The following is a 230,686-nucleotide window of genomic DNA, read 5'->3' as shown; positions in this document are numbered from 1 at the left end:
AGCATTAGCTTCAGGATTATTCAACATCTCGCGTACTTTCTGGATCCACTGATCAAGACCGTTATCGTTGCTCGATTCTTTATATTTCCAATGCGCAGCAAAACCTTTTTCTGCAATTTCATTCATGCGCTGCGTACGGATCTGTACTTCCACCCATTGTCCGCGTGGCCCCATAACCGTGGTATGCAAGCTTTCGTAGCCATTCCCTTTTGGTGATGACACCCAATCGCGTAAACGATCTGGATTTGGGCGGTATAAATCAGTTACGATGGAATATGCTTTCCAGCAATCGGCCTTTTCATTTTCCGGAGCAGAATCCAAAATAATCCGGATGGCAAAAAGATCATAAACTTCCTCAAATGGGATGTTTTTCTTTTTCATCTTATTCCAAATGGAATGGATAGATTTAGGCCTGCCATAAACATCGGCTACTAACCCTTGCTCATGCACAATCTCATCAATAGGTTCTACGAATTTTTTGATGAAGAGTGCACGTTCAGCTTTTTTCTCGTTTAATTTTTTTGCGATGAATTTATAGGTGTCAGGATCAAGATATTTCATCGAAAGATCCTCTAACTCTGATTTTATGGCATACAAACCTAAACGGTGGGCGAGCGGGGCGTAAAGGTAAATAGTTTCTGAAGCGATTTTAAGCTGCTTGTGGCGGGGCATAAAATCCATTGTACGCATATTGTGCAAACGATCAGCAAGTTTAATCAGGATCACCCTTACATCGTCTGCCAGGGTAAGCAACATCTTACGGAAATTCTCTGCCTGTAATGAGCTATTGGTATCAAAAACACCCGAAATTTTGGTTAAACCATCGATAATTTTAGCGGTTTTTTTGCCAAATTCGCGTTCAATATCTTCTAAAGTAATATCGGTATCTTCTACCACATCATGCAATAGCGCACAAACAATGGAGGTCGTTCCCAGTCCAATTTCTTCGGCTGCAATTTGCGCAACGGCGATAGGGTGGTAAATATAGGGTTCGCCAGATTTCCGGCGCATATCTTTATGGCTTTCGAGTGCCATGTCAAAAGCTTTGCGGATTTCTTTTTTATCGCCCTTTTGTAAAGTAGATTTGCTTGCCCGTAATAATGCCCTATATCTTTTTAGAATTTCTTGCTTTTCCGCCTCTAAATCAATCACTAACTCTGTTTTCATTTGTATTTTTTGCGTAAAAAAATGCGTCTTATTTATGAATAAAACTTATATTAGTTCTGTGAAACAACTAATATATGAAATAACACCTAACTTTGTAAAAGTATAAATTTATGAAATTTAAAGGGCTCTTTTTTCTTTGTATTGTAATGATTTATGGTGTTTCACTGCGGGCGCAGGAACCAACTGCCCCTGTATTCCCTAAATTAGGAAAAAGCGATACGATAAAAGTAGCCTCTACCAACGATAATGGAGTGATGATTCCATGGATGCAACTGAATGAAGTTAACATTTATGCAGCCAGGATCTGGAAATCACCCGCTGAGCAGGCAGCTTATAACCGTTTACGGTACAATGTATTGAAGGTAATGCCTTATGCTTTGTTTGCAAAACGCCGTTATGAACAACTTGAGCAGGATTTAGCCAGAACGCCAGAAAAAAAAGAACAAAAACAATTGGTTAAACAATGTGATAAAGAAATAAAAGACATGTTTAACCGTGAAATAAAAGAGTTGACGATTACTCAGGGCCAGATTTTAACGAAACTGATCGATCGTGAAGTGGGCAGAACAACATATGATATTGTAAAACAAACTAAAGGGGGTTTTGCGGCATTTTCTTATCAAATTGTTGCCCGGGTAGTTGGACATAATCTAAAAAGCACTTATGATCCGAATACAGATAGAGATATAGAATCTATTATCCGTACTTCAGGATTTTATCAATAATATATCATGCAGGAGCGCACCCCAAATATTTATTCGTTTAAGGTTAAGAAAGTTAATGGCGAAGAACAGCCCTTATCTGCTTTTCAGAACAAAGTTGTCTTAATCGTAAATACCGCGTCAGAATGTGGTCTAACACCACAGTTGACGGAATTACAGCAACTTAAAGACGAGATTAACAATCCTGATTTCGAAATCCTGGGTTTTCCTGCTAATGATTTCGGAAAGCAGGAACCTTTGGAAGGATCAGATATTACATCTTTCTGTGAGATTAACCACGGTGTAAAGTTTCCGGTTTTTGATAAAATTATCGTTCGCGGGGAAAATGCTCACCCACTTTATCAGTTCCTGAGCGATAAAAAACAAAATGCAAAATTAAGTTCGAAGCCACGATGGAATTTTCATAAATACCTCGTAAACAAAAATGGCGAGCTGGAAGATTATTTCTTACCGTTTACTAAGCCATTAAATTCGAAAATCAAAAAGAAAATTCAGCAATTGCTGAATCAAAATACCCAATAATAAAATCAATGAAGTTAGATATTTTAGTAATAGCTGTACATCCTGATGATGCAGAGCTTTGCTGTTCAGGTACTATTTTAAAACATATTGCCCTCGGTAAAAAAGTGGGCATTGTAGACTTAACCAGAGGTGAACTCGGTACAAGGGGTACAGCAGAAACAAGAGACGGAGAAGCGGCAGATTCAGCTAAAATTTTAGGTTTGCATATCCGCGAAAATCTGAGATTGAGGGATGGATTTTTTCAGAACGATGAATTTCACCGTTTAGAAGTGATCAAAGTGATTAGAAAATATCAACCAGAAATTATTTTGAGCAACGCGCTTGAAGACCGTCACCCCGACCATGGAAGGGCTGGCGACTTGGTTTACGATTCTGTTTTTCTATCAGGTTTACAAAAAATAGAAACATCAATGGATGGGGTTCTGCAAGAAGCACATCGCCCTAGATTGTTATTGCAATTTATTCAAGATCGATATTTAAAGCCTGATATTATTGTGGATATATCTGATCATATGGATAAAAAGATCGAATCGATCCAGGCTTTTAAAACACAGTTTTATAATCCAGATGTTGAAGGTCAAGAAACCTATATCTCTTCCCCTGAGTTTTTTGAAAGCGTAATTGGACGTTCAAGAGAATTTGGTAAAAGCATTGGTGCCACTTTTGGCGAAGGTTTTACTTCGCGGAAATTATTGGGCGTAGATAGTTTGTTTGATTTAAGGTAGGTCTTTTTTTAACCGCAAAGCTCGCAGAGAAAGGTGCAAAGGGCGCCAAGCTGGACACATTTTTCTTGATTTGTTTAAACTTCAATGCCCTCTGTGGAAAAACTGAAATAATGCTTTGATCTTAACCACAGAGACTCACAAAGAAAGGCACGGAGAGCACCGAGCTGGGTACATTTTTTAATGACTTGAAACCTCAAATGTCTTTGTGGAAAAAGTTTTGCGCCCTTAGCGGTTAATTCTCTGTGTTCCTCAGTGTAAACCTCAGCGCCCTCTGTGGAAAAACTGAAATATGCTTTGATCTTAACCACAGAGACTCACAAAGAAAGGCACAGAGAGCACCGAGCTCGGTACATTTTTTAATGACTCGAAACCTCAAATGTCTTTGTAGAAAAAGTTTTGCGCCCTTAGCAGTTAATTCTCTGTGTTCCTCTGTGCAAACCTCAGCGCCCTCTGTGGAAAAACTGAAATAATGCTTTGCGTTTCTTTGCGGAGAAACTTTGCGCCCTTTGCGGTTATTTTGACATTCCAACAAGACAGCCCTTCGTTTGTTATTCTCAAAACGAATAATAATGGCGAATATATTTTCTTCTCTCAAAAACGCTTACCATCTTTTTAAACATGTAGCTTTCGACAAGCTAGAAGCTTTATCGAAAAAGGTTGATTACCACAGAGACTCACAAAGAAAGGCACAAAGAGCACCGAGCTGGGTACATTTTTTAATGACTTGAAACCTCAAATGTCTTTGTGGAAAAAGTTTTGCGCCCTTAGCAGTTTAAATCTCTGTGTTCCTCAGTGTAAACCTCAGCGCCCTCTATGGAAAAACTGAAATAATGCTTTGCGTTTCTTTGCGAAAAAACTTTGCGCCCTTTGCGGTTATTTTGACATTCCAACAAAACAGCCCTTCGTTTGTTATTCTCAAAACGAATAATAATGGCGAATATATTTTCTTCTCTCAAAAACGCTTATAATCTTTTTAAACATGTAGATTTCGACAAGCTGGAAGCTTTATCGAAAAAGGTCGATTTACCCAAAATGGTCGAAACCATATCAAGCCTGGATGATAAGCAGATTCAGGGGATGATGAAAATGATGGGTGGATCTGGCAAAAAGAAAGAATTGCCACCTATTGAAGGCGATTTTTACCATTTGGGCGACGAAGCGTTAAAGGATGAAGACCGTGCGCTTCAGTTAAAAGTACGTGCTTTTCTAGAGAAAGAAGTAAAACCCATTGTTAATTATTACTGGAACAAAGCTGAATTCCCCTTCGAAATCATCCCAAAACTTGCCGAACTTAATATCTGTGGTTTAACCTACAAAGGTTATGGCTGTCCGGGGAAATCGAATTTAATGGAAGGTATCTTAGCCATGGAAATGGCCAGGATTGATACTTCTATTTCTACTTTTTTTGGTGTACAGAGCGGTTTGGCTATGGGATCGATCTACTTATGTGGCTCGGAGCAACAAAAACAGCAATGGTTGCCGCTGATGCAACAATTTAAAATTATTGGCGCATTTGGGTTAACCGAGCCCGAAGTAGGGTCTGCCGCTGCCGGCGGACTAACCACAACATGTAAAAAAGTAAATGGCAAATGGATATTAAACGGTCAGAAAAAATGGATTGGTAATGCCACTTTTGCCGATATTTTAATTATTTGGGCACGTGATGAGGAAAGCGGCGAAGTAAAAGGATTTATCGTGAAAAAAGATAATCCGGGTTTTGCTGTAGAGAAAATGCAGGATAAAATGGCCCTGAGGATTGTGCAAAATGGTATTATCACCTTAACCAACTGCGAGGTAGAGGAGGCAGGTCGCCTGCAAAATGCAAATTCATTTAAAGACACCGCTAAAGTATTACAAATGACACGCGCGGGAGTTGCCTGGCAGGCTGTGGGTTGCGCCCGAGGTGCTTATGAAAATGCTTTGGAATATACCCGTACCCGAAAACAGTTTGGTAAACCCATTGCATCTTTCCAATTGATTCAAAATCACCTGGTAGAGATGTTATCGAATTTGACGGCGATGCAAACACTTTGTTTCCGTCTTTCACAATTACAGGATCAGGGTTTATTAAAAGATGAACACGCTTCATTAGCGAAGGTTTTCTGTTCGTTAAGAACACGTGATGTGGTAAGCAAAGCAAGAGAAGTGATGGGCGGAAATGGTATTTTACTGGAATACAATGTAGCGCGTTTTGTGGCCGATGCTGAAGCGATTTATTCGTATGAGGGTACCAAAGAAATTAATACCCTGATTGTGGGTAGGGCAATAACGGGATTTTCAGCTTTTGTTTAGCGGTTGGGAAAACTCACGAAGTTTAAAGGGCTAATGCGCTGGGAACTTCGTGAGTTTAATGTTGGGTCCGAGCTAAATTATATTAGATAATTTTCAGTCTGAGCGTAGTCGAAGGCTAATGTAGGATGATAAATAGCAGGGTTTTTTAGGTTTAGGAAATGAACGTCAGCATTTCATAGGTGCTATAGTCCTGCCATTCGCTGTAGCCCGATAGAAACCTGTGAAACAAGCAAGCACACCGAAATGTAACATAACCGGTGCATCCGCTGTTGTCAGGTTTATTGAACAGCGGTTTTTCTCAAGGCATAAAACTTCGTTTATAAACCCGCTTTCCCTCCTGCCAATTTCTTTAAATTGGCAGGAGGGAAAGCGGGACTGAAAATGCCAAATGCACAAAACCCTTCATTTCCAAATCATAAGGATTAACGCATTCGGCAAACAAGTCATGTAATTTTACATATTTAAATGCTGAGTATTTCGTTCTGTTTAATCAAATCGCTTTTAACACCCAGGTTTCCCGGATTCTCCCAATTTTATTCGCCTGTTCTTTCATTTTTTTTAATAATTCAATATCAATATATTTTAATGAAGAAAGTTGATGCCAGACTGAAGTTGCTTTGGTGACCAGTTTAAAACCTTGTTCCAGAAAAAAGTGTTCTGCCTGCTCAAAACTTTCGAACTTATTATCTTCTACATGATGCGCTTCCAAAAACTGAGAAAAATGATCACCGGTATCATTTTGTAGTTTAAGCCGTTTAACATAAACATCAGCAGTGATCCAATATCCACCCCTTTGTTTTAATGATTTATGGATGGTTTTACATAGAGATGTCTTTTCATCGGTGTTTAAATATACCAGTAAGCCTTCATTTATAATGCTTATCGGACCAAGGGGCATTTGATTTACAGCATTTAGAAAGGCATCCTCATTTAATGCGTTTAAAGCTTCAGTTTTAAGCTTACCTTTCAAGTTTAATTTCTCGTTAACGATTAGCCGTTCAACCAAATCTTTCTTGATATCGATAATACCTTGTAAATCAGTATCCAAATAATAAATTGTCGGATGCCTTAAAACCAAATCCAAGCCTCTAAAAGAATAACCAGAAGAAATTTCTAAAATATTTAAGGAACCCGACGCAAAAAGTAAACTATCCAGAGATAAATATCTACTTTCAAAATGCACCAGTCGTTTTAAAAATACCTCATCAAAGTCTCTGTTCAATAAATGTTCAATGGCGTCATTGCCGTAAATTAATTTTACAGCATCAGCAACAAAAGGAATATCCGTTAAGCTTTTGGCCAGCATTAGTGATTTTGCTGATGGACTTATCGAATTATAATCACGATTCATGTGTAATTATACCAAAAAACTGCGTTTAAAACGGATGTTTATTAAATGCGACCTGGCTCATCGCACTTTTTTCATATAGGGCAATACATGATTTGTTAAATGTTGGGTCGAAGTTTACTGCTCCAGGCTCTAATGTGTTTGGAACATTTCCATTTTGCATAAAAAAATACACTTTGGTATTACCATATTTGGTATGTGGCATTAAATTGCCATAATCTTCCATTTCTTTCCAAATCGAATCTTTAACTGTCACCACGTAAATCCGTTGTATAGGGCCGGTGTTATTGTCATTTCTATATTTGATCACTTCTTTAAAGCCAGCTTTCATATCACTAATTCCTGGCTGATCAAAAACATTTTTAACCATAAAAAAGATCAACACTAAAACCCCTGCAACCAGGAAATAAACCGACGATTTTCTGTTCATGCCTACAATAAAGGTAATATTTTTTCCATAACCGTCAGGCCTTCGTCAATATGCTTTTGCTCAATACAGAGTGCCGGACGGAAACGTATGGTTTTTTCACCACAACCCAAAAACATCACATTGTTTTCCAGTCCTTTGCCAATAAATGCATTACGCATTTCTTTTGTCGGGAAATCGAAAGAACACAACAAACCTTTTCCACGCACGTTTGTCATTTGATCAAATTTATGCGATAAATTTTCTAGTTGATCTTTTAAGTACGCGCCTATTTTTGCGGCATTTTCGCATAGCCGATCTTCCTCTATGATCTGTAAAATCTGAGCAGAACGTACCATATCAACCAAATTGCCTCCCCATGTGGAGTTAATTCGGCTGGGTACTTTAAATACATTGCTTTCAATTTCATCAACCTTATTGCCAACAAGAATACCGCATACCTGCATTTTTTTACCAAAAGCAATAATATCTGGTCTGGCCTTTTCGCTAAAATGTTGGTGGCACCAGAATTTACCGGTTAATCCCACGCCTGTTTGTACTTCATCGTAAATTAAAAAGGCATCATTTTCATCGGCTAAAGCTTTAAGTTGAATCAAAAACTCCTCCCGCAGGTGGTTATCTCCTCCTTCTGATTGGATGGGTTCTATGATGATGGCGCAGATGTCATCTTTATCATCTGCAAAGGCTTTTTTGATCTGGGCCAACGAAGCTTCTTCAGTAGCAATGGCATGGTTTAAGTGATTTCCGGAAAGTGGAAATTTAACTTCCGGAATAGCTACCCTTGGCCAATCGAACTTCGCAAACCATTTTGTTTTATCGGGTAGGGTATTGGTTAAACTCATTGTATAACCTGTACGGCCATGAAAAGCCCTTTCGAAGTGCAAAACCTTAAAACCTTTTTCTTCAGTATATCCTTTTGCAAAGTTTTTCTGAACCTTCCAATCCATGGCAACCTTAATGGCGTTTTCTACCGCTAAGCCTCCACCTGCAATAAAAAAAGCGTGTGGCAGATAATCGGGGATACCAATTTTAGAAAATGTTTCCACGAATTGTGCATATTGTTGGGTATAAACATCGGAATTTGAGGGATTGGCCAAAGCGGCAAGTAAAAGATTCTTTTTAAAAGCCTCGTCATTAACCATTTTAGGGTGGTTGTAACCTAAGGGAACTGAAGCAAAACAAGTGAAAAAATCGAGTAAAGTCCTATTGTATTTCGAGTCGTAAATGTAAGCGCCATGACTTTTTTCCATATCATAGGTCAGGTCGAAACCGTCGGCTAAAATGTGCTTACTTAAAGATTCGTTAACGCGATCGGCAGGTACTGTTAATTGATACATAAACTTGGTTTTGGTATAATCCAAATTTAGTTAAATGTGCCTAAAATCAAAATTTAAGCACTTTTTGTGCCCATGGACTAAAAAATAGGTTTAAACAGTTTAAAGTATGATTATAGACAAAATCGGGTTTTGGACTTCACAGGTGTGGAAAACTTTTTGACAGGAATCTCTTTAAAAAGCATCTGTCTCCATTAGATTAAGATGGTTTTGATCAGATTTTTCCAGTTGTCTGCTCCCTATATGGTTGCAGTTCGAATCTTTGTTTTTGCTGCGGGGCCTATCAATCCTGATCCGCTCTCAGCCCATCATCGAGGAAGAGAAGCTTATCTAACCGGGCGACTTTTCTTAGAACCCAAGCCGCTTCGCAAGCTTTCCGATGCTCAGACCCTGGATAAGGATCGAAAAGACAACAATGATGTAGGTGATCAGCACGAACTGTTCACGGTACATGGCCGGGCTCAGGGAAAGTGCCAGAGCGACAGAAATACCACCTCTTAAGCCGCCCCAGGTCATTATAGTCACTGCATGTTTTTCAAACTTTACTTTAAATCGCATCAACGAAACCGGTATGATCACTGAAATCCATCTGGCCAGCAGTACTATGCCGATGCTAATGACCCCGATCCAGAATACCGTTGATTCTACTTTTATGATGAGCATCTCTACGCCGATGAAAAGAAATAATACCGCGTTAAGGATCTCATCGATCATTTCCCAGAATTTGCCGAGATAGTCTCTGGTAAGATCTGACATGCCGTCCCGCTTGGATTTATTCCCAGTAAAGATCCCTGCGATAACCATTGCCAGAGGTCCCGATACATGAAGCCTTCCGGCCAGAAAATATCCCCCAGTCACAATGGCCAGGGTAATGAGTACCTCAACCTTATAGTCATCAATGCTTCGCAAAGCCAGATATCCGATATAACCAAGCAGTAGGCCAAAAAACAGACCGCCCAATGCTTCGATTAAAAAAAGCTTGCCTATCGAGATGACGGAAAAGTCCCCTGTTGTAGAACGCGCAATTTCTGCAAGACTCACAAATACAACCACTGCGACACCATCATTAAACAATGACTCCCCGGAAATTTTCAGCTCCAAACTCGCGGGAATATTTGCTTTTTTAAGTATGCCCAGAACGGCAATGGGATCGGTAGGGGAAATTAGCGCTCCAAACAGCAGACAGTAGATCAATGGAATAGGCATATTAAACCATCCAAAAAGGAAATATACCAATATCCCAACTACAAATGTTGAAATAAGGATACCTATTGTGGCCAAGACAAGGACCGGCAGGCGTTCGGCCCTAAGTTTGCTGGCATCAATATGTATTGCTCCGGCAAAAAGTAGAAAACTCAGCATAAAGTTCATCAGTACATCCTGAAAATCTAACGAGGTAGCAAGCGAAATGGCCTTTTCTGAAAGCAGAGAGCTGGAACTCCCCAGACTCACCAACAGGATTGAAGAAATCAGTGAAAGTGCCATGATTCCAATGGTTGGTGGCCATTTAATAAAACGGTGGTTGATATAAGCAAAGATTGCTGCAAGTACTATGGTGATGGCTATAATTTCCTGGGTGTTCATCTAAAATATTGTGTTTGCTTTTAAGTTATGATGTAGGCGCTCAACTAAGTTTTGTTTTTCTTCTTCGTTTTTCTCATGCTTCAATACGAAACCGGGGCGTAACGTTATTATTATATTTACTAAACATTACGTGAATTAACTCTGTTGAAGGGAAATTTCTTCGCGTGGAAGATAGCTAGGAGGGAGGGCTTCCGATAACCGTCCCGGAGCGTCCTATAATTACTGGAACTGTCCTGCAGAAGCGTGTTCAGTTGGGTAGAGATGATTAAGGGCATTTTAGGAGTAACGATTTTGATCATATTCTTTTTGATATCACAATGTAACAAAATAAAGCCTTTTAAGCTAAAAAGGAGTTGTTTTTATTGCAAGAAAAGGCATTTAATTCATTTTTGCTACCTTTGTCAAATCCCCGGTTAAGCCGGAAATATTTTAGCCCCCTCCCTTGCGGGAATCTTGGGGTACTGCGGCCTTCCTTAAAGATCATCCGGCCGTCATGTTGTTTCACTTTAAAATGCCGCTATGCAGAAAAGACTACTTATTGTATCCAACCGTTTGCCAATATCCATAGAAAAAAACAATGAAGGATACTCCTTCCGCCAGTCCTCGGGCGGACTGGTATCAGCTGTAGGTGCCTATCTTAAAGGTCACGGTAGAGCGGTATTTTCCGAAAAAGTATGGGCAGGTGTACCCGACTGCGATGAAGATATCTGGAGCCTTGCCTCCCTTAACCATGGCGGGACAGATTATAATTTTCTACCCATTTTCCCCAGCACTTCTGACTATGAAAATTATTACAACGGTTTTTCCAATTCGGTTCTATGGCCCCTTTTTCATTATTTTCCTTCACTGGCAGACTATCGGCCTGATTTTTTTGAGGCCTATAAGCGTGTGAACGAGCAGTTTGCCGAGAAATTATCCCAGGTCATCCATGAAGATGATACCGTCTGGATACACGATTACCATCTTATGCTCCTCCCTGGTCTTTTAAGGAAGAAAAATCCCGGTATTACCATTGCCTTTTTTCTCCATATCCCATTCCCTTCAGCGGAACTCTTTCGGGTCATTCCCAGGGGATGGCAAAGGGAATTATTGGAAGGCGTGCTCGGTGCAGACCTTATTGGCTTTCACACAGCTGAGTATGTAAGCCATTTTCTAAAATCCCTGGAACTTTCCATTGGCCTTGAACAGGAAAATGATTATATCACCTACCAGCACCGGGAGATCAAAGCTGATGCTTTCCCTGTGAGTATTGATTTCAGTGTTTTTGATAACGCACATCGCTTAGAGAAGGTCAGCCTGGCCAGAGATAGATACCTTGCGATAAAAGGAGATAAGAAAATGATATTTTCAGTGGACAGGCTGGATTATACCAAGGGAATTTTCAACAGGCTACGGGCATTTGAGCATTTTCTGACTACAAATCCCTCCTATATTGGAAAAATAGTTTTCATCATGGTCGTAGTACCATCCAGGCATTCAATCTTTCAATACTCGGAAAGGAAAAAAAGGATTGATGAATTTATCGGCAGGCTTAACTCAACTATGGGAACCATTTCATGGCAGCCTGTGATCTACCAATATGACCACCTCAGTTTCGAAGATTTGCTCGGTCTTTATACTGCATGCGATGTCGCACTAGTTACTCCGCTACGTGACGGGATGAATCTGGTAGCCAAAGAATTTGTTGCCAGCAGGAACGATAACATGGGGGTGCTGATTCTAAGCGAGATGGCCGGTGCGGCATTCGAGCTTACCGAATCCCTGCTCATCAATCCCAATGATGTATTGGAGATGGCGGAAACGATCAGCGTTGCACTGGAAATGGATCCCTTAGAGCAGGGCCGGCGTCTTTCGGTTATGCGCGAACGGATAAGCAGGTATGATGTCAATGCCTGGGCACTGGACTTCTTTACCCAGCTGCATAGGGTCAAAGAGCGGCAGAAAAAATTGGATATCCGTTTTATGGACGCCTTTTCCAAATCGGTATTGCTTAATGCCTATGCCAAGAGTGCTCACCGCCTTTTGCTGCTGGATTACGACGGGACGCTGGTACCCTTTTCTTCACGGCCTGAGCACGCCGCTCCGGGCGAGCAGCTGTTATCCCAGCTTTCAGCGCTCTCTTCAGATCCAAGGGTGAGTCTATACATTATTAGTGGGAGGGACAGCGCTACGCTTGAAAAATGGCTCGGGCATTTGCCCATTGGGCTGATCGGGGAACATGGAGCCAAGGTAAAGGCGATTGGCGGGAACTGGGCGGTTGCAATTAATGACATGGCGGCCGGCTGGAAAACAGAGATAAGGCCGGTTATGGAAGAAATGGTGTCCAGGACACCAGGGAGTTTTATTGAGGAAAAGGATTTCTCCCTCGCTTGGCATTACCGCAAAACAGAAGCCTCTCTTGGTCTCAAGCGGGCTGGTGAGCTCAATGGAAGGCTACGGGAAATCACGCCCGGACTTTCCCTGGATGTACTCGATGGCAACCGTGTCATTGAGGTAAGAAACCATGGAATCAACAAGGGTAGGGCCGTGGAGAATATCCTGAAAGAGAAACAAAACAATTTTATCCTTTGTATAGGAGATGACCATACTGATGAGGACATGTTCCGTGCACTGGCCGGCAAAAAGGGCGCCTTTACCATCAAGATAGGAAATCAGGCTTCCCTGGCGGATTATAATTTACATAGCCCTCATGTAGTATCTTCTCTTTTGGGTACCATTATCGAATTTCCTGATCATATTGTTTAATAGTAGTAATGCCCGACGCAATACCAAGAAATCAGTTATCATTAATAGCACACTATAAGTGCATTGGATTATGGAAAAACAGGATAAATTAACTTCAGAATTTAGCTACATTAAAAAGGTGTGGATTGCTGTAGGAATTGTAGCCTTGACAACAAGCTTTTTATTGATTATGCAGGCCACTTTTGGTGTTCTGTTGCTAATATTCGCAGGGATATTACTGGCAGTATTTTTTAGAGGCTGCAGCGGAATATTGGAAAGTTGGCTGGGCTGGAATGAAAAGGTTTGTACAGCGATAGCAATTTTTGTCGTTATATTGCTAACAGTTGGTTTTTTCTGGTTGGTCGGTGCACAAATTGAAACTCAGGTGTCAGAGCTTTCCGAGACGTTACCCAAAACCATAGAAAATTTAAAGGGCAGGTTGACCAATAGTGATATTGGCAATAAGGTTATGGAAAGAATTACCAGTGAAGAATCCAGCAAGAAGATTCAAGGTTTTGCTACCGGATTTTTTACTTCGACTTTTGGAGGATTTGGAGATATTTATGTCGTAATATTCATTGGCCTTTTCATTGCCGTGTCTCCAAAAACATATATTGATGGTGTGGTTGAACTTGTTCCAGAACAGGGGCAGGCTGAAACCAGAAATCTAATCGATACCCTTGGCATTCAGCTTAGAAAATGGATTAAAGGTAAGCTGTTATCTATGCTGGTGGTATTTATTCTTACCGCTATAGGCCTTGCAATTCTTGGAATCCCCCTATGGCTTGTACTTGCCTTGTTGGCTGGTATACTAAGCTTTATACCAAATTTTGGACCTATTCTTGCACTCTTACCAGCAGTGCTTGTGGGTCTTTTGCAAAGTCCGCAAACTGCCCTTTGGATCACAGGATTATATATTCTGATTCAATTTATCGAAAGCAATTTTATCACAACAATCATACAACAAAAAATGGTTAATATCCCTCCGGCATTGATCATTTCTGCGCAGATGATGCTCGGTGCTTTGACAGGAAGCTGGGGGCTTGTATTATCCACGCCACTGACCGTTGTGGTCATAATTTTAATCAAAAATCTATACATCAAAAAAAGAAGTCCTGAAGGTTGATAACGTTTATTTAAAGCGTTACATTCCTATCTGCTGCAAGTACTTGCTATGTTAGCTAACTTTGCGACAGGTCTGGGGAGAAGAACGATAAAACTGAAGTCATATGTTGGTTCGCAGTGATCACTTTAGGTGATGCAGCTAAGGCAGATAAAGCTGATAAATTAAATATAAAATGAGGAAATGAAAGTAAAAGTCCTGGTCCAAAATACGCTCAAGTCGATGGATATCCTATATTCTAAAACAATCAGCAGCATTGCCTTTATACCGGCAATTGTTGCCTTGGTGTTCTTATTTCTATCGGTATTCATGGTCCAGTTTGATTATTCCGAATCCGGAAAAGCCATTAAGTCAAATTCCCATTGGCTTACCCTTAAAGATGCAAGTACTGCCAGGAGCATCATCTCCACAATTACCGGTGGGATTATATCCCTGACCGTTTTTAGTTTCAGTATGGTGATGATACTTTTAAATCAGGCCGCCTCACAAATGAGTAACAGGATACTTGAAAAGCTTATCGGTAACCGCTTTCAGCAGATTGTTCTAGGCTTTTACATCGGGACCATCGTATATGCACTATTCCTCCTTAGCACCATCCGCGATATTGACTCCGGTGTATACGTGCCTGCCATCAGTACCTATCTGCTCATCTCTTTTACGGTAATCGATATCTTCCTTTTCATTTATTTCCTTCATTATGTTACCCAGTCGGTCAAATATGAAACCATAATTCATAAAATCTTCAATGATACACAGAAAAGTCTTGAAAAGAAATGTGTTAACCGAGATGTTCATGAACCGTCCTATCCTCAATTATCAGCTACCATTATATACGCCAGCAAGTCTGGAATCTATCAGGGCTTTATGGAAAAACCACTGCTGGCTTTATGCTCGCGGGAAAACCTTGTTATCCGTACCGAATGGCCAAGTGGAACAATGATCATAAAAAACACACCCGTTTTATCAGTCCTGAACAAGAATGAGATTTCTGAAGATCTCCGGGAGGAAATGACAGGCCTGATCAATATACATGGCGGACAAAATATTGATACCAATTATTATTATGGTTTCAGGCAATTAATGGAAGTCGCAGTTAAAGCACTCAGTCCAGGTATTAATGATCCTGGGACAGCAATATTAAGTCTGCAGGCACTTGGCAATCTGCTAAAAATTAGAAGTGAGCACTATCCAAAACATGAAATCGTTGATCAGGACAAGGTCGCCAGGATCTTAGTCAAGGAAAGAACCTTGGAAGAGATTTTTGCGGATTGTATTTATCCTATTTGGGACTATGGAAAGCAGGATAGACTCGTTACAATGGAAATGCATCATATTCTTGTACTTCTTTGCATACATACAACCATACCGGTTTTTCATAAGATGCTTGACGAAGTAAAGCGATCAGAGATGTATCAGGATTTAAATTTGGACGTTAAGTGACGCTGACCATCACCATCAAAAAGAGAATACCATTGGAAAGTGTCAAGTATATTCAGCACCCATTACTAATATACATTGATGCTGATAAGATTTTTTGTGAAATCCCTTAAGGTAGATTTGGTTATCATTTATTCTTTTTGCTGCTAAGACGCTCCATTACGGGCGTCGCAGTCAGACCATGGAGGACGATGGAAATCAGGATGGTAGCGGATACAACTGCCCACAGTACATCCTGCTGTTCGAATTTTACTTCGCCGAAAGCAAAGGCAAGGTAATAGATAGACCCCATACCGCGAATGCCAAAAAAACTGATTGCAAGTTTTTCCTTTATAGGCGTTGAACTTCCCAAAAGAGATACATAGGAGGAGAACGGCCGCACCAGCACTACAAATCCCACTGATACCAGCGCCATTTTGAGGGTCAGCGGAGCAAGTACTCCGCCAACTAACGAGCCGCCAAAAAAAATTAGCAGCACAGCCAGAAGCATCCTTTCCATTTGATCGGTGAAGGAATGGAGTTGCTGGTGATACTCATGGCCTTTCTCATAATGCCTTAAGGTTAGCCCCGCAATAAATACCGCAATAAACCCATAGGCATGAAATGATTCTGTTATGGCATAGGTAAAAAGCGTAAGGGAAATGGCAAGAAAACCATCAGAAGCCTTTAATAAACGATATTTTTCAGAGATAGAGAATACCAGATATCCCACCAGCTTGCCACAAAGCCAGCCTATAACCAGGCCTCCTGCAATCTTGAAGAAAAGGTAATACCATGTCCAGTGCCACAACAAGTTGGCGCTGATGCCTTGGGAAGCTACTAAAATGGCGAGCCATGTAAACGGAAATGCCATACCATCATTTAGTCCGGCCTCCGAAGTCAGCGCAAAACGGGGCTCCGATTTACCGCGTTCATTGGGCGGCCCAACCTGTACATCGGCAGCAAGGACTGGGTCTGTTGGCGCAAGAACGGCGGCAAGCAATAGCGCAGCTGAAAGGGTGAGCCCCAAAACAAAAACACCCAGTAATGCCGAAATTAATATCGCCAGGATCATGGCAATGAGAATCAGCCGGATCGGGGTAGACCATTTCCTGAATGAGAAACTTCTATCAATCTTGATTGCTGTACCCATCAGCGAGATGATAACAATCAGCTCGGTGAGGTGGAGCACCAGGCTGTTATCTTTCTGCGGACGAGGATCGGGCAGGGCTGTCGGCCATATAAGGTAGATCAACATGCCGACAGCAACATAGATAACAGAATATGATATACCAATTTTCCTGGCCATCGAAGGAATAAACGCCATACCAATACTGGCAATTCCCGCGATTAGCATTAATAAGATATACTGACTCATCTTTTTGAATTCTTTTTAAGGTATAAAAAACCGGACATCATATACGACATGCTGAATAGTATTATGGCTTTGTCTTTGCTGTGGCAAATAAGATAAGACCCCATATCCAAAGAATGAAATAAAAGAAGAATGCCGGAATCCGCCTGACTGGCAGGGTTCCAGGGAATAAAGGGTACGACTGATTACAATCAAAATAATACCGGCAATTTTTTTTACATTCCGCTCAATCATCTCATTTGTTCTCTGTAGCCTAGCACAACGCAGCTTATATTCCCGAGGAGCATACATAATTTCTCATGATTGTATGATTTTAGTAAGTTAATGTTGTTGTCTAACGGCTTCGCATGCTGGCAGATACTAACGGAGTAACATTGGTACTTTAATTTGGTTTAGATTATTTATCGAGGTGTGGTAGAAGCGGGCCCCATTAGTCTACAGTAGCATCTTGCTGAATTTCTTTCAGCGAAACGCCGCCCTTAATTCCAAAATCAAGTGTTCTTATAGGAAAGGGTATCATGATATTATTCGCATCATACGCTTTTTTGATTCTGATGATACATTGACTCTGAACTTCTAAAAAATTTACGTTTTCATGGATATTGATCCATAGCCTGATCACATAATTAATAGAGCTGTCCGCAAATTCCGTATAGAACATGGTCACTTCTTCCTCATCAACCAAACCTTCAATATCCTTAACCGCGTCAATGGTCAGTGCTTTTACTTTTTCAAGATCTTCACCATAGGAGATTCCTATTTTCAGGTCGACACGACGTTTACCCAACAGGGTGTAGTTCTCTATGGGGCTCTGAAAAACATCTTTATTCGGAATAATAACCATTTGTCCCTGATAGGTCCTGATGACGGTATCCCTGAGGTTAATCTCCTCTACCTTTCCCATATAATCCTTGATCTTCACAATGTCCCCAACATATAAGGGTTTCCTCACCGAAAGGAAAATGCCTGAAATAAAATTTGACGCGATATCCTGAAAGGCAAATGCAAGGGCAAGTCCGATGATTCCTGCCCCGGCTAAAATGGAAGTTACCGCCTTATCTAACTTCAGCACGCTCAGGGCCATAAATATTACAATGCCGAGCAAAAAAATATAAATTACAGAGCTAAACAGGTTGTCCAGCGCCTCATTTAAAATAAAACGTTTCAAGACTTTCCTCAGCAGGTTGCGCAGGCGCTTGGCGGCATAAAACCCTAAGACCAGAATGAATGCTGCCAGGGCAATGTTTGGTAAAATTCTGATGAACTCCTTTGCCCAGAGGCTGAGTTTATCCAAAATTAGTTCATAAGCGTGTTCTATATTCATATCTTTCAATTACATGATCAGTCTAACTCCACCAAGTTCGGATACATGGTATGGAAATTTATCTCCCGGCGATCCGATAAACATAAAGTTTTTAGGGATTTCCCACTCTTGTGATAATTGTTCAATCAGTTCGGGACCGAACTTTCCCTCTATTTCCACAAAATCGATATCAATTTCGGGATAGGCTCGATCCAAAACCAGGATGTCGGATTTCAGGTTCTCATTGTCGCTATCGCTGTTTGCAACATGCACAATCTTTATTTTTTTTGTGGCCTCATTTTCCTCTACGTAAATCATTACCCTGTTCAAAACCGCAACGTTGTCCCCCCGCGTGAAGAATACAAGTTCCTGGGCATTGATCTTTATAAGTGCCCGGTGAAGCCTGATATTATCAAGAACCAGCCTTTTATAAGATTTGTCGAGATGGCGCATCGAATAGAGTGTCCACTTGATAATCTGCGCCCTTTTCAGCATCACGATGATGAAAAGCATAGCGGGAACCAGGTATTGCAGAAAAACGAAAAAAGCATGGGCGTTGAGTAGCAGATTACCAAAGAAAGCGGCCAGAATAAAAGATATGGCAACGATCACGGAAAGTATTGAGGCCCTTTCAGGTCGTGGCAGGCGGTTCCTTTTAATTTTCAGCATCAGATTGCCCATGCCAAAAAGCGCCATGACCAGCAGGAAGGAAAAAGTATAGACCCCGGCAAGGTTTACCAGATTTCCCCTGGTTACCAATAGTATCGAAAGACATAAAATAAAAAAACCGATGACTATCCGGTAATTAACGCCTCTGCTGTTTTTTACCAGAAAAAAATTAGGCAGGATCCTGTCCAGGGCGATACGCTCAGCAAGTCCTGTTACGCCTACATAGGAGGTTAATACCGCTCCGCTGAGAACCAAAACAGCATCAATGGAGATCAGGTAGGCCAGCCATTTGCCGCCCGCGGTTTCTCCCATAAAGGAAAGAAGGGATTCCTTACGGTCATCAATACCGGCAAGAGGTATGATGCTCAGCGCCAGCAGGGCAATGGCAGGATTAAAGAAGCTCACCACCCGCCACATGTTCCTTAGCGTCTTTGGGAAAACGCCTGGCCGTTGTTCCTCCACGAAGTTCGCAGAACTTTCAAATCCGGATATCCCGAGCATGGCTGCGGAAAATCCAAAAAACAGGGCTGCCATAATCCCGCCTGACCGGACAGGAAGTTGCCAGTTCTGCTCGAATATCGCTACTCCATGATGGATGACGAACCAGCCCCCTGCCAGTATCAGCAAAGTGAGGGAAGCAATGTGCGTGATAAAGATAATAACCGCAACGACAGCGGATTCACCGATTCCTATAATCGCCAGCATCATAAAAATCAATAGCAACAGTATGGTCGCCGGAATCAACGGAAGCACATGCACAATATCTCGGAAATAGTGCATGCCCTCGTATGCCGAAATCACAGCGGTAGCCATATAAGACAATATAGTCAGGCATGCCGCAAACGATGCAGTAGACTTGGAGGTGGTGTTAAGCAATACGTTATAAGCACCGCCATTCAAAGGAAGCGCTCCAACAACCTCCCCATATATTTTTCTAAAAAGAAAAAGCACCAGTCCTACAATGATCAGCGAAATCCAGGCGTATTGGCCGGCAAATGAAATGGTAAGCGCAGCAACATATAGGCAGGAAGAGCTGATATCATTTCCGCAGATAGCAGTTGCCTGAAGTTCGTTTAATTTAAATGAGGGTTTATGTAGAGATGTGGCCATCAATTATATGTTTAAACTAAGTTAATTGAATCATTTCTGAGGATATCTTGCATTACAAAAAATCTTGGATCCATTTTCTTTGCAGGTCAATCTAAAGTTGGATTTGGCATGTTATATTTAATTGAAAGTGTACCAAGACGTTTATCCAAGCCTAGTATCGGGGCAGTAATGACTATGGTTCTGCCAGATTGAGTATACATCTTCGTGCTGTCAGATTTTAAGAAAGAGTCATTGTAAAAGGTTGAGTAGGGCTTTCCTTCCTCTTTTTTATCTGTAGAAAGCAAAATCACATTACGTTGATCAACAATGGAGATTTTCTCAAAGTGTCTTTCTTTTACCATCTGATTCATATAAATATTGATATCCTGCCTGTTTCCTGAGATCATTTTATCCCGGATTGCCCAGACAAAGGGTTTCGATAATAATAACAATTGGGACTTTAAACTAGAATCCATTTGCACGGAAACTTTTCTTTTGAGCAGTTTATAGGCCATGTCGTTTTCAGATCTGACCCTACCTAATTCGACTGCTTTCCATATCCAAAGGCCCGATAGCAGGACCAGGGATATGACAATGACAATAAGTAAACTTTTTCTGGATACCATTGGTGCGCGCTGTTGCGATAACCGTTGCTGATCAATTGGTCTGTTTTCTTGCATAATGTAACATTTGAATGATTGATAGATAAAAAGTTTATTCTTGGCTGTTTATTACTTTTAACACGAATCAGGCCAAAAAAACTTAACGTCCGAGAACGATGTAATTCTCTGGCATGCCAAGGTTAGGCATTCAGTCGGACAAGCTGAGTCTGTAGCTCATTTACCGTCATCACGAAATTCTGCAGATTCACAGGTTTAACCAGATATCAATTAGCATTTAATTATATTTTGACTCCGGTCTCATCATTTAACCAACGGTTTAACTTACTGATTTCCTTGCTTTATGTTTTGTATTATTGGTGTCGCTAATGCGGGGAGTACACTGATTCAATCCTTTTTTTCCTCTATAAGCTCAAAACGGAAAAAGGGCCAGAAATGCCATCCGGCCCAATTCCAGACAACAATGTATTGTTAGCGGGACTTATGATTAAGCTAATCTTTTATTTACAGTATACTAATCATTTTTTGTTTGTTTTATTACTTCCATCGTTATGTGATTAAAACAGCAACGCCTGTTCAGCATATGAATGGTTTCGGCAAAATTGGAGTGAAATATCAAGACTTTAGCCACATGAGGATTACATAAACAATGCGTTCAATTGTGCTAAAAGCTCTGTAAGATGAATACCCAATCTAGCGTAGCTTCAATGTAGAATATTGATAATTAACTGGATAAGAAATTAAAAAGAAGCCAGCCTGTAGATGAAAAGTACGACAGCGGTGGTTACATTAGGCGTATGATAATTGATCGTAACCTCTAGGAAGTGTTTAGATACCTTGTAGACAAAGGTTTCTTCTGCTTTAAACTCGATATGGGAATCTGTACCCATTTGGAATTTCTTCCTATACTTCGATTGCCTTGCCTCGGGGTTAGAAAAAGTAAAGCCGCTTGTTTTTACTGGAATGTTGTAAGTGATCTTGTCAAAATCCTTTTCAAAAGAGGTGATTTTCGGACATGATTCGGATGCAATTATCTTTGCCCTTAATGAATGAGACGAAAAAACAATAAAACAGGCAAATGCCGTTCCCATAATTAAGGGCAAATACTTTTTTATAGCTGTTACAATATTTTTTTTCCTCATTAATTGGAAGTAGTAATCCACAATATACGAAAAGTAATTTAAAAACCCTTTTTAGAAGGGGAAAACAATCTGGCGTGGTAGCAGGAAGAAAGAAGAAGGCCGATTTTTGAAGAACAGTTTTGATAGCATGGATCTGGTTAACGTTTCGTTTTATTAAGCATTAATTTGTTCTAGATGTTATTTTTTCAGTCATCTCTCGACACCATTTTTGTAAACCTTATCACTGAACAGGTTAGATAACTATTTTATCGCTAATTGCAGATCAATTACTACTATAAATCGCTTTTAAAGAATCTACTTTTAGCCGACTCTTAAGCCAGGAACGGATCTTCACCTGATTGCTAGCATTGGGCATCTTGGAGACTTCGGCACTGAAAAGGGTAAGGGTGTCCCTGCTTTGTGTATCTAGCCTGCTCACTACCGTATTGGAAAGCGAATAGCTTTTGATCTCCGGAAACAGGGCGATCAGCTCAGGTCTGATGTCAGGCAGCGGCTGGGCAAGCTTATCGGCCTTTAATGCGCTACCTGACTGGTTCTCTTTTTTGAAGACATCTTCCATTATACTAGCCTTGATCTGAGAAAAATCAATTTCCTGCCGGGCATTAAGCCCCTGCCTTATCCGCAAAGTAGTTCCTTCCAGCTTGTATTTTTTTAAGCTGCCCTTTATCGAGTTTACTGTAGTCTGGGGAAGTTCGTCACCAATCAACAGCAGGTCGATTTCTTTTTCTCCCTTAGCGTAACGAAGGTTCCGGTTGATCACCTGGGTAGTTTTGAAGTTGAATTGCTCACGAATGAACGTCTGCGCGTTGTTTTCAAAAATACTTTTCTGTACAATGCCGTAGGCGAGGTATATGCTTGGAATGACGGTGAGAAGGACGCTGATGAGAATATATCTGGAAACTTTTTTTTCCACGCCCGGATCCTCGAAATGTTTTTTGTCAAACTTCAAGAATCTTACGATAAGATAGGTAGAGATACAGATAAACAGACTATTGATGAAAAACAAGTACAATGCGCCAAAGAAAAAAGGCCAGTTGCCCATGGCAAGCCCATAGCCTGCCGTACAGAGTGGAGGCATTAGCGCTGTTGCTATTGCTACCCCCGGGATAACGTTACTCTTGTCTCTCCTGGTGGCGGCTATGATGCCCGCCAGCCCCCCGGTAAAAGCGATAAATACATCCCATATAGAGGGAGTGGTTCTGGCTAGAAGTTCACTCTGCGCCTCGTGTAGTGGGGTAATATAGAAGTAGATCGTTGAGGTGATAATACTAATAAAGGTTGCGATCAGTAGATTTCTTCCCCCTTTTTTGACCAGCTCAAAGTCATTCGTTCCAATACCAAGGCCTATTCCCATTATAGGTCCCATGAGCGGGGAAATTAGCATGGCGCCGATAATCACTGCTGTCGAGTTGACATTCAGTCCGACAGAGGCAATAATGATGGCGAAGATAAGGGTCCAGAGCGGGCCGCCTACAAATATTGAGTTTCTGGATATTGAATCAACCACTTCAGTTTCATTGGCCTTATCGATATGAAGGTTGAAGCGGTTTGCAATAAATGCCCTTAAGGCGCCCCAAACGTCATCTGTTTTCTTCTCCATATTTTCTTTTATGCGTTTACTTCTCCGTCTATCGATGTTTTGGCTCCGATGCGTTTAAGAACTATGGTCCCTAGAATTCCGGCAAGAATCGAGGCGATCAGGATACCGTATTTGGCCTGATCAATAAATGCCGGGTTTTTAAAGGCAAGTCCACTGATGAATAGCGACATGGTAAATCCGATCCCAGCAAGTAAAGCAACACCGGCGATATGTTTCCAGTTTGCCCCTTCGGGTAAACTGGAAAGACGGAATTTTACCATGATCCAGCAAAAAAGCAAAATGCCGGAAAACTTTCCAATAACAAGACCTGAGGCAACCCCTATAGATACGGGGTTGATGATGGAACTGAAAAAATCTGAGGTGATTACGATGCCAGCATTGGCTAGTGCAAACAGGGGCATAATTCCAAACGCCACCCAGGGATGTAGGGCATGTTCGATAGTCTGCAACGGAGTTTCGGCTGCCATGCTCAATGTCTTCACTTTTTGGATGGTCTTATTTTGTAGCGGCGTGATCAAACTTCCCCTTTCTGGTATGTCGGCTTCAAAATCGTAAGACAGCTTTCTTAAGTTGTTGGAATAAATCTGCTCATCAATCCGGGTAACGGCCGGGATGGTAAAGGCTACGAGCACACCCGCAATGGTGGCATGTACACCCGAGAGCAAAAATCCAATCCACACGCAAATACCCAGCAAAAGATAAAATATAGTGCTTCGTATCCCCATTTTGTTTCCCACCATCAATAATATTAAAAATCCTGCACCAACAGCGAGCGGCATAAAATTAATCTGATCTGTATAGAAAAACGCAATCACCAATACCGCGCCCAAATCATCTGCCACTGCGAGTGCCGATAAAAAAATCTTAACCGAAACCGGAATGTGTTTACTGGCCATGGAGAGCAGGGCCAGCGCAAATGCAATATCGGTGGCCATCGGTATTCCCCAGCCATGTGCAGCATCTGTGCCTTTATTAATAAAAAAATAAATTGCTGCTGGAACCAGCATGCCCCCTAGTGCCGCGGTCATAGGAAGCGAGGCCTTTTGCAGGGATGAGAGTTCTCCCTCCATAAATTCGCGTTTAAGCTCTAAGCCTATCACAAAGAAAAATATGGCCATTAACCCATCATTGATCCAGATATGTAAGGGCTGGCTGAGTAAAAACTTATCAAATCCAACCTTAAAATTGATGTGCCAGAGGTGTTCATAAAAATCATGAAAGGGTGAATTGGCCCATGCAATCGCGATAACTACACTGATAAGCAGCACTATTCCACTGGTATATTCCAGGTGTATGAAACGGCTTACAGGCGCCATGATTTTTTCAATCGTTGTTTTTTCCATATTTCGCAAAAATCCAAATATACATTTTTAGTGAAACTACAGATTTTAATTATGAAGTTAATATGCTATTTTGCCAAAAAAACGGATTCAGAGAACATGATCAGGGCTAACGACATCCTTAGAAAAAAAATATATATCATTATTTTTCGATCTGATACCAGGGCCGGTCAATTTTTTGATGTGGTGCTTCTTGTATTGATCCTGCTAAGCATTCTTTCCGTTTTTCTGGAAAGCGTAGGATCAATCAGGGAAAGATTCTACCAGACCATACACATACTGGAATGGATATTCACCATTTTATTTACGGTTGAGTATTTCCTTAGAATATATGCCAGCCACAAACCCCTTCGTTATATTTTCAGTTTTTATGGGATAGTAGACTTAATCGCGTTCATCCCCACATACCTCAGCCTCTTTTTTATTGGCACCCAGTATCTTGTAGTGGTACGTGCTTTCCGGTTGCTCCGTGTCTTCAGGATACTCAAACTAACGCAATTCCTTTATGAGGGCAACATTCTGAGAAAAGCGCTAAGGGCCAGCCTTTACAAAATTGTAATGTTTCTTTCCAGTGTGATTACGCTGGTGACCATTATTGGTACCTTAATGTATATTATAGAAGGGGAGAATAGTGGCTTCACTAGTATCCCGATGTCCATCTACTGGGCAATTGTTACCATCACCACCGTTGGCTATGGCGATATATCTCCGCAAAGCCCGCTAGGGCAAATGCTCGCCAGCATACTTATGGTCATTGGTTATGGTATCATTGCCGTTCCAACTGGTATTGTTTCAGTCGAAATGTCTAGGGCTACCGAGGAGGCAAAGGCAAAATGTCCAGACTGTTCTGCAGCACTTCACAGCGAGCGTGACAGGTTCTGTCATAATTGTGGTTTTCAAATCAAAAATTAGGGATTAGGGATTACATTATTTCTGAGCATGGTCAAAGCTGGTAAAATAATCCGGGCAACAATAACGCGTCTAAGTATCACCAGCAAAATTTATCCTTCAAAAGGGTACCCAGTAAAAAAGAATTACAGCAGCAACGCATGATCATCATCGGGTTTGATCATGAAAAATAGATCTTTTACAGCATTGTAAGATATTCCCTGAGCTCAATACCAAACAAAACATAGTCCGTTTTGTCTTATGTTGAAGTCTTGCCCATGAACATACTTCAACAAATCTTTAAAAAATCAACATTCAAACCTGGTATCATAGTGCCAAGTTTGGTATTTATCATATCCATTACGCTGGTCTCTAGTTTTTTCCCTAACCAAACAGCGTCTACCCTTGATATTGTAAAAACCTGGATATTTGTGAATCTGAACTGGGTTTACGTATGGTCGGTTACCATCTTTGTGATTTTTCTATTGGTACTAACTTTCAGTAAATACGGTGGAACACGTCTTGGGGATGATGATGAAAAACCTGAGCATTCCTTTTTTTCATGGATATCAATGTTGTTCGCTGCTGGAATGGGTATCGGACTTATGTATTTTGGTGTGGCCGAACCAATGTCGCATTATACAGAAAAAGCATTTTCGGGTTTGGACCAGGTTCAGCGTTCGAGAAATGCCCAGCTTTACACTTTTTTTCACTGGGGAATTCATGCCTGGGCAGTATATGGTGTTGTTGGGTTGTCGTTGGCGTACTTTACCTTTCGTTACAAATTGCCATTGTCCCTTCGCAGCTGCTTTTATCCCATCCTGAAAAATAAAATTAACGGTTCAGCAGGTGATGCCATTGACACATTTGCTTTATGCAGCACATTCTTTGGTATTACAACCACATTGGGTTTTGGGGTAGTTCAGCTTAATGCCGGACTGGTTGAAGTTGGGTTTTTGAAAGGCAGGCTTTTGGTATCAGGTGGGCATTGTGTTCATCATTATGCTGATTTCTGTAATCTCGGCTACTTCCGGAGTGAATAAAGGCGTAAAATTTTTAAGCCAGCTTAACATTGTAGCAGCGATAACCCTGATGATTTTTATTTTAATCCTCGGGCCCACAGTTTTTTTACTTGGCTCCTTTTCAGAAGGGATTGGAAACTACCTCTCGCAGTTTTTTACCCTCACTTTCAATACCCATGCATATGACGAGGCTACCCAGCCCTGGTTTTTCAACTGGACAATCCTCTATTGGGCATGGTGGATTTCCTGGTCACCATATGTCGGACTTTTTATTGCCAGGATTTCCAGAGGCAGGACAATAAGGGAGTTTATCGGAGCTGTACTGATCATTCCAACATTTTTTAATTTCCTTTGGATGACAGTATTTGGAAATAGCGCAACCTGGCTTGACCGAAGCAGGGACGGGGTATTGAGCAGTATCGTAGAGAATACGGATAAGCTTCTTTTTGAGTTCCTTGGACAATTTCCGATTTCTTCGGTGACAAGCTTTCTGGCTATATTTATCATCTTTATTTTCTTTATTACCTCTGCTGATTCGGGAATTTTCGTAATGGACAACATAGCATCTAACAATGCTAAAAAATCTCCCAAGTGGCAGCTTATATTCTGGGGGATTCTGTTAGGTCTTTTATCACTTGTCCTATTAAATGCAGGAGGACTTCAATCCCTTCAGACGATGACGCTCATTACTGCATTACCATTTTCACTCATCATGTGCATGTTCTGCTATAGCCTCATGGCAGGGCTTAGGATAGACTATAGTTACTACAAAAAAGGCTATTCACCTGCGGCAACGAATTGGTCGGGCGAATTCTGGGAAGCAAGACTGGAACATATCCTTTCCTACAAAAACAGTGAAGCAGTAAGTGGTTTTATTACCGCAACCGTACACCCTGCACTGCAGGAGCTTGCAGCGGCTTTTCAAAAAAAACAAATCCTGGCCTCTGTAACACGGTCAGAAGATCCGTTTTCCGTTGAAATTACCATCAAACATAAAGTGATTGAGGATTTTAAATATGGGGTCAGGGTCCAATCGAAAATTATTTCAGGTTTCTTAGTTGATGAGAAAAACCTTCCGGGGATCAAAGAAAAAAGTACCTTCATTCCGGTAACCTATTTTGGTGATAATCGGCCTGGCTACAACATTGAATATTTCAGTAAGCGCGAAGTCATTGCCGATGCATTGAAACAATATGAAAGGTTTATTGAACTTTCCTCGGATGTTAAAAATGAAATGTTTTTAGATAATACGCTCAAGGATAATAGTTAAAAACCATGCGTTTTTTATCGTTGCTATGGTTATTCTGCCTGGCAATGATAAACCAAATTTTCTTGAAAATATGACGAATAAAAGTAGTATTAAATGCGATAAATGTGATACTTGGAATTCCACTAAGAAAAACAGCAAAGCACAACGCTGTAAAAAGTGTGGAAATTTACTTGATCCATCACGAGATATATTCTCCAATAATAATGATCAGGATAATTTTCTAGACCGGATGCCACCTTATGCAAAATATGTATTTATCGCATTGGTATCCATCATTGGGGGAGTGATAGTATTTGCGCTGGCCTAGATGAGGGAAAACATTTGGTTCTTTTCATTATCGGCAGTGGGTATTCTTGTATATGTCGGAAATAGACTGGATTATGTATTTCCCACATGGATACAGTTTTACCTTAATGATCTTTTAATTGTACCCATTACCGCAATATTGGCTAGACGGGCAATGCAAAAGATATTCAGGCTTTCGTTTTATAGGCTCCAGATCTGGCAAATCATCTTCATTGTATTTTTCTATGCAGTTTTATTTGAAGCTATCATGCCGCTTATAAATGAGAGATATACTGCTGATTGGCTGGATGTATCAATGTACATAGCTGGAGGAGTGTTTTATCAAAAAATCCTAGAAAAGAATACCGGCTACCGAAGAATAGGATCTGGTAGCCGGTATTGAGACCGCCTCGTCAATAGAATATATTAATGATAAAGGAGCCAGGGCAGGCCATTTGTTCGCAAATTACTTGCGCTTAAAACCCTTTGATCGTTAATGGGATATAATAGTGTGCACTCATGTTGTAAGTATTATTAGTGTACACAACACCAAAATAATATTCACCATTTGTCCATGCTTTGTCGCCGCCGATAGCATTGGAGGAAATGTTGTTTTCCACTGAAGCGCCTATCTGGAATTCCTTTGGACTGAAGTTTGGAAGACCTACGTAATTGGTGAAAGTATTCGTAGCAGTTACACCGGCATGTTCCCTCATGTCCGTTATTATCACTTTTGAGAAATCAATTTTATCTACAGATTCCGGAAGGTGACCGGCGCTTTTTTTAACTAAAAAATTGTACATGATTCCATCACCCTTTACCTCGCTGATGTCCACATAAGCCCTTAATTTTTCATTTTTTGAATAACCCTTATCATCCCCAAGCATAAATCCCCTGTTGAAGATATACACAAATCCCTTATCCATTTTTTCCAGCATCAACGAATACATCTGCGGATTAACTGGAAGGCTTTCCGCTGTGACCAGTTTGATGGAGTGCATTTGTTCCAGCACTGATCCGTTCTCATCGGCGACCTTGATAATGAAATCATATTCACCAGAGGAAGCCTCTTTAGGGATGGTGAAGTGTTTATGAACATTGGTGTTCCGAACGCCTTTAAATTCTGTCCAGGTCAGCTCAAATGACCAGGGGGCGGGATAGGTAATGCCCTTTTTTTGGCTAATCATAACCTGAACAGTATTGATTTTATCTCCAGCGGTTACATCCATGTCCAAATGAAAGTCCCGTCCGATAATCCCTTGCCCGTTATTGCCTGATCCAATTTCCAGATTGGTTATCGTGGGCAAAGGAAGTTCGGTTTCCGGCCTGTCTTTTTTACAGGCGGTAAAAACAAGAGGTGCCAATAATAAAAGTAATACTGATTTAAAAATTTTCATAATAAAATTATATGTTTTTGTTTGTAATAAAATTGGCTTTATATTTCAAGTAACGGGTAAATAAGGCTGGCCACTAAATACCAGTAATATAGAAGTTTTCGTGAGGTGATTATTTCATGTCTTTTGATAGGTGCTCATCTATCACCGGAATCAGCTCTCTTTTGAAATCTGCACGGACGGCGTCTTCATTGATTTTTCCACCCAGACTATAATACCTGATTTTGCCAATGCGGTCAATGACAATTGTTGTTGGATAACCCAGTATATGAAAAACATCTCCTGCGATGAAAGCTTTTGGATCGGCAATTGTTTGAAAATCGAACGTGTTAGCTGCAAGGTATTGCAAGAGATCCTCCTGCTTTTCGCGGGCAATAGATAAGAATACGATGTCTTTATTTTTATACTTATCCACAATTTCATTCAGCGGATCAACCTCAAGTTTACATGGTTTACAGGCAATAAACCAAAAATTCAAGACTATTACCTTTCCCTTTAGCGAGGCTAGGCTTACTGACTTTCCTACGATAGTCTCAGCTGAGAAATCGGGGGCCTGTACCCCATCAAGCGCGCCGGGTTTCTCAATATCGTATTTATGCTCTCCAATAAATCTGGAAAGCACTTCTTCATAAGCATTCTGTTGTGCAAACGCTACATTTCCACCAGTTAAGCATACCATAAAACAAATGGCGGGGAGCAACAAAGATGTAAATGATTGTATGTATAAGTACTTTCTTTTCACATCATATACTTTTTGATACCGAAGCTACCCGCTGGAAAAGCCAATTCTCCATAGCAGGGTAGCTGGTAAAGTTTCTTACTAGTTATAACTGATGGTGATGGGAACACTCTTGAATACGCTGATATTGTGCGTCGTGTTTTTGTACAGGATTACCCATTGGTACTGGCCGGATTCCCACGCTTTCTCTCCGGTAATTGAATTAGCGGAGGGTTCATTATTGTCCATGGCAGAACCGACCGTGATGGTCTCTCCTCCATACACTCCATTAACCAGCTTAAGTGTGGATACCTTTCCTGCATTACCAAGTGCTTTATGCTCTACTTTGGTCACGACAATAACCTTGCTTAGATCCAGCTTATCTATACTTTCAGGATAATAATTTGCCTTCTTTTTGATCAGAACCGAGTAAAGAATTCCGTCATCCTTAATTTCGCTCACCTGGGCATGAAGGCTCATTTCGTCACCCTTTTTGAAGATAAGTTCTTTTTCTTCGAAAACGTCAGTATAATAAATCAGTGTGCCATTTCTGGAAACAAAATCCCTTCCGATTTTCGGGTCAACCGGAAGATTCGCCGGATCCAGGATGACGAGATCCTCTTTAATCTCCAGTTGAGATCCATTCTCATCCTGAACGATTACTGCAAAATTATAGGTTCCTTCCGGTGCAGTAGCTGGAATGATAAAATGTTTGTGAACGTTTGTGTTTTTCACCCCAATGTATTCTGGCCACGAGAGCTCAAACTTCCAGATTGAAGCATAGTTCTGTCCGGCTTTTTGAGAGATCACGAGTTTGACGTCCTTGATTTTACTGGCTGCCAGAATATCCGCGTTGAAATGGAAGTCGCGGCCCCTGAGCGCCCTTTTATTATTTGCCGTACCAATCTCTACATTTTCAGCAGTGGGTTTTAATGTCTCTGGCTCTGCGCCATCTTTTTTACAGGCAGAGATACTGACTGTAATGAATGCCAGGGACAGTATCAGATTTTTAATTTTCATGTGATATATTTTTTAGAAATGCAGTTAGTTATTTGATTTTAATGCTGAGTCCTTTGATCGTTTGCCATCCTTCCTTGTCAGTCAGTCGGATCATAAAGTGATAATCTCCGGGATCAATATCGGAGGGTATGGTGATCTGTTGTTCCATCAGAAATGATCTTTGCTCAGCAGGAATTGGAAAACTTTTGATGAGCAGAAATGGCTTGACCGGAACCTTGATCGGTTCCATTGAGCAGGTTTCCACTTCGGTACTATGCGTATGGTGATCAAAATTGTGGTGAATGTCAAGGCTTAATGAGCCGAGGGCCGTATTATCACCAAGTAGCGCTCTAAACGTGAAGGTTTCTCCCCGGCTCACCTCACCACACTGTTTGGGAAATGCGCTAGCCGCAGTTACATCTATTGTTGGATACTCGGTATCAATTTCATTTTCAGTCTCTTTTTTACAGGCAGACAGGCATAGTACCGTTAAGAAGGAAAAATAAAAAAATGCTTTTTTCATATGGTAAAAGTTATGACTTCAACCAGGCCGAATGACCGGGTTGAAATCTGTTTATGGGTGTGTAATTAACCGATATGATCTTGATTGGTGCTTGAATCGACGATCACTAAATATGGGTGAGAAATTATTTGTCAAAATGTTCCTCAAATTCCACTTCTTTGCCACTCTGGTCAATGACCTTTAGGTGAACATGATAATGACCCTTTGGAGCCGCTGCAACCTCAAGATGTTTGTGCAGGGTATAACTAGTTTTTCCTACTAACGCTGCATCTTCATAACTCACTTCTTTTTCCCATCCGTTACCGTGTACTTCCAATACCAGTTTAGCGATCTTGTTTGGCGCAGTGATAGCCGCTTCTACGTGAAGGTCATTTCCGGCAGCATTTAGTCCAACCTCGAAACCCGTCACTTTTGCAAGACTTGGATCTGCGGTTACCTGAAGGTCGAACTCGATTTCGCTTACCTGTCCATTCTGGTCAGTAACTTTCAGGTGGCCATGGTAGGCGCCTACCTTGGCATCAGCAGGCACATCAATGTGCTTGTGGAATTCCGCATTTTTAAGCCCCACAAATCCTTCGGTGTAAGTAGTATTGACATTCCAGCCGCTTCCGGACTCCGGATGGATTTCGAGTACGACATCTTTGATATTCGCTGGTGCGGCGATCTGGGCTTCAATATGCAGGTCGTTTCCAGGATGAGCGATCTTGTTGTTGCTGGTACCAACCTCAAGCGCTGATATCATTGGTGCCTGGAGCACCGGTTCATCTTTTTTACAGGCGCTAAAGGTGATGGCAAAAAGAAAAAATAATAATAAGGTTTTCGTTGTTTTCATGATTTGAATTTTAAATGTTACTGAATATTTAAGATTTGTTTTTGATGCTGCTGAAAGGTATTTTGACAGACAATACGATATTGCGCCCCATTTCAGGAAGCGCTATCAGCCGGTAGAAACTGGTGTGATTGAGGTACCGTGTGTTAAGTACATTCTGTGCCTGAAGGCTGATCATCAGGCTTTGATTGTAAAATTTTATTTTAGTGCCTGCCTGTAGGTTGATCAGCTGATAACCCGGTGTTTTCTTTTCAGGCGGAACGATATTGTTCTGTGGACTGGTTACCCTGTAATCAATTGAGAAATAGGTTCCTTCGGGTCTGTTTTTCAGCACCGGCGACCAGGTCAGATTGAATAACGCTGAAGCAGGTGGAGAAAAAGGCAAGGTGTATCCTGCCTTGTCACCCGAACGCTGCTCGGCGGAAAGATACTCTCCCAGGGCTTCGGCGGTTAAAGTTTTAAGAAATTTGATTTTGAACTGCAGTTCTGCTCCATATCGGACCACTTTGCTTTGGGCATACTGAAAGATCTGGTTTCCAGCACCGTAATTTGTATCGTGGCCCGAAGTAGGATTCAGGTAGATGTAGTTTGAGAAATAATTGTAAAAAGGACTCAGTAATATTGACCATTGCTCCGCTTTCCATTCCAGGCTCAAGTCGGCCTGATAGGACTGTTCAGGCGCCAGCGAAGGATCCCCTTTTTCAAAACTGAAGTAATGATAATTCACGCCGTTCGCGCCGAGCTCCTTTGCAATTGGCATGCGAAAGCTTTTACCTACATTTGCTTTTAAGGAAAATCGATCAAGATTATAGTTTGCACCCACCGACCAAACCACACTGTTGAATTGCCTTTTGAGATCTGAAGAGCGCACTACGTACTCTTCTCTTGCTACTGCGCCGCTGGTGATGGTGGAAGGAAACCAGTCGGTATAGCTGAACATCTTGATCCGGCTGTGATCATATCGTAGCGCTGCATGAAGCAGTATATTGTCATTCAGCCTGTATTTATCGTATACAAATGATCCGATTGAATACTGATTAAAAGCAGGCACCAAAAATGTATATCCGTTGATGCCGTTGTTCTGGTGCTCGCCATTCAGCCCCAAACTTAGCTCATGTTTTCCAAGGGTTATCCTGTCTCGCAAATTCGCCGAATAAACCACCTTATCAAATTCCCGTTCCAGGTCAGACGGAACAGTCATGAAAGATGGATAAACCGATGGCATGTAGCCATGGTTTACATAATCACTGAATTCCTTTCTTAAATTTCGCTGATAGCCAAGTTCGCCCTCAAATCTATGGTTACCATCCTCAAGAACGCTTCGATTGATGATTTTAAAATGATTCACTTTCTGACTCGGCCGCAAAATATCCCTTGATGATGCATCATGCATTCCAGCATCGACGTTCCTGGGCTCAAGTCCATGGGCATTGGCAAAAAAGCCACTGTTGCTGATGGTGTTGCTGAGATAAAATACGGATCGGAAGCGCTCATTTACATATCCAAGATTTAAATGGGTACCAATTTCCCTGCCGGCAGTATTGCGCAGGAAATTATCCTTTAACTTCACCTGGTAATCGTATACATAGACCTCATCAGTTGGTACCCGGTAATCGCCATAGTCCTGATAGGTAAACCTGGAATCTAAAAACCATTGCTTGTTTCTTGCATACAAATTTACCGAGCTACCAAAAAGGTTATTGTTGGTTTTGCCGATAAGATCAACAGATCCGCCAATGGAATTGACCATGGGTATAGGCGCAGGGTTTATCGCAATTGCTCCTGCAATCGCATCCGAACCATAGATAAAGGATGCGGCGCCTTTAATCAGCTCCACCTGATTAGCCGCGAACTGATCAATCTCAAGTCCATGATCGGCGCCCCACTGCTGGCCCTCATGTTTGACGCCTTTGTCCACTACCACCACCCTGTTGAAACCTAACCCGCGTATGAGGGGTTTGGATTGACCGGAACCAATGCCGATTGTTTTTATTCCCGGAAGGCGTTCCAGTGTTTTCATAAGGCTTCCGCCTAAATTCCGCTGAATAAAAGCGGCATCTACCGTTTGGATATTCAGCGACTCGGTTTTATTCTTCTGGCCGGTATGACCATCCTCGATGGTCACTTCTTTTAATTGTCTAACCTCAGCGACGAGGATTACATGGACCTTGAGATCATCCGTATGGATATTGAAGGTCTTTTCAATAGCGGTATAACCCAATCTTGCGAATCTTATCGTTGTTGTCCCACTATCAAGGCTTTTAATTAAGAAATGGCCATCTCGATCAGTGACGACGGTTTTGTTACTTCCGGAAACCGATACCACCACGCCGGAAATTGGCTGCCGTTGTCCATCACTTATCAACCCCCCCAGGTTAAAGTTTTGCCCAAAGGCATTGGAAAATAATGAAGTCAATAGAAAAAATGTGCAAATAAATTTTTGCATACTAGTAAAAATAGTCACTTATCAGTAGGCTTTATATGGCTTAGTGCGCAACAAAAAGCGCAGTGGCACAGCCGGATAAAAAATAAAAGAAGAAGCTACATTTTCTAAAAAAAAATGTGTGTCATGAATAAAGCTATCCACTCAGATAACTGAATAGAATAGGTTTAGGAGTGCGGGATGGGCGGCCCCTTGTTGGTAAAGCCCTGAAGAGTGAATTCGTAATTGCAGATACAGGAATTACAATTATAGGTTATTTCAACGGGTGAAAGAACGATAGTTCTTGCCGAAAAATACGCGGGAAGATGCTTGCTTTGTTTATTGATGATAAAATCACATATTTCGCACTTTTCTAGTGCGGACACTGAATCCGAAGTAATATTTTCCTTTTCAGAAGCAAGTACTCGATGGGTATGCGAAAGCTGTAAAATCGAGATGGAAAAAAAAAGCATCACAAGAAGCATCGACAGGAGCCGATGCATTGCGGGATGAGAAGAAATCAATTGCTTTTTCATTCGCGACAAAGTTGCATTAAAAATTTTAATTATCTAATAATATCGCGTTTAAACTTTGTAACAGTTTATATACAGATGGCTACCTGAGTTTTTGACAGGCAGTTTTTCTCTTTTCCGTAATTGTTGAACATAGGTTTTACAACCGAAAGAAAACAAATAAGGTGGAATTACCTTCGTTTGGAGACATTAAATGTTGGAAAGAGTAGCCCAGGCAATTATGGATCGTAAGGATGAGCTTGATGCCCAGGCTGTAAGTGAGTATAGTTCATGAATCACTGCAACCAAAGGCAGAACCCAATACGCAGCGCAAATTTTTCTCGATACCAAGAAGCTATGGACGGTTTTGAGTTCTCAAAAACACTTGAGGATGCAACTATTGTCCAGCAACCTTTAGGTGCTATGCCGCGATTACGCCCTGGAATGCAGATTATACCACATCTGAGGTAAACTGGCCCTCTTTACTTTGTAGATTCGTTTCTCTTCATCCAAAAGCCTCTTGTTCATTGCTTTGATTACCATATTAGGTATCTTAGCCCTATTTTATCCTTGTTTTTGATCCCATCATTGTCCATATCCTTTAATATTTCCTAAAAATTGCCCAACAGCGATGAGTATGTGTTAATGCTCTCTATCCTTTCAAATGGGAGGTAAGATAAATTTGGAAACAACTTGATTTTGTTTGTTAAAATAACTAAATTCAATAATATGCATTGATTATTTATCTGAAAGTGAATGGATTTTTCTTTAAAATTCCACCATTTGTTTAAAAGTAAATTAAATATCTTCTATTAGGGAAACAAAATTCCATCCCCTTGGTCGAATATGGTAAATGATATAGAATGCTTTCAGGATAGAGAACTTAGAATCCTGAAATAACTGATACGCTATAGCCTACTTGAACACAAGTCGCCTGGAAACTTAAACTGAAATTCGAATATTCAGAGGCTTTTAAAAAGCGCATTTCTATAAACCGATTTAGTATCCGTCTATTCAAAAAAATCTCTCGATCAATGCTTTTTTTTATCCTTTAGCTGACAACTTACTGATTCAATAATGCATTGTTAAATATTGGTTACAATTTGTCGAGAAAATCCAGGTATAGCGGAACACTTTTTTCAACCCATTCTGCTGACGTATTATGTTCAATTCCGTAGTATGCGAAAAATGGTCTATAATCTGCCTTAACATATTCAAAGGATAGTTCAAAAGGGCGTGTAAGTTCTTTCAGGGGATATTTATAAATACCGGAATGACTGAGTTCAGCCTGATCTACACCTAACGAAATGGCCAGTGCAATTTTCTTTCCGGCAACTTTATAGCCGCTTTTGCTTCCATACGCCCAACCATGAGTAAGTACTTCATCCAGCCATTTTTTAAAAAGGGCAGGGCAGTTAAACCAATAATAAGGAAACTGAAAAACTATTTTTTCATATTCTTCGATCAGTTTTTGCTCAGCAGGCACATTAATTTTGCCATCAGGATAAACCTCATGTAATTGATGCACATGGAATTTATCCGGGAATTGACCAAGTTCTTTAATCCATCTTTTGTTAACCACAGAGTTTTGGATATCGGGATGAATGACGATGATGAGTGTTTTCATTTCAGTAGTCTTAAAATTATCAGGTACAAAAATAAGATAGCTTGCCCGAAATATGTATATTAGCAACCAATTGTATGGTACTATAAAAAATGTAAGTAATGCCTAAAGTTAAGGAAACATCGACCCATTATTGCTAATAAACAGGCAATAGTGAAGGAATGTCCGGAAGTTTTATGCGGCTAATATTTATTGGAGGGAATTGGGCATCAGTCTTCTGCTCCTGGTTAATTAATGGCAAACTCAGATTTGATGAGCTCAAAAAATTATTGCCTAATATTACCGAACCTATGTTGACGCTTGCTCCGAAAACTGGAAGAAAACAAAACTGCTAAACGTACGGTGTATGCCGAAGTACCGCCACGTGTAGAATACGAACTAACACCAATAGCTTACGAACTTAAAACTGCTATAAAACAACTGGAAAGTTGGGAGATAAACATAAGGCAAGAATTAACTGCCTGTTTTAAAATAAGTTTTCTTTTAAGCAAAAAAACGCCCTAAAATTTATCCTTCATACCAAAAAGGCCTATCAGGCCTCCAGTATGGATGGCCAATACGCTTTCATCTTCACTGATAATTCCTTGTTGGGCTAAATCCTGGATGGCATAAAACATTTTTGAGGTATAAACAGGGTCTAAAAGTAATCCGGTTTTTGCAGTAAAGGTTTTGATAAAGCTAATCAGTTCAGGCGTGGTTTTGGCATATCCGCCAAAATGATAATCAAGGTGAAGTATTAGGTGATGCGATAGAGGTGTATATTTCGTTATTTCCTCTTTAATAAAGGAAGCACCTTTTAACACGGGTATGATATGAAGTTTCGTATTTAAACCGTTTTGCTGAATTCCGCTTAACAAACCTGCCGCTGTGGTTCCTGTTCCGGCGGCACAAAAAATGTGGTCGTATGGTTCTGCCAGTTCTTTAATTAGCTCCGCACAGCCGATGATGGCTTCAGCAGATGCCCCGCCTTCATCAATAAAATAAGCCTGATGATCATTCGCAAAATGCTGTTGAAACAATGTGTGTTTATCCCGATAACTTTCACGGTCGGTAAAAACGAGTTTCATCCCAAATAAACTGCACAGCAATAACATCTCATTTTTTACTTCTTCTCCACGCACAAAAGCGGTCGATTTCAGTCCGGAGCGTGATGCAGCAGCGGCTGTAGCTAACAGGTGATTGGAATAAGCCCCACCAAAGGTAACCAGATGTGTTTTTTTTTCCTTCTCAACCTTAGCTAAAATGTATTTAAGTTTGCGCCATTTATTGCCTGAAATATAAGGATCAATAAGATCGTCCCGTTTAACAAACAGGTTGTTGAAAGGAGTAAATGTTATTTTTTGTACCGGGCTATATATTTCTTCGAACACGTGTAAAAATAAAAAACACCTGAATATTTCAGGTGTTTTTAACCAAAATTATATCTAATCGTTTGTTATTTACCGATCCCTAAACCAATACCCGCATTAACCATACTGTATTTTGCCTGGGTATATGAACCATAAAACTTAAAGAAACCAAACTTTAACTGAAAGCCTAAACTTCCCCGTACGCCATTGATATCTCTTTGATTTACTGCAATCGGGTCGGTATAATTTACCGACTGGCCATTACCGGTATCAAAAGAGTAGGTACCCAAAGCCTTTAAATCAGTATTGGAAGTTTGATACCCCAGACTAGCAAATGGCGTGAAAAATAAAATTTGTTTTGATACAATTGCGTCAAAATTTACGCCATTAAATCTGGCATCGATATGTTGGTTAGAACCTGTCGAATTATTGATGTTTAACGGCAATGTGTATTTATATTGTGTAAAACCACCTGCAATAGCAATATCAACCGGAATAAGTTTTTCGGTAGTATTCCCAACTAATAGTGGTAGCAATTCTACCTTCGCTCCAAAACCAATCATTGATAGACTACCCAAATCGCTGCCCAGTTTTATTTTAGGCATTGCCCTTAAAGTAACATCAATGTTTTTTGACAGACCCAAAGTAGCTTGTAACTGTACAGCAGGTACAACATGGAAACCTAAACCTTTTGGAAGATTAAAAAATGATGTTGTAGGTTGTCCGTTACTGGCATAGATCTGCATTTTTCCGCCAACCTCATCGTTGCCAAAAGCAGTTGGACCTATAGATGACGAACCAACTGCAGGTCTGATGTTATTTAGACCTAATGTATTTACATCATAGCTTCGGGCTGATTGCGGCACAAAGGCGCCTGAAACTGAAAAGCGGACGTCGAATTTTAACAAACCTTTAGATTTTGCGGTATTACCCCACCCATCCGTTAAACCGATGCCCAAACCTTTGTATAATGGATCGAAATAGGCATTAACCAATTTGGTCGCGTCAGCAGGACCAGACTTAAAAAGGTCGCCAACATTTTGTTGAGCAATTGCTTTTTGAGTCAATACCAATAAAAATAAGGCACATGTGGCCTTTAAAGCGTAGCATTTTTTCATATTAAAAAATTTAGAATGATTTGATTATAAGTAAAGATAAGGCTGTTTTTCCTAAAACTGCAATCATTGAAAAATTCTTGAAGTTAAAAGTTTATTTTTGCCCCCATGGAAAATGTGGTCGAATTGCAGGAATCAGAAGAGCAGGAATTATATGAACATTTAAAAATTATTGTTGATAAGGGGCAGTCTTTGCTGCGTATTGATAAATTTTTGATGGTGCGCGTAGAAAATGCTTCCCGAAACCGTATTCAGAATGCAATTGATGCAGGGAATGTACTGGTTAACCAGAAACAAATCAAAGCAAGTTACAAGGTTAAACCTCATGATGAAATATCTATCGTTTTACCTCATCCACCGCGCGATACCGAAGTTTATCCTGAAGATTTACCATTGGATATCATTTATGAAGATAGCGATCTTTTAGTTGTAAATAAAGCCGCCGGCATGGTTGTACACCCAGGTTTTAACAATTATACCGGAACTTTGGTTAATGCTTTGGCATTCCACTTTGAACAACTCCCTCAACTGCCTGGTAATGACGGTAGGCCAGGCTTGGTACACCGTATTGATAAGGATACCTCTGGCTTATTGCTGATCAGTAAAAATGAAAAGTCGATTACGCACCTTGCACGTCAGTTTTTTGACCACAGCATTACCCGTAAATATATTGCGTTGGTTTGGGGTGATATTGAAAATGATGGAACGGTAACCGGTTACATTGGCAGAAGTGTGAAAGACCGCCGTGTAATGGATATTTACGATGATGAAGAAAAAGGAAAATGGTCTGTAACGCATTATAAGGTATTAAAGCGATTGGGTTATGTTACTTTAATCAGTTGCGAACTCGAAACGGGCCGTACGCACCAGATCAGAGCGCACATGCAACATATTGGCCATCCGCTGTTTAACGATGCCATGTATGGTGGCGATAAGATTTTAAAAGGTACTACGTTTAATAAATACAAACAGTTTGTAGATAATTGTTTCGAATTGCTGCCCCGCCAGGCTTTACATGCACAAAGTTTGGGGTTTATTCATCCAACCACTAAAGAATATATGTATTTTGAATCTCCATTGCCTTCTGATTTTAAAGCCGGTTTAACCAAATGGGAAAATTATATCGCTACATCATAAAATATGTCTCAGGATTATCTTTTATTTAATGATGAATTTTTGGCTGTAGATACCCCGATTTTAACAGCTTCGAACAGAAGTTTTAAATTTGGAGATGGATTGTTCGAAAGCATGCGGATGATCAATAACAAACTGCAATTTGCCGATTTACATGGAGATAGGTTGATTGCGGGTATGAAAGCGCTAAAAATTGACGGACATGCTTTAATGGACGATTATTTTCTGCGCCAGAAGACTGCTGATCTTGCGAAACGCAACAAATGGAACGGTAATGTCCGTTTCCGCCTGTCTGTTTACAGGGGAGGAGCCGGGGTTTACACGCCCGAAATCAATAAAGCAGGTTATATTTTGGAAGGTATTCCTTTAAAAGCATCCACATATGAATTAAATAGCAAAGGTTTGATCATAGATGTTTTTGACGAAATGACTAAACCAGTTAATAAACTCTCGAATTTTAAAACTGCCAATGCACTGCTTTATGTTATGGCCGGACTTTTTAAAAGCCAGCAACGCCTGGATGAAGCCATGATCTTAAACCAATATGGTTTTCTTTGTGAAAGCATCAGTGCCAATGTTTTTGTGGTCTATAATAAACAGATTTATACCCCTTCACTTGCTGAGGGTTGTATCAGTGGTGTAATGCGTACAGCTGTTATGCAGTTGTGCAAAATGAACAATATGCCTTTAATTGAGGCGCAGATCAATCCAGAAATATTAAAAGAGGCGGAAGAAGTTTTTATTACCAACGCCACGCAAGGCATACAATGGGTAATGGGCTATGGCAGGAAACGTTATTTTAACGAGGTTTCTAAATTTTTGATCGAAAAACTGAATGCTTTATAAATATACCCTCATCTCGACTGAAGCGCAGCGGAATAGAGAGATCTTACTTAATTCATTATTTCTTTTTTGGAAAGCAAAGCTTGTGGCACTTCGGTTCCGGTTAGTCCCGGCCTTTGCTTAATCCCGATGAAATTTACTTCACAAGAGAAACAATTCCTAATCGGGATAACGCTGTCGGTCGGGTTTATTTAACTTTGGATAAAGACACTGACAGCGCCACTTAAACCCGATCAAAGCGGGATGCCAATTTCCTTCAAATTGGCAGAAGCGGGAGCGGGGCTGTATTAACCTAAAAGCTACTGTTACTGCTTTCCAAAAAAAAATATTCGACATTAAATACTGTTTTCATGCTAATGTGATAGCGATCGGATTATTTAAGCATCTTTTATGCTAAACTGTTCTGCACCTAACAGCTTTCATGAAATCGACCAGAAGAGTTGTCAACTTTCTTGCAGAATGGCCATTAAAGTTGACAACTCAAATTCCCAATTACAACCGCATTCCTCTCAAGAAATCTTCAATCAGCATTCGTTTTTTTCCTTCATACTGAATATCTAAAAGTTTGATAAAACCATCTTTAGCGGCAAATTTTAAATAGGTTTTACCATCAGTTAAAAAGCCTCCGGCAGCTATTCCCGGCTCCTGTTTTTCTATTTCAGCCTTAAATACCTTCAGTGTCTTATCATGTAAAAAAGTAAAGGCAGTAGGGTAAGGGCTTAGTCCGCGGATTAAATTATAAATGTTCTGTGCCTGATCGTTCCAGTCGATTTTGCAATCCTCTTTAAAAATTTTAGGTGCATGTTTTAAGTCGCCGCTTTGTGGCTGCGGTTGTTCGTTAACCCCGCCAGCCTCGATGGCTTTAAGTGTTTTTACCAGCAATTTGGCACCAATGTGCATTAGTTTATCGTGTAGGTCGCCAGCAGTTTCATCATCAGCAATAGGCGTACGGTCACTGAGGATAATATTACCCGTATCGATTTCATGCGTAAGGAAAAAAGTGGTTACACCGCTTTCTTTTTCTCCGTTTATAATGGCGTGATTTATCGGCGCAGCGCCACGGTATTGTGGTAAAAGCGATCCATGTAAGTTAATGGTCCCTTTAGGCGGCATATTCCATACCACTTCCGGTAACATTCTAAAAGCCACAACTACTTGTAAATCGGCTTTATATGATCTTAATTCCTCAATAAATTCAGGATTCTTTAGTTTTTCTGGTTGCAGAACAGGAATCCCTTTTTCCACGGCATATTTTTTTACTGCACTTTCATTCAGTTTTTGTCCACGTCCGGCAGGCTTATCTGGCGCGGTAACTACTGCAATTACATCGAAATTGGCTTGTACCAAGGCATCTAAAGAGGCTACTGCAAAATCGGGCGTACCCATGAAAACTATTTTCATATGAAAGTGTTGTGTTTTTAAATAACGTGGCTATCCACGTTTAAGTTTTGCAAAATAACTAAAAATAAACCCATACTTATAGGCAAAAAATGGTACAAGGCAAAGATGTTGTTAAAGCAAGTGGATTGGTGTACGTAACTGATACCATGCCTGGTATTTACCGTAAAGGAAAACCTGGAAAATTTTATTATGTTGATAAAGACGATAATAAAATTACGGAAGATAAACATCTGGACCGGATTAAAGCCTTGGTTATCCCGCCTGCATGGCAAAACGTATGGATTGCCAATAAACCCAATGCTTATTTGCAGGTTACAGGGATTGATGCGGCGGGGCGTAAACAGTACAAGTACCATGCAAAATGGACCAGCCGACGTGCTGAGGATAAATATTTCCGTCTGCTCGAATTTGGTAAGGCCCTGCCCAAAGCCCGGAAAAACTTACAGAAAGACCTTCGCCGGAAAGATTTTGACGAACGTAAGGTATTGGCTATTTCGGTAGATGTACTGCAAAAAACATTGATCAGGGTTGGAAATGAAAGCTACAAACAGCTATATGGATCTTTTGGCCTGACCACCCTGCGCGATAAACATGTTAAAATAAATGGGAGTAAAATTACCATGGATTTTGTGGGCAAAAAGGGCGTGCAGCAAAAATTAGAGCTTAATGATCGTTCGCTGGCTAAATTGGTTAAAAAATGCCGTGATATTCCAGGTCAGGAGCTTTTTCAGTTTTATACCCCCAATGGCGAACATAAAAGTATTGATTCTGGTAAAATTAATGCCTATATCAAAGAAATTACCGGTGATGATTTTACGGCAAAAGACTTCCGGACCTGGGGTGGTACCCTCGAAGCGCTTCGGCAGTTTGCCCAATGCCAGGTGAATGAAAATGCAGGTTTAAACAGTAAAAAACAAATTGTTGCCGTTTTAGATTGTGTAGCTCAAAAATTAGGTAACACCCGGGCAGTATGTAAAAGTTCTTACGTTTACCCGCTTTTGCTTACGGCTTACGAAAACAATCAGCTTGAAAAATACCTGAAGAAGTTGAATAATCATTCGCTTAAAGGTAAAGTGAGTTTGGAACACAATGAAAAGGTATTACTATCCTTTTTAAAATCAGGTAGTAAGTAAAAAAACAATTATATCTGTTGTTTATCCTATTATGCAAATTAATCCCGGCGATAAGGCCAATATCTTTAGTACACTTATAGAAGAATCTCCAATGCCAATCGCCCTCTATACTGGAGAAAATATGGTTATTGAGGTGGCTAACAAAGCTATACTTAAAGCCTGGGGCAGAGATGCATCGGTAATTGGTAAAGAACTGGCCCTCGCGTTGCCTGAGTTAAAAGATCAACCCTTTCTTAGTATTCTTGAGCAGGTACGAAGTACTGCTATGCCTTATGAAGCCAAAGAAGATAAGGTGGTACTATTAAATGATCATGTACTCCAAACTTTCTATTTCGATTTTACTTATAAACCGCTGCTTGATCAGGATGGCAGTGTGTGGGGTATTTTAAACAATGCTACCGATGTAACCGAACTGGTAAATGCGAAATTTAAAGTAGAACATAGTGAAGCGCTATTTAGGCAAATGATTTATGATGCGCCTGTGGCCATTGGCATTTTAAGAGGTAGAGATCATATTATAGAAGATGCCAATGACGAATTGTTGAAAATATGGAGGAAAAGTAAAGCCGTAATCGGTTTAAAGCTTTTAGATGGATTGCCTGAAATTGCTGACCAGCCTTTTCCAGAAATCTTGTTAAAGGTTTATGATAGCGGAGTTGCCCATTATGGTTACGAAACCATGGCCCGGTTAGAGCATAATGGGGTTGAAGGTGATTTTTATTTCAACTTTGTTTACGATCCTATTTTTGGTCAGGATGGCGAGGTTACCGGCATTATGGTAGTGGCTAGCGAAATTACCTTACAGGTGGTATCAAAAATGGAGGCTGCCAGGAGCGAAGAGCGTTTTCGCAATTTTATGTACGATATACCGATGGCCACGGCCTACTACGAAACAGAAAACATTGTCATCAGTCTGGCTAACGATGAAATGCTCCGGTTTTGGGGCAAGGATAAAAGCGTAATTGGTAAAACTGTTGCTGAAGCCATACCTGAATTAAACGTGCAGCCGTCTATTGATATTTTAAAGGAGGTATACCTAACTGGAACAACTTACCATGCTGATCAGGAAGAATTTCAGGTAAATATTAGCGGTAAGCAAGAAAAACGTTGGTTTACCTTTACATATAAACCAATAAAAGATTCGAGTGGAAAAGTGTATGCCATTATCCATGCGGCGATGGATGTGACCAAGCTAGTGCGGCTACAACAACAAAAAGATGAGTTTTTAGGAATTGCCAGTCACGAACTGAAAACACCTGTAACCAGTATTAAAGCCTATGCCCAGGTGCTCGAGCGCATGATCAGCAATGAAGGTGATGAAAAAAAGGCGACTATGGTACGTAAAATGGACCTACAGTTGAATCGGTTAACAGGCCTGATTGGCGATTTGCTTGATGTAACTAAGATTCAGTCGGGCAAAATGACTTTCAATCCAGTCGAATTTGATTTTGATGCTGCGGTTGACGATATTGTTGATGAAATGCAGTACATCAGTTCCAAACATAAGATAATTTGTAATTTAAACAGTAATGCAATCGTTTTTGCCGATAAAGAACGCATCGGGCAGGTGATTACCAATTTTTTATCTAACGCAATTAAATATTCTACTGAAGCTGCTCAGATTGATGTTGCCACTTTTAGCCAAAGTGATGAAGTAATATTAAGCATTAAAGATTACGGGATTGGTATTTCGGAGGATATGCAACACCTGGTTTTCGATCAGTTTTACCGTGTAGATGGTAATTTGCAACATACCTACCCGGGTTTGGGTTTAGGTCTTTACATCTCTGCCGAAATCATAAAAAGTGAGGGCGGCAGGATTTGGGTAAACAGTACGCTTGGACAGGGAGCAACTTTTTTCTTTGCACTAAAAATAAAATCGTTCAGATCATCCAACCAGGTACAATCTGAACTATAATTTACGCTTTAGGTGCTTTCTTGATGGGGTGCACAGGTTGCTCTTCGTTTTCACGCTGTTTAGCCGGATTATTTGTCCGGACGGGCTTATTGGGCGTACTGTCGTTTTCTTTTCTCACTGTTTTGTGGTCAACAGGTTCTCTGCCCTTTGGTACCTCTTTCTCGTAATTACTTCCAGGTTTATCGCTTTTAACTTTTGGACCGCTCATGTTATAATGGTTGAATGAATAAATTTTGAATGATTAAATAAAGAAAATCTTTATTCGCTTAGTTCATAACAAATCAGAATACATTAAGTTTAAATATCTTCTCTCATTTAGTCATTCTTTCATTTAGTCATTCAATCATTAATTATAAAGCAAGTATTTCTCACGCATCGTTTTGTATGCACTTAAGCCTGGTTCCCAGCTGGCTCTTATTTCTGCTTCGCTTTTACCGTCAATTACCTGCTGCCTGAAATCTGCAACCCCAACTAATCTTTCAATAACGCCCATCTCTTTGCTCAGTTTAGTGTTAAAAAAGTCTTCTTTTTTTGGCGATGCCTGATACAATGAAATTAACCACGATAAATTGATCTGTTTGCTTTTGCGTAGCTCAGCCGTATCATAAGTTCTTAGATCTAAGCCATAACAAACCTGATCCTGAAATAATGGTGTCTCAGACATTCCTTTTATACTTTTTGGCGTAAAACTGAAGTCGAATTTACCTTTAAGGTAAGGCGCTCCAACAATGGTAAAAGGAAACATGGTTCCACGGCCATGGTTTAAATAAGTACCCTCAAATAAACAGGTTGATGGGTAAAGTAAAATAGATTGCTGCGTATTTAAGTTGGGAGAGGGCTTAACCGGTAAAGTATACTCCATGTTGTGGTCGTAATTGGCATTTTTGATAATGGTAATGTTGCATTTCACCTTATCTTTCAACCAGCCTTCGCCATTTAACATTTGTGCATATTCGCCAACCGTTAAACCATGTGCGATGGGTATTGGCTGTACCCCAATGCCCGATTTAAATTTTGGATCTAAAATCGGCCCATCTATTAAATAACCATTTGGATTTGGACGGTCTAAGATTAATAACGTTTTATTATTGGCGGCACAGGCTTCCATAACGTGCTGCAACGTATTGATATAAGTATAAAAACGGACACCCACATCCTGAATATCGAATACCATAATATCAATGTCGGCTAAATCTTCGGCTGTTGGCGTGCTGTGTTTGCCATAAAGTGAGATGGCTTTTATGCCGGTTTTCGTATCAACATCGTCTTTAACGGTAACGCCAGCGCTGGCATTTCCTCTAAAACCGTGCTCAGGACCAAATATCTTCTGGATTTTTACCCCTCTTTTCAACAGGCTATCAACCGATGTTTGCTCACCAATAACTGATGTAGGATTAACCACCATGCCCACACGTTTACCTTTTAATAGCGGCAGATACTTTTCGGTTTGCGCTGCACCGGTTTTAATCGCAGTTGGTAGCTTAGCGGTTTTAATCATCAGTTTTTTATTCTCGGGGCTTTTGTTGCCCAAAACCTCTTGTTCCTTTGGCTTGGGTTGGCCACAGGCCGATAATGTAATTAAACTGGTTAAAGCAAAGCTGATGTAATTTTTCATTGTAGTATATGCTAATCTTCCGTATTATAATAAAACAATTTACAGCATATTTTATTTATGCTATTGGTGTTTCTTGTGATAAGGTAATGATTGATGTTTAAAGTTGGTTATTTATTTTCAAAAATGCCATTTTTAAAAAGGAATTGAGCATTTTTGTTAATACAAACTGATTAAATTGAATTTCGAATATTTCATAGCAGGGCGGATAGCCATTAAATCTGAACGTACTTTTTCAAAACTCATTGTCCGCATTGCAATAGCAGGCGTGATGCTGAGCCTGGCTGTTATGATTCTTTCCATAGCCATCATTAAGGGTTTTAAAACGGAGATTCAGGATAAGGTAAGGGGGTATTTGGGCGATATACAGATTACCCGTTACGACCTGAATAATTCATTTGAACATTCGCCTTTTAAACCTGATGCGGAAACGGAAAAAATGCTCAAAAACAATCGCGATATTGAATATTATTATCCTTTTGCTACAAAACCCGGCATTCTATCAGCTAATAATGAAATTGAGGGCATTAATTTTAAGGGAATAGATAAAAGCTATAAATGGGACTATATTAAACAACATATTATCAGTGGTACCATCATCGATTTTTCTGATAGTACAGCAGCCATGCAAGAACTGCTGATCTCAAACTATACAGCTAACCGGTTAAGACTTAAAACTGGTGATGATTTTATCATGTACTTTGTTCAAAACCAGTTACGCCCCCGTAAATTTAAAATTGTAGGTATTTACGACATTGGTGTAGAAGATATTGATAAGGGTTTTGTATTGGGCAACCTGAATATCATTAAACGCTTAAATAACTGGAAAGCTAATGAAATTGGTGGTATAGAAATCAGAATTAAGGATTTTAAGCGGCTTAAACCCATTTCCGATGATATTTATCAAAGTCTCCCACGTAATTTGCGTTCCTATTCCATTGAAGAAAATTTTCCTAATATTTTTACCTGGTTAGGCCTTCTTGATGTGAATACCAAAGTATTGTTAATCCTGATGCTCATTGTAGGTGTAATTAACATGATTACGGCATTGTTGATTATGATTCTGGAAAAAACCAATATGATCGGGATGCTAAAATCTTTTGGCGCAAGCAACTGGAGCATTATGAAAATTTTCCTTTACAACGCTGCTTATTTAATCGGTATTGGCTTGTTACTAGGTAATATTCTGGGCTTGGGGCTTGGTTTTTTACAGCAGTCTACGCACATTTTTAAGCTTAATCAGGCGTCTTACTTTTTAGCTTATGCACCTATAGAATTTCATTTTATTGATGTGTTGCTGCTTAATATTGTTACGGTTGTGGTTTGTTTAACCGTTTTGGTTATTCCATCGTTATTGATCAGCAAGGTTTCACCACTTAAGGCCATTAGGTTTAAATAAAAAACTTGGGGCACCGGTCAGATCAATTCCCGATGCCCAAGCAACCTAAACTAAGCTCTTGTTGCTCAACCTTCAATTAAGGTTCGGCTATTGATTAATTTTGAACAAATAATCTATACCAACTAATTGCTTCTTTTTAAAATATATTCATAATCTATGGTAGCGTAGGAGGTAGCAGGAGAAAAGTCTGCTTTTTTATCGAACCTTTTTCTCAGGGTTAAATCCACACCGCTGCTTCTGATATCGTATTCGCCATTTAAAATCATATTCCAATCAAAATCTGCCGTCCAGGCACCTTCATCGTCAAAATAGCCAATGCCATTTTTGAAAGTATAGGATCCTTTCCCGCTCAGTGGTTTTAAGTTAGCATTTGCGCCTGGTGTAATATCAAATTTGCCATCCCGTAAAGAAATCGAAATTGGCCGGGTTTCAGGTACAGATTTAGCACTATTGGTGATGACCAGAACACCAGTATAATGACCATCCAGTAAAACATCTACGTTTGTAGATTTGTTACAGCCTAAAGCTAAAATCAGGACGAAGAGGAAAATACAGATTTGGACTTTCATACTCCTTAAACGAAGTTAAAAATGAAAATGCTACAGTTAAATCGAAATCCATTCTATACCTTGGGTACTGTGGATAAATTCTGGCCGTGGTTCGAGGTTTAAATACGGATAAGTGACCTTTGAAAGGTACAGGCCGGTTGGATGGGCAGGTAATGATAGTTTTGAAGGTTTAAGGGTAATCAGTTCGCTTTCAAATTCCTCAAAACTGAGTTCTCCCTTGCCAACCATTAAAATTTTGCCCATAATCAAGCGGATCATTTTGCCCAAAAACCGGTTGCTGGCAATATGAAACCTTAACCTGTCGCCCTTTGCGTTTACAAATAAATCGGCTTCCATTACATTGCATAAGGTATGTTCATATTTATCGGGATGTGTACAGAAAGCCCGGTAATCTTTATATTGAGGCAATAATTTTACCACCGCCTTCATTTTATCAAAATCTAAGTGGTTTAGAAGGTAAAAAGAGCTTTGGGTACTTAAAAATGGATCTTTATAGGTATGGACAAAATAGTCATATTTGCGCTGTACGGCATCGAAACGGGCATGTGGTTTACCTTCCATTTTAATAATGTCGAATACGGCAATGTTATAGGGTAAAGCCTTGTTTAAAATAAAAAGCAGATCGAAATCAATCTCCTTTTCAATGTCAGCATGGAAGAAAAATTGACTGGCATGAACGTGAGCATCGGTACGTCCACAGCCGTTAATGGCAGTTGGCGATTTTAAAATCTTCGATAGCGTTTGTTCTATAACTTCCTGAACGCTTTTAACTCCGGGTTGTTTTTGCCACCCGCTAAAGTACTGGCCTTGATAGGCAATGTGAAAGAAATACCTCATTATTCTGCTGCAATTTTACGGAATTTTTAGCAGCAGGAATATTAAATCATATTTTTGTGCCTTAAATTTTAATCATGCATCCAATAAACTGTCCCTGTGGAAGTGGAATAACTTTTCAGCTTTGTTGCCAGCCGTATCATTTAAAAACGAAAACAGCACCAACAGCAGAAGCTTTAATGCGTTCGAGATATTCAGCTTTTGTAGTCGCTGATGCAGATTATCTTTTTGAAACTACGCATAGTAGTAAAAGAAAGAACCATTCTAAAAGCGGTTATTTAAGCAGTGCGAAAAATACCAAATGGCTAAAACTGGAGATTGTTTTTTCGGCTTTTGATGTGGTAGAGTTTAAGGCCTATTACCTGAATAAAAAATTTCAGACCGAAGTATTGCATGAAAAATCTAATTTCAGGTTAGAATACGGGCAATGGTATTATGTAGATGGGGTGTATTATTTATAGCAAAAACTCACTTACATTATCTGGTGTAATTACTTTTGTTTCTACATTATCATAAGCCTCCAAAAATGTTTTTGGAAATTTTACATTAGCTTTTGGATTCCATTTAAATTCGTAAGCATTCATCAATCCATTTCTTTCTTCAATGTAATCTATTTCCTGTTGGGCATGTGTACGCCAAAAGTATTGGTTGCAATTGATCTGTTTGTAGGCAAGAAGTTTAACCCGCTCACTAATAACGAAATTTTCCCAAAGGGCACCAATATCCTGTCTTAATTCTGCCGGACTAAATTGATTAATTACAGCATTTCTGATCCCGTTGTCGTAAAAGTAAATCTTTCTGCTTTTCTTTAACTCATTTCTTAAATTTCTGCTCAAAGAACCCAATCTGAACACAATGAAAGCTTTTTCGAGCAGATCAATATATTTTTCTGTTGTCTGATTATCCAATCCTGATAACTGCCCCAATTCGTTATATGATACTTCATTGCCAACCTGGAAAGCCAAAGCCTGGATTAATTTTTCCATCTTATCCGGCTTTTGTATTTTTTCCCAAATTAAAACATCTTTATATAAATAGCTATCAGATAATTGCTTTAGACGTATTTCTTCTCCACCTGGATTGTTCACGATTTCTGGATAGTATCCATAAACCAAACGATGGTTTAATAACCTTCTTTCGATGAGGAGGCCTTGTTCATCCACCATTTCTTCAAATGAAAAAGGAAAAAGATGATATTCCCATTTTCTACCGGTAAGTGGTTCATTAATATGATTTGCCAACTCGAAAGCCGAAGAACCTGTAGCGATTACTTTTACATCTTTAAGTTGATCAATAATTAATTTTATAGAAAGTCCAATATTATCGATTCTTTGTGCTTCATCAATTACCAGTGTTTTTGATTTTCCCAGAAGAGCCCTTAATGATGTAGCAGTAGTATTGGTCAGTATTGTCCTAACGTCTGCATCATCACCATTCCACCACATAACTGGTTTAGCAAATTCGGAAGATAGTTGGTTTAAAAGCGTACTTTTTCCCACTTGCCTTGGTCCTAAAAGAATAATAGCTTTATTATCTTTTAACTGTTTCTTGATAAAACTTGAAATTGCCCTGGAAATCATATTCGCAAATTTAATATAAATTTTGCGAATACATTCGCAAAATTTATATTAAATTTGCGAATTTACTCTTTTTAGCTATATTTTCTTCGCTTCATTCCAATATACATCCATTTCTGCAAGTGTCATATCAGCTAATGCTTTTCCATTTTCTTTTGCTTTGTTTTCGAGGTATTGAAAACGTTTAATAAATTTTTTATTGGTTTTTTCCAAGGCGTTCTCTGGATTAATGTTGATGAAACGGGCATAATTGATCAAAGAAAAAAGTACATCTCCAAATTCTGATTCCGCTTTTTCCAGATCGATTGCAGTATTATCGGTAACATTAAATTCGGTTTTAAATTCCTGCAGTTCTTCCTCTACCTTTTCCCAAACCTGATTTTTATCTTCCCAATCAAAACCCACTCCGCGGGCTTTTTCCTGAATCCGGGCAGCTTTAACTAAAGCGGGTAGCGACGATGGAACACCTGCCAACACAGATTTGTTGCCTTCTTTCAGTTTAATCTGCTCCCAATTGCGTTTAACGTCGTCTTCATTCTGCACTTCAACATCTCCATAAATATGTGGGTGCCGGTTTACTAGTTTATTGCAAACGCCATTTAAAACATCGGTAATGTTAAAATCGTTGGTTTCGGAAGCAATTCTGGCATAAAAAACCAGATGCATCATTACATCACCAAGTTCCTTTTTAATTTCGTCTAAATCGCCGTCTAAAATGGCATCACTTAACTCATAAGTTTCTTCTATGGTTAAATGGCGCAGTGTTTCCATGGTCTGTTTTTTATCCCATGGACATTGTGTACGCAGTGTATCTAAAACGGTAAGTAAACGGGTAAAGGCATCAGCTGGATTATTGGCGCTTGCAGGAATCGGGTTATTAGGCATGTTTTATAGTTGAACTAAATTTATCGAACGCTAAAGTACCAAACCCAAACGATTAAGAAAAGCTGAAAAGGAATTCTGAACCATAAATATTTTGGTCCGGGACCTGGTTTATACAAATCTTCATAGTTGATTCTGTTTTTGGCTGCGTAGATATTTGCTGGTAGAATGGCTATAAAAAAAATAATTAATGCTATTCCGGTGAAATAACGGGTGCTGGGTATCGCCAGTCCGATTGCAAATAAAATTTCCAGAACCCCTGTTAACAGTACAAGTTCTACTTTTTTAGGAATGAACAGTGGAACCATGGCGGCCATACTGGTTTTAAATTTGAAATGGCCAATAGCAGTAAACAGTAGCATCGCAGCCATAGCCATATTGCCTGCAAAGATATCTCCTTTATCAAAGGTGGTATGTGTGCCAAAAGCCAATAGCGCAACATAAACGATTACGAGTACAAATAAAGGTTTCATTTAAGGAGCTAATTTACTTTATTAAATTGAATGCAATTAAAATGGTAGCAATAAACAATACCAACAGACCTGATAAAAAGATGAAATCGGCGGCTTTTTCTAACCGCTGGTTTGTCATTCTTTGTCTTCTCATCGAGATAAAAGATAAGATACAGCTGGCCATAAAAAACATTACAGCTGCCACAGCAAATTCGTCAATCAAAGAGCCATCATTGAGTGCAAGTTTTTTCAGGGAAGTAAGCACAATAAAGCAAATACCCAGGAGATTGGCCAAAGTGCTTAAAATATGAGGCGATCTGTTTTCGGCCATTTTAATCTTTTTCTTCTAATTTAATCTTTTTTGTAATCCGGTAAACCCGTTTCTTTTTATCGGGTTTATGTTCTTCGCCCATTAATATGCCCCATGGTTTTAAACTATCAACTCTATCAAAGATTATTTTTAAAATGGCCAGATAAGGAATGCATAAAAACATGCCCGATATGCCCCAGATCATCTCGCCAACCACAATACCGATAAAGGCAAATAAGGCATTTATTTTTACTTTAGAGCCTACCACTAATGGCATTAGTACATTTCCATCTATGGCATGTACCCCAACAAATGCAATCAAAACCAGCAGCACTTTACCAGCACCTGCAGTGGCGAAAGTAATCAGGCTGCTTACCAGCAGCGCGAAGAATATGCCCAAATAAGGAACCACATTAAAAATACCCGCTACCAGGCCCAATAGAACAGCATATTTAACGCCCAATAAACTCAGTACGGTAATCATTAATACCGTAACAATGAGCATTTGTAAGAATAAACCTATGATGTATTTTTTTATGATATACTGAATCTGGCTTACAATTTCTGACACTTTTTCTTTATGTTCTTCACTAAAAACAGAAGTTAAAAAAGTAAATAAAACCCTGCGGTAGTTTAAAATAAAGAAAGTAAATAGTAAGGTGAAACCTAAAAACAATAGGGTAGATGATAGGGTAGATAGGGTTGTAGCTACAATTGCAGCACTGGTAGCTAAGGCTTTTTCTGTACTATCATTTAAATAACTAAGTTGTTTCTGAGAATTTATACCGAAAGTATGCGAAATCCATTTTTGGAGTTCATGATAAGAAACATTTGCTTTCTCTTTCAGTAAAGGCCAATCTGCCCATAAATCGCTGAGTTGATTGCCAAAAAAGTATACAATCCCGCCAATTACAGCAATCATCAAAATTACTGAGAGCAGGGTTGATAAGCTCCTTTTGAATTTTAGCCGGTGTTCCAGAAAATTACCTACAGGCAATAATAAGATGGCCATCAAAAAAGAGAAGAGTAAGGGAGCCAGTAAAGAGTGACCTAAAATGGCGATGTAAGTTAAACTGATTAAACAGAAAAGAACCAATGCCAATTTGGGTAGAAATGATAATTTATCTTTCATATGTTTTAAAATCCTGTTTAATACAAAATGCCCGAATAATTGTTTCATTAATCGGGCATCTAAATATAAGAGATTATTTTAATAGTTACTCGCTTGATCTAGAAGTGAAATATCTTCTGCGGATAATATTAAGTTAGCGGCTTCAGTAAAAGATTTTAATTGATTTAAGTCGGTAACACTTGCAATCGGCGCGGTAATTGAAGGATGCTGAATTAACCAGGCCAAGGCTACCGAAGCTAGCTCAACACCATGTTGCGCTGCAACCTGATCCAGGGCTGCTAAAATCTTAAAGCCACGTTCATTCAGAAATTTTTTAACGCCCCCACCGCGCTGGCTTTTGTTCAGGTCGTTTTCGCTACGGTATTTCCCGGTCAAAAAGCCACTGGCCAGCGAATAATAAACCACAACGCCCAAGCCATAATCCTTACAGATTTTTTCATGTTCCTGCTCAAAGTCTGCTCTGTCGTAAAGGTTATATCCTGTTTGGTAAACTTGGTAACTCGGTAAACCATGTTTCGTGGAATAAATTAGAGATTCTTTAAGTCGGTCGGCCGAAAAATTAGATGCGCCAATCCATCGGACTTTACCCGCCTTGATTAAAGTTTCGTAGGCACTTAATGTTTCCTCGACCGGTGTGCTTTCATCATCAAAGTGAGAAAAATAAAGATCGATATAATCAGTTTGCAAGCGCGATAAAGAATGTTCTACTTCGTTGATGATATAATCTTTCTTCAACGATTTGCCTTGCCCCATATCTGAGCCCACTTTGGTTGCGATAACAATGTCGTGGCGTTTGTGCTGTTTTTTTAGCCAGTTACCAATAATCGTTTCCGATTCGCCGCCATTATTGCCGGGTACCCAACGCGAATATACATCGGCCGTATCGATAAAATTGAAGCCATTTGCTACAAATTGGTCTAATATCTCAAATGATTTCTTTTCATCAATCGTCCAGCCAAAAACATTTCCTCCGAATACGATTGGTGCAATATCTAAATCTGTTTTTCCTAAGGTTATTTTTTCCATGATATGAATGTTAATACCTTTTTAACAAAATTAGATGGCGCTGGTTTTAGACGCCAGTCTGCGTGGTGTAAAATGAGGCTATTTTAACTGCAAAGGAAGCAATAGATTAGCGGAGCGCGCATAGCGTTGGCGACTACTTTTCACCAACCAGACTTAAATGACGCTGTTTTTCTCAGAATTTTTACTTCGGACTTTCGGACATCCGACCTCTGACTATTTAACCTTCAACTTTAAACGCTCGCAACATTTCTCTTTTTCCGGGGGCACCAGGTAGTTTCTCTATGGTAAATCCGCATGCTTTAAGAGCCCTTTTTAGTTTGCCGGTAATGGCATAGGTAACAAAAGTACCACCAGGCTTTAAAAAGCTGCATGTGTGTGCAATAATTTCATCACTCCACATTTCGGGTTGGTGCTGTACAGAAAACGCATCGTAATAAATCAGGTCAAATTGCTTATCGTTGCGGTATTCGACCAATGTAGTATGCGGAATTTCTAACGTGCAATGCGGAAGTAATGTTTGAGGTGATTTTAATGCCGCTGGATAGTTTGAGATAAAGCCAGTCCATATCTCTTCAGCAACATAGGCCGCATAACCTGTTTGCTTTATTGTATCTATAGTAAGCGGAAAAGCTTCAATACTGGTGTAGTTCAGTTTAATATTATTTGCAGCACAATATTCGAAACTTAAAATAAAATTCAATCCGGTGCCAAAACCAACTTCCAGAACCGAAATCTCATTTAAATCAATAGTGGCAAATTTTAATCCGGCATCAATAAATACGTGTTTGCTTTCCTGTAGCGCACCATGTTTGCTATGGTAATGTTCACCTATGGTTTCATTATAAAGCGTATTAGAACCATCTGCAGTAGGCGTAATAATATTCATGAGCATGGATTATTTTATTTTTGAAGGTAATGTTGCAAATATAAACAGGATAATAGGATTTCTTGGTTTCAGGATAAATTAGTGTGTTTTATCTTTAGGTCTGATTTTCGGCTTTCCAACTTCATCATCGATCTCCGACTTTCCAATTTATTTACCAGCCCAGTCATTTAACAAATCCAAGTTTAAGCTATTTAATCATCGTACTCCGAACTTCTGACTTTTTTCTTTAACCTTTAATCTTTTGTACTTAGCTTTGGTTTTACCCTAAACCCTAAACCCTAAACCCTAAACCCTAAACCCTAAAATATGGATATAGAATCGTTCAGAGAATATTGTTTGAGTTTGCCCGGTACTACTGAGGGTATGAAATGGGACCATCTGTGTTTTATGATAGAAGAGAAAATCTATGTCATTATTGCTATTGATGAGGGTAACCGTTTTTCGATCAAATGTAATCCGGATGAATTTGACGAACTCGCTGCCAGAGATGGCATTGAGCAGGCCTATCATATGGCAAAGCGACAATGGATCCAGATCGAGAATTTAGAGGTGTTGAACGATAAAGAGCTAAAAAGTAGGGTTGCCGATTCCAGGGCGATGGTTTTAGCTAAATTACCGAAGAAAACACAGGCTAAGTATACTTAAATTTTACTCAGAGCCTGTTTAAATTTTTACAACAAATATAAATGGCCTTTTGCTGTCACATTGGGCTTAGTCGATTGCTTTATTAATACGTTGAAATGGTTTTCGCCTGCGCTATCAATGACGTTATTTATAAATTATTATTAATCAGGATTTTAATTACTTTCGCATTTCCATCCAGCTAGGCCATAGCAGGGTATCCCCGTTCTACTTAAATCCGGCCTAACAAATTTTTCGGGCTGCACTATTCTGGCCGTACAACTGGCTTCAAAAGAAAACGGCGTAGCCCTCATGAATACCGCTAAAAGCTATATAAACAAATGAATAAATTTTCAGCCGGCATTTTATTAACGGTTTTCCCTTGTTTCATTTGTATTAATGAGCTCGGCAATGCCTCGGTTTTGATTCTTTTTGATGCCAAAAAGAAAGAGCCCTTCGGCGGCGGCGAGCCGAGGCAAGACCGTGGTGTTTGGCAAAAGAAATCAATTATACCTCAGTAATATTGATTTTTATTAAATAAATCATCCCTCAGACTAACATACGAAATAAATTTATTTAATTTTTAAACAGGCTCTCAATTCCAAAACAAAAGCCTGGTATTTTTGATCTAAGTGATGGTAGCTAGTGTATCAGACATCGAATTGTTTTGTAAACAGCGATTTATTGCTCGTTTTTAGTTTCCTCTTTTTTAGTTTCGTCTTTTTTGATGCCTTTGTCAGCATTAAGCTCTTTCGACTTCATGATATTAAAGCGGTACATTTCTTCAATTCCAACCAGTTTTCGCGTACATTTATTAATGTCTGTTCCTTCTTCCCATAAATAAGGGCGGAAACTATAGGTTTTGGTGCCATCCAAATTGGCAATAAACTGGTCCCAGCTGTTCCAACGTAGTCCTTTATAAAATTTAGACAGATCACTGTCAAAACAGAACACAAGGAATTCGCCATAGCCAGCGCCAAGCGGTTGCCAGGTAAGCGTGTTTGGTTCAAGGTAATACACGTTTTTGATGTCTTTGCCCAAACCACCGTAATTAATGGCAAAAAAACCACCTACAGCATCATCTGCAATTAAAAGATAGGGCATGTTATCTCCATATTCTTTTAAGGTTTTTCCTTTATTCCAATCGGCTACATCTCTGCTTAATCTTTCGCTGCCAGAACCTAAAATTCTAATCCAGCCGTTATCGACCATAATGCCTCCGGTATTGTAAATTACCGAACCAAGTGTGGCATAGGTCGTCATTTGTGAGTGATATAAAACCTCTTTTGCCTTTGCAGAATCAACGGGTAGTATTTCCACCTTGTTTTTTGCCGAATCAATCCATTTTTTCACCAACGGCCATGCAGGATCTGTTTTATTGATTAATTTCTCAAGACTGATCAAATTATTTTCCTGAGCAGAACCTGTGAGAGAAAATAAGGATAAGGCAAAGATAAAGAGGTAGGAAATTGTGCTTTTCATGGATAAAGTACTTATGTTTTTTCAAAGATAGGATGATAATTAAGAATTGCTGAAATGAGCAGGATTAATTTTTGATTTAGATAAAGCATTGAATTAAATTATTGATTCGTGGCGACACGAACCACGGCACCTGGAATGACAGTGGTGTTGGATGTTATCATTCTACACGAGGAAAATCATCAATACCAATTGCTTTTGTTTGTGATGAGATGAAACCGGGCAGGTCGAATTGATCTGTAGGGTCAGACGGAAACATCTGACGGTTACCTAAATCTGGTTTGTGGCGACACGAACCAGGTCAGGGATGGAGTTGGTAAAAGCCGATACATAGCTAAAAAAAAGCGTCCCGAAAATATCGGAACGCTCACAATATTGATGGTGATATAATAATTAAACTTTATCGTTGGGCGGAAGAAAACCAAGGCCTTACACCCTCCACCTTTTTAACCCTCTACCTCAAAATTACCACATCCTAATCCTGTCTTCTGGTTTTTTATATAGCTTATCTCCAGGTTTAACATCAAACGCTTCATACCAGGCATCCATATTTACGGGAGCACCAATGGTACGGAACGGACCCGGAGAATGTGGATCTGTTTTAATTAACTGAGCAGCACTTTCAGGCAAAATATTACCTCTCCATACCTGTGCCCAAGCCAGGAAGAAACGCTGATCTGGTGTAAAACCATCAATTTTCTCCTTGCTTTGCCCTTGTTTGGTCATTTTGAAAGCCGTGTAAGCCGCATTTAAACCGCCTAAATCACCAATGTTTTCACCCATGGTTAATTTACCAATCACATGAACGGTATCTAAAACGGTGTAAGCATCAAACTGCTCACCCAAAGCTTTGGTTTTGGCATCAAATTTAGCCTTGTCTTCAGCGGTCCACCAGTTTTTTAGGTTACCGGCTGCATCATATTGACTTCCGCTGTCATCAAAACCATGGCTCATTTCGTGACCGATTACCGCGCCTATTCCACCATAATTAACGGCATCATCAGCATTTGGGTCGAAGAAAGGAAACTGTAAAATACCAGCAGGGAAAACAATTTCATTTAAGGTTGGGCTATAGTAAGCATTAACCGTTGGAGGAGTCATTCCAAAGCGTTTACGATCAACTGGTTTGCCTAACTGAGTAACCATCTCATTATACCCCCAAATACTTGCATTTCGTAAATTTTGGAAATAAGTATCCTTATTAATCACTAAACCATCGTAGTTTTTCCACTTTTCAGGATAACCTACTTTTGGCGTAAATGCATTTAACTTAGCCAAGGCCTTTTGTTTGGTTTCAGGACTCATCCACTCCAAACCATTAATCCTGATCTCGAATGCTTTACGCAGGTTCACGATCATCTGGTTCATCCGTTCTTTAGCTTCCGGCTTAAAGTATTTGGCCACATAAAGCTGACCTAATAGTTCGCCAATGGTGCCATCTGTTAAAGATGACATGCGTTGCCAACGCGGTGTTTGTACTTTCTGCCCGGTTTGCGCCTGTGTGAAAGCAAAACTCGCTTTTACAAACGGAGAACTTAAACTAGAAGCAGAACCTTTTAAAATGTTCCATTCCAAATAGGTTTTCCAGTCTTCAACCGGAACTGATTTCAACATTCCATCCAGGCTTGCCATAAACTTAGGCGATGAAACCAGAACGGTATCTTGATTTTTGATTTTGAATTTAGGTAAATAGGTTGCCCAGTTAATGTCTGGTGTTTTTTGGTTCAGTTCGGCAACGGTAAGCTTGTTATAAGTAGCGTAAGGATCGCGCATTTCCAAACGGCTCATCTGCGCTTCAGCAAATTGCTTTTCAATTTTATAAACGGTTGCTGCTTTTTGCCTGGCTTCTTCAGCTGTACTTCCTGTTAAGGTAAATAAAGTAACCATGTAGGTGTTGTAAGCATCGCGGATCTTCACGCTTCGCGCATCATCTTTCAGGTAATAATCACGGTCGGGAAGTGTCGTTCCACCCTGACTAATATTTACCATGTATTTGTTTACATTCTTACGGTCCTGGCCAACGCCCAAACCGAACATTCCGCCACCCAAACCGTTGGTGCGCATGTAAGCTACCTGATCAAGTACATCCTGAACGTTTTTGATTTGCTTAATTTTTGCTAAATCAGCTTTTATTGGTGTATAACCCAATTTTTCGATGGTTGCGCTATCCATGGCGGCTGAATAAAAATCGCCAACCCTACGCTTAACCGACCCTGAAGATGCAGATTTATCGGCAGCTGCGTCTTCCACTAAAGATTTAACGGCATTGATGTTGAAATCGCGAAGTTCGTTAAATGAACCCCAGCGGGTTTCTTTAGCAGGAACCGGATTATTTTTTATCCATGTGCCACTTGCGTAGGTGTAGAAATCGTCGCCTGGCTTAACGGATAAATCCATGTTGGCAGGGTCGATAAATTTTTTTGTTTGTGCATTTGCAGAAAAGCCAGCAGCGACTATACCCAGCGCCGCAAAACATCTTTTCAAATTTTGGTATTTCATTCGCTTAATAAGTTAATAATGATGCGAAATTTATGAAATACTAATTAATACTGGTGTTATATATTAAGAATATTACTTGTTAAACCAGTAGTAGATTTTTGCTAAGCCAAGCCGCCTGATCAAGTTAGATGCTGAAAAAGGAATTTTGATAGATTTCATGATTTTAAATCTTTTATACCACTATTAACATTTTTTAACAAAATTTATTGTGCACTTGTAAAAATTATTGCTATCAAGAATGATTCGGAATAAAGCATATTATTTTCCATAAATTTGAAGTGCTTATCCAATCTCGTAGTTTTTCAAAAACTTTGAAGTATTGGAGATGTTAAGCAAATGATGTCCTAGAATATTGTATAAATGAGCCATTCACACGATAAAGAAGATAGCTGTTGCAGCAGTAAAGTACATTCCGGACCAAAACATACCCATCACCATGATCACGCGCATGAAGAAGGCGACGGACATGATCATGATCATGGAGGAGATCCATCAGCCTTTAAAACTTATTTGCCAGCCATTATAACATTGGTTATGCTCTTGATTGGAATTGCCTTCGATAATGTTTTTAAGGTTCCGGCATTTCACGTCATTCGCCCTTATTGGTATATCGTGGCTTATTTACCGGTTGGTATTCCGGTTTTACGCGAGGTTTGGGAAACATTTAAGGCCAAAGATTTCTTTACCGAATTCTCTCTAATGTCTATCGCTACCATTGGCGCTTTTGCTATTGGCGAGTATCCGGAAGGGGTAACGGTTATGCTTTTCTACACTATTGGTGAGTTATTTCAGATGGCTGCTGTAAACCGTGCTAAAAGAAATATTAAGGCATTGCTTGATGTTCGGGCAGAAGTGGCTCATGTATTTCGCAACGGAAAATATGAAGATATTAATCCTGAACAGGTAGAAATTGGCGAAACGATACAGGTAAAGGCCGGGGAGAAGATCCCTTTAGATGGAGAATTGATCAGTGATAAAAGCAGTTTTAACACTGCTGCTTTAACCGGCGAAAGCAAACCGCGCACGATTAATAAGGGTGAGCCAATTTTGGCCGGGATGCTTAATTTGGATAAAGTAGTCGAAGTTAAAGTTACCAAAGCCTTTGCCGATAGTGCATTGTCGCGCATACTAGAAATGGTTCAAAATGCCACTACACGTAAAGCTAAAACAGAACTTTTTATCCGCAAGTTTGCAAAAATATATACGCCGATTGTTTTCTTTTTGGCCCTTGGGCTGATTACTATTCCAATTTTGGTTTTAGGAAGCGAATATCACTTCCAGACCTGGTTGTATCGTTCGTTGGTTTTCCTGGTTATATCCTGCCCGTGTGCTTTGGTCATTTCAATCCCGTTGGGTTATTTCGGGGGAATTGGTGCGGCATCATCAAATGGCATTCTTTTTAAAGGCTCTAATTTTCTTGATTTAATTACTAGGCTCAACACTGTTGTCATGGATAAAACAGGAACCTTAACAAAAGGTGTTTTTAATGTTCAGAAAGTAGAAAGTAAGATAGATGAAACAGATTTTTTAAACTTATTGACAGCTGTAGAAGCCAAATCTACCCATCCCATTGCTAAGGCTATTGTAGCCTATGCAGGCCAGAAAGAAATTCATCACGCCGAAAACATGGAGGAAATTGCCGGGATGGGTTTAAAGGGCATGGTTAATGGTAGGGAGGTTTTAGCGGGTAATGTTAAACTTTTGGAGAAATTTAATATAAATTTTGATCCCGAAATTGCATCAATTGAAGAAAGTATCGTTGTGGTTGCTATCGACCAGAAATATGTTGGTTATGTTCTAATTGCAGACGAAATAAAAGAAGATGCCGCTGAAGCCATCAAACAACTTCACGAAAACGGAATAAAACAGGTGGTGATGTTAAGTGGTGATAAAACCTCAATCGTTAAAAAAGTAGCCTCAAATTTAGGAATCGACACTTATTTTGGTGATTTATTGCCCGAAGGTAAAGTAGCGAAACTCGAAGAAATTAAAAGCGACAAAAGCAGGGTTGTGGCTTTTGTTGGCGATGGAATTAACGATACACCTGTATTGGCGATCAGCGATATTGGTATAGCTATGGGCGCAATGGGTAGCGATGCTGCTATTGAAACAGCAGATGTAGTGATTCAAACCGATCAGCCTTCTAAAATTGCAACTGCAGTTAAAATAGGCAAGGCCACCAAAAATGTTGTGATCCAAAATATCGTATTGGCATTTGCGGTAAAAGCAATTGTTTTAATTTTAGGTGCGGGAGGAATAGCCACCATGTGGGAGGCTGTTTTTGCCGATGTTGGTGTTGCACTTTTGGCGATTTTAAATGCGGTGAGAATTCAAAAGATTAAGTTTTAATACATTTATACTTTTTACCATTAAGAAAATTGAGATAGTTAAGGAATTGCCTAAAACTTTATGTCCTTAATCTCTTAATGGTAAGTAACAAGTGTTGAAAAATAGAAAGTCGGATTGCTATAAAAATTAGTATATTTGGTTATGTCTGAACCTGTTCCATATCCTGTTTTAAACGATGATGAGCCTGTTAAGCAGTTCAATGAACTTGATGCATCACTAACTTACAGCTATGCCAGCTATTTAAACTGGCTTTTTCCTGAAAGGGTAGAACTGATTAAAGGTAAAATCTTTAAGATGAGTCCTGCACCATCTAGCGTTCATCAGGAAATTGTTGGTAACATATTTCTCAGGCTGGGAAATTTTTTAAAAAAGCAATCTTGTAAAGTTTACATCTCGCCATTTGATGTTCGTTTTCCAAAGGAAAGTCATAATGATAAAGCTGTATTTACCGTTTTACAGCCAGACATTTGTGTGATTTGTGATAGAAATAAAATTGATGCCCGTGGCTGTATTGGTGCGCCTGATTTGGTTGTCGAGGTTTTATCGCCAGGAAATACTAAAACTGAATTACTTCATAAATATCGCGTTTACGAAGAATTTGGCGTTAAGGAGTACTGGGTGGTGAGCCAGAGTGATAAAAGTATTTTGATTTATACCCTGGATGAAATGGGTAAATTTCAGCCCTCGAAAATATTTACCCTAAGCGAAAAAATTACGTCAACTGTATTGCCGGGTTTTGAACTGGCATTAGATGATGTTTTTGAAGATTTATAAATTCATCAATATTTTTGTACTACTACTTTTTTTAGTGACTTGAATTGTGTCTGAACCTGTTCCATATCCTGTTTTAAACGATGATGAGCCTGTTAAGCAGTTCAATGAACTTGATGCATCATTAACTTACAGCTATTCCAGCTATTTAAACTGGCTTTTTCCTGAAAGGGTAGAACTGATTAAAGGTAAAATCTTTAAGATGAGTCCTGCGCCATCAAGTTTTCATCAATTGATTTCGGGTAAAATTTACCGCAGATTAGGTAATTTTCTTGAAAAACATCCTTGTAAGGTTTTTATCTCTCCATTTGACGTGCGTTTTCTAAAAGGAAGTAATGATGATAAAGAAATATTTACTGTTTTACAGCCAGATATTTGCGTAATCTGCGATAGCAATAAAATTGATGCCCGTGGCTGTATAGGTGCGCCTGATATAGTTGTTGAGGTTTTATCGCCAGGAAATACTAAAACTGAATTACTTCATAAATATCGTGTTTATGAAGAATTTGGCGTTAAGGAGTACTGGGTAGTGAGCCAGGGTGATAAAAGTATTTTGATTTATACCCTGGATGAAATGGGTAAATTTCAGCCCTCTAAAATATTTACCCTAAGCGAAAAGATTACGTCAACTGTATTACTAGATTTTGAACTGGCATTGGATGATGTTTTTGAAGATGTAGATTAAGGATTCTATGAAACCAGATGATCAGTCTTGTTTTGTATAGACTAATTTTTAAAAATCTGATTGATATGGTAGCCCAATCTCAAGTCTGGATTGCAGACTAAAGCTAGAGTAAATAAAATGCTGTGCTTTGCTTGCTAAAAACTCGTACTCAATATCTCCTAAATAAATAGATCGATACTTCATCTGTCTTAGTCTTTCGGCTTTCTCTGCTTTAGTCTTTCAGCTTTGCGCTTAATTAGCTATTTTTGGCTTTTATAACAATTTTCATGAGCATTTCCACCAAGTACAATCCTGCAGAAACAGAAGATAAATGGTATAGCTATTGGCTATCTAAAAAGTTTTTCCACTCAGAGCCTGATGAGCGCGAACCTTACACCATCGTCATTCCGCCGCCAAACGTCACGGGTGTACTGCACATGGGGCACATGCTCAATAATACCATTCAGGATGTATTGATCCGTAAAGCCCGTATGCAAGGTAAAAACGCCTGTTGGGTACCTGGAACTGACCATGCTTCTATCGCTACCGAAGCAAAAGTGGTAGCCATGTTAAAGGAGCAGGGAATTGATAAAAAAGATCTTTCGCGTGAAGAATTTTTGAAATATGCCTGGGAGTGGAAAGAAAAATACGGTGGTATTATTTTAGACCAGTTAAAGAAACTAGGGGCAAGTTGCGATTGGGACCGTACCCGTTTCACGATGGAAGAAGATCTTTCTGAAGCAGTGATTGATTCGTTTATCCATTTATATAAAAAAGGATGGATTTACCGCGGAATCCGTATGGTTAACTGGGATCCGGCAGGTAAAACTGCTGTTTCTGACGAAGAAGTGATCCGTAAGGAAGTAAACCAGAAATTATATTACATTAAATACCTGATTGCAGGAACTGACGATCAGTTTTTAACCATTGCAACTACGCGTCCGGAAACGATTATGGCCGATGCGGCGATCTGTATTAATCCGAATGATGAGCGTTTTACGCATTTAAAAGGTAAAAAGGTTTTCGTGCCTTTGGTTAACCACGAAATTCCGGTTATTGAGGATGAATATGTAGATATCGAATTTGGAACGGGTTGTTTAAAAGTTACACCGGCACACGATCTGAACGATTATGAACTGGGAGTTAAGCACAATTTGCCTGTTACTGATATTTTAAATGATGATGGAACGCTAAATGAACTAGCCGTTATCTTAGTAGGTGAAGATAGATTTGTTGCCCGTAAAAAAATTGCCAAAATGCTCGACGAAGCTGGCCATTTAGAGAAAGTAGAGGATTACAAATCGCAGGTAGGTTTTTCTGAACGTACCGATGCCGCTATTGAACCTAAACTGTCCATGCAGTGGTTTGTGAAGATGAAAGAAATGGCTCAGCCAGCACTGGATGATGTTTTGAATGGTGAGGTAAACCTGATTCCGAATAAATTTGAAAACACCTACCGCCACTGGATGGAAAATGTGCGCGATTGGAACATCAGCCGTCAGTTATGGTGGGGGCAAAGAATCCCGGCTTGGTATGATGATAAAGGAAATTGGGTAGTAGCCAAAACCAAAGATGAGGCATTAGAAGAATTCTGGAGGAAAAAACATCTGGATGAAAACGGTACTGAAGCTGAAAAAGCTGGATTTAAACATCAGTTGGAGCCATTTTTAAGGCAGGATGATGATGTAATGGATACGTGGTTTTCTTCATGGTTATGGCCAATTTCGGTTTTCGATGGCTTTAAAAATCCTGAAAATAAAGACATCAACTATTATTACCCCACCAATGATTTGGTTACCGCGCCTGAAATTTTATTTTTCTGGGTAGCCCGTATGATTATGGCCGGACACGAGTTTATGGGTAAAAAGCCATTTACGAATGTATATTTAACCGGTATTGTACGCGATAAATTAGGCCGTAAAATGTCTAAATCGCTGGGCAACTCACCTGATCCGATCGGATTAATTGAAAAATATGGTGCTGATGCAGTACGTGTAGGGATGTTAATGTCTTCACCTGCTGGTAACGATTTAATGTTCGATGAAAGTTATTGTGAGCAAGGCCGTAATTTCGCCAGTAAAATCTGGAATGCTTTCCGTTTGGTAAAAGGATGGGAAGTGGATGAAAAACTGACCAACCCTAACACTCAGGCTATTTCCTGGTTCGAAAACCGCTTTAATGAGGCCTTGGTAGAAATTGAAGCCAACTTTAAGCAATATCGACTGTCTGAAGCATTAACGATTACTTATAAGTTGGTTTGGGAGGATTTCTGTGCATGGTATTTAGAAATGGTTAAACCTGCTTATCAACAGCCAATTGATGCGGAGAGTTATCAAGCTACGATTAAATTCTTTGAGAATATCATCAAGTTATTGCATCCGAATATGCCTTTTATTACCGAAGAGTTATGGCATGATGATCTGTTCGGCGATCGCGCAGAAATGGATTGTTGTATTGTGGCCGAATTTCCGAAAGGCGGGCCTTTTGATGAGCAGTTATTAAAAGATGCCGAGGTAATTAAGACTGTTGTAGCCGAAATCAGAAATGTGCGGAACCAGAAACAGATTTCGCCTAAAGAAGCGTTGCCATTAAGCATTAAGGTAAATTCTGATGTTGATTATAACAAATGGTTAAACATCGTTTTCAAACTGGCTAATGTATCTGAAGCGGAGATTGTAAATGATAAAATTGTTGGTGCAACAGCTTTTATGGCAGGTAAAGATGAATTCTTTATTCCATTAACCGAAAACGTTGATGTAGAAGCAGAACGTGAGCGTTTAAATGCTGATTTAATCTATCTTCAAGGTTTCCTGAAGTCGGTTGATGCCAAGTTGAGCAATGAACGTTTTGTACAGAATGCCAAACCCGAGATTATTGCCAACGAACGCAACAAAAAAGCAGATGCTGAGGCAAAAATCAAAATTATTGAAGAAAGTTTAGCGGTTTTAGGCTAATAACAATCTCACAGACCTATAAGGTTTTCAAAACCTTATAGGTGTTAAATAATCCCTTTAGATTTTTTCTAAAGGGATTTTCTTTATACTCCCATTTTCCGTTATACACCTCCATCTCCCTTCCTTTCTAAATTGTTACCAAAGCTCCGCCCATTTTTAAACTTAAAATCCTAATTTGGATGCTGTTAAACACACTATAAATCGTTTAACATGAAACCTATCTAACCTTATTTAAACCGTTGTATTCTATGGAAAATTCCAGAAGAAAATTTATTAAACAATCAGCAGTATTTGCAGCAGCAACCTATGCCGGTACCATGGGCATGAGCGCCAAAAGTTATGGACGCATCATCGGTGCAAATGATCGGGTACGTGTTGGTGTTGTTGGATTTTCTGATCGCTTTAAAGACACCCTTTTGCCTTGTTTCCTGAACCACAACAAGGAACTGAACTTCGATATTGTAGGTCTATCCGATCTTTGGAACTATCGCAGAGATTTAGGAATCGCGCATTTAAAAGGAAAATTTGGGCATGATATTAAAGCTTGCCGTAATAACGATGAGCTTTATGCTACAAAAGATCTTGATGCCGTGATCATCAGTACAGCCGATTTTCAGCACGCGCTACATACCGTTGAAGCCGTAAAAGCCAATTGTGATGCCTATGTAGAAAAGCCTTTTGCCGAGACCATGGATGATGCCAAGGCTGCATTTAAAGCTGTGAAAGCCAGCAAACAGATTGTGCAGATTGGCTCGCAAAGAAGAAGTGGAGAAAATTACATCAATGCTGCAAAATTTATACAAGATGGTAAATTTGGACCAATCACCGCAGTAGATCTGGTCTGGAATGTAAACCAGCCAGGCAGATGGCGCAGACCAGATTTAGTAGCTAAACTAAAGGAAGAAGATATTGATTGGAAACGGTTTTTGTTAAATCGCCCTAACGAGGCTTTTGACCCAAGAAAATATCTGGAATATAGATTATTCTGGCCCTATTCATCAGGCATGCCCGGACAATGGATGAGCCACCAGATTGATACAGTACATTGGTTTACCAATTTAAAACATCCGCGGAGTGTAGTCGCAAACGGAGGTATTTACACCTGGAAAGATGGACGTAGAAACTGGGATTCGATGGTTGCCGTATTCGATTATGGTCAGCCGGATACTACCGATGGTTTCCAGGTTACTTTTACTTCCAGAATGCAGAATAGTGTGGGCGATGTAGGCGAGGTGTATTACTCTAACGGTGGCGAACTCAACCTGATGACCAATAAAGTATCACCAAAAGGGGGATTAAGGGAAAAAGAAGCTGCAGCCATGGGATTGAAAGCCAATCTTTTGCCTGAATTTGATTTAAGTAAAACCGAAATTAAAGCCGCAACCGGTGCCAATATGGGCGGTGACGCCTTAACCTCTGGCCACATGCGCAACTGGATGGAATGTGTGCGCAGCCGTAAAACACCGAATGCCCCTGTCGAAGCCGGTTATTCGCATTCTATTGCCAACATCATGACCAATGCTGCGGTGCGTACCGGTGCAAAAGCAGTTTTCGATGAAGGTAAACAAGAAGTAATCGCAAACGGAAAAGTATTCAAGTATTAAAATAAAAATATCGTCATTGCGAGGTACATAGTCATCTATTTAGCAAAAAGATGGTTTCATCATTCTTCCCCGCAATGACTGCAAGAAAAACTTATCATGTTAAATTTTAAAAAATATAGTATTCTGGCGCTTTCGCTAATCAGTTTATCAGTTGCTGCCCAAAAAGCAAAACCATTGTTTGATGGTAAAACGCTAACGGGTTGGAAAGCCGTTGCAGGTGTTGCTCCATACCAGGTGGAAGATGGAATGATCGTGGGAACGATGACCAAAGGCACACCCAATTCATTTTTGATTACCGAAAAAGAATATGGCGATTTTATTTTAGAACTGGATGTAAAACTGGAAGGGGAAACGACCAATTCTGGCATCCAGACCCGTAGCCATATTAAACCCGAAGGGAACGGTGGTAAAGGGCTGGTTTTTGGCCGGCAGGTAGAAATAGACCCTACACCAAGAGCATGGACAGGCGGAATTTATGATGAAGCCAGAAGGTTATGGCTTTATCCTTTAGAGCTTAACCCATCGGCCAGGCCATTGTACAAAAAGAATGAATTTAACCATTACAGGATAGAATGTATCGGTAATGAAACCAAAACCTGGGTAAACGGAACGCCCGTTGCTTATGTAATAGATACCTTGGATAAATCTGGCTTTATTGGTTTGCAGGTTCATGGTATTGGCAATAATCTTGATAATGATGGTAAGAAAGTTTATTTTAAAAATATTAATATCCAAACAGAAGGCTTAAAAGCCAAAGCTTTTTCAAAAGGTATTTACACAGTTAACTTAACGCCAAATGCCTTATCTGCTTATGAAAAATCGGAAGGGTATAAACTGTTATTTGATGGTAAAAGCAATGCAGGCTGGGTTGGTGCCTATAAAACTGCTTTCCCGGCCAAAGGATGGAAAATTGCCGATGGTATCATCAGCGTTGAACCTTCGGGCGGTGCAGAATCGACCAATGGAGGCGATATTGTAACCAAGGATGAATACGCTGCTTTTGATTTATCGTTCGAGTTTAAGCTGACACCGGGAGCCAATAGCGGGGTGAAATATTTTGTTACCCTGAGCGAGAATAACAAGGGTTCGGCCATTGGCCTGGAATACCAGGTTTTAGATGACGAATTACACCCTGATGCAAAATTGGGCAGAGATGGAAACCGAACGCTGGCATCTTTATACGATTTAATGACTTCGAAAAAAGAAGCCCGTTATCTACGGCCAATCGGCAGCTGGAACAATGGCCGTGTGGTGGTTTATCCTAATAATAAGGTAGAACACTATTTAAATGGAGTTAAAGTGTTAGAATATACGCGTGGATCAGAAGAGTTTAAAAAACTGGTTGCCATTAGTAAATATAAAGACTGGAAAAATTTTGGTGAAGCGCCGAAAGGACATATCCTTCTACAAGACCATGGCAATAAAGTAGATTTCAGGACGATTAAAATCAAGACTTTATAACCCGAGTTCGATTAATATTTATATTTTTTGATTAGTTTTTAGCCTCCTTTTCTAACGCGATCGTCATGCTGAATTTATTTCAGCATCTTTCTTGTTAGATAGACCCTGAAATAAATTCAGGGTGACGACCGTGAGTTAAAAGTACCCGCAGAGGACTTTTTTAAGCCAATATTAATGATCGAGTTCAAGTTATCTGTGCGAATCTGTAGTCAAATATATTTACGATTAAAAAAATAAAATATTAACATATCATGCATCGTCGATCCTTTGTTAAAACATCAGCTCTAGTGGGCTCCGGTTTGCTTTTCGGCAGTCAGGCCTTCGCCAGTTTAATAGCCGATGAAATCATTAATGTGGCCATGATTGGTTGTGGCGATCGCGGAAAAGGCGTTTTGTCGGTAATTAAGTCTATGCCTGCAAAATATAAAATTAAAGCTTATTGCGATCTCCTCGATTTCAGACTTAAGGAAGCTGAAAAATATGTTCCTGCTGAAGCCAAAGCCGTAAAAGATTACCAGAAAGTTTTAGACGATAAAACAATCGACGCGGTTTTTATCGCTACACCTTTAAGTGAGCATTTCCGCATTGCAAAAGATGCCGTGCTGGCCGGTAAACATGTGTACGTAGAAAAAACCATGACTTACGATATTACCGAGGCACTTGAGCTTAAAAAGCTTGTTAAACAACACCCTAATCAGGTTTTTCAGGTGGGTTATCAATACCGTTATTCGCCATTGTACTTTAAGGTAAAAGAGATGATCCAGAGTGGTTACTTGGGTAAGGTTAGCCAGATCGATTGTCGTTGGGACCGTAATGGCAATTGGCGCAGGGCTGTTCCAGATCCTGCTTTGGAAAGAAAAATCAACTGGAGGATGTACAAAGAATATTCCGGCGGATTAGCTGCCGAACTACTCTCGCACCAGATCGATTTTATCAACTGGGCCTTCGAAACTCAACCCAATGAAATTATGGGATCGGGAGGGATAGATGTTTTTAAAGATGGTAGGGAAACTTATGATAACATTCAGGCCGTATTACGTTATCAGGAAAAGGGCATGATTGGTAACTTCGGGGCCACTTGTGGCAATGCCCATGATGGTTACCTATTTAAAATAAAAGGTACAAAGGGCTCGGTTTCTTTGCTGACCAATACTGGTTTATTTTACCCTGAAGAACGTACCAAAAAAGAATTGGATATTGTGGATGGTGTAACCGGGGCGACAAAAATTGTGGTCAATAAAGACGGTGGAATCCCGATTTTAGATAAAGCCACTATAGATGGAACAAATTATGCGCTTGATGAATTTTATATCTCGATTGCCACTAAGAAAGAACCCGCGTCCAACATCAATACCGGGACCCAGGCGGCTATATGTGTAGCCATGTGTAACGAGGCGATTTATAGCGGTACTAAACAGGTTTGGAAGAAAGAGTATAGTATTTAATAATTGTCATCTGTTCCATCCGGAAAATATCGTCATTTCGAGCGGAGTGCAACGTAGTCGAGAACCCGAAGGCTCAGCGAAGCTAAATCTGTCAGGGTAGATATCTCCCCGCCTGTACGGGCAGGCATTCCGCTGCGCTTCAGTCGAGATGAAGGATTTTCTTTAGGTAGAATCGTCATTCCCTTGAAAAAGGGAATCTTAAGCGAAATAAAGTTATAGTGTCGTAGGTCCAACCATTTGAACCCAGCTAGGGCATCGATTCTCAGTCAGGCTGGGAATGACGGATTTTATTCTCCGGTTTTTAATAATTTAAACTACAGCTCCAAATATTCCGGCATTTCTTCTACAAATTTAAAGCTGCCTTTTTTCGTATCCATCTTTGCGTAAACATGCTGCAAACCGTTAGTTAGCACAATCCACCTGGCCTGGTGAATCGAATTATAACGAGAGGCCTGCTCAAAAACCGATGGTGTAATTTTTACCTTTGGTGCCTTACATTCAATGAGCATCAGCTTTTCACCAGCAGTATTGTAAACCAAAATATCACTTCGTTTTTGCAGTTGGTTTAACACCAAACCACCTTCAATCTGAATTAATGTACGCGGAAATTTCTTTTCTAAAATCAAATGCTGTATTAAATGTTGACGAACCCATTCCTCGGGCGTAAGCACCAGGTGTTTCTTCCTCAACTCGTCGAAAATAAAAACCACACCATCTTTTTTGGTAATTTTAAATGGGTACGGAGGAAGGTTAAGCGGGGTAGGAGTGAACATTTCAGTTTTCAGTTGGCAGTTTTCAGTTGGCAGCTTTTAGTTGGCAGTTTTCGGTTTTCAGTTTGCAGTTTGCAATTTGCAATCGGCAGTTTACAATTAACAATATAGCATATAACAATATCAATTTTTGCAGCTTCAAAGTTAGTTAATTTTGTGCTATGCGATGAAGTCTCTAATCTAATGTCTCAAATCTAATATCTACTTTTTCAAATCCAGTCTCAAATCTCACATCTATCCTCTCACATCTCTTAATTTATAAACATTTACCAAATCCTTAAACCTAAATTGTAATTTTACAGGCAATGACTGCTGCCGAAATTATTAAAGATATCAAAGCCCGAAAGTTCAAGCCTGTGTATTTACTACATGGTGAGGAATCTTACTATATCGATCAGATAACCGATTATATTGAAGATAAACTGCTGAACGATGCTGAAAAAGGTTTCAACCAAACCGTTTTGTATGGAAAAGATACCGATATGGCGACGGTTTTGGGTGCTGCAAAGCGTTATCCCATGATGTCTGATTATCAGGTAGTCATTGTTAAAGAAGCGCAGGATTTAAAGTGGGGTAAGGAAGACAGTTCAAAAGAAGGAGAATTTGTACTCAACTACTTCGAAAAACCGCTTCCCAGTACCATTCTGGTGCTGGCTTATAAATATGCCAACTTTGATAAACGTAAAAAAATCTATAAAGCCATCAATAAAAGCGGACTGATTTTTCAGTCAGATCCTGTTCGCGATTATAAGCTGGTACCCTGGATTGAAGAATTTGTAAAAGATAAAGGTTACAAGATCGATCAGCAAGCATCAGCGTTAATGGCTGAGTATTTAGGCACAGATCTTTCCAAAATTGCCAACGAGATCGAAAAATTGATGCTGAATGTTTCTAAAGAAGTAACCATCAATACCGATCTGGTTCAGAAAAACATCGGCATTAGTAAAGAATATAACGTTTTCGAATTACAGAAAGCACTGGCCATCAGAGATGTGTTAAAATGTAATAAAATTATCAATTACTTCGCCAGCAACCCAAAAGCCAATCCAACCGTAATGGTTTTGGCCAATTTAGGTGGTTATTTTACTAAACTCCTCAAATATCATTATATCCCGAATAAAGCCGATGCGGCATCAGCTTTGGGCGTACCCCCATTTTTCATTAAAGATTATGAGGTAGCGGCCAGAAATTACAATACAGGCAAAGTTTTCCAGGTAATCGGTTTACTTCGCGAATACGATTTAAAAAGTAAAGGATTAGATAGTACCGGGAATGTTGATGATGGAGAACTCTTGAAAGAACTGGTGTTTAAGATTGTTCATTAAGCATCACGAACCAATTCTTTAATCATTACTCAAGCATACCAGGGAATCCTATGTGCTAAATCTTGGTAACAGACCTTTGCTTTTTCTGCTCACTGCCAGGTGGTGAATTTGCCCTTACCTAAAAAGTAAAACCTAGTTATTTATTAAGTTAAATTTATACGTTTATAGTAAAAGGTTTTACTAGTTTATGGTCTGGTTATGCTATCGTTTGTCTTATTTAAATTTAACATTAATTAGCTGTAAATTAACTTATTGGGTGTTTTGTGAAGGATTGTTTTTGTAAACTGATCTGCTAATGATATATTTGTTATGCAACCGATTGTTTTGTTGCGCTTTAACCAAATCAAAATTATGATCTACAAACGAATGATGTGCTGCCTGGCACTCCTAACCAGCTGCGCAACTTATTCTATGGCACAAAATGCCAATCCTTACCTCATCAATGCAACAACCAAACCTTATTTATTGCGAAGCTTCCTGATGTTTGAAGGGAAAAAACGTACCCATGTCATTTCTGTAGGTACGCCAGAAAAGGTAAATTACGCTTACGATTTAAAACAGGGGGCTTTGCTGGAGGTATGGCGTGGAGATTTTATAGATGCCAGAGAAATGTGGGAAGATAGGGGAGAACCTCAATTAGCTAAACCTTTAGGTACGGTTCTACCACTTTCTTCAGCACAAGCCCTTGCATCACTTGCAGACAAGGATGCCGCATGGCCAGATTCTATTGCTTTTGACGATCTGCAAACCCAGGGCTACATTTTAGATAAAAGCAAAATGCCTACGTTTTTATATACGGCTAACGGTGCCGATGTAAGCGATAAAATAAGCGTTTTAGATGGTGGAGCAGGACTCAGTCGTACCATTATTATCAAAAATAGCCAGCAACCACTTTATTGTCGTATTGCAGTTGGGGCAAATATCGAGGCACATAAAAGCAATAGTTATATTGTTGGCGAAAAAGCCTATACCATAAAAGTAGCTGATGGTGCAAAAGCTTTCATCAGGAAAACCCAAAAGGGTAAAGAACTGCTGGTACAACTGGTTAATGCTACCGATTCGTTAACCTATTCCATCACCTGGTAATCAAGACATGAAAAAATCAACATACTTATTGTCTCTTTTGTTGCTGGGCACTGGTCTGGTAACAGTTAAAGCACAAACACAAACTGAAAAACAAATTTATCCTATCGTAACCGTTCCCATTCCAAAGGAAATCGCACTTGAAGTGGGGGGAATGACTTTCTTACCTAACGATGAGCTGGCAGTAGCTACCCGTAAAGGCGAAGTTTGGATAATCACCAATCCGTATATCAAAGACGGACAACAGCCCAAATATCGTTTATTTGCGCATGGCATGCACGAAATATTAGGCTTAAATTACATCAAAGGAGATATTTACCTTACGCAACGCGCTGAAATTACAAGGCTACGCGATCTTGATGGAGATGGCGAAGCTGATGAATACCGCACGATGTATTCGTGGCCTTTATCGGGCAATTACCACGAATATGCATATGGTCCGATGTTGGATAAAGATGGCAACATGGTAGTTACACTTAATTTGGGCTGGATTGGTTACGGCGCCAGTTTATCTAAATGGCATGGCTGGATGCTTAAATTTACACCTGATTTTAAGTTAAAACCTTTCGCAACCGGTTTCCGATCGCCTGCAGCAATGGCCCTGAATAACGACGGTGAAATATTTTATGCCGAAAACCAGGGCGACTGGGTAGGCTCGGGCAGCATTACCCACGTAGAAGAAGGCGATTTTGTAGGTAATCCTGCCGGCTTAATATGGTCAGATGAGCCTGGCTCACCGGTTAAGCTTCACAAAAAGGATGTTCCTGATACCGGAGAACCTGAATTCGAGGTGGCCAAAAGAGTGCCTGGATTAAAAACGCCTGCAGTATGGATTCCGCATTCCATTATGGGCAACTCCACATCGGGTATTCTTAATTATACTGATAATGGGAATATGGGGCCTTTTAAAGGGCAGCTTTTTGTGGGCGACCAATCGCAAAGTAATATCAACAGGGTATTTTTAGAAAAAGTTAAAGGAGTGTATCAGGGTGTGGTATTTCCATTCCGCAGGGGATTTTCTTCGGGTATCCTCAGGATGAACTGGGGATCGGATGGCAGTATGCTGGTGGGGATGACTTCGAGAGGATGGTCATCGACAGGCAAAGCCGAGTATGGACTGCAGCGTTTAACCTGGTCGGGTATTATGCCCTTTGAGGTGCAAACGGTAAAGGCCCAGCCCGATGGTTTCGAGGTGGAGTTTACCATGCCCGTTGATGAAAAAACAGCCCGCGATGCCGGTGCTTATCAACTTTCTACTTTTACTTATAAATACCACCACATTTATGGTAGTCCGGTAATTAATCAATCGGCGCGTAGTATTAAAGCGATAGTGGTTTCTCCTGATCATAAAAAGGTACGGTTGGTATTGGATAGTTTGAAAGAAGGCTACATCCACGAAATCAAAATGGAAGGATTGCGGGCTGAAAATGGCAGTATCCCTTTGTTGCACAATTACGGATATTATACCATGAACAAAATTCCGGATGGAGAAAAGCTGGCGCTAACTGACGAAAATAAACCGACAGGCAACGCTCAGGCGGCACACCATATGGAAGGTATGGATCATCACCAAATGGGCAATATGCCTGCAGCGGGTGGCGCGGTTAAAGGCAATACTGATGTGACAAAACATGTTACGCAACAGCCCGAAACCTGGACTAAAGGACCAGATAAAACGATTGTGCTCGGCACCAAGCCAGGTTTGAAATTCGACATCACCAATATTACCCTAAAGGCTGGTACCAAAGTAAAACTAACCTTTAAAAATGTTGATGATATGTTGCACAATTTCGTGCTCACTGCGCCGGCATCAGGTAATGCAGTAGGAGAAATGGCCTTGAAAATGGGTCTTGATGGCGAAAAGTATGATTTTGTTCCGGCATCACCTAATGTATTGGCTTATACTTCATTGTTACAGCCCGGAAAATCAGATACGGTTTATTTTACCGTGCCTAACAAACCTGGTGTATATCCTTTTATTTGTACCTATCCGGGTCATTATATGGTGATGAAAGGGCAGATTAAGGTGGTGAAATAATATTGCTAAGAGAAAAGAGGCTTACTCATTCGCTTGAGTGAGCCGTTTTAATTTAATGCGAAACAGAATCCACTATTGCGGTCGTCATTCTTGCGCACGCGGGATCCACGAAGTGCTCAGCGAAGCTAATCTTAAAACGTTTGCATTAAGATCCCCAATCAAGTTGGGGATGACGATCTTTCGTGGGATATTATCTAAAAAATTTAGCTGTAAATCCCGCTCTCCCGTAGCGCTAAGTATAGCATCTCTATGGATACAAGAATAAATTGAGTTTACAAACTCAATTAACGAGTCACAGACTCTTTTCTATTATTAATCAGTAGAGCCCTTCGAAACGCTATGGACAGACACGAACAAATTGTATTTCTGCTGCCCGTACCAAAAACTACAAAGCTCTTTTTTTGCCCATTTCACCATATTTTTTTATATTAGGTTAATCAAAAGTGATGATAACTCAAATCAATCCGTCTGATTAAAAATCTCCAAGAAAAATATTCCAAAGTCCACCTTTACGCCACATTTACCCCACGTTTATGCCACCTTCCGGCCAGGCTTGCCTTACCCCTGCATGCACACTGCTTAACCCTTGCTTTGGTTGAGTGATGCTGCTGTTGGAGATCAGGTAGGTCAAAGATTTGACTCGCTTTAGATCGACAGGTCAATAATAGCGGAATAAAAGGTAAAGTGGAGGTTATCTTAAAGTATTGTTGGGGTATAACGGTGTCGGAGCGAACCAGGTTGAAGAAACAATAAACGGCGGTCCGGATTTTTATTCCGCGCTGTGTAGCTTTAAGCATAGCGTTACTATGGATATAAGAATTAAATTAAGTTTATAAACTCAATTAAAATGGGTCACAGACTCTTCTATTATTAATCCGTAGCGTCCTTCGGAACGCTACGGACAGACTCTAGGGTCGTCATTTCGAGCGGAGTGTAACGCAGTCGAGAAATCTGTCTAGATAGATCTCTCCACTTCGCGTTGCTCCGGTCGATGACGACCATTCTATTGGAGTCTGTCAATGATATAGGTTAGAATTTTTCAAATACATCGGCGTGTTGATGACAGATATACAAGGGACGTCACGACCGCAGTGCCTGCCCGTACAGGCGGAGAGAAATCTTTTAACATAGTTTAAGGATTTATTGCAATTCCAGTTCAAAGATTTCTCCATTTCGCTGCGCTTCAGTCGAAATGACGGGGATTTTGTAAATCTTTCATTGACAGCGTAGTCGAAGACATCTTTGCTATTTATCCCTCAACTTAATGAAATTGGGCTTCCATCAGGATGTAAATATCACCAGATCAACTATTTTTTCTGGCCTGATACCATGATAAACGGTTTGTTGATTTCCTTTCCGTTTTGATCCATGATCGTTTCTGTCATTTTCTTTACTTCAATTTTTGTAAATCCCGATTGCTTGAAAAGGCTTTTAACTTCATTAATTTCATAAAATGTAAAATCAAACTGTGTCCAGGGCAGGTGGGCGCCAAAGTTTTTTTCAACAAAGGCAAGGTTCATTTTTCCGCCTGATTTTAATACTCGGTAGCTTTCAGATAGATATTTTAAAGGATCCGGCCAGAAATAAATGGTATTGGCTGTAAAACACCAATCGAAGAAATTGTCCTGTAAATCGAACTCATTATCTGTTATTTTAGCAAAATCTACCGTATTGCCATTGGTTTTATAAGTGGAAAGCTCATTTTTTATTCCGGTTTCTGCAAGATAAGTACCCGTATAGTTAATATTCCTTGCTTTTTGGAACAGATAGGAGAGGTGTTCGGTGTCTATAGGACCGATTTCCAGTACATTTTCTTTCTTTTTTAAAGGTAAATCTTGTAAAAGTTTAAAAATTAGCGTGTTTTTTGGTGGGAGAACGTCAGTTTTTAATTTTAGGGTTAAGGTGTTTTGGTCTTCTTGCTCGTCCATAATAAAACGTTTAATCTCTTGCGGTATTTCGCAATTTGTGCAAAATTGAAAAATAGCTGTTTTACACTTTTACATCAAAAGGATTTTCTTTTGCAAAAAATAGAATTGTGGATAATCCCTTCATGTTATTTCGGCTTTTTTTGTGATCATTGCGCTTATGGGAATCAATGTTGGTAAGAATTATGGTGCCTGGAAAAACGTAGGGGGTAGCTTTGATGATCTTCGTGTTGAGAACGGATTGGTTACAAAAAAAAAGAATAAATACAGTTTTTCTTTTAGCGATGCCGAATTTATACAGATCAATATTCCTGGCATTTACATGGTGTACGGCGATATCCTGTTTAAACAGCAGCAGATGTACTTTAGCCCAACCAATGAAGTACCTGATATGATTAAGATGCGTTTTACGCTTTCTGGCAGTGGTACTATTTTTAACCGCATAAACAAGCAGCAATACATCTTTAATTCCAACCAACAAAACATCATTTACATGCCTGAGTTGGATGGTACAGGCCAATATGATACGGGCCAATGTTATCGCTTTTTTGAGGTTCATTTTGCTAAAGAAAAGTTTTTGCAACTGGCAGAGCACTCTACCAAAGCATTACAGGTTTTGGCGGATCATATTGATACCGGATATTACATGCAGCTGGGCGACCATAACCTGCCTATTTCATGGCCTATGCAGCACTGCATCAGAGATATTCTCGATTGTGATTATCCTGAAGGATTGAAGCATCTGTTTATCGAGTCGAAATGTATTGAGTTACTGGTACTCCAGGCCGAAGCTTTTGAACGGAGCATTTCCCAAAAACAGCCAGCTGCTTTATCTTCTAATTATGATCGTGAATGCATTTATCAGGCCAGAGATTACCTGATCCAGAATATCCACCAGCCACCATCGGTTGCAGAACTGGCTAAAATATGCGGCATTAATGAATTTAAACTTAAACAAGGCTTTAAAGGGGTGTTTGATAACAGCATATTCGGTTACCTGAGTGATTACAGGCTTAACCATGCAAAAGAGCTACTACTGGATGGTATTTCCATAAAATCTGTCGCCTTTATGCTCGGTTATTCTTCTGTACAACACTTTAGCAACGCCTTTAGAAAGAAATTTGCGGTAACACCGGGTAAGTTGAAAGGTTAAGATTGGTGTTGATTAATACGGTATATTGTGGTTCTTCTCCCGCTCTATGCTGCGGGGCATGGTAGTTTTTCGCAGTTGTTTGCTTTTTTAATTGTGCTCAAGAATGCTGCGCATTTTGTCGCGCCAAAGTACCCAAAGCGCTTTGTCAATCCGGCAAGGGGCCTTTTACACAAACCCAATACACATCAAAAAAACAGCGGCACTTTGTTTAATCAGGTGTGTTGGCTAGTTTCTTTGGTCTGATTGAGCCCTTTGGGGTTTGTTAGTTAAGGGTAGGTTAAAGTTTTTGCAAACATGAACCACAAAACCACTGCGTTTGAGGTTTGATGGTGCCATTTGTGCTGTTGTGCTACTGTTTTTTTGATTCTTCTGGCCCTTGGGATTGACGGGCGTGCTTCGGTAGGGGCTGTGCTATTTCAAAGCAAGTTAGCATAATGCCTAAACTTTCCTTAAAATAAAATTCTCCTCCGCTCTGTCCGTAGCGTCTCTACGGATACAAGAATAATATTGAGTTTATAAACTCAATTAAAACGAGTCACAGACTCTTTCCTATTATTAATCCGTAGAGCCCTTCGGAACTCTATGGACAGACACGTATAATCTTTTTTGCGCTTCGCTCATTTATAAGAATTTTTCTGCTATTCAAAGTGATAAGGATAGTTGATTTCTTTCAGATCAGTTTCAAGTTGTTGCCAATCTCCCAGTTCCTCAACAATTGATAAAACCATTTCTTTCGTAAGTGTTTGTCCATTATAAATTTTTGATACGGTTTCAAGAGGGATTCCACTTTCTTTGTAACTTCCTTCAAAATAATCTGTTGCCCAATCCACATAAGTCTGAGGATTTCCATCAAATATGCTCAACATTTCTTCTGAATGATCTTCAATATTTTCAAGTTGGCCAACTTGCCAGTTTTTAGGTTCAGTGGTCCATATGCAAAATGTAGTACCGAGTGATGCCACGGGCTCTCCATAAATAAATTCATTAAAAATTGAAGGCAAATCTGCGGTCAATTTAGTCTTATCCTGTTGTTTATATTCATGTGCAAAGCCATTTATTACACAGCCATTGTCTAGAAATAGTATATGCATTTCTTCACCTGAACCATTTCGCATTTGCAAACACTGTTCATTGGTATCCCATTCTGAATTAAATGAATAATAGCGGTACTGCCATTCCTGACAGATTATTGCGTCTAAAACTGAAATGGCTTTACAAATAGCTTCCAGTGTTTTTCTGTCTGGAAGTAAACTGAGATTTTTTGTTGAGATCATTTGTGCAGTTTTATGGTTTTAGTATTGCGATAAATGAGACGTGATGTTTTATTTTTAGGTATTTAACCTGCTTTTTTTATACTCATCGATTATGAGCCATTTCACCTCGTGATCATTGTTGTATTTGAATTTGGTAGAGCCACAAGTACTACAAGCCCAAACTCTGTATCTGAAAGGTCTTCTGAGTTGAAATTTATCCCTAATGATTAAGATATCAAGCTTTTTGCATCGCTCACAATAACACTTATTTCTTAATTCTTGTGGAATTTTTAAATCTTCCATTATGGCAAAAATCCTAAACTCTTCAAATATCAATTCGTTTGCATTTTCGATAGTTAGGCCAGAATTATATATCGTCTTATTCTCATACTTTAGGTATTCCAGGTCTTCATTTATTTCGTAAAAGGCGATGTATTTACTGTCAAATCTGCTTGCTGAAATTATTTTATTCATTTGTTGAAAAGCATATTCAATACTGATCTTTTTATCTATCGCGCTATTGATAATCGCCAGTGCATATTTTTCAAACAACTCATCTTCTGTTTTCGCAACGTTTAACTTTAAATCTGTAATAGTTTTCCAAAAATAATATTCACGCTCTTCTGTCGAATCGAAGTCTAAGCCTGCAAGAATAAATAAATTCTCGTTTTCGTAACCCAACTCTAAAACATTAACTGCCCATGTTACCAGTTTCTTACTATCAAATTGAGATAAGGCTCTGTCTGCTAGAACTTCGAGGGTTAGTTCGTCGATTGTCATTTGGAAAGATTAGGAATAATTTTACTTTTTTTGAATAGATTCTAATCAAAATTTAGCATTACAAACTATTAAGGCAATTTTTTAGTACCCCCGCTAGCCTAGAAAATAATACCTGTGCTAGTAATGACTAGTAAGGGCGTAAGATCCAAATCAGATTTGATTCGTTTATCTTTAAAATCAATAGGCGAATTCGAGTCTGTTTTTTACATGTTTACTTTCTTCCAGCCTTAATTTTTGATTGGTAATGATATCGTGCTCTTTATCTTTTTGCAAAACTTTAAACCAGCTGATTGCAGGAATCATGCCTCCTGAATGTAATTCGAGTCTGATCACAAATTCATCTTTGGGCTTTCGGTGATTGTTAATATACTGGCTGAGTACAGCAGGGGTAACATCGACCTCAATAGCGAACTGTTTGTCTTTTTTATCTTGTCTATTAACGTATTCATTTAGAAAATAACCGAAGTTAAATGCTTTATGATATTGGCTGCTACCGATATAGTCTTCAAGCTGGAACTTAAGCTGTAGCAGTCTATTGTACATTTTTTCATTCTCACTTTTGTTCTCGAACTGTTTTCTCCTATTTATCCAAAAGTCCTTTTCCGCATCTTTTTCCTGAGCATTTTGTAGCTCTTCTGAAGGAAATATATAGGCATCTGCAAGTTCCTGATCGGTAAATTTTGAAAACGTTAACTCCTGGATTTCTTTTCTGTTCTTATTAGTTTTCATAATATTCCTTTATCAATTTTATTGAATTTGTTCCTTCCGTTACCAGGTATAGTTTAGTTGACTGTAATCCATATCTTTTGATATAATGGGTTTCCAGTTTAGTTTTAGGTTTGAGGCATACAAAGCCGTGATAACCCAGTTTAAAAGATTCTCTACAGGCATAGGAAATCAGGCAACCTGCAATCCTGCTATAAATTTTGTCAGGACCTACATTTTCATGTGATGAGGCGAGAAGTCTGATCTCTAATGCGTAATCGTCAGGTCTTTGTGCTATTGATAACATGCCTATTGGTTCTGCGGAGTCTTCTAACGTTAGTTTGTAAACACTAAAGTGCTTCTCTTTGTTCCAGTTGAAAGCAAACCGTTTTGTTTTATTGATCTGCGCAATCTCGGCTGCATCAATTTGGCTGACGATTACAGTATGTTTTTGACCTGTGCTTTCATTTATTACATACATTGTTATTTCAAATATACCAAAAAGTTTACTTGAAATGTAAACTTTTTTTTGTGTAATTATTCATTTTTAGCGCAATTCTTAGCGCGTATTGCCTTGAGCACTGGCCTGACTTGTGTTTTCGCAGAATTTAAAGATTAATAATCAAGTAACAATTCATCCTGCCACTAGCTTAGACATTAAGACTTGCGCCAGGAATCAAAATTAGTTTACCATAGATAAAAATGATGCACACAGCTATAAAAATCTGTGTTGATCTGTGTGCATCTGTGGTTAAAAACCATAACCCCCCGCCCTTTGGGCACCCCTCCTTAAAAAGGAGGGGAGTGGCCCCTCATAGCTGTATAAAGGTAAATGGCCAGTTAAAATTTGAACGTTTATGCTGTGGCTGCTAAATGGATCGTTTCATTACATTCATCATGCTCAAAAGCATTACACCAGGCATCGCAAGCAGCTAACCAATCAAAAATTATTTTATAGGCAGCGGTAATTTCGGCTGAAAAATTTAGGCTTGCACCCTCAAAATCTTCTTCCTGAAAAATGTAAGCATTTAAACCGTAGTATAAAAGCTCTGAAAGGTGTTCTACATCGAAATGGTCCACGGCTAACAATTGATCAGCCTGGTTTTGGACATATTGCTTAAAGGTGCTTTCATTGGCCAAAAGTTTTGCTTTGCTCAATAGCTTGATAATGTTGTTTACATCGTAAAGGGTATTGGCAATGGTAATGGGCTTGTGTTTACCTGAACGCGGATCGGGGCCGGTACAGGCGCTGAGCATTTCGGTAAGAAGTTGATTCACATCCGATAAACTAATCATATCGAAATAGGCTTCAATCAGTTTCCGGAACTCGGTTACAGCTGCTACCTCATTTGGGAGCTGTGTGTCTGGGTTTTTACAATTGTCGGTTTGCATAACATTGTTAAAAAAGTATACTTAGGGGCTGCAAACCGACAATCAACTCCATACAGAGATCAATTGAAAATGCGTTTCTAAAACGCTCCCCTAAGTAATATTGTTAAAAAAATGATTTGCTTATACCGTCTCTGTTATGTTAGAACTTTATTGATTATCGATTTGCATAAGCAAGATAAATAAAATAAGCCAATCTACAAAATATTGTTGGCCAAATGGCGCATAAATAATGGCAGTTCTTTACAGCAGTTAGTAGTTCTATACTTGCAGTTAACAGTTCTATCAGCGCAGTTAACAACATTATACTTGCAGTTAGTAGGTTTATGCTTGCAGTTGATAGGTTTATACTTGCAGTTAGAAACATTAAACTTGCAGCTGGCAGATTTATCCTTGCAGTTCACGGTTCTATACTTGCAGTTCGGAGGTTTATCCTTGCAATTGACAGCTCTATTAACGCAGTTAACAACTTTATCGGAGAGGCAGGTTAGTTTTAGCTGGCAGTTGCCAATTTTTAATTTGCAGTTCGCAGTTATATACTTGCAGTTCGCAGTTCTATACTTGCAGTCGACAGTTCAGACGTTGCAGTCGACAGTTCAAACGTTGCGGTCGTTAGTTCAAACGTTGCGGTCGATAGTTCCAACGTTGCAATCGACAGTTCCAACGTTGCGGTCGACAGTTCCAACGTTGCGGTCGATAGTTCCAACGTTGCAATCGACAGTTCCAACGTTGCGGTCAATAGTTCAAACGTTGCGGTCGACAGTTCCAACGTTGCAGTCGACAGTTCAGACGTTGCAGTCGATGGCTCTATGCTTTCAGTTCATAGTTCTATACTTGCAGTTGGTAGTTCTATGAGCGCAGTTAACAACATTATACTTGCAGTTGGTAGGTTTATGCTTGCAGTTGATAGTTCTATGCTCATGCGCTGGCGCACGCGTGTCGCGTGTGAAACAGAGATTAGGATGCATCAAATGCACACGCGGCACGCGTGCGCCAGCAAAGGCTTTGATTTAAAACTAACCAACTATCAGATTAACTCGTGGCTATTAAAATTTAATCGATTAACACACTATCACTATTCGACTTAATTATATAATATGTATACTCTTCTTGGCCCTTATACCATCTGTATTGGGTTTGCTTGAATCGTAGGCTGTCTAGCATCCCATGTAATGCTTCTTGTGTTTGCTTGATGTTAGCATTTGCGGCAAAGTAACCACCAGTAAATATCAGTATTGAATTACTTTTACCACTGATAGTTACATCGATATCAAGTTCCCAGAGTTGATCTTTTGTAAGTTTGTAGTATGCTCTTCTAATCTTGGGGAAATTCTTCAATTGTGAGGCTATACATTTGTTTTTTAGTTGCTTTGCAAGTATCAAAATTTCTTTATCCGAACTTGCATTACCATCGCTTACAAGCTGTGCATAGATCTTAAATATCGATAAAGCAGTATTAATCCCTTTTAAAGATGTAAGATCAACGCTAGATATATCATCACCTCGGTTTACATCTTTAATCGCATTACTTATTTTAACTTTTAAAATGTCAGATTCGTCGAACTGAGTCTTTATTAAAGGCTTATTACTATTTATTGATTTAGGTTCAGACGGTTTATAAACTTGCTCGTGGTATTCTGTTAGACTTTTCGTATGTATCCATCCTATGTATGTTTTTGTTAGCCAGTCAGGTGCTACCACCTTGACTTTAGACCAATTGCCTTTGGTTTCAATGACTGATAATTTATATTTGGTAGCTAGTAGGCAATATTCATTGTGGATGGGCGATGAATTTATACTGTCAATTACTTTCGGCGCAAACTCTTCTGGTAAACTTAAAATAAACGAAGCTTTATCAACAGAATAGAACTTTCCTTTAGTTTGAGAGCTAGGTTGATCTTTTCTTTTGTTTTCTGCTGTTGAATCAGGATTTCTACAACTGCTTATGATAAATGCAATTAGTGCAGTTAAAATGTAATATTTCATGCGAAAGTTTATAATCATAGCATTAGAGTAGTTAACTAGATGTATTTAGGCTAAGATAGATAGTATTTTACTTTAGTAATAAGGGAAACCGTAAATACTCCCCTCGCTAGCGCACGCGTGTCGCGTGTGCATTTCTATATCTGCTTTACAGGTCATCTAATTCTATCAACCCCTTACCTCTACTATAGTCTATTGCACTGCTATATTTCCAATGCCAGGCCTCGTTAACAAAGCCTGCCACTAACGGATTATCGTGCAGGTAATCTGCCTTTTGCTCAATAACAGCCATACTCCACAACTCTATTGGCTTATTGTTGTGCTGCCAAAATTGATATCCTTTAACATTACTGCTTTTTAAGCCTGCCCGCTCAAACATCCACAACAACCATTCTTTTCTACTTTCCTGGCTGTTCTCTTTAATTGCTTTTACAATTTCTTTGGAAGTATATTCTTTTATTCTGCCCAATAAAATATCTGGATTATGATTTTTTGAACTAAATATTAAATGGATGTGACTTGGCATGATACACCAACAATAGAGTTCCAAACCCAGCTTGTTCTTGCAGTAAATTAAACTGTTTACGATAATATCGCAATATAAATGCCGTACAAATATATCTATCCAATATACTGTTGCAAAACTTACAAAGTATAAACCATCTTTATTGTAGAATTTATATTTACGACTCATTTCTTTAGGTTTTTCACATTTGACACACCTGTGCTAGTTATAAAGTTTTTACGCTTTTTTTTTATAAAAATACAGCATGAATTAACCATTTTAGCTGGGTAGGGGGACAGATAATGGTTTTATTTATAGAGGTTATTGTAATTTACAATATAAGAAAATGACCGAAAACAAAATTGTACTTTCTTAAATATTTCGATACGCTTGAATATCGACTATAAATAACTTTACCCGTAAAGGATTTCCTTTTGCTATACTTTTATTTAAGAGACCGATGAAATACTTCCCTCGCTAGCGCACGCGTGCCGCGTGTGCATTTCTATATCTGCTTTACAGTTCATCTAATTCTATCAACCCCTTGCCTCCACTATAGTCTATTGCACTGCTATATTTCCAATGCCAGGCCTCGTCAACAAAACCTGCCACTACCGGATTATCGTGCAGGTAATCTGCCTTTTGCTCAATAACAGTCGTACTCCACAACTCTATTGGCTTATTGTTGTGCTGCCAAAATTGATATTCTTTAACATTACTGCTTTTTAAGCCTGCCCGCTCAAACATCCACAACAACCATTCTTTTCTACTTTCCTGGCTGTTCTCTTTAATTGCTTTTACAATTTCTTTGGAAGTATATTCTTTTATTCTGCCCAATAAAATATCTGGATTATGATTTTTTGCACTAAAAATTAAATGTATGTGACTTGGCATAATGCACCAACAATAGAGTTCCAAACCCAGCTTGTTCTTGCAGTAAATTAAACTGTTTACGATAATATCGCAATATAAATGGCGTACAAATATATCTATCCAATATACTGTTGCAAAACTTACAAAGTATAAACCTTCTTTATTGTAGAATTTATATTTACGACTCATTTCTTTAGGTTTTTCATATGTGACACACCGGCGCTAGTTATAAAGTTTTTACGCTTTATTTTTTATAAAAATACAGCATGAATTAACCATTTTAGCTGGGTAGGGGGACAGATAATGGTTTTATTTATAGAGGTTATTGTAATTTACAATATAAGAAAATGACCGAAAATAAAATTGTACTTTCTTAAATATTTCGATACGCTTGAATATCGACTATAAATAACTTTACTCGTAAAGGATTTCCTTCTGCTATACTTTTATTTAAGGGACCGATAAAATACGACCTCTTAAATAAACGAGCGTGTGAATTGCTGAATTATATTGCACACGCGGCACGCGTGCGCTAGCAGGGGGCGTTTACCGCGAATGAAATATATTAAGATGCACCCGTATTAATGCACCAGTATCAAATGCACACGCGGCACGCGTGCGCCAGCAAGGGTAGGTTAGTTTTAGCTGGCAGTTGCCAATTTTTAATTTGCAGTTCGCAGTTCTATACTTGCAGTCGATAGTTCAGACGTTGCGTTCGATAGTTCCAACGTTGCGGTCGACAGTTCCAACGTTGCGGTCGACAGTTCAAACGTTGCGTTCGATAGTTCCAACGTTGCGGTCGATAGTTCCAACGTTGCGGTCGACAGTTCCAACGTTGCAGTCGATAGTTCCAACGTTGCAGTCGATAGTTCCAACGTTGCAGTCGACGGTTCCAACGTTGCAGTCGACAGTTCCAACGTTGCAGTCGACAGTTCCAACGTTGCGGTCGATAGTTCCAAAGTTGCAGTCGATAGTTCCAACGTTGCAGTCGATAGTTCAAACGTTGCAATCGATAGTTCAGACGTTGCAGGTAGGTTAGCTTTAGCTGGCAGTTGCCAATTTTTAATTTGCCAGTATCAAATGCACATGGTAAGGGACTTTTATCCCAATATTTCATACATATATATGGTTGATCTAGTTTCTTCAACTAAACCATAACTTACATGTTTATCCAAGGCAGATTATTTGGTCTATTGTAGAATTAATTGCAATGATAAATTTTATCAGAGAAGTAATATGTCGTCAAATTCCATAAACAAGAGTTTCTGCTTATATTCATCAGTGCCAATAATTATATTCCACCTTTTCTCCATGAAATTTAGCATATCTAATCCTCTTGCTAAAATGGTAGTTTCATTCCATTCGTCAATTTCAAATAATGCTTTTGAATTAGCGAACTCAGAATAAAAAGTTCTCTTTTCGTCAAAACATAAGTCTTGATTAATGGAACGTGAATAAGACAGCATAAAATTACCTAGACTTCCTTGTATATTTTTACGTTCTTGTTTATTAAACCTCTTAAACTGCATCTTCCAGCAAGCATTGCTAGGATTTGGAGGATAAATGTATTGAACTGAATTGAGTTCTGCCCAACCTTTAAGTTCTTTGCCAGAATCATTCTGTAAATAGAGTTCGTATTCATAAAGAAAATATCTTAGATACTTCCAATCAAAATAACCATTACCATGCTCTCTTGAAAACAAATCTTTCAAATATGCATAAAAACTATTTATATCGTAATACCCTTTGTAATCTTCATTTCCATAACTCCAATAATCTATATCGTCAATTACAGCATCAAGATCAATCTCTGAATTATATAACTCACTAGCCTTCGCGTAAAAGTGGTAAGTCCCAGTATTAGAACGTCTAAATGATACGTCAAAAATTAGAAATATATATGCTTCAATGGCTTTAAACAATCGAATAAGTTTGAGACTATCTTTTTCCTTTACTAAGGAGCCCATAACTAATGGTGCAAACGATTTGAAACCCAGTCTGTTGATCTTTTCAAGCCATTCTAACACTCCTCTAGAGGATGCAAGTTCATAAGCATGGCTATGAGATGGGTTATTCATCACAAACCATTGTTTGGCGCTTTCCGATATACTGGTGATATATTTGGTAATTGTGTCGAAATTTTCAGCGCCGGAGAGAACATTTTGGGACGTGAAATATTTCTCAAAAAGATCAGTTGCATAAAATTCAGGCTCTCTTCGTTCGTATCGCTTGAACATGATCCAATGATTTTGCAGAAATGAATCATCATCAAGTCTTCTTTCTTTATTTAAACCTAGATACTTATAAATAATTTTCCAATGAGTGTTAATATTCTCTCTTAACTCTAATCTTAAATGCTCATCGCCGTCTTTTAATAGTGTTGAAAGATAGATAAGCCTATTTTTAAGCTTTTCAAGATTAGACAACGGTTTACCACGATTGTTCATTGTTTCGAAAACAATAAATATATCTAACTCTTTTTCAAGAATTCTAAAATCAAATTTTAACCTTTTGGTAACTTTATCATATAGAATGCTTAAATCATTTGTTGAATATCTTTTAATCTTGTCTGTAAAGTATTTTTTAGCATATAACAAGTTATTTGTGTATGCTGTTTCCTCTAAAATAGAATCAGAATTTCCCTTTTGTTCAAAAATTTCCTGTTTAAGAAATTCATAACTGGGATTATCTTTATGGTAACCAAATAAATATGACTTCTTATTTTCAGCTTCATTTATAGTGACGATATATTTTTCGTGAATGTTTTGCTTATTCTCATAACTTATTTGCATTCCTTGTTCAAGCCTGTCAGCTATCACCCAAATCAATATAATTATCGTAGTTAATCTTTGTTGTCCATCCACAATAAAGTAAGGAACATCACCTTTACCTCGTATTAACCATTCATCATCAGTCCACTTTGAATATTCCTTCTCATCAACCGCTTCGACACTAATCATTCCTGTATAGTGAACTTTATCATATTGCAAATTCAATATATCTTGCCAAAAGTCATCGAGATGAGACTTCTCCCAAGAATAACCACGTTGATAGTCAGGTATTCTAAATAACTTATTTCCGAAGATTTCTTTAATTGTAAACATTTACTTTGTTATAATTATTATTCAAGAAGTCACTGATATCTTGTGGCATAGTTAACTTGTTTGCAAGGATATCAAAAATATTTGATTCATTTAAGACTGTTTTACGCTTTGGATAAGAAACCTTATTCCCAAATAATGCTTCCTTATTAGGTTTAGCAAATTGTTTGTAAAGTGCTTTTTCAATATTATCCAAATATTGAAGGAGAAACCATAGCTCAAATTTACCTCTTATATAGATTTTTGGATCATTTATCGCCTTAAGTTTTTTCTTGAAACTCATCAGTTTTGAGAACTTGAAGTGGGATATATCTGCTTCACACTGTTTATTCAATGAGGATAATAGTGTTAACTCACGTAACGATGCCTTCTCCCTTTTCGTGCTTGAAGCCGCCTTAGTAATTCTTTGGTGATCATATTTTTCGGCGTAACGTTTATAGACTAACTCTAAGTCAAAAAATGAGACGAATGAAGGCAATTTTAAATCTTTCAACACTAAATGCGCCTGTGTTTCTCTGTAAATTAAAATAAATGGAGTAATTGCATCAATAAACTTTACGAATATATCATAGGATTTATTAAATTCATCAATCAAAAAACTCATTATTTTTTCTGTATCAATATTATGGAAGTTAGTGAAAATAATTTCTAGAGCCTCGTTGTTAATCAAATAATTTTCAATGGAGTAATACTTTGTGTAGAAGATGTTTTCATCATTATCAATTTCTCTCTTTAAAACATCATCATAATCTTTATCCATGAAAAACAAAACCTTTGACTTACTATATTTGCTCCAATCAACTTCCTTATATGCTTTTAAGACATTGCTCTTTCCTTTTTGATAGTATGGTTTAATCAAATAATCCCTATAAATGTATTTTATCCAAGTTCTGTAAAATTCGAAATCATCTCTATCTTCAACATATACATGCAAATCATTACCTGATCGACTGTAGGCCTGCTTTAATGAAAGATTTGAGGCACGAGGTAAAATTTTAAATTTTTTATCGAAAAAATCTTCAGTTGTCATTTACTCAGATATAAATTCGTTTAGTCCATGAGTATATTCTCTAAAGGAATCTGTCACTATAAAAGGTGAATGAGTTGCAGTGATTAGACCTAGAGGATCGAACTTACTTATGTCTTCAAGTAACATTTCTTGCCATTTCATAGAGATTGAAATTTCTGGTTCGTCAAATATTACTATAGTATCGCGATCTAGAAGCAAATGGCTGAAAAGTGAAATTATTTGCTTTTCACCTGCAGACAGACAGTCTAAAGGTAGCGCTTTCTGATCTTTCAAAGATAGAACTTGTAATGAAGTTCCGTGAGAAGTTAATATTAACTGCTTTTTATCTCCCAAATATCTATTACATACTGAAAGATATATATCAAAATACTTTTTCTCAATATTTTTATTAGTCAAATAATCAGATATACGATATTTAACATCATCCATCCCAAATTCAACTAATTCAACTTGAGAACAACTATCTTTTTTTCTAATCCACTTTTCATTGTCTCTTACAGACCATAAATCATCAAACAAGGATAGTAAGTCATTTTCAAGAGCACTAACACCATCATTTTCCTCTGTTTCTTGATTAATAATTGTTTCAATCTCAGGGACGATTCGCCTTAAATGCTGTTGTAATCTTTTGCTTAAATCGCCATATAATGATCTGAATTTTCTTTCTATCCTTCTGTAAGTGGGCAAATACAAAATATTATAATTCCATAAATATAAATTTTCATCGAATCCTAGTTTTTTTAAGCTATCTAGTATGGATAGTAAAATACTTGTAGGAATATCATATTTATTCTCGATATCTCCGATTAAGTAAGTGTTTTTTAAAAGATCCTCCACACTATAGTTTTTAAAAACTTCAGTTAAAAAGTTCTTATATAATGGATATTTCTTAATTTCCTCATGTAAATCCTGTTTTGTAATCTTATCTTTTATTAAGGAACTTTTATCAATTGAATGAGATATATCGTCAATGGTAATAGTCATTTTGTCAAAATTGTACTCGCTTAATTTGAGCCAATTTTTAGATAGGAATAAAAAAATCATACGAAGTATGGTTGTTTTACCTGCTCCATTTTCAGCGATTAATATCAACTTGTTATCTTTTATTGGTATTTCAATTACCTGAATATTATTTAGCCCATATATAGCAATTTTTTGAATTTTCATAAAAAGTTATCCCTACTGCGTTAATTTAGATATGGTTTTCCAACAAATATAATTTATTCAAAACAATTTGGTTTAAATAATTCGGCATTTTTATCGCACTTCTAGTGCGAGTCTTAGCGCTCATAGACTTAAATTTTGGCAAGACTTGTGTTTTGTTAGTTTTATCAAGATTAATAATGAAAAAACAAGTCATTAAGCCGGCTAGCCTAAACAGTAAGATTTGCACTAGTAATAATTATATTTATGTTTTATCAGAAATCTTTACGAATTTATATTAATAATCTAAATATAAGATACGGGAAACCATAATTACACATAAGTAAGTATATTATCTTATTGATGGATAGCTTATCTCTCCAACCTATTTCCTAATCCATTCCCTTTTCTTAGTTTTGAGGGTAAAAATCAAAATAAATACAAAATAGCATGAACCATTGGTTAGTAAAATCAGAGCCTTTTAAATACAGTTGGGAAAAATTTAATGAAGATGGCCGTACCTTTTGGGATGGCGTGCGTAATTACCAGGCCAGGAATAATCTGAAAGCCATGAAAGAGGGCGATTTGGTGCTTTTTTACCATAGCAACGAGGGTAAAAACGTGGTGGGTATTGCCAAAGTAGTAAAAGAATTTTACCAGGACCCCACCACTGATGATACCAATTGGGTGGTGGTTGATTTGGCTCCGGTAGAAACGTTGAAGAACCCGGTTTCTTTAGAACAGATTAAAGCTGAACCCAGTTTGGCTGATATTTCGTTAATCAGGCAGGGGCGTTTATCGGTAATGCCACTTAAGGCTACTGAATTTGATAAGATATTGGAAATGAGCGTTGATTAGTTTGGAGTTGGGAATTTTTAGTTTGGAGTTGAGAGTTTGGAGTAGAGAGTTTTCCTGCTGAGCGCCTAATGCTACTCGGTAAAGTTTGGAGTTGGGAGTTTGGAGTTGAGAGTTTTCATGCTAAGCGCCTAATGCTACGTTTTAAAGTTTTCAGTTGGCAGTTTACAGTTCACAGTTTACAGTTTTCAGTTGGCAGTTTTTGGTTAGCAATTTTCAGTTTTTATGAATAGCTTTATCTACAATTAACACCTTCCATATGAAATTTAGAATTGTTGCAACGCTCGTAATGCTGGCCGCTTGTTTATTCGTAAGCGAAAGCAGGTCGCAGGGAATTAAGCCCTACATCGCCATTGTGAAAACGAAAGCTGATGTTATAAAAGGGCTGCTGTATAAAGTAGATTCAGCCAGCGTGGTGATGATTGTTGAGGGGAGTCCGGTTACTTTACGTGTTGACGAGATTAAGACCATTAAAATCAGAACCCCAAAAAAGGAAGCCAGTATCATTAAGTTTTTGAAATATGACCCCTGGAATGAAAATAATTTTGAGAAACGGGCAGATGGTGCTATCGTTCGGAAATGGGGCGAAAAAGACCCGACATTAGGCGAAGAGGTAGGTGGACATGTAGTTACAACCGTAGTTAATGTTACCGGTAACATCGTCGCTGCACCCATACAAGCCATTAACCCGAGTATTGCCAACTATAAAATTAATGGCAATGCGGCAAAGTATGCACAGCACAAAACGGATCTTGATTATTTCTCTGTTTATTATCAGCAAAATACCAACCTCACTACCGAACTACAGAAAATAAAAGTAATTTCGGCTTCGTTTAAACCGTAGAAGTTTCTTCGGGTTTGTTTTTACTTAAAGTAATACCCAAAGTCATCACCAGGCTGGTACCCAACACCACCAAAAACAGGAAAGAAGGGCCAACCTCCGCAATTTTGAGCGATTTAGGCAGGTTAAAATAAAGTAAAATACTAATTAAACCGCGTGGCGCAATATAACCGATAGGGCTGAGGGCGCCATTTTTAAATACCTTTAAAAAGAAAAACCGAACGGCGAAAATGGTTAGCAAAATGAAAAAACCATTGGCGAGTACAGGCTTATCGTTAAGCTCGCTAATGTTCATGGTAAAGCCAAAAATAACAAAGAAAAACGTTCTTAAAATAAAGGCACTTTCGGCAGAGAGCTGATATAATTGCGATAAATCTGCAGAAAGGTTTTTATACAGAAATACACCCCTGAACCAGGCATTCCGGATGGTATCGGCATTGTTCAAAAATAATCCGGTACTCAAAATCAACACCAGTGACGATAAATGGTACGACTGCCCGATAGCATAAACCAGGATGAGTATCGAAATAATGAGGAAGAATTTAATGTGGTGTACCAGTTTGCCCATTACATAAAGCAGTACCACGCAGGCAATGGCCGATAATAAAATAATTAAAAAAGTGCTTAAGCCCAAACCTATAAAGGCAGAGGTGGTAATGGAGTGGTTGGTAATGGCAAAATTGAAAATAATAATGCCGAGGATATCGGAAAAGGAAGATTCATAAATGACAAATTCACGGTCTTGTTTTCCCAGTGCAGCAGCAGAAGGTATGGCAATGGCCGAACTGATTACACTAAAAGGAATGGCATTGGCAATACAGGTATATAAATCTTTATGGGTAATCTGGTAAATAATGAGCGTGATGATGGATGCTGTTGCCAGTAGAATGGTTAGTGCAGAGAAGAAAGCGCTTTTGATGACTTTATTTTTTTCGCGATCGTACTTCAGTTCCAGCGAACCTTCAAAAACAATGAGGATTAACCCTACGGTACCGAGTGTGGGTAAAATGGAGAGGAAATTAAAGGTTTGTATTTTAAGGTAATCGACCAGGAAACGGAGGCCAATGCCCAGTAACAACAGCAATAAAACCGATGGTACTTTGGTTTTACTGGCCACTAAATCAAACAGATAAGAGAAAATGACTAATCCGCTTAAAATAATAAGTATGGTGTAGGTTGTCATATTTTTCAGCGTAAAGTAAACACTAAAGTAAAACAATCAAACCAAGCTGAAAGGAATTTGTTGAAAAAAATTATGCTTTAAAGAAAAGTGCCTTGAGTTCGCTGGCCTCATCAGGACTCATTTTCCCGCCCAAAACCAAACGCAACTGCCTGCGGCGGAGAGCGCCATCATATAAATCGATTTCTTCGGGTGTTTCCGGAATCAGTTCGGGCACAGGGATGGTACGTGCACTTTGATCAAGCGCTACAAAGGTATAATAAGCCTCATTGCTTTTTTGGCGTGCACCACTTGGAATATTCTCTGCCCATACATCTAAACGCACTTCTACAGAGGTGTTAAAAGCCCGGGTTACTTTGGCCTCAATGGTAATGACATCACCTAATTTAATGGGTTGCTTAAAAGAAACGTTATCAACCGAAGCGGTAACTACGATGCGGTTGCAGTGTTTTTGAGCCGAAATTGCCGCTGCAATATCCATCCAGTGGAGCAGGCGCCCACCCATCAGGTTATTTAAGGTATTGGTATCATTGGGTAATACCAATTCGTTCATGATGGTAAAACTTTCTCTGGCAAATTTCTTTTTTAAACTCATTTGAGGGCAAAAGTAGTTAAAATGTGGTGAAATAGCATGGCAGTCGTAACGTGGTAAGTTAGTTTTAGAAAAATTAAAGTATTTGAAGGGACTTGGTTTCGAGGAATCGTCATTGCGAGAAGACTTTTTAAGTCGGAATTATGATTAGCTTCCCTCAATAGATTCGTCTTGCTGAATTCATTTCAGCATCTTAGTAGCAGGAAAGACCCTGAAATAAATCCGATGGCTATCGGATCAGGGTGACGACCACCCGCAGATTGACTGTTTTGTCTCTGCGGTGATTTGCGAAATTAATAGGAGATAGATTTGCAACACGTTGATTAAAAAACAATTCATCTTGTATCCTGTTATCCTTAAAAAAAAATCTAATTAATGCAAAATCAAACGCTTATCCAATTTTTCCATTGGTATTATAACGAAGAACAAAATCTGTGGACTAAAGTAGCTGCCGAAGCAGGTCACCTAAAAGAAATTGGTATAACTGCGCTGTGGTTGCCTCCGGCTTATAAATCGAACAATGCTACCTATGATGTGGGTTACTCCGTTTACGATCTTTTTGATCTGGGTGAATTTGATCAGAAAGGAAGTGTAAATACCAAATATGGCTCGAAAGACGAATATATAAAAGCGATTGAAGCCTTACATGAGCATGGGATTGGCGCCCTGGCCGATGTTGTTTTTAACCACAAAGCAGGTGGCGATGAATTGGAAAAAATAGCGGTGAAAACGGTAAATCCTGACAATAGAAATGAATTTACCAGCGATGTTTTCGAAATAGAAGCCTGGACAAAATTTACTTTTCCCGGCCGGCAGGGCAAATATTCTGAGTTTATATGGAATCATGAATGTTTTAGTGGGGTAGATTGGGCGGAGGATACTAAACAAACGGCTATTTATTCGATCCAAAACCATTTAGGTGAAGGTTTTGAAGAAGTTCCCTCTACCGAATTTGGCAATTACGACTACCTGATGTACAACGATATTGATTTTCGTAACCGTGCTGTAGTTGAAGAGTTAAAATATTGGGGTGAGTGGATCGTGGAGACGACGAAAGTGGATGGTTTCAGGTTAGACGCCGTTAAACACATTAACCCTGATTTTATTGTGGAGTGGATTGATCACCTGAATCAAAAATATAATCGCGAGTTTTTTATTGTGGCTGAGGATTGGAATGTGGTGGATGTAGCGGGACAATTAAACTATATTGAAATTACCGGCGGGCGGACACAAATATTCGATTCGCTTTTACACCATAATTTTTTCCTGGCGAGTAAGGAAGAAGATTTTGATATGCGGACGATTTTCGATGGCACACTGGTACAGGTAAAACCTGATCTGGCGGTAACATTTGTAGATAATCATGATTCGCAACCTTTACAGGCGCTGGAATCATATGTAGATTTTTGGTTCAGGCCTTTAGCCTATGCGATGATCCTGTTGCGTTTACAAGGCATTCCGTGTTTGTTCTTCCCTGATCTTTATGGGGGCATTTATGATGATAAGGACAGAGAGGGGGATGAAGTGCATGTGGAGTTAGTGGCGATCCCTGCGGTAGAAACCATGAGTAAAATCCGTACAGCCTTAGCCTACGGCGAGCAACGCGATTATTTTGACCATGGTGTTTGCGTAGGCTGGACGCGTGCCGGTGATGAAGAACATGCAAATAGTGGTTTGGCGGTATTATTAAGTACAGGAGAAGAAGGCTTTAAGGCAATGGAAATTGGTAAACACTTTGCCGGAAAAACGTTTATTGATGCGTTGGGCTATAGGGAGCAGGCGGTGATTATTGATGAAAATGGCTGGGCAGAGTTTCACTGCAATGCGGGGAGCGTTTCGGTGTGGGTGTTGAAAGTAGGGTAGGATAGGTTCATGTGGTCTGTGGAGACACAGACCACGGCGTAAGGTGTTGAAAGTGGGGTAGGATTGACACGTAGAATCGTCATTTCGACCGTAGCGGAGAAATCTTTGAACATAGTCTAGCAAATTAAAAGATCTCTCCCCGCCTGTACGGGCAGGCCTGTCCGTACAGGCGGGCATTTCGCTGTGCTTCAGTCGAGATGACTCAACCTTATTCGAATATATCTACAAAAAATTATCCTCCGCCCTGTAAGCCGAAATAACCGCCAACTCACCTTCTTTTCCTCCTTTTGAGTTGCCATGCTCCATACCCATCACGCCTTTGTAGCCTTTGTTATGCAGGTGTTTAAACAGGTTTTTATAATTGATTTCTCCGGTGGTAGGTTCTTTCCGGCCCGGATTATCACCAATCTGGATGTAGGCAATTTCGTCCCAGCAACGGTCGATGGTTTTAATTAAATCGCCTTCGGTGCGTTGCATGTGGTAAATATCATAAAGAATTTTACACGAAGGACTGTTCACCGCTTTACAAACGGCATAGGTTTCATTTGTTTTTTGCAGGAAAAGCTCCGGGGTATCGCTCAAAGTTTCTAAAACCATAATCAAACCGTGGGGTTCAAAAATCTCAGCACCTGCACGCATGGCATCAATTACGTTGGCAAACTGATTTCCATAAGGAAGGTTGCGCTCATAAAACCCAGGCACTACCGTAAGCCATTTGGCATTACAGCGTTTGGCAGCTTCTACCGATTTTTTGCAGGTTTCGATAAATTTATCTTTAAACTCTTTTTTTCCTGTAGTTAAAGAAGTTTTCCAGTTATCGCCACCATCTACTACGAAAACGCCCATGCGCATGCCGAGTTTTGCCAATAAATTGCCGATTTTCTCCTGTTCTTCAACAGAACGACCCAGGTAACCATTATCTTCAATAGAACGGAAACCTTTATCGTACATAAACTGGATCTGATCCAGAAAACTTTTGCCTGCATGATTTTGGAACATGCCCTGGTGCGGCGCATAATCGAGGTTAAAAGTTTTATCGCTTAATGTATCATTTGTTTTTTCGGCAGCAAAAGTATTGGTCAATCCTGCTCCCGTGGTTATTGCACCCGCAGTTAACAGGCTATTTCTTATAAACTCACTTCTTTTCATCGGTTTAGTTTTAACAGATATTAGTGTGTAATTAATTTTTTGAATCCCGTAGTTAGCGTATCAGCGACTGTGCCATCTTTTTTGTGGTACACAAAATAAGCTTCCAGGTTTTTTCTGCTTTCTACAAAAGCCATGGCATCTTTGAGGTGCATCGCCATTAAGGCATTGTCATAGCCATCGGCGGTAATGGCATCATTGGCATAAACCGTTACGCTGATCATTTCATTATCCAGCGGATAACCCGTTTTAGGATCAATCAGGTGAGAAATTTTTTTCTTTCCGCTCTGGTGGAATTTCCGGTAATTGCCAGAAGTAGTAATGGCACCAGCATTTATCGCGGCGATATGCCTGATTATCGGGGTTCCATCCTTATCGGGACCCTCAATACCGATTTTCATGGTTTCGCCACTGGGTTTAGGTCCTGAAATCCGGATTTCGCCGCCCAGTTCGGCTACGTACTGTTTAATTCCTTTTTTTTCGAGATAATCAGCAATTAAATCGACGCTATAACCTTGTGCAATTCCATTTAAATCGATCTGTATACAAGGCTTAAGTTTACTTAACAAACCATTCTTTAGTTTCAGCTTTTTCATGCCTACACAGGCTAATATGGATTTAATGACAGCCGGATCTGGTTCTTTTTTAGCCTCTTTCGGCCCAAAACCCCAGGCTTGTACCAAAGGGGCAACGGTAATATCGAATATGCCCCTTGTATCCTGGTTGATCTCGAAACTTCTTTTCAGCACGTCGTTCATGAAACGATCGGTTTTAATCGCTTTTTCGGCTGCATTAAATTGATTTATCAATGATCCTTTTTTGTAAAGCGACATCGATAAATCAATTTCGTTCAGTAAACTATCTATGCTCGCTTTAGTGGCTACACTATCAGTAGCGTAGTACATAATGGCATAATCGGTTCCCTGTGCAAAACCATTAATTTTGTACTGCTTCACTTCTTTCTTTAAAGCAAAAGCAAAAATCATTGGTAAAATAAAAAGCAAAAACCAGTAGCGCATCATTTAGTTTTAGATCACCTTTGTTTGTCCGGGTATGGCGATAGGGTATAGTCCTTTTTCGTCAGGCATTAACTTTGGATTAGCATCCCATGCGAAACGCTCGGGCATTAAACTGATGTTCGACGCTAAAGCCTCATCCCATTTGATCGTCTGGCCAGAGTACGTAGCATAACGGCCAATAATAGACGAAAACGTACTGGTTGCAGCATAATCTACGTTACTGAATTTATATTCTCCCTTAGAAACCGCATCAAATAGTTCATCATGCTCGGTTTGATATGGATTGGCGTTTCCTTTGGTATTATGGTTATACAATTCTTTGCCACTGTAATCTTTCATAATGGCCTGGTTACTGCCTGAAAGGTAAATTTTGCCTTTGGTGCCCTGGAAAGTTTCATCCACACGGTTACTGATCCCTTCAAAATGGCGACACTGGCTATTGATTACCGCACCATCGGCATAGGTTAATTCGATAGAGTGGTTATCATAAATTTCTCCATAGTCTTTTCCTGTTCTCCAGGCACGGCTACCTGTTCCCTGTACCGAAACCGGATGTCCGTTTTTGATCCAGTTGGCAATATCGATATTATGCACGTGTTGCTCCACAATATGATCGCCGCATAACCAGTTGAAATAATACCAGTTTCTCATTTGATATTCCATTTCGGTCTGGTTTGCTGTACGCGGACGTACCCAAACGCCACCGCTGTTCCAATATACCTGGCCCGACATGATATCGCCAATGGCACCATCGTTAATGCGCTTCATCGATTCGCGATAGTTGGTTTGGTAGCGACGCTGTAAGCCTACTACCACATTTAATTTTTTCTTTTTCGCTTCTTCGGCTGCGGCCAATACCTTTCTAATGCCTGGTGCATCTACTGCAACAGGTTTTTCCATGAAAATTTGTTTATTCTGCTTAACCGCTTCTTCGAAATGGATAGGGCGGAAGCCCGGAGGCGTGGTTAACAGCACCACATCGGCTAATGGAATGGCTTTTAAATAAGCATCGAAGCCTACAAACTGGCGCTCTTTCGGAACATCCATTTTTGCTGCAAATTTAGAACTTAAAGACTGGTAACTGCTATCTAGCCGATCCTGAAAAGCATCGGCCATGGCCACCAGTTTTAGATTGAATTTAGTACTTAGCGCCTGGAAAGCGGCTCCTGTACCACGGTCGCCACAGCCTATTAAGGCAATTTTAATCGTGTCTGATCCTGACGCATATGCGCCTGCCAGTGGAATGCTGCTTAACATGGCCCCGCCGGCCAGCATAGCGGTTGCTTTTAGAAAATCGCGACGATCTTGTTGGTTGATTGGTTTTTTCATGTGTTTAGTTTTTTATTTTTGGTTAGATAGTGTAGGGTTAAAAGTCTTTTATAGGTTGTTTGTTATAATAGGCATCTATATCAGCTTTTGAAGGCGCTTTAGCCGGTCGAACTAAACGCATACCTACAAAAGGCGCTTCAGGAAACCACCAATTGCTTTTCGGGATTTGCGGATCTAATTGTTTCCATGATGGATCAGAAGCTAATCTGGCTGTTGAAGTTAAATTGTTTGCTATTTCATCATATGAGCCACCTCGAACTACATTTGGATATAGTTTATCGGGTATGGCCACCGGGTTTTCGACCATTTTATCTTTACTCTTACTATAGAAATCAGGAAAGTATTGGTCGTAGGTCCATTCGCTCACGTTTCCATACATATCAAATAATCCCCATTGGTTTGGTTTTTTCTGCCCTACCTGGTGTGTCTTGTTGTCGCTGTTGTCTTTATACCAGGCATAATCACCCAATTTTGCTACATCATCACCAAAAGAATAATTGCTATCCGTTCCGGCTTTACAGGCATATTCCCATTCAGCTTCTGTTGGCAAACGATAAAAAACACCGGTACGCACGTAAAGCCATTTACAAAACTGGATGGCGTTGTATTGGGTCATGGCTACCGCAGGCTGATTGGCTTTACCCATACCAAAAGTCATATCGAGATAGGGTTTTGTAGGTCTGGTCACGGCGTCTACTTCAGCAGGAATAGCGCTTATACTGGCTTGTTTTTCATAATCGCGGTAAAGGAATGGCTCAAAAATATCCCAGGTTACTTCATGTTTTCCGATCCAGAAGGCATCTAACTTAACCTCATGAACGGGTTGCTCATCTGGTTTTCCTGTTTTACTGCCCATTTTAAATTTGCCCGCAGGTATAGCCTGCATATCGAATTTTAATTTGGTTCCATTAATGGATTGTGTGTACGATTCGTTGGTGGTTTGTGCTAAAATCTGCGCGCAAGGATAGATAATTAATGCTACGGCAATTAACTTTTTAAACATAATTATTGGTTAGATATGCTTGATCTGCTAGTGTTTATCTGGTAACTTTCTGAAACCCTAAATTAAATAACCACATTTAAAACAAAGAAAATTTATGTAACAATAAAGGTAAGTTAGCAATATTAAAAGTCAAGTTGACAATTAAAGCGATCTTCATCCTGAGGGGTAATTTATTGTATTAAAATTAATATGAATGACGTATAGTTGATTTCTTTTGCCATACACCACGGCCTTGCCCCGGCTCGCCGCCGCCGAAGGGCTCTTTCTTTTTGGCATCAAAAAAGAAACAAAACCGAGGCATTGCCGAGCTCATTAATACAAATGAAACAAGAGAAAACCGTTAATAAAATGTCGGCTTAAAATTTATTCATTTGTTTATATACAAGGGGCGTCATTTCGACCATATTGCCTGCCCGTACAGGCGGGGAGAAATCTTTTTACATCGTTCGAAGATTTTCCATTTCGCTGCGCTTCAGTCGAAATGACGGCGATTTTTTAAATCTGTCAATGATAGCGGTAATTTATTGTATAAAAATCAATATCAATGGGCAGATTTTAAACAAGCTGAATGGTATCGAAGTTTCGTCATTTCGACCGTAGTGGAGAAATCTTTTAAAGCTGATTTCAATAGCTTAGTCAAAGATCTCTCCACTGCGCGTTGCTACAGTTGAGATGACGATCATTCTATTGGAGTCTGTCAATGGTAACTCGTTTCAGGATCTAATTGGCGAAGATTTTTAAGTAGATCTTACTTATAATTATTTGGCTAATAGCCTGAATTCGATTAATGTTTGAAAATTAATGTACTTATTAGGACGAATTGGCTAGCGGTTTCGTCATGCTGAATTTATTTCAGCATCTTTCCTGTTAAACCGCCTTGCTATAAAGACCCTGAAACAAGTTCAGGGTGACGACCGTTCATTTAATGCTCCAAATTAAAGCACATCATTAATCGAACTCAGGTTTGATAGTATTATAGGTGAAAGGTGTTTATGCTACATCAAGAATATAAAGTCATCTAAGCCCGTATTTTCTTGCATTTTGACGCCTCATCATTGAAAGCGGACTTACCTTCTGTCTGAAACTTTATTGCTTAAATTGGTATAACCGACCAGCGTATCCCAACGCGCACCCGGGCGACGGTAGTAAACGAAAATCTGGTAACTGTTTTCGGTCTGGAAGAATGCACCTTCAAAAGGTTTGGTTTCCATTGCTTTGGTATCTCGATTATACCAGGCAAACTCATAATCATAAAGGCCTTGTTTAAGGATCACATTGCCATAAAACTGTTTCCGGTTGGCATCATAAAGCAGTTTGTTTTCATTGCTCATGGTATAATTGTTAAACCGGCCAATCACATAAGCATCGCCCTTAGGGCTGGGCGCAGGCGCATTTAGAGTAAATAAAACGCTCATATACTCTGCCTCTGTTTTATCATCGCGCCCGTCGGTATTGCGGATAAAAAAGTTTCCGTTTTCATCGAACTGGTTGGCAAAAGCACCAACTGTTCTGGGTGCATCCTGAAAAAGTATCACATTTACGGATGAGTTATCGCGATAAATATCCTTTACGTTATCTGCCTTGTAGCGTAAACTTCTGGTATCAAACTTTCTAAACTCATTGTCGCCCCAAAAATCGTTGGTATTAAGGTCGTTATAAACCAGCTGATTTGGTCTCACGAATGCTGGTTTAGTGTTTACCTGAATGGTATTGGCATTAAAATTCTGCATCACCACCGCTTTTATATCCTGATAGGGGTTGGGAATGGGGAAGGTATGATTAATGGTAAAGTTGATTTTTTGTTTGTAATTCCGGTTCTCCACCTGCATGGAATTGGTTACTTCTGCTGCAACAGCCAACTGACTATCGAGGATGTAAAAGCGTTGTGAAATAACCGGTTTGTTTCTGTCGCCATCTAAATACACTTTTAACACATAATTTCCACCAATTTTAGGTTGGATCTGCGTATTGGGTAAGCTGATTTCATAATGGGTGTATTTTCTTGCCGTGTTGGATGAATAGCGATAATTGATGATGCGGTCGTCGTTAAAACTGCCTAAATAATCAATGCTCGAAATTTTGGAAGTTTCCCATTCTGCGGTACAATGTTCAATGGTGTACCAGTAGTTTTGGGTGCCGGCAAGTAGATCATCAAAAGAAAAAGTGATGGTTTCTGACGAATTCAGCATAATTACCGGCAAGCTTTGCTCTTTATTACTGTTATAGCAAAGCACAGCTTTAATATTGGGGAGATAAATTTTGTTCTCATTGGTAAACTTGCTATCGTTTTGCGCAAAGGCGGATATAGAGATGAAAAATAAAACCGTAAATACTATTTTCTGCATGGCTAAAAGTAAAGTTTTATTGGGAATGGACAAAATTGGGTTAGCGTTTGTTGCCACGGAAACACGGATCGATACGGAAGATTCTTCGACGCATCGTCATTTCGAGCGGACCCGATGGCTCGGGTGCAACGCAGTCGAGAACCCGAAGGCTCTGCGAAGCAAAATCTACTGAAAAGATCTCTCCCCGCCTGTACGGGCAGGCGTTTCGCTGCGCTTCAGTCGAGATGACGCAACTACGCCTTAACTCCCGTTATTCTCGTGGTGTCAGGTATTACTATCTGACACGACTTGTTTGTTTTGAAATTAAGCTACGGAAACACGGATTAACAAGGAGGATTCCCGGCGTGCCGTCATTTCGAGCGGAGTGCAACGCAGTCGAGAAATCTATGGAGTAGATCTCTCCCCGCCTGTACGGGCAGGCGTTCCGCTGCGCTTCAGTCGAGATGACGCAACTAAGTGCTTAACTACATCGATATCTCTATAGCAACTAATGCACAAAAAAGCCGTCCCAATTTTACATCAGAACGGCGTATATCTAAATAAATCTGTGTTTAAAACTAACCTTCCAGCTCCATAATCTCAGCTGCCAGTGTTTCCCATTTAGTTTGGCTGTTATCTAAATCTTGTTTAGTTGCTAAATAACGTTTGTTCGCTTCTGCCAGTTTATCTGCTTTAGCATAAACCTGCTCATCTGCCAGTTCTGCTTCAATGTTTTTAACCTGCTGTTCCAGTTCGGTAATCAGTTTTTCAGTTTTTTGCAGTTCTTCATTCAGCTTTTTCAACTGGTTGGCGGTATTGGCCGTAACCGGTTTTGGTTCTGCTTTTGGCTTATCAGGCATTTTAACCGGAATAGGTTTAGCTGCAGGAATTACCCTTTTGCTGTTCCACTCTTCATATTCGGCATAAGTACCAGGGTATTGTTTAATTTTTCCACCCTCTATAAACCAGATTTTGTTGGCTACATTATCTAAGAAATACCTATCGTGAGATACGGCAATAAAAGTACCTTCAAATTGGTCTAATGCCTGAATCAGGATGTTTACCGATTGGATGTCCAGGTGGTTGGTAGGTTCATCCAAGATCAGGAAATTCGAATCTGTTGTTAAAGATTTAGCCAGGGCCACACGTGATTTTTCTCCTCCGGAAAGCACTTTGATCTTTTTGAAAACATCATCGCCAGTAAATAAGAAACAGCCTAAAATGCTTCGTAATTCAGTATCGCTATGTTTTGGTGCAAATGCCTGTAATTCTTCTAAAATTGAATTTTCTAAATGCAACGACTCTAACTGGTGCTGCGCAAAGAACGTGGTGGTTACATTATGACCGGTTTCGCAGAAACCTTCAAATTTTTCGGTGCCGGCAATCATTCTTAATAAAGTCGATTTACCCTTACCGTTTGCACCGATCAAGGCAATTTTATCGCCTTTTTCGATCACACCTTCGGCATCATCTAAAATATGCACATTTGGATAACTTTTATGCGCATGTTCTATCCGCACTACGTGCCTGCCCGATGGTTTAGAGAATTTAAAGGCAAAATTTACAGTTGGGTTATCATCATCCACGTCATCAATACGCTCCATCTTGTCTAAAGCTTTCATGCGTGATTGGGCCATTTTAGCCTTGCTTGCTTTCGCTTTAAAACGCTCAATTAAACGTTCTTCCTGTTTAATTTTGGCCTGTTGGTTCTTAAATTCTCCTTTTTGGATTTCGCCACGCAAAGCTTTTTCTTCCACATAGAAGCTGTAGTTACCTGCATACACGGTTAACTTGCCCTTGCGCGATTCTACCGTGCGGTTTACAATCTTATCTAAGAAATACCTATCGTGGGATACAATTACAATGGCACCTTCAAAACTCATCAAATAGTTTTCCAGCCATTTAATGGAAGGTAAATCCATGTGGTTGGTCGGCTCATCCAGTAATAAGATATCTGGCGTTTGTAATAAGATTTTAGCAAGCATTACCCGCATCCGCCAACCTCCTGAAAAGGTATTTAACGGGCGCAATTGGTCTGCTGTACTGAAACCTAAACCAGCCAAAATTTCGTTTGCCCTATATTCGATGTTATAACCATCTAAAGCCTCAAATTCTTGCTGTTTATCGCTTAATTTAAATAAAACCTCTTCGCTATAATCGGTTTCGATTTTTTTAAGCAGTTCTTCAATTTCATCATGCAGTTGGTTTTGGCGCTCAAAAGCTTCCATGGCCACGTGCAAAATGCTATGGTGCGAATCGTAAGAAAGTAAATCCTGGTTTAAGTAGCCAATTTTCAGGTCTTTAGACATGGAAACGGTACCCGAACTTGGTGCGTACTCGCCTACAATTATTTTTAAAAGTGTTGATTTTCCTGTTCCATTGGCGCCGATTAAACCAGCTCTGTCGCCAGGTTTGATGTGCCAGTTTGCGTCATCGTATAAGGCTCTTGAGCCAATCAGGAAAGTTAAATTGTTTATTGAAATCATTTCGGCTGCAAAAGTACGAAATTTAAAGGCTTTTTTTTGGTGGAAAATCAAATAGGGAAAACTGTTATTCTGATCAATATTAGTGACAGAAGAATCCTAGCGAAATGATAAGCCGCGAAAAGTCGTCATTTCGACCGCAGTGGAGAAATCTTTTTACATAGTTCAAAGATTTCTCCCCGCCTGTACGTGCAGGCCTGTCCGCACAGGCGGGCATTTCGTTGCGCTTTAGTCGAAAATGACGGCAATTTTTTAAATCTGTCAATGGTAGAGTTAGAATTTTTCAAATACATCTGAAAGTTAATGACAGATATACAAGGCTCGTCATTTCGACCAAAGTGTAGAACCCGAAGGCGCTGCGAAGCAAAATCTTTTAACATTGTTTAAGTTTATTGCAATTCCAGTTCAAAGATTTCTCCATTTCGCTGCGCTACAGTCGAAATAACGGAGATTTTTTAAATCAGTCAATGGTAGGGAAGTGAAGAAGCAGTTGTTATGGAATTAAAAATAAATTTTGATTTCTATAAAACCTTCCTACCTTTGTACTGTAATAAAAATAATTACAGATGAGCACAAGTAGGTTTCCGATTGCCTTACATATTTTAACCTTATTGAACGAGGCGAAAGGTAATGTGGTGAGTTCAGCATACCTGGCCGGCAGTATCAATATTAATCCTGTTTTGATACGCAAAGAAATCATGAATTTACGTAAGCATGGTTTTGTCGACAGCAAGGAAGGCAAGGGTGGAGGTTCTTTCCTGGCTAAAAATGCCAAAGATATTAATCTAGGCGAAGTGTACCATTCGGTTAGAAGCAGCAATGTGTTGGGGCAACATAAAAATGAACCGAATCCTAAATGTCCGGTCGGTAGGCAGATTAACCAACATTTAGATACGCTGTATAGTGCTGCAGAGCATGCGCTGATCGCAAATTTATCAAAACAGACATTGGCAGATTTTGCGGCCAGGTTTGAATAATTTTTTTTGCATAGAACTGTAATAAAAAACATTACAATTTATAATACATACATAAATTAAAAATTAAATAACATGAAAGTAGCATTAATAGGCGCCTCCGGATTTGTAGGCAAAGCGATTTTAAATGAACTGGTAAGCCGTGGAAATGAAGTAATTGCCATTGCGCGCGATACCGCTAAAATTGAAAATACCAACGACAAAGTAAGTAAGGTAGCAGTAGATGTTTTAGATACCGAAAAATTAGCAGCAGCTTTAGCAGGTGCTGATGCCGTAGTAAGTGCTTTTAACGCAGGCTGGACCAACCCAAATTTATATAACGATACAGTAGAGGGTGCAAATGCCATTCAGACTGCTGTAAAAGCATCGGGCGTTAAACGTTACATTTTTATCGGTGGAGCAGGTACATTGCAGATTGACGGTCAACAGGTTGTAGACGGACCGAATTTCCCTGCCGAAATCAAGCCAGGCGCAACTGCAGTAAGGGATTATTTTAATACGCTGAAACAAGAGAAAGAATTAGACTGGTTATTTTTTAGTCCGGCAATTGAGATGCATCCAGGCATTACTACTGGCCGTACCGGAAAATATCGTTTAGGTAAAACCAGTCCGGTTTTTAATGAAGAAGGCCGTTCAATTTTATCGGTAGAAGATCTGGCTATTGTAATTGCTGATGAGCTGGAAAATAATGCGCACCACCAGGAGCATTTTACAGCAGCATACTAGGTAGTTCATTAGTCATTAGTTCATTGGTCATTGGTTGATGCACAAGTTCGCTAGGAATGATGGTTAATTGGTTCATGGTTTGATCGTTCATGGTTGATTGCCCAATGTTATTGATAAGTGCTCGTATTTATGTTATAGTCAATAACGCGCTGGGTTATAGCTATTGGCTATCAAACCATCAACTATGAACTATTGCCGGGACTAATGAACGAATGGCTATTGAACCAATTAACCTTTTTTCCATATTTACCTATAAGTTCTTATCTTCGTGGCATGTATCGCCTTATTAAACCAATATTCTTCAAATTTGACCCTGAAAACGTTCATTATTTTGTGGTCAAGCGGTTAAAGTGGTTTAATGATAGTTTTCCGCTAGGCAAAACCATTATCCGTAGCAGCTTTGATGTGCACATTAAAGGCTTGGAACGCGAGGTTTTTGGGATAAAATTTAGAAATCCTGTTGGTTTGGCCGCCGGGTTCGATAAAAATGGCGAATACGTAGAGCCACTTAGTAATTTGGGCTTTGGATTTATCGAAGTAGGTACGGTAACACCAATGCCACAGCCTGGAAACGATAAACCAAGAATGTTCCGTTTGCCTAATGATGAAGCCTTGATTAACCGCATGGGCTTTAACAATAAGGGTGTAGATGTAATGGCAGAACGTTTGCGGTTGTTAAAAGATAAACATCCTGATATTGTAGTGGGCGGAAATATTGGTAAAAACAAAGCTACTCCAAATGAAGATGCAGTAAGCGATTACATTAAATGTTTCGACCGCCTTTTTGATGTGGTAGATTATTTTGTGGTCAATGTAAGCTCACCAAATACGCCAGGCTTACGCGAACTGCAGGAAAAAGAACCGCTGAAGAAAATTCTGAATACCCTGCAGGAGCGCAATCGTAAAAATGATATTTCTCGTCCGATTTTATTAAAAATTGCGCCTGATTTAACAGATGCGCAATTAGATGATATCATCGAAATTGTTGCTGAAACCAAAATTGCCGGTATTATTGCCACTAATACCACCATTAGCAGGGAAAATTTGGCTACAGCGCATTTAAAAGCCGAAACCGGTGGATTAAGCGGCAAGCCTGTTAAAGAACGTTCAACTGAGGTAATTCGTTATCTTTCAGAAAAATCAAACAAAGCTTTCCCGATTATCGGGGTGGGCGGGATACATTCGGCAAAAGATGCCCAAGAGAAACTGGATGCAGGCGCCAGTCTGATTCAGTTATATACCGGTTTTATTTACGAAGGGCCAGGATTGATCAAAAACATCTGTAAAGCACTGGTTTAAAGGAGTCGTAACCCTGATCCAATAGCTATCAGATTTATTTCCGGGTCTTGAAATAAGTTTAGCATGATGAGCTTGTTAAATTATAGCCGAAATATGTTAGTTTTTACATTTTGGAAATGAACGTCAGCATTCCATTGGCTGTGTCAGTCCCGCTATCGCTTCAAAGCCTTGGCTCGTTCCTCGCCTTCGGGTTTTACGCTACTATCGGGTTTATTTAACTGAGGTTTGTTGTTTTGCAATTATTTTTTTGAAGACTTCATCACCAGTATAAAATTGCCAATCCTGAGGGATGATTTATTGTATAAAATCAATATGATTGACAGCCGTTTCTAGGGTCGTCATTTCGAGCGGACCCGATAGCAATCGGGTGCAACGCAGTCGAGAAATCTGTCTCTATAGATTTCTCCCCGCCTGTACGGGCAGGCATTTCGCTGCCGGCGAAAAACCGGCTTGCTCCAGTCGAAAGGACGATTCTTCTATTGGATCTGTCAATGGTAGCGTGAAGGAAAGATGCTGGCCACGAAATAGCTATCTGGTATCAAAAATTCTAACGCATAAAAAAAGCATCCTTTGATCAGAAGGATGCTTTAAATTTTTTAGAAGAATTTCTAAAAACTATTTTGCCAAAGCAGCTAAAACAGCGTTGTTTTTAGCTAATTGATCGTTTTTAGGTTGTGCAGAGCGGCTTCCTAACTCGATGTTAGTTGCTCTTTTTAAAAATGCTACCTCTTGGTGAGCTGTATTTTTATTTCTTCTGTCTTTTCTTTTTAATCTGGTAACTGCCATGGTAATAACCTTTTAATTATTTTATTTGTACAAATGGAGGTCGAGAGCGGATTCGAACCGCTGTAGAAGGTTTTGCAGACCTCTGCCTAGCCACTCGGCCACTCGACCTTAAATTCAAGGCTGCAAAAATAGCAATTATTACTTAGCACGCAAACATTATTTCAATAATTATCTAATTTAATTCCGAACTCGCACTAATTCAGCACAAAAGATTGCCGCACTTACAGCTACATTTAACGATTCGGCTTGCCCAACTCTTGGAATAGTAACCGGTTTATTTATCTTTTTGATCACCTCTGCCGATATTCCTTTTCCTTCATTACCTAATATTACCAATCCTTCCGCTCCCCATTGTGTTTTGTAAATCGATTCGCCATCTAACAGCGCACCGAATACAGGGATGGTATTCTTCTCCAATAATGCCGGTAAATCTGCTTCAAATATATTTATCCTGGCCAAAGAGCCCATGGTGGCCTGTACCGTTTTTGGATTGAATATTTCTACACAGTCAGGAGAACAGATGATATTTTTAAAACCAAACCAGTCTGCCGTACGGATAATAGTGCCCATATTGCCCGGATCCTGAACGCCATCTAACACTAAAGTGAACTGATTTTTTAGCGCTTTTAGTGCCAATTCTTTGTTTTTAGGAATATGAACAAGCGCTAAAAAGCCCTGTGGTGTTTGCAGCGTACTAATCTTCTCTAATTCGGCGTTCTTTACTTCAAATAAGTTTATATTTGCAGGCAATTTGGGTAACAAATTATATTGCTCGCTGTTATAAAATATAGTGTGGATCTGGTAGCTTGATAGAAAAAATTCTTGTATGGATTTTATACCTTCAACAATAAACAAACCATTTTCTTTACGATATTTTTTTTGATGTAACGATTTTATAAAACTAATCTGTGATTTTGAAAGCATACCAAAACTCAATAAATATTAAACTGAAAAGCACTGCAATATTACTATTTATTATTGTTTTAATTCAGGCCTGCTCGTCAACTAAGTACATTGCAGACTATCAATCGATAGTGAAACAGGTAACTATTGATAGTGTTGATGCTAAATTTGAAGAACAGGCTTATAATTATGTGCAGAAAGATATCAGGCCAGCTTCCAAGCTGAGTATTCAGGTGCCATTATATAACTTGTTTAATACTAAAGACGGTAGGTATAAAACCAGTGATATTAAACCGTTTGGCACACCACCGGCCATTTTAGATAGTACACTGGTCGAAATTTCCAGAACACAGATACAGAAGTTTTTAAAAAGTAAAGGCTACCGCCAGGCCGAAGTAAAAGCGGCGATACAGGTTGCAGATAAAAAGGCAGAAATTGTATTTACGGCAAAACCCGGACCTGCTTATTTTATCGATAAGCTCTCCGATTCGATACCAAACCCAAATATTAAAAACCTTTACAAATCGAATAGGGCTGCCATAACCCATTTACATACAGGAATGCAGTACGATGAAGATTCCCTAACGTATGAAAGGGAACAGATTTACCGCATTATGAAAGAAAATGGCTATTTCTATTTCTTAAGACCCTATGTTAATTTCGACGTTTATGGTGCAGAGCCCACTTCTAAAACCAATAAAATAGACCTGAACCTGAATGTAACCAACCCCAATGATGGCGAACATAAGCAGTTCGACATTGGATATACTCACATGATCATCGCACCTAATCCTGATGGCTTTCCTGATTCGGTACGTTATAAACTCAACAAGGACACCGTTAATGGGATCATATTTACCGATTTTTCTAAACGCTACCGCAGAAACCCCATTGTAAGGTATGATTTTCTGAAACAGGGTGATCTTTATGATATCCGAAATGAAAACCTCACTTACGATCGGTTATATGAACTTAATATTTTTAAAAATGTAAAAATCGATTATTACAGAAGGGATAGTACATCAAACAAAATAAATACCGTTATCCAACTTATTCCACAAAAGGTAATGAGTAACCGTGTGGAAGGAGAGGTGCCTTTTAATGGCGGTACAGTAGGTTTTACCATCGGAAATACCTATACCAACAACAATATTTTTAGAGGTGCCGAACGATTTGAACTTCAGGTAAAAGGCGGTTTGCAATCAAGAATTGGAAATGGCGCTAAACCCTTTAGCGATATTTATCAGCGTGATTTTTCAATCAGCTCGAGTATTACCGTACCCAGGTTGATGATTCCTTTCTACAATCCGGTTTTGGGCGGTAATGGCATGCCGCACACTACCTTTGCCTCAAGTTACATTTACGCATTACAAAAAGATGTTTCAGTAAGGAGGATTTTTATCAACTCCATCACTTATGATTGGTTTGAAACCAAATCTAAATTACATTCATTTACACCCTTAAATTTCGAATATCGTTTTGGCTATTTAGACCCTAACGTTGATGAGCAAACCGTATTGAACAACCTTTATTATTCCACCTTATTAGGTCGTAAGGATTTAACACTGGGGATGAAGTATACCTATACCTTGAATGCCAATAAATTGAATGAATACCGGTCTTTTGTTTATTTAAGGGCTGGGATGGATATTGCAGGTAATATGTTGCAGGGCGTATCTAGCTTAATCGGCAAAAAAGGTGATCCTGCAAATAATAATCCTGCAAGAATATTTGGTTTGCCATTTAATCAATATATGCGTCCTGAGGTTGACTTAAGATGGTACAAGCACTTGGGCGGTGAGCGACAGTTTATTGCCCGTTTGAATGCGGGTGTAGCTTATGCATATGGAAATTCGGTGTTGACCGGTATACCTTTTGAAAAGCAGTTTTTTGCTGGCGGATCAAGCGGAATAAGGGCCTGGCAGGCAAGAACTATCGGCCCGGGGAACTATGATAGAGGCCTTTTAAGGAGTGATACCCTAAGGAGAGCCTTTTTTGGGCTTGACCAGCTTGGAACCATGCGGATTGAAACCAATTTCGAATACCGTTTTACCGTAGCCAAAAAGTTTTTAGGTGCAACATTAAAAGGCGCGGCATTTGTTGATATCGGTAACGTATGGAATTTACGCAGGGGTGAATCAATTCTTGTTTCTAATCCTGCACTTGATGAACAAACCATTTTTAGATTAAGTAAATTAGCACAACAATTAGCTGTTGGAACAGGAGTAGGGCTGAGATATGATGTGCAATATTTTGTATTTAGGTTTGATGTAGGCTTAAAGCTTAAAGACCCTCAGTTTGCAGGATCCGATCAATGGGTGATCAGTAAGTTTTTATCCGGGGCAAGTGATTTTAAAAATAGTTATAACGCCACGCATGGACCTGATACCTATCGTTTTATACAATACAATTTTGGTATTGGAATGCCATTTTAATTAATCAAAAAGGCTTAAAGCTTTGGGTTTAGTATCGGGAGCTTTAAAAGAAAATTCTCTAAAGGGCTGCCATCTTTTATCCATGTGTTTATAAACAGAGAAAGATGAAACCACAAATTCACGTTTAAATCTGCGGTCTTTAAACTCGGCGCAAATCTGTTTAAAAATAGGCTTTATATCTCTGAAGGCCAGGGTTAAATGCGGATTGAATTTTTCTTTTTTCTCGATCAGTTTCAGCGGTTGTAACGCTTTGGTTATCTGTTTTTCCAGGAGCATTAACCCATCATTTTGTTCAACGTCGAGGTAAAAGGTATGTTCAGGGAATGAATTGAAATTTCGGAGCACCTGTGTGAAAGCCTGGAGAAAAGAAGCATCTGCTAAAGCATTAAAAAATTGCTTTTCTGCATCAAATGATGAAATTTTTACCGGAGGATATAAGGTAATGTGTGCCGGACGCTTTAATGATTCATGCACATTAAATTGATCTGAAATGTAGGTTCTGATCTCATTTATGTCTTCTGTAATAGAAAGGGGCGGAATTAAACACACTAAAAATAGATTTTCCATTAAACAAATTTACTAAAAATATTAGTAATTAGTGAATGATTTTATGGATTGTTAATTACGGCTTTAAATAAATATGCCATAGTCACGTCTTCACGAACCATCTTATTTTGACATACAGGACCTCGATTATTTACACCCTAATTTTAATGCACAACCTTTTACTAGCTAATTATTGCTTTTTGTGTCAGATGGTAACATCAGACACCACGAATACGAATAACAATCGATTTATATTTTTGCCACGGAAACACGGATTGGCACGGAGAAATCTGATAGCGCAACAGACTCACTTTAAATAAACCCCTGCCAGTTGCAGGCGGCCGACCGGCAGCGTTACCCCGATTTTATTGGAATTTAATTTATCGAGCATTTATCAGGGTTAAGCAAAAGGCCGGACTAGCGGAACCGAAGCACTGCAGGCTTTGCTTTTCTAAAAAAAATGGAAGTTGCATTAGACCTTTTGTGATAAACAATGAAGTTAATCGTCAAAAGCGATTTGCTATTTTTACACTCGTTGGAAACGAGCGTAAGCATAAATTCCAATCTAACCGGAAAGATGCTGAAATAGTCCAGGACGAGGTCCGTTTATGCAATTTGTTCTCTCTAGACATCAAATGAGGTTCTTTAAACCATCAAAAATACTTTCGAAAAAGGTAGAAAGGTTCAATCCGTTACTGTGGTTAAAATATGCAAAAACCAGGAGTATAATGACCACAAATATGATGAGTTTGCGGAACGCAAAGGCCATTACAATCAATAAAATTGGAATGATGAATAGCCATAAACTATTGATGGTGTAAGGGCTTAAATCAGTGTCTTTTTTGTACACATACACTAGTTTGCTATGTGTGCCAGCGTCGTTCTGGTGTTTAATATAAATAAAGGTAGATTTATCGATTGGTAAGGGTAGCACTGCGATGCCATCGTTAAATTTTAGTACCTGTGTAAAACCACTTACGCTAAAGGTATAGGTTCCGTTTATATTTTCGTTAGGGTTATTTAGCGAATCGGCAGCTATAATGGCCAGTTTACTGTTTTTAAGCAAATTTTCTTTTATTAGAAAATTATTGATTGATGCGGTTTGTGCAAAGCCGAAAAGCCCAGTTAAACACAGCGATAGCAAGAGTACGATTCGTTTCATTCGATAGAACGTTTATTGTAAATTAAATAACCGATATGCAATAATACGCCATTTCTTTTAATCGCATCATTATATAAATTATAACTTAGGCTAACCGGGCCGAGAGGCGAGTGATAAACCAGTCCGGCGGTACCTGCGTAACGTAATTTTGTAATGGCCTTTGCGTAACTGATATCCTGAAAATTGCTCAGTTCAAATTCTTTATGTGGTAAAAATAAGTAACCTTCCAGTCTAAAGTCAAGATTTTTTTTAACATTATAAATGTTTTTTATCCCACCGGCGGCATAGGTGGTTGCCCTAAACTTATCCAGGAATAGCGAGCGGCTATCTTGCAGTGGATAAAAGGCCGGAGCGGTTAAAAGTGTCGCGTAATAATTGCTAAATAAGGGTTGGTTCGAAATTACACCTTCTACAATATAACCCAGGGTATATTTTTTAAAATGCAGGAAATAGTTCTCCTGTGTGAGTTTAATACTGGCCCAATGGCGTAGCTGGCTACTGCCGGGAACTTTCACAAAACCAGGCGTATTACGGAAAATGTTACCGGGATTGTAATTTTCGCGACCGGTGGTGTAATTGAAACTTAATGAAAAACTTTGGCCATTGGTGGCATATTGTTTTCTGTTCAGCGAATTTTTTTCCAGGTTTAGCGAGCCCCTGAAGCCATTGAATATCGTTTGATCTAACAAATCGCCTACAGCAAAGGTATTATTTGGGCTATAACGGTCGTTATTGTTGATAAAGTTTGCATGTAGCACAATTTTAGTATTGTAATTTAGGGGCATTCCCATCATGAGATCGATCTTGCGGTCTGATTGCTCAATATAAATGGGGCGTGGATTTTCGATAAAGATCTGGCTGGTATTATAGAAGTTCCAGTGATTATAGGTTAGCTCTGCAGCAAGAAACAAAGGCAGTCTGGTTGGGTAATCTACCCGGCCGTTAACTTGTACCGATTCATAAAAACGCCCGGAGTAAAAGCTGGTTCCGAATGTGTACGATTTGCGGTTGAGGTAGTTGTACTGTGCGCCCAAAAAAACATTACTGATGGGCCTGGTGGAAATATTGCCACCTAATTCGAGCCTGAAGCTCTTTTTCGGCTTTGCCACTACCTCAAAAGTATAACTGTCTGTTGCCGCTTGATAAGAAATTTTAGGATATACGGTCTCAAAAGTTTGATCGGCAACGAGCTTATAATAACCACGTTTAATATCTTGTAGGTTAAAAGTGGCTTTATCGCTTTTGAAAAGCCTTTCTACATATTTTTTCTGCTGGCTGTTTACACCGCTTACCATGATGTTGCTGAATTTGAGATCTGGTTTTTTCGAATTAAATTTTTCCCTTTTCTGCGCCAGTTCTTCATCGCTCACCCTTCTGCTGATTAAAGCTTTAATTTTTGGCATATCAGCTATGGTTGCATCATATCCTTTTTTGATCAATTCTTCAACAGGAGCGAAGTTAGTTACGCTATAGGTCGCTAAATCGGGCTGGATATAAACGCCGTTTTTGCCGATCATGGTAGAGTCTGATTTGGATAGGAACATGTATACCAGAAAGCGGTTCATTAAACGATCGTCTATATTTTTAGGATATTCGTTATAGGTTTTGGAGGAAACATTGGCGCCAATCACATAATCGGGCTTAAAATCTCTTTCCATTACATCGGCCGGGAAATTATTATAAAGGCCGCCGTCGAAAACGTATTTACCGTCTAATTTAATCGGCCGGTAAATAATGGGTACCGTCATGGTTGCCCTTACTGCTTCTGCTAAACTTCCTTTGCTTACGGTAATGCTTTTTTGCGAAAGCACATCAGCCACCATACAGCGGTAGGGCACAAACAGGTTGTCGAAATTATCTTTAGAAACGGCTGAAGCCTGTGAGAAAAGTTCAAGAAAGGCAAAGTTTAACGGGATATCATTAATCAGGTTAGAGCGGAAACTAAAATGAAACCCGGTATCAATAGCCACTTTTGCAGTAAGCATAGAGGCATTAGGCGCATTTTTCTGAAAATAGTAGGTATAATCGCTCGTATAACGGCCATTTACCCAGTTCTGAAAATCGCTACTGATTGCTATCTCTTCAATCTGTTTCGGACTGTAACCTGCGGCATACATGGCGCCAACAATACCACCCATTGAGGTGCCGGTAATGTAATCGATAGGGATGTGGTTTTCTTCCAGGGCCTTTAATGTGCCGATATGTGATAATCCTTTTGCACCGCCACCACTAAACACAAGACCTACCTTTTGCGCCTGCAACTGGCTATAGCACAGAACGAAAAGGATCAGCAAATATCTTTTAAAAGTTACCACTCTCTAAAAATAGGGTTTTCTTTTAAAATTAATTCAAAATGAAAATGTTGTAGGTTAAAAATGATGCAAAACTTACCCAAAGAATATAGGGAATGAATAGTAAACCTGCCCATTTGTTAATCTTATAAAACATACTGGCATTGATAACGATGATAATTAACAGCAAAATGATTTCGGCCATGGCAAAGCCAATCTCATGCAGATAAAAGAAAATGAATGACCAGGCGAGATTTAAGATCAGCTGGATGAGGTAAATGGCAACAGTTCGTGGGAAATGAACAATTTTATCGCGTCTTATCCAAACCAGATAAGCAGCAATGCCAATCAATATATAAAGACTAGTCCAAACTGGTGCAAAAAGCCAGTTTGGTGGATTAAACGATGGCTTATTTAAGGTTGGATACCAAATTTTAACAGATTGAGCAGTTGCCCATCCACCTAGTGCGCCAACACCCAGTGTGATGGCAATATTGATAATAAAAGCCAGAGGTTTGAATTTCATGCCTAAAATTTGAATTTAAACAAGAACAAGTCCTAAATGTTTTTATTATCTGCCGATACCTGGTACTACAGGTAAACTCTCGCTGCCATCATTTCCAATGCTCTGAACGGCAAATAAATAATTGTCTTTACTGTAAGGCAATTTTAATTCGGTAGCTGAAGTGAAAAATTTCTTTTCCCAAATAGCGTTACTGGTTTCGCGCATTAACACATAATAACCTTTTGCTGTACCATTAAGCGGTGCTTTCCAGTATAAAAGGGTAGAGTTGCTGAGGTTTTTAACATCGATTTTTACTTCGGTTGGGCTAGAAGGGGCTTTAGCCAGGTTGGCTAAAACAGCAATATTTACACCTGTGTTTTTGCGGAGATATTCGAAATCCATAAATTCCTGCAGGTCGCCATACCGCACACCATTTTCTGTTCTAAGATCCTGATGCTGGTGATCGAAGTTTTCGTTCATTTCGGTGATGCGTACGGCAGTAAAACCATTTTCTACGAATGGAGTATGATCTCCGCCACGTAGAAACCGGTCGTTTCTGTAAATTAATTTAATTTCTAACTGATCTACATAACGCTCGCCTATCTCTTTAACATAACGTGCCAACTGACGGCTTTTACCATCGTTCTCTAAGCCAAACTGGCGGATACTTTTGGCATTTTTATCCAGATCGAAGCTGGGTAAACCTTCACTAAATACACGCAGCCTGGTATTATCAATAATTTGTGTTTCGCTGCTGTTGTTACTGCCAATCATATCATTGTTTAGCATGGCATCTACATTCCATTTTTCTCTTTTAGCTGTTGAGGCCATAAAACCAGAGCCCAATAAAGATTGTTCTTCACCGCTTACTGCTACAAATACGATGGTTGCCGGAAATTGATATTGACTCATAATCCTCGCAGCTTCGATAACACCTGCAACGCCACTGCCATCATCATTGGCGCCGGGTGCATTACTCGTTCTGTTCATCACATCGGTAACACGGCTATCCAGGTGTCCGCTTACTACGTACACACGATTATCATTTGTATCCGTGCCCTTTAGTATGGCTACTGCATTTCCTAATAGTGTTGGTCGGTCTACTCTTTTGCCATCAGGTTTAAAGGTAATGGTATCCAGGTATGCGGTAAGCCTGCCATCACTTTGCCGGGCAAACTGGTTAAATTTACTCAACACCCAATTTCTGGCCGCTCCAATTCCTTTTGTTTTACTTTTAATGTCGCTTAGTGTATTTCTGGTTCCGAAAGAAACCATTTTACTGATATAAGATTTTAATGAATCGGAATTTACAGCCTTGACCATTTTTTCGATATCCTGATTTCGGTTAACTACAACCTGAGCATTTAGTGATAAACTCATGGCAATAAAAGTGAGTAGAGTATAGGCTTTTTTCATTTGTGGTCTTTTAGGAAATAATGACTTTAGTTAAAACGAAGATATTAAATGATTGCTGGAATATGAACGGCTAAACCCTAAAGGCCTGTAACAATTCGGGCATAAAAAAAGCCCTTTGAAAAAGAATCAAAGGGCCTGGTACTTTTATTTAGCGTTACTTTGTCACAGCAGGTGCAAATCCTGGTGTTGGGTTCCAGTTGCCAAAAGCTTTTTTTGCTGAAGCTCTAGCTGTAGTTAAATTAATATCGCCTGCAATGGTTAAAAATGTTTTTTCGGGAGAAATCTGGCTGTAAAAGTTCTTAACATCCGCCAGGGTTAAAGCGTTGATTGAATTTTCACTTACCGTCTGATCATAATCATAATCCTGTGCCTGTATACTGGTGATTAACTTAGCTTTAGCGCTATTAAAAGTTTTTTGATCAATTGTAGCATTTTGGATCAAAGAAGCCATTTCAGTCAAATCTTTTGCTAAATCTGTTTTGGCTGTAGCCAATTTGCCACTGTTATCTTTAAAACTGATGTTCGCATTTTTGCTCACGTTTTCATTGAGTACGGCATTTAATAACTCAACTACGCCATCTTTTTTAGTGTTAAAAGCTTTTGCATCCAATGTAAAGCTTGAATAAGCCTTTGGCGATTTATTATTTTCAGAAATAATAATGTTCATGCCGTTTTTAAGTTTATAGCCCACTGGCTCTTTAAAGGTTTGAGCTTTAGTAGTGTAAATAGAAAGCACGGCGACTGCGCAAAGTGCAATTGTTCTGATTTTGTTCATTTTATTTTTTATTGATAATCGGATATTCTTTTGCTTTTTAAATCTGAAAACCGATAAATCGTCTTTCTAAGGCGATTTAAGTAATTATTAGTGGTGATCAGGCGTATATACGCGACGAGAATTGAATCGGATTTCGGTAAAGCTTAAATTTGTTCATTTTGTTCATTATCTATCCACTCCAATCAATCCCTATAGCTATGCTTACTTTGATTTGACTTCATCCTGATACAGTCGGTTTTACAAATAGTGGAATTGCTAAAACGAATGCGATTAAAAGACCTGTAAACAGTTTTGATTCAGGTTAGGTGAGACGTGGTGGTTATATTGATCACTCCATCAACGCGCCAATGATGGGGATTTATGGAAGTTAAATTAGACTGATGTGTTTTAATATTTATCTGTAAAAGACTAATAAAAAACAACCTATTTATATCATATGCTTAGACTGTGGTATCATATACCTTTAGGCAAAATCAGATGCCGTCTGCAATTTATCCAAGCTCATTTAATTAAGAACAATATGGATACCGGGCAGGACTCATAGCCATCATGCTGCGAAAAGCAGCAAGTAAATGGTCTCGAGATCTATAACCCGTACTTTTTCTTTGGTATTCAGTTTTAACTACCGATAGGCAAAATCTCTGGCGTATAAAGATGATTTGATGCTGATCTCAAACCGGCATCTTCGATAAAATCTTTTATTTCCCTGATGGTTTCATCCGGCGCACTGATCTGCGGAAAATGCCCGGTAGCTTTCATAACCACCAAAAAATTGTGGGGTGTATTTTTATGAATAAATTCTCCGACCGATAATGGAGCCATTACGTCATTTGTACATTGCAGGGTTAGACTTGGTACTTCAAGATTTTTCAGTTTATCTCGGTAATCGGCTTTAAAGGTAGCCATTGCAAAAGCCAGGGCCACACTAGGATCCGTGGCTTCAAAACATTCCTCTAAAAAATCAGATAGTTCGGGTTTACCGGGATTGTTCATCACTACTGGCACCAATTGTTTACTCCAGGCCACATAATCCTGGGCTATATGCGTAAAAATCGTTTCAATATCTTCAGCATTAAATCCGCCGATATAATCACCATCGTTTAAATAGCGGGGTGATGGTCCGATGAATATTAACTTCTTAAACACTTCTGGTAGCTGTAACGCGGCGATCATGCCGATCATACTGCCAACCGAATGCCCAATAAATATAATGTTCTTCAGATCAAGTGCTTGTATAATATCAATTACATCGCAGGCATATCCTTCAAGTGTAGCATATTTCTTTTGATCGTATTGACTGAGGTCAGAATCACCAGAACCTACATAATCAAATAAGATTACCTTATAATCTTCCAGGAAAGCATCTGTGATATATTTCCAGGAGCTTTGTGCACAGCCAAAGCCATGTGCAAATAGGAGTACCTGGCTGCCTTCGCCAAGTATTTTTACATTATTTCTGAGGAGTATTGGATGCAAAATGTGTGATTTTAGAATTCCTTATCAAGTTAGGAAATGTAACGGTTTTTTTATGAAAAATTAAAAAATGAACAAAACGCACCAGAGTCATTTAAAAACAGGCACCTTGACGTTCATTTTATTGTTCTAATTCCTTAATGGTCAACTGTTTGTTTGTCTTTCTTATTACGAGGTTTAAGTTCGTAAGGTTTTCAAAATGGAAAATTAAATGTTTACTGATCATTGAAGTCCAAAATTTCTAGTTACATATTTTGCTCATAATCATTATCTTGTGTATTCTCCACTAACCAGAAAACAAATATCCCTGATGAAAAAGTCCCTTCCAATTTTTATGATTATCTGTATATTTTTCATAAATGCATCTGCTCAGGTTAATTTAAAAGCTTATAAAGCGAATGGAGCGACTGTTTCTGTCAGGCAAAAAGGATTGATGGTGAGTTGGCCGGTTGGCAATAAGGCGATTGGTAAAATGATTCTTGATCTGGAAAACGGGAAACCACTCTTTAACAGTTTGCAGATGGGTAAAAAAGGTGCATTAAAACTGGTAGCTGCAAATCTTGACCCCGTTTTTATTTTGCGGGTAGGTAAACGTACATTAAGTCCGGAAAGTGGGGGTTGGGATGTGTTTTTTGACCGTGTTCCTACCAGGCCATACACCACCAGTCTGGTCAAATTCGAAAAAGGAAATGCAAGTGTTTTCACACATGGTACACAAACAGTGGTCAAGATAGCGGGTTTACAATCTGAAAATTTTAGTGGTAGTTTAGAAATAATACTTTATAACGGAAGCCCTTTGTTTAATGTAGCTGCTGTAGTGTCTACGCAAAAGGATTCGACTGCTATTTTATACGATGCCGGATTGGTAAGCAAAAAAGAGATCTGGTCTACTGTAGCCTGGTCTGATGTAAAAGGTAATCTTCATGTCGAAAAGGCTGTTAAAACTGAAGGAAGTGAAAATCTGGAAGTGAAATATCGTACAGTGATCGGTGAAAATACCGGTGGCAGTTTAGCTGTTTTTCCTGCTCCACATCAGTATTTTTATCCATTAGATGAAGCTTTTAATCTTAAATTTACCTGGAAAGGGAGCGATTATTTAAACCTGATTCCAGATTTTGGGATTGGCATCCGTCAGGATCCTATAGGCGATAAACGTTATGTGCCCTGGTTTAATGCGCCTCCTAATACCCAACAACGCCTTAATTTTTTCTGTTTACTAAGCACGGGGAAAGCAGATGCGGTTTTAAATGAAGTAAAAAAGTTTACCCATAACGATACTTATGTGCCCTTAGCAGGCTATAAAACAATGGCAAGCCATTTCCACAATGAGTTTATTTCGGATGTAGTGTTAAGTGGGAAACCCGTCCCAGAGCAACCGGAATTTGTTGACGTATTAAAGAAAACAGGATTGAATATTGTGAAACTGGCCGAATTTCATGGACCAGGTCATCCTAAAGGACCAGATTCTACACGTTTAAAGGAATTAAATGCCTTATTTAAACAGACTAAAAGGCTATCTGACCCTAATTTTCTGTTGTTACCTGGAGAAGAAGCCAATAATTTTTATGGCGGACATTGGCTGGCATTTTTTCCTAAACCGATTTACTGGATCATGTCGAGGAAAAGTGACATGCCTTTCGAAAGCAAGGACCCTAAATATGGTAAAGTTTACCGGGTAAGTGATAAGGCCGAAATGCTTAAATTACTCGAACAGGAACATGGCTTAGCCTGGACTGCCCATGCCCGAACAAAAGCTTCAACAGGTTATCCGGATAAATATAAGGAAGAGGATTTTTTTAAATCGGAAACTTTTATGGGCGCAGCCTGGAAAGCAATTCCGGGCGATCTTTCTTTACCCACTTTAGGTAAAAGGGTATTAAATCTGATGGACGATATGGCTAATTGGGGTTTAAAGAAACATATTATCTCAGAGGCAGACATCTTTACCATTACGGAACAAAATGAAATGTATGCACACCTCAACGTAAATTATTTACAACTGGATCAAGTGCCTAACTATGCTGATGGCTGGCAACCGGTTTTAGATGTCATGCAGAAAGGAAAGTTTTTCGTTTCAACAGGTGAGGTATTAATTCCGGGCTTTAATGTTGATGGAAAAGGTGCAGGCGAAACTTTGCAAGTTAACCATAGTGGAAAAGCAAAGATAAATATGCAACTCAACTGGACCTTCCCTTTAAGTTTTGCTGAAATTGTATCAGGAGATGGCAAAAAAGTATACCGTAAACAGCTAAATTTAAATACGACGCAGGCCTTTGGTAAAAAGGATTTTAGCTGGCAGATTGATTTAAAAGGCCGTAAATGGGTGAGGGTAGAGGTTTGGGATATTGCCACCAATGGTGCATTTACGCAGATGGTGTGGTTGGAGTAGTTTGCTGTTACACCAGGCTACCAGAGAATCTTTAGGTGATGAAAAAGGTTGTGATCTGCAGGCTAAATTAAGTTTGTGTATTCATTACATGTAATCTGATTACGGAACGATTTTCACTGCATTCTGAATGAAAATAAGCAAATTTATTTGTGCGCTTGTCTTGTTATCTATTTTTAGACAATTCATTCAAAAAAATGCTAAAAACTAAATCATTTACTTAATACTGTAATAATTAGTAATTGTTTTTATATCTTCGTTTTATAAATGTCTTTAAGACGTTTATTTAACCAAATGTTATCAGTATGCTGTTTGGCTAGTTTTAATCATCAAGCCGATGGTGTATTAAACCTTTAATTGTATGAGCATTCAACCATTTACCAGTCATTTATTATTCTGGGGATAATTAGCCGGTTTAAGGCGAGAAAACCGATTACTTAGTGTCGCAGTTTGTTAAACGTTATCCTAATCTTTACCAGCTGCTTTCAATTATACTTGTTATGAAGATATTTTTAAAAATGAAAAAAATAATTACTGCCCTTGTGTTTACCGCCTTATACGGAACTGTTTTCGGGCAAACTGCCTTGCAGCCATTTAGTTTATCGGAAGTCCGCTTGCTTGCTGGGCCTTTTAAACAGGCACAGGAAACAGATAAGAAATATATACTGTCGCTGGACGCGGATAGGCTTTTGGCGCCATATTTAAGGGAAGCAGGGTTAAAACCTAAAGCAGCATCTTACGGGAATTGGGAAAATACAGGTTTAGATGGGCATATCGGTGGACATTATTTGTCGGCACTTTCTTTAATGTATGCTGCTACCGGTGATACCAAGGTTAAGGAGCGGATAGATTATATGATTGCCGAGTTGGATAAATGTCAGCGCCAAAATGGCGATGGTTATCTGGCCGGGATTCCGGGAGGCAAGGAAATCTGGAAAGAGATTAAAGCTGGAAACATCAAATCATCCAGTTTTTCATTAAATGGAAAATGGGTGCCCTTGTACAATATCCATAAAATTTATGCAGGGTTGTACGATGCATACGCAGTTGCAGGCAATGCAAAAGCGAAGCAGATGCTGATCAAATTAACAGATTGGTGTATAGATGTGGTCTCCAATTTGTCTGATCAACAAGTACAGGAATTATTAAAGAGTGAACATGGTGGATTAAATGAAGTTTTCGCGCATGTTTATGCGATAACAGGTAACCAGAAATACCTTAAACTGGCAAAACGGTTTTCAGACCAGTCTATCCTAAATCCACTATTAAAAAATACGGATGCCCTGAACGGTTTACATGCCAATACGCAGATTCCTAAAGTGATTGGTTTTGAACAGATTGCTTTATTGGATAAGGATCCTGCCTGGGCAGATGCTGCTGCGTTCTTTTGGAAAACGGTAGTGGAACATAGAACAGTAGCCATTGGCGGAAATAGCGTTAGAGAGCATTTTCATCCCGCTAATGACTTTTCTTCGATGACAGAATCGCGCGAAGGACCTGAAACCTGCAACTCTTACAACATGTTAAAGTTGACCAAAGAACTGTTTTTAGCTGCTCCTTCCAATACTTATCTCGATTATTACGAACGTACACTTTATAACCATATTCTTTCATCACAAAGGCCAGATGGTGGTTTTGTCTATTTTACACCCATGCGGCCAGGACATTACCGTACTTATTCAAATCCACAGGAAAGTTTCTGGTGCTGTGTAGGTTCGGGATTGGAAAACCATGGCAAATATGGAGAATTGATTTATGCACACCGTGCGAATGATGTATTTGTGAATCTTTTTATCCCTTCAACCTTAAACTGGAAAGAAAAAGGCATCCAGCTTACACAACAAACCCTTTTTCCCGATGCTGAACAAACCACAATCAAGCTTCAATTGAAAAGTAAACAACGTTTTGCCTTACATTTCCGTCAGCCTGCGTGGGTAGAACAAGGAAAAATGACTGTACTGGTAAACGGAAAAAAGGTAATGACTAAAAGTGATGCAAATGGTTATGCCAGTATCGATCGAACCTGGAATACGGGCGATGTGGTTAATATTTCCCTGCCTATGCATACCACTACGGAGTTTATGCCAGATGGTTCTGATTGGGTAGCCTTTATGCGCGGGCCGATTGTACTTGCCGCGGAGATAGATACGCTAAACCAACCTAATTTAACCGCTGATGGCAGTAGAATGGGGCATATTGCTTCTGGTGCTTTATTTCCGATCAGCGAGGCACCATTGGTTACCGGACCTAAAAATACACTTGCCAATGAAATTACGTTGACCGATAAAAAGAGTTTAACTTTCAGTGCCCAAAATGCGATCTATCAACCCAGATACAAAACCTTAAAAATGGTTCCTTTTTACACCCTCGCCGAAAAACGGTATGTGGTTTATTTTCCTTATAGCAGTGAACAGGCCTTGCCAGAACGGGCAAAAGCAATTAAATTGGCTGAAGAAGAAAAGATGAAGATTGAACAGAAAACCGTAGACCTGGTTAATCCCGGAGAGCAGCAACCAGAATCTGATCACAATTTTAAAGGCGAACAAACTGATAATGGAACCTACCAGGAAAGGCATTTTAGAAACGGGAAGGCATGGTTTAGTTATGTGCTTAAAAACAAAGACTTAGCTGGGAATAAGCTCAGTTTAACCTATTTTGGAAAAGAAAAGGACAAAAACTTCACTATCCTGATCAATGGGACTAAAATTGAAAATGTAAAGTTAGATGGAAGCAAGGGAAATGTTTTTTATACGCAGGAGTATCAGATTCCAAAAGCGTTGTTAAAAGCAGAATTAGAAGTAAAATTTGTTGCCGATCAGGGATCGGCTATTGCCAATATTTATGAAGTAAGATTGGTGAGATAGGGGACTGATTTTCGTGATCTTATTCCGTGGTCTGTGCTCCCACAGATCACTATTGTTATTCAAATCCGTCATCCTGAACTTGTTTCAGGATCTACAGGTCAGGTTTCGAAGTTAATGTATTCAACTAAAAGGATACTGAAATAAGTTCAGTAAAATATGCAGAGAAATTTATTTTGATTCGAATGCAGATTGTGATTTTTTACCTAATCTTTGGCCTGCTTTTTCGATATCTTTTAAATTTGTTTCACCACTTGCAAGCTCAAGTAATTCCTTTTGCATATTTAATTTGGCGACGAATTTCATCAGACGTAACTTTTTTTCCTTTGAGCCAGAAAAGTTAAGTTTAAGGTATTGCTGAATAAACGTCGAAAATGAATCAATTAGTTGTTCTTTTTTAGCAACATATGATTGACTTTTATATTCGCCATTTATAAAAAACGAATCAAACATTATTTTCGTTATTTCATGTAATTCTTCATTATCAATCTGATTTGTTTTTTTTACTGCTTGTAATGTTGTCATCTTATACTTCCTCCATCGTTATAACCGTTTGGCTGGGTTCTTCTACAATCTCTAATATATTGAAAGATCTACCAGACTTAAACAAAACTTCCTTTTCGTTCGGTGGATTATGTTTACCAAATTTACTGATTTTTTCAATTTCTTTTCCTGTTTTTGAATATATGACAAATTTGGTGTTTTTTCCAAATGCTAGGGCCGTTAACTCCGATTTTGTAGCTGATATAAATGTGTATTCGGTTATAGGGACGCCTTCTTTTTCTGCTTTTAAATATTTTTCCAGTTCAAAAGCATTTAAGTCTGCACATCTGAATACCTGCCCTTCATAGTTATCTATTTTCGTTAATGAATTATTTAGTACAGAAGCAAACTCATTACTTTTCATCCCTTTTGAAGACCTCAGCAATTCATTAACATTTTCATAGCCATCTTCTGTATATTTATAAATAATAGCCTTTTCATATACGGTTAGATTAGGGAACTCTATGTTCCTATCGCTATTCTGTATACAATCAATATCACGACTTAAATGTTTTCTTGCGTATTGTTCTGCTTTGGTCAAATGATAATTGGACTTTGTTTACACTAACATACCAAAATTACAAGTAATATTATAATTGAAAATCATCTTGTATTTAAAATGGAGCTATTTCTTGATTCATGGAGTACGAGTATCATTCGATTGATTGACAAGTATATATAAATACTGAAACAAGTCTGTATGATGTGCAAGAGTCTTTATTTGGACAGAAAGCTACGCTGTAAAACAAGTTCAGCAGGACGTTTGGATGAGTATTTGTCCTCCTGAACTTGTTTCAGGATCTGTTTAAAAAGGTTATGCTGCTTTAAGAGATTGTGCGTCAGCATTAAAAAGCCCCAATAACAATCATCCAAAAAAGCATATTAATTTTTTTATGAATCAGGATAAGGTTTTAAACTTTCTCGTCCTGATTAAATTACTTTAATTCCAGAACCACAACAGATTGAGCTGGTAACTCTACTTTTAATGAATTGCCTGATTTTTTTGCACCCGTAAATTTTGCATTGTGCACTTTGTTCAAATCGTTAAATGTATTTACGTCAGTTAGCTTAGCCGAGGTTAAAATTTGTCCTGTAACTGTGCTCCATTTTAGGCCATCTAAAACCGTACTCAGTGCAATTTTTTTGTTAGGATCTAAATTAACCAATGAAATATGAATGGCACCACTGGCGTCCTGCGAAGCAGAAACATTTAAAGCCGGTATTTTTTGACCACCTACAACATAATCAGGACTAGTGAATGCAATGGGTAAATACTTGGCATCCTGGTGTACTTTGTAAAGATCGAAAACATGATAAGTAGGGGTAAGGATCATCTTATCTTTTTCGGTTAGTATTAAAGCCTGTAAAACATTCACTGTTTGCGCCAGGTTGGCCATTTTTACACGGTCAGAATGGTTATTGAAGATATTTAAGGTCGTTCCTGCAATTAAAGCATCGCGTAAACTATTCTGTTGGTACAAGAAACCAGGATTGGTTCCAGGTTCCACATCTGTCCAGATTCCCCATTCATCAACCACTAAAGCAACTTTCTTTTTAGGATCGTATTTATCCATTATCGCGGAGTGTTTGCTTACCAGTTCTTCCATATGCAGGCAGTTTTTCATGGTCGAAAAGTATTGTGCTTCATCAAATTTGGTAGCTGACCCTTTTTTGCCCCAGTTTCCTGTAGGGATGGTGTAATAGTGTAAAGTTAATCCCCACATTTGGTCGCCAATATTTTTCATACAGGTTTCAGTCCAGTTGTAATCACCTGAATTGGCTCCACTGGCAATTCTTTTTAGCGGAGCACCCGGATAGTTGCGTGCATAAGTAGCATACCTGCGGTAAAGATCAGAATAATAAGCAGGGGTCATGTTGCCACCGCAACCCCAGCTTTCGTTACCTACACCCCAGAAAGAAACTTTCCATGGTTTTTCTCTACCGTTTTGACTGCGGATGGCGGTCATTGGGCTTACGCCATCAAAATTTAGATATTCTACCCATTTGGCCATTTCCTCAACTGTTCCGCTACCTACATTTCCGGCAATATAAGGTTCACAATCCAGCATTTGGCAGAGGTCTAAAAACTCGTGTGTACCAAAGCTATTGTCTTCTGTTACGCCGCCCCAATTGGTATTTACCATTTTTGGGCGCTGGTTCCTCGGACCAATGCCATCTCTCCAATGGTATTCATCAGCAAAACAACCTCCCGGCCAGCGTAAGTTCGGAACTTTTATCTTTTTTAAAGCATCTACAATATCTAAACGGATTCTTCCTTTATTAGGAATATTCGAATTTTCATCCACCCAAAAGCCATCGTAAATACAGCGGCCTAAATGTTCTGAAAAATGACCGTAAATGTGTTTGCTCACCACTTGATCGCCTGCAGGTTTAATGGTTAGCTGGGTTTCGTTTTGTGCATGCACTAAAATAGAGCTGCAGAATAGGGCTGCAGATAAGAGAAGTTTTTTCATCATGATCTCGTTAAATCTATTGGTTAAATGGAATTTTGATTACGTTAAAAGAGTAAGGTTTTAACGCAATATTTAATTTTTTGCCTTTGAGGTTGATCGTGCTTTTTTTCGGACTTACCGCTTCAGGGTTTTCAAAAGAATTAACCTGAGTGAGGTTGCTGTTTGCTATTTCCTCATTGGTCGCCTTACTTTTTAATTTCATTTTCCCTTCAAGGTCAAAATCGATTTGCTGCGATTGATTGGAGTTGTTGGCGATTTTAATAATGAGCTCTTTTTTTGCCTGATCGGTTACGGCAGAGGCATAAAGGCCATCCTGACCGATAATGTTCTTCTCATCAAGCGTAATTGCAACTACATCCGTCCCTTTATTGGTAGAAAACTGTTTCTGAACATAATAATCTGGGGTACCATAGGATTTCAGGTTATCTACCCAGATCATATCGGGCGCCCATTGCCAGGCATCAATATTAGCGAAAAGCGGGGCATAAGAGGCCATTTGTACTACATCGGCATTGCGCTCCAAACCTGTCATTAACGAAGCCGAAGCTAATGCACTTTGCCAGTTGTTACGGTTACTTCCAACTATACTATTGTCTGCATGTACCGCATATTCGCCAACAAAAACCTTCGATCCGTTTCTCGGATAGTTATCGTAACGGCCGGCGTTTTTTAAAAACCAATCGGCAGATCGGTAATAGTGTTCGTCAATAAAGTCAGCATTATTGCTTCTTAAAGTAGTATTCAATAAGTTAAAGCGATCTCCTTCAGGATCCGTTCCAGAACTGTTGATCAGTTTAAAATCAGGATATTTTGCTTTGATGGCTTTGGTGAAAATGGCTAACCTTTCCAGGTATTGTGGTCCCCAGTTTTCATTTCCAACACCCATCATTTTTAAATTGAAAGGTTTCGGGTGACCTAAATCGGCGCGCACTTTACCCCATTTGGTGGTTACATCGCCATTGGCAAATTCAATCAAATCTAAGGCATCCTGTACATAAGGATCCAGTTCATCAAGAGAAGCTACTTCAGCAGAGTTAAACTGGCAAGCCATACCGCAATTTAATATCGGCAGCGCATCTGAGCCTATATCTTCAGCCAGTTGGAAATATTCGAAAAAGCCCAAACCGAAACTTTGAAAATAATCCGGCGCAGCACGGTTTGCAAATTCAGTATTCCAGCGGTTAATAATCAGTTGCCTGTCTTCAATCGGGCCAATGGTTTTTTTCCATTGGTAACGGTTGGCCAGGTCGGTTCCTTCTACAATACAGCCGCCCGGAAAACGGATAAAACCAGGTTTCATATCGGCCAGTAACTGCACCATATCTGCCCTTAATCCTTGCGGACGGTTTTTCCAGGTATCGCCAGGGAAAAGGCTAATCATGTCCAGATCGATGTTTCCTCTGCCCTGAAACATAATGGAAAATTTAGCTTTTGGATCAGTTTCCGTAGCGGTAAAACTTGCTGACTGTTTTTTCCAGTCGCTACCGGTTTGGTTAGGTGTTAAAGTTCCCTGTCCGATAACTTTATTGTTTGCATCTTTTAACATCAGCACCATTTTAACACCTGGGGCTGATTGTCGGTACATTAATGAAAAATCGTAGCGCAATCCTTTTTTTACACCAATACCTTTAAACCCCTCATTTATGAGTTCAAAATCGTCGGTTTGTTTTTTTATTTGTAGATACCTGGGATTGGCAGTATTTACCTCTTTTCGGTTTACCACCAATATTTCGCCTTCCTGTTGCTTTTTCCGTTGAATTGTCCAGCCCATTAAAGGTTTGGTAAATTCGAAAGAGCGGTTTTTAATGAGTTCGGCATAAATACCACCATCGGCACCAAAGTTAATATCCTCGAAAAAAACACCCCACATATTCGGCTGCACTTTTGCAATACTTTGGTTTGTTTTAACTTTAATTACTTTTGCAGTTTGGGCCTGCACTGCGGTAGTGTATCCAATTCCAATAGCAGCATACGCAATACATGCCGAAAAGATACTTTTTATAGGGTAATTTAATTTCATACGGGTTTATACTTGGAAGATTCTTAAAGTAAAAGTAAAATATTTAAAATAATAAACGTTATAAGAACATTTATTTTTTTTTCTTTGGTCGTTTTATCAGTAAATTCTACAATCTTAGTATTTGGGAATATAAGGTAGCCAATAGAAATTGATATGTTAAAAGCATTTAAATTTTTTTATCATGTATGGTAGGGTAAAATTTTGACAATTAGGAAGGCACCTAGTGTGTAGTATTGGTGTTTTGAACAAAGTTTTGTACATCCTGCAACCTTAACAATGAAAAGCTGTTTTGGCCATTTAGCCACGGTTGCAGCGATACCCTGCAGCAACGAGGTACGAGGCAGCGAAGCGTATAAGCGGAAAACGGGAAGAAATTTATTGTTTTGTACAAGCCATGCGCTCCTATTAATAACAATATGTATAGCTAAGGTCTGTGTCCTCACAGATCAAAAAAATATTTAGGAGTGATCTGTGGAGACACAGACCATGAGATTAGAAAAATGCATCGTTATTCCGTGCTTTCCGTGGCAAAAAGCAAAATACTACTCATCCAATTTTAATCATGTTACGCCTTGTCGGGCTAATTCCATTTCAAAAGCATCGCCGTAGGCGTTAAATTTCATGGCGTTACGCATCCAAAAGAAAAAAAGGACAGACCATCCGGTACTGTCCTTACATCATTAACTAAAATTAAAATCAACGCTTTTGTTCCTATCTGTCTTAGTGGAAAGCGTTTAAACCACTTTTTAAGAATTTTCGATAATTAGCTATTTCATAATCAGCACCTTGTGGTGGTGCCAATAGTGTTTCTGTTTTTGGATCTAGCAGTACATAAAACGGCTGCGAATTAGACTGGAATTTCCTGGCCTGCAGGTCACTCCATTTTTTGCCAATGGTGGTGAGCTTTTTCCCTTCGGGCGTAATGGTTACATCAGCAGGTGCCAGTTCTGTTTTATCATCCACATACAGCTGAATCAATACATAATCATTACTGATCATTTTATATACGTCTTTATCTGGCCAAACATTGGCTTCCATTTTTCTGCAGTTTACGCAGGCATGGCCGGTAAAATCAATTAATACAGGTTTATTCAGTTTTTTAGCTGCAGCTAAACCTTCATCATAATCGAAATAGGCATTGAGCTTTAACGGCGCATGAAATTTATCTGCGTATTTGTGCGGACCATCAATTGTTGTGGTCTGTTTTCCGCCTAATAAACTGGTGGTATACAGATCGAAATCCTGCGTTTCCTGCGGTGGAAGAAAAGCAGAAATACTCTTTAATGGCGCCCCCCACATTCCGGGGATTAAGTAAATGGTAAAAGCCAATACTATCGTAGCGAGAAAAAGTCTCGGTACGGAGATAAATGCCAATGGACTATCGTGCGAAAACTTTAGTTTACCCAAAAGATAAATGCCCATCATCCCGAAAATAACAATCCACAGGCTTAGGAATATTTCGCGGTCAAACCATTCCCAATGGTAGGCCAGGTCTACATTGCTCAAGAATTTTAAGGCAAAAGCAAGTTCAAGAAATCCAAGCACCACCTTAACACTGTTTAACCAACCACCAGATTTTGGCAGTTTGTTCATGGCAGAAGGAAATAGCGCAAACAAGGCAAAAGGAATAGCCAATGCTAATGAAAATCCAAACATGCCAATCGCTGGGCCTAACAAAGCACCAGTTGTAGCCGCCTGTACCAATAGGGTACCGATAATTGGGCCAGTGCAAGAGAAAGATACTAGAGCCAGGGTTCCAGCCATAAAAAATAACCCTGCAATACCGCCTTTATCCGAATTGGCATCCATTTTATTTACCCATGAAGAGGGCAGGGTAATTTCGAAAGCCCCTAAAAATGAAGCTGCGAAAGCAATAAGCAATAAGAAGAAAAAGAAATTAAAGATCCCATTGGTAGATAAGCTGTTTAAAGCATCGGCTCCAAAAATTACGGTCACCAGAAGTCCGAGTACCACATAAATGAGGATAATAAAAAAACCATATAATGCTGCCCGTTGAAAAGCTTTTCCTTTTTCTGAACCTTTAGTGAAAAAACTTACTGTAAGGGGCAACATGGGGAAGATGCAAGGCATCAACAAAGCAGCTAAACCGCCAATAAAGCCTGCAATAAAAATCCCCCATAAGGTTTTGTGTCCTTCTTTTGATGGTGTAACGGTTTGTTTAACAGTAGTGGCTACTCCGACTGCTGTTTTAACGACCGTATCTGTCGCTTTAATTGTACTATCAGGCGTTTCAGGCTTAATCTCTGTAAATGTAAGGTCATCGGTGCCAGTGCTGTCTTGTGCATAGCCGTTTAAGGATATGGCACCGAAGAACAGCAAACCGAGACAGATTTTTTTTAAGGGTATCATATGCTTGGTTACGCTATTATTTTACAGGAACACTAAAGTCGATCTGTTCTGGCGGCAAACATTGTTTATCATCGCATACCATAAATTCTACACTGCCTTTAACGGTTGCGGTTTTACCTTTCAACTTTACTTTTTGTTGAAATACTACTGATTTTTCGAAATAGCTCACATCCATTTTGAAAGTAGATTCGAATTTGGTTATCGCTTTTGGTTCGATTGTTTTTCCAACCAGGGTATAAGCAGCTGCTGCTGGAAAGGTAAAGGTTGTTTTAACAGGGCCTCCATCTTTAACAAATTGCGAGTAAAGGTGCCAACCCTGATCTATAGTGGCTTTAATGAAAACAGTAGCGGTATTTGGACCGGTTTTTTTCGCAGCGTAACTCCAGGTTACCGGTTTTAAAATCTGGCTGTATGCACTTAGGTTGATCAGGCATACGGTGCATAATAAAAAGATGATTTTTTTCATGTTGTGGTTATTGGTTATGGTGGTTAGTGTAATCTGCTAAAGGCCTGATAATCCAGAAAATCTACTTCAGGGGTAATGTATCCTGCTCTAACGGGTTCCTGCTTCATTAAATCGGTACTTAAATATTTTTTGTTGCTATCAGAAAAGATGGTCACAACACAGCTGCCGATTCCCATTTTTTGCTGTTGTTTGATGGCACCAATCACATTGGCTCCTGATGATATACCTACAGCTAAACCAAGTTTTTCTGCCAGTTTTTGCGCCATGAGTATGGCATCGCCATCGTTTACCTGTACCACTTCATCCAGTTCGCTCAGTTGAACAATTTCGGGAATGAACTCATCAGAAATACCCTGAATTCTATGGCTGCCCACTTTATAGCCCGTGGTTAAAGTAGGTGACTCTGCAGGCTCCAGCGGATGTATTTTAATATCAGCATTTTGCTTTCTTAAAAAGTTGCCTACACCCATGATGGTTCCTCCGGTGCCTACACCGGCAACAAAAGCATCGGGCGATATGTTTTTCAATTGCAATTGCCCCCAGATTTCCTTCCCTGTAGTATGTTCGTGTGCTTCCGGATTGGCCAGGTTTTCGAACTGTTTTGGTAAAAAGATATTTGTGTCTTTTGTGGCCATTTCTTCTGCAAGTTTAATGCTGCCAATAAATCCGCCTTCTTCTTTGCTCACCAAAATAATTTCAGCACCTAAACTTTTGATAATGTCCATGCGCTCTTTACTCAACCAGTTGGGCATAATAATAGTTACCGGATGACCTAAAGCTTTACCTATTGCTGCAAATGCTATACCGGTGTTGCCGCTGGTAGCCTCAACTATACGATCGCCAGCTTTGATTTTACCCTCAGCATAAGCTTTTTTAAGGGTGTAAAGTGCCATCCTGTCTTTAATACTGCCGGTTAGGTTGTAGTGTTCACATTTAACATAAATTTTACCTATACTCCCCTGGTAGGTATAAGTAAGCTCCAGCATTGGGGTATTGCCAACCAGGAGTGATAAATGTTCAAATTTTCCCATATTGGAAGTTGTAAATTCATTAGCTGTTAATGCTTTCATGGAGGTTTTTTAAATCAATTAAAGTAAATTTTTAATTAATTAAATTTCGGTAAAACTCCGTATTATTCTTATTTGTGTCAACAGAAGTCTTTTTTTTCATAAATTTTCTGTTTTTTTGATGAGTTATTAATTTTTATTTCAGTTTGGGTGGTTTTTTTTAAGGTCAATTATATTTTTTTTCATTCATCAGCGAACATGATACACGGAGATTTAGATCAGGTTGATACCGAAATATTAAAATTGTTGCAGCATGATGCTGCTTTAACGCATAAAGAGATATCGTTGAAGCTGCATAAATCGATAGCAACCATACATGAGCGTATAAGACGATTAAAGGAACAGGGCTATATTAAAAGAATAGTGGCGATTCTTGATCGGAAAAAAATAAACAGAAACCTGATTGCTTTCTCGCATGTGTTGTTGAAAGAGCATACGGCTAAAACCCTGATCGAATTTGAAACGGAGGTTTCGAAGTTTGGGGAAGTAATGGAATGCCTGCAAATGACGGGGGCGCATGATTTTATTTTGCGTATTGCCACAAAAGATATGGATGCCTACCACGAGTTTCTACGGAATAAACTGGCTACACTGCCCAATATTACGACTGTTCAGAGCTATTTTGTACTTTCCGAACCGAAGAGTGAAACCGCTTATCCGCTGTAGGGGGATTGGTTCATTAGCCATTGGTATATTGGTCAATAGTTTACCGGCATTTTTTTCCTTAAAGTTGTCGTCATTTCGAGCGGAGTGCAACGCAGTCGAGAAATCTATCAGGATAGATCTCTCTGCCGAACATTAGATACTGCGCTTTAGTCTTTGGGATGACAACACTTTTTTCGGATTGTATCAATGATAATCGGGTGCAAAGCAGTCCGAAAATCTTTGTAGATAGATTTCTCCCCGCCCGCACAGGCGGGCATTTCGCCACCGAGTAAAAACGGCAGGCTTCAGTCGAAAGGACGATTTTATTTATGAATAATCCAAAGAAATTACAAGTACATTTTTATTAGCGGGTTAGCTGTTGAATCTTTTCAAATTGAAAGCTGTGGCACCAATAATAGCTGTCGTTAGCAAGGATACCGAAAGTATATTCATCCATATGGTTGGAACCTCTTGCCGGTTATATTTCTGTAGTTTGTAGTCATTAATATCCGTATCGTTAACGGATTGATTAAGAAAAATGGCCGGATAAAAATGTAAGCGGATTTGTTCATGGTATCTTCTAACCGCCTGTTGAAAGCTAAGATGTGTATCGAGATCTGATCCCGCCATTTTATTGACCCCGAGCTGCGTTTGTATGGTGGGAAAGAACAAGGCAAAAATATTCGTAAAATACTGCCTGCTGGCCAATTTCTTTTCGATAGCCAACCTGCTTGCCCCGGCCTGGTCATCGCCCATTTGCTGCATAGCGTAATACCAATACCAGCTAAATGTTTTCTTCTCTGGAAAAGGATATTTCTTTAGTTGCGGATAATGTTTAAAAAAGGGTTTCATGGTTACTTCTTTGGCCATATCCCATTTTTCATGATAGCCTTCGCGTTGGTTAATTACATTTTGCAACGCCTCAGGTACCGGGTAATTCCGCGTTAGAAAAAGATTAAACGAAGCCGGAATTACAATACAAAGGAGTACCCATATAGCTATTAGCGCCGATGCATTAAAATTCGACGATTTGGCTAGAGAAACGATGAAAAATGAAAGGGCAAACCAAAAAGTCAGATAAAGTAAAATAAGTACAGTAACCGAAAGGAAAGTTAAATCTGGCCGTAGTGTTAAATAAAACATCGCTACAAATAACAGCAATAGTGCAACACTGAAAATTACCACCACCCTAACTAAAAATTTTTGCCAGATAACCTGGAAAGATTGGTTGGTTTGTGCCCTTAAAAGTGACCAAATGCCACTTTCCTTTTGTTCGGAAAGGAGATTGTATGTAAAGGCAATAATGACCAGGGGGAACAAAAATATAAACACGAAACTAAGATCCATATTGCCCAAAAGCAGGCTAACCGGATTATTGATATCGGTATCATAAAGCTGGCCTTCAAGGCCCAACATGGTTACCGAAATTAAATAAGGATTGATATCGCGCTGCCCGTTGGCAAAAGCCGCCCAATGATCAGGAGCGTTGGCCAGCGTAAACTTATTATGAAAAAATACCAGGCCAATATCATCGCCAAAATGATCGATATTGTTAAGGGTATTTTTCTTTTGCAATGTTGCTGCTTTTTCAATTACAGCCTGTTGCTTAGCGATGAAGGCTTTGCCAAAATACAGGCCGGCAAAACCTGTTATCAGGAGTACAAAGATCCCAATCCAGGAAGAGCTGCTTCTAAAAAACAATTTAAATTCGAGATGATATCTATTTTTTTTCATGCGTATTTTATATCGTTTTAATCCATCTGGTTGAATATTGGAGCAAAATCACCGTAAACAATAACCAGAAGGTTAAAGCGCTTAGCGCTAATAGCTCATTCGACAAAACAGTATCTAATGTTTTAAAATGGTAGTTAAAATCGGGTTGTTCTGCCCAGTTGGCCTTACTGATGGCTAACGGTTTTTCTTCATCTCCGGGTTTAATGTTGCTGATTTTCTCAATCTGGAGTTTATTCATCTTTTGCGCGAGTTGATAGCGGTAAGTTTCTGCCTGGTGCTGAAAATCGACGAAAGTATTAAAATCAGATGCCGTTAAAGCCATCGAAATATTTTTCAGCGATAAATAAGGGTTTAAGAAACCCGTAATTGTAGTCAAGCTGTTCTGTTTTTCGAAAATTTTGTTCAGTTCATTTTGATGTTTACTGTAAATTTTTGAGGTAATCTTTTCGCCCTCGGCCATAATATAACCACCATAGTTAAAAGGGAGCTTTTTAACATCATCCACAGCGTAAGCCTTCAGTAGCGAATCTTTAATGGCCGCATAATGTGGGTCGTTAGGATCATGGCTATCGCCCTGCTGGTGAACGTCTGCCGCAATGGCATCGGCAAATTCTATTTTGGATGGTGAAGGATGAATTTTTACACCAACCGCCTGGGTAACGCGTGGCATAATAACCATGAAAAATATCCAGCAGGCCAATAAAGTAATCAAAGCCGATTTAGAACTGCGGGCAAATGCCGAAACCAAAACGGTAATGGCCGATATAACGAAAAAATAGATGGCATAAGTTAAAACCAGAAGTAACAGGCGTAAAGCCGAATCTATACTGATTTGCCAATGACTTAACGATGCCCATAACAAGATGGTAAGCAGGATGAGCGGAATAAATATAGAAAGGCAAACGCTGATAATACCTATTGTTTTACCCCAAAGGAGTTGTTTCCAGCTTACATCCTGGCATAACAGGATTTTTAAGGTGCCCGATTCGCGTTCGGCCGATATACTGTTATAACCCAAAAAGAAAATAAGTAAAGGTACCAGCAGTTGTAATACCATGGCTACACTAATTTCGCCAAAGCTTAACATACCGTTTGTAAAACCGGCTTCACTAAAATTAACGGTATTCTGTTTATGTGCCTCTAAAAAAATGGAGACTCCCGCAAAACTTTCTATGCCAAAATCGAAGAAACTGAGTTCGTGTTTTTCACGAAAGGCGAGGTAACCATAGTGCGCCATCCTGTGAGGATGTTTATCTGGTTTGGCTAACCATTGCGCCCTTACCAGTGCTTTATAATGGAGCCGTTGATTATTTTGCATTTTAAAATTTTGCCAGCCTACATAAGTAGCCAGACAGAGCGATAAACCGAGTAAAAGGGTTAGGGCCAAGGTGGCACTATTGTTAAAGGCGGCTTTAAATGTTTGTTTTGCAATAGTGTTTATTCTATTAGACATTATATTCTATAGGTTACGTTAAACATTACATTTCTTGGTGTACCAGGGAAAAGGCGCAGGTAGTTTTGTGCACCTACCCAATAGGTTTTGTTTAAGATGTTGTTCATGTTTACGGCCAATTGTACCTTTGAGCCTGCCGGCGAATAATAAACTGCTGCATCTACGAGGGTATAGGCCGGAAGCGTGAAATCTCTAATGTACAGCGGAAGTTTAGTGCCGCTATATTGTAAACCCGTACCAAAACCAAGTCCTCTAAGCTTTTGGGCTTCAAAGTTATAACGCATCCATAAACTGGCACTGTGTTTTGGGGTGTTCTGCACCCGCTGACCGATTAAAGCCAGGTTAAAATCATCCTTAATAATGGCATCTACATAGCTATAACCTGCATTAAACTGCCAGTTCTGTCTGATGAAACCTGAAGCTTCGAATTCGAAACCACGGCTGTGTTGTGCGCCACGTTCGATTAAACGGTTTACATCTAAAGGATCGTTTGCATTCATCAATAAGTTTTTCTGATTAATTTCAAAAACCGAAACATTTACCATCAGGTTTTTATTCAGCCATTCAGATTTCGCACCAATTTCCTTCAAATCACTTGTTAGGGGTTTAAAATTTGAACCTGCTGGCGGCGGAACAATTACCAGAGTTGAAGTATTGCCCTGCGGTTGGTAACCTTGTAAATAAGTTCCATAAAGGTTAATATTCGTGGTTACAGCATAGGTTAGCCCAACTCTTGGCAAGAGTTTATGTTGATAAATTTTCTTCTGGGTCGCCAGTTCGTAATTGCTGTAATCTTCGTACCATTCCTGTCTCAGGCCCAGGACTAAGGCAAGCTTCTCATATTGGATTTGATCCTGAAAATAAACGGCATTAACTAAATTGTAGGCTGGCGGGATCTCAGTTTTGGTAAAAATATAATCGCTTAAATTTTTAATCGTATAACTTGGGTTAGCAAGGTTAAAATGCTCTACATTGGGCACAGGCGCATTTATACCATTTACCGTTTTAAATAAATAGAGGTCCTTTTTTGTTGGATCATATCTGCTGGCAATGGTACCATCTTTTAAGCGGTAACCCTGTGCCGCATTTTCGCCGCCACCACGCAGTTTTTGCGTATTGATCCGGTCGTAGCCGATTACCATTTTATGGTTTAAGTGAAAAGTGTTGGCGTTTATACTGAAATAGGTGCTTAAATTATCGGTACTCCACTTTTGCTGACGTTGAACTGCCCGCATAGCCGCAAGGGTAGGGATTGGCTGATTGTTTTCATCAACGCCAAAAGCATTGGTGGTACGATGTTCCAATAGATCTTCATTCCAGTTTTGCTTCATATAAGCCACATTAAATACAATATCCTGGTTAAAACGATGAGAAAAATTGGTCATTAACATTAAATCCTGACTGTTAAAACGGTCGTTGCTGGCACCCATATTGAAACTGATCGGTGTGCTTTTTAAATCGGTTTGCCCGGCGATGGCGCCAAAAATAGCTTGTCCGCGGTCTAATCTAGAATTGCTGTTGTTCATTACAACCTCTACATTTAAACTGGTACGATCATTCGGGATGTACGAAAAGGAAGGTGCAATGATATAACCCTTTCTAAATTGCAGGTCTCTAAAACTTTTGCTGTCTTCATAGCCAAGGTTAAGTCGGTAAAGCAATGTTTTGTCCGCATTTAAGGGGCCTGTAAAATCTAATGCGCCGCGTACTGTACCAAAACTTCCGGCTGAGATGCTGATCTCCTTACGGTCTTCAGTCAGCGGCTTTTTTGTTACCAGGTTGATACTTCCCCCCGGATCTACACTCGAAAAAGTAGCACTTGCCGGACCTTTTATTACTTCGATCCGTTCGAGGTTATTGGTTAAGGGCTGGTTAAAATAATATTGATGGGTACGCATGCCATTAATAATAGCACCTTCTTCGTTCTGATTAATTCCCCTGATGGAGAATTGATTATAATAACTGCTTTGCGATACACTGGTTACGTTTTTGATGGCGTCAGCTAGTACAGCAGCCTGCCTATCGGCAATTAATTCTTTCGAAACCGAAGAAATAGCCTGTGGAATGTCTTTGTTCAAAGTAGCCGTTTTCGTAGCCGAGAAAGAATAATTACCATAATATTTCTTGCCATTGGTGCCTACAACTTCAACAGTTTGTAGTTCTTCATTCGAAGGTTGCAATACAATGGCATCAAGATTTAAATCGCCTGTTTGATTTATAGGATATATGCGGCTAAAACTGCTATAACCGATGGCACTAACGGTTGCAGTATAACTAGCCGTTTTTGGCAAAATGAGTGAAAAATTCCCTAACGAATCGCTCATCGTATTTAATTGATCTTTGCCATTTTTAAATTTAATGGTGGCTTTATAAATGCTTTGATCCTGGGCATTGATCACCTTTCCGCTTACCTTAATTTGCGCAATGGCCTGCATGTTAAAAAGATTGAGCAAGAAGAGCAAAAAAATTGTAGCGGCACCAGAAAGTGCCTTATATTTTGGGTACATGAAATGGATTTGGTTATATGGTCTGTAAGTATAATTCCTGCAGGTCGTTTGCGCTAATCTCGCTTGCTTTAAGGGTATGGATCAATTCGCCCTGTTTCATAATGCCGATGTGCGAGCCTACATTTACGGCGTTAAAAATGTCGTGCGTAGCCATTAAGATGGATTTACCTTCGGCAGCCAATTGTTTTACCAATTGGGTAAACTCTGCTGTTGCTTTTGGATCTAAACCACTGGTGGGCTCATCCATTAAAATGATTTTCGCATTTTTAGCCAGGGCAATCGCAATACCTACTTTTTGGCGCATCCCCTTACTAAAGCCAGATAGATGTTTATGATGAGCTGATTCTTGTAAACCGCATTGAGTTAGAAAATCAGTCAAACTTTTAGTGCCATAATTAAAACCTGCCAGTTTCGAAAAGTAATCGAGGTTTTCTATGGCCGAAAGGTTGCCATAAAGCATCACTACCTCAGGGATGTAGGCCAGGTGTTTGCGGCGTTCGTGATCATGCGCATCCAGTTCTTTCCCATCGATTAAAATTTGACCCGCACTTGGTTCAATAAAACCGAGAAATAAATTAATAGTAGTCGTTTTTCCGGCACCATTTTGACCTAAAAGGCAAAATACTTCGCCAGCTTTAACGGTCAAATTAAGTTGGTTTAGAGCACAGTAAGCTCCGTAATTTTTAGATAATGAAATAGCTTGAAGCATAGAATATAATAATATAGGTGCATGCCGGGAACAGCTGCATATTAAACAAAATAATTTGTCGGATAAAATAAGATAAAATAAACCTGGTTTTGAGATTAGGCCATCAAACTTGGCGGCCCTTTGTTGCTATAAGATAAAATATAAGCAACAGGTTGTTTAATGAAGTAAATACAAGGTTTAATACCTGGTTTATTTATGGGTAAAAGAAATGCGGGCGGTGCAGGGCGATAGAAGAAATGCGAATGATGTTTCAGCACTTCGCAGAGTTTACAGGTTAACTTTGCCGAAATAAGTTGTGCATTGTATTTTGAATGCGATGTATGGTGTGATGCATCTTTCGCTGCGTGGTGGTGCAGACTTTCTATCAAGTTCGCATTGAGCAACACCGCCAATAACAATACTGCCCATATGCGGGAAAAAATTTCGCGGCGATATTTATACTTCGAATGCTTCAATGCAACAAAGTTACATTTAATAAATTAAAATCAAATGTTTTAATAGAATTGGTTGTAAGACTGATGTTTAAACACTTATAATCAGTATACAAAAATGGAACTACGGCGGTAGTTAAAATGAAATGGCTCCGTGCAGACACGAACCATGGCTATGAATATTTTCAATTCAGTGTCGTCACCTGATCCGATAGCTATCGGATTTATTTCAGGGTCTATTTGTGGTGTCTGATGTTACCATCTGACACGAAAAAATGTTGTATTGATATAGTTAGTTGTTGAATATCAAACTTTATCATTCTATTTTTTTTGGAAAGCAATACCAGTGGTGCCTCGGTTACGGTAGTCCTGCTCTTTGCTTAATCCCGGTAGATTAGTTGGTAAATGAAATAACAATTAAACCGCGATAACGCTGTCGATCGCCCGCCTGCAACGGGTAGGGGTTTAGTTAACAAAGGTTTCGTTTTATCTATCCCTGCGTTTATTCTGATCAATTACACGGTCTGCGGGGACACAGACCACGGCGGTAGTTAAAATGAAATGGTTCGTGCATACACGAACCACGGCTATGGAAATAGTGAAATCTTCCGTGTCAGTCCGTGTTTCCGTGGCAAAATACATGCAACTTAAGATCTGTGGTGTCTGATGTTTCCATCTGATACGAAAGCAATTAATACGGGATAACCCCAAAAAAAGGCTTTAAATAACATTTTACTATATCAGTTAATGATCCGGCTTAACCTTCAGTTAACATGAGCACTCTTTCTTTGTTCTGCATTGCCTGATAATTGCTTTTAACATGACCAAAACCATTAGCGTACTCGTATTTATTCTTCTTTTCATCTCTAACGTAAAGGCAGGGGAAGACAGATTTGAATCGATTATTGTATTGAATCAAAAAGATCCGACTATTGCCCTGGCCCGACTGAAAAAAATATACGCTAAAGCTATTGATGACAATAATGAACTGTTAGAAGGCAAATGTTTGCAGCAGATGGGGAAAATCTGTTATACGCAAGGTCATTTTAGTCAGTCTTTAGAGTTCTTTTTAAAAGCCGATAAAATATTTGGTAATACCAATCAACCGCTGCTCATGGCTGCTAACCTTAATGATGCCGGTGTGCTTTATTATTATATGAAGCAGAAAGATAAGGCCATGCATAGCTATCGTAAAGCCATTGGCCTTTATAAAAGATTGAATAATTTAACCGGACAGGTAACGGTATTGGGTAATATTGGTCAGCTGTACGAAAAAAGGCAGCGTTACGATAGTGCATTTTACTATCAAAAACTGGCTTTAAAAATAAACGAAAAACTTAACAATAAAAGTGAATCTGCCAAAATACACGAAAACCTGGGCAGTATTTATGAAGATCTGGAGCGTTACGATTCTGCTTATGTACATTTTAAACAGTCACTGGATCTATATCAAAAAGATCATAATAAACTGGGAAGTATTGAAGTCATTAACAATTTAGGCGATATTTTGCGTAAAACCGGTCGGTACAAGGAAAGTATTGTGCAAACCCAAACGGCACTAAAACTTGCCGAAAAGATGGGTAATGTTTATCAGTTAAGTTCTTGCTGCAGAGACTTGGGTAAGGCCTATGAGCTATTAAATAATATGGACAGCGCCTACCACTATGGAAAACTCGGCTATAAATATACCATTGATCTGTATTCGGTAGATGGTGCAAGGCAGGCTGCATTTCTGCAGGTGCTTTATGATATCAATAAAAAATCGGATGAAATTATTAAACTGAAAAATGACAGGAAGATAAACCGGATTATTGCTTTCTCTTCTTCCATTGTATTGATATTATTGGTTGTTTTGGGTTTTGTTATGTTCAGCAGACAACGTCTGAAGTTAAAAGATCAACAGATGCTGGCAAAGCAGCAGGCCATAGAACACGATATGACGAGCCTCGAACTCAAAAATCTTCAGCTCGAAGAACAAAATCTGAAACAATTGCTGGAGGTTAAAAGCAGGGAGTTATCTACTCATACTTTAAATCTGATCAAGCATAATCAGTTTTTAGAAAATTTGAGAAGTACACTACAAGCGATGGTGAAGGAGGACAAGCGCGATCAGAAAAAGCAAATGAACCAGATCCTCACTGAGATTAACCAGAGCTTTAATCACGAACGTAACTGGAAGGAATTTACGCTGGCTTTCGAACAGGTGCACCATCAATTTCTCGAAAACCTTAAAAAATACAGCCATGAGCTTACTTCAGCAGATATGCGCTTAATTGCACTGTTGAAAATGAATCTTGATTCAGCCGATATCGCCACCTTGCTCGGTATATCAACAGATAGCTTAAGAGTATCGAGATATAGGTTGAGAAAAAAACTAAACCTGGCTCAGGGCGATAATTTATCAGCATTTATCCAGACATTATAATCGTTACATCAGCTTTTTTATTTTGTTCATTTTCTACACTTTCTAGTGCTTAACAATTTGTTAATGTAACGGTAATAAAAGCATAACGGCGTTTTTATTTATCCTTAATTATTTGTTGATCAATTAGTTGTGTTTGTGTGTTGCCTTTTGGTATATGCCTGTTGTAACGCTGTTGCCTTTATGTAACCCTCAACATTTTCTGATGTAATCTGGTGTATACATCTTTGCCCGTCGATAATAAAAAGACATGACCAAACGCAATGAATAAACCATTACAAATTTTGTTTTTACTTCTTTTTTGTGCAGGCACAGTTCATGCCACAAAATTGAAAGGCCACGTTTACGATAAGCAAACTGGCGAGGCCATTGTTGGCGCAACAGTGGTTTTAGAAAACCCAAGACGCGTAACCAATACCGGATTAGATGGTACTTTCGAATTTAAGGATGTAAAAGCAGGCGCTGCTAAAATCAGTGTAAGCTACATCACCTACAGAACCATCGTACAAACCTTCGTAATCCTGAAAGAAGATAACGATCACTTAAAATTTTACATGGAGAGCGATTCGAAAAGTCTGGACGATATCACCATCAAATCCAATGCGGTTAGTTCTACTGATCAGGGTGCAAGACGTTTAGAAAAAAATGCGCCGCAACTGATGAATATTGTATCAGGCCGGGCGATTGAAATTTCACCGGATTTAACGGTAGCAAATGTGATGCAGCGTATTTCGGGGGTGTCTATAGAGCGCAATAGCAATGGCGATGGACAGTATGCGATATTAAGGGGAATGGATAAACGCTATAATTATACTTTGGTAAATGGCGTTAAAATCCCAAGTCCTGATAATAAATACCGTTACGTTCCGCTCGATCTTTTTCCTGCTGATTTGCTCGATCGTTTAGAGGTTTATAAAACACTTACGCCAAATTTAGAGGGCGATGCGATTGGAGGGGCGATTAATATGGTAATGAAAAATGCTCCAGGCCAACTGCAGGTAAATGCCAACGTTTCTACCGGTTATAGCCAATTGTTTTTCGATCGTAAGTTTGCCAGTTACAATGCTTCAGGTATTAATGATAAATCGCCTTACGAGGTAAACGGTAAAAACTATAATGCTGCGCAGAACGATTTTACTAAAGGAACACTTGATTATAAATATAAAAATCCCGCACCTAATTTAATTGGAAGTTTATCCTTGAGTAAGCGTTTTTTAGATAATAGATTAGGCGTAGTATTGGCAGGCAGTTATCAAAATACCTATCGCGGCAGTAACAGTACTTTCTATAATAATTCGGTTGTTGGTACAGATGCCTACGCCACCATTACCAGTAAAAGTTACCGTGAATTTTCGGAGCAGCAACAACGTACAGGTCTGCACGGTAAAATTGATTATGTTTTTAACAAAGACCACCAGATCAGTTTTTACAATGTATATGTTAACCTGAAAAACCAGCAGGTTAGGGATGCTGTAACCACTACTTATAATAAAGATTATGATCCAATAGCAGGAAATGCACAGTTGGTTTTCGATACTCGAAGCCGTTTAACAGCGCAACAGATTTACAATTCTACGCTGCATGGCGATCATCAGTTTGATGATAAATTTAAGGTGCAGTGGTCGGCTGTTTATTCTTCAGCCAAAAACGATGTGCCAGAAAATACCAGTATCGGTTTAAATGGATTGGAACAGAATTTTCAGCGCAAACGTACCAGTTTAGTCAATACCAACCCTGTTACGCGCAGATGGGAGCGCAATACCGATGAGGATTTAGCAGGTTACCTGGATTTGACCTACCATGTTTTAGCTGGCGAAAATAAACTGGATGTTATGGCAGGAGGTTTATACCGCGATAAAAAAAGGAGCAGCTTCTTTAATAATTATAACATGGCCCAGGGAGCAGATCATGCAAATGATATTTATGGTGTAAATTTCCAAAATTACACGGACCTGAATTTAGTAGTCAGCAATCCAACTGGTGCGGTAGCCAATTCGCTTACCTACGATGCAACAGAGCAAACCGCTTCTGGTTATGGAATGTTTAAGTATACTTCCGCTAAATTGGAAGTAATTGGTGGTGCAAGAGTAGAGCATACCAATCAAGGCTATCACCTTCTTTTCGCAGCAGGAGAATCTTTTCCAAAAGGAAACCAGATCTATACCGATGTATTACCGAGTTTAACTGCAAAATATTTTTTAACAGAAAAAGCGCAGTTACATGCATCATATTACAAAGCCCTTAATCGTCCTGGCTTTTATGAAATTGTACCCGGAAAAGTGGTAAATGAAGAATTTCAGGAACGTGGCAATCCTAATCTGCAACGCGCACTGGCCGATAACTTCGATTTAAGGTATGAACTTTTTCCCGGTGCTTCAGAGCAATTATTGGTTGGTGCTTTCTACAAAAGAATAAAAAATCCAATTGAATATACTTTTCAGGCTGATGCCGTTCGCGGCCAGGATATTTATTATAGTCCAGGTAACTTTGGTACGGCCAAGAACTTTGGCGCAGAGGTAGATTACATCAAATATTTTAGTAAAATAGGTATAAAGGCCAATTATACCTATACCCATTCGCGTATTAATACCACTAAAACCACCAGGGTGATCAATAGCACTACCGGAGATACCGAGCCGGCAAATGTTAACCAGGAGCGTCCGCTTTATGGTCAGTCTGCCCACATTGCTAACCTGTCTATATTGTTTAAAGACACTAAAAAAGGCTGGGATGCTCAGGTTGCCGGGGCTTACACTGGGCCACGCATCAACACCGTTTCGCAATTCCTGAATAACGATTTGTGGCAGGAAGGATTTATACAGGTAGATGCATCTGCTGAGAAGCGTTTTAAAGGCGGAATCAGTGTTTTTATAAAAGCCAATAACATTTTAAATACCCCAACAAAACTATTTATAAAAGGTACAAATCCGGCAAATAACGATATCAAAGAAGATTTGGTTAAAAACGGAAATACCTTGATCAGAAGCGATTATTACGGCCAGAATTATCTTGTTGGCTTTAAGTATAAATTTAATTAATGGCATTTTAAGAAACAAAGACATGAAATCAAATCAGATTTTTAAATTATTAATCCTTGTTGTGCTGGTCTTAGCAGGATGTGAAAAAGCTAATATTGATGTGGATACCACTGCTGTTGATGGCTCGGCAATTGGTGAGGTTTCCGGAGTTTGGGCAAAAGGCAGTACACAGGTAATTAAAGGCGACATTGTAATCCCGGAAGGGAAAACGCTGACCATTGAAGAAGGGGTAACGGTGCTGATGGATACGGTTGCTAAACCAGAAATTGTGATAAAAGGCAATCTATATGCACTTGGAACTGCAGAAAATCCAATCAGGTTTACGGTAAATGAATTTTATAAAACCGCATCAAAAAAATTCGGAAAGCTTTGGGGTGGTCTTTTGGCCGGACCAACGTGCGAGGAACTGGTGCTTGACCATGTAATCCTCGAATATGCTGGCTCCACCACTTCAGATGCATCAACTTCTGTTAAAATGGGACTTTATAAAGCTAAAGCAGGAGAAAATTTACCTGCACTCTGGTTTGCCAATGCCAATGGTAAATTAGTCGTTCAGAATAGCATCTTCAGAAACCTCCAGGAAGATTGCACCTACATTGAAGGTGGGAAGATCATTTTTGCCAATAATGTGTTTTATACCACGGGTGTAACCGGGGGCGAAGCCATGAACTTTAAATCTGGCTGTTTGGCAGATATTGCCTATAATTTGGTTTACAGTACCAATACCAATGCCTTAAAATTGTCTAACACAGGAGATAAAACGCCGCAAACCTATATTATTGCGTATAACAATACCATGGTAAATACAGGCTGGAGAAGGCCAACGGCTAAAGGTGGATCAATCTGGCTGGAAAGCACTGTGCGTGCCGATCTGTACAATAACCTGTTTGCCAATACCCGTTTTGGCGTGAAAAGAGATCCGAAAAAACCTGAAGATAGCCGTTCTGCTTATAGTAATAACTGGTATTATGGTTTTGATCAGGCTACTGTAAATCAGTTTCAGCCAACCGGCGATGTTGTAGGTGGTAAAAACGATGTGATTAACAATATTGCTGGTGCAAATGATCCTAAATTTGTGAATTATCCTTTAAATACAGCGGTTACCAATGCTGATTTCAATACCGCATGGGATTTTCACCTCCAGGGTAACTCACCGGCTTTAGGCAAAGGTATCACCAACTTTACCCGTCATCACAAAGCTGGCATTGTAATGAAAAATGGAATTACCTATATCTCACCTTCACCATCTACATTTGTTGGTGCATACGGAACTAAATTATAAAAATGAAACCTCACCATATATTAAATTTTGCCGTTTTTGCGGTTTTAAATCTGGCCATTTCTTGTAAAGGAGGTGCGCAAAACGGAAATAGTGCAGTAATAAAACCCTTATATGTTTCTGATCTCGTTGATTTTGATACAGATGATCCTGCAATCTGGGTAAACCCCAAAGATCCTGCAGAATCTTTGGTAATCGGTACTGATAAAGATACCAATGGCGGCTTGTATGTTTTCGATCTGAAAGGTAAAATCATCCAATCAAAAACCATAAAAGGTTTAAAGCGACCGAACAACGTTGATATTGCCTATGGTTTGCCGTTGGCGGGGAAAAAGACAGATATTGTGGTCACAACCGAACGTTACACACATCAACTGCGGATATTTTCCCTTCCTGATATGAAGGAAATTGACAACGGTGGAATTCCGGTTTACGAGGGCGAAACAGAAGCAGCGTACCGCGACTTGATGGGGATTTCGATGTATACCGATCCCAGTGGAAAAATTTATGCCATTGTTGGACGTAAAACAGGGCCTAAAAACGGCGGTTATCTTTGGCAATATCAATTGGCAGATGACGGAAAGGGTAATGTTAAAGCAGATTTAGTGCGGAAATTTGGATTGTATAGCGGTAAAAAAGAAATCGAAGCTATTGCCGTTGATAACGAATTGGGCTTTGTTTATTATTGCGATGAGCAGGTAGGAGTACGCAAGTATTATGCAGATCCGGCCAAAGGAAATCAAGAACTGGCACTATTTGGTCAGGGCGATTTTGCTGTCGATAATGAAGGAATCGCTATTTATAAAACACCAGGCAATAAAGGATATATCCTGGTATCAGATCAGGGCGCCAGACAGTTAAAAGTGTACGATCGGGTAGCTAAAGCCAATACGGCTAATCCTCATCCCCTGTTAACCACCATAAAATATTCAGCTAATCAAACAGATGGGATTGATGTGGTTTCGGTTCCTTTAAATAAAGATTTTAAACATGGTTTGCTGGTGGCGATGAGTGATGATAAAACCTTTCATTTTTATAGGTGGGAAGATATAGCAGGTAAAAAATTAACTAGTGCACATCCATAAGATTAACATTTATTTTTTTGGAAAGCAATTGCAGGAGCATTTGGGTGGGTTCAGTCCCGCTCCCGCTTCTGCCAATTTGAAGGAAATCGGCATTCCGCGTTGATCGGGTTTAGGCGGTATGAATAGTGATGCTATTATGGGTGAAATAAACCCCTGCCCGTTGCAGGCGGGCGACTTAACTTAATGAAATCGCACTATACTGCAATATTATTCGACATTTTATACTCAGAAGGGGTAACCCCTGTCTGTTTTTTGAAATATTTGCCGAAAAATGAAGAATTGCTAAAACACAATTCTATCGCAACTTCCGAGATGTTCATTACATGACTGGTTAACAGTAGTTTGGCTTCCCTGATCACCATTTCATCAATAATTTCTCCAGCCGTCCTGTCTGTAACCTGTTTAACTACCTGTGATAAATGCCTCGGCGTAATCCGCAGGCAATTGGCATAATATATTACCCTTTTTTCCTTTTTAAAATTGTCTGATACCAATGCTAAAAACCGGTTGGTTAATTCCGTGCGACTGTTATGTACAAATGGTTTAGGATCTTTCTGTTTGTTTTTAAGGAGGAAAATATCATAAAGAAGTTCCAAAAAGCTGTTGTGCACAATGTTTTTAATCTGTGGCGTATCTTTTGAAACATGAAGCTTCTTGTGGAGTGCCAGCATATCGTAATAGATAAAGGTGTATTCTTCTTTCGATAATGAAAATTTATGCGATTGAACATCTTTCGACATCCGGTATGTTTCGCCACTGTTAAAAAATATACCCTTATTTTTAAGGTAGCTCTTGTTAAAATGGATACTGATAAACGAAACACTGCTATTATCTGCAATTTCATAAACAGAATGTGGCAAAACCAGTAAAATATCCCTCTGGTTGAGCACATAATTTTCAAAATTGATCTTAATATTGAGCTTGCCTTTAGTAATGAGGATTAAGGCATAACTCGAAACACGGAAAGGCTCCGAACTGCAATAATGTGGATCATTGCTATTGTGGATTTTTGCCATCAGGCCATCATTTAATGAAAGCACTTCCTCGTGGTTTTTTTCTGAAAAAGTTTTATTAAGTAATGGTTGTTGCATAACAATCGTTCTGGATTTTTTAATAATTTCTTAACAGATACGATCATCTTTTACACACCAATTTCAGCCATCTTTTTTCGGATGGATTTTGCCCTTTATCTGTCGGATTTTGATGCGACAAATGTAATGTTCGGGAAGAGTTTTACAAGAATATTTTTTTAAAATGACTAATTTCTGATTGATTTTAATCTTTTTGATTAAGAATTTTATATATTTTAATGTTCTTAAATACAGTTAATTATGTTGTTTTTAGTGCTTTTTCTGCTGTTTTTAACCTTTTTACTATTTTATAATAAAAGTCAGAATGTCAATTAGTCAATTCATCTGAATGTCACATTTTGCCTATCCCACATTTTGACCAATATATCCCACATTTGAACCTTTTTTTGGCTTCAATTCCGCGTTAAAATTGTGTGATCAAATCGTTTGGTTAATGTGTGCTTAATCTACATCGTCGAATTTTATTTATACGGGTGGCAATTGAGGTGCAGGCCAGGCTATCAGAACAAGGTTTTAAAAACTGAAGAATATAAGTGTTCAGCATGCGTAAAAAATTACAAGATAGAATTGCCTCTTTTAAGGATGCGGCGGTGATAAAAGAAAAAGGATTATACCCTTATTTCAGGTCGATATCATCTGCTCAGGATACTGAGGTGGTGATCAACGGGGAAAAGGTACTCATGTTTGGTTCAAATTCCTATTTAGGTTTAACCAATCATCCTAAAATAAAAGAAGCTGCAAAAGCGGCCATCGAAAAATATGGAACGGGCTGCGCAGGGTCGCGGTTTTTGAATGGATCGCTAGATATCCATCTCGAATTGGAAAACCGCCTGGCAGAATATGTGGGCAAAGAGGCTGCGGTGCTTTTTAGTACTGGTTTCCAGGTTAACTTAGGGGTAATATCCTGTTTGTTAGATCGTAACGATTATCTTTTGCTGGATGAATACGATCATGCTTCTATTATAGATGGTAGCCGTTTGGCCTTTTCGCGCACCATTAAATATGCGCATAATGATATGCAGGATCTTCGCCGCAAATTAAGCCGTTTACCGGAGGATGCTGCAAAACTGATTGTGTCTGACGGGATTTTCAGTATGGAAGGCGATTTGGTTAATCTTCCTGAAATGGTAGAAATTGCCAATGAATTTGGTGCCAATATTATGATGGATGATGCCCATAGCCTCGGGGTAATTGGTTTTAATGGATCAGGAACGGCATCTCATTTCAATCTTACTGAAGATGTGGACCTCATTATGGGCACCTTCAGCAAATCGCTGGCCTCATTGGGAGGTTTTATTGCAGGCAATACCGAAACCATCGAATATATTAAACACCGTGCACGTTCACTTATGTTCAGCGCCAGTATGCCACCATCTGCAGTGGCCAGTGTGATTGCTGCACTGGATATTATCGAATCAGAACCTGAAAGGATTGATCAACTTTGGGCCAATACGGAATATGCAAAGAAACTTTTAATCGATGCCGGTTTTGATATCGGGCACAGCAATAGCCCTATTATCCCCATTTATATTCGCGACAATACCAAAACCTTTATGATTACGAACATCCTTCAACAAAACGGGGTATTTGTAAATCCGGTAGTTTCGCCCGCAGTGCCGTCAGATTCATCTTTGATCAGGTTTTCTTTAATGGCCACGCATACTTTCGATCAGATTGAATCGGCTGTAGCCAAACTAAGTATTGCTTTTAAGGCTGTTCATGTAGAATTAGTGGGGAGCCAATCATGAGAGAACTGGTAAAGGTTTCGGGTAAAAAAGCGTTAGCTGCATTTGTAGATTTTCCGCATGAATTGTATGCAGGCGATGTAAATTATGTGCCCGAACTTTTTATCGCCCAGCGCGATCTGCTTACCCCAGGTAAACATCCTTTTTACGAACATTCTGAAATTCAGCTTTTTTTGCTTTATGATGAAGGTAAAATAGTAGGACGGATTGCCGCGATCAACAATAACAACCATAATAAGGTCTACGAATCGAAAGACGGATTTTTTGGCTTTTTCGATTGTATCAATGATGCAACGGTAGCTAAAGAGCTTTTTGAAGCAGCGCAAGATTGGCTAAAACAAAAGGGATTGACCAAGGTTTTAGGCCCGGTAAACTTCTCTACCAATGAAGTATGTGGCTTGCTCATTGAAGGGTTTGATGGGCCGCCAGTAGCCATGATGCCATATAATGCCAAATATTATCTGCCACTTTTGGAACAAATCGGCTTTCAGAAGAATGTCGATTTACGGGCCTATCGTTACACTGCCGGTAATTATAGCGAAAGGTCGGTTAAACTACTCGATAGGATAGAGGAACGCTTAATGCGGAATGATATCATTCTCCGAAAAATCAACATGAAGAAATTCAAGGAAGAATGTAATGCGGTGAGGGAAGTATACAATAAAGCATGGGATAAAAACCTTGGTTTTGTACCCATGACGGACAAGGAATTTGATTATACGGCAAACGACCTGAAACTGATCCTTGACCCCGAATTTTGTATCCTGGCAGAGCAGCACGGCAAAATTGTAGGCTTTGCATTGGCCATACCCGATATCAATCAGATTCTGATTAAAATTAAGCGGGGAAGGTTGTTTCCAACAGGCTTAATCAAACTTTTGGCCAATAAAAAGAAAATTGATGGCATTCGTATTTTATTGCTTGGCGTGGTAGATGGTTACCGCAAAATGGGGATTGAAGCCTGTCTTTATGGTCGCATTATTAAACATTTCAAAGCTAAAAACATGAAATATGCCGAGGCCAGCTGGACTTTAGATCATAACGATCTAATTAATAAACCCATTGAAGATATTGGTGGAAAGTTGTATCGTAAATACAGGATTTTAGAGAAAGCGATATGAAAAAGCGGGTGTTGATTACCGGGGCAACTGGGTTTGTAGGCTATCACCTGATTAAGTCTGCTTTGGCCAATGGATTGGAAGTATATGCAAATGTACGTCATTCAGCCACTGCAGCACATCTTAAAGATTTTCCGATCAACTATGTTAATCTTGATCTTTCGTCCATATACCTGTTAAAAGAAAATATAGAAGAAAATAGATACGATTATATTGTGCATGCGGCTGCGGTAACAAAGGCCAGGAATCTGGACGATTACAATAAGATCAATGCCATATATACCAGGAATTTAGCGATAGCCGCATCGAAATCAACATATCGCATAAAGAAATTTGTATTTATCAGCAGTTTGGCTGCGCTGGGGCCTTTAAATCAAAAAAATGAAAAACTCACTGACAACGGGGCTTCAAATCCGGTAACCAATTATGGCATCAGCAAAGCGCTTGCTGAAACCTATCTGGCCCAGATTGAGAATCTGCCACTAATTACTTTCAGGCCTACAGCAGTTTATGGACCGCGCGAGAAAGACATTTTCATATTAATTAAAACGATTAAAGCAGGGCTGGAGCTATATATCGGCAAACAGGAACAGCAATTAAGCTTCGTGTATGCCACCGATTTAGCCGACATCATTATAAATGCACTTGCTTCTGATGTGGTTGGTAAAAGTTACAACGTATCTGATGGAGCAGTTTATAACCGATCGGCACTGGCTGCCTACGTGCGCAAGGCTTTAAACAAAAACACATTGATTGTAAATGTGCCTTTGCGAATTATTAAAGGCCTTGCCTGGGGGATGGAACGGTTGTATGGCACTTTCAATAAAATCCCGGCTTTAAATGTAGATAAGATAAAAGAACTCACCGCCCTTAACTGGGGCTGCGACATTAAAAATATTCAGAAAGATTTTGGTTTTATGCCCCAGTTCGGATTGGAAGAGGGATTAAATGAAACCATTAATTGGTACCGTAAACATAATTGGTTATAAGATTTTAAATAAAAATAGAATGAAACAACAAGTTAAAGCAGCAGAAGGCAAGCTGGGAATATTAATGCCAGGATTAGGCGCTGTAGCAACAACGATGATAGCCGGAGTTGCTGCAATTAAAAAAGGAATCTCAAAACCGATCGGTTCGTTAACGCAGATGGGTACCATCCGTTTGGGCAAAAGAACTGAGAATAAGCAGCCAAAAATTAAAGATTTTGTACCCTTAGCCGGTCTTGAAGATTTAGTTTTTGGTGGCTGGGATGTGTATGAAGATAACGTTTACGAAGCAGCATTGAATGCCCGCGTATTGGATGCCAACCTGTTGCGCGATGTACGCGAAGAATTACAGGCCATTAAACCGATGCGTGCAGCTTTCGACAGAAATTATGTAAAAAACCTGGATGGTAAATATGTAAAAGATATCGATAACCGTTACGAACTGGCTTTAGCCGTAATGGAAGATATTAAAAATTTCAAAGCAGAAAACAACTGCGACCGTATTGTACTGGTTTGGTGTGGCTCTACCGAAATTTATTTCGAACCATCAGAAGTGCATGAATCATTAGCAGCTTTTGAGCAAGGTTTAAGAGATAACGACTTGCGCATTGCGCCAAGTATGATTTATGCTTATGCAGCATTAAAATTAGGAATTCCGTTTGCAAACGGTGCACCAAACTTAACGGTTGATATTCCTGCTTTAATTGAATTGGCTAAAGAAACCGATACCCCAATTGCAGGTAAAGATTTTAAAACTGGTCAAACCTTAATGAAAACCATTTTGGCACCTGGTTTAGCGGCACGTTCGTTAGGTGTAAATGGTTGGTTCTCTGATAATATTCTAGGTAACCGCGATGGTTTGGTGTTAGACGATCCGGATAACTTTAAAACCAAAGAGGTATCTAAACTGGGTGTATTGGAAGATATTTTTAAACCAGACGTTAATCCTGATTTGTATGGCGAAATGTACCACAAAATCAGGATCAATTATTACCCGCCTCACGGTGATAATAAAGAAAGCTGGGATAACATCGATATTTTCGGTTGGTTAGGTTACAAAATGCAAATCAAAATCAATTTCCTCTGCCGCGATTCGATTTTGGCTGCACCGATTGTATTAGACCTTGCTTTGTTTATTGATCTGGCTAAACGTGCCAATCTTTCGGGTATTCAGGAATGGTTGTCATTTTACCTGAAATCGCCACAAACGATTCCGGGTGTACCTGCAGAAAATGACATTTTTAAACAGTTAATGAAACTTCAGAACACCTTGCGTTACATCATGGGCGAAGAATTGATCACCCATTTAGGTCAGGATTACGAAGAAGAACTGATAGAAACGGTATAGTGTTTATCCATAAATTTCTTTCAACGGCTCTGGGAATCGGGTATATCGGCAAGGGTGCAGGCACTTATGCTGCTATAGCAACCTGCATCTGCTGGCACCTTTTCCAGAGCCCTTATACCAACCCATATTTATGGCCAATACTTTTTACCATGTTTATCGTCATGATCGGGGTAATGAGTGCCGACCGGGTAGAAGAAATTTGGGGTAAAGACCATAACAGGGTAGTAATTGATGAAGTGGCGGGAATGTGCATTACCCTATTATTTGTGCCTTTAAAATGGCAATATACCCTTATTGGCCTTGTTCTTTTTAGGTTTTTTGATATTCTGAAACCATTTGGCATCCGCAAATTAGAAGAATTGCCAGGTGGTTGGGGTGTAATGGCTGATGATGTACTGGCTGGAATTTATGCAAATGTGATACTGCAGCTGGTCGTGGTTTTCGATTTTTTTTAGACATGCTTACCTACCTAAAAGCACAGGCCTCATCCTTAATAGCTTCTGCAACCGATTTTGGTATCACCATTATTGCGGTAAACTTTTTCGGATTGTGGTACCTGGCGGCAAGCATCATCGGCACCATTTCGGGTGGTGTGGTTAATTTTTACGTGAACCGTAAATGGGTTTTTCAAAGCCAGTCGAGAGATATTACGTGGCAGGTATTCAGGTATATTTTGGTATGGGCAGGCAATCTGATCATTGTAACCGCAGGTGTATTTACGCTTACCCATTTTTTTAATCTTAATTACGTACTCGCCAAAGTTTTGAGCTCCGTTGTAACGGGCATAAGCTACAATTATATCATGCAAAAGCAGTTTATTTTTTCCAGTTAAATGAAACCGATTTATTCATTTTTATTATTCGTTACGCTCTGTTTTATTTTGCAGGTAAATGCATTTGCCCAAAGAACTGTTGTATCTGGTATCGTACGCGATGCGGTTACCAAAGAAACGCTGCCCAATGTTTCGGTTTTTTTTAAAGATACGCAGATTGGCACGCAGACCGATGCAAACGGGAAATATATCCTTATTTCTCCAAACCCACAAAGCGAACTCAGTTTCAATTATGTAGGTTATCGTACTGCTTTTAAAAATACCGTTCCAGCCGCAACGCAAGAGCTTGATGTTGCCTTGGTGCCCGATTCAAGGGCCCTGGATGAAGTAGTTGTTGTGGGCGGTAAAAAGACAAAATACCGTAACAAAGATAATCCGGCAGTAGAATTGATCCGCCAGGTAATTTCCCACAAAGATGAAAACCGCATTAAGAGCTATAATACCGTTTCCTTCAGGCAATATGAAAAAATGCTCTTCTCCCTCAGTAATGTATCAGATAAGTTTAAGAACAAAAAAATGTTCAGGAACTACCAGTTTCTGTTTCAGGAGCAGGATTCGACATTGATAGGGGGAAAAAACCTGTTGCCGATATACATTCAGGAGAAACTGGCCGATAGCTACCTGAGCAAAAATCCGGAAAAGAACAAAACCGTTATAATAGGAGAAAAACAGGTTCAATTCGACAGCCGTTACATTGATAATAAGGGAATGAAAACCTATTTCGACCGAATGTATCAGGATATTGATATTTATAAAAATAATATCTCCGTTATCAGTAATGAATTTTTAAGCCCGATTGCTGACGGTGCGCCAGCTTTTTATAAGTTTTTCATTACCGATACCATCAGAACGCAGCAACCTGAAATTATAGAGCTGTCTTTTACCCCCCGCAATACAAATGATATGTTGTTTGAAGGGAAAATTTATGTTACCAATGATAGCCATTATGCCGTTACTGGCGCCTCTTTCGGCGTAAACAAAAATATCAACCTCAATTTTGTACGTGCACTAAAAATTGATCTGAATTTCGAGCCGAACGATAAAGGTAAATACAGCTTGAGCAAAAGTGACTTACTGGCCGATTTTGGTATCGGTAAAACAAAAGGCATTGGTTTTACAGGCGAGCGTACGGTTACTTTTAAAAATTATCAGTTTGATACGGTGTTGCCTGATACAATTTTCCAAGGGAAAAGCACCGTTGTACGGGCTGATGCAGCAAAAAAAGACGATAAATTTTGGGAGGAAAATAGATTAGATACCATTTCCAGCAACCAGCTGAAGATTTATAGTAATATTGATACCCTGCAGAATCTGCCATCTTTTAAGCGGACAATGAAAATCGTTACCCTTTTATTTGCAGGTTATCAGAATTTAGGTCCCTACGAAATTGGTCCCGTAAATACATTTTATAGCTTTAACAATGTAGAGGGTTTAAGGTTACGGTTTGGCGGACGAACAACCCCCGAGCTTAGCAAACGATACTATTTCGAAAATTATTTAGCCTACGGTATAAAAGATGAGAAATGGAAGTTTTTCCTTTCCGGAACCTATTCATTAAATAATAAATCGATCTACGAGTTTCCTCAAAACTACATTAGGGCCAGTTTTCAGCGCGACACCAAAATACCCGGACAAGAACTGCAGTTTGTGCAGGAAGATAATTTTCTGCTCTCGTTTAAACGTGGGGTAAACGATATGCTGTTGTACAACGATTTTTATCGTTTAGATTATGTGAAAGAGTTCGAAAACCATTTTTCTTATAACCTGGGTTTTAAAAAATGGAGTCAGACACCCGCCGGAGGATTAAGTTACCTGAATGAAAATAACCAACTGGTAAACCGCTTAACCACCAGTGAGGTTTCTGTACAGTTGAGGTATGCCCCTAATGAGAAATTTTACCAGGGCAAAATTTACCGTGTACCTATTGCCGATCGTTATCCGGTATTTAATTTACGTTACACTGCAGGTTTAAAGGGAGTGTTGGGCGGCGAATATAATTACCACAATCTATTGGGAAGTATCGATAAACGTTTTTATTTATCGCAGCTGGGTTACAGCGATGTAACTGTAGAGGGCAGTTATATTGCCGGAAAAGTGCCTTTCCCTTTATTGGATATCCACCGTGCCAACCAAACCTATGCTTATCAGCTCAACTCATACAACCTGATGAACTTCCTGGAGTTTGTAAGTGATCATTATGTGAGCATCAATATCGACCATAATTTTAACGGCTTCTTTTTTAATAAAGTGCCATTGATCAAAAAGTTAAAGTTGAGGGAAATGGTATCGTTTAAAGTATTGTATGGTGGGTTGAGAAACGAAAACAATCCTAATTTTCAATCGGGTTTATATCAGTTGCCAGTTTATGAAAATGGGGCACAGCGTACTTATGCACTGGGCAACGATCCTTATATGGAAGGTAGTGTTGGTGTGGGTAACATCTTTAAATTGTTAAGGGTTGATCTGGTGAAGCGATTCAACTATCTCAACCATCCGGAAGTTTCGGAGTGGGGAATAAGGGCAAGGGTAAAATTCGATTTTTAAGAGATAAGCTATGGAAAAAAATATAAGGGACAGCCTGCAGCTAGGCATTTATAAAGTAATTAATCCTTTTGTAAAGGGATTGATTAAAATTGGTTTAACACCTAACGCCGTAACGACCATTGGTTTGATCCTGAATATCGGGGTCGCCGTTATTTTTGTGCTTGGTGCCGAAAAATCAAACCGTGGCGATATGTCTTACATCGGTTGGGGAGGAGCATTGGTGCTTTTTGCTGGTTTGTTTGATATGCTTGATGGCCAGGTGGCGCGATTGGGCAATATGAGTTCGAAGTTTGGCGCTTTATACGATTCTGTACTCGATCGTTATAGCGAAATGATTATGTTTTTAGGTATCTGTTATTATCTGGTGGCGCATCATTACTTTTTGAGTTCGTTGTTTGCTTTTATCGCATTAATCGGTTCGATGATGGTGAGTTATACCCGTGCCAGGGCCGAGGGATTAGGGGTGGAGTGTAAAGGCGGTTTAATGCAAAGGCCAGAAAGGGTAGTAACCATTGGTGTTTTCGCTATTGCTTGTGGTATTGCCGGCCATTTTATTGGCGGAGATTACAAAGTATACGTGCCAGGGATTTCTTTCCATGTATTCGAAACCATGTCGATTTTTACCATGCCGATTACTATAATGGCACTATTAACCAATATCACCGCTGTAAAACGTTTGCAGGACGCAAAAAAAGGCCTCGAGGCACAGGAATTTAATGAAAGAAAAGGAAATAACAGGGCAGCCTTAATTGCGGGTTTGGTATTAATGGGAAGCTTAACCGGAGTGCTTTCTTTTACTGCGAATGCGCAGGGATCAGATCCTTCACCAATAACTTTTCCAACACCGAAAGACATTAGCAATCAATTGTTTTATTTACAACGTGATCCGAATACGAATACCATTATCTGCCAGTTAAATGTAGATAAACATGGCGAGGTGAATAAAGAGCAACCTGTAAATGTATTTTGGATACGTTACGGGGATAAGGGTGAAAAGAAAGAACTGAGTTATATTCAACGGAAATTTGCATATGGCATTATCAGCAAAAACCTGGGGAATGGCCAATTCGAACTGCGGTTTACTTCGCACAAAAAATTGCCAATGTACCTGAATAAATCTGGCACAGATAAAAAATACCATGTTTTTGCGACAATTAACAACAAAAAAATGCAGCTGGAAAGGATATTCCTCCGGATTGAGGGTGGGACGTTTTGGTTTCCTAACGTGAAATATGTAGAAATAAAAGGTTTTGATGCTTCTGAACCTTCGAAAGTGTTAGTGGAAAGGATTAAGGTGTAGCGTTAGGCGTTTTGCGGGTGGCAATCCAATTTGCAAGTAGTCATTTCGAGCGGACCGGATAGCTATCGGGTGCAACTTAGTCGAGAAATCTAACTCGCTAGGTCTCTCCATTTCACTTTGCTTCAGTCGAGATGACGGTTGGGAATATGTTAATTGTCATTCTGAGGAATAATTTATGATATAAAAATCAATATGATTGACAGATAAAATTAATTAGGTAATATCCATCAAGAAATCGTCATTCCCAACTTGATTGGGAATCTTAAAACGTGCGTTAAGATTCCCGCCTGCGCGGGAATGACGATTGATTATATGATTTGTCAGTCCGAGCGGAGTCGAAGACCCTTTAACACAGTTTGAAGATCTCTCCATTCCGCTTTGCTTCAGTCGGGATGACGGACCAGGTGGAGTCAAAGACCAGTTTAAAAAAAAAATACCAAATGAAAAAGAATTTTGTTTCAAATTCAACCGCATCCATCAGGATGTTTAAAAACGACTTTATGGAGAGCCTCTCCAAAGTTCGTTTTTATGTACCGTTGATTGTATATGTTCCGGTTATTGGCTTTCTTTTTTGGAAAGCGTTTTGGGAAATCAAAATGCCTGTTTTAAGCTTTGCCGGCTGGTTTTTGCTCGGTCTTGGCATCTGGACCATTACCGAATACATCTTACATCGTTATGTTTTTCATTTCGAACCCGAAGCGGAATGGGGCAAAAAAATCCACTTTATTTTTCATGGGGTACATCACGATTACCCTAATGATGCCAAAAGGTTGGTGATGCCACCCTCCGCCAGTATCCCAATGGCATTAGGCTTTTACTTCCTTTTCGATTGGTTATTGCCCGATACAGTGGTTTATCCATTTTTCTCAGGTTTTATGATCGGTTATCTGTTTTACGATATGGTGCATTACGCACTTCACCATGCTAATTTTAAAAGCGGTTTCTGGAAAAAGCTCAAGCAGCATCACATGCTTCACCACTATTCTGATTCGACCAAAGGTTATGGGGTAAGCTGGACTTTTTGGGATCATATTTTTAGGTCTGATTTTGATAAAAAATAATATGCAGCAAGGAGCATTGCTTAAAAACAATTTTTATAATATCCGGAATATTTATCTAACAGTTGCTATATCTGTTGGATATCTATTGTTATCAGTACTGCTGGTCGGCTTTAAAACCGATCAGTTGGTGCTGATTTTTATTTTTAATGCTTTGTTTTACCTATCAAGCGGAACCAGGAAGTTTATCCTCGGCTTTTCGATCTTTATTGTCTATTGGATTCTGTTTGATTACATGAAGGCCTTTCCAAACTATCTTTTTAACACGGTACATATAGAAGATTTGTATAACCTGGAAAAAAATACTTTTGGCATTAATTACCATGGCTTAATACTTACACCTAACGAGTATTGGAAAATAAACAGTACTTCATTTTTAGATGTGTCGACAGGTTTTTTTTACCTGATGTGGGTGCCTGTACCGCTAGCATTTGCCACTTATCTTTTCTTTAAAAATAAAGAACAGTTTGTTCGGTTCTCACTAACCTTTGTTTGGGTAAATTTATTGGGTTTTGTGGTTTATTACGCTTTCCCAGCTGCACCACCATGGTATGTGCAGGAACATGGCTTCGAATTTATAGCTAAAACGGCTGGCAATACTGCCGGATTGGCCCGTTTTGATCATTATTTTGGTATCACACTTTTTCATGGGATATACAGCAAGGGTTCCAATGTGTTTGCAGCCATGCCATCGCTGCACTCTTCATATCCGGTTATCGTTTTATATTATGGTTTGAAAAACCGCTTGGGGAGAATTAATGTTTTCTTCTTTACTGTCATGTTAGGCATCTGGTTTTCGGCGGTTTATACCAGTCATCATTATACGCTCGATGTATTTGCCGGATTATTATGCGCGCTTTTGAACATTATTTCTTTCTATTACTTAATGCGTTATACTAAGTTAAAACAGCTTATGGCGAAAATGATCAGTGCCATTGGTAAATAAAAATAGCCCGATAGCGGATCTTTTAAGATCAGCTATCGGGCTTAGTTATAAAAGTTATTAGCGTGAACCTCGTTATTTAACGCTTATCCATTTGTTGAGCATATTATCTGATGCTTCAACCAAGACTTTATAGAAAGAGGATGGGTATTTTTTAAGATCTGCAAAATAATGTTGCTGATTCACATCAACCTCTCCCAATAAATGATATTCATCTTTTCCTCCTGTTTTAAAATCATTGGTGGTTGCCAGCCAAACTTTAACCTTGCCTTTGTTCTGTAAGGCTTTCCAGCTAATATCAAGGTGATTTTGAAAGTGATTTACTTTTAATCCGGTTATAGATACTGGTCCAATAAATGGAGTGCCATCAATTTCCGCTGCTACATTTTTAGGCATTTGTACATTTAGGTAGCGGGCAATTGAAGGCATAATATCTACCACGCCAAGATCAAAGTATTGGGCATAAGTATTCAGGTCTTTATAATTGCTTACCATCCAGGTAGAACGTTGGCGATCAGACTGGCCGCCATGTCCGCTGCCGGTTTTTTCATCTCGTCCGTGATCGGTTGTAATTACAATCAGCCAATCTTCTTTAAATTGCTGTTGACGGTAAGTAACGGCATCCCAAATCTTGCCCATTTGTTTATCCAGCATCTCCACTGCCCTGTAAAACTCCGGACTGTCTCCATAGCGATGACCCATATCATCCGTATATTCCAGGTATACCCACGAAAGGTCAGGCGCCTGATCATGAATGGTGTTTGCAGCCTGTTTAACTACTTCCTCATCAATAAGGTGCATATAATCAGCTTTTTTATCATGTTTAAAGCGGGCAGTATCCAACTCGAAACCATCTGCTACAAAATCGGGTTTAAAGTTTCCGGTTTCAGGAAGGCCATCTCCAAGCAATTTGGTGCGGTTATCGGTCCAGCTGGAGAAAATAGCTGTTTTTTTATCAGGATACTGGTTTTTAAAGAGTCTGAAAATATGCTGATAGTTATAATTTGGGGCCTTAATATCATTATCGGGTACGTTATGCTTGTTAACCCATGTGCCAGTAAGCAAGCTGTTGTAGCCAACTGCAGATATGGTGGGCGTTTCGTTATAACTGGCTTTATCGCCACCCACATGCATGCGGGAATACGAACCTGCGGAAATAATCCGTTTAAAATTTGGCAGATCTAAACGCTCTACTACATCGGCGGGAATACCATCCGCAATAACATATACTACTTTTTTGGTCTTTATTTTCTGTGCCCAGCTACTTACTGAAACAAAAATCAAGGATAGGAAAAATATTTTTTTTATCATTTGATGCTTTATACTGAAATTTGAAACTGCGGTTAAATACCAACAGCACCGACAAAAGTGGCAGTGCTGTTGTTTGTTTATTTATGGTTTCAATAACCAAATTATCCCGTTAATGTTATCACCTTCGGGGTACTGTCTTGATATTGCGGCGGTAATATTTTGCTGATTCAATCGTAATTCAGATTCCGGATACATCCAACGTTTTGGAATGCGTTTATCATTTAAAACTCCTGCTCCTGTAGTATCAAAAACCGGGAAACCAGTTCTCCGCTGCTCAAAAAATGGCTGCCAGCCGCTATTCATGAAAGATGCGATGTATTTTTGGGTAATAATGTTTGCCAGCGGATTTGTATTAGCATTTAATTGTACTGTTGTTTGTGCCAGATAGCTATTGATAGTTGCCTCATCGATATTATAAAACTGCATTGATGCCCTGATCCCTTTTTGATAATATTCATTTGCGTTTCCGGAAATCCATCCCCTTACAACGCCTTCGGCAAGAATGAACTGCTGCTCAGCATAACCCAAGGCTATACTTGGCTCATTTGCCGGGCTATTATAATAACGTGGGTTAATTTTAGAAACTTCTCCTGCAAGCGTACGGGCATTATTCACATCTTTTGGTGCGCTACCATTCCCGCCACCGTACGCATTAAAATCTGTTGCGGCAAGCGATGCGAATTTTGGTGCTTTATCAGCAAAGCGGAACAAGCGGGAATCCTGTAAAGATTTTAACAAATTGATAAAAGTTTCATCCATATAGTATGCAGTCTGCATACTATTGCTATTAAAATATGGATAGCGGTTTCCCTGAAGATCGTAAAATTTAAGCTGGGCATTGTCTCCATTTCCCGTAAACAGTGGATAATCCGTTGGATTGTTCACAATTTCAGCAAAACGTTTTTTGATCTCTAACCTGGTGTCGTTTTCCTTAACCGATAAACTGATTAATACCCTTAAAGAAAGCGAGTTGATTACGCGTTTCCACTGTAATATATTCCCTCCGAAAACGATGTCGCCCTGTAAACCTGGAGTATTTGCATCAATCATGCCGTTGGCCGCTTTAAGCTCATTTAAAATACTTAAGTAAATGTCTTCCTGCTTGTCATATTTTGGCGCAACAATATCTTCTTCAGCTTTTAAAGCCTCACTATAAGGAATATCGCCAAAGGTTTGCGTTAGTTGTAAAAAATTCCAGGCCTTAAAAAACTTTACAAGTGGCAAATACTGAGGTTTATTCAGGTTTATGGCAGCTTGTTCCATCTTCACTACCTGGCGCAGATTATTATAATTGCCATAGCTTGCCCGATTCCAGCCATAATACTGGTTTAAGTTAATTTCATCTGTATTTATCATTTGACGGGAAGCAAGTGCTACATCGGTATTGGTTGATTGGAAGGCACTTTGCTCAACGGCATTTAATAACAGATCGGGTGTTGCAGCGGTGGTTTTGTTCGGATCTACCTGAAACTCACTAAATTTTTTGCAGCCCATTTGTGCGATTGCGGCAAAGAATATAATATATAATGTCTTTTTCATATAATTCAGATTAAAATTTAAGGTTTACATTAAAACCAAATGAACGGGCTGAAGGCGTTTGAAGGTTATCTTTTGCAGGATCAGGATCAATATTTGGCATTTTGGAGAACAATAAAAGATTACGGCCAACTACTGAAAAATCTAAACCTTTAACAAAAGATTTACCCAGCAGCTTAGTGGGTACCTGCCACCCTAATGTAACCTCTCTTAGCTTCAGGAAAGTTTGTGAAAAAAAGTTGTAGTTATTATAGGCACCATTACTGGTCTCGATCATATAATCGATGTAATTTACAGCTTTGGTATTGGGGGCAAAAACACGTGTATCACTGATGATATTACCGTTAGCATCATAAGTGGCCGTTCCGCTGGTTACCACAACACCATCACCAACAAATGTCGCTTTTCCGGCGTTGGCATCAATACGGTATTGGTTAAGTGTACCGGGATGTGTACCGCCCCACCACATTTTCTGGTTGGTTGTCGAGTACATCAATCCGCCAATACGCCCATCAACCAGAAACTTTAGTGTAAAACTCTTATAATTAAAAGTATTTTCAATGCCGTAAGTCCAGTCTGGAGATTCATTTCCGATAAATCTTGAAAAATTATCGTTTAATGGAAAACCATTGCTTCCGTAGATCATCTGCCCCTGGCTGTTGGTCTGATAAACGGAACCATAGATTCTATCGGTTCTATCGCCAACACGCAGATTACCCAGGGTTTCGGCACCCCCATAAATTTCTTTCAAATACCTGCGGTATTTGCTTAAATTTATGGCCATATCCCATTGAAAATCGTTGTTTTTTAACACTGTTCCATTAACCACAAACTCCATTCCCTTACGCTGATAAATGTTCCCATTAACCAACTGGCTACCATATCCGCTTGTTATTGAAATATCCGGGGAAGCAATATTATTAAAGTCACTTGTCTGGTAATAAGTGGCTTCAACACTTAATCTGTTCTTGAAAAACTTGGTATCCAGGCCTATCTCCCAACTGTCTGACGTTTGTGGGGTAAGGTTGGCCTGTTTAAGCAAACTGCCAAAAGTGAGCGCGGGTATACTATTCCAGCTTGTTCCTTTATCAAATGCCGGAAGATAACCATAGGTATAAGTGTCATCCCCAAGCGTACCGCTCGAAACTCTTGACCACGAACCACGTGCTTTTAAATAGCTAAACCATTCTGGCAATTTAGTTAACTGTGAAACAACGACAGATGAACCTATTGAAGGATAAAAAAAGCTGTTATTATTTGTTGGGAGCGTAGAAATGATATCGTTTCTGCCCGTAGCAGTTAAATAAATTGCATTTAAAAATTCCAGATCTAAAATCGCATAAACGCTGCTTGTTCTTCTTTCTTCAACAAAATTACTGCCCTGAAGGGGATTTGCAGAATTACTAAGGTTATAAAAACCAGGGATGGTTAATCCATCCGTATTGGTAGAACCGTATTTGTGGTTTCTATAATAATTAGAACCACCAATCTGCGCGTGTAGCTTAAATTTATCGCTGAAGGTATGGTTGTAGTCTCCAATTAAATCGGTAACCAGATCAATATAGTTTTGGGTAGCAACGGTGAACTGTCCTCTGGATTTGTTGCCATAGCCGATATAACTCATTGGTTCTTTATAGGTCCTGTTAAGGCCATAAGTGTTTATTCCATTTCTAAACTGAACACTGAAAGCCGGACTAATCTTATAATTCAGGTTTAATGAACCATAGGTGTTGTCTTTATCATAACCACGCAAATATTCATAAGCCTGAAAATATGGGTTATTATAGTAAGAGATATTATAATTACGTTGTTGAATACCTTCTTTGCCCGGCACCCAATAGTCTTTTAAATCCTGCACGCTTACATCGGTTCCTGTCCATAACACCAGATTGTAAAGATAGTTGGTGGGTCCGTATCCTGTTTCAGGAAAGTTCTTGGTAAACTGACGGTTGTAATTTAATCTTGCATCGATTGTAAATGCATCTGAAAGTTTATAATTGCCGGAAACATTAAATGAACTATTGTTTAGATCGGTATTCGGCACAATACCCTTTTGGTAAATATGCGATGCTGAAGCCCGAAAAGAACCTTTCTCCGAACTTTGGGTAATACTAATGTTATTACTTGAAATTACCCCGGTTTGAAAAAAGTCTTCTACATTGTTTTTTCCTCTTGAAAGGAATGGAAGCGGAACCAATTTTCCCGTAATCGGGTCTCTCGGGCTGTTAAACTGAGGCGTCTCAAAAAAACCACTCGGCGTAGTGGGGTCTGGCTGATCGAGTTTTGGCCCCCAAATCCATCCGGAACCTTCTTGTCCTCCTCCTGAGCCATCAACGTACGTGTATTTTCCCTTATAACCCGCACCATATTCTGTTTGTACCTTCGGAATCCTGATAAAACCTGGCTGTATTTGCGTAGAACTATTTACATCAATACTGAGATTATTCCCCTTGCCACGTTTTGTGGTAATCATAATGGCCCCGTTTTGCCCGATAGAACCATATAGTGCAGATGCATTGGCACCTTTTAATACGGTTACAGATTCGACATCATCTGCATTTACACGGAAAAGATCTGCAGATTGATCTGGTATACCATCTATAACAATAAGTGGCTTTCTGCCTCTTAATGAAATACCAGGATCCTGAAACAAATCAGTTGAGTTGCTAATGTTAAGGCCGGCGACCCTTCCCGTAAGCGAACTAATAATATTCGGCTCCCGTGCTTTAACTAAATTTTCGCCTTGTACCGTTTGTGCCACATAACCTAATTTTGATCTTTCTTTTTTAACACCTAAAGCGGTAACTACCACTTCAGATAATGCTTTTGCATCCTCGGTTATCATGATCTGGTACATATCCGAATGATCAACTGTGATCTCTTTGTTAACATATCCAATACTGCTAAAAACGAGGACATCGCCATCGTTGGCCTTGATTGAAAAATCGCCTTCCTGGTTAGTAACCGTACCGGTATTGGTTCCTTTTATTAATACTGATACGCCGGGGATACCAAGTTTCTTTTCATCAGTAACATGGCCTTTAATAATTCTGGCATTTTCTGGTATTCTTTTTTGCTCCGAAGGCTTTAAAACAATCTTCTCATTCGTTTTGGGAATAGAAAAGGCAGAATTGAAAATAACAATAAACAGGCAGGTTACCCATAAACTCTTCTTCAGGCAAACTAAAGATGCATAAGTAAATCTTTTTTTCATAAAGCTAATTCGTTAGTTAAAGTTTTAAATGTTTTTATCGAGACCTTGTTCAATTCGGTTCCCTGCTGGCCTATTCCTAACATAAGCACACTATTTAAGGCACGGATCGTTTCCCCAATCTTTGCATTAGCGACCACACGTTTGATGGTGATCCTTTGAGCAAATGTGCTAGCGGACAGGATCAGCGAGGTGAACATCCATGGTAGCTTTTTTTTCATTTTACTTAATATTTTTTGTTTGTTTTTGGAATGATAGGTGCTTTTCAGCGGCGCTAAATTGAACATATCATATTAAGAATAAGTTAAGTGTAAATTAATATATTAATTGAACGTTCATTCAATTTATTAATCAAAATAAATTTGCAGAATCCAGCTACTTTTGATTAGTTTGCCGCATTAAATTAACTGCACGATGGGACGCAAAAGCCTAAAAGAGACCAGAAGACTTGAAATTATTAAGGTATTTTACCAGGTGGCCAAGAAAGAGGGGTATGAAAATACATCTATTGCCAAGATTGCCAAAGTGATGGATATTAATCCAAGTCTTATTATTCATTATTTTGATACCAAGGAAGGACTCACTTATGAATTGATCGACCACATACTCGACCGGTATTTGTTAATCTATACCATCAAACATAAGGGGCAAGCAAGCTTAGCTGATTTACAAAAAACCATAGAAATGTTGTTTTCAAAAAAATGGAACCTGCTTTTTGATGACGGTTTATTTTATACTTTTTATGCTTTGGCATTCAGGGAAAAAAAAATCAAGCTAAAATATAAGCTGATTCTGGATTCGTTGCGTAATGGACTAACAAAAATGATCGAACAATGCAACGCGCAGGGCTTAACAAATGTAGATGACCCGCAGGTTGCTGCCGATTTTATTTTTGTAATGGTTGATGGGGTTTATTTTTATCTTTCGATGGAAAGCGATAAAAAAGCTTATTCAGAACGTTTAGCTTATTATAAGCAAAAAGCCTACGCTACGCTTTGTATATCGCCGGTTAAGGTTGTTTCTGCTCCCGTTTGCTAAACTGACGGCTTAATGCGAATAAACCGATTGACATCCAGAGTACATTTGCTGCTGCATTGGGAAGGTCGTGGGTATCAAGAGCAGTCACGGCGAGACATAACCCACCCATGATATTAAGTGCCTGGAAGGAGACCGAATCTGCGCGGATTAATTTCATGCTTAAAAAAAGATATCCTAAGGTACAGAATATTACTCCAGACCATCCAATGATCGTCATCACTAAATTCATCATGTTGTATTGTTTGCCGGTAAAGCTATGAAATATTGTGATGACGTCTAAATGAATTGGAATGCAAAAAAATCACATCTGGATTATTGCAATAAACTACGATACAAATAGCGGCTATAACTTTTTACTATAGCCGCTATTGAAAATGCACATACCAGGTTGAGGAACACCGAAAGAACTGGCATTAGCGGGATTAATCACCAAATTGTACTGCTATCAAAATAAGCGGTTTACCAGTTTTTTGATAGCAGAAAGGCAGGAAATGCCTGCCTTTAGTTTCAGGTTGATATGATAAATAGTTTTAACACCTTTGATTTTCTCTATTGAAAATATTGTGAAAGGTCTGTTAATTTGCCACCTGACACATAAATAGTTTTTGAAGCCGCTACCGATGTTCTGGCGTCTGTAATTACAAACAATTTAGATTTTCCTGCCTGAAAATTGAATCCATCTGTTGCAAAAGCCGAGGTAACTCTACCTTCGTTAGGTTTAAGTGTATAACCATTAATAATCAAAGGGGTACCAGCGTTATAAGGATAGTTATTGGTGCCTTTTTCAACAATATCGAAGCTGTAAATATAATTCGGCCCAGGCAGTGCTGGTAGTTCAATGGAATTTAGAGAGCCATCTTTTGGTAAGGTAAACCTAATTTCGGGTATAACTTTTGTGCCAACTACTGTGTTCGCAGCAGATGAAGGCCTGGTATAAAATACAAGGTCTACATCAACACCTTTAAATTGAATTGGAAATGTGGTTTCAAATTTGGCAGTGATCATCATATTGGCCGGATTAGCAGGAGGATCGAGTTTTACATTATCAACTATATTGGTTCCATCAAAGAAGAAACCAATATTCTGCCGGGCCGTTGTTGATTCGATTACTTTTTTAAGTAAAATGGCCGTTTCTCCTTTTTTGCGGATGGTAATTTCTCTTGTCGTGCCCTTATCAATCAGTATGGAGGATACTTTATTGATAGCGCCTGTTCCTGAAGTGAACAGATTTCCATCCAATAAAAATTCGAGCTCTCCGGATAGCGCATAACTTTTAATTGCCAATGTAATGGAATTGTTGTATACTTTATTGCCATCGTAAAAAATACTGATACTTTGATCGAAAGGCGTTGCAGTAATGTTTTTAGTTAGTAGTATTTCTGCTGTACCCTTCTTTCTTACCTTTAGGGTAGTATTTTGGTCTTTTACTGTAAGCAGGGTTTTAATATTGATACTATTTGTAGTACCAGTTTTGGTATCAGCTATCACACTATCTTTATACAAGTATTCCAGATCTACCTCTGTATTTCCGCTAATACTTAACTGGATGACTTTTGATGGTTCTGGTTGAAGGAGTTCTGCTTTGCGACAAGAAAAACTTAACGTAATAGCTGCAGAAAAAAAGAAAAGAGTAAAAAATTTTAGTTTCATATTAGGTAATTATCATTTAAACAGGCTTATCCTGTTTTTATAATCAAAGAGACTATACCACTGGGGTACAGTCTCTTTGATTAAGAGGAGAAAAAATTAGAATACAAGTTTTGACCATGTAGCTGCCCAGCTTGGAAGGGTAACTGTAGATGGAGAACCTGGAGTGTTGTACCAAGGTTGGCTTACACCAAATGCACTTGCATTGCTACCGTTAACGACTAAAGTGTTGCCACCACCGTCAAAATAAGTACCAACTGCTGCTGTAACAGCGCTCGTAAAACCGTGAACAGATGTAGAATTAAGATCTGAAAGACTTGCATTGGCGTCAGCATCAAAAACGATACCTCTTGGATAACCAGAAACAATTACGTCGATCAAAGTAACTTCCGAACCTCTACGCTCGCGGATACCATTACGGTAACCTAAACCAGCAATACCAGCAGTATTTTCAGTTCCGAAAACACTTACGTTAGTTAAAGTTGGGTGAGTTTTAGGTAATAAGCTAAAAGTAGCATCTTCTCCAGGTGCATTGTTATCAGATTCGATACCGTTTGAATCGCTGGCACCACTGCTTGTACTGTGTGTGGAGTTTTTATCGGCAATGGCAACTGCATCAGTCAATGATCCGGTAAAACCGTTGTCAAAATCAAACTGATCATCATCAGAAGCCAAAGCAATTAGGTTAGTAGCGTTAACTGTACCACCAAAAAATTCGAATCCATCATCAAGACCATAAGAAACCTGTACGTGATCGATAGTAGTACCATTACCTACACCACCTAAGGTTAGACCGTTAACTTCGATATTTGGAGCTAACTGGAAACCTGCATATTCAATACGAACATATTGGAAAGTACCACGGTTATCTTCATCATTCGAACCACCATAATGATATTTACCTTCATCTGCTAAACCTTCAATTAGTTTGTCACCAACGTTGATTTTTGCATTACCTAGAATAATTACACCACCAAAATCACCAGGAGTACCTGTTGTGCTGGCGTTACCATCTAAAAGGTTACGGCTGGTAAATACAATTGGATCATTAGCTGTTCCGGCAGCATTGACTGTACCGTCTTTGGCAATCACCAATACACCGTTTTGTACACCTGGAGTGTTTGCTGATGCTTTGATGTAGGTACCTGGCTGAATGGTTAACGTTGCACCATTTCTAACCGTTACAATACCACTTAATTCGTATACGTTTCCGGCTGTCCAGGTTACAGAGCTGGTAATGTCTCCGCTAACTGCCACAACTGGCAATGATGACTGTGAGTAATCTGCTGCTGAAGTGCTGCGGTTACCAAATGCAGATGAACCGCCTTCATTTTTCTTACAAGCTGTAAAAGAAACAGCAACAATTGATAAAAGACCGATTAAGTTTTTGAAATTTTTCATTTTCATTTTTTTGTTTTCATAGGACCTGATAGGTATGATCCATGTTTTTTAAGGTTGATTTTTTGTTTGTTTAGAAGTACGGGCAGATAATTCCTCATTTTTTATAGAAATAAAGGCTTACATATCGCTAAACTGGATGTTTTTTATATCTTAGTATTCTTATCGATAACTAAGCAAATCTGTTGGCTGCCCTTGGCTTTTAACAGCAGTTTTTTTTAATATTTCAGGTTTATCCTGGATTGGCCGTTCCACTAGAAATGATCGGTTTAAACGAAGGGTTCTAGTACAACCTTTCGTTTTTTTATGGCTATGCAGGAAACTTTGTTCCTCCTTTCCTTTTTGAAGGTTTAAGTTTATTTATATTGTTTTTCATGGTAGGTTTAAAAATTATAGGTAATAGAAGTGCTATAAGTGCGTCCAAATTTTTGAGAAAACATGATCTGATCTCCATCCTCAAATTTGTCGGTAAAACCTGGCTTCAAAACGTATTGTGTGCTATAATCGGCACTTACATTAAAGTCAGGGTTTTTCTCATAACTTCCTGTATTTCTATAGATCACTGAAGCTTTATTGAGGAGGTTACCCGCATTAACTTTCACTTCAAACCTGTTTTTGTAAAATTTATAACTGATTTGTGCATCAATCTGATCTCTTGGACTTTCATATTCAATACGCTGAAGTTCGGGACTGACAAGTGTCGTTTTACGGCCTGATTTATTATAGGCAACGTTAAAGCCAAAATGTTGATCCAGGTATTGCAGGCCGGCGTTAATCAGATAAGGTGCCTGGCCATACATGTTTCTTTTTGTTTTGGAACTTACATTAATGCTTTCTCCATTAGTCCCAGTAGCTTTGTAGGTACCCACAACATCTGCTTTTTGTAAAGTGAGGTTGCTGTACAGCGTTAAACGGGATAGCAGGCTATTGCTGCTAATAAAACCAAGATTTTTTCTCAATTCGAACTCTAAACCATAAACTTTTGCTTCGTCAGAATTTTTGATATAATATAAACCAACTCCGTTGGATAGGCTATAGGTTAACTCAACTGGCTTATCAAATTTTTTATAAAATGCACTTGCAGAAATAATTTCGCCAAGACCAGGAAACCACTCTAATTTAAAGTCGTAATTTTTAATTTGGGTACTGGCTATACCTGCATTTCCTAAAAGTGCATCGAACATCGGGTCATATCTAAAGAACTGGCTGTTATCCATCAGCTCAGGTCGTACCACAGCGTTTGAAAATGCTGCCCTGATATTAATTTCTTTGGTAGGGCTGTAAGTTAGGTTTGCAGATGGTAACCAACGCCATTTTTTTTCGTCCGGTAGTAAAAATGAACTGGTTCCTTTTACATTTATATCGTTACGAAGTTCAGTGTATTTATAGTATTCGGCTCTAACTCCCCAAACTAAGCGTAATTGCTCAGCGAAACGATTATCTAACATCAGGTAGCCTGCCTGGGTAATACTTTTTCCTTGATATCCATTTAAATAATAAGGACTGATAAAGTAATTGTAGCCATTGTCGCCAATTTTAGCTGGATCAATCATCTGCCCAATCGGGATATTCCTTAAACTGTCAGGAATATTGGCATTCTGAACCAGCGAAACAATGTCCCAATTTAATGTGCCTTGCTTATGAATGCCAAAATAACCGGTTTTGATGTTATTGCTTAAAGGGCCGGCTTTGAAGGGCATACTTGCATCACCGCCCCATGAAAAATGGTGCTCTGTATTGCTATAATTATGTCGGGAGGTAGGTTTAATATATCCTTCTCTTTGTCCGCTTGCCTGATAAAAATATTCATAATCATTACCTATTTGCTTCAAATTTTGAGTGGTAATGCCCATGTCTTTTTCTTTACGATCTATTGATGTACGTGATAAGTTCCACTCTAATTTCACTTTGCCAACCTGATGCTGGCCGTTTAACTTATTTTGTAAAAGGTCTGTATAAGTAGGATCATCAGTTTCGGTAATGGCATTAGGTTTTAATCCTTTTGTAAAAAAGTCATATCCATCTATGTTATCGTATCCAGCTATTCTCATCAAATCATTGTTATATATGTGCGAATAGGTATTGCGAAAGCTAAACTTATTTTTATCCAGCTGTAATCCAACATTAAGCATAGCCGCCAAAGTGGTATTAAACATATATTTGCCTCCATTATTTTGCGTATTAATATTCCATTCACTCCTGGTAATTTGTTCAACAATGTTAATGTTCTGGGTATTGCGGTAATTTAATGAACCTGTAACACCAAGCTTTTTATTGTTCGTGGTATCTATTTTGATAATCCTTCCGATTGTAAACTGATAATTTTGCGATGGAGCCGTTTTATATTTATACATCGTAAAGTTGTCGTTGGTAAATTTCTGGCTCTGGGCTTTTATCTTTTGTGCATATTGCTCTGGCGTTAGTGTGTTATTTGGTGTAACGGTTGGTTCGGTATGCTGCAAATCTGTTGGGAATTTTCTGCTGCCATCATCAAAACCGAAATAATCATATTTGCCTCTTTTATGACTTAAAAAATCTTTGCCTGTACTTTGATCGTTATAAGCAGTACCTGCCGTAAAACTTATAAAATTCTCGGTAGGGATGTCTTTGGTAGCAATCTGGATTAAACCACCACCGAAACTATTGCTCATATCTGGCGTAACGGTTTTACTCACCACTACGTTATCAACTAAATTAGATGGAATTAAATCAAAGGAGAAGTTACGGGTTTGCGCCTCAGTACTTGGCAAGGTAATGCCATCTAGCTGGGCAGTATTGTAACGCTCGCCTATACCGCGTACCAAAACCATTTTATTATCTACTGAACTCACCCCACTAATGCGTTTTAAACTTTCGCCTATGTTTTTATCTGGTGTTCTCGAAATCTGTTCGGCACTGATTCCATTACTGATCTCGGAGGCATTTTTCTGACGGGTTAATAAGCCTTCAACTGATGCTTTTTTGTATGTGGCGGTTACCAAAACATCCTTAAGCCCTTTTGCATCGGGTTTTAAAGAAATATCCAAAGGCGTAGCTTTATCGGCCTTTACCGTCACATCACTGATGCGTTGGGTCACAAATGAAATATAACTGATTTCTACCGTATAGGTGCCAGGTTCTGCGTTGATGCTATAACTTCCGTCGCTGGCGGTTTGGGTAGCTTTACCCGTTTCGATAATTTTTATCGAAGCACCAGGAAGTGTTTCACCTTTTTCGTCGAATATTTTTCCTGATATCCGGCCCGGTTTTACCGGATCTGGTAATTTATAAAGCAATATGGTATTGGCATCAGCAAACCGATATGTTACTTTGGTGCCCAACAATATTTTCTTGAGGATTAACTCAAGTGGCATATTCTTTACCTCAAGGTTTATTTTTTCGTTCGGGCTAAAAATCGATCTGTTGTAATTGATGGAAAACCCTGCTTTATCCTCTAATAATGAAAGTGCTTCATGTATACTTTTAGCGGCTATATTAATACTCAAACCGCTTTCTTTAGGCGTTTGCGCAAAGCTGCTTGCCATGCCCTGGTTAAATAAAAAGGTACACAATACCATTATCGCTACTATAGGGCGGTAATCCAAATTGATAAAATATTCTTTTATATAGTCGTAAAATCCTATTTTCATAGGTTCAAGATGTTTTTTAATTCTCACGGGTTAAAAACTTTTGTTTTAGGAGCTGGGTTGTTCGAGCAATCCGGCTCCTTGTTCATGAAAGAGGTTTAATTTGTTTTTCGTAGGTATAAATCCGGTTAATTGCGCTTTTTGCAGCGCTATAGCATATCGCTAACTCATCATTGACAGCCCTCCCCCCATACGGTTATTGTTTTGTTTGCAGTATCTATTTTATATTTTATTTTTTTGCCGCTCATCACACGGATTTCTTCCATTACATCGCTAATACTTTTGTTAGTAAACGTGGCATTAAACCTGCACTGGTTTAGTTTATTGGTCTTCAGTTCAAAATGCACATTGTAATACCTTTCTAATGACTTAAAAATATTGGGCAGCGCTATATCCTTAAAAGCAAAGCTGTTTTTAATCCATGCATTTACTTCGGTGATGCGCTCATTACTTACAGTATAATCGTGTGCCTTTAAATGATATAATAACTTCATTCCTGGAGTGAGGAGTGATAAATGTTTTAATTTACCATCACGGTTTTCTGAAACGCCTACTTTTCCGGTTCTTACTGCAACACTGAAAGTACCATCTTTAGGGTAGGCATATATGTTAAATGAAGTACCTAAAACCCTGGTCTGCATTTGACCGCTATGTACTATAAAAGGGCTTTTGGTATCATGTTTTACTTCAAAAAAAGCTTCACCTTCTAATCGGATACTTCTGAGTTTACCCTTAGCAAAATGTGATGGCCAGGTGAGTTTACTTCCAGTACCAAGGTATACAACAGAACTATCAGGCAAAATCAATTTTACTTTTTCGCCTTTTTGAGTGGTTTTACTTAAAAAGGCAACGTCTATTGGTATAGGTTGTTGCGCGTTCTTAAATGTATACCAGCCTAGCGCTGCAGAAATAATTACTACAATTGCTGCAGCATATTTTAAAAGAGAGAAGCTTGATCTGATTTGTGGTTTGCGTTCTTCAACTTTATTCCATATCTCTGCCAGGCCTTGGACAGCAGTTAAGGAATGATCGGTTTCGCTTTTTTGTTCTGCCCAGGCCTTTTCCATTACGCCATGAAATTCACTATCTGCGTTTGCCGGATCGGCCAGATACTCCATCAGGATTTTTTCTTGTTCCAGCGTGGTTTTTCCTGCTAAATAATGTTCAAATAGTATTTTAATGTTTTCTTTCACTTTAATATTTGTAAGCTTTTATGCTGCGCACTACTGTATATATGCGCGAGACTTGGCATACAGCTATAACGGGAGAAGATTTTTTTTAAAAGAGGATTTAATTGTCAATTAATAACCAATAATCAATTGGCAATGAACGGTTAGCGGGTATTTTAGGCGTTAACTTTAAAGCTTAATGCTCTTAATTCCGTGTTGGTTAAATGATAGAAGATCAAATAAAATTTAAGCTAATTTGGCCACGAAGGCACGGGAACGCGAAAAATTTAATGAGACTTGTTCATCTTCAGGGATAATTTATTGTATAAAAATCGATATGAATGGCCAGTAGATTTAATGGAAATATCTCCCTGGCTATCATCGTTTCGAGCGAAGTGCAAAGCAGTCGAGAACCAAAAAATGCTTCAGTCGCGATGATCATGGTTGCAAACGCGCAATGTTCCGCGCTCTACGCCTTACTCGAACCGCTCAGCAAAATATCATTACTACCAACGATATTATCGTTTCTGGCGAATAAGTCTTAAAGTATTTTCGCATGATACCCAGCGATTTTTTAAGGTGATTGTTGACCGTGTTTTTAGAAATGCCCATCAGTTGCGATATTTCTTCATGGGTATGGTAGTCATTACGGCTCAGCAGGTATATTTTTTTTACTTGCGGAGAAAGACTTTCTATCGCTTTATGAGCCAGTTGTTTCGATTCTTTCGCATCAAGTTCATCTTCAATCGCATTAAAAGATTGCTCCTGTACTAAATTTTCGCAGCTATAAGCTTTTTCTCTCGCTTTTTTACGGAGTCTGCCCAAAAAATTATTGCGGATCAGGGTATAAAGAAAAGCATCGAAATTTTTTTCGGGATCTACTTTAGCCCTGTTTTCCCAAAGTCTGACAAAGCTATCTTGTGTAAGTTCTTCGGCTTCTTCGCGGCAGCGGGTAAAATGGTAAGCATAACCAAATATCTTTTGGCGGTACCTGTGGTAAATTTCATTAAAAGCGGCCGAATCTCAAGCTTTCAATGCATTCAGGAGTTTTATATTTTTAAAATCTTCCAACTTTTCCATGAGTAGCGGTTAACGGATGCAAATTACAGCTTGCATTTAAAGTTAATGTTAAGCTAATAAGACCTTTTCTGACTTGTTTAGCGGTGGGTAATAACCATGCCCTGTTGCGCAGATTCGGCCCTCGAATCCATTAAAATATTTCCGGGACGAAAAGCCCCCAAAAGCATTGTGTTAAGATCAATTCTGGTTTTGGTTACTTTGCCGCTTATTCTTGCTATTGCTGTCTTTACCAGCGGATCGTTCTGATCGCCAAATGGGAGCAGGGGTAAAGTATTAATTTCATTTACAGCTACATCTGGTGGGATACCAGCACTGTAATTCCCGCTTCCCTGTGCATTAAACAGTTTATAAACGATCGGATGTATTTCCCAATTGACCTGTTTTGGGTTTCGGGCATCAAATATCCTAAAGGATGCTTCATCTTTTCCCCTGGTTTTTTCACCGATCTGTATCACCTGGATAAAGGGTTTTAAATTGTTGATCATCACTTCCGAAGCTGATGCAGTGGAAGCTGTTGACAAGATATAAACCTTGCTTAAACCCAGGTTTTGCTGAAGCAAAACATTGAAGTTTACCGTTCGATCGAAAGTAGCTGCAGTGCCGATCGATTCTGTTCTGGTTCCACCGTTTTTATTGCCTTTATAGGTGATGAATGCTTTATCGTAAGTTATATTTTGTGCAACCATGGCACATATTGCCGCCGCTTCTGCTACTTGTCCGCCAGAATTATAGCGTAAGTCAAGAATCAGATCGGTAATGCCTTCCGATTTGAAATTATTGAAAACCGGAGTCAATGAACTGGCCAAACCACCATTAAAATCAAGAAAATAGAGGTAGCCGATTTTTTTTCCAGCACTTTCCAGCACTTTACTGATTTCTTTTTGATCGAGAATTATGCCTTTGGTCAGTTCTACGGTACGAGTATCTGTCCATACATTGTTGTTCTGCTCTGCCAGACCAAGCGAAAAGTGGTCGCCGCTTAAAATTTCGTCCTGCAAGGCCTGTGCATTGGTTGATGTTAGAATTTTCCCATTGATCTTACTGATGTAATCTCCACGTTTTAAACCCGCCCTTGATGCAGGAGAATCTTTTAAAACCAGTTTGATAATCCCAATTACTTTTGCACTATTCTGGTCGCTAACGGTTACATAATCAAACCCAAAGTTCCGGTTGTTGGGGGTAATGGTTGTGGCATCATTTGGGATATTGATATAAGAGAAACGATCGGAAGCATTGCGGACGGTATTAAAAAAATCTTTTGGCGATAAACTGATATTTGGATCGGAAGGCAACTGCTCATTCCAATAGTAATAACGCTTTAGGCTGTCGAGTATCCAGGTATTGATGTTTTCATTACTGCCAGCGGGATAATCGGGCTGTTTGCTGTCTTTTTTACAGGATTGCAGGGAAACGATCAGAATAATAAGATAAGAACAGTAATAAACAATTCTTTTTAAGTGAGTAGAGCGTTTTTTCATAACCTTCTGATTTTTAACAACAAACTTAAAACTACTATTGTTAAGCGCGTATTAAGTTTTAAACTTCAGCTAGAGCGGTTAAATGAACAAATGAATACTGTTAATTTATAATTAACGTGGATTCGGGATAGCGAAATACTTAAAAAAAGAAACGGACATTATTATTATTAGATTATCGGACAATTTCTACTCAAAACAAGCCAAAGCCAGTCCGCTTAAACCGAACTCATGTTAAATCAGGCAGAAATGGGTAAGGATTCTTGACTTTGGTGCTTTTTTAATGCTATTGCACTGTTTTTGGCACTAGCGAATAGATAGAACTCTACGCTTGCAATAAAAATAAGTGCATAGCCAAAAAGTTCCAGAGACTCTTCCGATACATTTTTGACATCACGGGCATATTGCGCCTCCATAACGGCCATCCAAAAAACTTTTCTTCCATATAAGCGCGCAAAAACATAAGTAGTTACAATACCTGATAATAAAATTCCAAAAGAGAACTGGTTTACAAAATTATTTAAGTTCGAGAAAAAGAGTATTTTATTTCTGTAAATAAGCAAAGTTGCCAGCAAGAGCAGGCCAAATGCTCCGGTTTGCCAAGCTCCATCATACACGTGCTGGTCTAAAAAAGCATCCTGTTCCCTGATAAAAGAGGCCATCATAAAAGCAAAAAGGGCGAAAGAAAGTGGAAATAGCGATTTATACTTAAAAGAAGCATAGAGAAAAATGCCTGAACTTAAAAGTAACAAAATACTCTGAACATATTCTACCGCAGAATCTTCACTAAACTTATTGCTTACTGCTTCGTGTTTTACGTTCCATTTCAGAAATTCAGCAATCAGAAAAATGAATGCGCTATAGGCAATTAGCCGTATAATAGCAGTTTTAAAGCCTTTTGGGTTTGATGTGATTGTATAATTAGCCACCTTAATGAATTTGGGTTAGTGATCAGCGGAATCAAATTAATTATGATTCCGCTCTGATAAAATTTAGACTGCAAATTTCGGTCAAGAATCACTTTCAAAAAAGGTCTAAAGCTCCTATAAATTGGTTAAAAAGTACGAATATGCTTTGGCGTTGATTACAGCATTGCTAATGGGGCTTGATTATTTGTATAAATGTTACCCTGAAGGGTTACTATTTATTTTATTGCGCCAAATGCTGCAAAATAACAGTTCTTATGCAGGATCTCGGTAACACTAAACCCAACTTTTTGTAGCAAAGCCAGTTGATAATTCAGAGAGCGTGGGGTATCTTCATATTCGATATAATCTAATACCTTTTGTTTATACGTTTCACCGCCAAGTGTTTCCAGGTAAGCCCCGTATTGATCCTGAAAAAGTTTATCAATCAAAACTGAATCGTGTGCAATGAGGTCCGAAATCCAGATACTGCCACCGGGTTTTAAAGCTCTATAAATTTTGGTGAAAACATTTTCCCAATCGGCATCTGTACGCAAATGATGAAAGGTTGCTGCGGCCAGTACAATATCGAAATGGTTATCAGGCAAATTCAGGTTACGCATATCGTCCTGGATCAATGTTATTTTTCCGGTAGTCTGTGCCGATACCCTGTCTTTTGCACGTTCCAACATGGGCAAACTCAAATCGTTGAGTGTACAGTTCAGGTTTGGGATTTTGCTGAGCATTTTTAACGTGTAATTGCCTGCACCACAACCAATATCCAATAGTTCTTTTGCATTGGGATTAATGTGTTTGGCTGCCTCCGTGCAAAGTTCCATGGTAAGTGGTGCATCAATAGTAGTTTGTTGACCGCTATCCAGGTTCGAGAAACGTTCTACATCGCTGTCGAACCTTGTCTTTATTTCCTCATTTGTTGCTTTATGCGAATAATCCTTATTCATTGCTTTTAATTTTTTGTAAAGCTATCGTTGTTAATCATATTTGTAAAATATCAATTTTTGCATAAATTAATACCTTTTAAGTATTATAGATATGGAACTTAGACACCTTTTGTATTTTAAAACCGTTGCAGAAGAACTGCATTTTACCAAAGCAGCCACTAAACTTTTTATTTCGCAACCGCCTTTGAGCAGGCAGATTAAAGAATTGGAAGAAGAACTTGGCGTACAGTTGTTTTTTCGGAATAATAAACGGGTTGCCTTAACAAACGCTGGTAAATACTTTAAAAATGAGATAGATACTATGTTTGCCAAGCTGGAAGAAAGTAAAGAAGTGGTTCGTAAAATTCATGAAGGTGTGAGTGGTGAATTTAAGATTGGTTATATCAGTTCCGTTTATCAATCGCAACTGGCCGAAATTTTAAAATTAATGCATCAGGAATTTCCCTATCTCAAAACGAGTTTGTTCGAAGTGCCTACATTGGCCCAAATTACCGCGCTGGAGCATGGTGGCCTGGATGTGGGGATTTTAAGAGCTCCTGTGTTATCTGATAAATTGAAAGTAGAATCCTTGTTTTTCGATCCTTTTGTGGTGGTTTTGGCCGGTACAGATCACAAAATTGATAATCAGCAAGAACTTGCTGCTTTTTTAAGCAAGAGTCCGTTTATTTTCTTTAATAAAGATTTTGCCCCACAGTATAATCAGAAACTTATAGAAATTTGCCAGAGAATGGGCTTTAGTCCTGATATTACCCACGAAGCTAACAATGTACACTCGATACTGCAATTAGTAGAAGCGGGCTTGGGTGTATCTATTTTGCCACTATCGTTAAAAACGCAATACGCCCAGTTGAAAGTTTCTTTTATTGAGCTTGGATCCATCCCGATTAACACAGAGGTCGTATTGGCTTATAAGGAATCAAATAATAACCCGGCATTAAATTGGTTTATTAACCATTATGCTCAGTTGAAAATTGATTGATTTTCATTTCGATATCTATTTTTTAAAGGATTTTTTCCAATTAATTTATGAATTCCTGGTTTTTGCATATTGCATAACATCCGGATTTTTAGTTTTACTTAAAATTATATTATAATCTGTAGTAAATTCCATTTCGGCCAAATTACCTTTTGGTTATTTTATTATTTGAAATTGCCCTTTGTCGGTCGCATTTAAACGTGAAATTGCATTAGCTTTTAAAACAGCATGTTTGGTAGATTTATTATTCATCCGTTTTCGCCACATTTTAAAGCTGCACGCTTTCATTTGTTTCCTCATTAACACGATCACTTCCTGGTGTTTAAGTCCAAATTGTATAAAGATAGCATCAAAGGTAGTCCGGTCTTCCCATGCCATTTCGATGATCCTGTCAATTTCAACAGCTGAAAGTAAATCGATGTTAGTCATTTTTTAATCTGTTATCAGCTCTTACTTACCCGTTATATTTTGTTGTATCTGCTTTTAAGGGCTGAGCCAAACATCAGCATAAATTTTTGGCCATTGGAAATCCTAACCCGCTCATTCATCATTTGGGTTGCCGTTTTCTTCTTTATCTTCTCGAAAAGTGCTCTGTAGTAAACGTATGCCAGGTATACGCCACCGCGTGATGATTTTGGCAATGCTTTTATACCATAAAGTGCAGCATCGAATTCAGCTGAAATCTGGCTTTCTATTACAAGTTTTTCAGTTCTTGAAAATTCCGACAGGTTTATATCCGGGAAATAATTTCTGCTTAAGGAATAAAAATCTGCTTTCACATCCCTCAAAAAATTTACTTTCTGGAAAGCAGAACCCAGTTTCATCGCAGGTTCCTTTAAACGCTCATAACTATCCGAATCGCCATCTACAAAAACCTGCAGGCACATTAAGCCCACAACCTGTGCCGAACCCAGAATGTAACGGTCATATTTTTCAGGAGTATATTTTTGCTGATGAAGATCCATCTCCATACTTTCCAGAAAGAGCTCAATGAGTTCTTTTTTTATCTTGTATTGGTTTACCACCTGTTGAAAGGCATTAAGGATCGGGTTTAAACTGATCTGATCGTGGATAGCTTCTTCACAATCCCTCTTAAATTTATACAGTAGGGTGGCCTTATCATAGTCGTGGAAACTATCTACAATTTCATCTGCAAGCCTCACAAAGCCATATATGGCATAAATGGCATCCCGATGGCGTTTGTTTAGGAAACGGATACCCAATGAAAAGCTTGTGCTGTAACTTTTGGTAACTACTTTGCTGCACTGCGCAGATACGCTGTCATAGATTATCTTCATTTATTGATAATTAAATCTTTTCAAAATTTTGTTCGTAATGGAAGTCTTCAAGCTTTTTGAGAATAGCAATCAGCCTCATTTTTTCATCGTTATTTAGCGGACCGGTAACTTTGGCCGATGCCAGGCGGATTTTATCCATACATTTATTAAGTTCATCATTTCCCTGTTCCGTAATGCCTATGATTACGCTTCTTTTATCTATACCTGAAGGTTTTTGCTCGATAAACCCTTTATCCAGTAGTCTTTTAATAATCAATGTTCCTGCTGGCTTATCGTGCACATTTTCTTTAATCAGGTCTGTTTTGCTCATTGCACCGTGCGAAACCAGATTGATGAGGTAAATGAATTCATCTGGGGTAGAGAATGAACTTTCTGCTATCGCCTCCTTTGCATGCATCTTTGCATACCTGTAAAGGTGGACAAGCGTTGTATTGATCACACTATCTGCAGATCGTCCGCTTATTTTACCGCTCCAGTCAGGTTCTACATTAGGTAATGAGGCATTGTCTGCCGAATGTTCACTAATCCATTTTTGAAAAGCCTGTAAATCATCTTTCGGTTTTATAGCGGTGTTTTCGTAAGTTTTAACCAATAATAATAGTTCGTTTATGAGATTGTACATCATGTCTTTTTAGATTAGAACAGTTTAGATGCGGTTTCTTCGGCGCTGGTTTAACAATTAAAATGTTGTTTTTAAATTGCTCATGCCACCATCAATGGGAATAACCTGACCTGTTATCCAACTGCTTTCTGGCGATAATAAAAATCTGATGGCGCTGCTGATGTCTTGAACTGATCCATATCTTCCTATGGGATGCCTTTTCGCAGAGGCTTCCATCTTTTCCGGGGTATTGAGTAGTTTCGATGCTAATGGTGTATCAGTTAAAGAAGGTGCCACAACATTTACCCTAATCTGGCTTCCGCTCAACTCCGCCGCCAAAGAAATAGCTAATCCCTCTACCGCTGCTTTGGATGCTGCAATGCTGGCATGATAAGCCATTCCAGTTCTTGCTGCTACAGAACTGATCATTACGATGGATGCAGCTGTAGCGCTTTTTAGTGATTTAAGCGATTGTTGTATGGACAAAGCTGCCCCAACAACATTAAGTTTAAAATCTGCTATCAGGTCGTTTTCTGTAATTCTGGAAAAAGGCTTAAGGTTAATGTTGCCAACACAATAAACAAATCCATGTAGTTCAGCAGGTAGCACTTCGGATAAGATCCCTGCTTCCAGCATTACATCCAGCTTAATATATTGGATAGATTCTGGCCAGCTGTCTGAAGGATTTCTCGATGCAGCAAAGACATTTGCGCCTTCACTATTAAGCAGGTGAACCAACTCAAGGCCTATACCAGAGCTTGCGCCAATAATGAGTATGTTTTTATTTTGGAATTGCATGAGATGATTTTTGGATGTTAATATAGTTTATAAATACGTAAATTTAATTGTTTTGGTTTATAAATAAACAAATTATTTCATAACAATTAGCGATAACCATATTACTGATAAGCTAAGACTCGCGCCCTTGACGCCATTCCGGTTCACACAGAGGGGGTAATGGCTTATAAAGAATCAAATAAAAATCCGGCATCAAGCTGGCTTATACCGCATGACGTTCAGTTGAAATGATTTGATCAATTTAGCGTTTTCAGGCGTATCCAGGTGGTTTTATAATTTCGTCCGTAATGCCTGGAACATTGGATTGGATCTAAAAAGCTGCAGTTAAATAAACGGGCTATTGCGTTTCCAAAATTATAACTACCTTGTCTTTTTAAGTTAATGTATATTTGCCAGACGAATGATCAATGTTAATCACACCGATGAAAAGTCTTTATTACTTCAATTAAAAAATGGTGACGAGCGGGCATTTGAAATATTATACAATAACTATAAATTTCGGATCGCCGGAAATTTATTCAAACTTCTCAAATCTGACGACCTGGTAAAAGAAGTGCTGCAAGAGCTTTTTTTTAAAATATGGGAGGTGCGGGCACAGATTGACCCCGAAAAATCTTTTAAATCTTATCTTTTTCGTATAGCAGAAAACCTGGTACATGATTACTTTCGGAAAGTAGCTAAAGACAAACGTTTATTAACTAAAATGGTTGCTTCAAGTTCAGAGCTGTATCTTCACGTTGAAGAAGATTTGCTGAGTAAAGAAGATGCTGAAAAATTACAACATGCGATAAACCTGATGCCTCCACAGCGTAAAATGGTTTTTACGCTCTGCAAATTAGAAGGTAAATCTTATAAAGAAGTAGAGCAGATTATGGGCATTAATGCCAAAACTATTAGTAGCCATATGCTGCAGGCCAATAGATTTCTTAAAACGTATTTTAAAGATTCTTCCGCATTTACCATTTCAGTAGTTTTGGCTGTTTTATTTAAAGGCTTTTAATCCAGATCGCTGTTTTTGGAAATTAATTGTTAATTTCTTGTTAACAGACTAAGGATATTTTTGTTCAGCTCCGTATTAGCTGTAAAATTGAACCTTGAAAACAGCTGAACAACTCCATATACTCTTCAAAAAACACCTGGATAATACCTGTAGTCTTGAAGAAACGCAACTTCTGATGGATTATTTTCAACTCGATGAAGACCAGGAAGTATTAAAAAATCTCATCATCGGCGCATTAGAGGTTCACGATGAGCAATATGAAAAAGATTTGGCCATTGCGAAGGTACTGGGAAAGGTTGACCAGGATTTGTTTGCACAGATTCAGCAATCAGCACAAGCCGTGCCCAAAGGTAAACATAAAATGCTCAGACTTTGGTTAAAAATCGCTGCTGTTGCTGCAGTTTTAGCCGTAGCCTACCTCGGTTTTTATTTTCTCAATAAACAACCAGAAAAGATTGCCGATGTCTCTAAAATTGCTGTAAATGAAATCAAGCCAGGGCGTTATGGTGCGGTACTTACCCTTGCAAACGGCAGGAAAGTTAGCTTGGCAAATGCGTCCAAAGGCGAAATAGGAAGAGAATCCGGGATAGTGATTACTAAATCTGCCGACGGCAAACTGGTGTACGAAGTTGGTGAAAAGGCTTCGGATCCTAATGCTACCAATACCCTGTCTACCGCTCGTGGGGAAACCTATCAGGTACGGCTGCCTGACGGATCACTTGTGTATTTAAATGCCGCTTCCAGTCTCACATACGCCACCTCCCTCATTCAAAACGGAAAGCGGGTAGTTACCCTGAGTGGTGAAGGATATTTCGAAGTCGCGAAGGATAAACAACACCCGTTTATTGTAAAAACAGACCGCCAGGAAGTAGAAGTATTAGGAACTCATTTTAACATCAGCAGTTATGCCGATGACGCAATAGAGAAAACAACTTTATTAGAGGGAAGTGTGAAGTTATCTGTATCGGGAGACTCCAGGATTTTAAAACCAGGACAGCAGGCTAAACTTTACAGGGGAGGGATACAGATTAATGAAACAGATACAGACCTGGCTGTGGCCTGGAAAAATAACGAGTTTGTGGTGGAAAGTGAGCACATTGAAAATATCATGAAAATGATTGAACGCTGGTATAATGTAGAAGTGGTTTACATCGGCGAAAAAACCAATCAACGGTTTAGTGGTAAAGTTTCTAGGTTTGATAAAATCTCCAAGGTTCTCGAAATCGTCGAATCTACCGGAGAAGCACATTTTGAAATTAAAGGCAGAACCGTATATGTATCCAAATAATAAATAACGAATAATCAACTAATTTTTAACCTTTAAACAAACTACATGACGAAAAAAATACGATAAGAAAAACTTCCCAAAAAAACAGGCCCCGTTTAACTGCCGGGACCTGATCATAGTCTGGAATATTCGATTGAAAATCAATTTACAACCACAGTCTTGCTACGGACCAACGCATCAGAGACTGTTTAACCAAACCAACTACTAATGTATCAAAAATCAAGGAAATTTGGTATACCTAACCGGCTGTACCTCAAATTATTGTTAACCATGCGCCTAACCATTGTAATAATAATAGCGTGCCTTATGCAGGTAAGTGCATCAAGTCTCGCTCAAAAAGTGACTTTAACCAAGTCAAATGCTTCCCTTCGGTCTGTTTTTAAGGAACTTAACCAACAAACTGGTTATAATTTTTTTTATACAGACAACTTACTGGAAAATTCAATACCCGTAACCATCAATGTTAAAGATGCTGAATTGCCCGCTGTGCTTAAGCAAATTTTTGCAGCACAAAATTTAGACTTTACCATACGCAACCAGACCGTGGTGATTAAAGCAGGTGTAAAGGCTAGCCTGGATGTCATTTCTGGTTTTGTTGGCGATGCCAAAGAACACAAGCCAATCCCGGGCGTTACGGTATCTATCAAGGGAACAAAGTCTGCGGTTCAGACGGATAAGAATGGAAAGTTTTCCATCAGCATCCCGGCAGGTGCAACATCTTTGGAGTTCAGATTTATAGGTTATAAGACAGTTGAGGTGCCTATCTCCTCTAATTCGAATTATACCATTTATATGCAGGAAGATCAGTTAACGCTAAATGAAACGGTGATCACAGGAATGGTAGACAGGAAAGTCAACACTTATACCGGAGCTGCTAAAACCATGACCGGAGCTGAGCTTAAAGCCGTGAGTCCGGTAAATGTATTTGCCGGTATTGCCGCCCTCGACCCATCTTTCAGAATCATTCCCAATAATAAGATTGGGGGTAACATCAATGCGCTACCTGAAATTACCATGCGTGGACAAACTTCTTACCCAACCCTGGGTTCAGAACTTGTTGGAAATCCCAATACGCCATTGTTTATTCTCGATGGATTCCAGGTTTCATTACAGGCAATTGTAGACCTCGATATGAATCAAATCGCATCTGTTACTTTGTTAAAAGATGCTTCTGCTACTGCAATGTACGGATCTCGTGGGGGTAACGGTGTAATGGTTGTTACAACAATCCTCCCACCGCGAGGAAAAGTAGAGGTTTCTATAACCAATAACTTAACCTTATCATCCCCTGATCTTTCAGTATACCACATGCTGAATGCATCAGAAAAACTGGATTTCGAACGTCGTGTAGGTTTTCTAAACAGTTATAGAGGCCAGGCTATTAATGCAGAACGATATAAAGCCGTTTTGAGCGGTGTGAATACAGACTGGAAATCTATTCCCGTTCAAACAGGAATCAACAACAGAACTAACTTGTCATTACGTGGCGGCGACCAGTCTTTGACCTTCAACCTTACTTTCAGCGGAAATCTGTTACAGGGCGTAATGAAAGAACAGGATAGGAAAAATTATTCTGGAAGTTTTACATTAAGTTATAAAACCAATAATTTAACCTTCCAAAACAACACGATTGCAACTCAGGTTATTTCTAATGACTCGCCCTATGGAGAATTTAGTCAGTACCTGGCTTTGAATCCATACTGGAAACCTTACGATGAAAATGGTAATATAAACCAGTACCTGGAGAACATCAATTTGGGCTTCGGTGTAGCAGGTTCGGTTGTCTTAAACCCATTAATGGATATTAAGTACAATACTATCAACAACAGGAATAAGAACTTTAATTTAAGAAACAACACCACTATTCGTTACGACTATAGTAAGTCTTTGTGGTTTACTGGTGCACTGGGCATTACCAAAGTAAACGGAACAATAGATAACTTCTATTCTGCGTTAGATAGCCGGTTTAATGGTGTTGCAGATTTAAGTGCGAGAGGTTCCTATTCGAAAGACAATAGTGATGCCTTTACCATGGACGGAACAGGTGCTGTGAACTACAACAAGAATTTTGGAAAGCATGGCGTTACGGTATATGCAGGATTCAGGCTTGCCAGCACAAACTTAAATTCATATAATGTATCTACACAGGGTTTTCCTTTCGATCGTCTGGACAACATCCTGTTTGCTGCGCAGTATTTAAACAGCAGGCCTACCGGAACGGAAAGTACAATTAATAACCTTTCCTACACAGGAAGTGCAAATTATTCTTATGATAACCGGTATTTTACTGATTTTACCTATACCAGAGATGGCTCGTCTGCTTACGGGGAAAACAATAAATTTGGTAACTTCTGGTCTGCAGGTTTAGGATGGAACATCAATAATGAACAATTCCTTAAGGACAGCAGAACAGTTAATCTATTGAGGATTCGCGGTAGTTACGGTTCTACCGGTACATCTGTACAAGATCCTTACGCCGCACAATTTAGGTACAACCTGGGTACATCGACCGGTTATTTCGGCGAGGTAGGTGCTTTTCCTGGTGCACTTGGAAACCCGAATTTAAGCTGGCAGCAGGTATTAAAGTCTAACATTGGTATTGCTTCAGCATTTCTGGACAACCGTTTAACTTTTAATGCAGAATTTTATAACGAAGTAACGCAGAATGCGCTGACTACAGTTTCGCTGGCATCTAGCACCGGTTTCCCTTCTTACACTGAAAATTTGGGTAAAATTCAAAACAGGGGATTACAACTCGACCTCGGTTATACCATACTATCTGACCCTCGTAAAGGCTTAAAATGGAATGTTTCTGTGAACGCAGCCACTAATAAATCGGTGTTAAAAGAAGTTTCTGATAAACTTAAAGCCTTCAACGCCGCATTGAATACAAATAATCCTAATCAGACAGTTGAAAATGCGCAGTTTATTGAAGGTCAATCGACAACGGCCATTTATGCGGTGAGGTCACTAGGCATTGATCCGGTTACCGGCCAGGAAGTTTACCTGAAAGCAGATGGTACCCCAACCTTTGTGTGGGATGTTAATGATAAAACCTATGTTGGCGATACACGCCCAAAATGGACAGGTGCCATTAATTCAAACTTCCTGTACGCAGGTTTTGCCTTAAATTTCAGTTTCAATTATAATTATGGTGCTGATCTGTATAACAGTACGTTATTAAACCGTGTGGAGGCCGTTGATGCGCGTAACAACGTAGACCGAAGAGCGTATGACCTGGGTTGGACTGGACCTGGAAGTTTGAGCCCATACCGTAGAATTACAACCTCTGCGACACCAACAAAGCTTACTTCACGTTTTGTTCAGCGCGATAATAACATTCAGCTCAGCTCCATTAATTTGAGTTATCAGTTCAAAACCGCATTTGTAAAAAAGTTAGGCTTGCAGAACCTAAGTGTTAGTGCCACAACGAACAACCTGGCTACCTTTAGCTCCATTGAAATAGAACGTGGTACAGATAATCCTTTTGCCAGAGAGTATACATTTGGTTTAAGTGCAAGATTTTAAATTCAAAAAACATATTCATATCCCAATGAAAAGAACAACATTAATTATAGGAATCCTGGCAATAGTTGCGATGTTTTCCGGTTGTAAGAAATTTTTGGATGTAACACCCAAAACGAGTCTATCTGAAGAACAGCTGTTTACTTCAGAAGTTGGTTTTCAACAGGCTTTATCAGGCGTATATGGCCAGCTTGCCAGTAGCAAACTCTATGGGGATAACCTTTCCATGGGCTTCGCTTCCGCGCTTGCTCAAAATTATGCGACAATTGATCCTGCATCGTCAGTTCAGTTGCAACAGACACAACTCCTGAACTACGCTTCAACGGAAGTCGTAAGCTATACCGATTCCATCTGGTCTGCCAGTTATAGTGCAATTGCCGCAGCTAATAAAATAATTGCAAATACAGAAGCAAACAGATCTGTGCTATCCAATAATTCGTACGCACTATTACGTGGTGAAGCTTTAGCCTTAAGGGCATTTTTGCATTTTGATTTATTACGGATGTTTGGGCCTGAATATACTGCGGGTGCCAATCTAAAAGCCATCCCTTACAAAAAAGACGTCAACCAAAATGCAAATCCCCCAGCAACAACTGCAGAGGTGGTTAAATTTGCCCTGGCCGACCTGAAAGAAGCGGAAAGTCTACTGTTACCTGTTGATCCGATTGTGACCAGCGATTTACGTGCCAGGCGGAATAAATTAAATTACTATGGTGTAAAAGCACTGGAAGCAAGGATCATGTTATATAGCGGCGATAATACAGGCGCTGCTGCTGCCGCAAATGTAGTAATCAGTTCGGGTAAGTATGCATTTGTTACCCAGGCTGCGGCCGGTGCCGTTAGTTCGGGTTTAACAGTACGTGACCGCTTGTATTTTAACGAGCAGGTATTTATGATCAGGGTTAGGGATATATTGCCGACCGTTCAACGTTATTTTAGATTTAGGGGGGCTGCAAGCCAAACGCTTACACGTAGCGCCGCTAATTTTAGTACACTTTACGAAACCAACAATGGGGGGACTTCAGACTTTAGATTTGCGTTTCGCCTTGAGCAGGAGGGAGGAGTCCCGTTCCCATCTAAATTCTGGCAGGCATCCAGTTCTACCACCCCAATTACCGATAATTTACTCGATCAGTATGTACCAGGTATCCGTCTTTCGGAGATGTATTATATTCTGGCTGAAACGGCATCAACGCCTGCGATTGGCGTAAGCTATTTAAATACAGTACGCCTGAACAGAGGAATTGGCGTTTTACCGAATACGATCACTGCTTCGACGCTTAAAGGAGAGATTACCAAGGAGTATCAGAAGGAATTTTATGCAGAAGGACAATTATTTTTTTACTATAAACGTATTAAAGCTTCTAGAATGCAATTTGGTCCTGCTATGGCACAGAGTCAATATATACTCCCAATTCCGCCTTCCGAACTTCAATTTAATCCAAACTATGCTAATTAATCACACTTGTATTATGAAATATATATTATATGTGACGATGGTCTTTACGCTTTTTTCTTGTAAAAAAGAAGCTGTAGAAACCTATCAAGGAAAAGATGGCGTTAGCTTCTTTGCTTACACTTACCAACAATTACATACCACAGCAACGAGAAGTTACTCTTTTGCATTTCAAAAAACTGTAAAAACAAGGGATACGATGTATATACCTTTGAGGCTTACAGGAAAGCTGTCTGATCAGCCACGTACCGTATTGCTAAAAACAGCTGCCGGAACAACTGCAACAGCGGGTGTGGATTTTGAGCTAAAAGAAGTGACCATTCCGCCTGGTGTCTACATATTTAACTATCCACTTGTACTGATCAACTCTGTTGGAATGGCAAGCCATGTTTATAGAATCGTTTTAGAGCCAGCTGAAACCAAGGATTTTACTTTAGGTACGCTCGGCCAAACGCCCGCGACCACCACTATCCAGACGGAGGAAAACTTTAGATATCTGAAGATTGATGTATCCGGCATGTATGTTAGACCTGCTTATTGGGATCTTTTAGATGAGGATTTTGGGGAATTTAGCGCCGAAAAGTATAAATTCATGGTTAAAGTACTGGGTATAACAGATTTCTCTTTAGATAGTATCGGATCTGACGGTCTGCTCAACTTCCCCGTGACGCTGAGAAATGCGCTGGCCGCTTACGAGGCTGCAAATGGTCCATTGTTAGATGAGAACGGTCAAGAGATATCGTTCCCTTAATTTAAAATATTATGCATTTAAAATACTTTTTAAAGCTCAGCCCGGTTTTTATTGTCATCATGCTGGCATTTTCGGCCTGTAAAAAAGACAATCAATCGTTTAAATATGATCAAATCAACGACATTAAGATAACCGATGCAACAACCAGTTTTACGGTTCCTCAACTGGATTCACTGATCATCACACCAACATTGGCGCAAACAATGCCCGAAGGTGATTCATTTACTTATAGCTGGAAACTTAATACAGCAACAGATACAACAACAATTGCTAAAACAAAAAATTTACGCATCAAAGTAACACTAAGCCCAGGTACTTATCCGGTAATATACAAAGTAACGAGCAAGAGAAATGGCATTTATACAGTAAAGCAATATACCATCACAGTGAATGGTGTTTATCCTGATGGTTGGTATATTGTCAATAACAAAGATGGAAAAGGCAAAGTTTCTTTGATTCGGACAGACGATATCATTTTTGACAACCCTATGGAAGTGGCAAACAATAAAACCTATCCAGGTAAAGCACTGGCCTTATATAATTTTGGGAAAGGTGGTTTCTTCTATTACTTTAGTGATCAAAATGTTTATCGTTTTAACATGAACGACTGGCTGGATCTTGGTGACAAAAGTTCGATACTCCCGGGTTTGGCTACACCACTTCCGTTTAAAAGTGCCCCAGTATTCATGATAAATAATTTACAATTTGAACAGTATATAGTGGCAGACGGCAATTTATATGTTGGGCTTTCCGGTGCAACCTCAGACAATGTCAAACCCTTTACTCAGCGCATTCCTGGTAACTATAATTTATTCCCCGGCATATTCCCCGCCGATTATAGTATGACTTATTTCTACGACAACAACACAATGAGTTTTATGCAGATGCCGTATTTGTCTAGAATTCTGGATCGTGCACCCGCAACACCTTTAACAACAAACTCGTTTGATATGGCAAACGTAGGTAAAAAAATGATCGCTTATGACCGGGGCGTAACAACCTTATCACAAGAGGGAATTGAATGGTATTATATTATGGAAGGTAACGATGGCCGCTACTTACTATCTTTAACGGGGGATGGAAACAGTACCCATCCTGGGATTAATCAAAAAATGGATAGTAGTCCGGAAATTGGTAGTGCCACTAACTTTGCAACCTCTTCCATCTTAAAACAACTTTATTATACCGCCGGAAATAACGTGTATTTATACGACATGCTTGCTAAATCGGCAAGGCTTATCTACACTTTCCCGACTGGGTATGTAATTAAAGATATCGAAATGAAACGAAGTACCAGCAAACAACTGGTGATTGGTGTGAATAATGGTTCAGCGGGCGAAGTTTATTATTTCGACATCAATGCCCAGGGAGAATTTAATAACGGTACGTACACTAAGAAATTTACAGGCTTTGGGGAAATTATGCAAATTGCCGCTGCCAGACAAAATCTGCCAATGTAACTTAGAAAATGATTTATAATATCTAATCAAAATGAGAAAAATAACAGTATTTATTGCGCTCCTGTTTACAGGTTTATCGGTATATAGTCAGCAGGCAAAACCACCTTATCAGGCAAGTCTCGATTCTATGAAACTCTTTATCGATCTTTCAAAAAAAGAGGACATCCTTAATCGCCTTTCTAAAGCGCATCAAAATGATAATTTTGGCCAGTACTATGCCACAATGGCTGAAAATTTTGTAGTTGCGAAAAAATCAGCCAAAGCTTTATCCTATTTCAATAAGATAGACAAAACAGCCCGGATCATGTATGTCGAAACAATTGCGACGGGCATCATGGCCTATGATTTGAAAGCTGCGGAAACGCTGGTTCAGCAAGAATTAAACAATCCGACAAATGCCAGGGAGGAGCGGTTGTTTTTATTACAGCTTTACAGTCAGGTGATGGATAAAAAGGGAGACCATAACAAAGCTTTTGTCGCCATTAAGGAGGTTTATGAGCAGGCAGCCAAAAAAAGTGCAGGATTAACCGCACAGTATTATTATTTGATGAGCAAAACCGGCAGGTACCAGGAAGCGCTTCCGGAACTGGAAAAAGCAGTTTTATCAGGCCTGGCTAATGATGATGTTAAGACCGAACTGAAAAATGCCTATGCAAAAGTGCATCCTGAAAAAGACTCAAATGCCTACTTAGCAGCGTTAATAAGTCAGTTTGATGACAAGTATAAATCAGAAATAGCAGCCAAAATGATTTCGGAGCAGGCACCTGAATTTAAAGTTAAAGATATCAATGGTAAAGAAGTATCCTTATCAGACTTTAAAGGAAAGACAATCATTCTTGATTTCTGGGCAACCTGGTGTGGCCCCTGTAAAAAATCGCTCCCCGCGATGCAAATGCTCGTTAAAAAGTATAAGAATGATCCGAATGTGAAGTTTCTGTTTATACATACCTGGGAAACCTCTCCAAGCCCACAAGCTGATGCAACAAACTATTTATTGACACACAACCTGGATTTACCGCTGTACATGGATTTGAAAGATCCCGTTGCGAAAAAAAATACTGCGGTAACATCATTTGGAGTTAGTGGAATCCCCGCCAAGTTTGTTATTGATGGTAATGGCAAAATACGTTTCAAAGAGTTGGGTTTGCTTTGGCCAAATGATGCTGCGGTCAGGGAACTTTCAACTATGATAGAGATGTCACGGTAAAATTTAATTATCCCAGGATGGGTTAACCATAATGCAAGCAAACCCTTGTATGCCGAAATGCATACGAGGGTTTGCTTTGAAATGAACTTGGTAAGTTGTTTAATGTGGAATTATTCTATATAGGGTGATTGCGCATTTGTATCGGTATTAGCTCAATGTCATTAAGTATCGCAGTTATCAGCCTTAGCATAGTCGAACGCTTTTTGAGATTGGTACCCTGCACATAAATACTCTTCAACTGCATTATTATCGGCAGGCGCTGTATGTGCTTGATTATTAGGGGTGAATATCACTACAAACTGCGTATCGGATTGTATTTCCAGATGAAAGCGTAGATGGCCCCGCGGCCAGCCCAGATCAAATAATACTTTCAAAGTTTAATCGGTTAAAAATTTTAGTTTTTTGCCTATTATATCGGTCATAACGCTAGTATCTACGTTAAATCCTTAGTATTTGTCAGAATTTTAATTTAATATTGAAAACCCTACGGTCGTTAAAGGTCATTTTTTAAAATTTAATCCATAATATTAGTCTATGATTCGTTTTTTATTTTGTCTGTTTATTTGTTCCGGTTTGTTTTTTCGATGTTTTGGACAAAAAAATGATTTATTGTGGTACAATACTCCGGCAAAAAAATGGACTGAAGCTTTGCCTGTTGGCAATGGCCTATTGGGTGCAATGATTTTTGGCGATCCGTCTAATGAATTATTCCAGCTTAATGAAGCCACTTTATGGAGTGGTGGACCAGTAAAACCGAATGTGAATCCCAAAGCACCAGAATACCTCATGCGTACCCGTGAGTTACTTTTGAAAAATGAAAATTACCAGGAGGCAAATACAGAAGCCAGCAAAATGCAAGGGGTTTATTCTCAATCTTTTTTACCCATGGCCGATCTTAAGTTGAAACAGGATATTGGGTCAGGAAAATTTGAGGAATATGTAAGAGACTTATCTATTGATGAAAGTATAGCAACCGTCCGCTTTAAGGCAAACGGAGTGGCTTACAAACGCGAAATCATTGCCACTGCCCCAGGTAAGGCCATTGTTATTCGCTTAAGTGCGGATAAACCCGGCATGATCAGTTTTTTTGCCAGTGTAAGTAGCCAGCTTAGAGGAGCTGTAACTGCAGATGGAAACAATGGTATTATTTTTAAAGGAAAAGCCCCATCACAGGTTGATCCCAATTATATTGATTATAATTCGAAGCCGGTAAGCTATGACGATGGAGACTGCCGCGGTATGCGGGTAGCCATGCAGGTTCGGGCTGTTTCAAAAGGTGGAAGCATAAGGTCTGATACTTCGGGAGTGAACGTTACAAATGCCGACGAAGTATTATTGTTTATTTGTGCCGCCACTAGCTTTAATGGTTTCGATAAATGCCCCGTAAGTGAGGGAAAGGATGAGGTTAAAATTAGTAACGATAATCTTTTAGCTGTAACTAAGCGACCATGGAAAGTACTTTTTACCGAGCACGTAGCCGATTACTCGCGTTATTTCAATCGCGTTAAATTTACGCTGGACTCAACAAGTAATGTTGCAAATGCGAAACTTCCCACAAATGAGCGCTTGATTGGATTTAGTAAAGGCGTAAAAGATCCGGCATTCGAGACACTTTTGTACCAATACGGAAGATATCTGCTCATCAGTTCTTCACGTCCTGGCGGACCTCCGGCAAATCTTCAGGGAATCTGGAACGCCTCCATGCGACCACCCTGGAGCTCAAATTATACCATTAACATCAATACTCAAATGAATTATTGGCCTGCTGCCATTAGTAATTTGGAAGAGATGGAATACCCATTATTCAAATTTATCAACGATTTAGCAATAACGGGAAAAGAAACTGCCAGAGATTTTTATCATATGAAGGGCTGGGTAGCACACCATAACAGCGATATCTGGGCCTTAAGTAATCCGGTAGGGGATTTAGGTAAGGGTGACCCGAAATGGGCAAACTGGTATATGGCCGGTCCCTGGCTAAGCCGGCATTTATATGAGCATTATCGGTTTACCCAGGATAAAGACTTTTTGAAAAAGGCTTATCCGGTAATGAAAGGCGCTGCAGAATTTTTGGTGGATTATCTGGTAGAAGATAAAAACGGATATTTGGTTACCGCTCCATCATTCTCGCCCGAAAACGAATATTATGACGATAAAGGGAAACCGGCAAATACCTCTATCGCAACAACGATGGACATGTCGATCGTTCGCGACCATTTCCGTAATTGTATAGAAGCTTCTGAAGCATTAAAGATTGATGCGGAATTTAGAAAACTACTTCAAGCCAAATTAGCGAAACTATATCCGCTTCATATTGGCAAGGCAGGTAACTTGCAGGAGTGGTACAAGGATTGGAAAGATGTAGAGCCGCATCACCGCCATGTAAGTCATCTTTTTGGTTTACATCCGGGACGGGAAATATCTCCATTAATCAATCCCAATATCGCTGCTGCAAGTAAAAAAACGCTTGAACTGCGAGGGGATGAGGGAACCGGTTGGAGTCTGGCCTGGAAAATCAACTTTTGGGCCCGTTTATTGGATGGCGATCATGCCTATAAATTGGTTCGCGATTTAATGCGCGATTTAAGTGTTTCAAAAGGCGGCGGTCTATATCCAAATCTTTTTGATGCGCATCCACCATTTCAAATTGATGGAAATTTTGGGGCAACTTCTGGTATTACAGAAATGCTCTTGCAAAGTCAACTTAATGAGTTGCATCTATTGCCTGCACTTCCAACCGCATGGGCTAACGGAAAAATATCCGGACTAAAAGCCAGAGGCGCTTTTACTGTGGATATGGAATGGGATGCCGGTAAAGTAAAGTCAGCATCGATCCGATCTGGAAATGGTGGCAATTGTGTAATTAGAACCAGCAATAAGATTCATGTGGATGGCGTTAAACAAAAAGTCACTAAATCAGGAAATGGATACCTCACTACTTTTTCAACCAGTAAAGGAAAGATTTATAAAATAAAGGGTTAAGTAGTTTTATCAAAGTTCTTGCATAATTTGTCTGCTATGCAGAAATATTGGTAACTTTATCGTATGGAATCATGCGCTTATTGTCTTCAAGTGCTTGAATTTAAATTACTTAATTAAGGATGCTTGCTGGCGTGATTACGGTTTTGAATTCAAGTAGTTGCCTGACTCAAATGTATAATCAATCTACACTATAGGAAATTTATGATAAAATTAAGACTATACGGAAAAGCTGATTCATCGGAAATTTATCCTATAAGAGATTTTTTAAAGCGTAGTGTAGTCGACTTCGATTGGTTTGATGTTACCCAATACTCACCTCAGGAAAAAACAACACTGGACAATCCTGAAAATCATCCGGTCATAGCGTTTCCTGATGGGAAGGTGATCTTAAACCCTTCAATTGAACAAATAGCTTGTGAATTAGGCTGGATAACGCAGCCGAAATATGAAGAGTATGATCTTTCCATTTACGGAGCGGGACCAGCTGGGCTGAGTGCAGCAGTTTATGCGGCATCAGAGGGTTTGAAAACAATTTTAATAGAAAGGGAAGCGATTGGTGGACAGGCTGGTACAAGTTCAATGATAGAAAATTATCTTGGCTTCCCTGAAGGGATTTCAGGTGCTAATCTTGCAGAACGTGCCCGGCAACAAGCGCTGAAATTTGGCGTTGAGATTCTACTGCTAAAGGAAGGTGTTAAAGCTACTTTTTATGATAGTAAAATACATGTTGATTTTGCAAGCGGTGAAAAACTAGTGGCAAAGTCAAATATATGTGCTACTGGTGTTGAGTATGCCAGGCTAAATCTCCCGGATGAAACAAGATTTTTTCACAAAGGAGTTTACTATGGAGCAGGTGCAAGCGAAGCTTTTTTCTGTCAGGATAAGGATCTATACATCATTGGAGGCGGAAATTCAGCAGGTCAGGCAGCAGTATACTTTTCTGGTTTTGCCAAGCGCGTTTTTATGGTGATAAGAAAAGGCAATCTTGCCGAAACGCTTTCCGAATACCTGATTCAAAGAATAGCTACCATAAAAAATATTTTCGTACTCTACTTTTCGGAGGTAACCGCATTGGAAGGTGATCATTACTTACAACGTATAAAAATTGTAAACACCCAGGAAGGGACGGAGGCATGGCATGATACATCTAAATTATTCATTTGTATAGGTGGGAAACCAAATACCGACTGGGCTGCCGAAACAGCAATTTGTAGGGATAAAAATGGGTATTTATATACGGGAAGCGATCTCGCAAATTTAGACCCGTTTAAAATGTGCTGGGAGTTAGACAGAGCGCCATATCATTTGGAAACCAGTGTACCTGGCTCGTTCGCAGCAGGCGATGTCAGGTTTGGTTCTGTAAAGAGAGTAGCCTCTGCAGTTGGGGAAGGTGCGATGGCTGTAACGCAGGTTCATCAATATTTATCAAAATTATAATTATGGAAAACTACTCAGTATGCAATCACATTTCTACAATCACCGAAATAAAAACATCAAAGAACAACGTTTGTGAAGAATGTATAGAAGGAGGGACAGCGTGGGTACATCTCCGCACTTGCCAAACCTGTGGTATTACACTTTGCTGTGATTCTTCACCAATGCAACACATGTCGCACCATTGCAAATCAGAATTCCATCCGGTGGTAATATCTTCAGAGCCAGAAGAGCGATGGTTATATTGTTATGTCGATGATCAGGTTGTTGATTATTAGTATATTATCATTGTAATTGACTATAATTGAATTTTTCATTAATAATGAATTATTGGGCATAATTTCTGATACTGATTGAAACTGTTGCACATTCATATCATTAACATAGAATATATCGGGAGCAGGCTTTAATTATGATAGATTTCTTGTTTTCGATACGCCACAATATCCAGTTTTTATTAGGGCAGACCTCATGCATCGAAATTCCAGTTAAGCTAAATGTTTGTATCATGTTGGCATTCAACAATCCAAATGAATCATACGGACTTTCTTTTTAGTACCTGTATGGTAGATGTGTTTAGTAAGTAATTTTAAGGTGCTTGTTCCCGCATGGAGCATCATAAAACTTGTGAGTAAAGCCCCAACATCATGCTATGGATGTTGTAACAATTTGTGTTTTAAAGTTTTATTGGATAAAAAGAAGGAAACAACATAGGTCTGTTGTTTCCTTAAGTGCTCCCGACGAGATTCGAACTCATATCGATGGTACCGGAAACCATAATTCTATCCATTGAACTACGGGAGCAAGGCTGCAAATATAGGATTTGAAAACTTATTTTTTGGGCATTTTTAATAAAAAAATACAGTTAAATTCAGCTATATCTATTGCTATTAATGTTTAGGTAAGAAACTGCTATGAATTTTGATCAGTATCTGAGATAAGCATCTATCTATCAGTCTTTTCTGATGTTAACGTGTCAAATTCGATTAATTATCTTCAGCGACGAACCACCAACCGTCACAGCTCAGGCTAAGTTCTGCCGGATAATAGAAACCGTTCTTCAATGAACTTGGCGAAAGCTGCCTTGTAATGTGCCGCCATCAATACTTCATACTTTCCGAGGTTTATCTTGTTACCTTCAATTTTCTTTACAAAAGCCGAATTGATGATGTAAGATTTGTGTACCCTGAAAAAGCTGGTATGGTATTTAAGTTTTTCTTCCATCTCTTTAATGGTCATATAAACCGAATGATTTTCAGTAGGCGTGTATAGATGGATATGGTTATTTGAACCCTGGATATAGATGATGTCGTTTTTTGGCACAGTTAATATGGTGCTTTTATCGCTGGATTTTCTAAAATAGAAAACATCTTCACTATCTCCTTCGAAATTATGGCTCCCGTAGCATTCTTTTAATACATCATTTACAACTTTTGCAAATTCTGAAAGATCAAAGGGCTTAAGAAGATAATGCTTTGCCCTGACTTTAAAAGCCTCGATCGCATATTCCGGGTATGAGGTAATAAAAATAATATTGTGTGGTTCGCCTTTCAGATTTTCTGCGAGGTTAATTCCTGAAAGATGAGGCATGTCGATATCCGTGAAGATGATGTGGCTTTGCTTCAACATGGTAATATCGTTTAGTGCTGAAATTGATTTGGTATAGGTGAGTTCTAGCCTTAGCCTCGGAAATGCTGAGATGAATTCTTGAAGAATGTCAATAGCTGACTGATCATCATCAATAATGATGCAGGGTATGGTGTTGTTCATGAGAGATAGAATAGATATGACAATATACAAAATTATTTTCTGTTTTTTGTTAGAGGATATTGTGTTAAGCTACATGTCCAAATGAATGTTCGCTACAAACTACCGGAAGTACAATAAGATTTGATGTGTGGGCAAATCTGTTTACCCGATATATTTTAGGTTAAAAAATGATTAATTCATTTATCAAACCTGCACTGATTTGGCTTTATACACTTGTATTTTGAAATTAGGCTTTCTGCTATGCGGATTTTAGGTGCGCAGGTTGGCTTTTTAAGAAATAAAAATGCACCTTTGCGAACCGTTAATTAAGGTTTAAGCATGTAACAAAATAAATAGCTGTGTATGGAAGAAATGGTTGTGGAAGAAATTCAGGAACTACTTGAAAAAGAAAATGATAGAGCATTAAAGCAATATCTGGATCAACTGAATATTTCGGATGTTGAAGAACTGATAGATGAACTCCCACAACATGCAGCTAAATTTATTGAAACCTTATCACTCAACAGGGCTGTAAATGTATTCAGGATCCTGGATTTTCCTACACAGGAGCGTATCATCAAAAAACTTTCAGGCAATAAACTTAATCAGATTATTAAAGACCTGCCACCTGATGATCGTACTGCACTTTTTAGCGAGTTAAAAGGCGATGTTGTTAAAAAAATGATCACCCTTTTGCCTCCCGAAGAACGTAAAGAATCGCTTGCACTTTTAGGTTATAAAGAAGACAGTATCGGCCGTTTAATGACACCCGATTACATTGCTGTAAAACCCGAATGGTCTATCACAAGGGTTTTAGCACACATCAGGCGTTATGGAAAAAATTCCGAAACCATTGATGTGGTGTATGTAATTAATAAGGAAGGTGTACTGCTGGATGATATCAGAATCCGTGAGGTCTTGCTCGCTGATCCTGAAGCTATTATCGGCGAATTGACCGATAAACGTTTCATCGCCTTAAAAGCAAACGATCCTCAGGAAGATGCCATTAACATCTTTAGGATGAACAACCGCGTAGCTTTACCTGTGGTAGATGAGAACAACATTCTTTTAGGTATTGTTACCGTTGATGATATTTTATGGATTGCCAACGAAGAGTATACTGAAGATATGCACAAAATAGGGGGTACCGAAGCTTTAGACGAGCCTTATCTGGATATCCCGATTTTAAAACTGGTAAAAAAACGTGCCGGTTGGCTAATTGTACTCTTTTTGGGCGAAATGTTAACTGCCACAGCCATGCAACACTTCGAAATTGAACTCGAAAAGGCAGTGGTATTGTCTCTTTTTATTCCATTGATCATGAGCAGCGGGGGGAACAGCGGTTCCCAGGCGTCAACATTAATTATTCAGGCCATGGCCCTGGGCGAAGTAACCATTGCAGAATGGTGGCGTGTGATGCGTCGTGAACTGGTTTCAGGAGCTTTACTCGGAATCATTTTAGGTACAATCGGTTTCGTCCGCATTGTAACCTGGCAAGAATTACACCTTTATAATTACGGGCCACACTGGCTTCTCATTGCAACTACTATATTCTTTACCCTGGTAGGAATTGTTTTATGGGGTAGTTTAATCGGTTCAATGATGCCAATTATCCTGAAAAAACTGAAACTCGATCCTGCAACGTCATCGGCACCATTTGTAGCCACCATGGTAGATGTAACCGGCATTGTCATTTATTTCAGTGTCGCCGTATTGATCCTAAAAGGCGTCTTACTTTAAATTTAAATCATGCAAAAGAAAATTACCACACTTTTTACCGATATCGGGGGCGTTTTGTTAACGAATGGCTGGGATAGGCATGCAAGAGGAGAGGCTTCTGTACTTTTTGACCTCGATTCTGTTGATCTCGAAGAACGCCACCACCTTACGTTCGATACCTATGAAGTGGGTAAATTAACGCTTGATGAATATCTGGAGCGTATTGTTTTCTTCAAAAAGCGCAACTTTACCTACGATGATTTTAAGGAATTCATGTTCAAAAAATCGCTTCCTTATCCGGAAATGATTCAATTGATCTGCGATTTAAAAAAGAAATATCACTTAAAGGTAGCCGTAATCAGCAACGAAGGTAGAGAACTCAACCAATACCGCATTAATACCTTCAAGCTGAATGAGTTTGTCGATTTTTTTGTGTCATCCAGTTTTGTGCATTTCCGCAAGCCAGATGCCGATATTTTTAAGGTGGCAATTGATATATCGCAGAGCGATGTAGAAACCAGTTTGTACATCGATGATCGGATGTTATTTGTTCAGGTTGCCGAAGGTTTGGGATTAAAAGGCATTCATCACAGCAGCTACGAGGATACAAAAGTGCAATTGGCCGCTTATGGCTTAGAGGTTTAATAGATAGAGAAGTCGTCATCTCAACTGAAGTGTAGCGAAACGGAGAGATCTATCTTTTAGATTTCTCAATGGAGTCGCACTCCGCTCGAAATTTTAACTTACGGCTTATCGTCGCTACGAACCTCTTCCGTGTTTTCTGCGTCAGAAATATTTCTTTGTGTTTGAAAAGCAAGGGCAGAAGTTCTTTTTAACGTTTGTTCCCGCTTTCTGTTCAAGGCCTGATGAAGGATCAGGCGCTTTCACTGTCAATCGGGTTTAAAGGGCAAATTCGCTGCTAATATTTTAGGCTGGGTGCAGAAATATAATTCTGTGTATTCTGTACCTTCTAGTGTTCGTCATCCTGAATTTATTTCAGGATCTTTAGTTAATATTCAGAGTTGTTCCCAATGAAGAAATATTAGTTCATTTAAGCTTACGGGTTTAATTGGCAGCATGGCTGCTAAAAGGTAAAAAGGAAGTTCTTCGCTTAATTATCTGTGTTTATCCGTGCGCATCTGTGGTTAATTCCTTACGCTACTAACTGTGCCTGACAGCGTAACATCTTCCGCGTTTTCCGAGCTTCTGTGGCAAAATCACTTATGATACTTGAAGAGTTGACAACTTTCCGTGTAACCGTGTTATTAAAGTTGTCAACTCTGACTAATAGATTCTGTGCCATGACAAAGATCTCTAAACAAAAAGCCACTCTTTCAAGTGGCTCTATACTATCAATACTTTAAAAACCCCCTTTAGGGGTTTGGGGCAGGCTTAAACATTAAATCTGAAATGCATAATGTCGCCATCTTCCACTACATAGGTTTTTCCTTCAACACCCAATTTACCAGCATCTTTACAGGCATTTTCAGAACCTAAGGTTACGAAATCGTTGTATTTAATTACCTCGGCACGGATAAATCCTTTTTCAAAATCAGTGTGGATTACACCAGCAGCTTGAGGCGCTGTAAAACCTTTGGTAATGGTCCATGCCCTTACTTCCTGTACACCAGCAGTAAAATAAGTATAAAGGTTTAATAATTTATAAGCAGCGCGGATCAATTTATTTACGCCAGATTCAGTTAAACCTAAATCAGCCAAAAATTCCTGGCGCTCTTCGTAGCTGTCCAGTTCAGCAATTTCTGATTCAATTTTAGCAGAGATCACTAAAACTTCCGCATTTTCATCCGCAACGTTTGCCCTAACCAGATCAACATATTTATTGCCGTTAATTACCGAAGCTTCATCAACGTTACAAACATACATAACTGGTTTTTGCGTAAGCAAACCCAAATCTTCAATAAAATCAAAATCATCTTGCGCTAATGGTGCTGTACGAATCGATTTACCACTCTCCAGATGAGATTTAACCACAGTTAAAATTTCATAAGTACGTTTCGCATCTTTATCGCCACCTGTTTTAGCCATTTTTTCAACTTTTTGAATACGTTTATCAACAGTATCCAAATCTTTAAGTTGCAATTCAGTATCAATAATTTCGCGATCGCGGATCGGATCAACAGAACCATCTACATGGATTACATTTCCATCATCAAAACAACGTAAAACATGAATAATCGCATTCGTCGCACGGATATTTCCTAAAAACTGGTTTCCTAAGCCTTCGCCTTTTGATGCACCTTTTACCAAACCGGCAATATCTACAATCTCGATGGTGTTCGGTTGCACTTTGTTTGGTTTAACCAACTCTGCCAGTTTGGTTAATCTATCATCAGGAACTGTAATTACACCAACATTAGGTTCAATAGTACAAAAGGGAAAGTTTGCGGCCTGCGCTTTTGCATTTGATAAACAGTTAAAAAGAGTCGATTTTCCCACATTTGGTAAACCCACTATACCACATTGTAATGCCATTATTTATTAGTCTTTAAGTCTTTAGTCAACAGTCTTCAGCCGGTAATCGCTTTATCCATCACGTCACCCATCTCACATTTTCGTAATACATCTCCGCTAAAACCGCGCAAAGATAAGCTTTTAAAACCTTTATTTAAACCCTTGCTCTTGTATCAAATCTATATTTTATCTAAGTTTAGCCCAAAATAGATAGAGATAGATGGAAGATTTTGAAAATGAAGTGCCTCAAGAAGTAAAATTGATTGTGACCGAAGAAATGCGGAGCTATTTTTACGATATGAGTAAATGGGCCAGATTTTTATCGGTTGTAGGTTTTGTGATCTCTGCATTTTTAACCATAAGTTCATTTGGAATAGGAGCTGCAATATCAGCAAATCCTGCAATGCTTAATCAATTGGGGCCATTGGCCGGTATTGGCGCAACAGGTATTACCATATTTTACCTGTTACTGGCCTTACTGTTTTTTTACCCAAGTTTATTGTTGTTGCGTTTTTCTGCTAAGGGCAAGCAAGGTGTGCTGTTTGGCGATCAGGAAAATTTAAATGATGCCGTTGCGAATGTAAAATCACTGTTTAAATTTTGGGGGATACTAACCATTATATTATTGGCAAGTTATTTTATGTTAATTCTTGCAGTAGCGGTGAGCGCTGTAGGTATAAAATAAAATACATCCATAAAAAAAAGCCTCATGATTTTAACAATCAGGAGGCTTTTTATTGAAATTATAATTACTTAAAAAGTAAAGTCGTCGCTTGCTTTGGTGCTATGTTCTCCATTTTCAGAATATTCATAACGTTTTTCAACCACATCCTGGTGAGTTTTGATGTAATCTACAGTTTCATTTAGTCCTTCTGCAAATTTTTCGAAATCTTCTTTGTATAAAAAGATTTTATGTTTTACAAACACACCGTCTTCTAATCTTTTCTTGCTCTCGGTAACTGTTAAATAGTAATCACCCGATCTTGTAGCCTTCACGTCGAAGAAATAAGTTCTCTTCCCTGCTCTTACTTTCTTTGAAAAAACTTCTTCTCTTTCCTTGTTGTCGAATTCTCCCATGGTTGGTATTGATGTTGGTTTTTGGTTTCGGTAAATATAAAGTAAATATTTAAAGTTCAAAATACAATTTTAATACATTTTAAATCGTGCGGGTTTCCTCCTCTAAAAGCTGATTATTATAAAGCTCCGTATAACTCCCGTTTAACCTAAGCAATTCATTATGTGTACCTTGTTCAATGATTTTACCGTTATCCAGTACCAGGATCTTATCAGCATTTTTAATGGTCGAAATCCTGTGGGCAATTAAAATACTTGTTTTTCCGGCCATGATTTTACCAAGGTTTTGAAGTATTTCTTCCTCCGTTCTGGTATCAACGGCCGAAAGACAATCGTCGAAGATTAAAATCTTAGGTGATTTAATCAATGCTCTTGCAATGGAAACCCGTTGTTTTTGCCCACCAGATAAGGTTATTCCGCGTTCACCCAGCATGGTCTCAAACTTTTCTTCGAAATCGATAATATTGGTATAAACCGAAGCGTTTTTTGCAGCCTCATGCACTTCTTCATCCGTAACTTCGTCTAAACCAAAGGCGATATTGTTTTTTATGGTATCCGAAAAGAGGAAAACCTCTTGCGGTACAAAGCCAATCTGGCCGCGGTAACCCTTAAGGTTTAGTGTCTTTATATTTTTTCCATCGATGTCTATAGCGCCATTTTCTACATCATACATCCGCATCATCAGATTCGCCAAAGTCGATTTTCCTGATCCCGTTTTTCCGATAATGGCTACGAATTCACCACTATTAATTTCAAAACTCACATTTTTCAGGGCCTCAATGCCTGTGTCCGGATAGGTGAAGCTTACATTATCAAATTTGATATTACCGTTAAGCTCCATCGTTGCAGTTTCGTTCGATTGAATATCAGATGGGATATCTAAAAACTCATTTATCCTTTTTTGCGATGCAGCAGCCCTCTGAATTAAAGAAGTAACCCAGCCTAGCATGGTTACGGGAAAGGTTAACTGGTTAATGTAAATGATAAATTCGGCAATATTCCCCGCAGTAATACTACCGTTCATCACCTGGATACCGCCGATATATATGGTTAAAATAGTACTTAATCCAATTAATAGCAACATGGTAGGGTAAAACAAAGCCGACACTTTAACTAAACCCATCGAGTCTCTTTTATAGTCATTGCTCTGGATTTCGAACATATTCCGGGTATAATCTTCACGGACATATGATTTAATAATCCTGATTCCTGAAAAACGCTCCTGTACAAAGCTGGACAGATCTGATAAACGCTCTTGTATCTTTCCGCTTTTTTTAAAGATCAGCGTGTTTACATAATAAATAATGACTACAAGGAAGGGAAGGGGCAACAGGCAATAGATGGCCAGCCTGGAATTCACATCAAACATCGACCAGATGACGAGCAGAGATAAAACAAAAGTGTTAATCGTGTACATAATCGCCGGGCCAACGTACATCCTTACCCGGGTCACATCTTCTGTTGCCCGGTTCAACAAGTCGCCAGTGTTATTCCGGCGGTAAAAACCTAAGCTAAGCTTCTGGTAGTGTTGGTAAATATCGTTTTTCATGTCAAACTCGATATGCCGCGACATTAATATGATGGTTTGGCGCATAAAAAACAGGAATAATCCGCGCAATAAATAAAGTGCAATAACCAGCAAACCAAAAAACAAAAGGTTGTTGCTAAATATATCGTAAATGATAGGCTGCCGGTCGAAACCATCAAACAGGTTAAAAAGCTGAATATTTTCGCCGATCAGGTCTACTGCATAGCCGATCACCTGGGCAGGCACGACCCCAAAAATATTAGAAATCACCACGAAAATACTTCCGGGTATAATCCACCATTTATATTTAAGAAAGTATTTGTTTAATCGGCGTAAATGTTTCATTCCCTACAAACTTAGCTAATTTTGTTATTTTGCACATTATATTTGTCGTGTATTGGTTAAGCTTTAAAAATTAATGACACTTCTTCAAACCTTACAGGTTTGGGAGACTGTGATGTAGTATGGCTAATTAAGGGCTTTACTATTTGGGCGTTACCCAAGCTGCGCAAGGGGCGGGCTTTCCAGGGCTCCGCTTCGCTGCGGTACCGATAAAGGATCGGTACTGAACCCTTACAATCCCTAACGCAGAGTTCTCGCTACATCACATTTCGGAAGATTACCTGCACTTTGCACTTTAAAACTTCGGAAACCTGTGCCAGCTAAACCACTGCCAGTTGCAGGCGGGCGATAGCAGCGTAAAACCCGTAGGTGAGGTACTAACTGAGGCTTTGAAGCGGATGAGCGGGACTTTAGTAACCTAAAATTACCGAACCTGCTTTTCTAAAATATAACTACTTATTCGTATTGGTTTAACCCTAAAGGTTCTCTTCAAGGCCCCTGGCCTGTATCTCCACGAACCCATATTTTTTCCTAAATTTAAGTTAACAACTTAGTTTATTTAATCCTGTCCGAATTAATTTTGTTATAGTTTCGTTAAATAGATGTAATAATGGTTTTTTATTTTAATTTTGCAGCAGGTTATCCGAACGTTCAATATGCCAGCAAATTCTCCGTCAGATTCATCAATTCTAGATCAATTAAGTGCCTATGGGCATAAAAAATTGGTTTTTTGTAATGATCCAGATACAGGTTTAAAAGCAATTATTGCTATACACGATACCACATTGGGGCCAGCTTTAGGCGGAACACGTATGTGGAGTTACAGTACCGAAGGCGAAGCATTAGAAGATGCATTGCGTTTATCCCGCGGAATGACCTATAAAGCTGCCATAACCGGGTTGAACCTGGGCGGTGGAAAAGGGGTTATTATCGGCGATTCCAGAAAAGACAAAACCGAAACTTTAATGCGGAGCTATGGCAGGTTTATTAAAAACCTGAATGGCGAATTTATTACCGCAGAGGAAATGGGTACCAATACACGCGATATGGAATATATCCGTATGGAAACCAATTATGTTACTGGTGTTCCCGAGTCAATCGGTGGGGCGGGCAATCCGGCTCCTTTTACGGCACAGGGTGTTTATTTAGGTATTAAAGCTAGTGTTAAAGAGGTTTTTGGTACAGATATGCTTGCCGGAAGAACCATTGTAGTACAAGGTATTGGAAATGTTGGTGAACACCTGGTCGCCCTGTTAAGGAAAGAAAATGCAGAAGTATTGATCAGCGATATTAATCAGGAACAGTTAACTTATGTTGCCCGGAAATATAAAGCAAAACCCATTGAGGCCGATAAAATATTTACCACTGATGCTGATGTATATGCCCCATGCGCAATGGGTGCTACCGTTAATAACAGAACCATCGAAAAAATGAAATTTGCAATTATTGCAGGTTCCGCCAATAACCAGTTAAAAGATGAGGTTTTAGATAGCGAATTACTCTTAAAGAAAGGGATTTTATTTGCGCCTGATTACCTGATCAATGCAGGTGGATTAATTTCCTGCTATTCGGAGTTAACCGGTTTTGGTAAAAAACGTACCGTACAGCTTACCGAGAATATTTACGATGCTACACGTAGTGTAATTAAATTGAGTAAAACCGAAAAAATTTCAACAAACATTGCTGCAAACCGGATTGCCGAGAAACGGATTGCAGATATTAAAAAAATTAAATCGTCATATTAAATCATAATCATTAAAACAGGTTTTAAATAACCACACTCGTTCTTACATTCATGTTAAACAGAAGGCACTTAAGAATCAAAGCTTTGCAAAATATTTTTGCTTGGCACATGGCAGACAAAAAAGACATTAAAGGTGATTTGAAAACTTTAATGCAGAGCATCGATAGCGTGTACGAAATGTACATCTGGATGTTATCTTTAATGGTAGAAGTTACCGAATTTACTGCTAACGACGCCGCAGAGCGCGCAAATAAGTTTATTAAAACAGCAGAGGATATTAATCCCAACATGAAATTGCTACACAATAAGTTTAGCGTTTTATTGCAGCAAAATCCCGAATATGTTTCTGCAATTAAAAAATACAAAGTAGACTGGGGTTTCGATCCGGAAATCCGTAAAACTGTTTACAACTCTTTAAAAGCATCAAAAGAATATGCCGATTATCTGGCCGATCCGAACGAAAGTTTAGAATCATCAAAAGATATCATCAAATACATTTTCCGTAAAATTATCCTAAAAAACCAGGCTATTATTCAGGTTTTTGAAGAGAAATTCATCAATTGGCAGGTAGATCATGAAGTGATGAAGGGTATGGTCGCCAAAACCTTAAAAAACTTTACCTTCGAAGATCCCTTCAAAAATAAACTGACCGAAATTAGTGCTGATTGGGTTGAGGATAGCAAATTCGTTCAGGATTTATTTGTTCATACTTTGCAGAACGATGCAAAATATCAGGAAATGATTGCTGACCGGACTAAAAACTGGGAATCGGAACGTATTGCATTAATGGATACTATTTTAATGAAAATGGCCATTTGCGAGCTGTTAAACTTTCCATCTATCCCGGTTAAAGTAACCATTAACGAGTATTTGGAGTTATCAAAAGATTACAGTACACCGAAAAGTAATTCATTTATTAACGGTATTTTAGACAAAATTTTAGGCGATCTGAAGAAAAACAACACCATTAAAAAGATCGGTCGCGGATTAATCGAAGATTAAAAATGAAAAGAACTTTTATCCTGGCTATTGCTGCACTTTCATTTGTAGCATGTCGTAATGCAAATAATCAAACCAGCGAAACTGCTTCAGCTGTTTCAGTCGGTAATGATACATCAAAAACAGCTAAAGTTGCCCCGGCAGATGCACCTGTTATCGTTTTCGAACGCGATATTTTCGATTTCGGTAAATTAACGCAAGGCGAAAAAGTTAAGCACGATTTCAAATTTAAAAATACAGGTAAGAGTCCACTCATCGTTTCCAATGCAACGGCAACTTGTGGCTGCACTATTCCACAGGTACCAGGCGAACCTATTTTGCCAGGTAAAGAAGGGGTAATCAGCGTGGTTTTCAATAGCGAAGGCAAAATGGGCATGCAAGATAAGGTCATAACGGTAACATCAAATGCCAATCCAACGGTAAGCACTGTTCATTTGGTAGGAGAGGTGCTGGAAAAAAAATAAATGCTTCGGTTTTTATGGCACGTCCATAATGATCAAAATTCATAAAAACAAATAAATAAGAAATGACATCAACAGTAATATTACAGGCAGCAGCAGGTGGTAGTAACATGCTAACTACAATTGTACCAATGGTACTGATCATGGTAGTTTTCTACTTTTTCATGATCCGTCCGCAAGTTAAAAAAGCTAAAGACCACAAAAAATTGGTTGAAGAATTAAAAAAAGGAGATAAAATCGTAACAACAGCTGGTATTCACGGCCGTATTGCAGATATGAATGATACTACTTTTTTAATTGAAGTTGAAGGTGGTGTGAAAATCCGTTTCGATAAATCGGCAGTTTCTTTAGATGCAACCAAAGCAGTAGTAGCGCCTAAAGCCTAATAAATTAATAAAATTTAAGTGCAGTCCCGAAAACTTTCGGGACTGTTTTTGTTTTATTACATTTGATTAAATGCATTTCGGATAATATTTCCGGCTTACAGTTCATATTTAATTTATTATGCCCTTCATTACCTTAACGAAGATTGAAAAAAGACGTGTATTCAGCTTATTCGCCTGCCTGTTGCTGGCTATAGCTGCATGGCTTTTTATGGCATTAAATAATAAGTATGTTTATGTGGCCAAAACGGTATTGGTTTTTAAAAATAGTCCCACCAAAAGAGCTTTTTATCCTTTACAGTCTGATACGATAGATTTACAGGTAGAAGGAACCGGCTGGCAACTGCTTTTTGCCCGTTTAAGAATCAGCCCACCTTCTGTTTCTGTTAACCTGAGTCAGCTGAATACCAAAGATTTTATCGTTTTCTCTGATCAGCTTTTTAATATCAACAGGCAGTTAGAAAGTACACAAAAGGTAATTTCTGTTAAACCCGACACCCTATATTTCGATTTTACTAAACGCGTCGTAAAAAAAGTTCCGGTAAAACTGATTGATAAATTGGGTTTTGCAAAACAATATGGTATGTCTAGCGATGTTATCCTTAATCCTAACTATGTAAAGGTTGCCGGGCCTTTAGAAGAGCTTTCTAAAATAACATTTTGGCCGACCGATACGCTTAAACAGGATAAAATACAAAGCAGTATTACTACACGGGTGGCTTTACAGCACAGCATTCATAAAAATGTAAGCATTTACCCTTCATCTGTTGAAGTTAAGCTCTCTGTAGATGAATTTACGGAGAAAACCATCGAGGTACCTTTAAAAATTACCAATAATCGAAGCTATAACAGCATTAAACTTTATCCAAAAAAAGTTAAAGTTACGTTTTTGGTTGCTTTGAGTAATTACGATCAGGTTGATGAAAGCTTTATCACCGCAACTATTGATGTTGATGAATGGAGAAATTTAGGGCACCATCAGTTTACGGTCAAGATCACAGAATTTCCGGATTATTGTAAGCTGGTAAACGTAAGCCCGTCTAAAATAGATTTCATTGTAGATAAATAATGTATAAAGTAGGTATAACAGGTGGTATTGGAAGTGGCAAAACAACGGCTTGTAAGGTTTTTGAAGTATTGGGTATTCCAGTGTTTTATGCTGATACGGTTGCCAAAGAAATCATGATCAAAGATATTGTATTGGTAGCAGGAATCAAGTCGGCTTTCGGAAAGGAAAGTTATTTTGAAGATGGAAAACTGAACAATAAACATATTGCAGGTATTGTTTTTAATAATGAAGAAGCGCTGGCTAAATTAAATGCATTGGTTCATCCGGCAGTTTTTAGGGCATTTGATGCCTGGGAAGAAACTATACCTCAAAATGTCCCTTATACACTTAAAGAAGCCGCCCTGCTCTTCGAAAGTGGTTCTTATAAGATGTGTGATACCACTATCCTGGTTACTGCACCGTATGAACTTAAGCTGAAAAGGGTAATGCAACGCGATGAGGTTTCGGCAGAACAGGTTAAAGCCCGCATGGGTAAACAGCTTAATGACGAAGAGAAAGCGAAACTAGCCAATCATTTTATCGTAAATGATGAACAACAGTCCATCATCGAGCAGGTATTGACCTTGCATCAGCAATTTTTAAAGGCCGCTGAGACTCATAAGCCAGTCAATCTATAATTATCTCTCTCCAATCGTATCATCCTTAAATCACTTCATTCTAATATGATTTTAGCAGATTTTATCACGGTTACCCCAACCGGTTTATATTGTATTTACGGCGATTTTTACCTCGATCCGCAACAGCCGGTTAAAGAAGCCGTGGTTTCGCACGCACATGGCGATCATGCCATCGGTGGAAGTCAGAATGTATATTGTACTGCTGCTACTGCAACTTTTATGAAACACCGGTACCGTAAATTTGCAGCGGTTGATTTTTTTACCAAAAGTTATCATGAATCTTTCAAAATAAAAGAAGTTACCATTACTTTTTATTCTGCGGGACATATTTTGGGCTCCGCTCAGGTACTAATGGAATATAAGGGGGTGAAATATCTTTATACGGGTGATTATAAGATCGAGCCGGATAATACTTGTGAGCCATTTGAATTTGTAGAAGCTGATGTTTTAATTACAGAAAGCACTTTTGCTAATCCGGAAACCAAACATCCTTCTCCTGTAACAGAAATTGAAAAGCTTAACGAAACCAATGCGAATATCATGCTGGGTGCGTATGCGTTGGGCAAAAGCCAGCGAATTATTCAGTTGCTTAACGAGCATTGTCCTACTAAGAATGTTATGGTTCACCATAGTATCATGCCTTTTGTTAAAATCTATGAAGATTATGGTGTGAAAGTAGGAAACTACAAAATGTATGATAGAAAGGTGATGAAAAATAACCACGAGCATCAGGTTTATATTGTGCCGCCAATGGTATTTCACAGTTACCATAAAGCCATTAATGTAGTACGTGCCTTTGCCTCCGGGTGGAAGAACCTGCAACAGCAAAACGGGATTTCACTTTACATTTCTGACCATGCCGATTGGGACGCAATTCTAAAAACCATAGAGCAGGTTCATCCAAAGCAGGTATGGACTTTACATGGTGATGGTAAGCTGCTTAAAGACTATTTTAAAGATAAACTGGAGGTTAAAATATTAAATGGTTAAAAGTGAATGATAGGGTTAGAGAATGATTGAATGAGGCGATAAAGAAAATGATTAAAAACATTTCCTCATTTAATATTCAACCATATAATTCACTCATTCAAGATTCTGTCATTCAATAATTATGTTAAAACAAGGCGAAGATTTTTATTTTAACGAAGATGGATTAATGGTTTTTACTGAAGCTTACCATTTAAAACGTGGTTATTGTTGTAAAAATAAATGCAAACATTGTCCTTGGAGTTACGGCAAGAAGAAAGCGAAAAAGTAAATCAGTTGAGAGTTTCCAGTTGCCAATGAGCTGTAAATAGGTTGCCGTTAGGCGTTGATAAATCAAAAATTTATCTCAAAAGCGAACATAATAGTAAATATCGCTTAGTGCCATATCAAATCCCATCGAAACAAAGGTCAAAGTATCAGAAATATCTTTATGCTCCCTCAGTATCCACTTTTTTTCTTCATTAATGTAATATGCCTGCACAGAAATAGATTCCGAATCGATCATAATGTATTCTTTTAAAGATGGAATATCTTTATACAAATTAAATTTTTTATTTCTGTCGTAATTTTTGGTTGAAGGAGAAAGGATTTCAATAATTGCAGTTGGTAAAATGGAGGTATCTTCATCAAGATCGCTATGTGTTAAACCATTGCAATAAATGGAAATATCCGGATAGGTAAACAATGTATTCTCGGGAATGTTCATTCGTTTATCACTTCCATAAGGCCTGCAAGGCTTGCCTTTAAGTTTGCTGCCTATTTCCACAAAAACATTACTGAAAATTTCATTATGGTTCTCTCCGGCACCAGACATGGCAAATATCTCACCTTGATAGTACTCATGTTTCACCATAGACGCTTTTTCCATCTCCAGGTATTCCTCAATAGAGTAATGTCTTTTTTGATAAGCGACGGCGGGTTCATTTACAATTTCATCCATATTTAAATTTATGGATGTTTTTTCATAAATGTTAAATAAATAAACGATTTAAACGTTTAATACGGCTAGAGGATTAATTGTTTAAATGCCAACTGAAAACTGCTAAATATTAACCGAAAACTGCCAACCGAAAACTGCCAACTGAAAACTGAACTAGTGCCCGGTAAAAAAACCGATTAATGCGACACCAATTCCCAGTAAAACGGCTATCATTTTGCGGGTATTGATTTTATGATCAGCGCTTGATTCGAATAGGATCGTAGTAGAGATATGTAGGAAGATACCGATAACAATCCCCATAATCTTATTAAAATAGGCATCTAAACCACCTATGGTCCCGTTGCTTAACCCAACACTTACATAAAAGCCAAGAGGAGCCATAATGGCAAACAAAATAAGATAAAATATAATGCTTCCTTTTTTAAAGTGATTTTGCATCAATATACTCGCCAATGCAAAAGCAGCGGGGATATGGTGTAATGAAATGCCAAAAATCAATTCGTTATGCTGTTCTTTAGCTAGTGGCATCCCTTCTAAAAAAGCATGTAAACACAGGCTGATCATAATTCCAAAAGGAAATACATGCCCATCGTGATGTTTATGGATATGACCGTGTTCTACACCTTCTGAAAACTGTTCCAGGAAGATTTGAAATAAGAAACCAATCAGGATAAAAATGCCAATCTGCCATTTGTCCGGTCCGCTATAAGCATCCGGAATTAAATGTAAAACGGTTATGGCGAATAAATAGGCCCCGCTGAAAGATAAAATCAGTTTAAGTAATTTAGATTTATCACTTTTAACCAAAAAGATAGCGGTTCCGCCTAAAAAGGCACAGAAAAAGAGTACGCAAAGTTTCCAGATTTCCATAGGTTAAAAATCAGGTTGTAATTTTTTAAATATTCTCGAACAGATCATGCCTATTGTTATGCCTAGTAAGGCACCGATAGTTACATCAACAGGGTAATGAACGCCAACATACACCTGAGCAAAACTGATGATAAAAGCCCAAAAGAGGCCAATTGGTAAAATAGGTTTCCATCTGCTGTAAAAAATGCAGATTAAAAAAACAGCTATAGCAAAATGATTGGTAGCGTGCGCGGATGGAAAACTCAAACCGCTTCCACAAGGTACGCGATGAATAATATCGTTGGCTAAACTTAAATCATTGCAAGGCCGCACACGCGATACCCAGGGTTTTACAAGTCTCGAGGCAATTAAATCGCCCATGGCGAAGGTAAACAGTGCCATTCCGATGATATAATAACCTTGTTTTTTATACTGTTTGATGCAAAAAACAACAATAAAAAGGTAAAGTGGCGACCAGAAGAAACGGTTGCGCATAAGCGGCATCAGCCAGTCAAAAAAGCCGTTTGAAAGTCCGCGGTGGATTTTCAAAAACAATTCTACATCAAACTGCTGTATGCTTTCTATCATGCTTTTTTACAGATTAAAATTAACCGGTCTGAACTGCTTTTGTCGAAATCAGCTAAGTCGTAATTGCCGAAGGTTTTTTCGATAACCATCCCTGCTTTGCCCAACATGCGTTCAAAGTCTTCAAAACTAAAAGCCTGCACACGCTCTTCAAAGTGATATACTTTGTGTTTATCTTCGAAATTGATCTTTTTAATAATTTTCCCATCGATAACATTTTTAGTGATGTGAAAAGTGATGTCATCCAGTGATTTTGTTTCACAGGAATTTAAATTGCGGATGATTTTCTCGGTATTGAAATAATCCAGCACCAAAATACCCTCTGCGGTTAAACACTTGCGAAAAGTTTTAAGCGCATTTACGTGGTCTTTTTCGGTATCAAAATAACCAAAACTGGTAAAGAGATTTAAAGCTACATCAAAATAATTGATGTAAAACAACTTGCGCATATCATGAACAAGGAAGTGTAATTTGCTGTTTTCGAATTGCTTAGCGTACTTTATGCTTTGTTCAGATAAATCTATGCCCGTAACATCGAAGCCTTTTTTATTCAGGTAAATAGAATGCCGTCCTTTCCCACAGGCAATATCGAGCATTTTAACATCAGCTTTAGGATTTAAAAAGGCGGTAAGCTTATCAATAAAAAATTCGGCTTCAGCATCATTTCTCTGTTGGTAAAGAATATGATAATATGGCGAATTGAACCAATATTGAAACCACTTGCGTTGCATATAAAAGCCGTTTGTATCTTTAAAAAGATGCAAATATAAGGTTTTACAATCGCTAGTAAAGGTAGAATGTGCTTTTATGCAATAAAGTTGCAAGAATATTATGAATTGATTTTTTATTGCAAGCAAATCAACTTCTTACGTAAAAGTTGGAAAAGATTATTTATAAAAATCAAGCACACATTTAAATAAACACACATTTAGTTTTGGGGCTTAACACTGTTCTATAAAATTGATCGTATAGGTAGATATAAAAACTATGTAATTTAATGCCTGCAGCTCGGTTTAAATAACAGCTATCTTGTTTTTTTTCTTATTTTTGGACCTCAAATAATTATAAGAAGTGACTCTAATAAAATCGATTTCAGGAATACGGGGAACCATTGGCGGAAGTGTTGGAAACGGCTTAACACCATTTGATATTGTGAAATTTACAGCGGCCTTTGGTAGCTGGGTGGTGAACAAAACAGGCAATAAAAGAATAGTATTGGGACGCGATGCCAGGATTTCGGGCCAGATGGTGAATAATCTGGTTATGGGAACCTTACAAGGCCTTGGTATCGAAGTAATCGATTTAGGCTTATCAACCACGCCAACTGTTGAAGTAGCCGTTCCTGATGAAAATGCCGGAGGTGGTATTATTTTAACCGCCAGCCATAACCCTAAGCAATGGAATGCTTTGAAGTTATTAAATGCAAGTGGAGAATTTATTAGTGATGCTGACGGTAAAGAAGTTTTAGATTTAGCAGAAAGTGCTGATTTTGATTTCGCAGAGGTAGATAAACTAGGTAAAGTAATCAAAAATGATACTTACCTGCAAAAACATATCGATAAGGTTTTGGCCCTGCCATTGGTTGATGTGGAAGCGATTAAAAAAGCTGATTTTAAAGTTGTAATTGATTGTGTAAATTCTACGGGCGGTATTTTTATACCAGCTTTATTAAAAGCCTTAGGTGTAAGTAAAGTAGTAGAATTATATTGCACGCCAGATGGGCATTTCCCGCATAATCCTGAACCACTGCCCGAAAACCTGACAGAAATATCAAAAGAAGTTCAGAAACAAAATGCTGATTTGGGTATTGTGGTAGATCCTGATGTTGACCGTTTATGTTTTGTGAATGAAGACGGCAGCATGTTCGGTGAAGAGTATACTCTAGTAGCGGTAGCCGATTATGTATTAAAAAACACTCCAGGAAATACAGTTTCAAATCTTTCATCAACCCGTGCTTTACGCGATGTAACCGAAAAAGCAGGTTCAGCCTATAATGCTTCGGCTGTGGGCGAGGTAAATGTGGTAAACAAAATGAAAGCGACCAATGCCATTATTGGTGGGGAAGGAAACGGTGGTATCATTTATCCTGAATCGCATTACGGTAGAGATGCCTTGGTTGGTATTGCCCTATTTTTAACGCATTTAGCTAAATTTGGTAAATCTATTTCAGTACTTCGTGCAAGCTATCCCCAATACCACATTTCTAAAAATAAGATTACCCTTACGCCAGAAATGGATATCGATCATTTATTGAAACAGGTAGAAGAGAAATATAAAAATCAGCCCTACAGCACCATTGATGGTTTGAAGATAGAATTTGATAAAACCTGGGTACATTTGCGCCGCTCTAATACCGAACCAATCATCAGGATTTACAGTGAGGCAGAAAATGAAACCATTGCCGAAAATTTGGCGAACAAAATTATTTCCGATATTAAAGAAATATTACACCTTTAATCTCTAAAACGGATTCTGGGATCAAGCATAACTGTTCAGGGTTTAATCATTGTATTAATCCAGAACATTAAACAAAGCTGCCCTTAACCAGGCATCTTTGCAACACTAACTTTTAAATATTCATAGAAATGAAAAGGGTCTATTTAGATAACGCGGCCACAACGCCTTTAGATGCAGCAGTAATCGCAGAAATGACAAACGTGATGGAAAACTATTTTGGTAATCCATCTGCCATTCATGCACTTGGCCGTGAAGTGAGAACGCTGGTAGAGAAGGCCCGTAAAACTGTTTCTGGCCTGCTAAATGCATCTCCATCTGAGATATTTTTTACTTCCGGAGGCACTGAGGCTGATAACACCGCTATCCGTTGCGGCATTTCAGCCTATGGCATCAAACATGCCATCACTTCAAAAATAGAACATCATGCCGTTGAACATACTTTAAATACTATGCTTAAAAATGGTGAAATTGATAAGTTGAGTTTCGTTAATATTGATGAAAAAGGAAATATCGATTACAACCATTTAGAAGTGTTGCTTCAAAATAACGAACGTACTTTCGTTTCGCTGATGCATGCCAATAATGAGTTAGGCACTTTGACCGATATGGTGAAAGTTGGCGATATCTGCGAGAAATATAATGCCATCTATCATGCTGATACCGTTCAGACCATGGGCCATTATCCGCATAACGTACGAGAACTGAAAGCGCATTTTATTGTTTGTGCTGCACACAAGCTCCACGGACCAAAGGGTGTTGGCTTTTTATATGTAAACAGCAATATTAAAATTCCGCCAATGATTTATGGCGGTGCTCAGGAGCGCAATATGCGTGGTGGTACCGAAAATGTATATGGCATTGTAGGCCTAGCGAAGGCTCTGGAAATTGCTTATGCAGAAATGGAGCAGCATCAATCTTATATTCAGGGCTTAAAGGATTATTTAAAAACACAGTTGATTACCGAAATCCCTGGAATTGCTTTTAATGGCGAAACCGATGCCGATAAAAGTCTTTATACTGTGCTAAATGTTTCTTTCCCGGAAATGGACATGGCCGATATGTTATTGTTCAATTTGGATATCAACGGGATCTGCGCTTCTGGCGGTAGTGCCTGTTCATCAGGTTCTAACATTGGATCGCACGTGTTAAATGGTATCAATGCCGATCCAAACCGTCCTTCAGTACGTTTTTCATTTAGTAAATATACTACTAAAGAGGATTTGGATTATGTAATCGAAAAAGTTAAAATGGTAGTGAAACAAAACGCATTGGCATAAATAGCGTAAGCCAAATAAGAAGTCCCGGTGTAAGTCGGGACTTTTTTTGTGAACAAAATTTTAATGATGTTTTTAGAAAAGCAGATGCAGCTTACTAATCGTTTGGTGAACCCCTATCGTGTTTGGTGCGCCACCAAACATTGGATGCGCTCCCTGCAACCCCAAATAGTATTCCTGGCCGTGCCACCTAAACCTGATCGGAACGAACACGGAGCAAAGCGTAGTAAAGTGGAGAGCAGGACTGTGCCAACCTAAGCAATGCTGAACCTGATTTCTAAAAAATGATTTTTTTAAAAAAAAAGCTACTGTTAAACACACCGCCTCACAAAAAATAACTTGCAAAACTCAAAAATTAAGTCTATATTTAATTAAACGTAATATAAGGCACTCTAGGCCATTTAACCCTATCGTTCCAGTAAGAAACCTTATCAAACACCCCATGGTATAAGGTTAGGCAAATTTTAAAAAGCTTTTTATCAGGTATTAAAATTGTTAACCCTGAAAGCCGCCAGGTTTTCAATAATTTATATCATCATGGAAACAAATCGCAACAATCAGCATCAGGAAAACGCTAAATCCGAACAAAATGAAGAAAGGAAACACATTTACAAGTTTATCCTTAATCCATTTTCATTCGAATCATCAAACCATTTCAATAAAATTCATAAAAGGAAGTTTCATTCTTTCGGGAATATTCATGAATTAGGGAAATTACCAGGGGCGATGTTTTAAATGTGTACGTCATTTCCATTTTCTTGTTTGGTGGCTCCTCAACCATAACATCATCTGTTTTGGATGTGAGTCACCAGCATTTAAATCGCCAAAAGCCATTCCAAAAACAACTATTAAAAACAATCTTATTTTTCGCTTGTTCCTATTGTATATCAAATTGCAAATATTATGGAAACAAATAAAGAACAAGGTAAAGTTGTTGAGAACGATTTACTGGATAAAACAGCAGAAGATATTAAAGAAGATAGAAATTTAGATGAAAATAAGTCATCTAAAGTAGCTACCAATCTGTTTAACAAAGATAAAGATCGTAAGAATAACTCATTTGGTCCAGGGCATGAGCCAGGTACTACGCCAGGTGCAGGAATATAATCGTTATTATTTCAGCATTTAAATCATTAAATTTAAACCACAGCATTTGCTGTGGTTTTTTAGCTTAATATCAAATGGAAAGAAGAAATTTTATTAAAAATTCGGCACTTGCTATGGCCTTGCTTTCAATTTATAAAACAGATGTTTTTGCACAGCAAGAGTTATTGCGCGTTTATAATTTTAAGCCACTTCGTAATAATGTAGGTATATTTACTGAGCAGGGTGGGACTATTGGCTGGTTAAATTCGAGTAGCGGTTTTGTAGTAGTAGATGCGCAATTTCCAACCACGGCACCTCATGTGATTGATGAGTTGAAAAAATTAGGTGAAAAACCTTTTAAATACCTGATCAATACACATCACCATGGCGATCATACAGCGGGAAATATTTCTTTTAAAGGATTGGCTGAAAAAGTGGTTGCTCACCAAAATTCACTGGTAAACCAAAAAAGAGGAGCAGAGAAAGCAAATAACTTAGATAAACAACTACTGCCCGACACTACTTTTGGTACTAAATGGAGTGCTAAAGTAGGCGATGAAAGTATAAAAGCTTACTACTATGGCTCAGGTCACACCAATGGTGATGCGGTTTATCATTTCGAAAATGCCAACATTGTGCATGTAGGCGATCTGGTATTCAACCGTAAATTTCCATATATTGATAGGGAAAATGGTGCACATATTGGCAATTGGATTACGGCTTTAGATAAGATCCAGAACCAGTTTGATAACGATACTTTATTTATCTGGGGACATAGCCTTGATCCGGAAAAAGTAACCGGAAATAAAACCGACATTAAAGCTTATCAAATTTACCTTCAAAACCTTTTAACCTTTGTAGGTAGCGAAATTAAAGCTGGCAAAAGCAAAGAAGACATTTTAAAAACGACTACGATTCCAAATGCACCTGAATGGAAGGGCGAAGGAATTGAAAGAAGCTTAACTGCTGCTTATGATGAATTAAAGGGAGCTTAATTCTCATATTCCAAAATAAAAGTCGTCATTTCGACTGAAGTGCAGCGAAATGGAGAAATCTTTGAACTATTTTAAAAGATTTCTCCCCGCCTGTACGGGCAGGCACTGCGGTCGAAATGACGCCCTTGTATATCTGTTATCAATGCTCCGATGTATTTGAAAATTCTAACCTCTACCATTGACGTTATTTCGCAAAAAAATTATTAATCAGCATTTTAACTGGTTTCGCATTTCCATCCAACTAGGCCTTAGCACGGCACCTCCGTTCTACTTAAATCCGGCCTAACAAATTTTTCGGCCTGCAATGCTCTGGCCTTACAACTGGCTTCAAAAGAAAATTTTCAGCCGGCATTTTTTGTTTTCTCATGTATTTTTATGTTTTCAATGGCATTCAAGCTAGCTTCGCTGGTCTTTTTGATGCCAAAAAGAAAGAGCCTTTCGGCTGCGGCGAGCCGAGGCAAGGCCATGGTGTATAGCAAAAGAAATCAATTATACGTCATTATATTGATTTTTATACAATAAATTATTCCTCAGGATGACTTTCCCAGTATGAAGTATCTCTGTGGCAAAGCCTTCAAAATCTATTTTCAATTTATAAACGTTCTATATTTAAAATAATCCTTTCAACGTCATTGAATTACCATAGGCTTTAATCATTAACAACTATATTTGTTACCATTCAAATCTACAGCCCATGGATGATTTTATAGCAGCCCGCTCACAAATGGCCTTATCATTAGGCTTCCACATTATTTTTTCCTGTATCGGTATGGTAATGCCTTTCTTTATGGCCGTATCGCACTATAAATGGCTTAAAACAAATGATGAGGTATATAGGAACCTCACCAAAGCCTGGAGTAAAGGTGTGGCTATATTCTTCGCTACAGGAGCGGTATCGGGTACCATGTTATCATTCGAACTTGGCCTGCTATGGCCCAAATTTATGGACCATGCCGGACCAATATTCGGAATGCCTTTTTCACTCGAAGGGACAGCCTTTTTTATCGAAGCCATTGCCCTTGGGTTTTTCCTTTACGGCTGGAATAAGTTAAATAAATGGTTTCATTGGTTTACAGGCATGGTAGTAGGGGTAAGCGGATTGGCTTCGGGCGTATTGGTAGTTGCTGCCAATGCCTGGATGAACAGTCCGGCGGGTTTCGATTTTGTAAATGGACAATACCTTAACATCGATCCTATACAAGCCATGTTCAATAAAGCCTGGTTTAGTCAGGCATTACACATGTGTTTAGCAGCATTTACCGCGACAGGCTTTGCTGTGGCAGGCGTACACGCTTTAATGATCTTGCGGAACAGCAATGCCCATTTCCATTTAAAAGCCTTTAAAATAGCGGCTGTATTTGCCTGCGTCGCTGCTTTATTACAGCCCTTGAGTGGCGATATTTCTGCAAAAGATGTTGCCAAGCGCCAACCTGCAAAGCTAGCGGCGATGGAAGCATTATATAAGACAGAAAAACCAGCCCCGCTATTGATCGGCGGTATTGTAAATGAAAAAGAGAAAACAGTAACAGGTGCAATCAAAATTCCAGGTGCATTGAGTTTTCTGGCACATGGCGATTTTAAAGCTGAAGTTAAAGGGCTGGATCAGATTCCGGAAAATGAACATCCACCAGTAGCCATCACCCATTATGCTTTTCAGATAATGGTTGGGATTGGTACATTATTACTGCTAATATCATTAACCTACTTCTTCGTTCTCTTAAAAAAGAAACCTTTAACAGAAAAGCGATGGCTTTTAAAACTGTTTGTTGTGGCCATACCACTAGGTTACCTCGCTTTGGAGGCTGGTTGGGTAGTTACAGAGGTTGGCCGGCAGCCATGGATTATTTATGGTGTTATGCGTACTAAAGATGCGGTAACTCCAATGCCAGGTATTGCGTATTCCTTTTATATCTTCTCGGCCATTTACGTGTCGTTAAGTATAATCGTAACGTTTTTGCTTTACCGGCAGATCAAAATGGTGCCAGTGCTCTATAATAATCAGGAAACAAAATAATTAATTAACCACAGATAAAAAGGATGAATACGGATGAGAATTTTGATGCATGTTGCATAACTTCTTTGAAATCTGTGCTATCTGTGCAAATCTGGGGCAAAAAAAAATAATGATGGAACAAGTAGTAATCACATTTTTATGCATGGCCATTCTGCTTTACTTTTTATTGGGAGGGGCTGATTTTGGTGCGGGTATTATAGAGCTTTTTACCTCCACAAAAAATAGGAGTAGAACACGCAAAACCATGTATCATGCTATTGGTCCGGTGTGGGAGGCCAACCACATGTGGCTGATCATTGCGATTGTGATCCTTTTTGTAGGTTTTCCACTTATTTATACCACCATGTCGGTTTACCTGCATATCCCGTTAGCCATTATGCTCATCGGGATTATAGCGCGTGGTACGGCCTTCGTATTTCGCCATTATGATGCCGTAAAAGATGATATGCAATGGTTATACAACCGGATATTTCGATATTCAAGCTTTGTAACTGCTTTATTTTTAGGAATTATTGCAGGAAGTCTTATTTCTGGTCATATTGATACGCAGGCGACTGATTTTTATACAGCTTATATTTCGGGCTGGTTAAACTGGTTTTCTGTGGCTGTAGGTTTCTTTACTGTTTCACTCTGCGGTTTCCTCGCCGCCATTTATCTCATCGGCGAAACAACAGAAGCGCATGATAAACGTCGTTTTATTAAAAAAGCCATGTTTATGAATGTGGCAGCAGTTGTTTTTGGTGCAATGGTGTTTATTGCCGCACAGCGCGACAAAATTCCATTGATGGATTGGGTTTTCAAAAGTAATGTAGGTTTATCGGCCATTGTTCTGGCAAGTCTATCGCTGATATTGTTATGGTACCTATTGATTAAAGGGAAAACCAAGATTTTGCGCGTTTTAGCGGGCTTCCAGGTAACGATGATCCTTTTGGCTATTAGTTATGCCCACTTTCCTAATTTTATCCGTTTGAAGAGCGGAGATGCCATCTCGCTATTGGAAACAGCCGGACCAGAGAAAACCATTTACAGTTTAGGTTTAGCACTTTTATTGGGAAGTGTATTGATTTTGCCCTTTTTGGGATATTTGTTTTATAAGTTTCAGAAAAGAGAGGAGTAGAGATTTTTTGCAAGATCGTCCTGCTGAATTTATTTCAGCAACTATTCAGCAGTAAGACCCTGAAATAAATCCGATAGCTATCGGATCAGGTGACGGACGCTCAAAGTTATAGCAGATTTCAATAGAAGGTATCGTCATCTCCTTTGGTTTATCAAACTGATTTTTCTTCTTTCAAATATCTTACAAGAAGAAAGCTTAGTAAGCGTTTAAATAAAAGGCAGGGTGAA

Annotated in this window: 189 protein-coding genes and 2 tRNA genes (1 of these 191 cut by a window edge); 85 read left to right on the top strand and 106 right to left on the bottom strand. The window is 39.0% G+C overall.

Annotated features, from left to right (window positions below; translation table 11 throughout):
• Positions 1–1,167, bottom strand: partial view of a RelA/SpoT family protein gene (locus BLR60_RS12460; protein WP_090500260.1) — the 5' portion only. The gene continues 1,044 nt to the left of window position 1, outside the view; only the first 1,167 of its 2,211 coding nucleotides appear in the window; it begins with the start codon at positions 1,165–1,167; its stop codon lies beyond the left edge, outside the window.
• 110 nt (positions 1,168–1,277) lie between these two features.
• Between BLR60_RS12460 and BLR60_RS12455 the strand changes: the two genes are divergently transcribed.
• The 4 genes from BLR60_RS12455 to BLR60_RS12435 all read left to right on the top strand — a co-directional run bounded on the left by BLR60_RS12455 (position 1,278) and on the right by BLR60_RS12435 (position 5,428).
• Positions 1,278–1,892 carry a DUF4294 domain-containing protein gene (locus tag BLR60_RS12455; protein ID WP_090500258.1) on the top strand — a complete coding sequence of 205 codons (615 nt, stop codon included), beginning with the start codon at positions 1,278–1,280 and terminating at the stop codon, positions 1,890–1,892.
• A 6-nt stretch (positions 1,893–1,898) separates the two neighbouring features.
• Entirely contained in the window at positions 1,899–2,411 is a 513-nt protein-coding gene (locus BLR60_RS12450; RefSeq protein WP_090500256.1) for a glutathione peroxidase, read from the top strand.
• Between the two features lie 8 nt (positions 2,412–2,419).
• Complete coding sequence (gene bshB1, locus BLR60_RS12445; protein ID WP_090500254.1) at positions 2,420–3,136, top strand: bacillithiol biosynthesis deacetylase BshB1; 717 nt, start codon at positions 2,420–2,422, stop codon at positions 3,134–3,136.
• A 930-nt stretch (positions 3,137–4,066) separates the two neighbouring features.
• On the top strand, positions 4,067–5,428 hold the full coding sequence (locus BLR60_RS12435) for an acyl-CoA dehydrogenase family protein (RefSeq protein WP_090500250.1): 1,362 nt from the start codon (positions 4,067–4,069) through the stop codon (positions 5,426–5,428).
• A 490-nt stretch (positions 5,429–5,918) separates the two neighbouring features.
• On the opposite strand, the gene BLR60_RS12430 is transcribed toward BLR60_RS12435, so the two are convergent.
• The 4 genes from BLR60_RS12430 to BLR60_RS12415 form a co-directional block, all read right to left on the bottom strand.
• On the bottom strand, positions 5,919–6,779 hold the full coding sequence (locus BLR60_RS12430) for a hypothetical protein (RefSeq protein ID WP_090500248.1): 861 nt from the start codon (positions 6,777–6,779) through the stop codon (positions 5,919–5,921).
• Between the two features lie 25 nt (positions 6,780–6,804).
• Complete coding sequence (locus BLR60_RS12425) at positions 6,805–7,206, bottom strand: hypothetical protein (protein WP_090500246.1); 402 nt, start codon at positions 7,204–7,206, stop codon at positions 6,805–6,807.
• 2 nt (positions 7,207–7,208) lie between these two features.
• Positions 7,209–8,540, bottom strand: coding sequence for an L-lysine 6-transaminase (lat, locus tag BLR60_RS12420; protein ID WP_090500326.1), 1,332 nt, complete (start codon positions 8,538–8,540; stop codon positions 7,209–7,211).
• Between the two features lie 345 nt (positions 8,541–8,885).
• A complete protein-coding gene (locus BLR60_RS12415; protein WP_090500244.1) occupies positions 8,886–10,121 on the bottom strand; it encodes a cation:proton antiporter in 1,236 nt (411 codons plus the stop codon).
• A gap of 519 nt (positions 10,122–10,640) precedes the next feature.
• On the opposite strand from BLR60_RS12415, the gene BLR60_RS12410 reads away from it, so the two are divergent.
• The 3 genes from BLR60_RS12410 to BLR60_RS12400 all read left to right on the top strand — a co-directional run bounded on the left by BLR60_RS12410 (position 10,641) and on the right by BLR60_RS12400 (position 15,408).
• Positions 10,641–12,866, top strand: coding sequence for a bifunctional alpha,alpha-trehalose-phosphate synthase (UDP-forming)/trehalose-phosphatase (locus BLR60_RS12410; protein ID WP_090500242.1), 2,226 nt, complete (start codon positions 10,641–10,643; stop codon positions 12,864–12,866).
• Positions 12,867–12,936: 70 nt separating this feature from the next.
• Positions 12,937–13,971, top strand: coding sequence for an AI-2E family transporter (locus BLR60_RS12405; RefSeq protein ID WP_090500240.1), 1,035 nt, complete (start codon positions 12,937–12,939; stop codon positions 13,969–13,971).
• Positions 13,972–14,151: 180 nt separating this feature from the next.
• Positions 14,152–15,408: a DUF2254 domain-containing protein gene (locus BLR60_RS12400; RefSeq protein ID WP_244155651.1), complete on the top strand. Its 1,257-nt coding sequence runs from the start codon at positions 14,152–14,154 to the stop codon at positions 15,406–15,408.
• A gap of 124 nt (positions 15,409–15,532) precedes the next feature.
• Here the strand turns inward: BLR60_RS12400 and BLR60_RS12395 are convergent, their stop codons facing one another.
• The 7 genes from BLR60_RS12395 to nhaA form a co-directional block, all read right to left on the bottom strand.
• Complete coding sequence (locus BLR60_RS12395; RefSeq protein ID WP_090500238.1) at positions 15,533–16,762, bottom strand: cation:proton antiporter; 1,230 nt, start codon at positions 16,760–16,762, stop codon at positions 15,533–15,535.
• A gap of 427 nt (positions 16,763–17,189) precedes the next feature.
• On the bottom strand, positions 17,190–18,083 hold the full coding sequence (locus tag BLR60_RS12390; protein ID WP_090500236.1) for a mechanosensitive ion channel family protein: 894 nt from the start codon (positions 18,081–18,083) through the stop codon (positions 17,190–17,192).
• A gap of 9 nt (positions 18,084–18,092) precedes the next feature.
• Positions 18,093–19,841, bottom strand: a complete 1,749-nt coding sequence (locus BLR60_RS12385) for an APC family permease (RefSeq protein WP_090500234.1) — start codon at positions 19,839–19,841, stop codon at positions 18,093–18,095.
• A gap of 86 nt (positions 19,842–19,927) precedes the next feature.
• Positions 19,928–20,500, bottom strand: coding sequence for a hypothetical protein (locus tag BLR60_RS12380; RefSeq protein WP_090500232.1), 573 nt, complete (start codon positions 20,498–20,500; stop codon positions 19,928–19,930).
• A gap of 680 nt (positions 20,501–21,180) precedes the next feature.
• On the bottom strand, positions 21,181–21,582 hold the full coding sequence (locus BLR60_RS12375) for a hypothetical protein (RefSeq protein ID WP_090500230.1): 402 nt from the start codon (positions 21,580–21,582) through the stop codon (positions 21,181–21,183).
• Between the two features lie 262 nt (positions 21,583–21,844).
• Positions 21,845–23,182: a TIGR00341 family protein gene (locus BLR60_RS12370; RefSeq protein ID WP_090500228.1), complete on the bottom strand. Its 1,338-nt coding sequence runs from the start codon at positions 23,180–23,182 to the stop codon at positions 21,845–21,847.
• Between the two features lie 8 nt (positions 23,183–23,190).
• Positions 23,191–24,525, bottom strand: a complete 1,335-nt coding sequence (nhaA, locus tag BLR60_RS12365; RefSeq protein ID WP_244155650.1) for a Na+/H+ antiporter NhaA — start codon at positions 24,523–24,525, stop codon at positions 23,191–23,193.
• Positions 24,526–24,576: 51 nt separating this feature from the next.
• Here nhaA and BLR60_RS12360 point away from each other — a divergent pair, with 51 nt between their 5' ends.
• From BLR60_RS12360 to BLR60_RS12350, 4 genes are all read left to right on the top strand, one after another.
• Positions 24,577–25,434 carry an ion transporter gene (locus BLR60_RS12360; RefSeq protein WP_208600629.1) on the top strand — a complete coding sequence of 286 codons (858 nt, stop codon included), beginning with the start codon at positions 24,577–24,579 and terminating at the stop codon, positions 25,432–25,434.
• Positions 25,435–25,688: 254 nt separating this feature from the next.
• Entirely contained in the window at positions 25,689–26,453 is a 765-nt protein-coding gene (locus BLR60_RS25325; RefSeq protein ID WP_262502284.1) for a BCCT family transporter, read from the top strand.
• A complete protein-coding gene (locus tag BLR60_RS25320; RefSeq protein ID WP_262502283.1) occupies positions 26,413–27,702 on the top strand; it encodes a BCCT family transporter in 1,290 nt (429 codons plus the stop codon). The genes BLR60_RS25325 and BLR60_RS25320 overlap by 41 nt, the downstream gene beginning before the upstream one ends.
• A gap of 70 nt (positions 27,703–27,772) precedes the next feature.
• Positions 27,773–28,009: a hypothetical protein gene (locus BLR60_RS12350; RefSeq protein WP_143009073.1), complete on the top strand. Its 237-nt coding sequence runs from the start codon at positions 27,773–27,775 to the stop codon at positions 28,007–28,009.
• Between the two features lie 454 nt (positions 28,010–28,463).
• On the opposite strand, the gene BLR60_RS12340 is transcribed toward BLR60_RS12350, so the two are convergent.
• From BLR60_RS12340 to BLR60_RS12310, 7 genes are all read right to left on the bottom strand, one after another.
• A complete protein-coding gene (locus BLR60_RS12340) occupies positions 28,464–29,384 on the bottom strand; it encodes a DUF4625 domain-containing protein (protein WP_090500222.1) in 921 nt (306 codons plus the stop codon).
• A 109-nt stretch (positions 29,385–29,493) separates the two neighbouring features.
• Complete coding sequence (locus BLR60_RS12335; RefSeq protein ID WP_143009072.1) at positions 29,494–30,123, bottom strand: peroxiredoxin family protein; 630 nt, start codon at positions 30,121–30,123, stop codon at positions 29,494–29,496.
• Between the two features lie 78 nt (positions 30,124–30,201).
• Positions 30,202–31,119, bottom strand: coding sequence for a DUF4625 domain-containing protein (locus BLR60_RS12330; RefSeq protein ID WP_090500218.1), 918 nt, complete (start codon positions 31,117–31,119; stop codon positions 30,202–30,204).
• A gap of 28 nt (positions 31,120–31,147) precedes the next feature.
• Positions 31,148–31,621: a DUF4625 domain-containing protein gene (locus BLR60_RS12325; RefSeq protein WP_090500215.1), complete on the bottom strand. Its 474-nt coding sequence runs from the start codon at positions 31,619–31,621 to the stop codon at positions 31,148–31,150.
• Positions 31,622–31,745: 124 nt separating this feature from the next.
• Positions 31,746–32,453, bottom strand: a complete 708-nt coding sequence (locus tag BLR60_RS12320; protein ID WP_090500213.1) for a DUF4625 domain-containing protein — start codon at positions 32,451–32,453, stop codon at positions 31,746–31,748.
• A 28-nt stretch (positions 32,454–32,481) separates the two neighbouring features.
• The gene (locus tag BLR60_RS12315) at positions 32,482–34,896 is read right to left on the bottom strand and encodes a TonB-dependent receptor (RefSeq protein ID WP_090500211.1); all 2,415 of its coding nucleotides are present in this window, start codon (positions 34,894–34,896) and stop codon (positions 32,482–32,484) included.
• Between the two features lie 1,584 nt (positions 34,897–36,480).
• Positions 36,481–37,011, bottom strand: a complete 531-nt coding sequence (locus BLR60_RS12310) for an NAD(P)H-dependent oxidoreductase (protein ID WP_090500208.1) — start codon at positions 37,009–37,011, stop codon at positions 36,481–36,483.
• A 158-nt stretch (positions 37,012–37,169) separates the two neighbouring features.
• Here BLR60_RS12310 and BLR60_RS25445 point away from each other — a divergent pair, with 158 nt between their 5' ends.
• Positions 37,170–37,343, top strand: coding sequence for a winged helix-turn-helix transcriptional regulator (locus tag BLR60_RS25445; protein WP_394333567.1), 174 nt, complete (start codon positions 37,170–37,172; stop codon positions 37,341–37,343).
• Between the two features lie 7 nt (positions 37,344–37,350).
• Complete coding sequence (locus BLR60_RS25315; protein WP_262502285.1) at positions 37,351–37,512, top strand: winged helix-turn-helix transcriptional regulator; 162 nt, start codon at positions 37,351–37,353, stop codon at positions 37,510–37,512.
• On the opposite strand, the gene BLR60_RS12300 is transcribed toward BLR60_RS25315, so the two are convergent.
• Both BLR60_RS12300 and BLR60_RS12295 read right to left on the bottom strand, forming a co-directional pair.
• Positions 37,509–38,378 carry a 1-aminocyclopropane-1-carboxylate deaminase/D-cysteine desulfhydrase gene (locus BLR60_RS12300; protein ID WP_090500207.1) on the bottom strand — a complete coding sequence of 290 codons (870 nt, stop codon included), beginning with the start codon at positions 38,376–38,378 and terminating at the stop codon, positions 37,509–37,511. The genes BLR60_RS25315 and BLR60_RS12300 overlap by 4 nt on opposite strands.
• A 65-nt stretch (positions 38,379–38,443) precedes the next feature.
• Complete coding sequence (locus BLR60_RS12295; RefSeq protein WP_090500205.1) at positions 38,444–39,475, bottom strand: DUF6588 family protein; 1,032 nt, start codon at positions 39,473–39,475, stop codon at positions 38,444–38,446.
• 105 nt (positions 39,476–39,580) lie between these two features.
• Here BLR60_RS12295 and BLR60_RS12290 point away from each other — a divergent pair, with 105 nt between their 5' ends.
• Positions 39,581–40,609: an RluA family pseudouridine synthase gene (locus BLR60_RS12290; RefSeq protein ID WP_090500203.1), complete on the top strand. Its 1,029-nt coding sequence runs from the start codon at positions 39,581–39,583 to the stop codon at positions 40,607–40,609.
• A gap of 3 nt (positions 40,610–40,612) precedes the next feature.
• A complete protein-coding gene (locus BLR60_RS12285) occupies positions 40,613–41,452 on the top strand; it encodes an aminotransferase class IV (RefSeq protein ID WP_090500200.1) in 840 nt (279 codons plus the stop codon).
• A 489-nt stretch (positions 41,453–41,941) separates the two neighbouring features.
• Here BLR60_RS12285 and fmt read toward each other — a convergent pair whose 3' ends face one another.
• Positions 41,942–42,850 (bottom strand): methionyl-tRNA formyltransferase, encoded by a 909-nt coding sequence (gene fmt, locus BLR60_RS12280; RefSeq protein ID WP_090500198.1) that lies wholly within the window; start codon positions 42,848–42,850, stop codon positions 41,942–41,944.
• Positions 42,851–42,939: 89 nt separating this feature from the next.
• Here fmt and BLR60_RS12275 point away from each other — a divergent pair, with 89 nt between their 5' ends.
• Together BLR60_RS12275 and BLR60_RS12270 are read left to right on the top strand one after the other, a co-directional pair.
• The gene (locus BLR60_RS12275) at positions 42,940–43,983 is read left to right on the top strand and encodes a DNA topoisomerase IB (protein ID WP_090500196.1); all 1,044 of its coding nucleotides are present in this window, start codon (positions 42,940–42,942) and stop codon (positions 43,981–43,983) included.
• Between the two features lie 31 nt (positions 43,984–44,014).
• Positions 44,015–45,901, top strand: coding sequence for a PAS domain-containing sensor histidine kinase (locus BLR60_RS12270; protein ID WP_090500194.1), 1,887 nt, complete (start codon positions 44,015–44,017; stop codon positions 45,899–45,901).
• A gap of 1 nt (position 45,902) precedes the next feature.
• On the opposite strand, the gene BLR60_RS12265 is transcribed toward BLR60_RS12270, so the two are convergent.
• Positions 45,903–46,109 (bottom strand): hypothetical protein, encoded by a 207-nt coding sequence (locus BLR60_RS12265; RefSeq protein ID WP_090500192.1) that lies wholly within the window; start codon positions 46,107–46,109, stop codon positions 45,903–45,905.
• 138 nt (positions 46,110–46,247) lie between these two features.
• Complete coding sequence (locus BLR60_RS12260; RefSeq protein ID WP_394333569.1) at positions 46,248–47,399, bottom strand: exo-beta-N-acetylmuramidase NamZ family protein; 1,152 nt, start codon at positions 47,397–47,399, stop codon at positions 46,248–46,250.
• A 292-nt stretch (positions 47,400–47,691) separates the two neighbouring features.
• On the opposite strand from BLR60_RS12260, the gene BLR60_RS12255 reads away from it, so the two are divergent.
• Complete coding sequence (locus BLR60_RS12255; protein WP_090500188.1) at positions 47,692–48,912, top strand: ABC transporter permease; 1,221 nt, start codon at positions 47,692–47,694, stop codon at positions 48,910–48,912.
• Positions 48,913–49,034: 122 nt separating this feature from the next.
• Here BLR60_RS12255 and BLR60_RS12250 read toward each other — a convergent pair whose 3' ends face one another.
• Positions 49,035–49,481, bottom strand: coding sequence for a hypothetical protein (locus BLR60_RS12250; protein ID WP_090500186.1), 447 nt, complete (start codon positions 49,479–49,481; stop codon positions 49,035–49,037).
• Positions 49,482–49,517: 36 nt separating this feature from the next.
• The gene (locus BLR60_RS12245; RefSeq protein WP_090500184.1) at positions 49,518–50,318 is read right to left on the bottom strand and encodes a tRNA pseudouridine synthase A; all 801 of its coding nucleotides are present in this window, start codon (positions 50,316–50,318) and stop codon (positions 49,518–49,520) included.
• A 74-nt stretch (positions 50,319–50,392) separates the two neighbouring features.
• Between BLR60_RS12245 and BLR60_RS12240 the strand changes: the two genes are divergently transcribed.
• Positions 50,393–50,776 (top strand): YchJ family protein, encoded by a 384-nt coding sequence (locus tag BLR60_RS12240; RefSeq protein ID WP_244155649.1) that lies wholly within the window; start codon positions 50,393–50,395, stop codon positions 50,774–50,776.
• Here BLR60_RS12240 and BLR60_RS12235 read toward each other — a convergent pair.
• The 7 genes from BLR60_RS12235 to mnmD form a co-directional block, all read right to left on the bottom strand.
• Positions 50,771–51,895 (bottom strand): ATP-binding protein, encoded by a 1,125-nt coding sequence (locus BLR60_RS12235; RefSeq protein ID WP_090500182.1) that lies wholly within the window; start codon positions 51,893–51,895, stop codon positions 50,771–50,773. The two genes, BLR60_RS12240 and BLR60_RS12235, sit on opposite strands and share 6 nt — an antisense overlap.
• Before the next feature lie 75 nt (positions 51,896–51,970).
• Complete coding sequence (gene mazG / locus BLR60_RS12230) at positions 51,971–52,777, bottom strand: nucleoside triphosphate pyrophosphohydrolase (RefSeq protein WP_090500180.1); 807 nt, start codon at positions 52,775–52,777, stop codon at positions 51,971–51,973.
• Positions 52,778–52,797: 20 nt separating this feature from the next.
• Positions 52,798–53,247 (bottom strand): DoxX family protein, encoded by a 450-nt coding sequence (locus tag BLR60_RS12225; protein ID WP_090500178.1) that lies wholly within the window; start codon positions 53,245–53,247, stop codon positions 52,798–52,800.
• A gap of 13 nt (positions 53,248–53,260) precedes the next feature.
• Positions 53,261–53,557, bottom strand: coding sequence for a hypothetical protein (locus tag BLR60_RS12220; protein WP_090500176.1), 297 nt, complete (start codon positions 53,555–53,557; stop codon positions 53,261–53,263).
• A 1-nt stretch (position 53,558) separates the two neighbouring features.
• Positions 53,559–54,716, bottom strand: a complete 1,158-nt coding sequence (locus BLR60_RS12215) for an AI-2E family transporter (RefSeq protein WP_244155648.1) — start codon at positions 54,714–54,716, stop codon at positions 53,559–53,561.
• Positions 54,717–54,746: 30 nt separating this feature from the next.
• Positions 54,747–55,694 (bottom strand): aldo/keto reductase, encoded by a 948-nt coding sequence (locus tag BLR60_RS12210; protein WP_090500174.1) that lies wholly within the window; start codon positions 55,692–55,694, stop codon positions 54,747–54,749.
• A 217-nt stretch (positions 55,695–55,911) separates the two neighbouring features.
• Complete coding sequence (gene mnmD / locus BLR60_RS12205) at positions 55,912–56,580, bottom strand: tRNA (5-methylaminomethyl-2-thiouridine)(34)-methyltransferase MnmC2 (protein ID WP_090500172.1); 669 nt, start codon at positions 56,578–56,580, stop codon at positions 55,912–55,914.
• Positions 56,581–56,886: 306 nt separating this feature from the next.
• On the opposite strand from mnmD, the gene BLR60_RS12200 reads away from it, so the two are divergent.
• Together BLR60_RS12200 and BLR60_RS12195 are read left to right on the top strand one after the other, a co-directional pair.
• Entirely contained in the window at positions 56,887–57,225 is a 339-nt protein-coding gene (locus BLR60_RS12200) for an MmcQ/YjbR family DNA-binding protein (RefSeq protein ID WP_090500171.1), read from the top strand.
• A gap of 317 nt (positions 57,226–57,542) precedes the next feature.
• Complete coding sequence (locus tag BLR60_RS12195; protein WP_090500170.1) at positions 57,543–57,722, top strand: hypothetical protein; 180 nt, start codon at positions 57,543–57,545, stop codon at positions 57,720–57,722.
• Between the two features lie 160 nt (positions 57,723–57,882).
• Here BLR60_RS12195 and BLR60_RS12190 read toward each other — a convergent pair whose 3' ends face one another.
• Complete coding sequence (locus BLR60_RS12190; RefSeq protein ID WP_208600628.1) at positions 57,883–58,683, bottom strand: DUF2625 domain-containing protein; 801 nt, start codon at positions 58,681–58,683, stop codon at positions 57,883–57,885.
• Positions 58,684–59,145: 462 nt separating this feature from the next.
• The gene (locus BLR60_RS12185) at positions 59,146–61,179 is read right to left on the bottom strand and encodes a M13 family metallopeptidase (protein ID WP_090500168.1); all 2,034 of its coding nucleotides are present in this window, start codon (positions 61,177–61,179) and stop codon (positions 59,146–59,148) included.
• A gap of 360 nt (positions 61,180–61,539) precedes the next feature.
• Between BLR60_RS12185 and BLR60_RS12180 the strand changes: the two genes are divergently transcribed.
• From BLR60_RS12180 to BLR60_RS12150, 7 genes are all read left to right on the top strand, one after another.
• On the top strand, positions 61,540–63,528 hold the full coding sequence (locus BLR60_RS12180) for a heavy metal translocating P-type ATPase (RefSeq protein ID WP_090500166.1): 1,989 nt from the start codon (positions 61,540–61,542) through the stop codon (positions 63,526–63,528).
• A gap of 141 nt (positions 63,529–63,669) precedes the next feature.
• Complete coding sequence (locus BLR60_RS12175; RefSeq protein ID WP_090500164.1) at positions 63,670–64,302, top strand: Uma2 family endonuclease; 633 nt, start codon at positions 63,670–63,672, stop codon at positions 64,300–64,302.
• 46 nt (positions 64,303–64,348) lie between these two features.
• Entirely contained in the window at positions 64,349–64,984 is a 636-nt protein-coding gene (locus BLR60_RS12170; protein WP_090500162.1) for a Uma2 family endonuclease, read from the top strand.
• Positions 64,985–65,250: 266 nt separating this feature from the next.
• Positions 65,251–67,917 (top strand): valine--tRNA ligase, encoded by a 2,667-nt coding sequence (locus tag BLR60_RS12165; protein ID WP_090500160.1) that lies wholly within the window; start codon positions 65,251–65,253, stop codon positions 67,915–67,917.
• Positions 67,918–68,165: 248 nt separating this feature from the next.
• Complete coding sequence (locus tag BLR60_RS12160; RefSeq protein ID WP_090500158.1) at positions 68,166–69,521, top strand: Gfo/Idh/MocA family protein; 1,356 nt, start codon at positions 68,166–68,168, stop codon at positions 69,519–69,521.
• Between the two features lie 96 nt (positions 69,522–69,617).
• Positions 69,618–70,982: a 3-keto-disaccharide hydrolase gene (locus BLR60_RS12155; RefSeq protein ID WP_090500156.1), complete on the top strand. Its 1,365-nt coding sequence runs from the start codon at positions 69,618–69,620 to the stop codon at positions 70,980–70,982.
• A gap of 251 nt (positions 70,983–71,233) precedes the next feature.
• Complete coding sequence (locus BLR60_RS12150) at positions 71,234–72,427, top strand: Gfo/Idh/MocA family protein (RefSeq protein ID WP_090500154.1); 1,194 nt, start codon at positions 71,234–71,236, stop codon at positions 72,425–72,427.
• A gap of 314 nt (positions 72,428–72,741) precedes the next feature.
• Here the strand turns inward: BLR60_RS12150 and BLR60_RS12145 are convergent, their stop codons facing one another.
• Complete coding sequence (locus BLR60_RS12145; RefSeq protein ID WP_090500152.1) at positions 72,742–73,200, bottom strand: type I restriction enzyme HsdR N-terminal domain-containing protein; 459 nt, start codon at positions 73,198–73,200, stop codon at positions 72,742–72,744.
• Positions 73,201–73,502: 302 nt separating this feature from the next.
• Here BLR60_RS12145 and holA point away from each other — a divergent pair, with 302 nt between their 5' ends.
• The 3 genes from holA (at position 73,503) to BLR60_RS12130 (ending at position 77,643) form a co-directional block, all read left to right on the top strand.
• Positions 73,503–74,522: a DNA polymerase III subunit delta gene (holA, locus tag BLR60_RS12140; RefSeq protein ID WP_090500150.1), complete on the top strand. Its 1,020-nt coding sequence runs from the start codon at positions 73,503–73,505 to the stop codon at positions 74,520–74,522.
• Positions 74,523–74,873: 351 nt separating this feature from the next.
• The gene (locus BLR60_RS12135; RefSeq protein ID WP_143009071.1) at positions 74,874–75,608 is read left to right on the top strand and encodes a hypothetical protein; all 735 of its coding nucleotides are present in this window, start codon (positions 74,874–74,876) and stop codon (positions 75,606–75,608) included.
• A gap of 7 nt (positions 75,609–75,615) precedes the next feature.
• On the top strand, positions 75,616–77,643 hold the full coding sequence (locus BLR60_RS12130) for a plastocyanin/azurin family copper-binding protein (RefSeq protein ID WP_090500147.1): 2,028 nt from the start codon (positions 75,616–75,618) through the stop codon (positions 77,641–77,643).
• A gap of 1,307 nt (positions 77,644–78,950) precedes the next feature.
• Here BLR60_RS12130 and BLR60_RS12125 read toward each other — a convergent pair.
• Entirely contained in the window at positions 78,951–79,571 is a 621-nt protein-coding gene (locus BLR60_RS12125; protein WP_090500145.1) for a class I SAM-dependent methyltransferase, read from the bottom strand.
• A 157-nt stretch (positions 79,572–79,728) separates the two neighbouring features.
• On the opposite strand from BLR60_RS12125, the gene BLR60_RS12120 reads away from it, so the two are divergent.
• Positions 79,729–80,721, top strand: coding sequence for a helix-turn-helix domain-containing protein (locus BLR60_RS12120; RefSeq protein WP_090500143.1), 993 nt, complete (start codon positions 79,729–79,731; stop codon positions 80,719–80,721).
• Positions 80,722–81,359: 638 nt separating this feature from the next.
• On the opposite strand, the gene BLR60_RS12115 is transcribed toward BLR60_RS12120, so the two are convergent.
• The 11 genes from BLR60_RS12115 to BLR60_RS12060 form a co-directional block, all read right to left on the bottom strand.
• Positions 81,360–81,995: a hypothetical protein gene (locus tag BLR60_RS12115; RefSeq protein ID WP_090500141.1), complete on the bottom strand. Its 636-nt coding sequence runs from the start codon at positions 81,993–81,995 to the stop codon at positions 81,360–81,362.
• A gap of 54 nt (positions 81,996–82,049) precedes the next feature.
• Positions 82,050–82,754, bottom strand: a complete 705-nt coding sequence (locus BLR60_RS12110; protein ID WP_090500139.1) for a hypothetical protein — start codon at positions 82,752–82,754, stop codon at positions 82,050–82,052.
• A gap of 177 nt (positions 82,755–82,931) precedes the next feature.
• The gene (locus tag BLR60_RS12105) at positions 82,932–83,483 is read right to left on the bottom strand and encodes a hypothetical protein (RefSeq protein ID WP_090500137.1); all 552 of its coding nucleotides are present in this window, start codon (positions 83,481–83,483) and stop codon (positions 82,932–82,934) included.
• On the bottom strand, positions 83,473–83,940 hold the full coding sequence (locus BLR60_RS12100) for a hypothetical protein (protein ID WP_090500135.1): 468 nt from the start codon (positions 83,938–83,940) through the stop codon (positions 83,473–83,475). The genes BLR60_RS12105 and BLR60_RS12100 overlap by 11 nt, the downstream gene beginning before the upstream one ends.
• 374 nt (positions 83,941–84,314) lie before the next feature.
• Positions 84,315–84,851 carry a hypothetical protein gene (locus BLR60_RS12095; protein WP_090500134.1) on the bottom strand — a complete coding sequence of 179 codons (537 nt, stop codon included), beginning with the start codon at positions 84,849–84,851 and terminating at the stop codon, positions 84,315–84,317.
• A 1,050-nt stretch (positions 84,852–85,901) separates the two neighbouring features.
• Entirely contained in the window at positions 85,902–86,834 is a 933-nt protein-coding gene (locus BLR60_RS12090) for a hypothetical protein (RefSeq protein ID WP_090500132.1), read from the bottom strand.
• Between the two features lie 145 nt (positions 86,835–86,979).
• Positions 86,980–87,525, bottom strand: a complete 546-nt coding sequence (locus tag BLR60_RS12085) for a transposase (protein WP_090500131.1) — start codon at positions 87,523–87,525, stop codon at positions 86,980–86,982.
• 327 nt (positions 87,526–87,852) lie between these two features.
• The gene (locus tag BLR60_RS12080; protein WP_090500128.1) at positions 87,853–88,398 is read right to left on the bottom strand and encodes an REP-associated tyrosine transposase; all 546 of its coding nucleotides are present in this window, start codon (positions 88,396–88,398) and stop codon (positions 87,853–87,855) included.
• Positions 88,399–89,432: 1,034 nt separating this feature from the next.
• The gene (locus tag BLR60_RS12070; RefSeq protein WP_090500125.1) at positions 89,433–91,313 is read right to left on the bottom strand and encodes a DUF262 domain-containing protein; all 1,881 of its coding nucleotides are present in this window, start codon (positions 91,311–91,313) and stop codon (positions 89,433–89,435) included.
• On the bottom strand, positions 91,300–92,340 hold the full coding sequence (locus BLR60_RS12065; protein ID WP_090500123.1) for a DUF4435 domain-containing protein: 1,041 nt from the start codon (positions 92,338–92,340) through the stop codon (positions 91,300–91,302). The genes BLR60_RS12070 and BLR60_RS12065 overlap by 14 nt, the downstream gene beginning before the upstream one ends.
• Complete coding sequence (locus BLR60_RS12060) at positions 92,341–93,507, bottom strand: AAA family ATPase (RefSeq protein ID WP_090500120.1); 1,167 nt, start codon at positions 93,505–93,507, stop codon at positions 92,341–92,343.
• Positions 93,508–93,933: 426 nt separating this feature from the next.
• On the opposite strand from BLR60_RS12060, the gene BLR60_RS12055 reads away from it, so the two are divergent.
• On the top strand, positions 93,934–94,341 hold the full coding sequence (locus BLR60_RS12055; protein ID WP_090500118.1) for an EVE domain-containing protein: 408 nt from the start codon (positions 93,934–93,936) through the stop codon (positions 94,339–94,341).
• A gap of 256 nt (positions 94,342–94,597) precedes the next feature.
• Positions 94,598–95,182, top strand: a complete 585-nt coding sequence (locus BLR60_RS12050) for a hypothetical protein (protein WP_090500115.1) — start codon at positions 94,598–94,600, stop codon at positions 95,180–95,182.
• On the opposite strand, the gene BLR60_RS12045 is transcribed toward BLR60_RS12050, so the two are convergent.
• Together BLR60_RS12045 and BLR60_RS12040 are read right to left on the bottom strand one after the other, a co-directional pair.
• Positions 95,172–96,362 (bottom strand): cation:proton antiporter, encoded by a 1,191-nt coding sequence (locus BLR60_RS12045; protein WP_090500113.1) that lies wholly within the window; start codon positions 96,360–96,362, stop codon positions 95,172–95,174. The two genes, BLR60_RS12050 and BLR60_RS12045, sit on opposite strands and share 11 nt — an antisense overlap.
• A 70-nt stretch (positions 96,363–96,432) precedes the next feature.
• Positions 96,433–96,954, bottom strand: coding sequence for an acyl-CoA thioesterase (locus BLR60_RS12040; protein WP_090500110.1), 522 nt, complete (start codon positions 96,952–96,954; stop codon positions 96,433–96,435).
• Positions 96,955–97,326: 372 nt separating this feature from the next.
• On the opposite strand from BLR60_RS12040, the gene BLR60_RS12035 reads away from it, so the two are divergent.
• The gene (locus tag BLR60_RS12035; RefSeq protein ID WP_090500108.1) at positions 97,327–98,814 is read left to right on the top strand and encodes an alpha-amylase; all 1,488 of its coding nucleotides are present in this window, start codon (positions 97,327–97,329) and stop codon (positions 98,812–98,814) included.
• A gap of 222 nt (positions 98,815–99,036) precedes the next feature.
• Here BLR60_RS12035 and BLR60_RS12030 read toward each other — a convergent pair whose 3' ends face one another.
• From BLR60_RS12030 to BLR60_RS12005, 6 genes are all read right to left on the bottom strand, one after another.
• Positions 99,037–99,963: a hydroxypyruvate isomerase family protein gene (locus BLR60_RS12030; RefSeq protein WP_090500106.1), complete on the bottom strand. Its 927-nt coding sequence runs from the start codon at positions 99,961–99,963 to the stop codon at positions 99,037–99,039.
• Positions 99,964–99,983: 20 nt separating this feature from the next.
• Entirely contained in the window at positions 99,984–100,982 is a 999-nt protein-coding gene (locus BLR60_RS12025) for an FAD:protein FMN transferase (RefSeq protein WP_244155647.1), read from the bottom strand.
• 6 nt (positions 100,983–100,988) lie between these two features.
• Positions 100,989–102,308 carry a Gfo/Idh/MocA family oxidoreductase gene (locus BLR60_RS12020; RefSeq protein WP_090500102.1) on the bottom strand — a complete coding sequence of 440 codons (1,320 nt, stop codon included), beginning with the start codon at positions 102,306–102,308 and terminating at the stop codon, positions 100,989–100,991.
• 37 nt (positions 102,309–102,345) lie between these two features.
• Entirely contained in the window at positions 102,346–103,311 is a 966-nt protein-coding gene (locus BLR60_RS12015) for a formylglycine-generating enzyme family protein (protein WP_090500099.1), read from the bottom strand.
• A 1,067-nt stretch (positions 103,312–104,378) separates the two neighbouring features.
• Entirely contained in the window at positions 104,379–105,656 is a 1,278-nt protein-coding gene (locus BLR60_RS12010; RefSeq protein WP_090500097.1) for a type IX secretion system plug protein, read from the bottom strand.
• Positions 105,657–106,213: 557 nt separating this feature from the next.
• On the bottom strand, positions 106,214–108,121 hold the full coding sequence (locus BLR60_RS12005) for an ABC-F family ATP-binding cassette domain-containing protein (protein WP_090500311.1): 1,908 nt from the start codon (positions 108,119–108,121) through the stop codon (positions 106,214–106,216).
• A 563-nt stretch (positions 108,122–108,684) separates the two neighbouring features.
• On the opposite strand from BLR60_RS12005, the gene BLR60_RS12000 reads away from it, so the two are divergent.
• The 3 genes from BLR60_RS12000 (at position 108,685) to BLR60_RS11990 (ending at position 111,117) form a co-directional block, all read left to right on the top strand.
• Complete coding sequence (locus BLR60_RS12000) at positions 108,685–109,095, top strand: Rrf2 family transcriptional regulator (RefSeq protein ID WP_090500095.1); 411 nt, start codon at positions 108,685–108,687, stop codon at positions 109,093–109,095.
• Positions 109,096–109,167: 72 nt separating this feature from the next.
• Positions 109,168–109,818, top strand: a complete 651-nt coding sequence (locus tag BLR60_RS11995) for an NAD(P)-dependent oxidoreductase (RefSeq protein ID WP_090500093.1) — start codon at positions 109,168–109,170, stop codon at positions 109,816–109,818.
• A gap of 273 nt (positions 109,819–110,091) precedes the next feature.
• Positions 110,092–111,117, top strand: coding sequence for a quinone-dependent dihydroorotate dehydrogenase (locus tag BLR60_RS11990; protein ID WP_090500091.1), 1,026 nt, complete (start codon positions 110,092–110,094; stop codon positions 111,115–111,117).
• A 615-nt stretch (positions 111,118–111,732) separates the two neighbouring features.
• Here the strand turns inward: BLR60_RS11990 and BLR60_RS11985 are convergent.
• From BLR60_RS11985 to BLR60_RS11975, 3 genes are all read right to left on the bottom strand, one after another.
• Complete coding sequence (locus tag BLR60_RS11985; protein WP_029275070.1) at positions 111,733–111,903, bottom strand: hypothetical protein; 171 nt, start codon at positions 111,901–111,903, stop codon at positions 111,733–111,735.
• Positions 111,904–111,937: 34 nt separating this feature from the next.
• Positions 111,938–112,011 (bottom strand) — tRNA-Cys (locus BLR60_RS11980).
• 69 nt (positions 112,012–112,080) lie between these two features.
• A complete protein-coding gene (locus tag BLR60_RS11975; RefSeq protein WP_090500089.1) occupies positions 112,081–112,827 on the bottom strand; it encodes a TrmH family RNA methyltransferase in 747 nt (248 codons plus the stop codon).
• On the opposite strand from BLR60_RS11975, the gene tamL reads away from it, so the two are divergent.
• The gene (gene tamL / locus BLR60_RS11970) at positions 112,818–115,241 is read left to right on the top strand and encodes a translocation and assembly module lipoprotein TamL (protein WP_090500087.1); all 2,424 of its coding nucleotides are present in this window, start codon (positions 112,818–112,820) and stop codon (positions 115,239–115,241) included. The genes BLR60_RS11975 and tamL overlap by 10 nt on opposite strands.
• Here tamL and BLR60_RS11965 read toward each other — a convergent pair whose 3' ends face one another.
• The 7 genes from BLR60_RS11965 to BLR60_RS11935 all read right to left on the bottom strand — a co-directional run bounded on the left by BLR60_RS11965 (position 115,242) and on the right by BLR60_RS11935 (position 123,412).
• Positions 115,242–115,808, bottom strand: a complete 567-nt coding sequence (locus BLR60_RS11965) for a 2'-5' RNA ligase family protein (protein ID WP_090500085.1) — start codon at positions 115,806–115,808, stop codon at positions 115,242–115,244. It lies immediately after the preceding gene.
• A gap of 610 nt (positions 115,809–116,418) precedes the next feature.
• Positions 116,419–116,949: a hypothetical protein gene (locus tag BLR60_RS11960; RefSeq protein WP_090500083.1), complete on the bottom strand. Its 531-nt coding sequence runs from the start codon at positions 116,947–116,949 to the stop codon at positions 116,419–116,421.
• Positions 116,946–119,243: a patatin-like phospholipase family protein gene (locus BLR60_RS11955; protein WP_244155646.1), complete on the bottom strand. Its 2,298-nt coding sequence runs from the start codon at positions 119,241–119,243 to the stop codon at positions 116,946–116,948. Before BLR60_RS11955 ends, BLR60_RS11960 begins: the two co-directional genes overlap by 4 nt.
• Positions 119,244–119,292: 49 nt before the next feature.
• Complete coding sequence (locus tag BLR60_RS11950) at positions 119,293–119,766, bottom strand: TspO/MBR family protein (protein WP_090500080.1); 474 nt, start codon at positions 119,764–119,766, stop codon at positions 119,293–119,295.
• A 45-nt stretch (positions 119,767–119,811) separates the two neighbouring features.
• A complete protein-coding gene (locus tag BLR60_RS11945) occupies positions 119,812–121,161 on the bottom strand; it encodes a M20/M25/M40 family metallo-hydrolase (RefSeq protein ID WP_090500078.1) in 1,350 nt (449 codons plus the stop codon).
• Positions 121,162–121,315: 154 nt separating this feature from the next.
• Entirely contained in the window at positions 121,316–121,936 is a 621-nt protein-coding gene (locus BLR60_RS11940; protein ID WP_090500076.1) for a peptidase M16 family protein, read from the bottom strand.
• A 618-nt stretch (positions 121,937–122,554) separates the two neighbouring features.
• Complete coding sequence (locus BLR60_RS11935; protein ID WP_090500074.1) at positions 122,555–123,412, bottom strand: alpha/beta fold hydrolase; 858 nt, start codon at positions 123,410–123,412, stop codon at positions 122,555–122,557.
• A gap of 307 nt (positions 123,413–123,719) precedes the next feature.
• On the opposite strand from BLR60_RS11935, the gene BLR60_RS11930 reads away from it, so the two are divergent.
• The gene (locus BLR60_RS11930; RefSeq protein ID WP_090500072.1) at positions 123,720–125,798 is read left to right on the top strand and encodes a CehA/McbA family metallohydrolase domain-containing protein; all 2,079 of its coding nucleotides are present in this window, start codon (positions 123,720–123,722) and stop codon (positions 125,796–125,798) included.
• A 515-nt stretch (positions 125,799–126,313) separates the two neighbouring features.
• Entirely contained in the window at positions 126,314–128,659 is a 2,346-nt protein-coding gene (locus BLR60_RS11925) for a glycoside hydrolase family 127 protein (protein WP_090500307.1), read from the top strand.
• 168 nt (positions 128,660–128,827) lie between these two features.
• Here the strand turns inward: BLR60_RS11925 and BLR60_RS11920 are convergent, their stop codons facing one another.
• The 7 genes from BLR60_RS11920 to BLR60_RS11890 form a co-directional block, all read right to left on the bottom strand.
• A complete protein-coding gene (locus BLR60_RS11920; RefSeq protein WP_090500070.1) occupies positions 128,828–129,181 on the bottom strand; it encodes a hypothetical protein in 354 nt (117 codons plus the stop codon).
• Position 129,182: 1 nt separating this feature from the next.
• Complete coding sequence (locus tag BLR60_RS11915) at positions 129,183–129,740, bottom strand: ADP-ribosyltransferase (protein WP_090500067.1); 558 nt, start codon at positions 129,738–129,740, stop codon at positions 129,183–129,185.
• Positions 129,741–130,134: 394 nt separating this feature from the next.
• Entirely contained in the window at positions 130,135–131,676 is a 1,542-nt protein-coding gene (locus BLR60_RS11910) for an alpha-N-arabinofuranosidase (RefSeq protein WP_244155645.1), read from the bottom strand.
• A 13-nt stretch (positions 131,677–131,689) separates the two neighbouring features.
• Positions 131,690–133,693, bottom strand: a complete 2,004-nt coding sequence (locus tag BLR60_RS11905) for an alpha-L-arabinofuranosidase C-terminal domain-containing protein (RefSeq protein ID WP_090500063.1) — start codon at positions 133,691–133,693, stop codon at positions 131,690–131,692.
• Positions 133,694–134,413: 720 nt separating this feature from the next.
• Positions 134,414–136,063 (bottom strand): protein-disulfide reductase DsbD family protein, encoded by a 1,650-nt coding sequence (locus BLR60_RS11900; RefSeq protein WP_090500061.1) that lies wholly within the window; start codon positions 136,061–136,063, stop codon positions 134,414–134,416.
• A gap of 16 nt (positions 136,064–136,079) precedes the next feature.
• Positions 136,080–136,529: a protein-disulfide reductase DsbD domain-containing protein gene (locus BLR60_RS11895; protein WP_090500059.1), complete on the bottom strand. Its 450-nt coding sequence runs from the start codon at positions 136,527–136,529 to the stop codon at positions 136,080–136,082.
• Positions 136,530–136,552: 23 nt separating this feature from the next.
• A complete protein-coding gene (locus BLR60_RS11890) occupies positions 136,553–137,599 on the bottom strand; it encodes a PLP-dependent cysteine synthase family protein (RefSeq protein ID WP_090500057.1) in 1,047 nt (348 codons plus the stop codon).
• Positions 137,600–137,794: 195 nt separating this feature from the next.
• On the opposite strand from BLR60_RS11890, the gene BLR60_RS11885 reads away from it, so the two are divergent.
• A complete protein-coding gene (locus BLR60_RS11885) occupies positions 137,795–138,262 on the top strand; it encodes an Lrp/AsnC family transcriptional regulator (RefSeq protein WP_090500055.1) in 468 nt (155 codons plus the stop codon).
• 351 nt (positions 138,263–138,613) lie between these two features.
• On the opposite strand, the gene BLR60_RS11880 is transcribed toward BLR60_RS11885, so the two are convergent.
• The 5 genes from BLR60_RS11880 to BLR60_RS11860 all read right to left on the bottom strand — a co-directional run bounded on the left by BLR60_RS11880 (position 138,614) and on the right by BLR60_RS11860 (position 145,099).
• The gene (locus BLR60_RS11880) at positions 138,614–139,975 is read right to left on the bottom strand and encodes a DUF3526 domain-containing protein (RefSeq protein WP_090500052.1); all 1,362 of its coding nucleotides are present in this window, start codon (positions 139,973–139,975) and stop codon (positions 138,614–138,616) included.
• Positions 139,976–139,982: 7 nt separating this feature from the next.
• Positions 139,983–141,428 (bottom strand): ABC transporter permease, encoded by a 1,446-nt coding sequence (locus BLR60_RS11875; RefSeq protein ID WP_090500049.1) that lies wholly within the window; start codon positions 141,426–141,428, stop codon positions 139,983–139,985.
• A complete protein-coding gene (locus tag BLR60_RS11870) occupies positions 141,428–143,935 on the bottom strand; it encodes a TonB-dependent siderophore receptor (RefSeq protein WP_090500047.1) in 2,508 nt (835 codons plus the stop codon). Before BLR60_RS11870 ends, BLR60_RS11875 begins: the two co-directional genes overlap by 1 nt.
• Before the next feature lie 13 nt (positions 143,936–143,948).
• A complete protein-coding gene (locus BLR60_RS11865; protein ID WP_090500044.1) occupies positions 143,949–144,644 on the bottom strand; it encodes an ABC transporter ATP-binding protein in 696 nt (231 codons plus the stop codon).
• A gap of 95 nt (positions 144,645–144,739) precedes the next feature.
• The gene (locus BLR60_RS11860; RefSeq protein ID WP_090500043.1) at positions 144,740–145,099 is read right to left on the bottom strand and encodes a hypothetical protein; all 360 of its coding nucleotides are present in this window, start codon (positions 145,097–145,099) and stop codon (positions 144,740–144,742) included.
• 796 nt (positions 145,100–145,895) lie between these two features.
• Between BLR60_RS11860 and BLR60_RS11855 the strand changes: the two genes are divergently transcribed.
• From BLR60_RS11855 to BLR60_RS11840, 4 genes are all read left to right on the top strand, one after another.
• Complete coding sequence (locus BLR60_RS11855; protein WP_090500040.1) at positions 145,896–147,500, top strand: tetratricopeptide repeat protein; 1,605 nt, start codon at positions 145,896–145,898, stop codon at positions 147,498–147,500.
• Between the two features lie 260 nt (positions 147,501–147,760).
• Positions 147,761–150,535, top strand: coding sequence for a TonB-dependent receptor (locus tag BLR60_RS11850; protein WP_090500039.1), 2,775 nt, complete (start codon positions 147,761–147,763; stop codon positions 150,533–150,535).
• Between the two features lie 22 nt (positions 150,536–150,557).
• The gene (locus tag BLR60_RS11845) at positions 150,558–151,817 is read left to right on the top strand and encodes a hypothetical protein (RefSeq protein ID WP_090500305.1); all 1,260 of its coding nucleotides are present in this window, start codon (positions 150,558–150,560) and stop codon (positions 151,815–151,817) included.
• Positions 151,818–151,819: 2 nt separating this feature from the next.
• The gene (locus BLR60_RS11840; protein ID WP_090500037.1) at positions 151,820–152,899 is read left to right on the top strand and encodes a phytase; all 1,080 of its coding nucleotides are present in this window, start codon (positions 151,820–151,822) and stop codon (positions 152,897–152,899) included.
• Positions 152,900–153,093: 194 nt separating this feature from the next.
• Here the strand turns inward: BLR60_RS11840 and BLR60_RS11835 are convergent, their stop codons facing one another.
• A complete protein-coding gene (locus tag BLR60_RS11835; protein WP_090500035.1) occupies positions 153,094–153,990 on the bottom strand; it encodes an AraC family transcriptional regulator in 897 nt (298 codons plus the stop codon).
• Positions 153,991–154,532: 542 nt separating this feature from the next.
• On the opposite strand from BLR60_RS11835, the gene spt reads away from it, so the two are divergent.
• The 10 genes from spt to BLR60_RS11785 all read left to right on the top strand — a co-directional run bounded on the left by spt (position 154,533) and on the right by BLR60_RS11785 (position 165,867).
• Complete coding sequence (gene spt / locus BLR60_RS11830; protein WP_090500033.1) at positions 154,533–155,738, top strand: serine palmitoyltransferase; 1,206 nt, start codon at positions 154,533–154,535, stop codon at positions 155,736–155,738.
• Positions 155,735–156,856: a hypothetical protein gene (locus BLR60_RS11825; RefSeq protein ID WP_090500030.1), complete on the top strand. Its 1,122-nt coding sequence runs from the start codon at positions 155,735–155,737 to the stop codon at positions 156,854–156,856. The genes spt and BLR60_RS11825 overlap by 4 nt, the downstream gene beginning before the upstream one ends.
• A complete protein-coding gene (locus BLR60_RS11820; protein WP_090500028.1) occupies positions 156,853–157,842 on the top strand; it encodes an NAD-dependent epimerase/dehydratase family protein in 990 nt (329 codons plus the stop codon). The genes BLR60_RS11825 and BLR60_RS11820 overlap by 4 nt, the downstream gene beginning before the upstream one ends.
• 19 nt (positions 157,843–157,861) lie before the next feature.
• The gene (locus BLR60_RS11815; protein WP_090500303.1) at positions 157,862–159,187 is read left to right on the top strand and encodes an inositol-3-phosphate synthase; all 1,326 of its coding nucleotides are present in this window, start codon (positions 157,862–157,864) and stop codon (positions 159,185–159,187) included.
• Complete coding sequence (locus BLR60_RS11810; RefSeq protein WP_244155644.1) at positions 159,187–159,642, top strand: phosphatidylglycerophosphatase A family protein; 456 nt, start codon at positions 159,187–159,189, stop codon at positions 159,640–159,642. Before BLR60_RS11815 ends, BLR60_RS11810 begins: the two co-directional genes overlap by 1 nt.
• A 2-nt stretch (positions 159,643–159,644) precedes the next feature.
• The gene (locus tag BLR60_RS11805; protein ID WP_090500024.1) at positions 159,645–160,019 is read left to right on the top strand and encodes a GtrA family protein; all 375 of its coding nucleotides are present in this window, start codon (positions 159,645–159,647) and stop codon (positions 160,017–160,019) included.
• The gene (locus BLR60_RS11800) at positions 160,020–162,563 is read left to right on the top strand and encodes a DUF5686 and carboxypeptidase-like regulatory domain-containing protein (protein WP_090500022.1); all 2,544 of its coding nucleotides are present in this window, start codon (positions 160,020–160,022) and stop codon (positions 162,561–162,563) included.
• Between the two features lie 10 nt (positions 162,564–162,573).
• Entirely contained in the window at positions 162,574–163,863 is a 1,290-nt protein-coding gene (locus tag BLR60_RS11795; RefSeq protein ID WP_090500020.1) for a DUF4833 domain-containing protein, read from the top strand.
• 440 nt (positions 163,864–164,303) lie between these two features.
• Complete coding sequence (locus BLR60_RS11790) at positions 164,304–164,924, top strand: sterol desaturase family protein (RefSeq protein ID WP_090500301.1); 621 nt, start codon at positions 164,304–164,306, stop codon at positions 164,922–164,924.
• Position 164,925: 1 nt separating this feature from the next.
• The gene (locus BLR60_RS11785; RefSeq protein WP_090500017.1) at positions 164,926–165,867 is read left to right on the top strand and encodes a phosphatase PAP2 family protein; all 942 of its coding nucleotides are present in this window, start codon (positions 164,926–164,928) and stop codon (positions 165,865–165,867) included.
• 72 nt (positions 165,868–165,939) lie between these two features.
• Here BLR60_RS11785 and BLR60_RS11780 read toward each other — a convergent pair whose 3' ends face one another.
• The 4 genes from BLR60_RS11780 to BLR60_RS11765 all read right to left on the bottom strand — a co-directional run bounded on the left by BLR60_RS11780 (position 165,940) and on the right by BLR60_RS11765 (position 172,143).
• Positions 165,940–167,175: an alkaline phosphatase family protein gene (locus BLR60_RS11780; protein WP_090500016.1), complete on the bottom strand. Its 1,236-nt coding sequence runs from the start codon at positions 167,173–167,175 to the stop codon at positions 165,940–165,942.
• Between the two features lie 81 nt (positions 167,176–167,256).
• A complete protein-coding gene (locus tag BLR60_RS11775) occupies positions 167,257–168,714 on the bottom strand; it encodes a SusD/RagB family nutrient-binding outer membrane lipoprotein (protein ID WP_090500013.1) in 1,458 nt (485 codons plus the stop codon).
• Between the two features lie 10 nt (positions 168,715–168,724).
• Positions 168,725–171,925, bottom strand: a complete 3,201-nt coding sequence (locus BLR60_RS11770) for a SusC/RagA family TonB-linked outer membrane protein (RefSeq protein WP_090500011.1) — start codon at positions 171,923–171,925, stop codon at positions 168,725–168,727.
• Positions 171,922–172,143, bottom strand: a complete 222-nt coding sequence (locus tag BLR60_RS11765; RefSeq protein ID WP_143009070.1) for a hypothetical protein — start codon at positions 172,141–172,143, stop codon at positions 171,922–171,924. Before BLR60_RS11765 ends, BLR60_RS11770 begins: the two co-directional genes overlap by 4 nt.
• A gap of 193 nt (positions 172,144–172,336) precedes the next feature.
• Here BLR60_RS11765 and BLR60_RS11760 point away from each other — a divergent pair, with 193 nt between their 5' ends.
• Positions 172,337–172,960 carry a TetR family transcriptional regulator gene (locus BLR60_RS11760; protein WP_090500006.1) on the top strand — a complete coding sequence of 208 codons (624 nt, stop codon included), beginning with the start codon at positions 172,337–172,339 and terminating at the stop codon, positions 172,958–172,960.
• On the opposite strand, the gene BLR60_RS25525 is transcribed toward BLR60_RS11760, so the two are convergent.
• The 9 genes from BLR60_RS25525 to BLR60_RS11715 all read right to left on the bottom strand — a co-directional run bounded on the left by BLR60_RS25525 (position 172,932) and on the right by BLR60_RS11715 (position 185,222).
• Positions 172,932–173,177: a CBU_0592 family membrane protein gene (locus BLR60_RS25525; RefSeq protein ID WP_449421145.1), complete on the bottom strand. Its 246-nt coding sequence runs from the start codon at positions 173,175–173,177 to the stop codon at positions 172,932–172,934. The two genes, BLR60_RS11760 and BLR60_RS25525, sit on opposite strands and share 29 nt — an antisense overlap.
• 332 nt (positions 173,178–173,509) lie before the next feature.
• Positions 173,510–174,610, bottom strand: coding sequence for a hypothetical protein (locus tag BLR60_RS11750; protein WP_090500001.1), 1,101 nt, complete (start codon positions 174,608–174,610; stop codon positions 173,510–173,512).
• A gap of 96 nt (positions 174,611–174,706) precedes the next feature.
• Positions 174,707–176,008 carry a hypothetical protein gene (locus tag BLR60_RS11745; protein ID WP_143009069.1) on the bottom strand — a complete coding sequence of 434 codons (1,302 nt, stop codon included), beginning with the start codon at positions 176,006–176,008 and terminating at the stop codon, positions 174,707–174,709.
• A 380-nt stretch (positions 176,009–176,388) separates the two neighbouring features.
• Positions 176,389–179,634 (bottom strand): TonB-dependent receptor, encoded by a 3,246-nt coding sequence (locus tag BLR60_RS11740; RefSeq protein WP_090499996.1) that lies wholly within the window; start codon positions 179,632–179,634, stop codon positions 176,389–176,391.
• 167 nt (positions 179,635–179,801) lie between these two features.
• On the bottom strand, positions 179,802–180,824 hold the full coding sequence (locus BLR60_RS11735; protein WP_090499994.1) for a FecR family protein: 1,023 nt from the start codon (positions 180,822–180,824) through the stop codon (positions 179,802–179,804).
• A 465-nt stretch (positions 180,825–181,289) separates the two neighbouring features.
• Positions 181,290–181,802, bottom strand: a complete 513-nt coding sequence (locus BLR60_RS11730) for an RNA polymerase sigma-70 factor (RefSeq protein ID WP_090499992.1) — start codon at positions 181,800–181,802, stop codon at positions 181,290–181,292.
• Positions 181,803–181,957: 155 nt separating this feature from the next.
• Positions 181,958–183,358 (bottom strand): S41 family peptidase, encoded by a 1,401-nt coding sequence (locus tag BLR60_RS11725; RefSeq protein ID WP_090499990.1) that lies wholly within the window; start codon positions 183,356–183,358, stop codon positions 181,958–181,960.
• Positions 183,359–183,594: 236 nt separating this feature from the next.
• Positions 183,595–184,284: a hypothetical protein gene (locus BLR60_RS11720; RefSeq protein ID WP_090499988.1), complete on the bottom strand. Its 690-nt coding sequence runs from the start codon at positions 184,282–184,284 to the stop codon at positions 183,595–183,597.
• Between the two features lie 215 nt (positions 184,285–184,499).
• Positions 184,500–185,222, bottom strand: coding sequence for a class I SAM-dependent methyltransferase (locus BLR60_RS11715; protein WP_090499986.1), 723 nt, complete (start codon positions 185,220–185,222; stop codon positions 184,500–184,502).
• Positions 185,223–185,313: 91 nt separating this feature from the next.
• On the opposite strand from BLR60_RS11715, the gene BLR60_RS11710 reads away from it, so the two are divergent.
• Positions 185,314–186,201 carry a LysR family transcriptional regulator gene (locus tag BLR60_RS11710; protein WP_090499984.1) on the top strand — a complete coding sequence of 296 codons (888 nt, stop codon included), beginning with the start codon at positions 185,314–185,316 and terminating at the stop codon, positions 186,199–186,201.
• 153 nt (positions 186,202–186,354) lie between these two features.
• On the opposite strand, the gene BLR60_RS11705 is transcribed toward BLR60_RS11710, so the two are convergent.
• From BLR60_RS11705 to BLR60_RS11690, 4 genes are read right to left on the bottom strand one after another with little or no spacing between them, the layout of a single operon-like run.
• Positions 186,355–186,627 carry a TIGR03643 family protein gene (locus BLR60_RS11705; RefSeq protein WP_244155643.1) on the bottom strand — a complete coding sequence of 91 codons (273 nt, stop codon included), beginning with the start codon at positions 186,625–186,627 and terminating at the stop codon, positions 186,355–186,357.
• Between the two features lie 32 nt (positions 186,628–186,659).
• Positions 186,660–187,496 carry a phytoene/squalene synthase family protein gene (locus tag BLR60_RS11700; RefSeq protein ID WP_090499982.1) on the bottom strand — a complete coding sequence of 279 codons (837 nt, stop codon included), beginning with the start codon at positions 187,494–187,496 and terminating at the stop codon, positions 186,660–186,662.
• 10 nt (positions 187,497–187,506) lie between these two features.
• Positions 187,507–188,121: a MarR family winged helix-turn-helix transcriptional regulator gene (locus BLR60_RS11695; RefSeq protein ID WP_090499978.1), complete on the bottom strand. Its 615-nt coding sequence runs from the start codon at positions 188,119–188,121 to the stop codon at positions 187,507–187,509.
• 54 nt (positions 188,122–188,175) lie between these two features.
• On the bottom strand, positions 188,176–188,895 hold the full coding sequence (locus BLR60_RS11690; RefSeq protein ID WP_090499974.1) for an SDR family NAD(P)-dependent oxidoreductase: 720 nt from the start codon (positions 188,893–188,895) through the stop codon (positions 188,176–188,178).
• Positions 188,896–189,295: 400 nt separating this feature from the next.
• Here BLR60_RS11690 and BLR60_RS11685 point away from each other — a divergent pair, with 400 nt between their 5' ends.
• From BLR60_RS11685 to BLR60_RS11655, 7 genes are all read left to right on the top strand, one after another.
• Positions 189,296–189,895, top strand: a complete 600-nt coding sequence (locus tag BLR60_RS11685) for an RNA polymerase sigma factor (protein ID WP_090499972.1) — start codon at positions 189,296–189,298, stop codon at positions 189,893–189,895.
• A gap of 94 nt (positions 189,896–189,989) precedes the next feature.
• A complete protein-coding gene (locus tag BLR60_RS11680; protein ID WP_090499969.1) occupies positions 189,990–191,183 on the top strand; it encodes a FecR family protein in 1,194 nt (397 codons plus the stop codon).
• A gap of 207 nt (positions 191,184–191,390) precedes the next feature.
• Positions 191,391–194,711, top strand: coding sequence for a SusC/RagA family TonB-linked outer membrane protein (locus BLR60_RS11675; RefSeq protein WP_090499967.1), 3,321 nt, complete (start codon positions 191,391–191,393; stop codon positions 194,709–194,711).
• Positions 194,712–194,736: 25 nt separating this feature from the next.
• A complete protein-coding gene (locus tag BLR60_RS11670) occupies positions 194,737–196,167 on the top strand; it encodes a RagB/SusD family nutrient uptake outer membrane protein (protein WP_143009068.1) in 1,431 nt (476 codons plus the stop codon).
• Between the two features lie 13 nt (positions 196,168–196,180).
• Positions 196,181–196,915: a DUF4843 domain-containing protein gene (locus BLR60_RS11665; RefSeq protein ID WP_167354724.1), complete on the top strand. Its 735-nt coding sequence runs from the start codon at positions 196,181–196,183 to the stop codon at positions 196,913–196,915.
• 11 nt (positions 196,916–196,926) lie between these two features.
• Positions 196,927–198,375, top strand: a complete 1,449-nt coding sequence (locus BLR60_RS11660; RefSeq protein WP_090499961.1) for a PKD-like family lipoprotein — start codon at positions 196,927–196,929, stop codon at positions 198,373–198,375.
• A gap of 31 nt (positions 198,376–198,406) precedes the next feature.
• Positions 198,407–199,582, top strand: a complete 1,176-nt coding sequence (locus tag BLR60_RS11655) for a redoxin domain-containing protein (RefSeq protein ID WP_090499958.1) — start codon at positions 198,407–198,409, stop codon at positions 199,580–199,582.
• Positions 199,583–199,743: 161 nt separating this feature from the next.
• Here BLR60_RS11655 and BLR60_RS11650 read toward each other — a convergent pair whose 3' ends face one another.
• Positions 199,744–199,956 carry a hypothetical protein gene (locus tag BLR60_RS11650; protein ID WP_090499956.1) on the bottom strand — a complete coding sequence of 71 codons (213 nt, stop codon included), beginning with the start codon at positions 199,954–199,956 and terminating at the stop codon, positions 199,744–199,746.
• Positions 199,957–200,191: 235 nt separating this feature from the next.
• Between BLR60_RS11650 and BLR60_RS11645 the strand changes: the two genes are divergently transcribed.
• The 3 genes from BLR60_RS11645 to BLR60_RS11635 all read left to right on the top strand — a co-directional run bounded on the left by BLR60_RS11645 (position 200,192) and on the right by BLR60_RS11635 (position 204,276).
• Positions 200,192–202,564, top strand: coding sequence for a glycoside hydrolase family 95 protein (locus BLR60_RS11645; protein WP_244155642.1), 2,373 nt, complete (start codon positions 200,192–200,194; stop codon positions 202,562–202,564).
• 201 nt (positions 202,565–202,765) lie between these two features.
• Positions 202,766–204,001, top strand: a complete 1,236-nt coding sequence (locus BLR60_RS11640; protein WP_090499952.1) for an NAD(P)/FAD-dependent oxidoreductase — start codon at positions 202,766–202,768, stop codon at positions 203,999–204,001.
• A 2-nt stretch (positions 204,002–204,003) separates the two neighbouring features.
• Positions 204,004–204,276: a UBP-type zinc finger domain-containing protein gene (locus BLR60_RS11635; protein WP_090499950.1), complete on the top strand. Its 273-nt coding sequence runs from the start codon at positions 204,004–204,006 to the stop codon at positions 204,274–204,276.
• A 454-nt stretch (positions 204,277–204,730) separates the two neighbouring features.
• Here the strand turns inward: BLR60_RS11635 and BLR60_RS11630 are convergent.
• Positions 204,731–204,802 (bottom strand) — tRNA-Arg (locus BLR60_RS11630).
• A gap of 225 nt (positions 204,803–205,027) precedes the next feature.
• Positions 205,028–205,768 (bottom strand): LytR/AlgR family response regulator transcription factor, encoded by a 741-nt coding sequence (locus tag BLR60_RS11625; RefSeq protein WP_090499948.1) that lies wholly within the window; start codon positions 205,766–205,768, stop codon positions 205,028–205,030.
• 342 nt (positions 205,769–206,110) lie between these two features.
• Between BLR60_RS11625 and mgtE the strand changes: the two genes are divergently transcribed.
• On the top strand, positions 206,111–207,487 hold the full coding sequence (gene mgtE, locus BLR60_RS11620) for a magnesium transporter (protein WP_090499946.1): 1,377 nt from the start codon (positions 206,111–206,113) through the stop codon (positions 207,485–207,487).
• 9 nt (positions 207,488–207,496) lie between these two features.
• Positions 207,497–208,111 carry an HAD hydrolase-like protein gene (locus tag BLR60_RS11615; RefSeq protein ID WP_090499943.1) on the top strand — a complete coding sequence of 205 codons (615 nt, stop codon included), beginning with the start codon at positions 207,497–207,499 and terminating at the stop codon, positions 208,109–208,111.
• A gap of 747 nt (positions 208,112–208,858) precedes the next feature.
• On the opposite strand, the gene ychF is transcribed toward BLR60_RS11615, so the two are convergent.
• Entirely contained in the window at positions 208,859–209,959 is a 1,101-nt protein-coding gene (ychF, locus tag BLR60_RS11610; RefSeq protein ID WP_090499941.1) for a redox-regulated ATPase YchF, read from the bottom strand.
• A 199-nt stretch (positions 209,960–210,158) separates the two neighbouring features.
• On the opposite strand from ychF, the gene BLR60_RS11605 reads away from it, so the two are divergent.
• Positions 210,159–210,623, top strand: coding sequence for a hypothetical protein (locus tag BLR60_RS11605; RefSeq protein WP_090499938.1), 465 nt, complete (start codon positions 210,159–210,161; stop codon positions 210,621–210,623).
• A gap of 68 nt (positions 210,624–210,691) precedes the next feature.
• Here the strand turns inward: BLR60_RS11605 and BLR60_RS11600 are convergent, their stop codons facing one another.
• Both BLR60_RS11600 and BLR60_RS11595 read right to left on the bottom strand, forming a co-directional pair.
• Positions 210,692–211,015, bottom strand: a complete 324-nt coding sequence (locus BLR60_RS11600) for a DUF3276 family protein (RefSeq protein ID WP_029275977.1) — start codon at positions 211,013–211,015, stop codon at positions 210,692–210,694.
• Between the two features lie 79 nt (positions 211,016–211,094).
• Complete coding sequence (locus BLR60_RS11595) at positions 211,095–212,885, bottom strand: ABC transporter ATP-binding protein (protein WP_090499936.1); 1,791 nt, start codon at positions 212,883–212,885, stop codon at positions 211,095–211,097.
• 653 nt (positions 212,886–213,538) lie between these two features.
• On the opposite strand from BLR60_RS11595, the gene BLR60_RS11590 reads away from it, so the two are divergent.
• From BLR60_RS11590 to BLR60_RS24840, 8 genes are all read left to right on the top strand, one after another.
• Entirely contained in the window at positions 213,539–214,627 is a 1,089-nt protein-coding gene (locus BLR60_RS11590; protein WP_090499934.1) for a Glu/Leu/Phe/Val family dehydrogenase, read from the top strand.
• A 50-nt stretch (positions 214,628–214,677) separates the two neighbouring features.
• Positions 214,678–215,628 (top strand): transcription antitermination factor NusB, encoded by a 951-nt coding sequence (nusB, locus tag BLR60_RS11585; protein WP_090499931.1) that lies wholly within the window; start codon positions 214,678–214,680, stop codon positions 215,626–215,628.
• A gap of 2 nt (positions 215,629–215,630) precedes the next feature.
• Positions 215,631–216,089, top strand: a complete 459-nt coding sequence (locus BLR60_RS11580) for a DUF1573 domain-containing protein (RefSeq protein ID WP_090499929.1) — start codon at positions 215,631–215,633, stop codon at positions 216,087–216,089.
• Positions 216,090–216,151: 62 nt separating this feature from the next.
• Positions 216,152–216,472 carry a preprotein translocase subunit YajC gene (yajC, locus tag BLR60_RS11575; RefSeq protein ID WP_090499927.1) on the top strand — a complete coding sequence of 107 codons (321 nt, stop codon included), beginning with the start codon at positions 216,152–216,154 and terminating at the stop codon, positions 216,470–216,472.
• A gap of 118 nt (positions 216,473–216,590) precedes the next feature.
• Entirely contained in the window at positions 216,591–217,538 is a 948-nt protein-coding gene (locus tag BLR60_RS11570) for a YbbR-like domain-containing protein (protein ID WP_244155641.1), read from the top strand.
• On the top strand, positions 217,538–218,155 hold the full coding sequence (gene coaE, locus BLR60_RS11565) for a dephospho-CoA kinase (protein WP_090499925.1): 618 nt from the start codon (positions 217,538–217,540) through the stop codon (positions 218,153–218,155). Before BLR60_RS11570 ends, coaE begins: the two co-directional genes overlap by 1 nt.
• Before the next feature lie 45 nt (positions 218,156–218,200).
• Entirely contained in the window at positions 218,201–219,145 is a 945-nt protein-coding gene (locus BLR60_RS11560; RefSeq protein WP_090499923.1) for an exonuclease, read from the top strand.
• A 121-nt stretch (positions 219,146–219,266) separates the two neighbouring features.
• A complete protein-coding gene (locus BLR60_RS24840) occupies positions 219,267–219,413 on the top strand; it encodes a C1orf53 family protein (protein ID WP_167354723.1) in 147 nt (48 codons plus the stop codon).
• A gap of 75 nt (positions 219,414–219,488) precedes the next feature.
• Here the strand turns inward: BLR60_RS24840 and BLR60_RS11555 are convergent, their stop codons facing one another.
• From BLR60_RS11555 to BLR60_RS11540, 4 genes are all read right to left on the bottom strand, one after another.
• Positions 219,489–220,082, bottom strand: coding sequence for a Uma2 family endonuclease (locus BLR60_RS11555; RefSeq protein WP_090499921.1), 594 nt, complete (start codon positions 220,080–220,082; stop codon positions 219,489–219,491).
• 153 nt (positions 220,083–220,235) lie between these two features.
• Positions 220,236–220,952, bottom strand: coding sequence for a ZIP family metal transporter (locus BLR60_RS11550; RefSeq protein WP_090499919.1), 717 nt, complete (start codon positions 220,950–220,952; stop codon positions 220,236–220,238).
• Between the two features lie 3 nt (positions 220,953–220,955).
• Positions 220,956–221,519, bottom strand: coding sequence for a phosphatase PAP2 family protein (locus tag BLR60_RS11545; RefSeq protein ID WP_090499918.1), 564 nt, complete (start codon positions 221,517–221,519; stop codon positions 220,956–220,958).
• Positions 221,516–222,247 (bottom strand): class I SAM-dependent methyltransferase, encoded by a 732-nt coding sequence (locus BLR60_RS11540; protein ID WP_090499916.1) that lies wholly within the window; start codon positions 222,245–222,247, stop codon positions 221,516–221,518. Before BLR60_RS11540 ends, BLR60_RS11545 begins: the two co-directional genes overlap by 4 nt.
• Before the next feature lie 340 nt (positions 222,248–222,587).
• Between BLR60_RS11540 and glmM the strand changes: the two genes are divergently transcribed.
• The 6 genes from glmM to BLR60_RS11505 all read left to right on the top strand — a co-directional run bounded on the left by glmM (position 222,588) and on the right by BLR60_RS11505 (position 230,459).
• Positions 222,588–223,973 carry a phosphoglucosamine mutase gene (glmM, locus tag BLR60_RS11535; protein ID WP_090499914.1) on the top strand — a complete coding sequence of 462 codons (1,386 nt, stop codon included), beginning with the start codon at positions 222,588–222,590 and terminating at the stop codon, positions 223,971–223,973.
• 128 nt (positions 223,974–224,101) lie between these two features.
• The gene (locus tag BLR60_RS11530; protein ID WP_090499912.1) at positions 224,102–225,250 is read left to right on the top strand and encodes a cysteine desulfurase family protein; all 1,149 of its coding nucleotides are present in this window, start codon (positions 224,102–224,104) and stop codon (positions 225,248–225,250) included.
• 900 nt (positions 225,251–226,150) lie between these two features.
• Positions 226,151–226,354, top strand: coding sequence for a hypothetical protein (locus BLR60_RS11520; RefSeq protein WP_090499908.1), 204 nt, complete (start codon positions 226,151–226,153; stop codon positions 226,352–226,354).
• A gap of 74 nt (positions 226,355–226,428) precedes the next feature.
• Positions 226,429–227,328 (top strand): MBL fold metallo-hydrolase, encoded by a 900-nt coding sequence (locus BLR60_RS11515; RefSeq protein WP_090499906.1) that lies wholly within the window; start codon positions 226,429–226,431, stop codon positions 227,326–227,328.
• A 694-nt stretch (positions 227,329–228,022) separates the two neighbouring features.
• Positions 228,023–229,342 (top strand): cytochrome ubiquinol oxidase subunit I, encoded by a 1,320-nt coding sequence (locus tag BLR60_RS11510; protein ID WP_090499904.1) that lies wholly within the window; start codon positions 228,023–228,025, stop codon positions 229,340–229,342.
• A 112-nt stretch (positions 229,343–229,454) separates the two neighbouring features.
• Complete coding sequence (locus BLR60_RS11505) at positions 229,455–230,459, top strand: cytochrome d ubiquinol oxidase subunit II (RefSeq protein WP_090500298.1); 1,005 nt, start codon at positions 229,455–229,457, stop codon at positions 230,457–230,459.
• Positions 230,460–230,686 lie beyond the last annotated feature (227 nt).

Source organism: Pedobacter terrae (genome assembly GCF_900100705.1).
In the GTDB taxonomy this organism is placed as follows: Bacteria; Bacteroidota; Bacteroidia; order Sphingobacteriales; family Sphingobacteriaceae; genus Pedobacter; species Pedobacter terrae.
This window is presented reverse-complemented; position numbering and strand designations above follow the sequence as displayed.

Bases quoted from the DNA above. Each gene is read 5' to 3' on its own strand.
- BLR60_RS12455 (WP_090500258.1), top strand. From the start codon at position 1,278: ATGAAATTTAAAGGGCTCTTTTTTCTTTGTATTGTAATGATTTATGGT.
- BLR60_RS12450 (WP_090500256.1), top strand. From the start codon at position 1,899: ATGCAGGAGCGCACCCCAAATATTTATTCGTTTAAGGTTAAGAAAGTT.
- bshB1 (WP_090500254.1), top strand. From the start codon at position 2,420: ATGAAGTTAGATATTTTAGTAATAGCTGTACATCCTGATGATGCAGAG.
- BLR60_RS12435 (WP_090500250.1), top strand. From the start codon at position 4,067: ATGGCGAATATATTTTCTTCTCTCAAAAACGCTTATAATCTTTTTAAA.
- BLR60_RS12430 (WP_090500248.1), bottom strand. From the start codon at position 6,779: ATGAATCGTGATTATAATTCGATAAGTCCATCAGCAAAATCACTAATG.
- BLR60_RS12425 (WP_090500246.1), bottom strand. From the start codon at position 7,206: ATGAACAGAAAATCGTCGGTTTATTTCCTGGTTGCAGGGGTTTTAGTG.
- lat (WP_090500326.1), bottom strand. From the start codon at position 8,540: ATGTATCAATTAACAGTACCTGCCGATCGCGTTAACGAATCTTTAAGT.
- BLR60_RS12415 (WP_090500244.1), bottom strand. From the start codon at position 10,121: ATGAACACCCAGGAAATTATAGCCATCACCATAGTACTTGCAGCAATC.
- BLR60_RS12410 (WP_090500242.1), top strand. From the start codon at position 10,641: ATGCAGAAAAGACTACTTATTGTATCCAACCGTTTGCCAATATCCATA.
- BLR60_RS12405 (WP_090500240.1), top strand. From the start codon at position 12,937: ATGGAAAAACAGGATAAATTAACTTCAGAATTTAGCTACATTAAAAAG.
- BLR60_RS12400 (WP_244155651.1), top strand. From the start codon at position 14,152: ATGAAAGTAAAAGTCCTGGTCCAAAATACGCTCAAGTCGATGGATATC.
- BLR60_RS12395 (WP_090500238.1), bottom strand. From the start codon at position 16,762: ATGAGTCAGTATATCTTATTAATGCTAATCGCGGGAATTGCCAGTATT.
- BLR60_RS12390 (WP_090500236.1), bottom strand. From the start codon at position 18,083: ATGAATATAGAACACGCTTATGAACTAATTTTGGATAAACTCAGCCTC.
- BLR60_RS12385 (WP_090500234.1), bottom strand. From the start codon at position 19,841: ATGGCCACATCTCTACATAAACCCTCATTTAAATTAAACGAACTTCAG.
- BLR60_RS12380 (WP_090500232.1), bottom strand. From the start codon at position 20,500: ATGCAAGAAAACAGACCAATTGATCAGCAACGGTTATCGCAACAGCGC.
- BLR60_RS12375 (WP_090500230.1), bottom strand. From the start codon at position 21,582: ATGAGGAAAAAAAATATTGTAACAGCTATAAAAAAGTATTTGCCCTTA.
- BLR60_RS12370 (WP_090500228.1), bottom strand. From the start codon at position 23,182: ATGGAGAAGAAAACAGATGACGTTTGGGGCGCCTTAAGGGCATTTATT.
- nhaA (WP_244155650.1), bottom strand. From the start codon at position 24,525: ATGGAAAAAACAACGATTGAAAAAATCATGGCGCCTGTAAGCCGTTTC.
- BLR60_RS12360 (WP_208600629.1), top strand. From the start codon at position 24,577: ATGAAGTTAATATGCTATTTTGCCAAAAAAACGGATTCAGAGAACATG.
- BLR60_RS25325 (WP_262502284.1), top strand. From the start codon at position 25,689: ATGAACATACTTCAACAAATCTTTAAAAAATCAACATTCAAACCTGGT.
- BLR60_RS25320 (WP_262502283.1), top strand. From the start codon at position 26,413: ATGCTGATTTCTGTAATCTCGGCTACTTCCGGAGTGAATAAAGGCGTA.
- BLR60_RS12350 (WP_143009073.1), top strand. From the start codon at position 27,773: ATGACGAATAAAAGTAGTATTAAATGCGATAAATGTGATACTTGGAAT.
- BLR60_RS12340 (WP_090500222.1), bottom strand. From the start codon at position 29,384: ATGAAAATTTTTAAATCAGTATTACTTTTATTATTGGCACCTCTTGTT.
- BLR60_RS12330 (WP_090500218.1), bottom strand. From the start codon at position 31,119: ATGAAAATTAAAAATCTGATACTGTCCCTGGCATTCATTACAGTCAGT.
- BLR60_RS12325 (WP_090500215.1), bottom strand. From the start codon at position 31,621: ATGAAAAAAGCATTTTTTTATTTTTCCTTCTTAACGGTACTATGCCTG.
- BLR60_RS12320 (WP_090500213.1), bottom strand. From the start codon at position 32,453: ATGAAAACAACGAAAACCTTATTATTATTTTTTCTTTTTGCCATCACC.
- BLR60_RS12315 (WP_090500211.1), bottom strand. From the start codon at position 34,896: ATGCAAAAATTTATTTGCACATTTTTTCTATTGACTTCATTATTTTCC.
- BLR60_RS12310 (WP_090500208.1), bottom strand. From the start codon at position 37,011: ATGAAAACACTCATCATCGTCATTCATCCCGATATCCAAAACTCTGTG.
- BLR60_RS25445 (WP_394333567.1), top strand. From the start codon at position 37,170: ATGTCCGGAAGTTTTATGCGGCTAATATTTATTGGAGGGAATTGGGCA.
- BLR60_RS12295 (WP_090500205.1), bottom strand. From the start codon at position 39,475: ATGAAAAAATGCTACGCTTTAAAGGCCACATGTGCCTTATTTTTATTG.
- BLR60_RS12290 (WP_090500203.1), top strand. From the start codon at position 39,581: ATGGAAAATGTGGTCGAATTGCAGGAATCAGAAGAGCAGGAATTATAT.
- BLR60_RS12285 (WP_090500200.1), top strand. From the start codon at position 40,613: ATGTCTCAGGATTATCTTTTATTTAATGATGAATTTTTGGCTGTAGAT.
- fmt (WP_090500198.1), bottom strand. From the start codon at position 42,850: ATGAAAATAGTTTTCATGGGTACGCCCGATTTTGCAGTAGCCTCTTTA.
- BLR60_RS12275 (WP_090500196.1), top strand. From the start codon at position 42,940: ATGGTACAAGGCAAAGATGTTGTTAAAGCAAGTGGATTGGTGTACGTA.
- BLR60_RS12270 (WP_090500194.1), top strand. From the start codon at position 44,015: ATGCAAATTAATCCCGGCGATAAGGCCAATATCTTTAGTACACTTATA.
- BLR60_RS12265 (WP_090500192.1), bottom strand. From the start codon at position 46,109: ATGAGCGGTCCAAAAGTTAAAAGCGATAAACCTGGAAGTAATTACGAG.
- BLR60_RS12260 (WP_394333569.1), bottom strand. From the start codon at position 47,399: ATGATTAAAACCGCTAAGCTACCAACTGCGATTAAAACCGGTGCAGCG.
- BLR60_RS12250 (WP_090500186.1), bottom strand. From the start codon at position 49,481: ATGAAAGTCCAAATCTGTATTTTCCTCTTCGTCCTGATTTTAGCTTTA.
- BLR60_RS12245 (WP_090500184.1), bottom strand. From the start codon at position 50,318: ATGAGGTATTTCTTTCACATTGCCTATCAAGGCCAGTACTTTAGCGGG.
- BLR60_RS12240 (WP_244155649.1), top strand. From the start codon at position 50,393: ATGCATCCAATAAACTGTCCCTGTGGAAGTGGAATAACTTTTCAGCTT.
- BLR60_RS12235 (WP_090500182.1), bottom strand. From the start codon at position 51,895: ATGATTTCCAGGGCAATTTCAAGTTTTATCAAGAAACAGTTAAAAGAT.
- mazG (WP_090500180.1), bottom strand. From the start codon at position 52,777: ATGCCTAATAACCCGATTCCTGCAAGCGCCAATAATCCAGCTGATGCC.
- BLR60_RS12225 (WP_090500178.1), bottom strand. From the start codon at position 53,247: ATGAAACCTTTATTTGTACTCGTAATCGTTTATGTTGCGCTATTGGCT.
- BLR60_RS12220 (WP_090500176.1), bottom strand. From the start codon at position 53,557: ATGGCCGAAAACAGATCGCCTCATATTTTAAGCACTTTGGCCAATCTC.
- BLR60_RS12215 (WP_244155648.1), bottom strand. From the start codon at position 54,716: ATGAAACAATTATTCGGGCATTTTGTATTAAACAGGATTTTAAAACAT.
- BLR60_RS12210 (WP_090500174.1), bottom strand. From the start codon at position 55,694: ATGGAAAAAATAACCTTAGGAAAAACAGATTTAGATATTGCACCAATC.
- mnmD (WP_090500172.1), bottom strand. From the start codon at position 56,580: ATGAATATTATTACGCCTACTGCAGATGGTTCTAATACGCTTTATAAT.
- BLR60_RS12200 (WP_090500171.1), top strand. From the start codon at position 56,887: ATGGATATAGAATCGTTCAGAGAATATTGTTTGAGTTTGCCCGGTACT.
- BLR60_RS12195 (WP_090500170.1), top strand. From the start codon at position 57,543: ATGAATAAATTTTCAGCCGGCATTTTATTAACGGTTTTCCCTTGTTTC.
- BLR60_RS12190 (WP_208600628.1), bottom strand. From the start codon at position 58,683: ATGAAAAGCACAATTTCCTACCTCTTTATCTTTGCCTTATCCTTATTT.
- BLR60_RS12185 (WP_090500168.1), bottom strand. From the start codon at position 61,179: ATGAAATACCAAAATTTGAAAAGATGTTTTGCGGCGCTGGGTATAGTC.
- BLR60_RS12180 (WP_090500166.1), top strand. From the start codon at position 61,540: ATGAGCCATTCACACGATAAAGAAGATAGCTGTTGCAGCAGTAAAGTA.
- BLR60_RS12175 (WP_090500164.1), top strand. From the start codon at position 63,670: ATGTCTGAACCTGTTCCATATCCTGTTTTAAACGATGATGAGCCTGTT.
- BLR60_RS12165 (WP_090500160.1), top strand. From the start codon at position 65,251: ATGAGCATTTCCACCAAGTACAATCCTGCAGAAACAGAAGATAAATGG.
- BLR60_RS12160 (WP_090500158.1), top strand. From the start codon at position 68,166: ATGGAAAATTCCAGAAGAAAATTTATTAAACAATCAGCAGTATTTGCA.
- BLR60_RS12155 (WP_090500156.1), top strand. From the start codon at position 69,618: ATGTTAAATTTTAAAAAATATAGTATTCTGGCGCTTTCGCTAATCAGT.
- BLR60_RS12150 (WP_090500154.1), top strand. From the start codon at position 71,234: ATGCATCGTCGATCCTTTGTTAAAACATCAGCTCTAGTGGGCTCCGGT.
- BLR60_RS12145 (WP_090500152.1), bottom strand. From the start codon at position 73,200: ATGTTCACTCCTACCCCGCTTAACCTTCCTCCGTACCCATTTAAAATT.
- holA (WP_090500150.1), top strand. From the start codon at position 73,503: ATGACTGCTGCCGAAATTATTAAAGATATCAAAGCCCGAAAGTTCAAG.
- BLR60_RS12135 (WP_143009071.1), top strand. From the start codon at position 74,874: ATGATCTACAAACGAATGATGTGCTGCCTGGCACTCCTAACCAGCTGC.
- BLR60_RS12130 (WP_090500147.1), top strand. From the start codon at position 75,616: ATGAAAAAATCAACATACTTATTGTCTCTTTTGTTGCTGGGCACTGGT.
- BLR60_RS12125 (WP_090500145.1), bottom strand. From the start codon at position 79,571: ATGGACGAGCAAGAAGACCAAAACACCTTAACCCTAAAATTAAAAACT.
- BLR60_RS12120 (WP_090500143.1), top strand. From the start codon at position 79,729: ATGGGAATCAATGTTGGTAAGAATTATGGTGCCTGGAAAAACGTAGGG.
- BLR60_RS12115 (WP_090500141.1), bottom strand. From the start codon at position 81,995: ATGATCTCAACAAAAAATCTCAGTTTACTTCCAGACAGAAAAACACTG.
- BLR60_RS12110 (WP_090500139.1), bottom strand. From the start codon at position 82,754: ATGACAATCGACGAACTAACCCTCGAAGTTCTAGCAGACAGAGCCTTA.
- BLR60_RS12105 (WP_090500137.1), bottom strand. From the start codon at position 83,483: ATGAAAACTAATAAGAACAGAAAAGAAATCCAGGAGTTAACGTTTTCA.
- BLR60_RS12100 (WP_090500135.1), bottom strand. From the start codon at position 83,940: ATGTATGTAATAAATGAAAGCACAGGTCAAAAACATACTGTAATCGTC.
- BLR60_RS12095 (WP_090500134.1), bottom strand. From the start codon at position 84,851: ATGCAAACCGACAATTGTAAAAACCCAGACACACAGCTCCCAAATGAG.
- BLR60_RS12090 (WP_090500132.1), bottom strand. From the start codon at position 86,834: ATGAAATATTACATTTTAACTGCACTAATTGCATTTATCATAAGCAGT.
- BLR60_RS12085 (WP_090500131.1), bottom strand. From the start codon at position 87,525: ATGAGTCGTAAATATAAATTCTACAATAAAGATGGTTTATACTTTGTA.
- BLR60_RS12080 (WP_090500128.1), bottom strand. From the start codon at position 88,398: ATGAGTCGTAAATATAAATTCTACAATAAAGAAGGTTTATACTTTGTA.
- BLR60_RS12070 (WP_090500125.1), bottom strand. From the start codon at position 91,313: ATGTTTACAATTAAAGAAATCTTCGGAAATAAGTTATTTAGAATACCT.
- BLR60_RS12065 (WP_090500123.1), bottom strand. From the start codon at position 92,340: ATGACAACTGAAGATTTTTTCGATAAAAAATTTAAAATTTTACCTCGT.
- BLR60_RS12060 (WP_090500120.1), bottom strand. From the start codon at position 93,507: ATGAAAATTCAAAAAATTGCTATATATGGGCTAAATAATATTCAGGTA.
- BLR60_RS12055 (WP_090500118.1), top strand. From the start codon at position 93,934: ATGAACCATTGGTTAGTAAAATCAGAGCCTTTTAAATACAGTTGGGAA.
- BLR60_RS12050 (WP_090500115.1), top strand. From the start codon at position 94,598: ATGAAATTTAGAATTGTTGCAACGCTCGTAATGCTGGCCGCTTGTTTA.
- BLR60_RS12045 (WP_090500113.1), bottom strand. From the start codon at position 96,362: ATGACAACCTACACCATACTTATTATTTTAAGCGGATTAGTCATTTTC.
- BLR60_RS12040 (WP_090500110.1), bottom strand. From the start codon at position 96,954: ATGAGTTTAAAAAAGAAATTTGCCAGAGAAAGTTTTACCATCATGAAC.
- BLR60_RS12035 (WP_090500108.1), top strand. From the start codon at position 97,327: ATGCAAAATCAAACGCTTATCCAATTTTTCCATTGGTATTATAACGAA.
- BLR60_RS12030 (WP_090500106.1), bottom strand. From the start codon at position 99,963: ATGAAAAGAAGTGAGTTTATAAGAAATAGCCTGTTAACTGCGGGTGCA.
- BLR60_RS12025 (WP_244155647.1), bottom strand. From the start codon at position 100,982: ATGATGCGCTACTGGTTTTTGCTTTTTATTTTACCAATGATTTTTGCT.
- BLR60_RS12020 (WP_090500102.1), bottom strand. From the start codon at position 102,308: ATGAAAAAACCAATCAACCAACAAGATCGTCGCGATTTTCTAAAAGCA.
- BLR60_RS12015 (WP_090500099.1), bottom strand. From the start codon at position 103,311: ATGTTTAAAAAGTTAATTGCCGTAGCATTAATTATCTATCCTTGCGCG.
- BLR60_RS12010 (WP_090500097.1), bottom strand. From the start codon at position 105,656: ATGCAGAAAATAGTATTTACGGTTTTATTTTTCATCTCTATATCCGCC.
- BLR60_RS12005 (WP_090500311.1), bottom strand. From the start codon at position 108,121: ATGATTTCAATAAACAATTTAACTTTCCTGATTGGCTCAAGAGCCTTA.
- BLR60_RS12000 (WP_090500095.1), top strand. From the start codon at position 108,685: ATGAGCACAAGTAGGTTTCCGATTGCCTTACATATTTTAACCTTATTG.
- BLR60_RS11995 (WP_090500093.1), top strand. From the start codon at position 109,168: ATGAAAGTAGCATTAATAGGCGCCTCCGGATTTGTAGGCAAAGCGATT.
- BLR60_RS11990 (WP_090500091.1), top strand. From the start codon at position 110,092: ATGTATCGCCTTATTAAACCAATATTCTTCAAATTTGACCCTGAAAAC.
- BLR60_RS11985 (WP_029275070.1), bottom strand. From the start codon at position 111,903: ATGGCAGTTACCAGATTAAAAAGAAAAGACAGAAGAAATAAAAATACA.
- BLR60_RS11975 (WP_090500089.1), bottom strand. From the start codon at position 112,827: ATGCTTTCAAAATCACAGATTAGTTTTATAAAATCGTTACATCAAAAA.
- BLR60_RS11965 (WP_090500085.1), bottom strand. From the start codon at position 115,808: ATGGAAAATCTATTTTTAGTGTGTTTAATTCCGCCCCTTTCTATTACA.
- BLR60_RS11960 (WP_090500083.1), bottom strand. From the start codon at position 116,949: ATGAAACGAATCGTACTCTTGCTATCGCTGTGTTTAACTGGGCTTTTC.
- BLR60_RS11950 (WP_090500080.1), bottom strand. From the start codon at position 119,766: ATGAAATTCAAACCTCTGGCTTTTATTATCAATATTGCCATCACACTG.
- BLR60_RS11945 (WP_090500078.1), bottom strand. From the start codon at position 121,161: ATGAAAAAAGCCTATACTCTACTCACTTTTATTGCCATGAGTTTATCA.
- BLR60_RS11940 (WP_090500076.1), bottom strand. From the start codon at position 121,936: ATGAACAAAATCAGAACAATTGCACTTTGCGCAGTCGCCGTGCTTTCT.
- BLR60_RS11930 (WP_090500072.1), top strand. From the start codon at position 123,720: ATGAAAAAGTCCCTTCCAATTTTTATGATTATCTGTATATTTTTCATA.
- BLR60_RS11925 (WP_090500307.1), top strand. From the start codon at position 126,314: ATGAAAAAAATAATTACTGCCCTTGTGTTTACCGCCTTATACGGAACT.
- BLR60_RS11920 (WP_090500070.1), bottom strand. From the start codon at position 129,181: ATGACAACATTACAAGCAGTAAAAAAAACAAATCAGATTGATAATGAA.
- BLR60_RS11910 (WP_244155645.1), bottom strand. From the start codon at position 131,676: ATGATGAAAAAACTTCTCTTATCTGCAGCCCTATTCTGCAGCTCTATT.
- BLR60_RS11905 (WP_090500063.1), bottom strand. From the start codon at position 133,693: ATGAAATTAAATTACCCTATAAAAAGTATCTTTTCGGCATGTATTGCG.
- BLR60_RS11900 (WP_090500061.1), bottom strand. From the start codon at position 136,063: ATGATACCCTTAAAAAAAATCTGTCTCGGTTTGCTGTTCTTCGGTGCC.
- BLR60_RS11895 (WP_090500059.1), bottom strand. From the start codon at position 136,529: ATGAAAAAAATCATCTTTTTATTATGCACCGTATGCCTGATCAACCTA.
- BLR60_RS11890 (WP_090500057.1), bottom strand. From the start codon at position 137,599: ATGAAAGCATTAACAGCTAATGAATTTACAACTTCCAATATGGGAAAA.
- BLR60_RS11885 (WP_090500055.1), top strand. From the start codon at position 137,795: ATGATACACGGAGATTTAGATCAGGTTGATACCGAAATATTAAAATTG.
- BLR60_RS11880 (WP_090500052.1), bottom strand. From the start codon at position 139,975: ATGAAAAAAAATAGATATCATCTCGAATTTAAATTGTTTTTTAGAAGC.
- BLR60_RS11875 (WP_090500049.1), bottom strand. From the start codon at position 141,428: ATGTCTAATAGAATAAACACTATTGCAAAACAAACATTTAAAGCCGCC.
- BLR60_RS11870 (WP_090500047.1), bottom strand. From the start codon at position 143,935: ATGTACCCAAAATATAAGGCACTTTCTGGTGCCGCTACAATTTTTTTG.
- BLR60_RS11865 (WP_090500044.1), bottom strand. From the start codon at position 144,644: ATGCTTCAAGCTATTTCATTATCTAAAAATTACGGAGCTTACTGTGCT.
- BLR60_RS11855 (WP_090500040.1), top strand. From the start codon at position 145,896: ATGACCAAAACCATTAGCGTACTCGTATTTATTCTTCTTTTCATCTCT.
- BLR60_RS11850 (WP_090500039.1), top strand. From the start codon at position 147,761: ATGAATAAACCATTACAAATTTTGTTTTTACTTCTTTTTTGTGCAGGC.
- BLR60_RS11845 (WP_090500305.1), top strand. From the start codon at position 150,558: ATGAAATCAAATCAGATTTTTAAATTATTAATCCTTGTTGTGCTGGTC.
- BLR60_RS11840 (WP_090500037.1), top strand. From the start codon at position 151,820: ATGAAACCTCACCATATATTAAATTTTGCCGTTTTTGCGGTTTTAAAT.
- BLR60_RS11835 (WP_090500035.1), bottom strand. From the start codon at position 153,990: ATGCAACAACCATTACTTAATAAAACTTTTTCAGAAAAAAACCACGAG.
- spt (WP_090500033.1), top strand. From the start codon at position 154,533: ATGCGTAAAAAATTACAAGATAGAATTGCCTCTTTTAAGGATGCGGCG.
- BLR60_RS11825 (WP_090500030.1), top strand. From the start codon at position 155,735: ATGAGAGAACTGGTAAAGGTTTCGGGTAAAAAAGCGTTAGCTGCATTT.
- BLR60_RS11820 (WP_090500028.1), top strand. From the start codon at position 156,853: ATGAAAAAGCGGGTGTTGATTACCGGGGCAACTGGGTTTGTAGGCTAT.
- BLR60_RS11815 (WP_090500303.1), top strand. From the start codon at position 157,862: ATGAAACAACAAGTTAAAGCAGCAGAAGGCAAGCTGGGAATATTAATG.
- BLR60_RS11805 (WP_090500024.1), top strand. From the start codon at position 159,645: ATGCTTACCTACCTAAAAGCACAGGCCTCATCCTTAATAGCTTCTGCA.
- BLR60_RS11800 (WP_090500022.1), top strand. From the start codon at position 160,020: ATGAAACCGATTTATTCATTTTTATTATTCGTTACGCTCTGTTTTATT.
- BLR60_RS11795 (WP_090500020.1), top strand. From the start codon at position 162,574: ATGGAAAAAAATATAAGGGACAGCCTGCAGCTAGGCATTTATAAAGTA.
- BLR60_RS11790 (WP_090500301.1), top strand. From the start codon at position 164,304: ATGAAAAAGAATTTTGTTTCAAATTCAACCGCATCCATCAGGATGTTT.
- BLR60_RS11785 (WP_090500017.1), top strand. From the start codon at position 164,926: ATGCAGCAAGGAGCATTGCTTAAAAACAATTTTTATAATATCCGGAAT.
- BLR60_RS11780 (WP_090500016.1), bottom strand. From the start codon at position 167,175: ATGATAAAAAAAATATTTTTCCTATCCTTGATTTTTGTTTCAGTAAGT.
- BLR60_RS11775 (WP_090500013.1), bottom strand. From the start codon at position 168,714: ATGAAAAAGACATTATATATTATATTCTTTGCCGCAATCGCACAAATG.
- BLR60_RS11770 (WP_090500011.1), bottom strand. From the start codon at position 171,925: ATGAAAAAAAGATTTACTTATGCATCTTTAGTTTGCCTGAAGAAGAGT.
- BLR60_RS11765 (WP_143009070.1), bottom strand. From the start codon at position 172,143: ATGAAAAAAAAGCTACCATGGATGTTCACCTCGCTGATCCTGTCCGCT.
- BLR60_RS11760 (WP_090500006.1), top strand. From the start codon at position 172,337: ATGGGACGCAAAAGCCTAAAAGAGACCAGAAGACTTGAAATTATTAAG.
- BLR60_RS25525 (WP_449421145.1), bottom strand. From the start codon at position 173,177: ATGACGATCATTGGATGGTCTGGAGTAATATTCTGTACCTTAGGATAT.
- BLR60_RS11750 (WP_090500001.1), bottom strand. From the start codon at position 174,610: ATGAAACTAAAATTTTTTACTCTTTTCTTTTTTTCTGCAGCTATTACG.
- BLR60_RS11745 (WP_143009069.1), bottom strand. From the start codon at position 176,008: ATGAAAAATTTCAAAAACTTAATCGGTCTTTTATCAATTGTTGCTGTT.
- BLR60_RS11740 (WP_090499996.1), bottom strand. From the start codon at position 179,634: ATGAAAATAGGATTTTACGACTATATAAAAGAATATTTTATCAATTTG.
- BLR60_RS11725 (WP_090499990.1), bottom strand. From the start codon at position 183,358: ATGAAAAAACGCTCTACTCACTTAAAAAGAATTGTTTATTACTGTTCT.
- BLR60_RS11715 (WP_090499986.1), bottom strand. From the start codon at position 185,222: ATGAATAAGGATTATTCGCATAAAGCAACAAATGAGGAAATAAAGACA.
- BLR60_RS11710 (WP_090499984.1), top strand. From the start codon at position 185,314: ATGGAACTTAGACACCTTTTGTATTTTAAAACCGTTGCAGAAGAACTG.
- BLR60_RS11705 (WP_244155643.1), bottom strand. From the start codon at position 186,627: ATGACTAACATCGATTTACTTTCAGCTGTTGAAATTGACAGGATCATC.
- BLR60_RS11700 (WP_090499982.1), bottom strand. From the start codon at position 187,496: ATGAAGATAATCTATGACAGCGTATCTGCGCAGTGCAGCAAAGTAGTT.
- BLR60_RS11695 (WP_090499978.1), bottom strand. From the start codon at position 188,121: ATGATGTACAATCTCATAAACGAACTATTATTATTGGTTAAAACTTAC.
- BLR60_RS11690 (WP_090499974.1), bottom strand. From the start codon at position 188,895: ATGCAATTCCAAAATAAAAACATACTCATTATTGGCGCAAGCTCTGGT.
- BLR60_RS11685 (WP_090499972.1), top strand. From the start codon at position 189,296: ATGATCAATGTTAATCACACCGATGAAAAGTCTTTATTACTTCAATTA.
- BLR60_RS11675 (WP_090499967.1), top strand. From the start codon at position 191,391: ATGTATCAAAAATCAAGGAAATTTGGTATACCTAACCGGCTGTACCTC.
- BLR60_RS11670 (WP_143009068.1), top strand. From the start codon at position 194,737: ATGAAAAGAACAACATTAATTATAGGAATCCTGGCAATAGTTGCGATG.
- BLR60_RS11665 (WP_167354724.1), top strand. From the start codon at position 196,181: ATGAAATATATATTATATGTGACGATGGTCTTTACGCTTTTTTCTTGT.
- BLR60_RS11660 (WP_090499961.1), top strand. From the start codon at position 196,927: ATGCATTTAAAATACTTTTTAAAGCTCAGCCCGGTTTTTATTGTCATC.
- BLR60_RS11655 (WP_090499958.1), top strand. From the start codon at position 198,407: ATGAGAAAAATAACAGTATTTATTGCGCTCCTGTTTACAGGTTTATCG.
- BLR60_RS11640 (WP_090499952.1), top strand. From the start codon at position 202,766: ATGATAAAATTAAGACTATACGGAAAAGCTGATTCATCGGAAATTTAT.
- BLR60_RS11635 (WP_090499950.1), top strand. From the start codon at position 204,004: ATGGAAAACTACTCAGTATGCAATCACATTTCTACAATCACCGAAATA.
- BLR60_RS11625 (WP_090499948.1), bottom strand. From the start codon at position 205,768: ATGAACAACACCATACCCTGCATCATTATTGATGATGATCAGTCAGCT.
- mgtE (WP_090499946.1), top strand. From the start codon at position 206,111: ATGGAAGAAATGGTTGTGGAAGAAATTCAGGAACTACTTGAAAAAGAA.
- BLR60_RS11615 (WP_090499943.1), top strand. From the start codon at position 207,497: ATGCAAAAGAAAATTACCACACTTTTTACCGATATCGGGGGCGTTTTG.
- ychF (WP_090499941.1), bottom strand. From the start codon at position 209,959: ATGGCATTACAATGTGGTATAGTGGGTTTACCAAATGTGGGAAAATCG.
- BLR60_RS11605 (WP_090499938.1), top strand. From the start codon at position 210,159: ATGGAAGATTTTGAAAATGAAGTGCCTCAAGAAGTAAAATTGATTGTG.
- BLR60_RS11600 (WP_029275977.1), bottom strand. From the start codon at position 211,015: ATGGGAGAATTCGACAACAAGGAAAGAGAAGAAGTTTTTTCAAAGAAA.
- BLR60_RS11595 (WP_090499936.1), bottom strand. From the start codon at position 212,885: ATGAAACATTTACGCCGATTAAACAAATACTTTCTTAAATATAAATGG.
- BLR60_RS11590 (WP_090499934.1), top strand. From the start codon at position 213,539: ATGCCAGCAAATTCTCCGTCAGATTCATCAATTCTAGATCAATTAAGT.
- nusB (WP_090499931.1), top strand. From the start codon at position 214,678: ATGTTAAACAGAAGGCACTTAAGAATCAAAGCTTTGCAAAATATTTTT.
- BLR60_RS11580 (WP_090499929.1), top strand. From the start codon at position 215,631: ATGAAAAGAACTTTTATCCTGGCTATTGCTGCACTTTCATTTGTAGCA.
- yajC (WP_090499927.1), top strand. From the start codon at position 216,152: ATGACATCAACAGTAATATTACAGGCAGCAGCAGGTGGTAGTAACATG.
- BLR60_RS11570 (WP_244155641.1), top strand. From the start codon at position 216,591: ATGCCCTTCATTACCTTAACGAAGATTGAAAAAAGACGTGTATTCAGC.
- coaE (WP_090499925.1), top strand. From the start codon at position 217,538: ATGTATAAAGTAGGTATAACAGGTGGTATTGGAAGTGGCAAAACAACG.
- BLR60_RS11560 (WP_090499923.1), top strand. From the start codon at position 218,201: ATGATTTTAGCAGATTTTATCACGGTTACCCCAACCGGTTTATATTGT.
- BLR60_RS24840 (WP_167354723.1), top strand. From the start codon at position 219,267: ATGTTAAAACAAGGCGAAGATTTTTATTTTAACGAAGATGGATTAATG.
- BLR60_RS11555 (WP_090499921.1), bottom strand. From the start codon at position 220,082: ATGGATGAAATTGTAAATGAACCCGCCGTCGCTTATCAAAAAAGACAT.
- BLR60_RS11550 (WP_090499919.1), bottom strand. From the start codon at position 220,952: ATGGAAATCTGGAAACTTTGCGTACTCTTTTTCTGTGCCTTTTTAGGC.
- BLR60_RS11545 (WP_090499918.1), bottom strand. From the start codon at position 221,519: ATGATAGAAAGCATACAGCAGTTTGATGTAGAATTGTTTTTGAAAATC.
- BLR60_RS11540 (WP_090499916.1), bottom strand. From the start codon at position 222,247: ATGCAACGCAAGTGGTTTCAATATTGGTTCAATTCGCCATATTATCAT.
- BLR60_RS11530 (WP_090499912.1), top strand. From the start codon at position 224,102: ATGAAAAGGGTCTATTTAGATAACGCGGCCACAACGCCTTTAGATGCA.
- BLR60_RS11520 (WP_090499908.1), top strand. From the start codon at position 226,151: ATGGAAACAAATAAAGAACAAGGTAAAGTTGTTGAGAACGATTTACTG.
- BLR60_RS11515 (WP_090499906.1), top strand. From the start codon at position 226,429: ATGGAAAGAAGAAATTTTATTAAAAATTCGGCACTTGCTATGGCCTTG.
- BLR60_RS11510 (WP_090499904.1), top strand. From the start codon at position 228,023: ATGGATGATTTTATAGCAGCCCGCTCACAAATGGCCTTATCATTAGGC.
- BLR60_RS11505 (WP_090500298.1), top strand. From the start codon at position 229,455: ATGGAACAAGTAGTAATCACATTTTTATGCATGGCCATTCTGCTTTAC.